The organism is Caulobacter sp. GW821-FHT11A05 (genome assembly GCF_058809015.1).
The window spans coordinates 1-225,360 of the sequence record NZ_JBXASF010000010.1; the positions used below are offsets into that span (position 1 = coordinate 1).

General features: G+C 69.1%; 173 protein-coding genes, 1 tRNA gene and 1 other RNA gene. 73 read left to right on the forward strand and 102 right to left on the reverse strand.

From position 1 onward, the window contains the following. The first annotated feature begins 356 nt into the window (after positions 1–356). The 3 genes from AC1RSK_RS14915 to AC1RSK_RS14925 are packed head-to-tail and all read left to right on the forward strand — an operon-like array spanning position 357 to position 3,689. The gene (locus AC1RSK_RS14915; RefSeq protein WP_492908360.1) at positions 357–1,013 is read left to right on the forward strand and encodes a hypothetical protein; all 657 of its coding nucleotides are present in this window, start codon (positions 357–359) and stop codon (positions 1,011–1,013) included. A 58-nt stretch (positions 1,014–1,071) separates the two neighbouring features. Further along, positions 1,072–1,887: a TrmB family transcriptional regulator gene (locus tag AC1RSK_RS14920; RefSeq protein WP_492908361.1), complete on the forward strand. Its 816-nt coding sequence runs from the start codon at positions 1,072–1,074 to the stop codon at positions 1,885–1,887. Next, a complete protein-coding gene (locus AC1RSK_RS14925; RefSeq protein WP_492908362.1) occupies positions 1,884–3,689 on the forward strand; it encodes a retropepsin-like aspartic protease in 1,806 nt (601 codons plus the stop codon). The genes AC1RSK_RS14920 and AC1RSK_RS14925 overlap by 4 nt, the downstream gene beginning before the upstream one ends. Here the strand turns inward: AC1RSK_RS14925 and ligA are convergent. The 3 genes from ligA to AC1RSK_RS14940 form a co-directional block, all read right to left on the reverse strand. Beyond that, the gene (gene ligA / locus AC1RSK_RS14930; protein ID WP_492908363.1) at positions 3,683–5,776 is read right to left on the reverse strand and encodes an NAD-dependent DNA ligase LigA; all 2,094 of its coding nucleotides are present in this window, start codon (positions 5,774–5,776) and stop codon (positions 3,683–3,685) included. The two genes, AC1RSK_RS14925 and ligA, sit on opposite strands and share 7 nt — an antisense overlap. Positions 5,777–5,977: 201 nt before the next feature. Beyond that, positions 5,978–7,675, reverse strand: coding sequence for a DNA repair protein RecN (recN, locus tag AC1RSK_RS14935; protein WP_492908364.1), 1,698 nt, complete (start codon positions 7,673–7,675; stop codon positions 5,978–5,980). 111 nt (positions 7,676–7,786) lie between these two features. After that, positions 7,787–8,791 carry an outer membrane protein assembly factor BamD gene (locus AC1RSK_RS14940; protein WP_492908365.1) on the reverse strand — a complete coding sequence of 335 codons (1,005 nt, stop codon included), beginning with the start codon at positions 8,789–8,791 and terminating at the stop codon, positions 7,787–7,789. 438 nt (positions 8,792–9,229) lie between these two features. Between AC1RSK_RS14940 and AC1RSK_RS14945 the strand changes: the two genes are divergently transcribed. Further along, the gene (locus AC1RSK_RS14945; RefSeq protein ID WP_492908366.1) at positions 9,230–9,595 is read left to right on the forward strand and encodes a DUF8776 family protein; all 366 of its coding nucleotides are present in this window, start codon (positions 9,230–9,232) and stop codon (positions 9,593–9,595) included. 32 nt (positions 9,596–9,627) lie between these two features. After that, positions 9,628–10,080 (forward strand): response regulator, encoded by a 453-nt coding sequence (locus AC1RSK_RS14950; RefSeq protein ID WP_492908367.1) that lies wholly within the window; start codon positions 9,628–9,630, stop codon positions 10,078–10,080. A 48-nt stretch (positions 10,081–10,128) separates the two neighbouring features. Here AC1RSK_RS14950 and lpxC read toward each other — a convergent pair whose 3' ends face one another. Further along, positions 10,129–11,025, reverse strand: a complete 897-nt coding sequence (gene lpxC, locus AC1RSK_RS14955; RefSeq protein WP_492908368.1) for a UDP-3-O-acyl-N-acetylglucosamine deacetylase — start codon at positions 11,023–11,025, stop codon at positions 10,129–10,131. 161 nt (positions 11,026–11,186) lie between these two features. Continuing rightward, positions 11,187–11,600 carry an NUDIX domain-containing protein gene (locus AC1RSK_RS14960; protein ID WP_492908369.1) on the reverse strand — a complete coding sequence of 138 codons (414 nt, stop codon included), beginning with the start codon at positions 11,598–11,600 and terminating at the stop codon, positions 11,187–11,189. Between the two features lie 67 nt (positions 11,601–11,667). Here AC1RSK_RS14960 and AC1RSK_RS14965 point away from each other — a divergent pair, with 67 nt between their 5' ends. Further along, positions 11,668–12,813, forward strand: coding sequence for an alpha/beta fold hydrolase (locus AC1RSK_RS14965; RefSeq protein ID WP_492908370.1), 1,146 nt, complete (start codon positions 11,668–11,670; stop codon positions 12,811–12,813). Between the two features lie 56 nt (positions 12,814–12,869). Here the strand turns inward: AC1RSK_RS14965 and ftsZ are convergent, their stop codons facing one another. The 5 genes from ftsZ to AC1RSK_RS14990 all read right to left on the reverse strand — a co-directional run bounded on the left by ftsZ (position 12,870) and on the right by AC1RSK_RS14990 (position 19,624). Beyond that, the gene (gene ftsZ, locus AC1RSK_RS14970; protein WP_492908371.1) at positions 12,870–14,417 is read right to left on the reverse strand and encodes a cell division protein FtsZ; all 1,548 of its coding nucleotides are present in this window, start codon (positions 14,415–14,417) and stop codon (positions 12,870–12,872) included. Positions 14,418–15,030: 613 nt separating this feature from the next. Continuing rightward, positions 15,031–16,371 (reverse strand): cell division protein FtsA, encoded by a 1,341-nt coding sequence (ftsA, locus tag AC1RSK_RS14975; RefSeq protein ID WP_492908372.1) that lies wholly within the window; start codon positions 16,369–16,371, stop codon positions 15,031–15,033. 22 nt (positions 16,372–16,393) lie between these two features. Then, positions 16,394–17,194 carry a cell division protein FtsQ/DivIB gene (locus AC1RSK_RS14980; RefSeq protein ID WP_492908373.1) on the reverse strand — a complete coding sequence of 267 codons (801 nt, stop codon included), beginning with the start codon at positions 17,192–17,194 and terminating at the stop codon, positions 16,394–16,396. Between the two features lie 43 nt (positions 17,195–17,237). After that, positions 17,238–18,215: a D-alanine--D-alanine ligase gene (locus AC1RSK_RS14985; protein ID WP_492908374.1), complete on the reverse strand. Its 978-nt coding sequence runs from the start codon at positions 18,213–18,215 to the stop codon at positions 17,238–17,240. Next, complete coding sequence (locus tag AC1RSK_RS14990; protein ID WP_492908375.1) at positions 18,212–19,624, reverse strand: M20/M25/M40 family metallo-hydrolase; 1,413 nt, start codon at positions 19,622–19,624, stop codon at positions 18,212–18,214. The genes AC1RSK_RS14985 and AC1RSK_RS14990 overlap by 4 nt, the downstream gene beginning before the upstream one ends. 113 nt (positions 19,625–19,737) lie before the next feature. Between AC1RSK_RS14990 and AC1RSK_RS14995 the strand changes: the two genes are divergently transcribed. Continuing rightward, positions 19,738–20,157, forward strand: a complete 420-nt coding sequence (locus AC1RSK_RS14995; RefSeq protein WP_492908376.1) for a PaaI family thioesterase — start codon at positions 19,738–19,740, stop codon at positions 20,155–20,157. Positions 20,158–20,342: 185 nt separating this feature from the next. Here AC1RSK_RS14995 and murB read toward each other — a convergent pair whose 3' ends face one another. The 3 genes from murB to murC are packed head-to-tail and all read right to left on the reverse strand — an operon-like array spanning position 20,343 to position 22,908. Continuing rightward, positions 20,343–21,230, reverse strand: a complete 888-nt coding sequence (gene murB / locus AC1RSK_RS15000) for a UDP-N-acetylmuramate dehydrogenase (protein WP_492908377.1) — start codon at positions 21,228–21,230, stop codon at positions 20,343–20,345. Further along, on the reverse strand, positions 21,227–21,493 hold the full coding sequence (locus AC1RSK_RS15005) for a hypothetical protein (protein WP_492908378.1): 267 nt from the start codon (positions 21,491–21,493) through the stop codon (positions 21,227–21,229). Before AC1RSK_RS15005 ends, murB begins: the two co-directional genes overlap by 4 nt. Beyond that, a complete protein-coding gene (gene murC, locus AC1RSK_RS15010) occupies positions 21,490–22,908 on the reverse strand; it encodes a UDP-N-acetylmuramate--L-alanine ligase (protein ID WP_492908379.1) in 1,419 nt (472 codons plus the stop codon). The genes AC1RSK_RS15005 and murC overlap by 4 nt, the downstream gene beginning before the upstream one ends. A 127-nt stretch (positions 22,909–23,035) precedes the next feature. On the opposite strand from murC, the gene AC1RSK_RS15015 reads away from it, so the two are divergent. Next, a complete protein-coding gene (locus AC1RSK_RS15015; protein WP_492908380.1) occupies positions 23,036–23,404 on the forward strand; it encodes a hypothetical protein in 369 nt (122 codons plus the stop codon). 185 nt (positions 23,405–23,589) lie between these two features. Here AC1RSK_RS15015 and AC1RSK_RS15020 read toward each other — a convergent pair whose 3' ends face one another. The 21 genes from AC1RSK_RS15020 to AC1RSK_RS15120 form a co-directional block, all read right to left on the reverse strand. Continuing rightward, positions 23,590–24,045: a GNAT family N-acetyltransferase gene (locus tag AC1RSK_RS15020; RefSeq protein ID WP_492908381.1), complete on the reverse strand. Its 456-nt coding sequence runs from the start codon at positions 24,043–24,045 to the stop codon at positions 23,590–23,592. Then, a complete protein-coding gene (gene murG, locus AC1RSK_RS15025) occupies positions 24,045–25,142 on the reverse strand; it encodes an undecaprenyldiphospho-muramoylpentapeptide beta-N-acetylglucosaminyltransferase (protein ID WP_492908382.1) in 1,098 nt (365 codons plus the stop codon). Before murG ends, AC1RSK_RS15020 begins: the two co-directional genes overlap by 1 nt. 95 nt (positions 25,143–25,237) lie before the next feature. Beyond that, positions 25,238–26,425 carry a peptidoglycan glycosyltransferase FtsW gene (locus tag AC1RSK_RS15030; protein WP_492908383.1) on the reverse strand — a complete coding sequence of 396 codons (1,188 nt, stop codon included), beginning with the start codon at positions 26,423–26,425 and terminating at the stop codon, positions 25,238–25,240. Next, complete coding sequence (gene murD / locus AC1RSK_RS15035) at positions 26,422–27,837, reverse strand: UDP-N-acetylmuramoyl-L-alanine--D-glutamate ligase (RefSeq protein ID WP_492908384.1); 1,416 nt, start codon at positions 27,835–27,837, stop codon at positions 26,422–26,424. Before murD ends, AC1RSK_RS15030 begins: the two co-directional genes overlap by 4 nt. Positions 27,838–27,853: 16 nt before the next feature. Continuing rightward, the gene (gene mraY, locus AC1RSK_RS15040) at positions 27,854–28,966 is read right to left on the reverse strand and encodes a phospho-N-acetylmuramoyl-pentapeptide-transferase (RefSeq protein ID WP_492908385.1); all 1,113 of its coding nucleotides are present in this window, start codon (positions 28,964–28,966) and stop codon (positions 27,854–27,856) included. Beyond that, the gene (locus AC1RSK_RS15045) at positions 28,966–30,348 is read right to left on the reverse strand and encodes a UDP-N-acetylmuramoyl-tripeptide--D-alanyl-D-alanine ligase (protein ID WP_492908386.1); all 1,383 of its coding nucleotides are present in this window, start codon (positions 30,346–30,348) and stop codon (positions 28,966–28,968) included. The genes mraY and AC1RSK_RS15045 overlap by 1 nt, the downstream gene beginning before the upstream one ends. After that, on the reverse strand, positions 30,345–31,796 hold the full coding sequence (locus AC1RSK_RS15050; RefSeq protein ID WP_492908387.1) for a UDP-N-acetylmuramoyl-L-alanyl-D-glutamate--2,6-diaminopimelate ligase: 1,452 nt from the start codon (positions 31,794–31,796) through the stop codon (positions 30,345–30,347). Before AC1RSK_RS15050 ends, AC1RSK_RS15045 begins: the two co-directional genes overlap by 4 nt. After that, positions 31,793–33,526 carry a peptidoglycan D,D-transpeptidase FtsI family protein gene (locus AC1RSK_RS15055; protein WP_492908388.1) on the reverse strand — a complete coding sequence of 578 codons (1,734 nt, stop codon included), beginning with the start codon at positions 33,524–33,526 and terminating at the stop codon, positions 31,793–31,795. Before AC1RSK_RS15055 ends, AC1RSK_RS15050 begins: the two co-directional genes overlap by 4 nt. Beyond that, entirely contained in the window at positions 33,523–33,984 is a 462-nt protein-coding gene (gene ftsL, locus AC1RSK_RS15060) for a cell division protein FtsL (RefSeq protein WP_492908389.1), read from the reverse strand. The genes AC1RSK_RS15055 and ftsL overlap by 4 nt, the downstream gene beginning before the upstream one ends. After that, positions 33,981–34,925 carry a 16S rRNA (cytosine(1402)-N(4))-methyltransferase RsmH gene (gene rsmH, locus AC1RSK_RS15065; protein ID WP_492908390.1) on the reverse strand — a complete coding sequence of 315 codons (945 nt, stop codon included), beginning with the start codon at positions 34,923–34,925 and terminating at the stop codon, positions 33,981–33,983. Before rsmH ends, ftsL begins: the two co-directional genes overlap by 4 nt. After that, the gene (locus AC1RSK_RS15070; protein ID WP_492908391.1) at positions 34,925–35,404 is read right to left on the reverse strand and encodes a division/cell wall cluster transcriptional repressor MraZ; all 480 of its coding nucleotides are present in this window, start codon (positions 35,402–35,404) and stop codon (positions 34,925–34,927) included. Before AC1RSK_RS15070 ends, rsmH begins: the two co-directional genes overlap by 1 nt. A 416-nt stretch (positions 35,405–35,820) precedes the next feature. Then, positions 35,821–36,230, reverse strand: an RNA gene (rnpB, locus tag AC1RSK_RS15075) — RNase P RNA component class A. Between the two features lie 35 nt (positions 36,231–36,265). Continuing rightward, positions 36,266–36,748 carry a sterol desaturase family protein gene (locus tag AC1RSK_RS15080; protein WP_492908392.1) on the reverse strand — a complete coding sequence of 161 codons (483 nt, stop codon included), beginning with the start codon at positions 36,746–36,748 and terminating at the stop codon, positions 36,266–36,268. Further along, complete coding sequence (locus AC1RSK_RS15085; protein ID WP_492908393.1) at positions 36,745–37,947, reverse strand: ABC transporter permease; 1,203 nt, start codon at positions 37,945–37,947, stop codon at positions 36,745–36,747. The genes AC1RSK_RS15080 and AC1RSK_RS15085 overlap by 4 nt, the downstream gene beginning before the upstream one ends. Continuing rightward, positions 37,944–38,888: an ABC transporter ATP-binding protein gene (locus AC1RSK_RS15090; protein ID WP_492908394.1), complete on the reverse strand. Its 945-nt coding sequence runs from the start codon at positions 38,886–38,888 to the stop codon at positions 37,944–37,946. Before AC1RSK_RS15090 ends, AC1RSK_RS15085 begins: the two co-directional genes overlap by 4 nt. Beyond that, complete coding sequence (locus tag AC1RSK_RS15095; RefSeq protein WP_492908395.1) at positions 38,885–39,772, reverse strand: polyprenyl synthetase family protein; 888 nt, start codon at positions 39,770–39,772, stop codon at positions 38,885–38,887. The genes AC1RSK_RS15090 and AC1RSK_RS15095 overlap by 4 nt, the downstream gene beginning before the upstream one ends. A gap of 78 nt (positions 39,773–39,850) precedes the next feature. Beyond that, the gene (locus tag AC1RSK_RS15100; RefSeq protein ID WP_492908396.1) at positions 39,851–40,474 is read right to left on the reverse strand and encodes a class I SAM-dependent methyltransferase; all 624 of its coding nucleotides are present in this window, start codon (positions 40,472–40,474) and stop codon (positions 39,851–39,853) included. Between the two features lie 53 nt (positions 40,475–40,527). Next, positions 40,528–41,535: an IS30 family transposase gene (locus AC1RSK_RS15105; protein ID WP_492908397.1), complete on the reverse strand. Its 1,008-nt coding sequence runs from the start codon at positions 41,533–41,535 to the stop codon at positions 40,528–40,530. 163 nt (positions 41,536–41,698) lie between these two features. Beyond that, on the reverse strand, positions 41,699–42,145 hold the full coding sequence (locus AC1RSK_RS15110; RefSeq protein WP_492908398.1) for an NUDIX domain-containing protein: 447 nt from the start codon (positions 42,143–42,145) through the stop codon (positions 41,699–41,701). Next, positions 42,145–43,158: a phospholipase C/P1 nuclease family protein gene (locus tag AC1RSK_RS15115; protein ID WP_492908399.1), complete on the reverse strand. Its 1,014-nt coding sequence runs from the start codon at positions 43,156–43,158 to the stop codon at positions 42,145–42,147. The genes AC1RSK_RS15110 and AC1RSK_RS15115 overlap by 1 nt, the downstream gene beginning before the upstream one ends. A 352-nt stretch (positions 43,159–43,510) precedes the next feature. Beyond that, positions 43,511–44,095, reverse strand: coding sequence for a glutathione S-transferase family protein (locus tag AC1RSK_RS15120; protein WP_492908400.1), 585 nt, complete (start codon positions 44,093–44,095; stop codon positions 43,511–43,513). Between the two features lie 259 nt (positions 44,096–44,354). Between AC1RSK_RS15120 and AC1RSK_RS15125 the strand changes: the two genes are divergently transcribed. Beyond that, the gene (locus AC1RSK_RS15125) at positions 44,355–44,801 is read left to right on the forward strand and encodes a 3D domain-containing protein (RefSeq protein WP_492908401.1); all 447 of its coding nucleotides are present in this window, start codon (positions 44,355–44,357) and stop codon (positions 44,799–44,801) included. Between the two features lie 40 nt (positions 44,802–44,841). Then, on the forward strand, positions 44,842–45,042 hold the full coding sequence (locus tag AC1RSK_RS15130) for a hypothetical protein (protein WP_492908402.1): 201 nt from the start codon (positions 44,842–44,844) through the stop codon (positions 45,040–45,042). A gap of 97 nt (positions 45,043–45,139) precedes the next feature. On the opposite strand, the gene AC1RSK_RS15135 is transcribed toward AC1RSK_RS15130, so the two are convergent. From AC1RSK_RS15135 to cobA, 6 genes are all read right to left on the reverse strand, one after another. After that, entirely contained in the window at positions 45,140–45,487 is a 348-nt protein-coding gene (locus AC1RSK_RS15135; RefSeq protein ID WP_492908403.1) for a GIY-YIG nuclease family protein, read from the reverse strand. A gap of 125 nt (positions 45,488–45,612) precedes the next feature. Continuing rightward, the gene (locus tag AC1RSK_RS15140; RefSeq protein ID WP_492908404.1) at positions 45,613–46,350 is read right to left on the reverse strand and encodes a phosphoadenylyl-sulfate reductase; all 738 of its coding nucleotides are present in this window, start codon (positions 46,348–46,350) and stop codon (positions 45,613–45,615) included. After that, positions 46,350–46,847 carry a DUF934 domain-containing protein gene (locus AC1RSK_RS15145; protein WP_492908405.1) on the reverse strand — a complete coding sequence of 166 codons (498 nt, stop codon included), beginning with the start codon at positions 46,845–46,847 and terminating at the stop codon, positions 46,350–46,352. The genes AC1RSK_RS15140 and AC1RSK_RS15145 overlap by 1 nt, the downstream gene beginning before the upstream one ends. Beyond that, on the reverse strand, positions 46,831–48,486 hold the full coding sequence (locus AC1RSK_RS15150) for a nitrite/sulfite reductase (protein ID WP_492908406.1): 1,656 nt from the start codon (positions 48,484–48,486) through the stop codon (positions 46,831–46,833). Before AC1RSK_RS15150 ends, AC1RSK_RS15145 begins: the two co-directional genes overlap by 17 nt. Before the next feature lie 4 nt (positions 48,487–48,490). Next, positions 48,491–48,853, reverse strand: a complete 363-nt coding sequence (locus AC1RSK_RS15155) for a DUF2849 domain-containing protein (protein ID WP_492908407.1) — start codon at positions 48,851–48,853, stop codon at positions 48,491–48,493. Between the two features lies 1 nt (position 48,854). Beyond that, positions 48,855–49,784, reverse strand: a complete 930-nt coding sequence (cobA, locus tag AC1RSK_RS15160; RefSeq protein WP_492908408.1) for a uroporphyrinogen-III C-methyltransferase — start codon at positions 49,782–49,784, stop codon at positions 48,855–48,857. 264 nt (positions 49,785–50,048) lie between these two features. Here cobA and gcvA point away from each other — a divergent pair, with 264 nt between their 5' ends. Then, a complete protein-coding gene (gene gcvA / locus AC1RSK_RS15165; protein ID WP_492908409.1) occupies positions 50,049–51,008 on the forward strand; it encodes a transcriptional regulator GcvA in 960 nt (319 codons plus the stop codon). A gap of 8 nt (positions 51,009–51,016) precedes the next feature. Then, positions 51,017–51,349: a chorismate mutase gene (locus tag AC1RSK_RS15170; protein ID WP_492908410.1), complete on the forward strand. Its 333-nt coding sequence runs from the start codon at positions 51,017–51,019 to the stop codon at positions 51,347–51,349. 166 nt (positions 51,350–51,515) lie between these two features. Here AC1RSK_RS15170 and AC1RSK_RS15175 read toward each other — a convergent pair whose 3' ends face one another. Next, on the reverse strand, positions 51,516–51,857 hold the full coding sequence (locus tag AC1RSK_RS15175) for an Hpt domain-containing protein (RefSeq protein WP_492908411.1): 342 nt from the start codon (positions 51,855–51,857) through the stop codon (positions 51,516–51,518). A gap of 77 nt (positions 51,858–51,934) precedes the next feature. Here AC1RSK_RS15175 and AC1RSK_RS15180 point away from each other — a divergent pair. Beyond that, positions 51,935–52,010 (forward strand) — tRNA-Lys (locus AC1RSK_RS15180). Positions 52,011–52,184: 174 nt separating this feature from the next. Here AC1RSK_RS15180 and AC1RSK_RS15185 read toward each other — a convergent pair. The 5 genes from AC1RSK_RS15185 to AC1RSK_RS15205 form a co-directional block, all read right to left on the reverse strand. Next, positions 52,185–52,709: a nuclear transport factor 2 family protein gene (locus tag AC1RSK_RS15185; protein ID WP_492908412.1), complete on the reverse strand. Its 525-nt coding sequence runs from the start codon at positions 52,707–52,709 to the stop codon at positions 52,185–52,187. Positions 52,710–52,737: 28 nt separating this feature from the next. Beyond that, positions 52,738–53,832, reverse strand: a complete 1,095-nt coding sequence (locus AC1RSK_RS15190) for an NADH:flavin oxidoreductase (protein WP_492908413.1) — start codon at positions 53,830–53,832, stop codon at positions 52,738–52,740. A gap of 76 nt (positions 53,833–53,908) precedes the next feature. Beyond that, complete coding sequence (locus AC1RSK_RS15195) at positions 53,909–56,620, reverse strand: TonB-dependent receptor (protein WP_492908414.1); 2,712 nt, start codon at positions 56,618–56,620, stop codon at positions 53,909–53,911. 221 nt (positions 56,621–56,841) lie between these two features. Beyond that, a complete protein-coding gene (locus tag AC1RSK_RS15200; protein ID WP_492908415.1) occupies positions 56,842–58,455 on the reverse strand; it encodes an acyl-CoA synthetase in 1,614 nt (537 codons plus the stop codon). A 31-nt stretch (positions 58,456–58,486) separates the two neighbouring features. Beyond that, positions 58,487–59,254: an enoyl-CoA hydratase/isomerase family protein gene (locus AC1RSK_RS15205; protein WP_492908416.1), complete on the reverse strand. Its 768-nt coding sequence runs from the start codon at positions 59,252–59,254 to the stop codon at positions 58,487–58,489. 231 nt (positions 59,255–59,485) lie between these two features. Here AC1RSK_RS15205 and AC1RSK_RS15210 point away from each other — a divergent pair, with 231 nt between their 5' ends. After that, positions 59,486–60,319 carry an IclR family transcriptional regulator gene (locus tag AC1RSK_RS15210; protein ID WP_492908417.1) on the forward strand — a complete coding sequence of 278 codons (834 nt, stop codon included), beginning with the start codon at positions 59,486–59,488 and terminating at the stop codon, positions 60,317–60,319. On the opposite strand, the gene AC1RSK_RS15215 is transcribed toward AC1RSK_RS15210, so the two are convergent. Both AC1RSK_RS15215 and AC1RSK_RS15220 read right to left on the reverse strand, forming a co-directional pair. Then, the gene (locus AC1RSK_RS15215) at positions 60,316–61,875 is read right to left on the reverse strand and encodes a glucose 1-dehydrogenase (protein ID WP_492908418.1); all 1,560 of its coding nucleotides are present in this window, start codon (positions 61,873–61,875) and stop codon (positions 60,316–60,318) included. The two genes, AC1RSK_RS15210 and AC1RSK_RS15215, sit on opposite strands and share 4 nt — an antisense overlap. A gap of 1 nt (position 61,876) precedes the next feature. Further along, the gene (locus AC1RSK_RS15220) at positions 61,877–63,526 is read right to left on the reverse strand and encodes a long-chain fatty acid--CoA ligase (protein ID WP_492908419.1); all 1,650 of its coding nucleotides are present in this window, start codon (positions 63,524–63,526) and stop codon (positions 61,877–61,879) included. A gap of 367 nt (positions 63,527–63,893) precedes the next feature. On the opposite strand from AC1RSK_RS15220, the gene AC1RSK_RS15225 reads away from it, so the two are divergent. Next, positions 63,894–65,417, forward strand: coding sequence for an enoyl-CoA hydratase/isomerase family protein (locus tag AC1RSK_RS15225; protein ID WP_492908420.1), 1,524 nt, complete (start codon positions 63,894–63,896; stop codon positions 65,415–65,417). Positions 65,418–65,545: 128 nt separating this feature from the next. Further along, positions 65,546–66,304, forward strand: a complete 759-nt coding sequence (locus AC1RSK_RS15230; protein WP_492908421.1) for an SDR family NAD(P)-dependent oxidoreductase — start codon at positions 65,546–65,548, stop codon at positions 66,302–66,304. A gap of 13 nt (positions 66,305–66,317) precedes the next feature. On the opposite strand, the gene AC1RSK_RS15235 is transcribed toward AC1RSK_RS15230, so the two are convergent. The 6 genes from AC1RSK_RS15235 to AC1RSK_RS15260 all read right to left on the reverse strand — a co-directional run bounded on the left by AC1RSK_RS15235 (position 66,318) and on the right by AC1RSK_RS15260 (position 74,292). Next, the gene (locus AC1RSK_RS15235; RefSeq protein WP_492908422.1) at positions 66,318–67,451 is read right to left on the reverse strand and encodes an acyl-CoA dehydrogenase family protein; all 1,134 of its coding nucleotides are present in this window, start codon (positions 67,449–67,451) and stop codon (positions 66,318–66,320) included. A gap of 17 nt (positions 67,452–67,468) precedes the next feature. Continuing rightward, entirely contained in the window at positions 67,469–68,641 is a 1,173-nt protein-coding gene (locus AC1RSK_RS15240; protein WP_492908423.1) for an acyl-CoA dehydrogenase family protein, read from the reverse strand. A 113-nt stretch (positions 68,642–68,754) separates the two neighbouring features. Next, positions 68,755–69,633 (reverse strand): SMP-30/gluconolactonase/LRE family protein, encoded by an 879-nt coding sequence (locus AC1RSK_RS15245; protein ID WP_492908424.1) that lies wholly within the window; start codon positions 69,631–69,633, stop codon positions 68,755–68,757. Between the two features lie 7 nt (positions 69,634–69,640). Beyond that, on the reverse strand, positions 69,641–71,299 hold the full coding sequence (locus AC1RSK_RS15250; protein WP_492908425.1) for a flavin-containing monooxygenase: 1,659 nt from the start codon (positions 71,297–71,299) through the stop codon (positions 69,641–69,643). A 310-nt stretch (positions 71,300–71,609) separates the two neighbouring features. Then, complete coding sequence (locus tag AC1RSK_RS15255; protein WP_492908426.1) at positions 71,610–73,853, reverse strand: AGE family epimerase/isomerase; 2,244 nt, start codon at positions 73,851–73,853, stop codon at positions 71,610–71,612. Between the two features lie 148 nt (positions 73,854–74,001). After that, a complete protein-coding gene (locus tag AC1RSK_RS15260) occupies positions 74,002–74,292 on the reverse strand; it encodes a hypothetical protein (protein ID WP_492908427.1) in 291 nt (96 codons plus the stop codon). Positions 74,293–74,693: 401 nt separating this feature from the next. On the opposite strand from AC1RSK_RS15260, the gene AC1RSK_RS15265 reads away from it, so the two are divergent. The 7 genes from AC1RSK_RS15265 to AC1RSK_RS15295 all read left to right on the forward strand — a co-directional run bounded on the left by AC1RSK_RS15265 (position 74,694) and on the right by AC1RSK_RS15295 (position 82,725). Beyond that, entirely contained in the window at positions 74,694–74,972 is a 279-nt protein-coding gene (locus tag AC1RSK_RS15265; RefSeq protein ID WP_492908428.1) for a hypothetical protein, read from the forward strand. Between the two features lie 245 nt (positions 74,973–75,217). Next, entirely contained in the window at positions 75,218–75,898 is a 681-nt protein-coding gene (locus tag AC1RSK_RS15270; RefSeq protein WP_492908429.1) for a sugar transferase, read from the forward strand. 13 nt (positions 75,899–75,911) lie between these two features. Further along, positions 75,912–76,895 carry a UDP-glucose 4-epimerase GalE gene (gene galE / locus AC1RSK_RS15275; protein ID WP_492908430.1) on the forward strand — a complete coding sequence of 328 codons (984 nt, stop codon included), beginning with the start codon at positions 75,912–75,914 and terminating at the stop codon, positions 76,893–76,895. A gap of 174 nt (positions 76,896–77,069) precedes the next feature. Next, positions 77,070–77,780: a polysaccharide biosynthesis/export family protein gene (locus tag AC1RSK_RS15280; RefSeq protein WP_492908431.1), complete on the forward strand. Its 711-nt coding sequence runs from the start codon at positions 77,070–77,072 to the stop codon at positions 77,778–77,780. 57 nt (positions 77,781–77,837) lie between these two features. Next, on the forward strand, positions 77,838–80,111 hold the full coding sequence (locus AC1RSK_RS15285) for a GumC family protein (protein ID WP_492908432.1): 2,274 nt from the start codon (positions 77,838–77,840) through the stop codon (positions 80,109–80,111). Next, positions 80,111–81,349 (forward strand): tetratricopeptide repeat protein, encoded by a 1,239-nt coding sequence (locus AC1RSK_RS15290; protein ID WP_492908433.1) that lies wholly within the window; start codon positions 80,111–80,113, stop codon positions 81,347–81,349. The genes AC1RSK_RS15285 and AC1RSK_RS15290 overlap by 1 nt, the downstream gene beginning before the upstream one ends. Beyond that, complete coding sequence (locus tag AC1RSK_RS15295) at positions 81,349–82,725, forward strand: O-antigen ligase family protein (protein ID WP_492908434.1); 1,377 nt, start codon at positions 81,349–81,351, stop codon at positions 82,723–82,725. The genes AC1RSK_RS15290 and AC1RSK_RS15295 overlap by 1 nt, the downstream gene beginning before the upstream one ends. Here AC1RSK_RS15295 and AC1RSK_RS15300 read toward each other — a convergent pair. The 16 genes from AC1RSK_RS15300 to AC1RSK_RS15375 form a co-directional block, all read right to left on the reverse strand. Further along, entirely contained in the window at positions 82,691–83,896 is a 1,206-nt protein-coding gene (locus AC1RSK_RS15300; RefSeq protein WP_492908435.1) for a glycosyltransferase, read from the reverse strand. The two genes, AC1RSK_RS15295 and AC1RSK_RS15300, sit on opposite strands and share 35 nt — an antisense overlap. After that, the gene (locus AC1RSK_RS15305; protein WP_492908436.1) at positions 83,893–84,885 is read right to left on the reverse strand and encodes a hypothetical protein; all 993 of its coding nucleotides are present in this window, start codon (positions 84,883–84,885) and stop codon (positions 83,893–83,895) included. Before AC1RSK_RS15305 ends, AC1RSK_RS15300 begins: the two co-directional genes overlap by 4 nt. Before the next feature lie 8 nt (positions 84,886–84,893). Beyond that, entirely contained in the window at positions 84,894–86,384 is a 1,491-nt protein-coding gene (locus AC1RSK_RS15310) for an MBOAT family O-acyltransferase (RefSeq protein ID WP_492908437.1), read from the reverse strand. A gap of 3 nt (positions 86,385–86,387) precedes the next feature. Further along, entirely contained in the window at positions 86,388–87,638 is a 1,251-nt protein-coding gene (locus AC1RSK_RS15315) for a glycosyltransferase family 4 protein (protein ID WP_492908438.1), read from the reverse strand. Positions 87,639–87,653: 15 nt separating this feature from the next. Beyond that, complete coding sequence (locus AC1RSK_RS15320; RefSeq protein ID WP_492908439.1) at positions 87,654–88,769, reverse strand: glycosyltransferase family 4 protein; 1,116 nt, start codon at positions 88,767–88,769, stop codon at positions 87,654–87,656. 25 nt (positions 88,770–88,794) lie between these two features. Further along, positions 88,795–90,174 carry a hypothetical protein gene (locus AC1RSK_RS15325; RefSeq protein ID WP_492908440.1) on the reverse strand — a complete coding sequence of 460 codons (1,380 nt, stop codon included), beginning with the start codon at positions 90,172–90,174 and terminating at the stop codon, positions 88,795–88,797. A gap of 238 nt (positions 90,175–90,412) precedes the next feature. After that, on the reverse strand, positions 90,413–91,507 hold the full coding sequence (locus tag AC1RSK_RS15330) for an acyltransferase family protein (RefSeq protein WP_492908441.1): 1,095 nt from the start codon (positions 91,505–91,507) through the stop codon (positions 90,413–90,415). 17 nt (positions 91,508–91,524) lie between these two features. Continuing rightward, positions 91,525–92,625 (reverse strand): acyltransferase family protein, encoded by a 1,101-nt coding sequence (locus tag AC1RSK_RS15335; protein WP_492908442.1) that lies wholly within the window; start codon positions 92,623–92,625, stop codon positions 91,525–91,527. Positions 92,626–92,647: 22 nt separating this feature from the next. Continuing rightward, the gene (locus AC1RSK_RS15340; protein ID WP_492908443.1) at positions 92,648–93,973 is read right to left on the reverse strand and encodes an acyltransferase family protein; all 1,326 of its coding nucleotides are present in this window, start codon (positions 93,971–93,973) and stop codon (positions 92,648–92,650) included. After that, the gene (locus AC1RSK_RS15345; RefSeq protein WP_492908444.1) at positions 93,970–95,133 is read right to left on the reverse strand and encodes a glycosyltransferase; all 1,164 of its coding nucleotides are present in this window, start codon (positions 95,131–95,133) and stop codon (positions 93,970–93,972) included. The genes AC1RSK_RS15340 and AC1RSK_RS15345 overlap by 4 nt, the downstream gene beginning before the upstream one ends. Further along, positions 95,115–95,759 carry a class I SAM-dependent methyltransferase gene (locus tag AC1RSK_RS15350; RefSeq protein ID WP_492908445.1) on the reverse strand — a complete coding sequence of 215 codons (645 nt, stop codon included), beginning with the start codon at positions 95,757–95,759 and terminating at the stop codon, positions 95,115–95,117. Before AC1RSK_RS15350 ends, AC1RSK_RS15345 begins: the two co-directional genes overlap by 19 nt. After that, a complete protein-coding gene (locus tag AC1RSK_RS15355; protein WP_492908446.1) occupies positions 95,756–96,652 on the reverse strand; it encodes a glycosyltransferase family 2 protein in 897 nt (298 codons plus the stop codon). Before AC1RSK_RS15355 ends, AC1RSK_RS15350 begins: the two co-directional genes overlap by 4 nt. Next, on the reverse strand, positions 96,649–97,833 hold the full coding sequence (locus tag AC1RSK_RS15360) for a glycosyltransferase family 4 protein (RefSeq protein WP_492908447.1): 1,185 nt from the start codon (positions 97,831–97,833) through the stop codon (positions 96,649–96,651). Before AC1RSK_RS15360 ends, AC1RSK_RS15355 begins: the two co-directional genes overlap by 4 nt. Continuing rightward, positions 97,833–99,125 (reverse strand): hypothetical protein, encoded by a 1,293-nt coding sequence (locus tag AC1RSK_RS15365; protein WP_492908448.1) that lies wholly within the window; start codon positions 99,123–99,125, stop codon positions 97,833–97,835. Before AC1RSK_RS15365 ends, AC1RSK_RS15360 begins: the two co-directional genes overlap by 1 nt. Further along, positions 99,125–100,609, reverse strand: coding sequence for an outer membrane protein assembly factor BamB family protein (locus AC1RSK_RS15370; RefSeq protein ID WP_492908449.1), 1,485 nt, complete (start codon positions 100,607–100,609; stop codon positions 99,125–99,127). The genes AC1RSK_RS15365 and AC1RSK_RS15370 overlap by 1 nt, the downstream gene beginning before the upstream one ends. After that, positions 100,609–102,150 carry an oligosaccharide flippase family protein gene (locus AC1RSK_RS15375; RefSeq protein WP_492908450.1) on the reverse strand — a complete coding sequence of 514 codons (1,542 nt, stop codon included), beginning with the start codon at positions 102,148–102,150 and terminating at the stop codon, positions 100,609–100,611. Before AC1RSK_RS15375 ends, AC1RSK_RS15370 begins: the two co-directional genes overlap by 1 nt. Before the next feature lie 332 nt (positions 102,151–102,482). On the opposite strand from AC1RSK_RS15375, the gene AC1RSK_RS15380 reads away from it, so the two are divergent. The 3 genes from AC1RSK_RS15380 (at position 102,483) to AC1RSK_RS15390 (ending at position 105,803) form a co-directional block, all read left to right on the forward strand. Then, on the forward strand, positions 102,483–103,787 hold the full coding sequence (locus tag AC1RSK_RS15380) for a UDP-glucose dehydrogenase family protein (RefSeq protein WP_492908451.1): 1,305 nt from the start codon (positions 102,483–102,485) through the stop codon (positions 103,785–103,787). A gap of 329 nt (positions 103,788–104,116) precedes the next feature. Further along, positions 104,117–104,668: a DUF3617 domain-containing protein gene (locus tag AC1RSK_RS15385; protein ID WP_492908452.1), complete on the forward strand. Its 552-nt coding sequence runs from the start codon at positions 104,117–104,119 to the stop codon at positions 104,666–104,668. Positions 104,669–104,678: 10 nt separating this feature from the next. After that, a complete protein-coding gene (locus AC1RSK_RS15390) occupies positions 104,679–105,803 on the forward strand; it encodes a M48 family metalloprotease (RefSeq protein ID WP_492908453.1) in 1,125 nt (374 codons plus the stop codon). 17 nt (positions 105,804–105,820) lie between these two features. Here AC1RSK_RS15390 and AC1RSK_RS15395 read toward each other — a convergent pair whose 3' ends face one another. From AC1RSK_RS15395 to AC1RSK_RS15415, 5 genes are all read right to left on the reverse strand, one after another. Further along, positions 105,821–106,225, reverse strand: coding sequence for a MerR family transcriptional regulator (locus AC1RSK_RS15395; protein WP_492908454.1), 405 nt, complete (start codon positions 106,223–106,225; stop codon positions 105,821–105,823). A 14-nt stretch (positions 106,226–106,239) separates the two neighbouring features. Next, positions 106,240–107,079, reverse strand: coding sequence for an alpha/beta fold hydrolase (locus tag AC1RSK_RS15400; protein ID WP_492908455.1), 840 nt, complete (start codon positions 107,077–107,079; stop codon positions 106,240–106,242). Continuing rightward, on the reverse strand, positions 107,076–108,302 hold the full coding sequence (locus tag AC1RSK_RS15405; protein WP_492908456.1) for an acyl-CoA dehydrogenase family protein: 1,227 nt from the start codon (positions 108,300–108,302) through the stop codon (positions 107,076–107,078). Before AC1RSK_RS15405 ends, AC1RSK_RS15400 begins: the two co-directional genes overlap by 4 nt. A 25-nt stretch (positions 108,303–108,327) precedes the next feature. Then, on the reverse strand, positions 108,328–109,500 hold the full coding sequence (locus tag AC1RSK_RS15410) for a CaiB/BaiF CoA transferase family protein (RefSeq protein ID WP_492908457.1): 1,173 nt from the start codon (positions 109,498–109,500) through the stop codon (positions 108,328–108,330). A 123-nt stretch (positions 109,501–109,623) separates the two neighbouring features. Further along, complete coding sequence (locus tag AC1RSK_RS15415; RefSeq protein ID WP_492908458.1) at positions 109,624–112,020, reverse strand: TonB-dependent receptor; 2,397 nt, start codon at positions 112,018–112,020, stop codon at positions 109,624–109,626. A gap of 445 nt (positions 112,021–112,465) precedes the next feature. On the opposite strand from AC1RSK_RS15415, the gene AC1RSK_RS15420 reads away from it, so the two are divergent. Continuing rightward, a complete protein-coding gene (locus tag AC1RSK_RS15420) occupies positions 112,466–113,128 on the forward strand; it encodes a TetR/AcrR family transcriptional regulator (RefSeq protein WP_492908459.1) in 663 nt (220 codons plus the stop codon). A 136-nt stretch (positions 113,129–113,264) separates the two neighbouring features. Here AC1RSK_RS15420 and AC1RSK_RS15425 read toward each other — a convergent pair whose 3' ends face one another. Further along, positions 113,265–114,053 (reverse strand): SDR family oxidoreductase, encoded by a 789-nt coding sequence (locus AC1RSK_RS15425; RefSeq protein WP_492908461.1) that lies wholly within the window; start codon positions 114,051–114,053, stop codon positions 113,265–113,267. Beyond that, a complete protein-coding gene (locus AC1RSK_RS15430) occupies positions 114,050–114,379 on the reverse strand; it encodes a nuclear transport factor 2 family protein (protein ID WP_492908462.1) in 330 nt (109 codons plus the stop codon). Before AC1RSK_RS15430 ends, AC1RSK_RS15425 begins: the two co-directional genes overlap by 4 nt. A gap of 127 nt (positions 114,380–114,506) precedes the next feature. Between AC1RSK_RS15430 and AC1RSK_RS15435 the strand changes: the two genes are divergently transcribed. Next, a complete protein-coding gene (locus tag AC1RSK_RS15435; protein WP_492908463.1) occupies positions 114,507–115,424 on the forward strand; it encodes a LysR family transcriptional regulator in 918 nt (305 codons plus the stop codon). A 62-nt stretch (positions 115,425–115,486) separates the two neighbouring features. Here AC1RSK_RS15435 and AC1RSK_RS15440 read toward each other — a convergent pair whose 3' ends face one another. Next, on the reverse strand, positions 115,487–117,106 hold the full coding sequence (locus AC1RSK_RS15440; protein ID WP_492908464.1) for a GMC family oxidoreductase: 1,620 nt from the start codon (positions 117,104–117,106) through the stop codon (positions 115,487–115,489). A 10-nt stretch (positions 117,107–117,116) separates the two neighbouring features. Then, positions 117,117–118,331, reverse strand: coding sequence for a cytochrome P450 (locus tag AC1RSK_RS15445; protein ID WP_492908465.1), 1,215 nt, complete (start codon positions 118,329–118,331; stop codon positions 117,117–117,119). Between the two features lie 220 nt (positions 118,332–118,551). Here AC1RSK_RS15445 and AC1RSK_RS15450 point away from each other — a divergent pair, with 220 nt between their 5' ends. The 6 genes from AC1RSK_RS15450 to AC1RSK_RS15475 all read left to right on the forward strand — a co-directional run bounded on the left by AC1RSK_RS15450 (position 118,552) and on the right by AC1RSK_RS15475 (position 125,105). Beyond that, positions 118,552–119,754 (forward strand): aromatic ring-hydroxylating oxygenase subunit alpha, encoded by a 1,203-nt coding sequence (locus AC1RSK_RS15450; RefSeq protein ID WP_492908466.1) that lies wholly within the window; start codon positions 118,552–118,554, stop codon positions 119,752–119,754. Between the two features lie 68 nt (positions 119,755–119,822). Next, entirely contained in the window at positions 119,823–121,322 is a 1,500-nt protein-coding gene (locus AC1RSK_RS15455) for a class I adenylate-forming enzyme family protein (protein WP_492908467.1), read from the forward strand. An 11-nt stretch (positions 121,323–121,333) separates the two neighbouring features. After that, positions 121,334–122,761: an aldehyde dehydrogenase family protein gene (locus tag AC1RSK_RS15460; protein WP_492908468.1), complete on the forward strand. Its 1,428-nt coding sequence runs from the start codon at positions 121,334–121,336 to the stop codon at positions 122,759–122,761. A gap of 87 nt (positions 122,762–122,848) precedes the next feature. After that, positions 122,849–123,271: a Zn-ribbon domain-containing OB-fold protein gene (locus AC1RSK_RS15465; RefSeq protein ID WP_492908469.1), complete on the forward strand. Its 423-nt coding sequence runs from the start codon at positions 122,849–122,851 to the stop codon at positions 123,269–123,271. Continuing rightward, the gene (locus AC1RSK_RS15470) at positions 123,268–124,440 is read left to right on the forward strand and encodes a thiolase C-terminal domain-containing protein (RefSeq protein ID WP_492908470.1); all 1,173 of its coding nucleotides are present in this window, start codon (positions 123,268–123,270) and stop codon (positions 124,438–124,440) included. Before AC1RSK_RS15465 ends, AC1RSK_RS15470 begins: the two co-directional genes overlap by 4 nt. 47 nt (positions 124,441–124,487) lie before the next feature. Then, positions 124,488–125,105 carry a TetR/AcrR family transcriptional regulator gene (locus AC1RSK_RS15475; protein ID WP_492908471.1) on the forward strand — a complete coding sequence of 206 codons (618 nt, stop codon included), beginning with the start codon at positions 124,488–124,490 and terminating at the stop codon, positions 125,103–125,105. A gap of 39 nt (positions 125,106–125,144) precedes the next feature. Here AC1RSK_RS15475 and AC1RSK_RS15480 read toward each other — a convergent pair whose 3' ends face one another. The 8 genes from AC1RSK_RS15480 to AC1RSK_RS15515 all read right to left on the reverse strand — a co-directional run bounded on the left by AC1RSK_RS15480 (position 125,145) and on the right by AC1RSK_RS15515 (position 135,196). Then, complete coding sequence (locus AC1RSK_RS15480; RefSeq protein ID WP_492908472.1) at positions 125,145–126,536, reverse strand: alkaline phosphatase D family protein; 1,392 nt, start codon at positions 126,534–126,536, stop codon at positions 125,145–125,147. Between the two features lie 10 nt (positions 126,537–126,546). Next, the gene (locus AC1RSK_RS15485; RefSeq protein ID WP_492908473.1) at positions 126,547–127,338 is read right to left on the reverse strand and encodes an inositol monophosphatase family protein; all 792 of its coding nucleotides are present in this window, start codon (positions 127,336–127,338) and stop codon (positions 126,547–126,549) included. After that, a complete protein-coding gene (locus AC1RSK_RS15490; protein WP_492908474.1) occupies positions 127,338–128,687 on the reverse strand; it encodes an MFS transporter in 1,350 nt (449 codons plus the stop codon). The genes AC1RSK_RS15485 and AC1RSK_RS15490 overlap by 1 nt, the downstream gene beginning before the upstream one ends. A 76-nt stretch (positions 128,688–128,763) precedes the next feature. Continuing rightward, a complete protein-coding gene (gene iolB / locus AC1RSK_RS15495; RefSeq protein WP_492908475.1) occupies positions 128,764–129,567 on the reverse strand; it encodes a 5-deoxy-glucuronate isomerase in 804 nt (267 codons plus the stop codon). A 1-nt stretch (position 129,568) separates the two neighbouring features. Beyond that, a complete protein-coding gene (iolE, locus tag AC1RSK_RS15500; RefSeq protein ID WP_492908476.1) occupies positions 129,569–130,468 on the reverse strand; it encodes a myo-inosose-2 dehydratase in 900 nt (299 codons plus the stop codon). A gap of 2 nt (positions 130,469–130,470) precedes the next feature. Continuing rightward, entirely contained in the window at positions 130,471–132,309 is a 1,839-nt protein-coding gene (iolD, locus tag AC1RSK_RS15505) for a 3D-(3,5/4)-trihydroxycyclohexane-1,2-dione acylhydrolase (decyclizing) (protein ID WP_492908477.1), read from the reverse strand. Next, a complete protein-coding gene (locus AC1RSK_RS15510; RefSeq protein ID WP_492908478.1) occupies positions 132,306–134,231 on the reverse strand; it encodes a bifunctional 5-dehydro-2-deoxygluconokinase/5-dehydro-2-deoxyphosphogluconate aldolase in 1,926 nt (641 codons plus the stop codon). Before AC1RSK_RS15510 ends, iolD begins: the two co-directional genes overlap by 4 nt. A gap of 104 nt (positions 134,232–134,335) precedes the next feature. Beyond that, positions 134,336–135,196 carry a MurR/RpiR family transcriptional regulator gene (locus AC1RSK_RS15515; protein ID WP_492908479.1) on the reverse strand — a complete coding sequence of 287 codons (861 nt, stop codon included), beginning with the start codon at positions 135,194–135,196 and terminating at the stop codon, positions 134,336–134,338. 139 nt (positions 135,197–135,335) lie between these two features. On the opposite strand from AC1RSK_RS15515, the gene AC1RSK_RS15520 reads away from it, so the two are divergent. Then, positions 135,336–136,316 carry a Gfo/Idh/MocA family protein gene (locus AC1RSK_RS15520; protein WP_492908480.1) on the forward strand — a complete coding sequence of 327 codons (981 nt, stop codon included), beginning with the start codon at positions 135,336–135,338 and terminating at the stop codon, positions 136,314–136,316. A gap of 11 nt (positions 136,317–136,327) precedes the next feature. Further along, complete coding sequence (gene iolG / locus AC1RSK_RS15525; protein ID WP_492908481.1) at positions 136,328–137,305, forward strand: inositol 2-dehydrogenase; 978 nt, start codon at positions 136,328–136,330, stop codon at positions 137,303–137,305. A 261-nt stretch (positions 137,306–137,566) separates the two neighbouring features. Here the strand turns inward: iolG and AC1RSK_RS15530 are convergent, their stop codons facing one another. Beyond that, positions 137,567–140,134 (reverse strand): TonB-dependent receptor, encoded by a 2,568-nt coding sequence (locus tag AC1RSK_RS15530; protein ID WP_492908482.1) that lies wholly within the window; start codon positions 140,132–140,134, stop codon positions 137,567–137,569. Positions 140,135–140,300: 166 nt separating this feature from the next. Between AC1RSK_RS15530 and AC1RSK_RS15535 the strand changes: the two genes are divergently transcribed. Continuing rightward, complete coding sequence (locus AC1RSK_RS15535; protein ID WP_492908483.1) at positions 140,301–142,334, forward strand: phytase; 2,034 nt, start codon at positions 140,301–140,303, stop codon at positions 142,332–142,334. On the opposite strand, the gene AC1RSK_RS15540 is transcribed toward AC1RSK_RS15535, so the two are convergent. From AC1RSK_RS15540 to AC1RSK_RS15560, 5 genes are all read right to left on the reverse strand, one after another. Continuing rightward, on the reverse strand, positions 142,331–143,044 hold the full coding sequence (locus AC1RSK_RS15540; RefSeq protein WP_492908484.1) for a DUF6445 family protein: 714 nt from the start codon (positions 143,042–143,044) through the stop codon (positions 142,331–142,333). The genes AC1RSK_RS15535 and AC1RSK_RS15540 overlap by 4 nt on opposite strands. Before the next feature lie 2 nt (positions 143,045–143,046). Then, the gene (gene nagE, locus AC1RSK_RS15545; protein ID WP_492908485.1) at positions 143,047–144,780 is read right to left on the reverse strand and encodes an N-acetylglucosamine-specific PTS transporter subunit IIBC; all 1,734 of its coding nucleotides are present in this window, start codon (positions 144,778–144,780) and stop codon (positions 143,047–143,049) included. Beyond that, positions 144,777–147,317 (reverse strand): phosphoenolpyruvate--protein phosphotransferase, encoded by a 2,541-nt coding sequence (ptsP, locus tag AC1RSK_RS15550; protein ID WP_492908486.1) that lies wholly within the window; start codon positions 147,315–147,317, stop codon positions 144,777–144,779. The genes nagE and ptsP overlap by 4 nt, the downstream gene beginning before the upstream one ends. Before the next feature lies 1 nt (position 147,318). After that, positions 147,319–149,418: a family 20 glycosylhydrolase gene (locus tag AC1RSK_RS15555; protein WP_492908487.1), complete on the reverse strand. Its 2,100-nt coding sequence runs from the start codon at positions 149,416–149,418 to the stop codon at positions 147,319–147,321. Positions 149,419–149,583: 165 nt separating this feature from the next. Continuing rightward, entirely contained in the window at positions 149,584–152,277 is a 2,694-nt protein-coding gene (locus AC1RSK_RS15560; RefSeq protein ID WP_492908488.1) for a TonB-dependent receptor, read from the reverse strand. Between the two features lie 338 nt (positions 152,278–152,615). On the opposite strand from AC1RSK_RS15560, the gene AC1RSK_RS15565 reads away from it, so the two are divergent. From AC1RSK_RS15565 to AC1RSK_RS15585, 5 genes are all read left to right on the forward strand, one after another. After that, the gene (locus tag AC1RSK_RS15565) at positions 152,616–153,341 is read left to right on the forward strand and encodes a GntR family transcriptional regulator (RefSeq protein WP_492908535.1); all 726 of its coding nucleotides are present in this window, start codon (positions 152,616–152,618) and stop codon (positions 153,339–153,341) included. A gap of 65 nt (positions 153,342–153,406) precedes the next feature. Continuing rightward, a complete protein-coding gene (locus tag AC1RSK_RS15570; protein ID WP_492908536.1) occupies positions 153,407–154,414 on the forward strand; it encodes an SIS domain-containing protein in 1,008 nt (335 codons plus the stop codon). Next, entirely contained in the window at positions 154,414–155,553 is a 1,140-nt protein-coding gene (gene nagA / locus AC1RSK_RS15575; protein ID WP_492908489.1) for an N-acetylglucosamine-6-phosphate deacetylase, read from the forward strand. The genes AC1RSK_RS15570 and nagA overlap by 1 nt, the downstream gene beginning before the upstream one ends. Before the next feature lie 193 nt (positions 155,554–155,746). Continuing rightward, the gene (katG, locus tag AC1RSK_RS15580; RefSeq protein WP_492908490.1) at positions 155,747–157,960 is read left to right on the forward strand and encodes a catalase/peroxidase HPI; all 2,214 of its coding nucleotides are present in this window, start codon (positions 155,747–155,749) and stop codon (positions 157,958–157,960) included. A gap of 91 nt (positions 157,961–158,051) precedes the next feature. Beyond that, the gene (locus tag AC1RSK_RS15585) at positions 158,052–159,059 is read left to right on the forward strand and encodes a zinc-dependent alcohol dehydrogenase family protein (RefSeq protein ID WP_492908491.1); all 1,008 of its coding nucleotides are present in this window, start codon (positions 158,052–158,054) and stop codon (positions 159,057–159,059) included. 481 nt (positions 159,060–159,540) lie between these two features. Here the strand turns inward: AC1RSK_RS15585 and AC1RSK_RS15590 are convergent, their stop codons facing one another. Then, entirely contained in the window at positions 159,541–161,487 is a 1,947-nt protein-coding gene (locus AC1RSK_RS15590; RefSeq protein WP_492908492.1) for an ATP-binding protein, read from the reverse strand. 136 nt (positions 161,488–161,623) lie between these two features. Between AC1RSK_RS15590 and AC1RSK_RS15595 the strand changes: the two genes are divergently transcribed. Together AC1RSK_RS15595 and AC1RSK_RS15600 are read left to right on the forward strand one after the other, a co-directional pair. Then, positions 161,624–163,459, forward strand: a complete 1,836-nt coding sequence (locus tag AC1RSK_RS15595; protein ID WP_492908493.1) for a hypothetical protein — start codon at positions 161,624–161,626, stop codon at positions 163,457–163,459. A 27-nt stretch (positions 163,460–163,486) separates the two neighbouring features. Next, positions 163,487–165,883, forward strand: a complete 2,397-nt coding sequence (locus AC1RSK_RS15600; RefSeq protein WP_492908495.1) for a hypothetical protein — start codon at positions 163,487–163,489, stop codon at positions 165,881–165,883. A 7-nt stretch (positions 165,884–165,890) separates the two neighbouring features. Here AC1RSK_RS15600 and AC1RSK_RS15605 read toward each other — a convergent pair whose 3' ends face one another. Together AC1RSK_RS15605 and AC1RSK_RS15610 are read right to left on the reverse strand one after the other, a co-directional pair. Next, positions 165,891–166,559, reverse strand: coding sequence for a Pvc16 family protein (locus AC1RSK_RS15605; protein WP_492908496.1), 669 nt, complete (start codon positions 166,557–166,559; stop codon positions 165,891–165,893). 55 nt (positions 166,560–166,614) lie between these two features. After that, the gene (locus AC1RSK_RS15610) at positions 166,615–166,995 is read right to left on the reverse strand and encodes a hypothetical protein (protein WP_492908497.1); all 381 of its coding nucleotides are present in this window, start codon (positions 166,993–166,995) and stop codon (positions 166,615–166,617) included. A 276-nt stretch (positions 166,996–167,271) separates the two neighbouring features. Between AC1RSK_RS15610 and AC1RSK_RS15615 the strand changes: the two genes are divergently transcribed. The 23 genes from AC1RSK_RS15615 to AC1RSK_RS15725 all read left to right on the forward strand — a co-directional run bounded on the left by AC1RSK_RS15615 (position 167,272) and on the right by AC1RSK_RS15725 (position 189,420). Then, complete coding sequence (locus AC1RSK_RS15615; RefSeq protein WP_492908498.1) at positions 167,272–168,912, forward strand: phage tail sheath family protein; 1,641 nt, start codon at positions 167,272–167,274, stop codon at positions 168,910–168,912. A 34-nt stretch (positions 168,913–168,946) separates the two neighbouring features. Further along, positions 168,947–169,393 (forward strand): phage tail protein, encoded by a 447-nt coding sequence (locus AC1RSK_RS15620; RefSeq protein WP_492908499.1) that lies wholly within the window; start codon positions 168,947–168,949, stop codon positions 169,391–169,393. Positions 169,394–169,409: 16 nt separating this feature from the next. Beyond that, positions 169,410–169,778, forward strand: coding sequence for a hypothetical protein (locus AC1RSK_RS15625; RefSeq protein WP_492908500.1), 369 nt, complete (start codon positions 169,410–169,412; stop codon positions 169,776–169,778). Further along, on the forward strand, positions 169,778–169,963 hold the full coding sequence (locus AC1RSK_RS15630) for a DUF6760 family protein (RefSeq protein ID WP_492908501.1): 186 nt from the start codon (positions 169,778–169,780) through the stop codon (positions 169,961–169,963). Before AC1RSK_RS15625 ends, AC1RSK_RS15630 begins: the two co-directional genes overlap by 1 nt. A 3-nt stretch (positions 169,964–169,966) precedes the next feature. Beyond that, on the forward strand, positions 169,967–170,479 hold the full coding sequence (locus tag AC1RSK_RS15635) for a phage tail protein (protein WP_492908502.1): 513 nt from the start codon (positions 169,967–169,969) through the stop codon (positions 170,477–170,479). Continuing rightward, complete coding sequence (locus AC1RSK_RS15640; RefSeq protein ID WP_492908503.1) at positions 170,476–172,023, forward strand: hypothetical protein; 1,548 nt, start codon at positions 170,476–170,478, stop codon at positions 172,021–172,023. The genes AC1RSK_RS15635 and AC1RSK_RS15640 overlap by 4 nt, the downstream gene beginning before the upstream one ends. Beyond that, a complete protein-coding gene (locus tag AC1RSK_RS15645; RefSeq protein WP_492908504.1) occupies positions 172,020–172,649 on the forward strand; it encodes a CIS tube protein in 630 nt (209 codons plus the stop codon). The genes AC1RSK_RS15640 and AC1RSK_RS15645 overlap by 4 nt, the downstream gene beginning before the upstream one ends. 6 nt (positions 172,650–172,655) lie before the next feature. Next, entirely contained in the window at positions 172,656–173,708 is a 1,053-nt protein-coding gene (locus tag AC1RSK_RS15650; protein ID WP_492908505.1) for a phage late control D family protein, read from the forward strand. Continuing rightward, a complete protein-coding gene (locus AC1RSK_RS15655) occupies positions 173,705–174,334 on the forward strand; it encodes a phage baseplate assembly protein V (RefSeq protein WP_492908506.1) in 630 nt (209 codons plus the stop codon). The genes AC1RSK_RS15650 and AC1RSK_RS15655 overlap by 4 nt, the downstream gene beginning before the upstream one ends. A gap of 8 nt (positions 174,335–174,342) precedes the next feature. Then, entirely contained in the window at positions 174,343–174,738 is a 396-nt protein-coding gene (locus AC1RSK_RS15660; protein ID WP_492908507.1) for a PAAR domain-containing protein, read from the forward strand. Between the two features lie 4 nt (positions 174,739–174,742). Further along, on the forward strand, positions 174,743–175,144 hold the full coding sequence (locus tag AC1RSK_RS15665) for a GPW/gp25 family protein (RefSeq protein ID WP_492908508.1): 402 nt from the start codon (positions 174,743–174,745) through the stop codon (positions 175,142–175,144). Positions 175,145–175,149: 5 nt separating this feature from the next. Further along, positions 175,150–175,362 carry a hypothetical protein gene (locus tag AC1RSK_RS15670; protein WP_492908509.1) on the forward strand — a complete coding sequence of 71 codons (213 nt, stop codon included), beginning with the start codon at positions 175,150–175,152 and terminating at the stop codon, positions 175,360–175,362. 4 nt (positions 175,363–175,366) lie between these two features. Continuing rightward, on the forward strand, positions 175,367–178,381 hold the full coding sequence (locus AC1RSK_RS15675) for a baseplate J/gp47 family protein (RefSeq protein ID WP_492908511.1): 3,015 nt from the start codon (positions 175,367–175,369) through the stop codon (positions 178,379–178,381). Beyond that, complete coding sequence (locus AC1RSK_RS15680; protein ID WP_492908512.1) at positions 178,374–179,576, forward strand: hypothetical protein; 1,203 nt, start codon at positions 178,374–178,376, stop codon at positions 179,574–179,576. Before AC1RSK_RS15675 ends, AC1RSK_RS15680 begins: the two co-directional genes overlap by 8 nt. A 2-nt stretch (positions 179,577–179,578) precedes the next feature. Beyond that, a complete protein-coding gene (locus AC1RSK_RS15685) occupies positions 179,579–180,463 on the forward strand; it encodes a phage tail protein (protein WP_492908513.1) in 885 nt (294 codons plus the stop codon). 9 nt (positions 180,464–180,472) lie between these two features. Beyond that, complete coding sequence (locus tag AC1RSK_RS15690) at positions 180,473–181,705, forward strand: tail fiber domain-containing protein (RefSeq protein ID WP_492908514.1); 1,233 nt, start codon at positions 180,473–180,475, stop codon at positions 181,703–181,705. Continuing rightward, positions 181,702–183,354, forward strand: a complete 1,653-nt coding sequence (locus AC1RSK_RS15695; RefSeq protein ID WP_492908515.1) for a hypothetical protein — start codon at positions 181,702–181,704, stop codon at positions 183,352–183,354. Before AC1RSK_RS15690 ends, AC1RSK_RS15695 begins: the two co-directional genes overlap by 4 nt. A gap of 7 nt (positions 183,355–183,361) precedes the next feature. Then, on the forward strand, positions 183,362–185,254 hold the full coding sequence (locus AC1RSK_RS15700) for a hypothetical protein (protein WP_492908516.1): 1,893 nt from the start codon (positions 183,362–183,364) through the stop codon (positions 185,252–185,254). Further along, positions 185,251–187,104 carry a hypothetical protein gene (locus AC1RSK_RS15705; protein WP_492908517.1) on the forward strand — a complete coding sequence of 618 codons (1,854 nt, stop codon included), beginning with the start codon at positions 185,251–185,253 and terminating at the stop codon, positions 187,102–187,104. The genes AC1RSK_RS15700 and AC1RSK_RS15705 overlap by 4 nt, the downstream gene beginning before the upstream one ends. Then, complete coding sequence (locus AC1RSK_RS15710) at positions 187,101–188,177, forward strand: pentapeptide repeat-containing protein (RefSeq protein ID WP_492908518.1); 1,077 nt, start codon at positions 187,101–187,103, stop codon at positions 188,175–188,177. Before AC1RSK_RS15705 ends, AC1RSK_RS15710 begins: the two co-directional genes overlap by 4 nt. Before the next feature lie 62 nt (positions 188,178–188,239). After that, on the forward strand, positions 188,240–188,620 hold the full coding sequence (locus tag AC1RSK_RS15715) for a hypothetical protein (protein ID WP_492908519.1): 381 nt from the start codon (positions 188,240–188,242) through the stop codon (positions 188,618–188,620). Between the two features lie 22 nt (positions 188,621–188,642). Then, positions 188,643–189,029 carry a hypothetical protein gene (locus tag AC1RSK_RS15720; protein ID WP_492908521.1) on the forward strand — a complete coding sequence of 129 codons (387 nt, stop codon included), beginning with the start codon at positions 188,643–188,645 and terminating at the stop codon, positions 189,027–189,029. Position 189,030: 1 nt separating this feature from the next. Then, a complete protein-coding gene (locus AC1RSK_RS15725; RefSeq protein WP_492908522.1) occupies positions 189,031–189,420 on the forward strand; it encodes a hypothetical protein in 390 nt (129 codons plus the stop codon). Between the two features lie 20 nt (positions 189,421–189,440). Here the strand turns inward: AC1RSK_RS15725 and AC1RSK_RS15730 are convergent, their stop codons facing one another. The 3 genes from AC1RSK_RS15730 to AC1RSK_RS15740 form a co-directional block, all read right to left on the reverse strand. Further along, positions 189,441–191,501 carry a response regulator gene (locus tag AC1RSK_RS15730; protein ID WP_492908523.1) on the reverse strand — a complete coding sequence of 687 codons (2,061 nt, stop codon included), beginning with the start codon at positions 191,499–191,501 and terminating at the stop codon, positions 189,441–189,443. Next, positions 191,501–197,224, reverse strand: a complete 5,724-nt coding sequence (locus AC1RSK_RS15735) for a HAMP domain-containing protein (protein ID WP_492908524.1) — start codon at positions 197,222–197,224, stop codon at positions 191,501–191,503. Before AC1RSK_RS15735 ends, AC1RSK_RS15730 begins: the two co-directional genes overlap by 1 nt. Positions 197,225–197,510: 286 nt before the next feature. Then, positions 197,511–198,485: a class 1 fructose-bisphosphatase gene (locus AC1RSK_RS15740; protein ID WP_492908525.1), complete on the reverse strand. Its 975-nt coding sequence runs from the start codon at positions 198,483–198,485 to the stop codon at positions 197,511–197,513. 289 nt (positions 198,486–198,774) lie between these two features. On the opposite strand from AC1RSK_RS15740, the gene AC1RSK_RS15745 reads away from it, so the two are divergent. From AC1RSK_RS15745 to AC1RSK_RS15755, 3 genes are all read left to right on the forward strand, one after another. Continuing rightward, the gene (locus AC1RSK_RS15745) at positions 198,775–200,841 is read left to right on the forward strand and encodes a hypothetical protein (RefSeq protein ID WP_492908526.1); all 2,067 of its coding nucleotides are present in this window, start codon (positions 198,775–198,777) and stop codon (positions 200,839–200,841) included. Between the two features lie 164 nt (positions 200,842–201,005). Next, a complete protein-coding gene (locus AC1RSK_RS15750) occupies positions 201,006–201,191 on the forward strand; it encodes a hypothetical protein (protein ID WP_492908527.1) in 186 nt (61 codons plus the stop codon). After that, positions 201,188–201,787, forward strand: coding sequence for a hypothetical protein (locus tag AC1RSK_RS15755; protein WP_492908528.1), 600 nt, complete (start codon positions 201,188–201,190; stop codon positions 201,785–201,787). Before AC1RSK_RS15750 ends, AC1RSK_RS15755 begins: the two co-directional genes overlap by 4 nt. A 16-nt stretch (positions 201,788–201,803) precedes the next feature. Here the strand turns inward: AC1RSK_RS15755 and AC1RSK_RS15760 are convergent, their stop codons facing one another. Together AC1RSK_RS15760 and AC1RSK_RS15765 are read right to left on the reverse strand one after the other, a co-directional pair. Continuing rightward, the gene (locus AC1RSK_RS15760; protein WP_492908529.1) at positions 201,804–203,372 is read right to left on the reverse strand and encodes a hypothetical protein; all 1,569 of its coding nucleotides are present in this window, start codon (positions 203,370–203,372) and stop codon (positions 201,804–201,806) included. A 416-nt stretch (positions 203,373–203,788) separates the two neighbouring features. Continuing rightward, entirely contained in the window at positions 203,789–204,139 is a 351-nt protein-coding gene (locus AC1RSK_RS15765) for a helix-turn-helix domain-containing protein (RefSeq protein ID WP_492908530.1), read from the reverse strand. Positions 204,140–204,233: 94 nt separating this feature from the next. Between AC1RSK_RS15765 and AC1RSK_RS15770 the strand changes: the two genes are divergently transcribed. Genes AC1RSK_RS15770 through AC1RSK_RS15780 form a run of 3 tightly spaced genes read left to right on the forward strand, consistent with a single transcriptional unit; the run spans position 204,234 to position 206,627 of the window. Then, a complete protein-coding gene (locus tag AC1RSK_RS15770; RefSeq protein WP_492908531.1) occupies positions 204,234–204,926 on the forward strand; it encodes an E2/UBC family protein in 693 nt (230 codons plus the stop codon). Continuing rightward, positions 204,923–206,320, forward strand: coding sequence for a ThiF family adenylyltransferase (locus tag AC1RSK_RS15775; protein ID WP_492908532.1), 1,398 nt, complete (start codon positions 204,923–204,925; stop codon positions 206,318–206,320). The genes AC1RSK_RS15770 and AC1RSK_RS15775 overlap by 4 nt, the downstream gene beginning before the upstream one ends. Next, positions 206,307–206,627, forward strand: a complete 321-nt coding sequence (locus tag AC1RSK_RS15780; RefSeq protein ID WP_492908533.1) for a ubiquitination-like system serine protease family protein — start codon at positions 206,307–206,309, stop codon at positions 206,625–206,627. The genes AC1RSK_RS15775 and AC1RSK_RS15780 overlap by 14 nt, the downstream gene beginning before the upstream one ends. A gap of 294 nt (positions 206,628–206,921) precedes the next feature. On the opposite strand, the gene AC1RSK_RS15785 is transcribed toward AC1RSK_RS15780, so the two are convergent. Further along, entirely contained in the window at positions 206,922–224,873 is a 17,952-nt protein-coding gene (locus tag AC1RSK_RS15785; RefSeq protein ID WP_492908534.1) for a cadherin-like domain-containing protein, read from the reverse strand. Positions 224,874–225,360 lie beyond the last annotated feature (487 nt).

Genomic DNA, 225,360 nt, shown 5'->3' on the forward strand with positions numbered 1-225,360 from the left:
ACCCTCAACGCCATGCTCAGAGACAACAAGCCCTGGACACAGCTCACCGCTTAACCAAACACAGTTGCTCATCCGACGGCCTTCGGCCGCCACCTTCTCCCGACAAGCGGGAGAAGGATTCCGGATGAACTCACCACCCCTCAAACACCCCCATCCACCCCCCACACAACCACAACCCAACCCCCATGAAACCCCTACGCCACCGCCCCTGAAACCCCGCACGCCCCCAACACAAACCCCACACCAATTCAAACACTTACCCGCCGGCCCCCGCCCTTTTTGACCTTCCCCCTCCAATCTGCGGTATAATACCCCTGCCGCTTCGCTAGCGCCGCGGCCATCGGGGGGCTCTCGCCATGTTCGTCGGACACTACGCCGCCGCGCTCGCCGCCAAGGCCGTCGAGCCCCGCGCCCCGCTGTGGACCCTGGTCGCCGGGGCCCAGCTCATCGACATCGGCTGGGCCAGCCTGGTCATGGCCGGCGTCGAGAAGGTCCGGTTCAACCCCGACCTGCCGGGCAGTCCGCTCGAGCTCTACCACATGCCCTGGACCCACAGCCTACCGGCCGTGCTGGTCTGGTCCATCGCCGCCCTGGCCCTCTGCCGCTGGGTCCTGCGCCTGCCCTGGGGCGCCTGCGTCGCCGTCGCCCTGGTGGTCTTCAGCCACTGGGCCCTCGACTTCCTCGTCCACCGCCCCGACCTCGAACTCTGGCTCGGCGGCCCCAAGGTCGGCCTTGGCTGGTGGGACTATCCCGACGCCGAGAAGACCCTGGAGATGGGCCTCATCGCCCTGACCGGCGGCGCCTGGCTGTGGAGCCGCGGGGCCTGGGCCCGCTCGCCCTGGCCGGCCCTGGCCTTCATCGCCTTCCTCGTCGCCCTGCAGATCGTCGCCGGCCTGACCGTGCCAACCGGCTCCACCGTCGCCTACGGCCGCACGGCGCTGATCGTCTACCTGGTGGTCGTCGCCCTGGCCTTGCTGGCCGACCTCGGAAAACCCAAGCCCCAGCCAAGCTGAAACCGCATTACCAAGGTTTCACTCGACCTTGGACGCATCGGCGCCATTAGTAGTAGTCATGACTACTACCAACGACGCGCCCGAAACCGCCCTCGCCGGCCTCGGCTTCACCGACACCGAGGCCCGGGTCTACTGCGAGCTGGTCCGCACCGGCCCGGCCACCGGCTACCGCCTGGCCAAGGCCATCGGCAAGGCCCCGGCCAACACCTACCAGGCCCTCGAAGCCCTGGCCCAGAAGGGCGCCGTCCTGACCGAGGACGCCGAGGCCAAGACCTGGCGCGCCGCCCCGCCGGCCGAGCTGGTCGCCGCCCTCGACGCCGCCCACGCCCGCCGCAGCGCCGCGGCCCTGGACGCCCTGAGCCGTCTGCCCGCCGCTCCCAGCGACGCCCGCCTCTACGCCCTACGCACCCCCGCCCAGGTCTATGCCCGGGCCCGGGCCATGATCGCCGCCGCCCGCGAGGCCATCCTCTTCGACCTGTCGCCCGAGCCCTTCGAGGCGCTCAAGCCCGACCTCGAACGCGCCGCCGCCCAGGGGCTCACCGTCGCCGGCCTGATCTACGCCCCCTCGGCCACGTCCCTGACCACGGTCATATCGGCCGCCGCCGCCCTGGTCTCCGACCGCTGGCCCGGCCAGCAGGTCACCATCGTCGCCGACGCCCGCGAACAGCTGACCGCCCTCATCGCCCCCGGCGGCGAGACCCTGATCCAGGGCGTCGCCAGCGACAGCCCCTTCCTCGCCTGCCTGCAGCACAGCGGCCTGGCCGCCGAACTGCGCCTGTCACGCACCGCCCCCGCCCACGACCCCCTCGCCCACATCGCCTTGCTGGCCCTGCGTCCGCCCGGCCTGCGCGACCTCATCGGAGAAGCCGAATGATCCGCCTGACCACCCTCGCCGCCGTTCTGGCCTTCGCCGCCCTCCCCGCCCAGGCCGACGAGCTCTCCGACCTCAAGGACCGCTACATCGCCTGGCGCGGCGGCCCCGCCTTCCAGCGCGCCGTCGGCGTCGAGGCCGAGGGGACCGGCGCGGTCGGCGCCTATGGCGGCCCGGCCCACCGCTGGCAGGCCGGCGACCGCGTGCGCGAGCGCGTCGAGTTCGGCAGTCTGAGGACCGACGCCTACGTCGGCCCGGACGCCGCCTGGTCGGTCACCCTCAGCGGCCAGGTCGAGACCCCCTCCACCGCCGAACAGGCCGCCGCCCGCCGCAAAGCCCTGCTGACCTTCGACGACGCCCTGCAAGGCGAGGGGGGCGCCAAGGTCACCCTCGGCGCCCCCGAAACCCTCGACGGCCGCGCGGTCCAGGCCCTGCACGTCAGCTTCGGCGACGCCGACTGGTACGACCTGCTCATCGATCCCAGGACCGGCGAACTGGTCGCCCAGCGCCAGATGGAGGACCAGCGCCCGACCCTCATCCGCTACGCCGCCTGGCGAAAGGTCGAGGGCGTCCGCATGCCCTTCAAGGAAACCCAGCGCACCGCCGACGATCCCATCGCCCAGGCCCTGACCTTCACCCGCATGGACATCGATCCCCGGTTGGCCGAGACGACCTGGGCCCGTCCCGCACCAGTCCGGATCTACGCCTTCGACCAGGGCGCCAAACGCACCGAACCCACCGCCTTCGACTTCTACCTGGGCTCGCGCATCTACATCCCCGCCACGGTCAACGGCCAGGCCACCCACGTCCTGCTCGACAGCGGGGCCGAGACCACCGTGCTGGACAAGACCTGGGCCGAGAAGATGGGCATCAAGCCCAGCGCCGCCGTCGTCGCCGTCGGCACGGGCGGGCGCCAGGAGGCGCAGCTGGCCAGCGGCGTCACCGTCCGCATCGGCGCGCTGGAGCTCAAGAACATCACCGTCGCCCTGATCGACCTGGCGGCCATCGAAAAGATGATCGGCCGCCCCCTGCCGGTCATCCTCGGCAAGGAGGTGTTCAACGAACTGGTCGTCGACCTCGACTTCGAGGGCAAGACCATCGCCTTCCATGATCCCCAGGCCTTCCAGGCCCCGGCCGGCGCGGTCGAGACGCCGGTGATCATGGCGAACGGCATCCGCTCCGTCCCGGTCTCGGTCGAAGGCGCCCCGCCGGTCCAGTTCGACTTCGACATCGGCAACGGCGGCCCGCTGATCGTCTACTCCGCCTACTGGAAAGCCCACGGCCTGCTGGACGACGGCCGGGGCAAGTCCAAGACCCTGTCCGGCGCCGTCGGGGGCCTGCGCGAACAGCAGGTGGCCACGGTCCGCAAGCTGACCTTCGCCGGCGCGACCTTCACCGACATCCCCACCGTCTTCACCGACGACCGAGGCGAGAGCGCCGAGAGCAACCGCACCCTGGGCAACATCGGCCTGCCCATCCTGTCGCGCTTCAGGATGTACGCCGACTTCAGCCACGACCGGCTGTTCCTGCAGCCGACGGCCGAGATCGCCAGGCCCTTCCCCCGCGACCTGACCGGCCTGCGCATGCAGCCGGGTACGGAGAAGGCCAAGGTCCTGATGGTCGCCCCCGGCTCTCCCGCCGAAGCGGCCGGGATCAAGGCCGGCGAGGTCATCGTCGCCATCGACGGCGCACCACTCAAGACCGTGGGCCTGGCCGCCCTGCGCGCCAAGCCGGCGGGGACGGTGCTCAAGGTCACCACGGAGGCTGGCAAGACCTACGACCTCGTTCTGAAAGCCTACTACTGACCGGCCATCGCCAGCCACTCGTCCTCGGTCATCACTTCGATGCCCAGCTCGGTTGCCGTCTTCAGCTTGGAGCCGGCGCCGGGTCCGGCGACGACCAGGTCGGTCTTCTTCGACACCGATGACGAGACCTTGGCCCCCAGCGCCTCGGCCTGGGCCTTGGCCTCGTCGCGGGTCATCCGCTCCAGCGCCCCGGTAAACACCACCGTCTTGCCGGCCACCGCCGTGTCGGTCTTCGGCTTCTCGGCGTCCTGGACGGTCAGCTGGTCGTAGAGCCGCTGGACCATGCCCCGGTTGTGGTCCTCGGCGAAGAAGGCGGCCGCCGCCTCGATCACCGCGTCGCCGATCTGGTCCAGGGCGTCGAGCTCGGCCATGGCTTCGGGATCGCGCTCGGCCACCTTATCCATGGCGGCCAGGAACTCGGCCGCCGTGCCGTAGCCCCGGGCCATGACCAGCGCCGTCTGCTCGCCGATGTGGCGCACGCCCAGGCCGTAGATGAAGCGGTCCAGCGGAATGGTCCGCCGGCTCTCGATGGCCGCGAACAGGTTGGCGACGCTGGTCTCCCCGGCCCGCTCCCGATCCTTCAACTTCTTGAGCGAGACCTTGTCCCGCTCTTCCAGCAGGAAGATGTCGGCCGGCTCCTTGATCATGCCGTCATCGAAGAAGGCCTGCAGCTGCTTCTCGCCCAGTCCCTCGATGTCGAAGGCCCGGCGGGAGACGAAGTGCTTCAGGTGCTCGATCCGCTGGAACGGACAGGCCAGCTCGCCGGTGCAGCGGCGCACCACCGTCTCGGCCCCGCCGACCGTGGTCTCGCGCGCCAGCGGCGTCTTCAGGGGGCACGGACAATGGGTCGGGAACTCGAACGGCTCCGCCCCCTTCGGCCGCGCCTCCAGGATGGGGGCGACGATCTGGGGGATGACGTCGCCGGCCCGCTGGACGATGACCGTGTCGCCAACCCGCAGGTCCTTGCGGGCGATCTCGTCGCCGTTGTGCAGGGTGGCGTTGGTCACCGACACCCCGCCGACGGTCACCGGCTTCAGCCGCGCCACCGGCGTCACCGCCCCGGTGCGGCCGACCTGCAGGTCGATGGCTTCCAGCACGGTTCGGGCCTGTTCGGCCGGGAACTTGCGGGCGATGCCCCAGCGCGGAGCCCGCGACACGAACCCCAACCGCCGCTGCCAGTCGAGGTTGTCGACCTTGTAGACCACCCCGTCGATGTCATAGCCGAGGTTCGGCCGCGCCGCCTCCAGCGCCGCATAGGCGGCCAGCAGACCCTCGGACCCATGCACGCAGGTCGACTGCGGCGTCGTCTGGAAGCCCCAGCTTTTCAGCTTCTCCAGCGCCTCCCACTGGCTGTCGGCGAACTTCTCGCTGAGCAGGCCCCAGGCGTAGGCGAAGAACTTCAGCGGCCGCCTGGCGGTGATCATGCTGTCGATCTGGCGCAGCGAGCCGGCGGCGGCGTTGCGCGGATTGGCATAGGTCTTGTCGCCGGCCTCGGCGGCGGCGGCGTTGAGGGCGGCGAACTCGGCGTGGCCCAGATAGACCTCGCCCCGCACCTCGATCACCTCCGGCCAGCCGGAGCCCAGGAGCTTGTGCGGGATATCCTTGATGGTCCGCAGGTTGGCGGTGACGTCCTCGCCGACCCGGCCGTCGCCCCGCGTCGCCCCCTGGACCAGCACGCCCTTCTCATAGCGGATCGAGGCCGACAGTCCGTCGATCTTGGGCTCGGCGGTGTAGGCGATCGGCGTCTCGTCCAGCTTCAGGAACCGCCGGATGCGGCTGTCGAACTCCAGCGCGTCCTCGTCCGAGAAGGCGTTGTCGAGGCTGAGCATTGGCGTGCCGTGCGTCACCGGCGAAAACTGCTCGGCCCTGGGCGCCCCGACCCGCATGGACGGCGAGTTCTCGCGGATCAGGTGCGGAAAGCGATCCTCGATGTCGAGGTTGCGCCGCTTGAGGGCGTCGTAGTCGGCGTCGCTGATCAGCGGCGCGTCGTCCTGGTGATAGGCCAGGTCATGCCGGGTGAGTTCATCGGCGAGCCGGGTCAGCTCCGCAACGGCTTCGGCTTCGGTGAGGTCGGCGACGGGAGTCATGGGAACGGTTCTAGCCGTTCAAATTTCCGGGCGCGAGACCTCCCTCCCCGAATGGGGAGGGCAGACGCGCGGTTACGCGCGTCGGGTGGGGAAGTCGGTCCCAGGCTTCCGAGGCTATGCGCTGAGAAGCCCAACGGGCGGCAGTGGTGACCCACTGCCCCACCCGGCCTTCGGCCTGCCCTCCCCATTCGGGGAGGGAGGTCAGGCGCCGACCAGCGCCCGCGCCGCCGCCCGGGCTTCCGGCGTCACGGCCGCGCCCGACAGCATGCGGGCGATCTCTTCCTCGCGGGCCTCGGGCGAGAGGGTCTCCACCGCCGTACGCAGCTTCTCCCCATCCCCGGCCTTGGCGATCCGCCAGTGGGCGTCGCCGCGCGCCGCCACCTGGGGCGAATGGGTCACCACCAGCACCTGCGCCCCGGCCGCCAGCCGCTTGAGCCGCAGGCCCACGGCGTCGGCCACCGCCCCGCCGACTCCCTGGTCGACCTCGTCGAAGATCATCAGCGGTTGCGGGCCATCGCCGCGCCCGGCCAGCGCCGCCTTCAGGGCCAGGGCGAAGCGGGCCAGTTCGCCACCCGAGGCGATGGCCTCCAGCGGGCCGAACGGAGCGCCGGGGTTGGTGCTGATCTCGAACGCGATGCGGTCGAGGCCCGACGGGCCGGCGCGGTCCTCAACCAGCGGCTCGACGGCTACCTGGAAGCGGGCCTTCTCCAGTTTGAGGGGGGCGAGCTCGGCCATCACCGCGTCGGTCAGCCGGTCACCGGCCGCGCGGCGCTCGGCCGACAGCTGGCGGGCGGCGTTGAAGTAGCCGTCGCGGGCCCAGTCCTCGGCGGCCTCGGCCTCCTTGAGGGCCTCGCTGGTGTTCTCGAAGGCGGCCAGGTCCTGGGCGAAGCGCACCCGCAGGCCCGGCAGGTCCTCGACGGCGCAGGACAGCTTGCGGGCCATGGCGCGCAGAGCGAACAGCCGCTCCTCGGCCTGCTCCAGCCGTTGCGGGTCGAGGTCGAAGGCGTCGGCGGCTGCGTCGATGGCGGCGGCCGCCTCCTGGGCCTCGTTGACCGCCCGGTCGATGATCTCCTGGGCGGCGGCCAGCCGGGTCACGGCCGCGCCGCCGTCGCCGGCTCCGGCCTGCACCGCCCGTTCGCGAGCCCGGTCCAGGGCCCGGAAGGCCTGGGCCAGGCGGCTGGCGATCTGGCCGCCGTCGATGGCCTCGCGCGCGGCGGCGATGTCGGCCAATGCCTTCTCGGCGGCGCCCAGCAGGGCCCGCTCCTCGGCCAGTTCCGTCTCCTCGCCCAGACGCGGGGCCAGCTGGTCGAGCTCGGAGAGCCGCAGGGTGATCTCCTCGACCTCGGCGGCGGCCCGGTCGGCCTTGTCGCGCAGCCCTTTGAGCGTCTCGCGGGCCGAACGCCAGGCGCTCCAGGCCCCCGACACCGCCTCATTGGAGACCTGGCCATAGGCGTCGAGCAGCCGTCCGTGGGTGCGGGCATCGAGCAGGCCGACGGTCTCATGCTGGCCATGCACCTCCAGCAGCAGGCCGCCGATGTCCTTCAAGGTGGCGACGCTGGTCGCCTGGTCGTTGACGAAGGCGCGGCTGCGGCCATCGGCCGACAGCTGGCGGCGCAGCACCAGGTCCTCATAGGGCGAATAGTCGAGGCCTTTTTCCTCCAGCAGGCCCCAGACCGCATGGTCGGCCGGCAGGGCGAACATGGCGGTCGCCGCCGCCTGCGCCGCCCCGCGCCGCACCAGGCCGGCGTCGGCGCGGGCCCCGGTGGCCAGGCCCAGCGCGTCGAGGATAATCGATTTGCCCGCGCCGGTCTCGCCGGTCAGGGCCGTCAGGCCCGGGCCGAAATTGAGGTCGAGCTGCTCGATCAGCACGACGTCGCGGATGGTGAGGCCGATCAGCATGCGGTCAGGATCGTCTCGAATCAGGTTCGCTCAAAGCCTCGCGTGACGCGAAGCCGGCGGAACCATAGCAGGAGAACGAGACGAGAACAAATACGCTCGTCGCGACCTAGGTCAGCGGGTCGGCGGGGTCGGCGTCGCGGCGGCCGGGTCGGAAGTCGGCGGCGGCGGTTCGGTTCCCGGCGGGGTGACGGGCGGCTGCGGTTCGGGCGTCTCCACCGGGGCGCCGGCCGGAGCGCGGGTCTCGGCCGGCGGCGCGATGGCCTTGCCCTTGCCGGTGCCCGTCAGCCGCTGCAGCAGGCTGCGCTTGGCGCCCGGCGTCAGCGGGGCGACGGCGGGCCGCAGACCCTTGTCGGTCAGCAGGGCGTAGGCCTCGCCATACCAGGCGTCGTCGCGGAAATTGTAGCCCAGCATGCCGCCGGTGCGCTCGGCCTCGCCGACCAGGCCGACGGTCAGATAGGCCTCGACCAGGCGATAGAGGGCCTCAGGCGCATGGCTGGTGGTCTGGTACTTGTCGATCACCGTGCGGAAGCGGCCGATGGCGGCGATGGTCTGGCCCTCGCGCAGGTACCAGCGCCCGACCTCCATCTCCTTGCCGGCCAGCTGGTCGTAGACCATGTCCAGCTTGTACTGGGCGTCGATGGCGTACTCACTCTTGGGGAAGCGCAGCTGCACGTCCTTCAGGGCGATGAGGGCCTGTTCGGTGGCGGCCTGGTCACGGCCGACGTCGACGATCTGCTCGAAATAGCAGATGGCCTTCAGGTAGTAGGCGTACGGCGTCGAGGGGTTGCCCGGGTAGAGGTTGATGAACCGGTCCGTGTTCTCGATGGCGTCGGCGTAGTTGTTGGCCTGGTAGTTGGCGTAGGCCGTCATCAGAATCGCCCGCCGCGACCATTCCGAATAGGGGTGCTGGCGCTCCACCTCCTCGAAGTAGGCGATGGCGTCGGCCCAGCGCTTGTGGTCCAGGCGGTCGGCGCCGGTGGCGTAGAGCAGCTCGACCGGGCGCTCGATATAGGCCAGACGCGGCTTGGGTTTTTCGCGCGCGCAGCCGGTGGCGACCAGGGCCGCCGCGACGGCGGCGACGAAGATGGCCTTACGGCTCCAGGAAAGAGGCAGCACGAACCCTCACAATCGAATTCCAACGCGGGCGCCCCCGCGCCGTGGAAGAGGTATCTACACCACGCGAGGGCGGGCGCAAATGTGGCGAATGGCGGAACAATATCGACACCGGGACAAGGGTCGGCGGCGCGGTGAGGCCGCACCCGGCGAGGGGCTGGCGCGACGGCGCCCGCAACGGTCAGCGGGCCATGGGGTCTGCGCGCCCGATATTCCGCGTTGCGGGCGATCCGAGGCCTCAAAAGCCGACCGGTCAAATTGCCGCGGCGGCCCACGAAATTACCCTTATCGCTTTGATTTTATGTAACTTTCACAGGTCGTCAAGCACACTGACAATTTCAGCGTTCTGCGAGGTTAAGGGTGTATTAGCCCGCGCCCTGCTTGAGTGGTTCACAGAGCAGAGGGAATGCCGTGCAGGGAAGCCTCACTACGATCAGATCGATGGACGAAGCCCGCGTGGCCGACGTTTTCGACCTCCTGGCCTGGGAGATCGAACTGGCGGGCGCGCGCTGCATCATGCTGGACAGCCTGATCGGCGACGTCATGAACGGCCTGCCGCCGAACGAGCGCCAAAAGCTGCAACGCGGCATGCATTCGGTCGACCTGTTGAGCCAGCATCTCACCGGCCTGTCGGCCTTTGCGCGCCGCCTCAGCCTGGACGTCACACCGGACAACACCGCCCCGACCGCTTCGGCCGTGGCGGACGTCAGCCTTGGCGCCCTGGCCGACCGCATGCGCTCGGCGCTGGGCGGCGAGGAGCAGGGCTTGGGAGACAGGGACAATGCGGGTGACGTTGACCTGTTCTGAATCGCCGGCCTGGGGCCAGGGAGAAATTCACCGTGTATCTTGAATCCAGAGGCCTGAAGATCGTCGTCGCCGACGCCGACCGCGCGGTGCTGGAGATGCTGCAGATCCGTCTCGATCTGGCCGGCCATGAGACCCACATCGCCCGCACCGCCCCCGACGCCATCGAGATGGTGCGCAGCCTGCGACCGGCGATCCTGATCCTCGACCTGCAACTGCCGCCGGCTGGCGGGATGTGCGTGCTGGAGAGTCTGAACCAGCGCTACAACCGCCTGCCCCTGCCCGCCGTGGTGCTGAGCCGCCAGCTGGCCGCCGGCGATATCCAGAGGGCGGTGCCGCTGGGCGCTCGCGACTGCATCGCCAAGCCGTTCAGCGGCGCCGACATCGTCGAGCGGGTGGCGCGGGTGCTGAAGAAGTTCCCCTCGACCTGGGGCGCGGGCGCACCGGTTTCGCCGCTGCCCAACGGCTCCCAGACCATGCACATCTGAAGATCGGGTCGCAGCGAAAGCCCGGCGATCCGGTAAGGGCCTTAAACCCTAGACCGCCTGGGCCAGTTCCTGCGTCCAGCTGCGGACGCGCCAGGCCTGCGGATTGGCCAGCAGGGCGCGGACGACCAGGTTGTTCAGGCCGTGGCCGGCGTAGAGGCCGTCGAAACGGCCCAGGATCGGCATGCCCAGCACATAGAGGTCGCCGACCGCGTCCAGCGCCTTGTGGCGCACGAACTCGTCCGGGCGGCGCAGGCCTTCCGGGTTGAGGATGCGGTCGCCGTCGAGGACGACGGCGTTGTCGATCGACCCGCCGCGGGCCAGGCCGATGGCGCGCAGGGCCTCGACTTCGCGCACGAAGCCGAAGGTGCGGCAGTCGGCCAGTTCCTCACGGAACGACTCTTCATCGACCACCAGGTCGACGCGTTGGGTGCCGATCGGGGCGGCGTCGAACTTGATCTCGAAGGCGACTTCGAACTGCTCGGCCGGCGACAGGCTGGCGCGCTTATCGCCCTCGATGACCTCGACCGTGTCGAGGATCTCGATGTAGCGGCGGGCCGCTTCCTGCCGGCGACGGCCGACGCGGTCGAGGATTTCGATGAAGGGCTGCGAGGAGCCGTCGAGGATCGGCAGTTCCGGGCCGTCCAGCTCGACGACGGCGTTGTCGATGCTCAGCGCCGCCATGGCGGCCATCAGGTGTTCGATGGTCGAGACGGTGACGCCGGCGTCGTTGCCGATGACGGTGCCCAGTTGGGTCTTGACCACGGCTTCGCCCGAAACGCGCACAGCGTTGTCGCGGTCACGCACGTCGGTGCGGACGAAGACGATGCCGGCGTCCGTGGCGGCCGGACGGATCGACACCCGGACGTGCTCGCCCGTGTGCAGACCCAGGCCCGCGAAGATCACGGGGCCGGCGACGGTGTGCTGATGGTATGCCGAAACGGACAAGACCGACCTTTAGAACTGTTGCTGCGCGGCCGGACTGGCCGCATCACGCCCCGTCGTCTTTGTAGGCGTCCCTTCGCAATGCAGCAAAGCAAGAGGTGTTTCGGATTGTTACGCGGAGAACGACTTGAATTTGTTAAGGTTTCACCGGTCGCGCGAAGGCCTTAAAATGGTCCGTTGAGGGCCTTTTTCAAGGCTGGAAGGGCCGCTTTCACCGCCACCGACAGCGGGGCCGGCAGGGCGTCCAGCGCGAACCAGGCCAGGCCCTCATGCTTTTCGGGCTCCAGCAGCACCGGCTCGCCGGTGAAACGCTCGGCCAGATAGATGGGCGACAGCCAATGTTCCGGCCCGTCCGCGAGGATCAGGTCGGAGACGCAGAGCAGCCGCAGATCGCCCAGCACCAGCCCGGTTTCCTCCTCGACCTCGCGGCGCACGGCGGTCTCGACCGGTTCGAGGAAGTCGACCTTGCCGCCCGGAATGCTCCAGCAGCCCTTCTCCGGCGCCCGCAACCTGCGGAACAGCAGAAGCCGGCCGTCCTTGACGATGCAGGCGCCGACGCCCAGCCGTGGTTCGCCCATATTGCGCCGCCTCCCCGAGTCACATGACCTGGGTGGCTGTAGCAGAGCCGCCAACCGAATGGATGCCATGAAGACGCGTCGTTTCTTCCTCTCCTCGGCCGCCACGGCCGGAACCCTGGGCCTGATGGCCGCCCCGGCCGCCGCCCAGTCCGAAAAGCCCGCCCCCTCCCCCAACGACAAGGCCCGCGACATCATCCGCGACGCCCGCAAGATCGTCGCGCCCGAGGGCATCGAGGAGATGCGCCAGGTCACCCTCGGCGGCGTGCCGCAATGGATCACCGTGCGCGGCCGCGACCGGCGCAACCCCATCCTGCTGTTCATCCACGGCGGCCCCGGCGCGCCGGAGATGCCGGTCAGCTGGCTTTACCAGAGCCCCTGGGAGGACTTCTTCACGGTCGTGCAGTGGGACCAGCGGATGGCCGGCAAGTCGGTGACCGGCACGGACCAGGACGCCATGCTGAAGACCGTCACCATCGACCGTATGAGCGCCGACGGCGAGGAGCTGGCCGCCCACCTGCGCGAACACTACGGCAAGCGGAAGATCTTCGTGCTGGCCCACAGCTGGGGCACGGTGATCGGCCTGAACCTGGCCCGCAAGCGCCCTGACTGGCTGCACGCCTACGTCGGCATGGGCCAGATCATCTACTGGCCCGACAACGAGCGGGTCGGCTACCGGTTCGCCCTGCGCGAGGCCCGGGCCGACAACAACGCGGCGGCCATCAAGGCGCTGGAGGCCATCGCCCCCTACCCCGCCGCCGACGGGACCATCACCTTCGACCAGATCATCACCCAGCGGACCTGGGTCATCCACTACGGCGGGCTGACGGCCGGGCGGAGCGATTTCAACTACGACCTCAACGCCCGCAGGATCGCCCCGGAATACACCGACCAGGACCTCAAGGAGAGCAGCAACAACGGGGTCAACCTGGTCAAGCTGCTGCCGGAGATGCTGAAGCTGGATTTCCGGTCGCTGACCCGGCTCGATTGCCCGGTCTTCATGTTCTGCGGCCGGCGCGACTACCAGACCCCGTCGGAGGTCTCGGCCGCCTGGCTGGCCAGGGTCAAGGCGCCGAAGAAGGGTGTCGTCTGGTTCGAGCACTCGGCCCACATGATGCACATCGAGCAACCGGGGCGGATGCTGATGAGCCTGGTGAATCAGGTGCGGCCCCTGGCCGGCGACGATGTGGCGCCGGACGACCGGCCCGGCGTCTAGCCAAAGGAAAAGGCCCCGGCGGGCGCCGGGGCCTCTCCAATTCCGATGGCTGCTGGCTAGTTGGCCAGGCGGCGCAGGAACGAGGGGATTTCCAGGTCGTCCCCCTCTTCCTCTTGAGCCACGTCCTCGACCGGCTGCGGAGCCGGGCGGGCGCCGCCGCCGAAGGCCGCGCGGGCCTGGGGTGGCGGGGACTGTTCATAGGCCGAGGGCTGACGACGACCGCCGAACAGGCTCATCCAGCCGGTCTTGCGCTCTTCGCGTTGCTCGTAGTGCGGGTCGAGGGCGAAGCTGTCGTCGGCCGGGGCGTCGTCGACCAGCGGGTCGACGATCAGGGTGCGCTGCTGCGGCTGGGCCGCGGCGGTGCGGATTTCCGGCGCCTTGGGCTCGTCGAACAGGCCGAAGTCGGCTTGCGGGGCCGGCTCGGGCTCGCTGATGGCCGGGCCGGCGATGGTCACCGGCTCGGGACGCAGGACTTCAGCTTCCGGGGCCGGCTGGCTCCAGTACTGGGTCGCCGGCTCGGGCATGGTGGCGACGATCGGCTCGGGACGGGCAACGGGGGCCGGTTCCGGGGGCCGCATGTCGCCGGCGATCAGCGGCTTGGCGGTGGTGTTGCGCAGGCGCGAGGGCTCGATGGCGGCCATCGAGGCCCCGTCCATGCCGGTGGCGACCACGGAGACGCGGATGACGCCTTCCAGGTTCGGGTCGAAGGCGGCGCCGAAGATGACGTTGGCGTCCTGGTCGACCTGTTCGGTGATGGCGTTGGCGGCCTCGTCGACCTCCAGCAGGGTCATGTCCAGACCGCCGGTGACGTTGACCAGCACGGCCTTGGCGCCCTTGAGCGACACTTCGTCGAGCAGCGGGTTGGCGATGGCGTTCTGGGCGGCCATCAGCGCGCGGTCCTCGCCGGTCGCTTCCCCGGTGCCCATCATCGCCTTGCCCATCTCGGTCATCACCGTGCGGACGTCGGCGAAGTCGAGGTTGATCAGGCCGGGCAGGACCATCAGGTCGGTGATCGAGCGGACGCCCGAGTGCAGCACCTGATCGGCCATGCCGAAGGCTTCGGCGAAGGTGGTCTTCTCGTTGGCGATGCGGAACAGGTTCTGGTTCGGGATGACGATCAGGGTGTCGACGTAGCGTTGCAGCTCGGCGATCCCGGCGTCGGCCAGGCGCATGCGGTGGCGGCCTTCGAAGTGGAAAGGCTTGGTCACCACGCCGACGGTGAGGATGCCGCGCTCGCGGGCGCATTTGGCGATGATCGGCGCGGCGCCGGTGCCGGTGCCGCCGCCCATGCCGGCGGTGATGAAGACCATGTGGGCGCCGTCGAGGTGCTCGCCGATCTCGACGGTGCTCTCTTCGGCGGCGCTCATGCCGACTTCGGGGTGGGCGCCGGCGCCCAGGCCCTGCGTCACCTGCACGCCCAGCTGGATGCGCAGCGGCGTCTTGCTGAAGGCCAGCTGTTGGGCGTCCGTGTTCGCGACAACGAACTCAACGCCCTCGAGGCCGGCTTCGATCATGTTGTTGACGGCATTGCCGCCGGCGCCGCCGACGCCGAAGACCACGATGCGCGGCTTCAGTTCGGTGGTTTGAGGAGCGTAAAGCTTCATAGTCTGGACCCCGCGTCCTATTGAAGTCGTTGGCCACGGCCACCAGCGACCACCCGCTGATATGCCTTACGACCCGTTAACTAGACGGCCTGCATCGTTAATCGGCAGTTAATCGGCTTACCGTGAGTCGGCCCGCCGGCCAGCCGTGAACTGAGGATTTTTGTTGCGACATAAGGGCTTGCGCGAATCGCGACGCCTCGTCGCAGGCGTTCACAGTTGTGGGCGAAGCGGCTTTTTCGGGGATGGTTGAGTCGAAAGTGAGTCGGCGGGGCCGGGTGATTTGCGCTTGGGCTGCTTCGCTGTGGGGCTCGGAAGCGGGCGCTTATCGAAGCGACGATCCATTGTACCACGCGGCCACAGGCCAACATCCATCCGGGATTCCGGCGCCCAGCGGCCAAACCGCCGGAATGGTTGGCTTTTGGCGGGGTCGGAGCGCCGCCAATGTAGCCCGCGCCGTGGGTCGGTAGGTTGGTCGACCGGCTGGGTTTGTTGGTCGAAACGTTGGGCGCTCGACCAACACTGGGCCCGCGCCCGTCCCGGCGCAGGCTAGTCCTCGGCGATCAGGCGGTGAATATGTCTAGACATATTCAAAAAGGCCCGCTTAAACAAAGACTTACAGGTTATCCCGCAGCCAGCTCAGCGTCTTGACGATGCCGTTGGCGTTCGGGTCGACCGGGGCGCGAGGCTTCTTGATGGTCGCCAGGAGCTTGGCGGAGACCGCCTCGCGGGGGCCGAAGGCGGCGCGGTGGAGGATGCCGGCGGCGGCGCAGAAGGCCGGGCCGGTGACGGCGTCGGCCAGGTGCGGCACTCGGCGGGGGCGGCCCAGGCGGACAGGGCGGTCGAAGACGCGGACGGCGACTTCACGGACGCCGGCCAGCTGGCTGGCGCCGCCGGTCAGGATGACGCTGGCGCCCGGCTCGATCATGACGCCGGCGTTCTTGAGGCGGTCGCGCAGCAGTTCGAGGGTTTCCTCGACGCGCGGGGCGATGATGCCCTTGAGCAGGCTGCGGGGGGCGATGACCGGACCGGCGCCGGGGTCGTCGCCGCGCGGCGGGGCCTCGATCATCTCGCGGTCCTCGTTGGCCGAGGCGATGGCGCTGCCGTGCAGGGTCTTGATGCGTTCGGCCCCGGCGCGGCTGGTCGACAGGCCGCGGGCGATGTCCTGGGTGACGTGCTCGCCGCCGACCGGCAGGCTGTCGATGTGCACCAGGCTGCCGCCCTGGAAAACGGCCGCCGAGGTCGAGCCGCCGCCCATGTCGATGCAGACGCAGCCCAGCTCCATCTCGTCCTCTTCGAGCGCGGCCAGGGCCGAGACAAAGGGCGCGGCGACCACGCCCTCGAATTCGAGGTGGGCGCGCTCGACGCAGTGGCTGAGGGTCTGGAAGGTGTTCTCGGCGATGGAGACGACCAGAAGTTCGAGGCCCAGGCTCTTGCCGAACATGGCGCGGGGGTCGCGGACGCCCTTCTGGTTGTCGACCGACCAGGCGATCGGCAGCAGGTGGATCGGCTTACGGCCCGGCAGGCGGATCTCGGCCAGGGCGGCGGCCAGGGCGCGGGAGCAGTCGTTGTCGCTGATCGGACGGGCGCCGAGCGAGACGCGGGCGGAGACGCGGCAGCTGGCCAGCTGGCCGCCGGCGGTGGCGACGGTGACGCCCTGCACGGCGGCGCCAGCGACGCCCTCGGCGCGCTCGACGGCCAGGGCGATGACTTCGGCGGCGTCGTCCATGCTGGCGATGGCCGCGCCCTTGATGCCCCGCGACTGCACATAGCCGACGCCGGCGGCGGTCAGGGTGCGGTCGGCCTTGCGGACGCCCTCGGGCTTCATGACGAAGCAGGCGACCTTGGAGGCCCCCAGGTCGACGGCGGCGACCAGCGGCTGGCGGGACAACGCCGCCTTCAGCGTGTCCTTGGCCTGGCGGCCCTTGCCTTCATTGCGCGACGCGGTCTTCAGCACGGACAAAACACCTTCGACATCATCAAACGCCACCTTCGACAGGAGCGGACACCTGGGCCGTCTGGCGACGGCGGAAAGCGGGGGCGCCGGGCTCGCGCAGGTCGATGCGCTCGAGGCCGGCCTCGAGGATCGCATCGCGGCGGTCCAGCAGGTCCAGTTCGATCAGGGCGCTCTCCTCGTCGACGGCGGGGAGCAGGATGATCGAGCCGTCCTTCAGATGGATGTCCCAGCGCCGCTCGTCGACCCGCACCAGGGCCTCGACGCGGGACTTCAGGCGCGGCCGGCTGGCCACCGACTTGAGGATGTCGGCGGCGACGGCCTCGGCCCCCTGCCCGACCACCAGCGGCAGCTGCGGGAAGGCGGCCGGGTCGGCCTCCGGAATGGTGCGGCCGGCGCCGTCGATGACCATCAGCCGGCCGTTCTTCTGCCAGACCGCCAGGGCGCCGCGCTCGCGGACCTCGACCATCAGGGTGTTGGGCAGCAGCCGCACGACCTTGGCCTTCTCGACCCAGCCGACGTTCTCGACGCCCTGGCGCACGGTGGCCAGATCGAGGCCGAGGATGGCCTGGCCCTTGGTCGGGGCCAGCACGGCGCGGATGGCTTCCTCGCCGGCCGGGGTGGCGCCGGCGACGTGAATCTCCTGGACGGTGAAGCCCATGCCGGTGGTTTTGTCGGCCAGGGCCTGGGTCATCGAATCAGCCAGGGCCTCGCCGCGATGGCCGGTGGCCAGCGCCACGACCAGGCCGAGGATGAGAATGCCGCCGGCCGCGCCGACCGCGATCCGGGGGCTCAAGCCCACGCCGCGCGCCGCGCGCAGCTTCATGGCCGCCTGCCCCCCTTTGGGAGCGGCGGGCTTTGCCCTCGGACTACTGGGGCTTTTGCCCCGGGGACTGACGCTCTTGCGTCCGCCCCCCCGCACCGCCGCGGGCATACGCGTCCTCCACGATCCACATCACCAAGTCATCGAACGACACGCCCTGGTGTGCCGCCTGCTCCGGTGCGAGGGAGGTGGGCGTCATTCCGGGTTGTGTGTTGACCTCCAACAGAACCAAAAGACGCTTAACGGGGTCATAACGAAGATCACTTCTGGTAACCCCGCGACAACCTAACGCGGCATGAGCCCGCTCGGCCAACCGCAAGGCGGCGTCGTAATCCGCGGGGGGAATGCGGGCCGGAATGACGTGTTCGGAGCCGCCCTCGCCGTACTTGGCCGCGAAATCGTAGAAGCCGCTGGTCGGAACGATCTCGGTGACCGCCTGGGCGACCCCGTCCATCACCGCCACGGCCAGTTCGAGCCCGTCGATGAAGGGCTCGATCATAACTTCGTCACCGAAGGTCCAGCTGGGGGCGACGATCTCCTGCGGCGGGCGGTTGGCGCCCTCCTTGACGATGAAGACCCCGACCGAACTGCCCTCGGCGTTGGGCTTGATGACATAGGGCGGCGGCAGGACGTGGTCGGCGGCCGCCTCGTGGCGGTTGAACAGCCCGCCGCCCGGCACGGTGACGCCGGCGGCGGCCAGCACGGCCTTGGCTTTCGCCTTGTCCATGGCCAGGGCGGACGCGAGCACGCCGCAGTGGGTGTAGGGGATGGCCAGCGTCTCCAGGATGCCCTGGACACAGCCGTCCTCGCCCCATTCGCCGTGCAGGGCGTTGAAGCAGACGTCAGGCTTCAGGGCGCTGAGCACCTGGGCCAGGTCGCGGCCGGCGTCGACGCGGGTGACCTGGGCGCCGAGGCGTTCCAGGGCGTCGGCGCAGGCGGCGCCGGAGACCAGGCTGACCTCCCGCTCCGAGGACAGGCCGCCCAGCAGGACGGCGACGTGGTGACCGGCGAGCTTGCCGCTCATTTGGCGTCCCCGACACTACGCAGGTCGATGTCGCTGTCGGCGATGACATAGAGCAGCGAAACCCAGACGGCGACGTTCTGGGCCATCTGGCGGGGGTCGATCTTGTCCAGGGTGTCGTCCGGCGAGTGGTGCAGGTCGAAGTAGCGCAGGGCGCTCTGGCTGATCTGCATCACCGGCACGCCGGCGGTCTGCAGCCCCTCGGTGTCGGAGCCGGCGAAGGCGGCCGGATCGCGCGAGACGATGACCTTCAGCGGTCCCAGCAGGGCCGGCAGGTCGGCCAGGCGCGGATCGGCCACGGCCCCCTTGGGCAGTGCGATGCGATAGACGGCGTCGGCCCCGAGGTCACTCTCGCCGGCGACGACGAACTTGGCCATGGCGTCCTTGTGGGCGGCGGCGTAGGCGTCGCTGGAGCCGCCGCTTTCCTCGCTGCCCCACATGACCACGCGGATGGTGCGGGCCGGGTGGCGCGGCAGGTCGCCGATCAGCTTGGCGGCGGCGGTGGTGATGGCGACGCCCGAGGCGTCGTCGATGGCGCCGGTGCCGACGTCCCAGCTGTCGAGGTGGCCGCCGATGACCAGGATCTGGTCGGGCTTGGATGAGCCGACGATGTCGCCGGAGATGTTCCAGGCGACGTCCTTCTCATCGGTGCTGGAGGCCAGGTTGAGCTTGATCTTCACCGGCCCCTTGGCGGCCAGCCGCTCCAGCAGCTCGGCGTCCGGCACGCCAAGCGCGGCGGCGGGGATCTTGGCGACGCCGTCGGTGTAGCGGAGGCCGCCGGTGTGGGGGCTGCGCAGGTCGGAGGTGGAGATGGAGCGGGTCAGGTAGGCGACCGCGCCGCGCTTGGCCGCTTCCGAGGCGCCGGCCCGGCGGGCGACGCCGGCGGCGCCGTAGCCCGAGCCGTCCTGGGTGCGGGTCATCGGCTGGGTGACGACGGCGATCTTGCCCTTCAGCGACCCCTCCGGCGCGGCCAGCAGGTCGGCGTAGGCGGTGAAGAGCACGACCTCGGCCTCGATGCCCTTGGCGGGGGTCGGCACGCTGCCGCCCAGGCCGATGATCGACAGCGGCAGGTCGTAGGGGGCGGTCATCACCGCCGCCTCCGCGCCGCGCGTCCAGCTGGGCTTGGCAAACTCCTCGACCTTGATGTTGGTGAAGCCGAGCGTCTCGAAAGTCTTCACCGCCCAATCCTTGGCGCGGGCCATGCCGGGCGAGCCGACCAGACGTGGACCGACGCTGGTGGTCAGGTCGGCCGTCAGGTCCCAGGCAGTGGTGTCGCCCAGCGCCTTGTCGCGCAGGGCGACCGCGGTCTCAAAGGTGGGCTGTCGCTTGACGGGGGCCAGGCTGGTCTGCGCGGCCGCGGCGTTGGCGAGAAGGGCGAGACCGGCCGTGAGGGCGATGAGCTGTTTCTTCATGCTGGCCGGGTGCGACAGGCGGGCCGCCAAGTCAAGTGAAGGGTGTGTGCAGTTGCTGCCACGGGGTGGCGGCAGGGGTGTGCGAGGCTGTTTGCGAGCACCGGAGACACGCCATGCCGCCCCACGCCCTCGATGGCCTGCCCCGCCCGCCCTGCGCCGAACTGCTGGGCTGGGAGATTTTGGACGCCGATCCGGCCAAGGGCTGGGTGAAGATCGCCTTCCAGGGTCGGCCAGAGTTCCGCAATCCGGCCGGCTACATCCAGGGCGGCTTCCTGGCCGCCATGCTCGACGACGTCATGGGCCCGGCCGCCTACATCCACAGCGAGGGCCGCCAGTTCAGCCCGACCATCGACATGGCCGTGTCGTTCATGGCTCCCGCGCGGCCGGGACGGTTCGTGGGCGAGGGCCAGGTGGTTCAGGTCGGCAAGAGCATCGGCTTCCTGGAGGGGAGGCTGTGGGACGCGGACGGGGTGATGGTGGCCAAGGCGACGGCGACGTGCCGGCTGGTGGAGAGCGGGAAGATGCTCCCCTGAATCCTTCTCCCGCTTGCCGGGAGAAGGTGGCCCGCGAAGCGGGTCGGATGAGGGCAGAGCGGGAGAAAGGGATTGGCGACAGCGCCGAACGCGCCAGAACGCGCGCAATCGTCGAAGGCCGGCGCCGCCCTCATCCGTCGGCCTTCGGCCGCCACCTTCTCCCGGCAAGCGGGAGAAGGACTGCCTCAGGGCCGCCCGATCCGCTTGATTTCCCAGTCCAGCTGCACGCCCGTCTTAGCCAGCACGTCGGCCCTCACCGCCTCGCCGAGCCCTTCGAGGTCGGCGGCCGTCGCGTCCTGGGCGTTGATCATGAAGTTGCTGTGCAGCTCGGAGAACTTGGCCCCGCCGTGCAGCTTGCCCCGCCAGCCGGCCTCGTCGACCAGTTTCCAGGACGAATGGCCGGGCGGGTTCTTGAAGGTCGAACCGCCGGTCTTTTCGCGGATCGGCTGGGTGGTCTCGCGGCGGGCGGTGATCTCGGCCATGCGGGCCTTGACGGCCTCAGGCTGGTCGGACCGGCCGCGATAGGTGGCCTCAACCCAGATGATGTCCTCGGGGGCCTGACTGTGGCGATAGGTGTAGCCGAAGTCGGCCAGGTCGAACGTCCGCTTCTCGCCGGAGCGGTCGTAGCCCCAGGCGCTGACCAGCACGTCCTTGGTCTCGGCCCCGTAGCAGCCGGCGTTCATGGTCAGGGCCCCACCGATGGTGCCCGGGATACCGGCGTAGAACTCCAGGCCCGCCAACCCCGCATTGCCGGCGGCGCGGGCGACGGCGGCGTCCAGCGCCCCGGCCCCGACAGTGATCAGGTCGCCCTCGACGCTGACGCCAGCGAAGGCGCGGCCGGCCAGGCGGATGACCACCCCCGGCAGGCCACCATCGCGGACGATGACGTTGGAGCCGACGCCCAGCGCCATCACCGGCGTCTCGGCCGGCAGGGCTTTGAGGAACTGCGCCAGGTCCTCGGCGTCGGCCGGCAGGAACAGGGCCTCAGCCGGGCCACCGACGCGGAACCAGGTGAAGGGCGCCAGGGCTTCATCGCGCAACAGCTTGCCGCGTACGGCGGGAAATTGGCTCATGGATTGGCCTTACGAGCGGCGGTGTCGGCGTGCCAGAGGATCAGGCGCTCGGCCTCGGCGGGGTCGTAGGTCTCGAACACCGGGGTGCGGCCATTCTTGTCCCAGTGGAACATCTCGAAGCGGACCGTCGGGTGCTCATGGACGTCGAGCCAATAGCCGACCGTCAGGCCCCGGCCCTTGTCGATCTGCGGCAGGTGCTTGGTCGGGATGCGGCGGCGGCGGCACTCGGCCTCGACATCGCGCAGGAAGGCGACGGGGGTCACCCGCGCGCCTCAAGCTGACCCGGCAGGGCGTAGGCCCACGTCGTGATGTCGCCTGCCCCCAGGAAGACCACGAGGTCGCCGGCCCGAGCCTCCTCGCCGATCATCTCCGGCAGGTCGGCCGGGCTGTTCAGGGCCAGCGCCCGGCGGTGGCCGAAGCGCTTCATGCCCTCGATCAGATGGTCGCGGTCGACGCCTTCGATGGGCGCCTCGCCGGCCGTGTAGACGTCGGCGACGATGACGGTGTCAGCGTCGTTGAAGCAGGCGGAGAACTCGGCCATCAGGTCGCGCAGGCGGGTGTAGCGGTGCGGCTGGACGACGGCGATGACCCGGCCATCGGGCGTCACCGCGCGGGCGGCCTTGAGCACCGACGAGATTTCCACAGGGTGGTGGCCATAGTCGTCGACGATGCGGATGCCATTGACCACGCCGGTGGTGGTGAAGCGCCGCTTGACCCCGCCGAAGCCCTTCAGACCCTTTTTGATCGAGGCGTCGTCGACCCCCAGCTCGCGGGCCACGGCGATGGCGGCCAGGGCGTTGGCGACGTTGTGATCGCCGGCCATCGGCAGCTGCAGGCCTTCGAGCAGGCGCGGCTCGGCGTCGTGCGGCGAGAAGATGACGTCGAACTTGGCGCCCTCAGGGCCCATGGTGACGTTGACGCCGCGGACCTCGGCCTGCGGGTTGACGCCGTAGGTGACCAGACGGCGGTTCTCGACCTTGGCGGCCATGGCCTGGACCTCGGGGTGGTCGAGGCAAACGGCGGCGAAGCCGTAGAAGGGGATGTTCTCGACGAAGTCCTTGAAGGCTTTGCGGGCGGTGTCGAAGTCGCCGTAGAAATCGAGGTGCTCGGGGTCGATGTTGGTGACGATCGCGCAGGTCGACTTGAGCTTGAGGAAGGTGCCGTCGCTCTCGTCGGCCTCGACGACGATCCACTCGCCCTCGCCGACCTTCGCATTGGTGCCGTAGGCGTTGATGATGCCGCCGTTGACCACCGTCGGGTCGAGGCCGCCGGCGTCGAGCAGGGCGGCGACCATGGAGGTGGTGGTGGTCTTACCGTGGGTGCCGGCCACGCCGATGGAGAACTGCAGCCGCATCAGCTCGGCCAGCATCTCGGCCCGGCGGACCAGCGGCAGGCGGCGCTCGCGGGCGGCGAGGAACTCGGGGTTGTCCGGCTTGACGGCGGTGGAATAGACAACGGCCGAAGCCCCCTCGACCTGCGGCGCGGCATGGCCGATGAAGATGCGGGCGCCCAGCTGTTCGAGGCGCTCGGTGTTGGCGCTGGGCTTCATGTCGGAGCCCTGCACGGTGTAGCCGATGCGGATCATGATCTCGGCGATGCCGCTCATGCCGATGCCGCCGATGCCGATGAAGTGGACGGGACCAAGGTCGAATGGGACGGGGCGGCGACGGGCGATCATGAGACGCGGATTAGAGGATTTGGCGCGGTGGGGGAATGGCCTCGCTTTGGTCGCCGTGCTTGTGGCCGGCGGAGCGGTCGCCGCGGACGGGCCGACCTTGCGACCGACGCAGCTGGGGGCGTTTGCGATGTTCACCGACCTGGACAGCGTCGAGCGAACCGGGGCGGCGGCGAAGTTCCGGGTGCTGCAGGTGACGGAGACGGGGTTCACGGCAGGCGGCGTGGCCTATGTCGGCGGCTGGCGCTGGTTCGAGGTCGACTGTGCCGTGCGGACGGCGCGGGGGCTGGGGTTTGCCAGTGTGCGGGCGGACGGGATCGAGGGGCCGGTGACTGGCGGTGGTGGCGAGATGGCGGCGATCGCGCCGGGCGGGATCGAGGACGACGCCGCGAAGGTGGTGTGCGACGGGGCTTCACCGTTGGGGGCGGCGGACGTTGAGGGCGTTGACGCAGCGCTGGCGGCGGGCCGGCGGTGGATACCGACAGGCGAGACGGATTAGCGGGTCCTTCTCCCGCTTGTCGGGAGAAGGTGGCGGCCGAAGGCCGACGGATGAGGGCAGCGCGGAGCTTTCAGGACTGAGCGCGTTCTGGCGCCGTTGACGACAACCGTCCTGAGCCGGCGCTGCCCTCATCCGACCCCCTCGGGGCCACCTTCTCCCGATAAGCGGGAGAAGGAACGCGGCTGTCACGGCCAGCGGTAGAAGACGCGCGTGTAGCCCAAGGTCGGGTGCTGGTCGGTGTCGTAGTGGTGGAAGCCGCGCTTTTCGTAGAAGGCGCGGGCCGGGTGGTTGGCTTCGGCGGTGCGCAGCCACATGCCGCCTGGCAGGCGTTGTTTGGCCAGGTTGATCAGGGCGCTGCCCAGCCCCTGGCCCTTGGCGGACGGGGCCATAAACAGCTGGTCGAGGCAGTTGTCGTCCGGCCGCAGGGCCATGAAGCCGGACAGGGCGTCGTCCTGGAAGGCCAGGGTGACCTCCCAGACCGTGGCGGTCTCCTCGAGGATGCGGACGGCGAGGTCCTCGACCAGCACCACCTCTTCATTGGCCGTGCCGGTCGAGCGCCAGCTGTCGAGCCAGAGCTGGGCCAGGGGGACGACGAGGTCGGCGTGGGCGGCCGCGTCGAACGGGACCAGACGCAGCGCCATCAGCTGTAGGCCGTGCGCTCGACCAGATCGGCGAGGTCTTCGGCGGCGTCCGGCTTGGCGACATCGTGCGCGCCCTTGGCCATGTTCGCCAGCCACGCCGGGTCCTTGAGCAACGCCTTCAGGGCCCCGGCCAGGCTGTCGACGGTCAGTTCCTCTTCCAGGCAGACGGCGGCCGCCTGGGCGTCTTCGAGGAGCTTGGCGTTGAAGCGCTGGTGGTTGTCGGTGGCGATCTTCAGGGGCACCAGGATCGACGGCTTGCCGGCCACGGCCAGCTCGCAGACCGTCGAGGCCCCGGCCCGGCCGATGACCAGGTGGGCGGCGCCCAGGCGCCCGGCCATGTCGCGGAAGAAGGGGGCGACCTCGGCCTTGACCATGGCGTTGAGGTAGGTCGAGCGGGCGATGTCCATCGACTCCTTGCGGGTCTGCTGCTGGACCTCGAGCCGCAGGCGGGTCTCCTCGGGCAGGCGCATGATGGCCTCCGGCACCAGCTCGCTAAGCAGCCGGGCGCCCTGGCTTCCGCCGGTGACCAGGATCCTGATCGGCTGTCCGTCGACCGGGGCCTCGTAGGGCTGGTCGAACAGGGCGGCGATCTCGGGACGGACCGGGTTGCCGACGACGCGGGCGCGGGCCTTCACCTTGGCGGTGGCCTTCTCCAGGGTCGGGAAGGCGCAGGCGACCTCGGTGACCTTCGGGGCGAGGTAGCGGTTGACCCGGCCCAGCACGGCGTTCTGTTCGTGGATGACGGTCGGGCGCTTCTGGCCGAGCGCGGCCATCAGGCTGGGCAGGCTGGGGTAGCCGCCGAAGCCGACGACGACGGCCGGGTCCATGCGCTTGAAGGCGGCCCGGGCCTGCATGACGCCCTGGAAGACCGACCAGGCGGCCTTGACCATGCCGATCGGGTCACTGGCCTTGGCGGTGGCCGCCGACAGGGTGATGCGCAGGTCGGCGGGGAACTTGTCGGCGTACAGGGCGCCGCGCTCGTCGGTGGCCAGCACGATGCGCCAGCCACGACGGGTCAGGGCCTCGGCCAGGGCCTGGGCCGGGAACATGTGGCCCCCGGTGCCTCCGGCGGCGATGACGGCCAGACGGGCGGCCATGGTCTAGTCCCTCTGCATACGACGGCCTCCCCTACCCGGCCCCGATAGGGCGGGACAAGGGAAAGGCGTCCACGAAACGAGGAGGATCGGCGAAATCACCGCGGGGCGAAGGCGGCCATGCCGGCGGCTTCGGGCTCGAAGGCGCCCGGCCGCTTGCGGGTCAGGCTCAGCGCCATGCCCATGGTCAGGCCCATGGCCAGCATCGAGGAGCCGCCGTAGCTGATGAACGGCAGGGTCATGCCCTTGGTCGGCGCCAGGTTGAGATTGACCGCCATGTTGATGATCGCCTGCTGGCCGACCAGCACGAACAGGGCCGCGGCGGCCACCTGTTCGAAACTGTCCTGCAGCCGCATCGCCTTGTAGAGGCCGCGCACCATCAGGAAGGCGAAGACGCCGATCAGGGCGAGGGAGAAGACCAGGCCGTACTCCTCGGCGGCGACCGAATAGATGAAGTCGGTCTGCAGGTCGGGGACGCCCTGTTTCATGACGCCCTCGCCAGGGCCGCGCCCGAACAGGCCGCCATTTGCAATCGCTTGCGCCGCCTTGTCGACCTGGTGAGTGTCGGCGCCTTCGGGCGACAGGAAGCGGTCGACGCGGCTGCGGGCGTGCGGCAGGAGGACGTAGATCAGGCCAAGACCCCCGGCCGCGGCCCCGCCCATGATCGGGATCCAGCTGATCGGCACCCCAGCCATCCAGAAGGCGGCCCCGAAGGCGATGGTGATCAGGATGGTCTGGCCGACGTCCGGCTGGATGATCAACAGGGCCACGGCGATGAAGTAGAGGCAGAAGGCGATCGAGACGCCCGGCACCCCCTGCCCCTTCTGCCCTTCGGAGAACATCCAGGCGACCAGCACGATCAGCGCGGGTTTCAGGAACTCGGACGGCTGCAGGGTGAAGCCGGCGAAGGTCACCCAGCGGGTGGCGCCCTTGGCCTCGTGGCCCAGGAACGGCAGCAAGGCCATGCAGACGATGGCCCCGATGTAGATGAAGAAGGCCGCCCGCTTGACCCCTCTCGGCGAGAGGATGGAGACGGCCAGCACCAGGCCGCAAGCCCCGGCCCCGAACAGCACCTGGCGGATGGCGAAGTGGAGCGGGTCGTCGAGGCGCAGGCGGATGGCCGCCGCCGGGCTGGAGGTGAAGCTGAGCAGCACGCCGATGGCGATCAGGATGCCGGTCGCCGCCAGCAGGGCGTGGTCGACCGTCCACCACCAGTTGGCCAGGGCCGTGCGCTTGGCGCGGGACACCAGATGCTGGTGGTTGGTCGGATAATCGGCGGCGGTCATGCACGGGCCTCGCGGGCGGCGGGCTGGCTCAAGGCCACGACGGCGGCGCGGAACGCCTCGCCGCGGGCCTCGAAGTCGGCGTACTGGTCGAAGGAGGCGCTGGCGGGCGACAACAGGACGATGGCCTCGTCCTCGGACCCTTGCGCGTCGGCGTAGGCGGCGGCGACGGCGGCTTCCATGTCGCCGCAGCGGACGACGGGCGCCTTGCCTTCCAGGGTCTGGGCGAAAGCCTCTTCGGCCTCGCCGATCAGATAGGCCTTCTCGATGCGCGGGAAGAGGTCGGCCAGCGCCTCGATGCCGCCCTCCTTGGCCCGGCCGCCGGCGATCCAGTAGACCTTGGGATAGCTGGACAGCGCCTGGCGGGCGGCGTCGGCGTTGGTGGCCTTGCTGTCGTTGACGAAGCGGACGCGGCCGAGCCTGGCCACCGTCTCCATGCGGTGGGCCAGGCCCGGGAAGGTCATCAGGCCGTTGGCGGCGTCGTCGCTGGAGACGCCCAGCGCCAGGCAGGCGGCGTAGGCGGCCGCCGCGTTCTGCCAATTGTGCTTGCCGGGCAAGGACCGGGCCATGGTCAGGTCGGCGACCTCCAGGGTGCGCTCGCCGGTGGCGTCGTAGAGGACGCCGGACAGCACATAGACGCCCCGACCCATGGCCTTGCCGGCGCTGATCGGGCGGATGGTGCGGCGGTTGGCGGCGGTGATCTCGGTGCAGATGCGCTGGCACCAGGGATCGTCGACGCCGATGACGGCGGTGTCGCCCTTGCCCTGGTTCAGCAGGATCCGCTTCTTGGCGGTGACGTAGCCCTCCATGCCGCCGTGGCGGTCCAGGTGGTCGGGCGACAGGTTGAGCAGCACCGAGGCGTCGGCCTTCAGGCTGCTGGTCAGGTCGAGCTGGTAACTGGAGAGTTCCAGCACATAGACGGCCCCGCCGTGCATGTCGGGCAGGCCCAGGACGCCGAAGCCGATATTGCCGCCGATGCGGGCGTCGCGGCCGGCGCTGCGCAGGATGTGGCCGATCAGGGCGGTGGTGGTCGACTTGCCGTTGGTGCCGGTGATGGCGACGATCTTCGGCCGCTTATGAACAGGGGCGGCGTTGACCGCCCGGGCGAAGAGCTCGATGTCGCCCAGCACCTCGACGCCGTTGGCTTGCGCCCTCGTCACCGTCCAGTGCGGCACCGGATGGGTCAGCGGCACACCGGGCGACAGCATCAGGGCGGCGAAGTCGCTCCAGTCGGCCTTTTCGAGATCGACCAGCGGAAGGCCCTCGGCCTCGGCGGCTTCCCGGCCCTTGGGGTTCTCGTCCCACAGCGCCACGTTCGCCCCGCCGGCGATCAGGGCGCGCGCCGCCGACAGGCCGGTCCGGCCGAGGCCGAACACGGCGACGGTGCGCCCTTCAAAGCCGGGAACGGGGATCATGTGCGCGACGAGCCCCTCATCTGAGTTTCAAGGTGGCCAGGCCGATGAAGGCCAGGATGATGGCGACGATCCAGAAGCGGATGACGACCGTGCTCTCGGCCCAGCCCAGCTTCTCGAAGTGGTGGTGGATGGGCGCCATCAGGAAGATGCGCTTGCCGGTCCGCTTGAAGTAGAAGACCTGGATCATCACCGACAGGGCCTCGACCACGAACAGGCCGCCGATGATGCCCAGCACGATCTCATGCTTGGCGGCCACGGCGACGGCGCTGATCGAGCCGCCGAGGGCCAGCGAGCCGGTGTCGCCCATGAAGATCTTGGCCGGCGGGGCGTTGTACCAGAGGAAGCCCATGCCGGCCCCGATGATGCTCATGCAGAAGACCGCCAGCTCGCCCGAGCCCGGCACCCACGGCACGGCCAGGTATTTGGCGAACACCGCGTTGCCGACCAGGTAGGCGATGATGCCGAAGGCGGCGGCGGCGATCATCACCGGCACGATGGCCAGGCCGTCCAGCCCGTCGGTCAGGTTCACCGAGTTGGAGGCGCCGACGATGATGAAGGCCCCGAAGGCCAGGTAGAACCAGCCCAGGTCAATGATCAGGTTCTTGAAGATCGGGAAGGCCACCGAGGTGACCAGGTGCGGCGCCTCCTTGGGGCTTTCGCCATAGAGCACCAGGACCAGCACGGCAGCGAAGGCGACCACGGTCTGGATCAGGATCTTCATGCGGCCGGAGACGCCGGCCGTCGTCTGCTTGGTCACCTTGCGATAGTCGTCCAGGAAGCCCAGCAGGCCGTAGGCGGCGGTGACGAAGATCACCACCCAGACCTTGATGCTGGAAAGGTCGGCCCACAGCAGGGTGGCGACCATCATCCCGGCCAGGATCATGAAGCCGCCCATGGTCGGGGTGCCGGCCTTCTCGATCACGTGACGGGCGATGCCGTCCTCGCGGATCGGCTGGCCCTTGCCCTGCTTGGTCTTCATCCAGCGGATGAAGCGGCTGCCCATGGCCACGGCGACGATGAAGGCCGTCGCCCAGGCCATGCCGGCCCGGAAGGTCTGGTACTGGAAGAGGTTGAGCAGCGGGAACTTGGCGCCCTCGGCCGTCAGCCATTCATAGAGAAGATACAGCATCAGGCGCCGCCCCCGTCGCGGCCCAGCCCGGCCAGCGCGGCGGCGATGACGCCGGCGCGGGAGCCGTTGGAGCCTTTGACCATCACCACATCGCCCGGCTCTATGGCCTGGGCGATCAGCGGCGCGAGATCGGCCGCTGTTTCCGCGTAGCCGCCCCGGCGAGTCGCCGGAAGGGCCTCCCAGAGCGATTTCATCAGCGGCCCGGCGACGAACGCCAGGTCGATATTGGCCGCATCGATAGGCCCGGCAAGGGATGCGTGCATGGCCGGGCCCTCGGGACCGAGCTCCAGCATGTCGGTCAGCGCGACGATGCGCCGCCCCGCCACCTTGCGGGCCCCCAGGGTGCGGAAGCCGGCGGCCATCGAGATGGGGTTGGCGTTGTAGGACTCGTCGATCAGCGTAAAGGGCGCGCCGGGCTTGGCGACGGCCTTCTCGGCCCCCCGGCCGGCCAGCGGCTCGAAAGCGGCCAGGGCGGCGAGCGCGGTGGGACGGTCGACGTCCATCGCTTCCAGCATCAACAGGGTGCAGAGGCTGTTGAGGCCCCAGTGATGGCCGGTCTGCAGCAGGCCATAGCTGAGCGGCTGGCCGTGCAGCGCAGCCGAAACGGTGGCGCGGGCCCCGTCGACGTCGAAGCCGGTCAGGCGGGCGTCGCAACCTTCGCCCGAGCCGAAGGACAGCACCTTGGCGCCGGCGGCGCGGGCGCGCTCGGCGAGCAGGTCGAACCAGCTGTTGTCGGCGTTGAGCACGGCGACGCCGCTCGGCTCGATGCCGTCGAAGATCTCGGCCTTGGCCAGGGCGACGCCGGTTTCGCCGTCGGGGAAGTTTTCGATGTGCACGGGGCCGACGGTGGTGATGGCGACGGCGTGCGGGCGGACGAACTTCGACAGCGGGGTGATCTCATCGGCGTGGTTCATGCCGATCTCGAAGACGGCGCGCTGCGTCGCCTTGGGCATCCGCGCCAGGGTCAGGGGCACGCCGATGTGGTTGTTGTAGCTCTTGACCGAGTTGTGGCTGGGGCCGGCCAGGGCCAGGCCGGCGGCGATGGCCTGGGTGACGCTGGTCTTGCCGACCGAACCGGTGACAGCGCAGCGGCGGGCGGAGGAACGGTCGCGAGCGGCAATGCCGAGCAATTCCAACGCTTTGAGCGTATCGCCGACCTGCACCGACGGGCCATCGACCGGCTTGGAGGCGAGGAGGCCGGCGGCGCCGTCGGCCAGTGCCTTGGCGGCGAACTCGTGGCCGTCGCGCACCCCGGCCAGGGCGACGAACAGGTCGCCGGGCTCGATGGAGCGGCTGTCGATGGAGACGCCATCGACCGCGAACGGGGCGGTGATGGTTCCGCCGGTGGCGGCGGCGATCTCGGCGGCGGTCCAGAGGCTCATCGCTGGGCCTCCAGAGCGGCGGCGGTCTCGGCCACGTCGTCGAAGGGGTGGTTGACGCCGGCGACCAGCTGACCCTGCTCGTGGCCCTTGCCGGCCACGGCCAGGACGTCGCCGTCTTCCAGCAAGGCGGCGCCGGCCCGGATGGCGGCGCGGCGGTCGCCGATTTCGCGGGCGCCCGGAGCGGCGGCGAGGATGGCGGCGCGGATCGAGGCGGGATCTTCGGAACGCGGGTTGTCGTCGGTGACGATGGCGACATCGGCCAGGCGGGCGGCGATCTCGCCCATCAGGGGACGCTTGCCGGCGTCCCGGTCGCCGCCGGCCCCGAACACGGCGATCAGCTTGCCGCGCACATGCGGCCGCAGGGCCTTGAGCAGGGTTTCGAGGCCGTCGGGGGTGTGGGCGTAGTCGACGTAGGCCTCGCCGCCGCGCGGACCGGTCCCGACCCGCTGCATGCGGCCGGGGGCGCCGTCCAGCTGTTCGAGCGCGGCGAAGACGGCCGTCGCCTCTTCACCGGCGGCGATGCAGAGACCGGCCGCGACCAGGGCGTTGTCGGCCTGGAAGCCGCCGGCCAGCGGCAGGCGGACGATGTGGTGGCCGCCCTTGTATTGGAGGGTCAGGGTCTGGCCGTCGGGGGTGAGGATGCGGTCGAGCAGCCTGATCCCCTCCCCGGCCATGCCGGTGGAGATCAGGGTGTGGCCGTGGGTGACGGCGGCGGCGGCGAAGGCGTCGTACTGATCGCTGTCGGCGTTGAGCACGGCGGTGGACCCGGTCGGCAGCAGGGTTTCGAACAGCCGCAGCTTGGCGGCCCGGTAGGCGCCCATGGTGCCGTGGTAGTCGAGGTGATCCTGCGTGAAATTGGTGAAGCCGGCGGCGGCCAGTTTGACCCCGTCCAGGCGGCGCTGGTCGATGCCGTGCGAAGAGGCTTCGAGGGCCACATGGGTGACGCCCATGTCGGCCATCCGCGCCATCAGTTCGGCGACGTCGGCGGCGTCTGGGGTCGTCAGGCCCGGCGGGGTGAGCACCACGTCCGCCTTGCCCGGGGCCGAGACGACAACGCCCAGGGTGCCCATGCTGCCGGCCGTGTGGCCAAGCGTGGCGAACATCTGGCGGCAGAAGGCGGCGATGGAGGTCTTGCCGTTGGTGCCGGTGATGGCGACGCAGGTCGCCGGCTGGCGGCCCCAGAATTTGGCGGCGGCCAGGCCGTAGGCGCGGCGGATGTCCTTGGCGTGGATGACCGGCACGTCGAGGCCCGTCACGTCCTCGGGGGCCAGCACGGCCACCGCCCCGAACTCCAGGGCCTTGGCGATGAAGGTCCGGCCATCGGCCTTGCTGCCCGGCAGGGCGGCGAACAGAAAGCCCGGCTTCACCCGGCGGCTGTCGGCGGTGACGCCGGTGATGTCGACGTCGCCTTCAACGGCCTGTCCAACAATGGCGCTCAGCAGCGTCACAGATTGGGCCTCCCGTGCACGGCGGCGATGTCGAACTGCGGCCGCTGCATCAGGCGCGGCACGCCCAGGAAGCGGGCGCTGCGGTCGATCACCCGGCCGGCGGCCGGGGCGGCGACCAGGCCGCCGGTGCGGGCCCCGCCGGTCGGTTCGTCCAGCAGGATCAGCACGAAGTAGCGCGGCGCCTCCAGCGGCCCGTCGGTCGGGAAGACGGCGGCGAAGGAGGCCACCTGCTTGGTCGAGCTGTAGGCGCGGATGCTGGGATCGTACTTCTCGCCGGTGCCGGTCTTGCCGCCGACCGACAGGCCCAGCGCGTCGGCGCGGCGGCCGGTGCCGCCGACGACGTTGCCACGCATGATGCGCAGCATGGCGCGGCTGGTGTCCTCGGAGAACACCCGATGCCCCTCCGGCCGGTAGCCGGGCGGCTTCTTGAGGATCGTGACGGGCACGAAGTTGCCCCCGTTCAGCAGGGCGCCCATGGCCTGGGCCATGGCCAGGGGCGTGACGTTGATGCCGTGTCCGAAGGAAACACTGGCCAGGGCGTCGTCGTTCCAAACCTTGGGGACCAGCGGTGTGGCGGTCTCGAACAGCTCCATCTTCGGCCGGCGGGTCAGCCCAAGGGCGTCGTAATAGTGCTTCAGCCGGTCCACGCCGATACCCAGCGCCAGCTTGGCGGTGCCGATGTTGGAGCTGTGGTTGAACACCTCGCCCAGGGTCAGGATACGGTTGGTGCCATGGAAGTCGTGGATGGTGCGATAGCCCATCTTCAGCGGCGTGCGGGCGTCGAAGGTGGAGTCCATCGAGGCCACCCCGGTGTCGAGGCCGGCGGCGACGGTGAAGGTCTTGAAGGTCGAGCCCATCTCATAAAGCTGGGCCGAGGCGCGGTTCTTGCGGTCAGACTCGGCGAACTTGCCGAAGCGGTTGGGGTCGAACTCCGGCAGGGACGCCATGGCGATGACTTCGCCGGTGTGGACGTTGGTCACCAAGCCGACGGCGTTGACCGGATGAAACTCCTCGACGGCGGCGGCCAGTTCCTCTTCCAGGGCGGCCTGGACGCGGACGTCGATGGAGAGGGCGACGGGCTCGCCGCTGATATAGCCGGCCCGAAGTTGATCCATCAGGCCGCGCTCGGCGCCCTGCAGGCCCTGGCCGCCGGGATCGGAGAAGCCGACCAGGTGGGCGGCCAGCGGACCCATCGGATAGACCCGGCGGGGGCTTTCCTCGAAGCTGATGCCGGGCAGGCCGAGGTCGTGGATACTGGCGCGGACTTCCGGTGTCAGGCCTTCGACCAGGACCCGGCGCTTGCCCTTGTTCATGACGTCGTTGAACTTCGAGGGCTTCAGGCCCGGCACGCGGGTCAGCAGTTCCTTGCGGGTCTCGCGGCGGTTCCAGACGTCGGCCGGGTCGAGGAACAGGCTGTAGTGCGTCAGGTTGGCGGCCAGCAGCTGGCCGTTGCGGTCGACGAGGTCAGCCTTGGCGCTGAGCGGCAAGGAGGCGATCGAGCCCTTCTTGCCGGCATCGCTGAAGGCGGCGGCGAAGATGGCCCCGCCGCCGATCAGGCCGAACAGGACCGCAAAAAAGGCCAACACCACCAGGATGCGGACCCGCGCGTCGTCTTCCGGTCGGCCCGAGGCCTTGGCCCGCTCGAAGGCGTGCTCGATGCGCCACAGCCAGTCGATGGCCCAGCGGACCGGGCGCGGATAGCGGTGGGGGGTGAGGTCGGCGAGACTCATTGGCCGGTCTCCGCCGGGTTAGCGGCGACTGGAGCCGTCGGCGCCACGCCGACTTCGGCGGCAACCGGAGGCGGGGTCTCGATGCCGGGCACTTCCTCGGGCTGGACTTCCGGCGCCGTGGGGGTGGCGATCGGGGTCGGCGGCTCATAGCCGGCGGCGATGGCCGGCAGGCTGTTCAGGTCGCCCTCGCGGGTGGCGGCCAGCGGGGCCATGCCGAGCAGGGCCTTGGACAGGCGCTGCAGTCGCTCGGGCTGTTCGAGGTGGGCGACCTCGGCCTTGAGCAGGCGGATGCGCTTGTTCTCTTCGCCGATGGTGCGTTCGGTGCGGGCGATGTCGCGCACCTCGCGGCCGGCGTAGGCCTTGGCCAGCAGGACGGTGATCGCCGTGATCATCAACAGCGCGCAGAAGACGACGTTGATGGTGCGGAAGCCCCGGGTGCGGTGGTCGAGCAGGCTCATGCGGCGTCCCTCCACACGGGGGCGGCGGTGCGAACCGCGGCCCGCAGCTTGGCGGACCGCGACCGGGGATTGACGGCCGACTCGGCCTCGGAAGCCTGTTTGGCGCCGTTATGGATGAGCTCGAAGGAGGCCGGGGCGCCGGCCTTGACCGGCGGGGCGTGGCGCGAACCGCCGGGGGTCTTGCCGGCCCGTTCGGCCAGAAAGGCCTTGACGATGCGGTCTTCCAGCGAATGGAAGGTGACGACGGCGAGGCGTCCGCCGGTCTTCAGGACGCGTTCGGCGGCCAGCAGGCCCGCTTCGAGTTCGCTGAGCTCTTCGTTGACGGCGATGCGCAGGGCCTGGAAGGACTTGGTGGCCGGATGGGTCTTGGCGCCGCGCCGGCCGCCCAGCGCCTTCTCGATAACCTCGGCCAGATCGAGCGTCCGGTTGAAGGGGGTTTCGTCGCGGCGGCGCAGGATGAAGCTGGCCACCCGGCGGCTCTCACGCTCCTCGCCGTAGACGTAGAAGATGCGGGCCAGCTCGGCGTGTTCGAGGGTGTTGACCAGGTCGGCGGCGGTGGGGCCGTCGGCGCCCATGCGCATGTCGAGCGGGCCGTCACGCATGAAGGAGAAGCCGCGATCGGCCTCGTCCAGCTGCATGGAGGAGACGCCGAGGTCGAGGGCGACTCCGTCGACGCTGCCGTCGCCCAGGGTGTCGGCCATGGCCGAGAAGCGGTCGTCGATCAGGCGGAAGCGGCCGGTCGCTTCCAACGGCGCGGCGAACTTGCGGGCGCTGGGGTCGCGGTCGAAGGCGACGACGGAGGCGCCAGTGTCGAGGATGGCTTTGCTATAGCCGCCGGCCCCGAAGGTGCCGTCGATGATGGTCTGGCCGGGCCCCGCGCGCAGGGCGTCCAGCACCTCGGGCAACATGACCGAGATGTGGGGCTGTTCCGGACTGCTCATTACGGCTGCCCCAGCTTCGCGGCGCCCACACTTGCCGCTCTCTGGGCGGCGCGCAGGGCTGCGAGGCCCTCCCGGGCCCCCTCGCGAGCGGCGGCGCGGCGCGCCTGGAAGGCTTCGCGCGGCCAGATCTGGAAACGCTCGCCAAGGCCGACCAGCACCACCCAGTCGGTCAGGCCGAACTGGTCGCAGAGCTGCGGCGGCAGGGTGATGCGACCGGCGTCGTCGAAGCTCATCCGGGCCAGGCCGCCGTTGATGGAAAGCTCCAGGTCGGACCGCAGCGGGTCGCCGAAGGGCAGTTCGTCGATCACCGACTGGTAGCGGTCGAACAGGCCCTTGCCGCCGCCCTCGATGCAGTCGAACTCGATGGAGGGGAAACAGAAGACGCCGTCGAACAGGCCCGACAGGGCGGCGCGGAACTCCATCGGCACAACGAGGCGCCGTTTCGCGTCCAACTGTTTCTCGAACGTCGAGAAGAACACCCTGTCCCTGCCCTGTTGCCCTGCCAGTCGAATGGCCCACGCCTCGGTCGCCGCACTGCCCCGCGCCGAGTGTGTTTGGGTTAACATGGGACGAATTGGGCGGCAATGGGACGGAATGCCTCAACGAAAGATTCAGTGCAGATTCAAGGGCATTTTTCCGGTGTTTGGTTAATGAAGTTAAACGATCAACAGAACATACATGGAACGCGTTAAGTAATGCGGGGATAAGAGCAGCATCCCTTCTCCCGCTCGTCGGGAGAAGGTGGCCCGCGAAGCGGGTCGGATGAGGGCAGAGCGGAACGTCGATGAATGGCCGCTGCGCCGAACGCGCCAGAACGAGGCTGACCGGCCAAGGCCGGCGCCGCCCTCATCCGACGGCCTTCGGCCGCCACCTTCTCCCGACAAGCGGGAGAAGGAAGATCAGATGGCCTGTAAGCCGGGTTCTGTCCCGGCCGCGAACGGCCGGTGACGATCATTCCTCTGGACCGCCCCTCGCGGGACGGTTCTCGCGACCAACCCGGACGCCTCGGGCCGGTGACGGCCCTGCCTGAAGTATCGACCCGAAAGCCGACTTATCAGGCGCGGAATCCCTATTCGGTCTTGCTCCAGGCGGGGCTTGCCGTGCCAGGACTGTTACCAGCCCCGCGGTGGGCTCTTACCCCACCCTTTCACCCTTACCCCCCTTCGCCCGAAGGCTTCGGAGGGCGGTTTGCTCTCTGTGGCGCTATCCCTGGGGTCGCCCCCGGCGGGCGTTACCCGCCGCCTTGTCACCGTGGAGCCCGGACTTTCCTCGACGCTTGCGCGCCGCGATCGCCCGGCCATCTGATCCGTGCGGAGGAATGGGGGCGCCGGCCCGCCGGGTCAAGCCTCGTCGGCGGAAACGCCGCGGGAGGCCAGCTGGGCCTTCAGCTTGCGGACGTCCGGGGCCATCAGGAAGCCGAAGGAGACGCAGCCCTCCTTGGTGTGGACGGCGTGGTGGAAGCGGTGGGCCTGGATCAGGCGTTTCCAGTAGGCGCTTCTCGCTTTCGGCATGGGGAAGCGGCGGTGGACCAGGCCGTCGTGGAACAGGAAGTAGATGGCCCCGTAGGTCGTGATGCCGCAGCCCACCGGCAGCAGCCAGGGCACGCCATGGACGCCGAAGTAGATGGCGACGATGGCCGGGGCGGCGAAGACCACGGCGAACAGGTCGTTGAGCTCGAAATTGCCGGTGCGCGGCTCGTGGTGCGACCGGTGCCAGACCCAGCCCCAGCCATGCATGACATAGCGGTGCGTCACCCAGGCGAAGCCTTCCATGAAGACCACGGCGGCGAGGTAGAGGGCAACGAAGGTAAGGACTTGGATCATCGACGCACCAGGCGGGCCATCACATGGGCCAGCAGCAGGCCCGCCAGACCCACGCCGACCAGAACCCCCCAGGCAGGATACAACGAAGTCCACTCCGCGTCGCGCCAAAGCAGCGCCTGATAGGCGTCGATGGCCCAGGTCGGGGGCGTGAACAGGCCCAGCGTCTGCAGCCAGGGCGGCATCAGGAAGCGCGGCACCATGGCCCCGCCGACCGCCGCCAGCAGAAGGATGGAGAAGGTAGAAACAAGCTGGGCCTGGTCGCGGCTGCGGGTGACCGACACCATGCCCAGGGCCAGGCCGGCGGCGCAGACCCCGACGCAGACGCTGGTCGCCAGCCAGGGCCAGAGATGGCTGCGCACCTGGGTGTCGTAGAGCAGCTGGGCGACCAGGAAGATGGCGCAGGCCTGCAGCACCGTCTGCAGGACGATGAACAGGAACTTGCCGTTCAGGGCCGGGGTCATGCCGGCGGCCCCGGCCAGGATGCGGTCGGCGACGCCGGCCTTGCGCTCCTCGATCAGGGTCATGGCCGCGGTCACCGCCGAGAACAGGGCGAAGAGGATGGTCACGGCCCCGGCATAGTAGGAGATCGCCCCCCTGCCCTTGGCCGCCGAGATGGCCTCGACCGCAAACAGGTCCTGAGCGGCGGGCACGGCGCGCCCGGCCTTGGCGTCGTCATGGACGCGGTCGACAACGGTCCTGGCCTGGGCCTTCTGGCCGGCGGAGAGCGGCTCGTAGACCGGCCCGACCATGCCGAGGGTCTTTTCCAGCACGATGTCGGGCAGGCGTTCGCTCAAGGCCGCCTGGATGCGGCCCTGGGTCATCGGGGCGGCCATGGCCCGGGTGGTGTCGGTGACGATCAGGAAGGGCGTGCCGGCCCCGGCCGGGTCGGACAGGATGATCAGCCCGGCGTCGGCCTTGCCCTCGCGCACCTGGCGGCGGACGGACTTGGTGGTGCCCGGATCGGCGGTGACCGCGCGCAGGTGGCCGTCCTGCAGCAGGGCTTCGACCAGCCGGCCCGAGGCGGGCGTCTTGGCCTGGTCGGCGATGACCAGCCTGAGCCTGATGTTCTCGCCGGTCGAGCCGGCGAACACCGTCGCGAAGATCACGAAGACCAGCGGCGGCAGCAGGAAGGTCATGGCCAGGGCGCCGCGATCGCGCAGCAGCCGGAGCAGCATCACCCGGAACATGGCGAACATCATGCGGCGTCTTGCCAGTCGGCGACGAGGGTGAAGAGGTTGTGCAAGCTGGGCTGGCGCACGCGGATTTCGCGCGGGGTGACGCCGGCCTTGCGCAGGGTGGCGTCCAGCTTGCCGGCCGTCGCGTAACCGCCAGCGTCGAGGGTGGTCCAGACGTTGGTCTTGCCGCGCCGCTCCAGGCCAGCGCCGGCCAGGACGATCTCGTCGCCGCTGTCGGGGTCCTCATCGAGCTGGACGAGGATTTCCAGCTCTTCGCCGAAGGCCTGGGTGATCAGGCTGCGGGGCGAGCCCTCCATGACCTTGCGGCCCTCGCGCAGGAAGCCGACACGATCGGCCAGGTCGCCGGCCTGGTCGAGGTCGTGGGTGATCATCAGCACGCAGACGCCAGTGTCGCGCAGGTCGCGGATGACCCCGTCGAGGGCCTCGCGGGCGTCGGGATCGACCCCGACCATCGGCTCGTCGAGGACCAGCAGCCGGGGGCTGTGCAGGATGGCGCAGGCGATGTTGACCCGCCGGCGATAGCCGCCCGACAGGTGGCGGATCGGCACATGCTCGCGGTCGGCGATGCGGCAGAGGTGGATGGCGCGGGCCACCGCGTCGCGCAGGGCCTTCCCCCGCACTCCGGCCAGACGGCCGAAGGTCGCCAGGTTCTCGGCCACGGTCATGTGGTTGTAGAGGGCGATCTCCTGCGGCACGAGGCCGAGCGCCGCGCGGCAGACCGGGGTCGACCAGGGGTTCTGGCCTTCGAGCGCGATGTCGCCCTTGGAAAGCTTCATGCGGCCGCAGATGGCGTGGATCAGGGTGGTCTTGCCGGCCCCGTTGGGACCCAGCAGGGCGTAGATCTCGCCGGGGCGCAGGGTGAGGTCGACGCCGCGCAGGATCTTGCGCGAGCCATGGCTCAGCTCGGCCCCCCAGACGTTGAGGATCGGCCGGCTATCGGTCACGCCGCGACCTTGCGGGGGCCGAACAGGGCGCTGGCGTAGCGCCAGGCGTGGTCGCCGCAGCGGGCTTCGGCCAGGGCGTCGCGGGCGGCGTCGAGGTAGCCTTCCATGGCTTGGCGGGCGCCGGCGATGCCCAGGCTGGTGATCAGGGTCGGCATGCCGGCGTCCTTGCCGAGATCCTTGCCTTCGGCGGCGGAGCCTTCGGCGTCGAGCAGGTCGTCGCGAATCTGGAAGGCCAACCCTAAGCGCCGGGCGAACTCGCCGATGGCGGCCAGGCGGGCGCCGTCGGCCCCGGCGATCAGGGCCCCGGCCTGGGCGGGGGCGACCAGCAGGACGCCGGTCTTCTGATGGTTGAGGAGGTCGATCTCGTCGTTGCTCAGGGTCTTGCCGCGGCGATCGAGGTCGCGGGCCTGGCCGGCGACCAGGCCGCGGAAGCCGACGCATTCGGAGAGGCGGGCGGTCAGCTCGACCTTGGCCGCATCGGTCAGGCCGGCGTCGTCGGCGATCACCCCGTAGGCGCGGTTCAGCAGGGCGACGGCGGCGAGGATGGCGCTGGCCTCGTCAAAGGCCCGGTGGGTGGTGGCGACGCCCCGGCGCAGGTGCGCGTCGTCCATCGACGGCAGGTCGTCGAGGATCAGGGAGGCGGTGTGGACCAGCTCGAAGGCGCAGGCGGCATCCAGGGCCGCGCCGTCGGGGGCGCCGAAGTCGCGGGCGGTGAGGATGGCCAGCATCGGGCGGAAGCGCTTGCCGGAGGCGAGGACGGCGTAGCGGGCGGCGCCGGTCAGCGGCGCCGGGGCCTGGCCCTCGGGCGGCAGAAGTTGCGCCAGGCGCCGCTCGACGAGGCCCCGGGTCTGCTCGAGCCCATTGAAGAAGGCCGCATCGTCCATCCGCTGGCCTTGAACCCCATCTTGCCCCCGAAGCAGGCAGGCCGAGTTTTGAACGTCGGTATGGAGAGCGTCAACGCGTTACATGACGCGGGCCTCGCCCCACTCGTTCCAGCCGAGCGAGCGGGGCGTGCTGGGCAGGTACATGGTCGAAAGCTCGGTCAGGGCGAAGCCGGCGGCGGTGACGCCCGCCGCGACCGGCCGGGTCAGGTGGCAACCGCCGGCGATGCGCTTCCACAGGGGTTCGATGAAGGCCTGCCAGTCGGCGACCTTGGGGTCGGGGGCCAGGCCGTGCTCGCAGAACAGGAAGCGGCCGCCCGGCTTGAGCACCCGTTTGGCCTCGGCCAGGGCGGCCGGCGGCGAGGCGACGCTGCAGAGGGTGTAGGTGCAGACCACGCAGTCGAAACTGGCGTCGGCAAACGGGAGCTGTTCGGCGGTCCCGTCATGGATATCGACCTGGAGGCCGTCGGGACGCGGCGCGGCCTGGGCGATGGCGCGCAGTTCGGCGGACGGGTCGACGCCGGAGACGCTGGTCACCTTGTCCGGGTCATAGTGGATCAGGTTCATGCCACCGCCGATGCCCAGCTCCAGCACCTTGCCGGCCGCGCGGGGCACGACCTTGCGGCGCTGGTAGGTGATCGCCTTGGCCCCGCAGGCGCAGGCGATCAGACGCGGCATGATGTGGCGGTCGTAGAAGCTGGTCATGGAGGGAGGCTGCAGGGTTTGAAGCCCGAGCACAACAGGCCCCCTTCCCCCGATCATCCCGACGAAAGTCGGGATGTGGATTCCCATTCGAAGTGCAACACCTGGGAGAAGACCTCAGCTGGGGTGCGGAAGTCCAGACACCGCCGAGGGGTGTGGTTGTAGGTGTTGATGATCCTGCGGATTTGGCCGTGTGACAGGCGGTCGAGATTGGTTTTCCGGGGCAGGAAGCGTCTGATGCGGCCGATGGCGTTCTCGACGCCGCCCTTCTGCCAGGGGGCGTGCGGGTCGCAGAAGTAGGTGTCGAGGCCGACGGTGTAATGCTCGGCGAACTCGGTCCCGTTGTCGAAGGTCAGGGACCGCTTGAAGCACTTTGGCAGAGGCTTGAGCATTCGTCGCAGGGCGCCGGCGGTGGGCTTGGCCTTTCGGTTTGGGGTCTTGCGCAGCAGGGTCAGGCGGGAGGTTCGCTCATGCAGGACCAGGGCTGACTGTCCGTAGGTCGAGAACAGCATGAAGTCGGCTTCCCAGTGTCCGGGCTGGCGGCGGTCATCGGCTTGGGGTGAGCGTTGGGTGATCGGAACCCGTTGCTGGATAAAGCTTGCGGGCGATCCTCCCTTGGTCCCGCGCCAGCCGCGCCTGGCCTTGGCCCTGGGCAGATACCGACGCCAGGACCCGTCGTTGTGGCGCTTCAGCTGGGCGTAGATGAAGCGGTAGATGGTCTCGACGCCGATGACGGTGCGGCCTTCCTCGCGCTTCAGACGGCCCCAGATCTGCTCGGGCGACCAGCGATCAGCCAGGTGACCCAGCACCCGCTCTCGCAGCTGATCGTCGCGGTCCAGGCGCGAGCCTGACCAGCGCCGGGCGGCGGTCTGCTGCTGGGCATAGAGCGGTTTGTAGGGTCCGGCCCGCGGGCCGGACCCTGTGTTGCGCTTCAGTTCCCGAGAGATGCTCGATGGCGAGCGATCCAGAGCTGCAGCGATTTGCCGGATCGAGAAGCCCGCCGCCTGTAGGCGGGCAATCTCACACCGATCTTCAAGGCTGAGCTGCTCGTAAGTCCGTCCCATGACAACACCTTGCCAGCCGCAGGGTGTTGCACTTCGTTTGAGAACTCAGGGGACCCAGTGTCCACCGACGGAACAGGCGCTGGCGCTCTTCAGAGCGGACCCATTTGCAGGTTGCCAGCTGGGTCCCGACTTTCGTCGGGATGATCGGAGTGTGGGGGGTGAATCAGGCGCGCGCGCGCAACCAGCGCGCCACCGCCCAGGCGTGGCTCTCATGGCGCAGTTTCAGCACCGCCTCCTGCGGGTCCAGCCACACCAGCGTGTGGTCGTCCTCGACCTTCAGCGACGCGTCCTCGCCGGTCAGGCGCGCCTGGTAGACGCCGCCTTCGTTCTCGACCGGCTCGCCGTCGCTCTTGAGGAACAGCTGGGTGGCGCGGACGATCAGGGGGCCGGGCTCGACGATCAGGCCGGTCTCCTCGCCGAACTCGCGGATCAGGGCCTGACTTTCCGTCTCGTAGCCATCGACGGCGCCGCCGGGCAGGTCGTGGTAGCTGCGGTCCTGGCTGCGTTCGACGCGGACGCAGGCGATCAGCCCGTCCCGCTCGCAGACGCCGAAGGCGGCCGGACGCAGGCGATAGGCCTTCTCCGGATCGCGAACGCCGAACTCCAGCATCAGTCCTTGCCCAGCATGGCCTGCCAGGGATCGGACTTGCCGGCGACCACATCCTCGACCGTCACGGCCGGCCAGCCGATCTTGCCGGTGGCGCTCTCGCGCCAGGCCATGACGACCATGTCGCGCAGCTCGGCGCCGCCTTCGGCGACGTGGCGGGTGGTGAAGTCGACGGCGCGGGCGTCGGCCGTCTTGAAGGCGCCCTCGGTCCACATCGTATACAGCGGCACGGTGTCGGCGTTGGTCTTGGCCAGGTAGGCGACGGTGCGCTGCTCGATGGTGCAGGCGCAGTCGCGGAAGGGGGCCATGGCGCTGCGGGCGCCGGCCAGGGTGACGTTGCGGGCGACGAACTCGCCTTCGAACGGCCCGTGTATGCGGTCGTTGGTATAGCCCTTGGGGTTCGGGAAATCGCCCCAGCCGTTGTAGTGGATCGAGGTGTGCAGCGGCTGGGAGCCGTCGCCGACGTAGTGGGCGAACTCGCCCATGTCGCGCAGGATGAGCTGTTCGCGGCGCAGGCGGTCGGCCTTGTACCAGGCCTTCTGCTTGCCCTTGGCGCGCTTCTCGGCGGCGGTCAGGACGCGCCAGTAGCGGAAGTCCTGCACCAGTTGCTGGTAGCCATCGATGATCGAATACTGCAGCCAGCCGGCCTTCCAGCCGTCGGTCCCGGCCGCCTGCAGCGCCTTTTCGTAGTCGGCGCGCGTGGCCTTGAGGTCGGCCAGGGGCATGACCCCCATGACCAGGCCAGCATCGTCGAGGTCGACGAAGTGGGCTCCCTCGCGGTCGGCGTCGTGCAGCTTGCCGGCCCCCTTCCAGCGGTCGGGCTCGCGGGCCAGCTCGCCCATGGCGGCGACGGCCTTCTTGCCGCGCAGGAAGGCGGGGACCTCGGTCGGCAGGGCCTCGACGGCGAGCTGGCCGACCAGGCGGTGGCCGCTGGCGCCCCAGGCCAGGGCCTGGGTGACAACGACTCCGCCCAGCAGGGCGGCGACGGCGAGGGCGACGAAGGGGCGGTGACGCAAGGGTGGAACTCCGGTTGGGGGCGGACCCTAGGCGGTAAGCGGCGGCCTGAAAATGGCGGCGGCTTATCGAAGCGGCGAACCATTGTAGCAGATTTGCCGGACGGGAAGGTTGGACGGCCGTGGAGTTGGCGATTTTTCTCTATGATTTCCGCGTATTAAGGGTTGGGGTCGGACCCTGTTTCCGTCGGTCTGGCATAGGGTTTTCGTGGTGGTCGCGTATGGGTTTTGTTGCGGTCGCATGGGGGACAGGTTCGCCGCGCGAGCGGCGTACCTGTCCCCGATCGGCGCCGGCCACTGACGGTCACGCGGACCAGCCGGAAGGGGCTGGAATTTTACCCGGTAAAAATTGTTCCTAGATGCTCAGCGCCGTTTCCACACGGCCGATCCAGGCCTGGACGGCCGGGTAGTCGGAGAGGTCGAAGCCGCCTTCGTGGGCGACGCGGGTGTAGGCCACGAGGGCGATGTCGGCGAGGGTCAGGTCGTGGCCGACGAGGAAGGGCGAGGCCTCCAGGGCCATCTCCAGCCGGGCCAGGGCGGCCTTGCCGCGCTCGACGATCTTGGGGTCGAGATCGGCCGCCGCCTTGCCCAGATAGGCCATCTGGAAGCGGGCCACGGCGACGTAGGGCTCATGACTGTACTGCTCCCAGAACAGCCACTCGAACATCTTGGCGCGCTCGTACGAGTCCTTGGGGACCAGATCGGACTTTTCAGCAAGGTGAAGTATAATTGCGTTGCTTTGCGCTAGAGTGCGACCATCCTCCAGGATGACCAGAGGAACCTGACCGGCCGGGTTCCGCGCCAGGAAATCAGGCGTGCGACTTTGCCCCTTGAGGATGTCGGTTTCGACCCAGCGATACGGCACGCCGATTCGGTCCGCGGTCCACTTCACCTTGAGACAATTGCCGGAGATGCTGTCGCCGAACACCGTGATACTCATGGATTTTCTCCCTGCGACACCGCAGTGGGTTGCCTTTTTGCCGTTCGGTCGGTACCTAGCCCCGACCTGTCGTCGAGAAACAAAGGGGGGACCGCTGATGAAGCGTACCTCAGCATGCCTCGCCGCACTGGCATTTTTGCTGGTTGCAAGTTCTTCGTCCGCCCAGACTGTGGGCAGCGCCAACGAGGATCCCATCGGGGATCTTATCGCGCAGATCAACACCGAACCCACGGCCTCCAAGGTTGGACTCCGTGGCGCCATGGCGCCCATTCCGGACGACGCGATCCTGCCTGCCGATAACGCGGGCGAGACCAAGGCTGTTCCCGGCGAGGCCGACTGGAACATGCGCGTGACCCTCTACCATTCGGGCGGCGGCGGCGCGGGGGCCCGCGACTCGCTGGGCTGTCCGGTGGTGGCCATGCGCACGGCGGCGACCGACCCGCGGGTCGCCCCCAAGCGCTCGATCATCTTCATTCCGGAAACCGTCGGCCTGAAGATGCCCGACGGCGGGGTCCACGACGGCTACTGGTACGTCTCCGACACCGGCGGCGGCGTGAAGGGCTCCCACGTGGACCTGTTCACCGGCCACGGCCGGGGCTCGATGTCGCCGCTGATGAAGATCAACACCCGGACCGTGGCGGTCATGAAGGCCGGCACCTTCACGGGCTGCCCGAAGTCGGGCCAGCGGATGGCGACGGCGCGGTAGGCTGCTGGCCGTTCGGCATATGTGGTAGGCTGGGCGCTCAATGACCGACCCAGCCGCCAGTGATCGAAAGCGCATTCCTCCGCCGACTCTGCAGGATGTCATCCGCACGCAGGAGATCGAAGGCAACCCGTTGACCGACCAGGACATTCGCATGTTCGAGATGTTCGAACGTGAAGGGTGGTCGTTCGAAAAGCGGAGGGCGTACATTCTCGCGCAGATCGCAGACCTTCCCACTGAGTGAGCGGCGCAGACCCTGCTAGCGTTCGCTGTTTGCTCTAAACTCTTCCGCTCATCCCGGCGAATGCCGGGACCCATTTCGTAGGGCTCGGTGGGTGCGATTAGCCTTCGACCCGAGTCGGCAAGGTCGCCAGGAAGTCGTCCACCTGCCCTGGCGCCAGCACGCCGCAAGCCTCCCAATACAGGTCTCGCCAGTTCGGGTTTCCCTCCTGGATCACCAGAATCTTCCAGGAACGGCGCCACTCCTTCATTCGTCGCTCGCACCGGAAGGCCTCGTCTCGGGTGTCGAAGACCCGGAACCAGACAAGCTGGTCGCAACCGTATTTCGCGGTGAAGCCCGGAAAGGTCTTGTTCTTGTGCTGGCCTATGCGCGTGGTGAGACAATCGGTGCTGCCAATGTACAGCGTCCCCAGCTGTCCGCTCGCTACGATGTAGCAGTAGAAGGCCATGACTGAGTATGGCCGATTGAGAACAAATCAGCAACACCGCGCTCTACGAAATGGGTCCCGGCATTCGCCGGGATGAGCGGAATGGGGGAGATGTGGCCCTTGGTCTCCGGCGATTGCCCTGAGCCCTAAATATCCCCGCCCACGTTCGTCGGCGCAACGTTGGCGCGGGCGACGTGGATGCCGCATTCGGTCTTGTCCTGGCCGGCCCAGCGGCCGGCGCGGACGTCCTGGCCCTCTTCGACCGGGCTGGTGCAGGGCCAGCAGCCGATCGAGGGGAAGCCCTGGGCGACCAGGGGGTGAGCCGGGAGGTCGTGCTCGGCGATGTAGGCGTCCAGCTCGGCCTTGCCCCAGTTGGCCAGGGGGTTGAACTTGACCTGGTGCTCGGCCTGTTCGACCACCGCCAGGCGCAGGCGGTCGCCGCCGTGGAAGCGCTTGCGGCCGGTCAGCCAGCCGTCGAAGCCTTCGAGGGCGCGGTCGAGCGGCAGCACCTTGCGGATGTGGCAGCAGGCGTCGGTGTCGCTCTTCCAGAGGTTGGCGTCGGGGTCGCCGACGGCCAGGTCCTGGAAGCGCGGGCGCAGGTCGCGCACGTCGGTCAGGCCCAGGCGCTGAGCCAGCTGTTTGCGGTAGTCCAGGGTCTGGCCAAACAGCATGCCGGTGTCGAGGAAGAGGACGGGGATGTCCCGCTTCACCTGGGCGGCGAGATGCAGCAGCACGGCCGATTCCGCCCCGAAGGACGAGACCAGCGCCAGGCGCTCGCCGAAGGTCGCGACGGCGGCCTCGATGATGGTGGTGGGGTGGGCGTCACGCAGCTCCGCGTCCAGACGGGACGCAGTGTTCGGGCGCTCGAGTTGGTCGAAGGCCATCAGCCTCTCTCCTCGAAGGCCGGCGGGCGGTGGTCGGCCGCGCGCTGGTACACATGCCGGAAGAGGCCGGCGGCCTTGGCCCATTGTTCAGGTGTGGCGCCGTCGGCCGGCGCGAAGCTGTCGAACCCGGTGCGGACCATGAACATGGCCTGCTGCAGGAGGACGTCGCCGACCGCCCTCACCTCGCCCTTGTAGGAGAAGCGTTCACGCAGAAGCGTGGCGGTGGTGAAGGTGCGGCCGTCGCGGAACTTGGGGAAGACCACGGCGACGAGAGCCAGGCGCGGCAGGTCGTAGGCCAGGTCCTCGACCGCTTCGTCGGTCTGGATGCGGACGCCGACCGGGCGGCCGGCCGTGACCAGGGCGTCGCCCTCGGCCTGGAAGCGGGTCAGGCTGAGGATGACCGGGCCGGCCGGAATGTCGTCCTCGTCGGCGACGTCGGTGAAGACGTCGTCGGCGGCGGCGAACTTGCCGTCGTTCAGCTTAATGAGCGTCGGCATAGACGGCCTCCTTGAAGGGGGCCATGCCCGCGCGGCGGAAGGTGTCGAGGAGGCGTTCGTCGGCCTGGCGCAGGCCGAGGTAGGTCTCGACCAGGCGGTCGACGGCGTCAGCGACCTTGTCGGCCGGCAGGGCCGGGCCGAGGATCGAGGCCAGGGAGGCGTCCTCCGCGCCCGAGCCGCCGAGGCTGAGCTGGTAGAATTCCTCGCCCTTCTTGTCGACGCCGAGCACGCCGATGTGGCCGACGTGGTGGTGGCCGCAAGCGTTGATGCAGCCGCTGATCTTGATCTTCAGCTCGCCGATGTCCTCGGCCCGGTCGGGATCGGCGAAGCGGTCCTGGATCGACTGGGCGACGGGAATGGCGCGGGCGTTGGCCAGGGCGCAGTAGTCGAGGCCCGGGCAGGCGATGATGTCGCTGATCAGGCTGATGTTGGAGGTGGCCAGGCCGACGGCCTGCAGGGCGCGATGGACGGCGGGGACGTCGTCCCGCTTCACATGCGGCAGGACCAGGTTCTGCTCGTGGGTCACGCGGATGTCGCCGAGGCCATAGCGTTCGGCCAGGTCGGCGACGGCCTCCATCTGTTCGGCCGAGGCGTCGCCAGGGGTGGCGCCGGGGGCCTTCAGGCTGATCTCGACGATGGTGTAGCCGGGCTGCTTGTGGGCCTTGACGTTGTTGCGCACGAAACGGGCGAAGCCGCGGTCGGCCAATTGCTCGGCCTCGAAGACGTCGGAGCGGGGGGCGACGGTTTCGAACGGGACCTTGATGAAGCTGCCGCGGATGCGGGCCAGTTCGGTGTCGGGCAGGTCGCGGCCCTCGCCGATCTTCAGCCATTCCTCCTCGACCTGGCGGCCGAACTCCTCGGCCCCGAGGCTGGCGACGAGGATCTTGATGCGGGCCTTGTAGGAATTGTCCCGGCGGCCGTGGCGGTTGTAGACGCGCAGCACCGCTTCCAGGTAGCTGATCAGCCGGGCGGCCGGCAGGAAGGGCTTGATGGTCGGGGCCAGATAGGGCGTACGGCCCTGGCCGCCGCCGACCATGACCTCGAAGCCGAGGGCGCCGTCCGGGCCGCGCAGGACCTTCAGGCCGATGTCATGGGCGCGGGCGGCGGTGCGGTCGGTCTCCGAGGCCGTGACGGCGATCTTGAACTTGCGCGGCAGGTAGCTGAACTCGGGGTGCAGGGTCGACCACTGGCGCAGCACTTCCGACCAGACGCGGGGGTCGTCGACCTCCTGCGCCGTGGCGCCGGCGTAGGGATCGGAGGTGACGTTGCGGATGCAGTTGCCGCTGGTCTGGATGGCGTGCAGATCGACGGATGCCAGATGGTCGAGGATATCGGGCGCATCGCCCAGCTTGATCCAGTTGAACTGGATATTCTGGCGGGTGGTGAAGTGGCCGTAGCCCTTGTCCCAGGTGCGGGCGATGTGGGCGAAGGCGCGCAGCTGGGCGGGGTTCAGCGAGCCATAGGGGACAGCGACCCGCAGCATGTAGGCGTGGAGCTGCAGGTAGAGGCCGTTCATCAGGCGCAGGGGCTTGAACTGGTCCTCGGTGATGTCGCCGGCCAGGCGGGCGACGACCTGGCCGCGGAACTCGGCGGCGCGGTCTTGGAGGAACTCTTTGTCGATGATGTCGTAGCTGTACATGGGGCTACTTCCTGCGGATCAGATCGACGCGGCCCGTCGAGCGGGCGGCGCCGGTGGCGGCCTGCAGGGCGGCGATGGCGGCGCCGCCTTCGGCCTGCTTGCCGTGGGTCGGTTCGTTGGTCGGGCCCAGCGCCCGGATGCGCTCGCGGTAGCTGACGGGGGCGAGGCCGGCGGGGCCTTCGGTCAGGTCGATGAGGTAGGGCTCGACGATGACGGTCGGCTGGGTCTTGGCGGTCGTGACGGCGTCCTCGCCGGCGGTGTCGCCGTCGGCGAACAGCTGGGCGTCGGCGAAGCGTTCGACCCATTGGCCGGCCCGCCAGAAGACGACCTCGCCATCGATCAGGCGGTTGGCGGTGAGGGCTTTCATCTTAGTTCCTCCCTCGGCGCGCAGCGACGGGGGAGGGGGACCGCGCGCCGTAGGCGCGGGGTGGAGGGGGCAGCACCTGCGGGGCGGGCTGACCATAGACGCTGTCGTTGGCGGCGGCGCCAGAACGCGCGTTTGCTTGAAGGGCCGGTGCTGCCCCCTCCACCACCAGCCCTGAGTCGGGCTGGCGGTCCCCCTCCCCCGCCCCTTCGGGTCGGAGGAGGAACTGGGACTGCGCCATCGACATCGCTTCGCCGACCATCAGGAGCGCGGGTCCGCTCAATTCCGAAGCCACTTCCGCCAGTTGGCCCAGCGTCGTCGGGATGCGCTGTTCGTCGGCGCGGCTGGCGTTGACGACGATCAGGGCCGGCGTCGAGGCGGCGCGACCGGCGCCTGTCAGGCGCTGCGCGATCAGGCCGGCGGTGGTCAGGCCCATGTAGATGACGACGGTCTGGTTGGGCCGCGCCAGGGCCGGCCAGTCGAGGTCGGGCTCGCCGTGGGCGGCGTGGCCGGTGACGAAGGTGACCGACTGGGCGGCGCCGCGATGGGTCAGGGGGGCGCCGGCCGAGGCGGAGGCCGCCAGGGCGGCGGTGACACCGGGGACGACCTGGGCTTCCAGGCCGGCGGCGCGGCAGGCGGCCAGCTCCTCACCGCCACGACCGAAGACGAAGGGATCGCCGCCCTTGAGGCGGACGACCGTCAGGCCCTGGCTGGCCAGGGCGACCAGCAGCTGGTTGATGTCGTCCTGCGGCAGGGTGTGACGCGACTTGCGCTTGGCGACGTCGATGAGACGGGCGCCGGCCGGGGCGAGGTCGAGGATTTCAGCGGAAACGAGGCCGTCGTGGACGATGACGTCGGCCTGCCCGATGACGCGGGCGGCCTTGAGGGTCAGCAGGTCGGGATCGCCCGGACCGGCGCCGACCAGCCAGACCATCCCAGCCTTGGGGCCGGGTTTCGCGGCGCGTCCGTCCAGGGCGACGAGTCGCCTGTTCGAGGATGTAGGACGGGAAGGCCGGGACATGGCGCGATAGCTTCTCTATAAGGACGGCGGAGGGACGGGGACGGGCCGAAAACGACCCGCCCCGCCCGATATCCGATGGCGAAAAGGGCCGTGACGCCATCGGACCCTTGCTAACTGGGCTCGCAAAGGCCACTTCGCAAACTAGGACTTCTGCCGGGGCGTTCAGGAAAACTTGGGATGGAAAAACCCTCCGATCATCGGCGCCGCCTGCCGCCTCTCAACGCCCTGCGGGCGTTCGAGGCCGCCGCCCGCCACCTGAACTTCTCCCGCGCCGCCGAGGAGCTGTCGGTGACGCCGGGCGCGGTCAGCCAGCAGATCCAGAACCTGGAAGACTATGTCGGCGCCGCCCTGTTCAAGCGCACGCCCAAGGGCCTTCTCCTGACCGACGCGGCCCAGACCGCCCTGCCCGCCCTGCGCGAGGCCTTCGACCGCCTGGCCGAGGCCGCCAGCCTGCTGACCGCCGCCGTCGACGGCCGCCGCCTGACCCTGACGGCGGCGCCGAGCTTCGCCGCCAAATGGTTGGTGCCGCGCCTTGGCAAGTTCGAGGAGCGGCATCCGCAGGTCGACGTCTGGCTGTCGGCCGGCATGGAGGTGGTGGATTTCGCCTCTGGAGAAATCGACCTGGCCATCCGCTATGGCGGCGGGCGCTATCCTGGGCTGGAGGTCATCAAGCTGATGACCGAGACGGTGATTCCGGTGGTCAGCCCCGGCCTGCTGAACGAGAACCCGCTGAACGATCCCGGCGACCTGACCCACCACATCCTGCTGCACGACGGCAGCCCGGATGCCGACGACAGCTGCCCCGACTGGGCCATGTGGCTGGCGGCGCGGAACATTCGCGGGGTGGACGGCACGCGGGGCCCGCGCTTCAACCAGTCGAGCCTGGTCATCGAGGCGGCGGTCAACGGCCGGGGCGTGGCGCTGGCCAAGCGGACCCTGGCGCAGGCCGACCTCGACGCCGGCCGGCTGGTGACGCCAATTCAGATCGCCACGGCGGTGGACTTCGCCTATTACGTCGTCCACCCCAAGACCAAGGGACGGCTGCCACAGGTGAAGGCCTTCGTCTCCTGGCTGATGGAAGAGGCGGCCGCCCACGAAGCCGCCCTCCAGACCCTCGACAACGGCGCCGGTATCTAGAGTTTCTCATGCCCAAAGATGTTTCCGTGACGGTGGACCAACGGGTCGCGCCTCAAGACTGCACGACGATGGCGGAGGTCCGGGTCGGCGTCGACGCGCTTGACCGGGCGCTGGTCAGGCTGCTGGCCGAGCGCCAGGGCTACATGGACGCCGCCGCGCGGATCAAGCCGGACCGCGGCGTGGTGCGCGACGTGGCGCGGATCGAGGACGTGGTCGCCAAGGTCAAGGCCGCCGCCACCGAGGCCGGCCTCAGCCACGCCATCGCCGAGCCGGTGTGGCGCACCCTGGTCGACCGCTGCATCGCCTATGAGTTCGGCGTCTGGGACCGGACGCGGGACTAACCTCCCTCCCCGAATGGGGAGGGCAGGCGCGAAGCGCCGGGTGGGGCAGTGGGTCACTACACCCACCCGTTGGGCTTCTCAGCGCACAACCTCGAAGGCTGGCGACCGACTGCCCCACCCGACGCGCGTAACCGCGCGTCTGCCCTCCCCATTCGGGGAGGGACGGCTAGCCCTTGAGCGACTTCAACATCTGTTCGTGCTGATAGGCGGCGACGTCGAGCAGGGCGGCGTCCAGGGCCGCGTGCACGGCCGAGAGGGTCCCTTCCCCTTCGGCTTCGGCCCGTTCGCAGACGTCACCCAGGTGATTGGCCCCGATTCCCCGGGCGGCGCCCTTGAGGGTGTGGACCGCGTCACGCCATCCGGGATTGCCCGGCTCGAGCATCCGCGACCAGATCGTCGCCTGTTCGCGGAACAGGTTCAGCACCTCCTCGACCACCCCGGCGTCGCCCGCCGCGAAGCCTTCGAGGTAGGGAAAATCGACGGCTCCGGTGATGTCTCGTCTGGCCAAAATAGGTCCCTTGCGTCGGCAGTTATTTCGAGTATGTTCCGCGCCCTCGCCGCCGGGTACGCCCGAACCGTCGATACGGGTGCATAGCTCAGTTGGTAGAGCAGCTGACTCTTAATCAGCGGGTCGTAGGTTCGAATCCTACTGCACCCACCATTCCCAGCCCACCGTCTCAGTTGAATATTTGACCAGAGACGGTGGGGGTGGGCGCTGTCAGGATACTCTCTGGGTTCCCCTTTGGGGTTTCGCCTGTCGGCGAGGCGGGTCAGCGCCCTCGGCCAACCTTCCAGGGCTAAGGGCAGTGGGCGCGAGAGCAGATTCGGCGGCGGCCTAAAGGGACGGGCCAATCAGCGCATAGATCGGATCGTCCGGCCAGGAGCCGCCGATCGGTTGGCGTCGGCCGAACCGCTCGGCCTCGGTTCCAGGTGGCAGGGGCATCTGCTCGACCCAGTCGAACACCACCAGGCGGCGGGCGACCCGCCATTCGTCGTCGCGCTTTTCAAACCAGTCGATATAGCGGCCCGCCATGTCCCACTGCACGAGGGCTCCGTTCTCGGTCTGGCGTTGCAAGGCGGTGAAGTAGGACTCGACGGCGGCGCCGCCCGGCTTGAACTCGATCAGGATGTTGTGGATCTGATGGATGCCGCGCTCGATGGTCGGCAGGGTCTTCATGGCCCAGGCGATGAAGCCCTCAGCGCTGCCCTGGTAGGCCCCGTGATTGTCCGTCGCGTCCGGCCAGTAGGCGGAGCGCAGAGCCGCCTCGTCCGTCCGGTCGATCCCGCGGCAATAGCGATAGATGCAATCCCGGATCATCTCGCGATCCCAGAGCTCCTGGAGCTTGTCGGTCTTGGTCATGCGGGTCTCCGGGTGTGGATCAGGTGGGTCAGTAGAGCTCATCGAGCCTGCTGATGTCGAAGGCGCGCAACCTGTCGCCGCGGTTCATGGCGATGTTCTGGAGCCATTGCGGATCGGCCAGCAAGGCCCGTCCCACGGCCACAAGGTCGAACTCGTCGCGCGCCAGCCTTTCGAGGAGCTGATCGATGGAGGTCGGCGCGGAGGCCTCTCCGCCAAAGCCGGTGATGAAGTCGCCGGTCAGGCCGACCGACCCCACGGTCATGGCGGTCCGGCCGGTCAGGCGGCGCGCCCAGCCGGCGAGGTTCAGGTCCGATCCCTCGAAGGCGGGCTCCCAGAACCGTCTTTGCGAGCAGTGGATGATGTCCACGCCGGCGTCGCACAACGGCTCCAGCATGGCGGCGAACTCGGCCGGTCCCTCCACCAGCCGGGCGGCGTAGTCCTGCTGCTTCCATTGCGAGATGCGCAGGGAGATGGGCAGGGCGGCACCGACTTCGCGGCGGATCGCCCGGATGATCTCGGCGGCGAAGCGGGTGCGGTCGGCGAGTGTGGCGCCGCCGTAGCGGTCGGTCCGCCGGTTGGTGCCGGCCCAGAAGAACTGATCGATGAGGTAGCCGTGGGCGGCGTGAATTTCGACACCGTCGAAGCCCAGGGCCGCGGCCCGGCGCGCGGCCGCCGCGAAGGCGTCGATGGTTTCGGCGATGTCGGCCTCGCTCATGGCCCGGCCGAACGGCGCGTCCGGCGCCATCAGGCCGGAGGGGCTTTCCACCCGCGCATCCGGCGCCCATTGCGACCGACGGCCCTGGGTGGCGCCCACATGCCACAGCTGCGGCATGATCCGGCCGCCCTCGGCGTGCACGGCGGCGACGACCTGCGCCCAGCCGGCCATGGCGGCCTCCCCCCAGAACCTGGGCACGTTGGGATCATCCGACGAACCCGGGCGGTCAACCACCGTGCCTTCGGTGATGATCAGCCCGACCCCGGCGGCGGCGCGGCGGGCATAGTAGGCCGCCACGTCGGGACCCGGCACGCCGCCGGGTGATCGCGACCGCGTCATCGGCGCCATCACGACGCGGTTGGGCAGCCGAAGCCCTGCGACGTCATAGGGCCGGAAGAGAGTCTCCATGACGGTATTCGTCCCCAGAAATATCGGCGGCGGCCTGTCAGCCGCCGCCGGAAGCGCGAGACGGGGGTCCGTCCGGTCAAAACCGCTTGGTCAGCGACACGCCGTAGGTCCGCGGATCGAGGATGAAGACGTTCTGCAACAGACCCATGGCCTCATCGGTGACCAGGGTGTCGGTGATGGGCCGGTCGTCGAAGACGTTCTTCACGTAGACCTCGACCTCGAGGCCCAGTTTGTCGTTCACGGCCTGGAGCGACAGGTTGCCGTTCTCCCAGCCCTCAAGCCGGTCGACCGTCGAGTTGTAGACGCGGGAGAAGGAGTCGCCCTGCCGGTAGTAGTCGGCGCGCAGGGTGGCGTCCCAGCCGGAGGGCAGGTTCCAGGTGTACTGGGCGCCCAGCGACAGCGTCCAGGGCGGCGCGTTCGGCAGTTCGTTGCCGGCGAGGCTTACCGCCACCCCGTCACTCGGGATCACGCCGCGAGAGACGTGGGCCCCCGAGCAGACGCCCAGAAGCGCCAGCGGATTGCCCGAGACCCCCGCCACGAAGGGCGCGCCCGGTTGCTGCTGAATGATCGCCAGCAGATTGCCCACGGCCGCGGTCGGGGCCACGCACGCGGCCATGCTCGAGGCCTTCACCAGGGTCAGGTTCGGATCGCCCTGGGTGCGGTTGACCGGATCGATGGACGATCCGTTCTGGACCTCGGTCTTCAGGAAGCCCGCGTTGAGGTTGAAGCGCAGGTTGGTGACCGGCTCCCAGATGCTCTCGAGTTCGAAGCCGGTGACGGTGGCGTCGATGTTCTCCGTGACCGCGATCCGGTTCACGAACTTGGAGATCTGGTAGCCCTTATAGTCGTAGTAGAAGGCCGTGAGATTGAGGACCAGATTGCCGTCCAGCAGCGTGTTCTTCATGCCGACTTCGTAGGCGTTGACGAACTCCGGATCGTAGATCGGCCGCGGCGCCCCGATGCCCCCCGCGCCGATATTGTTGGGGCCGCCGCCCTTGTAGCCCCGCGAGTAGAAGCCATAGAGCAGGGTGCTGTCGGTGAAGGACAGGTCCGGCTTCCAGTCGACCCCGAGTCGTCCGGTCACTTCACTGAATTCGGCGGTGTAGGAGGCCGGCACGCCCGGGGTCAGGCCCGATCCGAGGGTCAGGAGCTTCACCGGGAAACTGTGGAGGGTCTTGCTGTCCTCGGTGTAGCGCAGGCCGCCGGTCACCTTCAGGGCGTCGGTGATGTCCCAGTAGACCTCGCCGAAGGCCGCCTTGGATTCCAGGGTGTAGGGCTGATAGCTGAGATAGTTGCCGTGCCCGTCCGTGTTTGGCGTCGAATCCGGGTTGATGTAGATGCAGTTGGTGGCGCCCAACGCACAGGTCGCGCCGCCGTTCACCACCCTCGAGAAATTCGTGAAGGCGTTCGAGAAGATGTAGAACGCCTGGACCGTCTCGTAGTCGACGTAGTTGGCGCCGATGCTGAAATTCACCGGGCCGTCGAACGATGATTGCAGCCGCAGTTCATGCGTCCACTGCTCCGACGGGTGCTGGTTGGTGTCGTAGACCTGCAGCGTGTTCGACGCCCCGAGCTGCGGATCATTCACCACCCCGCCCGGCGCCGTCGCCGTGGCGTTGAACGGCGTCGGGAAGGCGAAGCGATACATGTCCTGCCCGGACTCGTATTCGCCCTTGTAATAGGACGACAGCAGGTTGACCTGCAGGGACGGGGTGATGTCCCAGGCTGCGCTGAGCTCCACCACGTCTTCCTTGGCGTAGTAGCTCGGGTCGATCGACGACTCGACCTTGCTGAGGTCGGAGGATTGGCGCCGGTTGGCGCTGAGATCGCCGCTTGCCAGGCCGCCGCGGTAGGCGAGCAAGCCGAACAGGGTCGACATCGTGTTGGGCGTGCCGTTGGACTCGCTCGCGTAGATCGAGCCGTTGGTGCAGCCCTGGCTGAGGAAGCCGCGCAGGACGTTGTTGGTCACCGCCGTCCCGCCGACCGACGCAGGGCCGTTGTCGCGGGTGCACAGCGCCTTGCCCGTGCGCATGCGGTCGTCGTCCTCTTCGAAGCGCTGCCAGAGCAGCTGAGCCTCGAAGTTATCGGTCGGGGTGAAGGCCAGCGACGCGCGGACCGAATAGAGGTCCCGACCATCGATGTCGTGGCCGGTGGTCAGGTTGTCGGCGAAGCCGGAGCGGCTGAGATAGGTCCCGGCCAGGCGCAGCGCCAGCACATCGTCGATGAGCGGGAAATTGAGCATCCCGCGCACCTTGCGGGTGTCGTAGTTGCCGATCTCGCCCCGCACGGCCCCTTCGAACCAGTTCTTGGGCTTGGCGGTGATGACATTGACCACGCCGCCGGTGGCGTTGCGGCCATAGAGGGTGCCCTGCGGACCGCGCAGGACCTCGACACGCTCGACGTCGAAGAATTCAGCCTCGAACAGGCGGTTTTCGGTGAGCGGCGCGCCGTTCAGGTGGACGCCCGTGGAGGTGTCGCCGGTCACCGCCGTCTGCTTGGTGCCGATGCCCCGGATCTGGAAATTGTAGCCGCTGTAGAAGCTCTTGGAGAAGGTGACGTTGGGGACCGCGCGCTGGAGATTAGGCCCGCCGTCGATCTTCTGCGCCTCGAGCGTGGCCTGCGAAAACGCGGAGACCGCGATCGGCACGTCCTGCAGAGCCTCTTCGCGCCGCTGGGCGGTCACGACCAGTTCGCCGACGACGCTCTCATCTTCCGGCGGCGCCGCTTCTTGCGCGAGCGCCGGCATGGCCACGAGCATGGCCAGCATCGACACACCGGACGACAGCATACGCGCTCTGATGTTTGCAACCTTCACGTTTCCACTCCCCCATTTGAGCAATTATTGAAATTACTCGTTGTTATCGTTGAGCGATTGCCCCAATGGCTTCGCGCTTATGATTTAACGCTACTGGTTCTTTCCTCACACGACCCGAAACCCCGCCCATGCGCTTCCGATATTTCATTCTCGATATTCTGAGCGCTCATCGGATGGCAAAGTCCTCGCCGCGGCTAAACAACCTCCGCCGGGACCGTGATCAGCGCCTGCGCGGTTCGGTAGTCGGCCTTGCCGCTCTCATGGCGTGGCACGCTGTCGACGTGCAGGAACCGCCGCGGCAGCTTGTAGCTGGCCAGCGTTCTCTGCAGACCGGCGCGGACCGTCACCTCATCGAACGCCGCCGTTGACTTGACGATCGCCACGATCGACCTGCCCCAGGTCGGGTCCGGCTCGCCCACCACCAGCGCGTCTTCGACGCCCGGCTGGAGCTTGAGCGCCTCTTCGACCTCTTCGGGGAAGACCTTTTCGCCGCCGGTGTTGATGGACAGGTTTCCGCGGCCGATCAGGGTGAGCTGACCATCGGCGTCCAGCCGGGCGAAGTCGCCGGGCACGGCGTATCGGACACCGTCGATGACGCGGTAGGTCTCGGCGGTCTTCTTCGGATCGCGATAGTAGCCGGCCGCGATGGGCTCCGTGCGCGCCAGCAGGCCCTCGCCGGGGATGTCTCGGGGCAGGACGACGCCCGTATCGGCGTCGATCAGCACGGTCTTGGCGCCCGGCGCGAACACGCCGGTGGCCGGCACATGGTTCGCGGTCGCCACGGCGTAGCCGAAGCCCGACGCCTCTGACGCCCCCAGGATGTCGACCAGGGTGAGCCCGGGCAGATGCGCCAGCAGGCCTGCCTTGACCTCGCCGCTCCAGATCAGGCCGGCCGAGGAGATGACCTTCAGGCTGGAGAGGTCGTAGCGCCCCGGCGCGGCCTCCAGGGCCCGCAGCATCGGGCGGGCGAAAACATCGCCGACGATGGCGATCCGCGTCACCCGGGTGCGCTCGACCTCGCGCCACAGCTCATCAGCGTCGAACCGGTCGGAGGGCAGCAGAACCGCCCCGCCGCCGGCCATCAGCTCGCCGATGACGGCGTTGCTGCCGGCCCCGTGCATCAGCGGGCAGGCCGGGATCGTGCGGCTGGGGGCGGGATTGCCCCGCACCATGGCGGCGTGCTCGGCCAGGTCGGCGGGCCGCCTGGCGATCAGCGGCGATTCCAGCTGCACCTTGCGAGCGTCGCCGGTGCGCCAGAGGACGCCCTTCGGACGGCCCGTGGTGCCACCGGTGTAGAGCAGGTAGCTGTCGCCCGGGGATCGCTGGATGTCGAGCGGCCCGCCCTCGCCGGTCTGGGCCCAGGCCTCGAAGGATTGCTCGCCGTCGGCCGGGGCGCGGACCTGGCGGTCCGACTCGATCCGGATCCACAGCCGCACGTCCGGCAGCCGCGACTTCAGCGCCGGGATCGTGGCGTCCAGGCTGTCCTGGTAGAACAACGCCGAGGCGCCGCAGTCATCCAGGACGTAGACGATCTCGTCGGCCGTGTAGCGGTAGTTGACGTTGACGCTGACGGTGCGCGACTTCAGCGCCGCCACCGTCGCCTCGATGTAGGCCGGATGGTTGCGGCACAGGATGGCCACCCGGTCGTCGGGGGCCAGGCCATGGCCGATCAGCCGCCGGGCCAGGTTGTTGGTCCGGCGATCGAAGGCCCCCCAGGTGACGATGTCCTCGCCCCAGATCAGGGCGGGACGATCGGCCGGGACGACCCGCGCCACCGCATCGAGAATGTCGCCGTAGTTCCAGGCCATGGGCTGGTCTCCGCTGAAGACGATCGACGGCTCAGCGCCCGGTGAACACCGGAGGACGCTTCTCGACGAAGGCGCGTACCGCCTCCTTGGCGTCATCGCTCTTCTTCAGACGGTTGGTGTTGCCCTGCTCGTAGCGATAGCCGTCGCGCAGGGTCATGTTCTCGATGGTCGACAGGCTGTCCTTGGCGTAGGCCACGGCCAACGGGCTCTTGGCGGCGATCTGGCGGGCGATGCCCATCGCGTAGGGCATCAACTCCTCCGGCGGCAGGCAGGCCTCGAGCACGCCACGGTCGAAGAGTTCACGGGCCGGCGCGCGGTAGCCGGTCAGCACCATCCGGCGGACCAGGGAGTGAGGCAGGATCCGCATGGCGTGCCGCGCCCCGCCCATCAGCCCGACGTCGATCTCCGGCAGGCCGAACACCGCCTTCTCGGAGGCCACCAGGATGTCGCAGCTGGCCACCAGGCCAAGGCCGGCGCCGAGCGCCGCGCCGTTGACGGCGGCGATCACCGGCTTCTTGCACTCGATGATGCTGTAGCTGATCTCGCGCACCTTGCGCATGCGCCGCCATTCATAGCCCTGCTCCGGCTCGCCGCCGGTTCCGGACTTGAGCTCGGCGCCGGCGCAGAACTGCCTGCCGGCCCCGGTCAGCACCACGGCAAGGACATCGTCGCGATCGTTGAACGTATCGAAGATGGCGGTCATGTCCTCGACCGCCTCCAGGGGCATGGCGTTCACCGGGGGGTTGTCGAGGGTGACGACCGCGACGCCATCTTCGACCTCGAGACGAACCAAAGCCATGAACTCATCCTTCCCTGCGCGCCCAGATCTGGCGCCTGGAAGGGAAGCTATCGGCGCACCCCGCGACAGACACGGACGCGGGGACACGGTGTTCAAAAATCCCATATGAATTTCGCGCGGCCCAAGCAGGCTCGCGTCGCGCCTTGCGGACCGCTAACCTTCAGACAGGTCCCCAGGACACGCGGCCATGAAAGACCGCACCAAGAGGACGTCGTCACGCGGGGTTGGATAATGCGTCGGGACCCGATCAAATCAGCCGCCCGGACTCTCGAAGTCCTGGAGATGTTTCACGAACAGCGCGCGCCCTTGCGGCTGAAGTTCATCTTCGAGCGCCTGTCCTACCCGCAATCGAGCACCACCTCCCTGCTCAAGAGCATGGTGGTCCTGGGCTATCTCAACTACGACCGCCCGACCCGCACCTACTTCCCCACGCCCCGCGTCGCGGCGCTGGGCGACTGGATCAACCACTATCTCTACGGGGCCGGCGACGTCATCGGCCTGATGGAGACGGTGTTCGAGAAGACCAACGAGACCGTCGTCCTCTCCTCGCAGAACGACATCTTCATCCAGCACATCCGCGTGCTGCAGCCCTCTCACCCCTACAAGGTTCCGCCCTCCGAGGGCAGCATGAGGGTCCTGACGCACTCGGCGGCCGGCCTGGTGCTGCTCAGCGGCATGGCCCCCAAGACGGTCGACAAGCTGATCCGGCACATCAACGCCTACGAGCAGGGACGCTCCAAGAAGATCGACATCGGCGAGCTCAGCGAACAGCTCGCCTGGATCCGGCGCGAGGGCTACAGCCTGCTGGCGGCCTTTCCCTTCCCGGACGCGGCGGGGCTGGCCATGCCCCTGCCCAAGAGCCCGCACGGCATGCCGCTGACGCTCGGCGTCGGCGGGCTCAATAGCCGGATCGCCCGCAAGCGCAGCGAGATCATCGCCACGATGCGCGAGGCCATCGCCGACTACGAGCGCAAGCTCAACCTGGCGTCGGCGGCGGCGGAATCAGAGCCGGCGGACCCGGAGGTCGAGGCTGACGATGACCGCGCCGAGGAAGTCCTGGCCTAGCCCTCGCTCGCTTCGCCGGCATCGCCAAAGGCGTGCCAGCCGCCGTCGATACTGACCACCGAGCCGGTGACATAGCTGGCCGCGTCGCCGGCCAGGAAGGCGACCAGATCGGCGACCTCGCGCGGCTGGCCGAGGCGGCCCATCGGCGTGCGCCGTAGCACCGCCGCCAGCTGCCGCGAACCGTTGTCCCGCAACGCCAGGAGGCCCGGGGTCTCGATGTAGCCCGGCGCCACGGCGTTGACCCGAATGCCGCGGTCGGCCCACTCGCAGGCCAGGCTCTTGGTCAGCATGCCCACCCCGGCCTTGGCCGCGCAGTAGGCGTTGCGCCGCGGCAGGGCGGCCAGGCCGGCGATCGAGCCGAGATTGACGATCGCCGCCGCTCCACCGGCCGTCATGCGCCGCCCGGCCGCGCGGGCCGCGATGAAGGCGCCGGTCAGGTTCACGTCCAGCACCGCCTCGAACTCGGCCGTGCTCTGGTCGACCGTCGGCTTGAAGTTGTCGGCGACGCCGGCGTTGTTGATCAGCACATCGATCCGGCCCCAGCGAGCCATGGCCGCATCCATGGCCGCCTCGATGCCTGTCTCGTCGGTGATGTCGCCGGCGTGGACAAGATGCGGCTCGCCCAGCTCAGCGGCCAGGGCCTCAAGCGCTTCGGCGTTCCGGTCGATCACCAGCAGCCGGTCGCCGTCACCGGCAAACCGGTCGACGATGGCGCGGCCGATGCCGCTGGCGCCGCCGGTGACGACCACCGTGCGCGGTCCGGCCGCCGGCGCATGCGGCGCGGGCCGAGTCGATGCCGCTCCCGTGCCGCCGAAAGCCAGGAACCCGCCGTCGGCCACCAGCAGGGCGCCGGTGACGTAGGAGGCCTCTTCCGAGGCCAGGTAGAACACCGTCTCGGCGATCTCCTCGGGCGCGCCCATGCGCCCGAGCGGGATGCGTCGTTCGACCAGGGCCGGATCGACCTTGCCGTTGGCGATCAGCCGCTCGACCATGTCGGTGCGGGTGTAGCCGGGCGCCACGGCGTTGACGCGAACCCCCAGGCCGGCCCATTCGCAGGCCAGGGTGCGGGTCAGCGAGACCACGGCGGCCTTGCTCGCGCCATAGCCGTTGCGGAACGGCACGGCCGCCACCCCGGCGCCCGAGGCCAGGTTGACGATCGCGCCCCGCCCCTGGGCCAGCATCACCCGGCCGGCCTCGCGCGCCGCCATGAAGACGCCGGTGACGTTGACGCCGATCAGGGCCTGGAACTCGTCCAGCGGCTGGTCCACCACCGGCTTGGCCTGGGCGTCGATCACCCCGGCGTTGTTGATCAGCACATCGATCCGTCCAAAGGCCGACAGGCCGGCGGCGACCATCGCCCGGACGTCGTCCTCCCGGGAGACATCCACCGCCAGTCCCACATGCGCCTCGCCCAACGCTTCGGCGCGAGCCACAGCCGCCTCGCCGTTGCGGTCGGCGATCAGCACCCGGTCGCCGGCGGCGGCGAACCGGCGGGCGATCGCCCAGCCGATGCCGTCCGCGCCCCCTGTGACAATGACCGCCCGGCCTTGCGTCATCTCAGCCCGCCTTGATGTCGTTGCGCGACAGGTGGTCGCGATAGGTCTCGCGCAGCGCCGTCTTGAGCAGCTTGCCCGTCGCCGTGTGCGGCAGTTCGGGCACGATAATCACGTCGTCCGGCAGCCACCAGCGCGCCACCCGGTTGGCGAGGAACTGCAGAATGGCCTCCCTGGTCGGGGCGGCGCCGGGCCGGGGCACGACCAGCAGCAGGGGCCGCTCCTGCCATTTGGCGTGCGGCACGCCGATCACGGCGGCCTCGCGGACCTCGGGATGGGCGACGGCGGCGTTTTCCAGGTCGATGGAGGATATCCACTCGCCGCCCGACTTGATCACGTCCTTCGAGCGGTCGGTGATCTGCAGGAAGCCGTCCGGCAGCAGGCGGGCAACATCGCCGGTGGTGAACCAGCCGTCGGCGTCCACCGCCGGCTGGTCGGCCTTGAAGTACTGGCGCAGCACCCAGGGTCCACGCACCTGCAGCTCGCCGGTCGCGACGCCGTCGGAAGGCAGCTCCTGTCCGGCCTCGTCGATGATCCGCAGTTCGACCCCATAGATCGCCCGCCCCTGGCGGGCCTGGATGTCATAGCGGGCCTGGCGCTCCAGCTTGGCATGCTCAGGCAACGGCGTGCCGATCGTCGCAAGAGGGCTGGTCTCGGTCATGCCCCAGGCGTGGATGACATAGACCCCGAGCAGCCAGTCGAACTTCTCGATCAGGGCCCGGGGCGCGGCCGAGCCGCCGACCAGGACGCGCTCCAGCGCCAGGCCGGGCAGGTTCAGGCGCTCGCCATGCGCCGAGATGAAGTCCAGGAACCCGAGCCAGACCGTCGGCACCCCCAGGGAGAAGGTGCAGGCCTCGTCGCGCAGCAGGTTGTAGAGGCTCTCGCCATCCAGGGCGGCGCCGGGCAGCACCAGCTTCGCGCCGCACATCGCCGCCGAGAACGGCACGCCCCAGGCGTTGACGTGGAACAGGGGCGTCACCAGCAGCACGCTGTCACGACGGGACAGGCCCATGCCATCGGCCGCCGTGGCGCAGAAGGCGTGCAGCACCAGGGAGCGATGGCTGTAGAGGACCCCCTTGGGCGACCCCGTGGTGCCCGAGGTGTAGCAAAGGATGGCGCCGTCACGCTCGCCGACCGGGGTCCAGGGCGCGTCGTCGGGCTGAGCCGAGATCAGGTCTTCGAAGCAGATGGCGTTGGCCAGGGTGCAGTCCGGCATGGCGTCGCGATCGCAGAGCAGCACATAGCCCTGGATCGAGGGAAGCTGGCTGGCGATCGGCTCGACCAGGGCGACGAAGGCCGGGTCGAGGAACACCAGGCGGTTCTCGGCATGCTCCAGGATGTAGGCGATCTGCTCGGGAAACAGCCGCGGATTGACGGTGTTGAGGACCGCCCCCGCGCCCGTCGCGCCGTAGTAGAGCTCCAGGTGCCGCGCCGAGTTGACCGCCAGGCTGGCCACCCGCTCGCCCGGCTGCACCCCCAGGGCGCGCAAGGCGGCCGCCAGCTGCCGCGCCCGCCGCGCCACCGCCGCATAGGTCGAGCGTTCGGTCTGGCCCGCCTCGGTTTTCGAGACCACCTCAACGGCGCCATGAAACCGCGCGGCGTAGTCAATCACCGAGGACAGCAACAGCGGCGTGTCCTGCATCAGGCCCAACATGCATCCCCCGGGGAACGGATTTCGATCAAGTGAGGCGAGGTTAGCGGCGCCCCACGCCGGCCCGGGCGTTCCACCGGTCGGGGACGCGGAATTCACATAGCTGATAATGGCGCACCCGGGTTCGCGTGGGGTTGTCGTCATGGTCCCGGCGGCACAGGCTGCAGGCGAAGAGGGCGATATTGAGGACGACCAAGAGGCGGCGCGGCCATCGACCACGCTGAACGATCCAGAATCCGAAACGCCGCGGATCGCGCGGTGCTGCACAAGACAGCCGGATGGGGAGGGATGAAATGGGAACGGCGACGACACCAACGTTCGCGCGCATTTGTCAGCGCGCCGCGCGCCCTGCGACGCGCTCGGTGGCCAGATGAACGCCCTGGCCTACTCACACGCTCAGTTCCGCCACGGTCCAGAAGCGCCGGGCGCCCTGCCGCTGGCCACGATCGAGATCCAGGCCGGCATCGCTGTGATCCGGCTGGAGCTGCCCTCGCCCGGGCTCTGGACGACCCTGGAGCAGCAGCTCTTCGTCACCACGCTGGCCGACCTGGGTGGGCGCGAGGATCTCACCGCGATTGTCATCCAGGGCGCGGATGTCTTTGCCGAACAGCCCAGCGCGAGCGCGCCGGATTTCCACGCCGTGGTCGAGGCGGTCGCGGGTTCGCGCCTACCGGTGATCGCCGCCATATCCGGCGACGCCGTCGGCGTGGGCCTTGAGCTGGCGCTCGCCTGCGCGGGCCGGGTGGCGCGGCGCGGCGCTCGCTTCAGCCTGCCCGACCTGCGGGCGGGACGTCTGCCCACGCATGGCGCGATCGAACGCCTGCCCCGGCTGATCGGCATGACCCTCGCCAGCGACCTCTTGATTTTCGACGCGGTCCTGGAGGCGGACCGGGCCCTCGACGCGGGACTGCTCGACGCGATCGCGGGAAGCGACGTGGTCGCCGCCGCCGTCGACCTGGCGCTTTCGGGCGCCGCCAAGGCGCGGACCTCCCAGGCGGACACCGACGCCGCGGACCTCTTCGGGGCGCGGCTGCGCGTGCGGCGCGAGGCGCCGGACCAGACCGCGCCGTCGGTCGCCATGCGGGCGCTCGAGGCCGCCGCGCGGCTGCCGATCCGCCGGGCCATGGCCGAAACGGCCAAGGCCGCCGCCGCCCTCGCCACGACCGACCAGGCCCAGGCCCTGGCCTATGCGGCCCAGGGGCGAGCCCTGCTGGACGACTGGGGGACGGACGCCGCGCGCGAGGTCCTGGCCCGCCGCCTGCGCTGGCCCCTCCTGCGTGAAGCCGTCCACATGCTCGACGAGGGGGCCTGCCCATCGCAGATCGACCGATGCCTCATCGCCTTCGGCTTCCGCGAGGGACCGTTCGCGCTCTCCGACCGGGTGGGCATGGCCAGCCTGTTCGGCGTCGCCGCCGATGGAGCGATCCCGGCTGATCCCTGGCTTTGCTACTCCGCGACCCTGGACCTGATGACCGACGCCGGCCGGCATGGTGACGCCGCGCCGGGCTGGTATCGCGACTCGGACGAGGCCTCCCACCTGACCTTCGACGCCGAAGTCGCCCGTATCGTCCAGGCCTCGGCCACCTTCCAGCGGATCAGCCGCCGGCCCGTGCCCGACGAGACCATCGCCGAGCGCTGCATGCTGGCGGTGGTCAACGGCGCGGCCGAACTTCTGCAGGTCGAGGACAATCTCAGCGTCCCTCTGCTGGACGCGGTCTGGACCAGCATGCTCGGCTTCCCGGCCTGGAGGGGCGGCCCCCTGCTGCAGGCCGACCGAGGCGGGCTGGACAGGGTCGTGGACGGGCTGCGGAAACTTCACGCACGGCGCAACACCGCCGGCGCCCCCTGCGAAATCCTCCTGCGATGCGCGGCGCGGGGCGAAGGGCTGGGCTGACGGCCGGCCCACTAAGACCTCGAAATTCACATGGGCAATAAAGTTCCGACCGCTTCGCAACGGTCGGCCCCCTGCCCTGCTCCGGCCGATAACCGTCGGAACATCAGGCATTTTCCGAGGGGAAGACCATGGGCGGGCGACTGAGCGGGCGATCGGCCCTGGTGACCGGCGCATCGCGCGGGCTGGGGCGCGCCACCGCCGAACTGTTGGCGGCCGAGGGCTGCGCGGTGGCGGTGCTCGATCTCAAGGCCCACTGGGCCGAGACCACGGTCGAGGCGATCAACGCCGGCGGCGGCCAGGCCATCGCCATCGGCGCCGATGTCTCCGACAGGACGGCGCTGGGCGAGGCCCTTGAGGCGACGGCGGCGCAGTTCGGACGGCTGGACATCCTGGTCAACAACGCCATGTGGAACCGCTACGAGCCGATCGCCGCGATCAGCGAGGAGACCACCGAGCGAATGCTTGGCGTCGGGTTCAAGGCCGTGGTCTGGGGGATCCAGGCCGCCGCCCCGATCATGCAGCGCACCGGCGGCGGGTCGATCGTCAACATCGCGTCGGTCTCCGCCCTGCTGGGGATTCCCAACGCCCTGCTCTACTGCGGCGTCAAGGCGGCCGTGGCCGGCCTGACCCGTTCGGCGGCCGCCGAGCTCGGCCCTGTCGGCGTGCGGGTCAACGCCATCGCGCCCTCGACCGTGGACACCGAGGGCGTGCGCTCGGTCGTCTCCCCGGAGAAGATGCAGTCCCGCATCGATCAGACCCCGATGCGCCGGCTGGGCACGCCGGACGACATCGCCCGCGCCGTGCGCTACCTGGCCTGCGACGACAGCAGCTTCGTGACCGGCCAGGTGCTGACCGTCGACGGTGGGTTGGCTAGCTCGTTCGCCTGAGGCGGCTCGCCAGTCAGGCGGCGCTGGCCGCCGCGAACTGCCGACGGTGCTCAGCGGCGTTGCCGAAGGCCAGGTCGATCATCACCAGACGCTTGAGATAGTGACCGACGGCCAGTTCGTCGCTGAAGCCCATGCCGCCATGCAACTGAACCGCCTGGCGGGCGACATAGAGGCCCGTCTGCCCGACCCTTGTCTTGGCCGCCGCGATGGTCTGCCTGCGCGCGGGATCGGAGGAACCGACGGCGATGCTGGCCAGGTAGGTCATCGAGCGCGCCTCCTCGCAGGCGATGGCCATGTCCACCGCGCGATGCTGCAGGGCCTGGAACGACCCGATGGTCTGACCGAACTGCTTGCGCGTCTTCAGATGCTGCAGGGTCTGCTCATGGGCGGCGTCCATCGCCCCGACCGCCTCGGCCAGGCGGGCGACGATGGCCAGGTCCACGGCATGGCGCGCCAGCTCGAAACCCTGGTCGACCTCGCCGATCACCGCGCCGACGGGCGCCTCGACGCCCTCCAGGACAAGGCTGGCGTTGCGGCGATGATCCATGGCCCGGACGCCGTGGACCGTCAGCCCCGGCGCGTCCCTGGGCACCAGGAACAGGGAGATGCCGGCCTCCTCCGAGCCTCGGCCGGAGGTCCGAGCGGGGACGACGAACCAGTCGGCCTCAGCCCCGTCCAGGGCATGGCTCTTCTCGCCGGTCAGGCGGAAACCTGCCTGCGTGCGCTCGGCGCGGGTGGAGACGGCCGCCAGGTCGAAGCGGCCGCCCGGTTCGGCGTCGGCCAGGGTGACGACGATGCTTCCCGCCATCGCCGCGGCTGTGAGGTCGGCCCGTTCAGGCCCGGCCAGGTGCGGCAACAGGGTCGGGGCGAACACCGCGCCGGCGACCAGCGGCTCCAGCATCAGCGCCCGGCCGGCGCCCTCCATGATCACCATGATGTCGATCGCCGAGCCGCCAAGACCGCCGTCGTCTTCCGGCGCCGTCAGCGACAGCCAGCCAAGGTCGGCCATCTGTTTCCACAGGCCCCGGTCAAAGCCCTCGCCGCGACCGACACGGGCCCGCCAGGCGGAGAAATCGTAGTGGTCGCGGGCGAAGCGCATGACGCTGTCCTGCAGCAGGCGCTGTTCGTCGGAGAGCTCGAAATTCATCGGTCGACGGCTCCTGCCTAGAGACCCAGCGCCCGGCGGGCGATGATGTTGCGTTGGATTTCGTTGGCGCCGCCATAGATGCTGGTGACGCGGGAATAGAGCATGCCCATCATCGGCCAGGGCTGCGTCGGCGGCCCGTTGCCGATCGGTCCGAAGGCGGCGGCGTCGTAGCCCATGGTCTCCACCCAGAACTCGGTGACCTCCTGCAGAAGCTCCGACCAGCGGACCTTGATCATCGAGGCGCGCGGACCCGAGTCCTTGCCCGAGGCCGCTTCGGCCATGGTCCGCATGACCATCCCCTCCAGGGCGATCACCTCGATCTCCAGCTGGGCCAAGCGGTCGGCGACCACCGGATCGTCGAGCAGCGCCCCCTGGCCGGTGCGGGCCTGAGCGGCCGCGGCCCGGGCGCCGCGCAGCTGCTGGCGCAGGCGCATGGTGGTGGCCGCCGTCACCCCGCGCTCGCGGTCCAGCAGGACCTTGCCATACCCCCAGCCCTGGCCTTCCTCGCCGATCAGGTTGGCCGCCGGCACCCGGACGTTGTCGAGGAACACCTCATTGGTGTGGTGGATCTCGTCCATGGTGATGATCGGCCGGATGCTGATCCCGGGCATGTCCATGTCCAGCAGCAGCAGGGTGATCCCGGCCTGCTTGCGCCCGTCGGGGTCGGTGCGGACGAGACAGAACATGCGGTTGGCGACGTGGGCGTAGCTGGTCCACATCTTCTGGCCGTTGACCACGTAGTGATCCCCGTCCCGCACAGCCCGCGTGCTCAGCGAGGCCAGGTCCGAGCCGGCGTTGGGCTCGGAGTATCCCTGGCACCACCAGTCGTCGCTGGAGAGGATGCGCGGCAGGTAGCGGGCCTTCTGCTCAGCATTCCCGAATGTGAAGATGATCGGACCGATAAGCTCAAGGCCCTGGTGGTACTGCACCGGCGCGTCGGCCAGCGAGGCCTCGGCCTCGAAGATGTAGAGCTGGGTCGGCGTCCAGCCCGTGCCGCCGTATTCCGCGGGCCAGGACGGCGCCCCCCAGCCGCGGGCATGCAGCAGCTTCTGCCAGGCGACGAATTCATGCGGCTCCAGCCGCATGCCGGCGCGCACCCTGGCCTTGAAGGCTTCCGGCGTGTTCTCGGCGAAGAAGGCGCGGACCTCATCGCGAAAGGCGCGGTCGGCGGGGTCGAGATCGAGATCCATGGGCGGCCTGTCGAACAGCGGATGACTGCATCAGGTTCTAGAGGCCCCGGCGGCCACGGCGTCGCGGCGCCGGCGGCGCGCGCCAAGATCGCATATGGGTATTTGGCCCGCGCCTAGAGGCGACACCGGGTCTCCGCGATGCCCCGCGCGCCCAGGCCCTCGATGGCCAGGAGCCGGCCGCCGTCCGGGTGGTCGGTCTTCAGCCGGCCGCCTGAATCGGCGATCGCCGTGACGTAGAGGACGTCCAGACGTTCACCGCCGAAGGCTGGACAGGATGGGAACGGGATCGGGCAATCGATAAGCCTCTCCACCATCCCGCTCGGCGTGATGCAGGCGATCTGCCCTGACTGGACCAGCGCCACCCATAGCCGGCCTTCGGCATCGACGGTCGCGCCGTCGGGCGCCGACTTGAGCGGCGCGGTGTCGATCAGCGTCTCCCTGGGGCCGACCGCGCCGGTCTGAGGATCGTAGGCATAGGTCCAGATGACCTGGCGCAGGCTGTCGGCGAAATAGAGCCGGTCGCCGGCCGGGCTGAAGCAGATCGCGTTCGATATCTCGACGCCGGTCTCCAGCACCTCGCAGCCGCCGTTTCGGTCAAAGCGGTAGAGCTTGCCTTCGGCCGCCCCTCCGTCGGCATGGTGCTGGGTCCCCGTCACGAAGCGGCCCGTCCGATCGGTCTTGCCGTCGTTCAGGCGCTCGGCGGCAAGGATGGCCGCGGGCCTGGCCACCGGCGTGAACTGGCCGGCGGCGAGGTCCACGCGGCAGACCTCATGGCGCAGCCCGGCCACGAGCCAGCCGGGCTCGCCAAGGACAATGCTGCCGACCATGTCCGGTGCGGCCAGAGCCACCTGATCGCCTGCTTCCGGATCAAGGGACCAGATCGCCGGCGCTCGGGCGTCCACCCAGAAGAGGCGCTTCAGCACCGGGTCCCAGACCGGCGATTCCCCGAGCTGGCAGCGCTCGCGGCCGATGATCTCGATACGCGGCGTCATGGGCCGGTCAGCTATCGACCAGGCTGCGCGACCGCTCGAACGAGAAGCCGCGGTAGCCGTCGGAGGTCACGGCTTCGCAGATCTCGCGATACTTGTGGAAGCCGCCGGAATAGAGGCTGAAGTTCCTCGGCTTGCCCTCGACGTTGGCGCCCACGTACCAGGTGTTGGCCTTGGGCATGAGCGACTTGTCCGCCAGCGCCGAGATCTCGCCCATCCATTGCGCTTCGGACTCGCCGCTGGCCTCGACCGTGTCGAGTTGGTTGCGGCGCATATGCTCGATGCACCCGGCGATCCAGTCGGTGTTCTGCTCGTCCAGGGTGACGATGTTGGCGAGCGCCGCCGGGCCGTTGGCGCCGCAGATCATGAACAGGTTGGGGAAGCCTTCCATGGCCAGGCCCAGGTAAGACCGCGCCCCATCGCGCCATTTGTCCCGCAGACTGGCGCCGCCCCGGCCCTTGATGTCGACGGCCAGCATCGCGCCGGTCAGACCGTCGTAGCCCGTGGCCATGATCAGCACGTCCAGCGCGATCTCCCGGGCCTGGGTCCGCACGCCCCCCTCGGTGAGCCCGACGATCGGATCCTCCAGCAGATCGACGAGGTGGACGTTCGGCTTGTTGAAGGCCTCGTAATAGTGGGTGTCCAGGCAGGGACGGCGGGCGAAGATCGGATAGCCGCGCGGTTTCAGCCGCTCGGCGGTGTCCGGATCCTTGACGACCTCGCTGATCTTGCCGCGAACGAATTCGGCGACGATCTCGTTCGCCTCCGCATTTGTCAGCAGGTCGGAGAAGGTGCCCAGGAAGGACAGGCCGCCCCGAGCCCAGGAATCCTCCATCAGTTCCTGACGGTCCTGGGGCGTGACGCTGAACAGCGGGCGGGTGGTCGTCGGGCGAACACCGCCGATCGGCGTATTCCTCGCCGCGGCGCGAAGGGCCGGATAGTGCCGCTTCACCTGGGCGACGTATTCGGCGTCCAGCGGCTTGTTGCGCATGGGCATCGAGAAGCTGGGCGTGCGCTGGAACACGAAGAGTTCGGCGGCCTCCTCGGCGACGACCGGAACGATCTGGATGCCGGTCGAGCCGGTGCCCACCACGCCCACCCGCTTGCCGGCGAGGCTCACCGGCGTGTGGGGCCACCGGGCGGCGTAGTAGATTTCGCCCTTGAAGGTCTCGGCGCCGTCGAAATCGACGGGCTTGGGGATGGAGAGCGGGCCGGTCGCCATGATGCAGTAGGCGGCTTCGATGATATCGCCGCGATCGGTCCTGGCGACCCACAGGCGCCGCGCGTCATCGAAGGCGGCGCTTTCGACCCGGGTGTTGAACCGGAACGCCTTTCGAAGATCGAGTTTGTCGGCGACGAAATTGGCGTAGGCGAGAATCTCGGGCTGAGCCGCGAACTGCTCGGACCAGGTCCATTCCTGCTGGATCTCGTCGGAGAAGGAGTAGCTGTAGTCGATGCTCATCAGGTCGCAGCGGGCGCCGGGATAGCGGTTCCAGTACCAGACGCCGCCCACATCGCCGCCGGCTTCGATGCCCTGCACGGAAAGGCCCATGGCGCGCAGGCGGTTGACCATGCACATGCCGCCGAAGCCCGCACCGATGACCAGCGCGTCCACTCGGGTCACGCCGCCGATCTTGCCGATGGGCCGCGTCTGGTTCCCGTCGCTCATCTGTCCTTCATCCCTGTCCGTTGGCGCCGATGCTCCGTGCTAGCAGCCCGCGCCGTCGCTTCCGGGAACCGGAAAGCGCGGCGGCAAAACATCACATCCGTGTCGGTTGTCGGTCGGACGGTCGGGTCGCCGAAGGCGAGCGAACCCGCGCCGCCAGCCAAGGCGCGCTTGCGCAGAGCGGCCAATCCCGCTGACTGTTAATCAGCGAGTCGTAGGTTCGAATCCCACTGCACTCACCCTTCCCAGCCCACCGTCTCAGTTGAGTGTTTTCGCTCAGACGCAGGAATTCGGCAGAGGGTGGCGACCAGCTCTAGCTGGGGTTCCTTCCGGCCATCGCCTCGATCGCGCCGACGATGTGATACAGGCTGCTGGCCGGCGCCGGCTCCTCGATGAACAGGCCGGAGATGTCCTGCCGGTCCCGCCAAAGCCCCGAGACCGGGGTTTCGAGGTATCGCCACAGGGATTCGGCCGCCTCGGCCGCCTCGGCCGCCAGACGCTCCTTGTCGGGCGCCGCGCCTTCCGACAACAACAGGGCGGCCTTGACCCGCTCGGTCTGGGGCCAGAGCCGGGCCGACCGGCGCACCCAGTTGAGCTCGGTGTCGATCTCGTCGATCGCGATCCGCCGGCTTTCATCGACCCCCTTGGCGCCGCAGTCGTAGAGCGTCCGGGCCGCCGCCAGCGCCCGCTCGTCGCCGCTCATGCGCGCCCAGCGGACCAGCAGGGCAGCCCATTCAAACTGGTGACCGGGCTCGACCACGCCGCCGTTGCGGCCCGACGCCGGCGTCCAGTCGGCCTCGAAATACTCCCGCAGCGGCCCGCCCTCCGAATCCACCAGATGGGCGAGGGTCAGTTCGGCGACCTCCTCCGCAAGCGCCCGCCAGACCGGATCGCCGTCCGTCTCCAGCCAGGCGAGGGCGGCTTCGAACAGGTGCATCAACGGATTGGACTGGAAGCTCGGCAGAGCCTGTTCCAGGAAGCCGCCGCCGGCATGGCCGAAACCGGCTCTCACCGCGGCCAGAAGCCGCTTTGCTTCGGCCGTGCAGGCCTCGGGCCGGACGCCCGCCGCCGTCGCCGACGCCAGCGCCAGCAGGACGAAGGCCTGATCGTACAGGCGGACCGCGTCATCGACCGGCGCCCCATCGGCCGCCACCAGGGTTCGATACAGCCCGTCGCTGCGACGGTAGCGGGTCTCCAGAGCGTCCAGCCCGTGCTGCACGGCCTGCCGCCAGGGGCCGGCCCAGCCGGCCAGGCCGGCGCGGGCGAAGACGTGGGTCTGGCGGCCCTGGACCCGCAGACGGCGATTGCTGGCGACGGCCTTGCCGTCGAGGCCAATCAGCTCGTGGAAGCCGCCATTGACATGATCGGCGCCGAGCGTCCACCAGAGCGGGAGCGCCGCCGTCGTCAGCCAGGCCTCGAAACGCGCGCCGATCGCCTTGGCCGATTGCCCGGTCCCGCCGGCCCCGGCGCGGACCTGTTCGATCAAGCCCTTGAGGTCGCCCGCCTTGGCCAGGTCGCAGACCATGACCGAGCCGCCCTCCGCAACGATGGCCAGGTTCCGCACCCCGGCCACCGCGACACTCACCCCGGGCCCGGCGCGGACCAGGCAGCCCTCCGCCCCCTGCAGATAGATTTCGCCGTCGCTGTAGTTGCCCGCCGCGTCGCGCGGCGCCCGCTCCAGGACCGCGTCCCATGCGCCCAGGTCGGACCAGCCGAAGGAGGCGGGCAGGACCAGGGCCTCTCCGGTCCGCTCGAGAACCGCGTAGTCGATCGATATGCGCGGCGCCGCGCGGAAGGCGGCGCCAAGATGGAACAGGCCGCCGTCGTCAGTTCCGCCGGAGACCGCCTCCGCGCAGCATTGCGCCACGGCCGGCGCGTGAATCGCGAGCTCCCGCAGCAGGACATCCGCCCGGCAGATGAACATGCCGCTGTTCCAGAGGAAGCCCTCGCCCACCAGGCGCGCGGCCGTTTCGCCATCCGGCTTCTCGACAAAGGCGTCCACCCGCCTGGCTCCGCCCGTCGGCAGGCGCGCGCCCGGCTGGATATAGCCGTAGGCGGTGGAGGGGCCGGACGGCGTGATTCCGAGAGTCACGATGCCGCCGGTCACGGCCACCCGCCGCGCGCTCTCGATGATCGCCGCGAAGGCGTCGTGGTCGGCGATATCGTGGTCGGCGGCGAGGAAGACGCAGACGCCGTCCGGATCGCGGCGGCGGACCAGTTCCGCCGCGGCCGCCATGGCCGGCGCCGAGTCCCGCGCCTCGGGTTCGACGACGACGAGGCCGGTCATGGCCTGCCGGGCCAGGTCGGCCTCGATCAGCGCGGCATGGGCCGGGCCGGCGACGACCAGAAGGGGGGCCGCGCCGACGAGTTTCGAAACCCGGACGAGCGTCTGGCTGAAGGTGGACTGGCCGCCGATAAGCGGAATGAAGGGCTTGGGCCGCGCAGGCGTCGAGGCGGGCCACAGCCGCAGGCCCGAACCGCCACAGACAATCACCGGGTGGAGCATCGAAAGTCTCGCGGTCGTCAGGCTTTCCAGCAACCCAGAGGTCAGGATCATCGCGCCCGGGCCGATTGCACCTGCAATCGATCCCCGCCCGCCTGATGAACGCCGGTTGCGCAGCACAAGGGCGCCACCCGCCGGAATGCGCGCAAATTCTGCGCTCCCTGCCCCGGATTCCCCAGGGAGTGCTTCAGGGGGCGCCCCCCTAGCCCGGACCGAGCGGACCCTGCGGGCGCCACTCCGAGCGAAATGGGCCGTCCTCGGAGACACCATGCCGGACCCAGTAGCGGGCGAAGGCCTCGGCCCGGCGGATGCAGCCGAATTTCACGGTCTTGAGGACCCCGTCGCCCAGCGGCGTCGTATGGCACATGGCGAGCGTATCCTCGTCTGTCTCCCCCGGGGCGACCGCATCATCGTCGCCCAGAAACCGGTACAGCACCGTATCGAAACGGGCCGCCTCGCCTTCGAACGCGAGCACGAACTCGAGAATGCGCATGACGGTATCCCCCGGACGTCCGCCGACCCACCCACCCCGGAGGCGACGCCAGCTGAAAGGCTCCCTGGCCGACCACCGTTCTGTAAAGGCGCGAAGGCCGAACGGAGCGGCTTTGCCCCGGCGAAGCGCAAGACGGCGGCGCCCGCTGGCCATCCCGCAGGCAGCCGAAGGGGAAGGCCGGGCCGCAAAGGGAGCGTCGCAGCCTGCTTGCATTCCGCTCAATCAACCGGAAGCGGCGCCCAAATTCTGGACCATCGGTCAAAAAAGCGGTCAGCGATGTTGGTCAGGGTTGCATCATCAAAGTGAACCAGCGCCTTAGTCGATTGTAGTTCGTGGCGGATCGGGGGGCCCAAGGGCAAGTCTCGATCTGGCGGCAGGCCTTTTATTGATGGAGGACATCGATGAAGAAATTTCATGTGGCGGCCGCTGGATTGCTGGCCCTGGCATTGGCAGGCGGTCCGGCTCTCGCCCAGACCGCCGCGGCGGCAAAGGCCGCCCCGGCCGAGAAGGTGGCTCCGGCCGGCAAGAGCAAGGCGGTTCAACCGAAATTGCAGCGGGTAGGGGCTGATCGCGGTCGGACCAACGACCTCACCGACACCCAGCTTGGCTACATCCTGGTCGGCGGCTTCGTCGCTGGCGGGCTCATTGTCCGGGAAGCCATCGAGAGCGAGAGCCCGTAGCACCGTTCCGGCGCCGGAGCCGGCTTCGAGATCAGATTTTTGCCTTCGTGATTTGGCGGAAAAGGGAGCCGACGATCAGTCGTCAGCTCCCTTTTTTGTGTTCAAAGACAGCAAACACGCCGACTGAGACTTTTTTCGGCACGGCGTGCCAAGAAATTCATAGATCAATAATTTCGCGACATTTTGCCACCAGTGAGCCGATGGCCGATGTTGCTTTTGCTGCACTGCGGAGACGATGCTGAGGCATGTCCCGCATGGCGCCTCCTTCCGAGTTCATCCGCGTCGACACCACCGTGACGCAGCCGGGCCGGACCCCGTGGCGCGATCCCGAACGATTGGTGAATGCGGTTCTCGCCGCCATACTGATCGTTGCGCTGGCGCCGCTGCTGGTCCTGGTCGCGTTGCTCATTCGCTGCAATGACGGCGGGCCGGCGATCTTCGCGCATCGGCGGCTGGGGCGGAACGGACGTCCATTCAACTGCTTGAAGTTCCGATCGATGGCGGTCGATGCGAAGGCCCGCCTGGAGCGCCTGCTGGCCGAGGATCCGGTCGCGCGCGCCGAGTGGGCGAGCGACCAGAAGCTCCGCAACGACCCGCGGATCACACGGATCGGCGCGGTGCTGCGCGCCTCCAGCCTCGACGAGTTGCCGCAGCTGTTCAACGTTCTGCGCGGGGAGATGAGCCTCGTCGGCCCGCGTCCCATCGTGGCCGAAGAGGCCCCGCGGTATGGCCGCTACCTGGTCTTCTATGAATCCGTCATGCCGGGGATCACCGGCCTTTGGCAGGTCAGCGGTCGCAACGACGTGACCTATCGCCGTCGGGTGGCGCTCGACACGGCCTATGTGCGGGCCAAATGCATATCGCTGGACGCCCGGATCCTGCTGGCCACCATTCCGGTCGTGCTCTTCCGGCGGGGCTCCTACTAGAGGCCTGACCGGCATGACGCATCGTGAGGCGATTCTGGTGGCCGGCGGGGCCGGCTATATCGGCGCCCATGTTTGCAAGGCGCTGGCGCAGGCCGGATATCTGCCGGTGACTCTGGACAACCTGTCCACCGGCCACCGGGCCGCGGTCCAATGGGGACCTTTGGAGGTGGCTGACATCGGCGACGAGCCGGCCGTCGAAGCCCTCGTCGCCGCCCATGGGATACGCTCGGCGATGCATTTCGCCGCCTTCAGCCAGGTCGGGGAGAGCGTTCGCGATCCGGTCCGCTATTTCGACAACAATGTCGGCGCCGCCACCCGCTTTGTCCGCGCGCTGGTCCGATCGGGCGTGGACAGCCTGGTGTTCTCGTCCACGGCCGCCGTCTATGGCCTGCCCCAGGCCGTGCCGATCCAGGAATCGGCGCCGCCCGATCCGATCAATCCCTACGGCGCCTCGAAACTGGCCTTCGAGTCGCTGCTGGGCTGGCTGGCCGCCACCGGCCAACTCCGCTCAGCGGTGTTGCGGTACTTCAACGCCGCCGGCGCCGACGAGGCGGGCGAGATCGGCGAAAGCCACAACCCGGAAACCCACCTCATCCCGCTGGTCTGCCGGGCGGCGCTGCTCGGCGGCGAACCGTTGACGGTGTTCGGCGACGACTTCCCGACCCCGGACGGTACGGCCCTGCGCGACTATGTTCATGTCGCCGACCTGGCGGACGCCCATCTGCAGGCGCTGCGGTGGTTGCGGTCCGGAGGCGAGAGCCGCGCGTGGAACCTCGGCGCCCAGCGCGGCGCCTCGGTCCTGGAGGTGATTGATACGGCGGCCAGGGTCCTGGGCCGACCGCCGCTGCACCGGATCGGTCCGCGCCGGCCCGGCGACCCGCCGGTGCTGATTGCCTGCACCGAGGCGGCCAGGCGCGATCTGGCCTGGCGGCCGACCCGGGACCTGGACGCCATGGTGGCGAGCGCCGGCCGCTGGACGATGGACCCCAAATTCTAGCCGAAGCGGCGCCGCTAAAACAGGCAATCAGGCGGATAGACGCCGCGAAATGCGGAAGCGGTTCGCCTCCGGCGCGGCGTCCGGTCAGCATGGACACAGATACCCCCCGGGCCCTTCGCGCCAGATGGGTTGGCTCGAGGCTTTCGGGTGGAAGAGCGACCAAGGAGTTCGTGCGTGGTCAACAAGATGGCAGCCCTCTGTCGCCTGATGGTCCTGGCGAGTGTCGTGACACTCTCGGCCGCCTGCGCCAGCAATGGCGCGGGCCCACCCGACGCGGCGGCCGGCGTCGTCACCAACATCGGCCCCCGCGAGGCCGTCGCCCCGACCGCCGACTATCGGATCGGCCCCCTCGACAAGATCAATATCAACGTCTTCCGGGTCGAAGCTCTGACCATGCAGGGCGTTCAGGTCGACGCCGCCGGCAAGGTGACCCTGCCGCTGATCGGACCGATCACCGCCGCGGGCCGGACGACCAACGAACTGGCCGGAGAAATCGCCTCCCGTCTGGGGGACAGGTATCTGGAGTCGCCGCAGGTGACGGTCTGGCTTCAGGAGGCGGTCAGCCAGAGGGTCACGGTCGATGGCGCCGTAGTCCAGCCGGGGGTCTATGTGCTGTCCGGCGACACCTCCCTGTTGCAGGCGGTCGCGCTGGCGCGGGGCCCGGACAGCCGGATGGCGAACCTCAAGCGCGTCGCCATCTTCCGGACCATCGACGGTCAACGCACCGTGGCGGTGTTCGACTTCAAGGCCATTCGCCAGGGCCGGGTCGTCGACCCGAAGGTGCTCGGCGGCGACGTCATCGTCGTTGATGGCTCAGAGGTCAAAGGGGTCTGGCGCGAGGTCATTGGCGCGGTGCCGATCCTGGCCATCTTCCGGCCGTTCTGACCCCGCCTTCCGAAGGCGTTCGGAGCGGTTTCGTCGTTTCTCCAAGTTGGGTCCAGTATGATGCAGGGTTTTAATCGTGGTCAGATTGGCGGCGCCGGCAAGGCTCCAACGGCGACGGCGCGGACGGCCACCCCGGTGGTCATTCGCGATGTCCAGCTTCCGGACGCCTACGCCAACTGGGATTGGGGCGCGAAGGACCCCGGCGGTTCCTCGGCCGCCTTCCTGAAATACTGGCACGCGCTGATCAAATACCGCTGGATCGCCCTGGCGATCCTCGGCGCGGCCCTGGTCGTCGGCGTTGTTTTCACGCTGCTGACGACACCCATCTACACCGCCAGCACGACCATCCAGATCGAGCGGGAAACGGCCAAGGTTCTCGACGTCGAAGGCCTGACCCCGACGGAGCTGATGACCGGCGAGGAGTTCTTCCAGACGCAGTACGGCCTGCTCAAGAGCGAGTCCCTCGCCGAGCGGGTGGTCGGCGACCTGCGCCTCGATCTCGACGACCAGTTCCTGAGGACCATGGGCGTCAAACTCGATGACAAGAAGCTGACGTCGGCGGCGCGTCGCAAGATCGCCGTCTCGCTCCTCAAGCGGAACCTTGGGGTCAATCCGACCCGTGGATCGCGGCTGGTCAAGGTCACCTTCGACAGCCCGAGCCCGGCCTTGTCGGCCCGGATCGCCAACGCCTTCGCCGAGAGCTTCATCGCCGCCAACCTTGAGCGGCGTTACGATTCCTCCTCCTACGCCCGGACCTTCCTCGAAGGCCGCCTGGCCCAGGTCAAGCAGCGGCTGGAGGACTCCGAGAAGCAACTGGTCGCCTACGCCGGCCAGGAGCAGATCATCAATGTCGAGGAAGAGGGCACGGGCGCGGGCGCGGGGTCCGGCGGCGCCAAGTCCCTGACCTCCTCAAACCTCTCGGCGCTCAATACCGCCCTTTCGGACGCGCAGGGTGAGCGGATTCGGGCCGAGCAGCGCTGGCGCCAGGCCCAGGCCACCGCCGACAACGCCCTGCCTGAGGCCCTGACCAATCCTACCGTGCAGCAGCTGCAGCAGGAACGGGCGAAGCTGAGCGCCACCTACCAGGAGAACCTCAAACTCTATAAGCCGAGCTTCCCTGAGATGCAGGCGCTGAAGTCCCAGATCGAGGAGACCGACCGGCAGATCGCCAGCACGGTCGGTGGCATCCGCGGCGCCCTGCGCGCCCAGTATGAAACCGCTCTCAAGCAGGAGCAGTCCTTCAACGGGCGGGTCGAGCAGCTGAAGGGATCCTACCTCAACCTCCGGGAACGCAGCATCAAGTACAACATCCTCCAGCGCGAGGTGGACACCAGCCGCGTCCTCTATGACGGGCTGCTGCAGCGCTACAAGGAGGTCGGCGTGGCCGGCGGCCTGGGCAGCAACAACATCTCCGTGGTCGACAAGGCCAAGCCGCCCGGCGGCGCTTCGCGGCCGAAGCCTTTCCTCAACCTCTCCATCGCCTTCCTCGCCGGCCTCGCCCTGGCGGTTCTCGCCGCCCTTGCCCTGGAGTACTTCGACGAAGCCATCGACCGGCCCGAGGACATCGAGAACAAGCTGGGTGTTTCCCTCCTGGGGTCGGTGCCGGTTCTGGAGCGCGGCGTCACCGTCGCCCAGGCGCTGGCCGATCCCAGATCGAACTTCTCGGAGGCCTACTATTCGGTGCGAACGGCGCTGCAGTTCTCGACCATGGACGGGGTGCCTTCCAGCATCCTGATGACCAGCAGTCGGCCGTCCGAGGGCAAATCCACATCGGCCGTTGCGGTGGCGCGGACCTTCGCCGGCCTCGGCAAGCGCGTCCTGCTGGTCGATGCGGACCTTCGCAACCCCTCGCTCCACCGCGCGCTGGGGATCGACAACAGCTTTGGGCTCAGCAACTTCCTGACCGGCATGCCGGCCGAAAACCTGGTGCAGCCCTCGGGCCAGCCCAATCTGTCGATCCTCGCCTGTGGACCCCTGCCGCCCAACCCGGCCGAGCTGCTCGGCGGCCCGCGACTGCGCGGCCTGCTGACCGAGGCCGGCGAAATCTTCGACCTGGTGGTGTTGGACGGACCGCCGGTCCTGGGCCTGGCCGACGCCCCGATCCTGGCGTCGGTGGTCGGCGGAACGGTGCTGGTCGTCGAGGCCGGAGCCACCCGCCGCGGCACCGCCCGGGCCGCGCTCGACCGCCTGGCGCTGGCGCGCTTCCGGCTCCTGGGCGCGGTCCTGACCAAGTTCAACGCCAAGACGGCTGGCTATGGGTACGGCTACGGCTACGGCTATGCCTATGATTACAGCTACGGGACCAAGCCCGAGCTGGTCGCCAACGGCTAGTGGCCGATCCGCAACCCAGCGCGGGCCGGGGCGGCGTCCGACGCGGTCTCGCCAGGGGGGCGATCGTTCTCCTGGCCCTGGGTCTGGGATGGCTGTGCGTCGGCCAGGCGCTGGCGACGCATCTGATCAGCGTCGGCAGGTTCGATGCCGCCCTGGCCTGGTCGCCGGCCAACGCCGAGGCGATGGCCCTTCAGGCCGCCGAGCTCCAGCGCAAGGGACAGGCCCTGCCCGCCGCGGCGCTGGCCAGGCGCGCGATCGAGAGGGATCCGCTGGAGGTCGTGGCCTTGCGCGTGCTCGGCGAAGACGCCGCCCGCTCGGGCGACTCCGCGCGGGCCTGGGCCCTGTTCGGGCGGTCGGGGCGCCTCAGCCTGAGGGACATGCGCACCCACCTGTGGATTTTCCTCAGGGCCGCCGATCAGGGGGACTATGACCGCGCGTTGCTCAGCGCCGACGCCCTGATGCGCCGCGCCGAGCAGGGGCGCGCCCTGGTGGCGTCGAGGCTGGCGGACATTGCCGACCGGCCGGGGGCCGCCGAAGCCATCGTCGCCCGGCTGTCCCGGTCGCCGACCTGGCGGCGACCCTTCTTCTTTGCCATGCGGATCTACGCGTCGGAGGCCGGCTTTGAGCGGGTTCTGGACCTGCTCAAGAGCTCGCCCTCGCCGCCGACCGACGAGGAGATCGGCTTCCTGACGGACCGGATGATCAGCCGCGGTGAGGCCGGTGACGCCCACCGCCTTTGGCGGCGGCTGGTCTCGGCGCCACCGTCGGCGCAGGGGGTCTACGACCCCGGCTTCGATGGCCTGCGAGGGCCGCCGCCCTTCAACTGGCGGTACTCCAGCGCCCCGGGGGTCGAGGTCGGTCCGTCGCCGGGTCCTGGCGGCCAGGGACTCCTGGTGGAGTATGAGGCCTTCGATCCGCATAAGGCGCTCGCCCGGCAGATGATGACCCTGCCGCCGGGGCGATACAGGCTGAGCGGGCGCTTCCGGTCGAACGCCCCTCCTGGCGCGGGCCCGCTCCGCTGGACGGTGCGCTGCGCCGAGGGGCCGTCGTTGGCGACGACGCCGGCGCTCGCCGGCGACCCGGCCGCCTGGTCGGGCTTTGCCGCGGACTTCGATGTGACCGCCGACTGTCCGGCCCAATGGCTGTTCCTGGACGCCGCCGGCGGCGACCGCCGCGCGAGCGTGGAGGCGATGCTCGACGATGTCGTGGTGCGGCCGCGATCCGGGCCGGCCGGCTGATGGCTGGCGCGGGGCGGACGCCGCGGTTCGGCGGCATGATGATCGACCGGGAGACGGCGCGGTTCCTCGCCCTGGCTGGCCTGTTGACGGTCGGGGTGGTCCTGGGCGGCGCCAGCCGCGACAGCCCGTTGAGAATCCTGGCGGTCGAGCTGGCCAGCCTGCCGGTGCTGGTCTGGGCGCTGTCGCGCTGGTGGGAGGTCCTGCCCCGGCGCGAACACTGGATCGCCCTCAGCCTGCTGGCGGCCATCGTCGCCCTTCCGGCGCTGCAGCTTCTGCCGCTGCCGCCGGCGATCTGGCAAGGCCTGCCCGGGCGCGACCTGCAGACAGGGACGCTCGACATCGTCGGCGCGACGCCGGGCTGGGCGCCGATCAGCCTCAAGCCGGCCGAGACCCTCCGCTGCCTGCTGGCGTTGATCCCGCCGGTCGCGGTCTTCCTCGGCGTCAGCCTGCTGGGCCAGCGTAGCCGCGGGAGACTGGCACTGACCGTCGGTCTGCTGGCGGCCGCGTCGGCCGCGCTCGGCGCCCTGCAGGTCGCCCTGCCGGACGCCGACATTCTCCGGCTCTACACGCGCATTCACGAGCACCTGCCGATCGGCTTCTTCCCAAACCGCAATCACCAGGCGACCCTGATGGTGACGGCGATCCCCCTCGTCGCGATCTGGGCGTTCGGCGGCGCCCGGCCGGCGCCCGGTCCGACACCTCGGATGATGCTGGGGCTGATCCTGATCGGCCTGATGACGATTCTCGTCGTCGCCACCCGGTCCCGCGCGGGGGTCGCCGTCCTCGGCCTGACCCTGCTGCTGTCCCTGGCCCTTGTGCTCAAGGAAGGCGTCCTTGGCCGGCGACGCGTCTGGCTGATGGCCGGCGGCGCCATGGTCGCCAGCATCGGAACCGCCGGCCTCTTCGCCCTGGCTCCCCTGCTGGAGCGGTTCGACCATGATCGGCTGGCCCAGGAACAGCGGTTCGCCATCTGGCCGGACATCGCCGCCGCCGCCGGACGGCTGTGGCCGGCCGGCGGCGGTTTTGGCAGCTTCGACGCCGTCTACCGCGCGCAGGAACGGCTGGAGACCATGCGCGCCAACTTCATGAACCACGCCCATAACGACTATCTCGAGATCTGGCTCGAAGGCGGATTGCCGGCCGTCCTGCTGGTCGCCGCCCTGTTTGCCTGGGCCGCCTGGCGTGGCTGGCTGGCGTGGCGCGACCGGACCAGAGATCCCTTCGCGGGCCAGGCGCGGGCCGCGAGCATCGTCCTGATCGCCATCGCCGCCCATTCGGTGGTCGACTATCCCCTCCGTACGCCGGCCCTGGCCATGGTCCTGGCCGCGGCCTGCGCCCTGCTCACCCGGCCGGCGCGGCCAGTTGAGACGCCTTAGAGCCAGCCAGCTCCCGCAGGACCGCTTCGATCTCGCGCCAGACCGCTTCGCGGGCGAAGTCGGCTTCAACTCTTTCCCGTCCCGCCAGCGCGAGCCTGCGCCGGCGGGAAGGGTCGGCCAGCAGGGCGATGGCGTTGTCCGCCATCGTCGCCTCGTCGCCGATCGGGCCTAGCAGTCCAGTGCGGTCGTGCAGCACCGCCTCGCGGACCCCGGGGACGTCGAAGGCGACCGAGGGCCGCTCCATCGCCGCCGCCTCCAGCAGGACGTTGCCGAAGCCTTCGAAAAAGGACGGGAAGACGAAGAGGTCGCAAAGGGCGAACAGACCCTCAGGCCGGGCGACATAGCCGATCCGGTGGATGGCCGGATCGGCGGCGAAGCGCGCGCGGGTCTCGGCTGACCCGGGATCGCGCGCGTCGTCCGGTCCGGCGACGATCAGGTGAACGTCGGGAAAGGCGGTGCGGACCCGATCGAGAACGCCGGGCAGGCAGTCGACCCCCTTCTCGGAGCAGACCCGGCCCAGAAACAGCATCACCGGCGCGGTGGGCGGAATGTCCAGGTCCGCGCGCAACCCGGCCGCCTCCCGGACGAGGGCCGGTGTCAGACTGAACCGCTGCGCATCAATGCCGTTGCTGGATCCCTGGCCAAAGAACCGGATCCTGGCCGGATCGCAGCCGACGTCACGAACCAGGTCGCCGGCCAGTTCGCGGCTGATCGGCGCGACCACGGTGCTCAGCCGGCAGATCAGCCCTTCGACCAGCTCATAGAAGCGCCGTTTTGGGCCCCGGTAGAGCTCGTAGACCTTGCGGCGATAGACAAAGATCACCGGCCCCTGGCCCGTCAGCCGGGCGGCGATCGCCCCGAGCAGGCTGGCCTTGGGGGTGGAGACATGGATCACGTCGTACCGACGGCGGGCGAACAGCCTGATCATGCCGATCAGGCTGACCAGATCCCGCAGCGGCGAGGGCGTGCGTTCCATGGGCAGGATACGCAGGACGAAGTCCCCGAAGTCCCGGTCCGGAAAGTCCACGAACTCGCGGTCGCCGGTCACGGCCTCCACCTGAAAGCCCCGCGCCGTCAGATAGGGGAACAGCCCCTTGTAGAGCGTGGCCAGGGTAAAGCTGTGGGTGCAGAGGAAGGCGATCCGCGGACCGGGCGGCGGGGTCTGGCTCATGGCTTCGCTCCGGACGCCCGGCTGGCGGCTCTGCTCCGCTCGGCCTGCAGCGACACCGACAGCGCGTCGGCGAGAAGGGCCGTGTGCCGCACCGCCGCTGCCTCCTCGAGATGGAAGGGCGTGTCGAAGAAGTCGTCGCGGGGGTATTGGCTGCGGCCCGGCAGGACCAGGAACTCGGCCCCGGCCTCGCGGTAGAAGGCCTCCATCTCGCCAACCAGGGCGGCCGGTATCGGCGCGTCGTCGAAGGCGACCGGCAAGCCGCCGATCACTCTCACGCCCCTTGCGCGCTGGCGTCGGATGAAGGCGGCGATGACTTCCTTGGCGCCGGTCGCCGCGTCGAACTCGGCGGCCGAGGGCGGCCGCCAGCGGACCGTGGCCAGGTAGCTGTCGTAGGGGCGGCCAAGCGCGTCGGTCAGCCCCAGCTCATCCCCCTGCCGGTCGAAGGCCTTGGCGTCGAACCGGGCCGAGACACCCTTCGCCTTGAGTCCCATCTCTACCAGGCTGTCGATCATCGTGGAGAGGTCGAACATGAAGGCGGCGCGCAGCACGCCCTCGGGTCCGCGCTGCAGCAGGCGGCCTTTGTCGTGCCGGAACAGGATCGCCGCGTCCGGTCCGGTGAGGGTCTGGGCGCGGTCGGCCAGGTACTGCTGATACTCCAGGGGCAGATAGACGACGTCGCCTGGCCGGATCACCGTCTCGAACCGCCGGAACACATAGTCGAGCCCAAGTCCCGCTGTGTTGCCGGCGTTGACGCAGGCGAGGCCGAGCCGCTCTTCGATGAGCACGCAGCGATGGCTGGTGCGGGCGTTGCTGCCGGCAAGAATGATGATCTTGGGGCTGGGCGCCGCCGCGCCGTAGGCCAGCTTCTTGTCGATCATGGGCGCGATCGAACCCAGCGAAACGGGGCGGTCCAGGATCAGGCCGTTGATGACGCCATAGAGAAGCAAGGAGAGCCCGGCCGCCGCGATCAGTTTCAGGAGCGCCGTCATCATCGCCCTCAGAACTGGAAATAGATGAAGTGGGAAATCTGGCCCGAGAAGAGAACCTTCTGGAGGACCAGGGCGAAGGTCAGGACGACCAGCCACCAGCGCGCCCGCGGCGAGAGCTGGGGAATGTTCGGCGCCAGCAGGCAGATGCCCAGGCCAAGCATCAACATCACCGACATGCGCAGGAAGCCGATGTTGGTCCCATCGTTGAAATGAGGCAGGGCGCCGGCCTCGCCCAGCAACGCCAGGATCGGCGCCTTGGCGATCAGGTCGTCCGGAAAGACCACGCCGTTCAGGCCCAGCATCCCCTGGTAGACGGCGACCGCCCCGGACCAGGTGGTGGCGCGAAACATCACCCAGCCGACCACCACGCAGACAAAGGTCAGAACCAGGGCCGGCGCCCCCAGCCCCGGCCGGCCGGCGCCATCGCCCAGGCCCAGCCGACGCAGGCTGGCGTTCCAGCCGTGGTTGACGACCAGCATGGCCCCGTGGAACCCGCCCCAGGCGACGAAGGTCCAGGACGCTCCGTGCCAGAGGCCGCCGATCAGCATGGTCAGGAAGAGGTTCAGGTGGCGCCGCCAGACCCCGTGCCGATTGCCGCCGAGCGGGATGTAGACAAACTCCCGGAGAAACCGGGACAGGGTCATGTGCCACCGGCGCCAGAACTCGATGATCGACCGGGACTTGTAGGGTGAGTTGAAGTTCATCGGCATGATGATGCCGAACATCAGGCCCAGCCCGATGGCCATGTCCGAATAGCCCGAGAAGTCGAAATAGAGCTGGAAGCTGTAGGACAGCGCTCCGCCCCAGGCCTCGTACAGCGACAGCCGCGCGCCGTGGGCGGCTCCGTCGAAGGCGACATTGGCATAGTTGCCGAACTCGTCGGCCAGAACGACCTTCTTGGCCAGGCCCAGCAGGAAGATGGTCAGGCCGCCCGCCAGTCGGCCCAGGTCCAGGCGGTAAATCCGCTCGTCCCGGAACTGTGGAAGGATGTCGCTGTGCTGGACGATGGGCCCGGCGATCAGGTGCGGAAAAAAGCTGATGAAGCAGGCGTAGTCCAGCAGGCTCGGGTTGGTGGAGGCGCCCCGGTAGGCGTTCACCAGGTAGGCGATCTGCTGGAAGGTGAAGAAGGAGATGGCCAGCGGCAGGATGATCTGCAGGACCGGCGCGCTCAGCCCCAGGGCGCTGCTCACGGTCTGGACGAAGAAGTTGGCGTACTTGAAATAGCCGATGGCGGCCAGGTTCAGGAGGATGGCGAGGGTCAGCAGCGTCCGGCGCCGCGCGGTCGCCTGCTCGATCGCCCGGCCAGCGAAATAGTTGAACAGGATCGAGCCGACGAGGAGCGCCGCGTACTGCGGGACCGCCCAGGCGTAGAAGAAGAGCGAACAGGCGACCAGCCAGACCCGCGCCGCCACGCTGCCCGACAGCCGGGCCAGGCCGTAGTAGCCGAGCAGCGCCAAGGGCAGGAAGGCGAACAGGAAGACCGGCGAGTTGAACAGCATGGTTCAGGCGGCCCGGTCGCGTGCGGCGCCTGATCGGCCGTCCTGGATCGATCGATAGAGATCTTCGAGACCGTCCAGGTGGCGCGCCAGGGTCGGCGGGGCCGACCAATAGTCCTCATAGGCCGAGCGCCCCATCCGGCGGACGGCGTTGTCGTCCAGGGCCAGGGATCGCAGGACGGCCGCGAGGCCTTCCGCCAGGCCGTTCTCGAACAGGCGACCCGTCCGGCCATCGTCGATGGCGGCGCCCGGCGCCGTGCCCGAGCTGGCGATGCAGGGCACGCCGTTGGCGAAGGCTTCAGGCACCACCATGCCCTGGGTTTCCCGCCACTCGGCCGGCAGCACGACGGCGCGGGCCTGGCGCATGTGACCGACGACGGCCTCACGCCCGATCCAGCCGGTGATCTCGATCCGCGGGTTGATGGCGCGTACGGCCTGCGCAAGCTCGCCGTCGCCGACCATGGTCAGCGGCGCGGCCGCCTGCAGCGAGGCCTCGGCCAGCAGCAGGACGCCCTTTTCCCGCGACAGCCGGCCGGCGTAGACAAAACGCTGCGCCGCGGCGGGATCCGCGGGGCCGAGGTCGTCGACCTCAATCGGGTTGGCGACCACCACCGTCCGCAGGCTGGCGGGGAGATGCGGCGCGTAGACCTGACGCGCGAACTCGGTCACGCAGATGGCGGCGTCCAGGCTGTCGGCCGCCCGGGCCAGCCGGGTCAGGGAAACCTGCCGGGCCAGCCGCCACAGCTTGTGAGCGTAGTGGCGGGCGTCGCAGTTGCGGCCAACGCAAGAGGCCGACATCGGTTGGCGCTGGCAGGGCTTGCCTGTCGGGAAGTCGTGCAGGGCCGCGTTGGGACAGACCAGGCCGTAGTCGTGAAGGGTGGCCACAGCGGCGTGGCCGGACCGGCGAATGGATCGGAAGATGCTGGGCGACAGCGCCTTGGACCAGCTGTGCACATGCACGAGCGTCCGCCCCTGAGGCTGGCGTCGCAGGATCTGCTCCAGCCGATCCGCCGCCAGCCGATTCCACAGCCCCTGGGTCGCCATGCCGGCGCGGCCGCCGGTGGCCAGGTCGGCCTGTCCCAGCAGCTCGACCTTCACCCCACTCGCCTCGAGCGACGGGTCGGCCGGTCCCATGGCGGCCAGCAGCGTGACCGCATGACCGCGCGCCGCCAACCCCTTCGCGGAGGCCAGGGCCACGGTGGAGGCGCCCCCTCCCGGAAAGGCGCGGTCATTGACGATGACGATACTGTCGATCATGCGCCCTCCCCCACTTCAGGCTACGGCGCGATAGACGTCCAGCACCTCGGCCGCCGTTCGCGTCCAGTTGAAGCTTTCGGCGTGAGCGCGCCCCCTGGCGACCCGTTTCCGATCGCCGCGCCCGTCTTTTGCCAGCGCGATGATTTTTTCAGCAATGGCGTCCTCATCCTCCGGATTGACCAGGAGGGCGACGCCGCCCGCCACCTCGGGCATGGACGAGCGGTCCGAGGTGAGCACCGGGCAGCCTTGGGCCATGGCCTCGATGATCGGCAGACCAAACCCCTCATAGAGCGAGACGTAGAGATAGCCGTCGGCCCGGGCATAGAGGCCCTTCAACTGGCTGTCGGTGACATAGCCCGGCCGATGGATCCGGCCGGCGATCGGCGAGGCGTTCAACTCCGCCTCGAGCGCCGCGAAGTCCCACCCCAGGGACCCCGCCAGCACCAGATGATGCGGAATGGTCTGGGCCGCCTGGGCGAAGGCCCGGATCAGCCTCGGAAGGTTCTTGCGCGGGTTCATCGACCCGGTGAAGAGCAGGAATGGCGTCCCGGGCGGCGGCAGGTCGGCAATCCCGGCCAGGGCGTCCGGGGCCGGCGGCGACAGCTGGTCCGCGGCGAGGCCAAGCGGAATGACGCTCAGCCGTCCATCCAGGGCCGAACCGACCTGTTCACGGACAGCGGCGGCGGTGGTCTCCGAGATGCACATCACCGCGGCCGCCCGCTGCACGGCCTCATGGAGCATGCGGCGCAGCAGCCAGGGATGGGCCTTGCCGAAGTAGGCCGGATGCTCCAGCGGCCCAAGGTCGTGGATGGTCAGGACCCAGGGCCGGCGGGTCGCGATGGCGTAGTCGATGTCGACCCCGTGAACAACGTCCACCGGCCCCGTCCAATGCTCGAGGCGGGGCTCGGGAAGGTAGGACCACAGCGGTGCGAGGAACCGGCGCGGAACCGGCAGCCGGCGAAAGCCGGTCTCGGCCAGCCATGCGGGCGGCTCGGCGAAGCCGCTGTTGGCCGAGACCGGCAGGACCTCCACCCCGGTGGCGACCAGGGCGTCCCGCAGCGCGTGGGAAACCCGCCCCAGTCCAAAGCGCTCGCGGCTGGCGAAGGAGTCGGTCACATAGGCGATGCGCATCGTCTTCAGCGTCTCGCCCCGGCGGTCATGCCGGCTGCCCCTCGGAGTCCGGCAGGTTGTACAGCGCCGCGCGTCGCCATAGCGCCCTGGCCCCCCTGACCTTCATCGCGGCGGCCGCCAGCGCGAAGATGCAGCCGCTGATCAGGGCGATCGAACCGGTAACCGCCTCGACGAGGATGGCGGTATTGTCCGCGAAATAGATGAAGACGAGGGCCACCGCGATCGAGAGGCAAAGCGGTCGAAGTTGGTCCGGCAATTTCAGGGACATCCTGACGACCGAGGTCATGTACCAGGCGAACACCAGGAACCCGACCACACCCGCAAAATACAGCCAAAGCAGGAAACCGTTCGAGACGAATCCCGTGCTGTATATCCCGGTCTCGACCCCCTGCGCGGTCAGCTTTGGAACATCCCAGCCGGCGCCGAAGAGCAGCACGTCAGGCTTTTGAACGATCAGAGTCCACAGTCTAGCCGGGCCCTCGATCAGTCGGGCCGTGACATTCTGATCCTCCATCGCCCCGCCGCTCCATCGGGCGAACCGTTCCAGCGTCGGGCTCAGGCCGGACCAGGCGGTCAACAGCGGCCCGACCAACGGCAGCAACGCAAACATGGCCAGGCCGGCGAGGCGGGCCCTCGGCGGACCGGCGACCATCCGGACGGCGCCGCAAAGGATCAGCGCCAGAATGGCCTGGCGGGAGGATGTCGGGATCAGAGCGGCGATCACCAGGCCCGTGGCGATCAAGGCGAGCTTGCGCGACCCCAGGATCCACACCGCGAAGCCGGCGAGAACGACGACCACCGCCAGGGCGTTGGGTGAGGAAAACGGCCCGGCGGCCCGCTGGGCGCCGAGCTTGGCGCCGAACTCGGTCAGCAGCATTGCCCCGGTCTGGTCCCGGAAAAAGAAGCCGCTGATGGCGCGGGACGCCTGCGGGCTGCCCAGCTGGACCCAGACGATCAGGGCCAGCACGCCGAGAGACACGCAGATGCCGAGCGCCAGCATCTCTCTGGCGGAGCGCAGGTTGGGGGACGAGATCAGCGCGACGCCGGTCAGCACCTGAAGAAAGGCCAGGGCGGCATGGCCGGTAATCCATAGGCTCTGTGGCGCAAATCCATAGCGGTACAGCGGCACCAACAGCCCAAAAAAGCCCAGCAACCCCAGGAATATCCAATGCCACGGCGCTATACCCCGCGGCCAGTTGCGCAGCACGCCGGCCTGGACGACGGTGAGCAGGACGAGCGCCGCCGTGACGTCATAGAGGTAGATCGGCGCCCCGACGTTCAGCCTCAAGGTCGGGAACACGAGAATGGTTACGGCGTACAGAGCGAAGAGCGCGGGCCGGTAGACGACGAAGAGCGCCGCGCAGAGCGCGATGTAGGCCAGAAACAGGGCAATCGGCAGGTTCATCGGTCGTTCCCATCGGGTCCGGAGCCCCTCGCCCATTCCGCGCGGCCCACCAGCTCCGCTGCGTCCGACGACAGGCCGCCTAGCACTGGTGCCATGACCCAGGATGGAATGCCCAACGGGGCGGCGATCAGAGACGGCGCTTCGAGGCGTTGCCGGTTTCGAAGTCGCCAGGACGCAGGAGCGCCCATTTCTTAGGCGGACGGGAATCCGCTTTGGGGCGCGAGGGCGGAGCCTCCGTTCATCCCGAAACTGGCGGGGCGTTGCGGCCCGAAAGCGCCCTCATCAGCGGGCGTTCGACGAGAAGGTGGAACAGCTGCCCGGCGGCGACGACGGCGAGCAGAAGGATCAGGAAACTCAGCCATCGCGGGATCGCCGTCGCGACAGAGGTCCAGACCAGAAACTTGGCGCCGGCCGAGAGGGCCGGAAAATGGATCAGATACAGGGAATAGGATGCGTCCCCCATCCTGGTGATCGCGCTGGCGACCGGCAGCCGTCCCGCCTGCTCCAGCGCGACCGCGCCGACCACCGTCAGCGTGCTGCCCAGGCCGAACAAAAGGGTCCGGAACGGGGCGGCCAGGCCGCCGATATAGGCGTCCTGCAGACCGGTCAGCAGAAACACCGCGACACCCAACGCCAACAGCGCCCAGGGCGCCACAACCGGCCGCCGCACGACCCAGGCCGCGCCCATCCCCATCAGGAACAGCAGGTTGCTGGCCGAAAACAGGAATCGGCCCGGAAACTCATCCCATCCCAGGATGATCCAGACCACCGCGCCCATGAACCAGACCCCCAGGGCCGCAAGGCCAAGCCGACGGTCGACCAGCAACAGGGCGAACAGCCCGTAGAACAGCACTTCATGCCGCAGGGTCCAGGCGACCCGAAGGATCGGGTCCTGCGGCGTCGGAACAAGGCCGATGGAGGTGACGATATGGAAGACCTCCCGCTCGTATCCGGCCCCGAAGGTCGGCACGAGGAGGAAGACAGGGACAATCAACGCCAGCACCACCCAGTAGACCGGGTAGATCCTCGCGAACCGCCGCCAGGCGTAGCGTGGCAGGCGATCTGGCCGGCCAACGTCCCGCCAGTGGATATGGGCGATGATGAAGCCGCTCAGGACAAAGAAGAAGTCGACGCCCGCATAGCCGAACCGGAACAGCGGCGTGAACTCGTCCGGAAAATAGGCCGGTTTGCCGAAAATGGCGCCGTTCAGGTGGTAGAGCACCACAAGCAGCGCCGCGACGGCGCGACCGGCCTGCAGGACATCCAGTCGCCCATGCCCAGCCGGATCGATCGGCGGGGCCGACGGCTGCTCCGGCCCGGCGCTCTCCGTCATAGGCCCCTCCCCTTGGGTCACCTGGCCTCGTCCCGCGCTTTCCGCAACGGGCCCAGCTTCCAGCCCAGGACCGGCAAGGCCAACTGGCGATCATTCATGAGCGACAGGAGCGGCCGTTCGACAAACTCGTGGATGACGAGGCCTATCGCGACGCAGGCGACAGTCGCGACCGGAATATAGACAGCCAGCGGCAGGGCGGCGGCTTCCCAGAGGTTGGCGATCTTGCTGAGAAAGATCGTGTGGAACAGGTAGATGGCATAGGAGGCGTCGCCGATTTTCTGGGTCACGGCGTGGGCAAGCCCCGAGCGGGGCGCGGTCGATACGACCGCGACGGAGACAATGGCGGCGGCAAGGAACCACTGCAGGGGACGCCAACCCAGCGCCGTGTCGACGCCGGGATCGAAGGCCAGGAAGTAGATCGCCTCGATCGCGAGCAGCGCCCCGATCGCCACGAACGGCCGCGTCAACCGCCGCCCTATGGACTGGGCCAGATCTGAGCGCGCGGCGATCCCGATCAGGACCCCCAGGGCGAACTGCAGGATGACGGGTCGCGTCCAGGCGGTCGCCACCGAGCCCGGCGGGTCGAACAGGCCGACCAGGACCAACGCCGCCAGGCTGATGAAGACCAGGGCGAGCCCCCACGTCCGCCGAAGGAACAGAGCCGCGAAGAAGATCAGGTAGAACAGCATCTCGTAGTTGAGCGACCAGCCGACCCCCAGCACCGGGCGGAATTTTCCGTCGTGGAAGTCATAGGGAATGAAGAGCAACGACCGGCCGACGTCGAGCCAGGACACTTCACCGGCGGACAGCTGATGCCGCGCCTGGATGGCCGTGGCGATCCAGTACAGCGGGACGATCCTGATCAGCCGGCGCGCGAAAAACCCGGCCGGCGCTCCCGCACGCCCGAACTGATCGTGGCTGATGTGGCACATGATGAAGCCACTGATGACGAAGAAGACGTCGACGCCAAAGGCGCCGTCGAACACCTGACTGATCGCCTGGCCGTGCTCGGCCGCGACAAGGTTGTACTGCAGGACGGCGTGAGACATCAGCACCAGGAGGGCGGCGAACCCTCGCAGGTCCTGAATGACCGGCAACTGCCTCGGCTGCGCGCCCATCATTGGCTCCTGGTGGAAATTCCTAGGACGACTTGGCGGGGCGCGGCGTCGCGGCGCAATCGGATGCGTCGCGTGGTCGCCAATTGGGACCGGCAACAGGGTCCGCCGCCGCTTCGTTGGGCGCCCTGCTCCCACGGCGATCCAAATCCGCCCCCGCCGGCGCGGCCAGCGGCAAGCCGCCGTCGGATCGGAACAGAAAGCCCAGCGCGCCGCTCGAAGCCGGAATGAGCCCTTCGAGACGACGCAACGCGGCGACCAGGATGCGTTTGACGGGCGGTTCCGCCCACCGACAGACGAGCCAGCTCGCCAGCAGCACGGCCGCCAATGCGGCCACCAGGGCGATCCAGGGATCGACCCCCAGGCGGGTCAGGAGCCGCAGCACGGCGACGCCCGAGACCTGATGCAGCAGGTAGAGCGGATAGGTCATCAGGCCGAGGCGCCGAAGCGCCGCCCTTGCGACCAGGCTGCGCGGGGTCGCCTGATCGGCAAAACGCGTGGCGAGCACCATGGCGACGATGGCCGCCACCAGGGCGGCGACCGGCGCCCAGGACGGCTGGTCGACGACCGCGCTTCCCTTCTGGTCGGTGACGCGGAGAAGCACCTCAGCGACCGAAACGACGACAGCGCCGGCCGCCGCCAGACCGCCGCCCCGCGTCAACCGTCCGTTCGCCTGGATCCAGATCCAGATGCCGACAGCGAACAGCGCGCCATGGCGCAGGAGCAGCAGGTCGGCCCGCGGAGCCAGCCACTCGATCACGGCCAACTCAGGCGCCACGCCCATCCGGACCAACAGGCTCGGAATGACGAACGCCCCGCTCCAGATTGTCAGACCGGCGGCGACCCGGCCGATGATGGCGAACCGGCCAACCGCCAGCAGGAGGAAGACAAGGCCGTAGAAGACGATCTCCACGGCCAGCGTCCAATAGACCCCATCGACCCAGGGGCCCTTCACCCACAGGGTCGCCGATCCGGCCAGACGACGAAGGATCTCATCAAAGGGGTAGATGGCGTAGGCCGCCAGGATCGCCGCCGAGATCGCCGCGCATATCCAGGCGGCCGGGTAGAGTCGCGATATGCGGCCTCTCAGAAAGGCCAGGGGCGAGGCGTGATTGGCCGAGGCGACAATCACGAAGCCGGAAATGACGAAGAAGATTTCGACGCCGATCCAGCCGAACCAGGCGAAGGGCGCCAACGGCTCGAAGCGGAGGTCCGACTGCAGTATCCGGGCCCCGGTCGAACTTGGACTGGCCCAGCTCCAGAAGCCCAGATGGAAGACGGCGACCATCGCCGCCGCCGCGAACCGTATGGCGTCCAGGCCAAAATAATATCGCCGCCCGTCCCCGGTCATGGGCCGTTCCGCTCCCACGCCGCCGAGACGCTCGCCTGGACCTGCGCGAACAGTCCATCCCAGCCGCGCGCCTCGGCGATGGCCCTGCGGCCCGCCGCCAGCTCCGGGCGGGGGTCGGCCAGCCGTTGCGCCACCAGGTCCAGGAATGCGGTGTGGTCGACGGCGACGTCCACGAAGGGCGCCATGGGCCACACCGAGCGCAGGGCGACCGACACGGTCGGCTTGCCGCTGGCCATGTACTCCACGATCTTCAGCGGGTCGGCGCGGTGACGCAGTTCGCTGACCTCGTGCGGCAGGATGCAGACGTCGAAGGACCGCAGATAGGCCGGCACCTTCAGGTGTTCGACATGACCCACCAGCACCAGGCCGGGGATGGCGGCCAGGGCCGCCTCGGCCTCCGGCGCCACCGGTCCGACGATGACCACCTGGCCGGGCCATCGCCGCGCCAGCTTGCCCAGCAGTTCGAAGTCCATCCAGCGGGCGACCAGGCCGACAAAGCCGATGCGCGGACGCGGAACCTGCGGCAGCGGGTCCTCGCCGGGCTGCGCCGCTTCCAGGAACACCGGGTCGACGCCGTTCGGGACCACGGTCGTGTTGGGATTGGAGAGGACCAGCCGGTCGCGCAGCGCCTGGGTGGTGGTGAAGACCGCATCGGCGCGATCCGTCAGCCTGGCTTCGGCGGCCTGGGTGAGCCGCCGCTCCCTGGGTGATCGGGCGTAGTAGGCGTAGTCGTCGGTGACGTCGTAGACGACCGCCCGGGGAGTGAGGTGGCGCAGGGTCTCTATGGAGCCCGGCAGGCGGCACCAGACCAGGTAGTCGTCCCAGCCCTCCGCCCGCAGCCAACGGCGAATGGCGGCCGCGAACCGGCGGCCATTCCAGGCCGCGACCGGCGCGAGACCCCCGCCGCCGGGGATCTGCATCGGCAGGCTCATCACCTGAATGCCGGGTTCGACTGTGCGCACCCCGCCGCCCGCCAGAGAGGCCGGCCCCTGCCGTTTCAGCCGCGTGCGGAACGCCACGGGATTTTCGACATAGAGAATCTCGGTCCCCTGGCGGGCGAAGCGCCGCGAGAAATGGTTCTGCCGGGTCCAGACGCCGTCCCAGGGCGGCGACAGCAGCCAGACGATCCGCCGCGGCGAGGTCACCCGGGCACCGTGCATTCGAGGAAGTAGTGGTAGCTGTACTCCGGGCAGAAGTAGGCGCGCTCGATCCTGAAATGACGGGCGACGATGGCGCGGACCGCCTTCACCGAATGGCCCTTGGTTCCGAGTTCCCAATAGTGCTGGCCATCGAAGGTCCAGGTCTTGGGGCGGGCCAGCCGGCGGGCGAAGGCGAAGGCGAAGCGGTTTTTCCACAGCCGGCCGCGGAGCTCGACCGGATAGCCGTAGTGGGGCAGCGACAGGATCACCGTCCGGCGCGCGACCTTGCCGATGGCGGCCAGGGCGACCTCGAAGTCCTCGAACGGCAGGTGCTCCAGAATCTGAAAGGCGCAGACGAGATCGACGCTCTTGGGCGCCACCAGACGGTCGAGTTGGCGGACGTCGCCCGCCACGTCCGGCGCGAGATCGGGGTTGTGGTCGCAGGTGATCACCCGCACGCCGGCCTGGCGCAGCATCTGGGTCGTCACCCCCATGCCCGGCCCGATCTCCAGCACCGAGGCGGGGCGATGGCGCAGCACGGCGGCGATCTGGCGCCAGTAGGAACTCCAGCGCTCGACGGTCACATAGTCGGCGAAATTGTAGAAATCGCCGGAAACCTGCGGCGGACCCTGCTCCTGCGCGGTCATGGGGGTGTGCCTCCGCCCTGCCGCCAGCACGCCGCGAGGTCGTCCTCGAGACGGGCTCGGTCGATCCGGTTCTGCCGATCCCAGGCCAGGGCGTACCAGTTGAACGTCCCGGAGAAGGTGTAGAGGGCGAAGATCAGCCCCGGCGTTCCATGGCGCCAGGCGCCCCGCAACAGATAGGCCTTCAGCATCCGCTTCAGCGGCTGGAACAGCAGATCCCGCCAGCTCACCCGCCCGGCCTGGACGATGCGGTCGGCTTCCATTTCCGCGTACCGCAGATTCTTGCCGATCCGCTCAGCGAAGCTCTCGTCGTTCAGGTGCCACATCTGGGAAGCCAGCTGGCCGATCGCCGCCGCGCCGCCGTCGACCTGAACCACCTCATGCAGCGGATTGACGAAACGATGCGCGCCCCGCCGCGCCAGCTGCGCCGCGTTCCAGGTCTCCCAGCCTCCGGCCGGAAAGGGCCGATGCAGGAAGAAGTTGAGACGGCCATAGCGAAAGGCGTTGCGATCGGTGGCCGCGATGGCGCCGCGAATCTCGGTCGCCAGCCCCGGGGGGACGCGTTCGTCGATGTCCATATGCAGCAGCCAGTCGCTGCGCGCCGCCTCGATGCCGTGGTTGCGCTGGGCCGCGAAACCACCCCGGCTCTCCAGCCGCCGCCGCACCAGGGTCACCGGGAAGGCGCAGCCGCCGAGGAACTCCGGGGTGCCATCCGTCGACCCGTCATCGACGATGACGATCTCGTCCACCCAGGGGGCGAGGTGGTCGATGAAGCCGACGATGTCGCGCCGCTCGTCGCGGGCGATGGCCACCACGCCAAGCGTCGGCGCGCCCTCGCGGCGTGCGAACGCTTCGGCCGCGGGCAGTCTCGACGGACGGGTGGCTGTCTTGGTCACGCGTAGGTCCGTTCGAACAGGTCCACGAGGGCCCTGATGTGGGTCCGGGCGTCATAGCGGCCCACGACCAGCCGCCTGGCCGCCGCCCCCATCCTTTCAGCGCCCTCGTCGTCAAGGAGACGCCGCAAGGCCGCGAGGAATCCAGCATTGTCATCCATGCCGTCCAGGATGAAGCCGGTCTCGCCCTGAATGACTGCTTCTTGGGCAGCCGGCAGCGGCGAAACGATCACCGGCCGTCCACAGGCCATCGCCTCGACGACGACGTTCGGCAGGCCGTCGTTGAAGTCGGTGTTGGCCAGCAGGGCGAAGACATGGCTGCGTTGAAGGTATTCCCGCACCTGCGAGTGCGGCACCCAGCCCGGCAGGTCGAGCCGCTCGGCGAACCCCAGGGCGCTGGCCTGGGTCCGCAGATCCTCCAGCCCCGGCCCCCGCCCCAGGATGGTCAGGTCCACGTCCAGTCCGGCCTGGTGGGCCAGGGCGCAGGCCCGCACGAGCCGGTCGAAGCCCTTGGTCGGGGTGATGCGCCCCGCCGACAGCACCCGCAGCGGCGTCGGCGGACCGGCGGAAGACAAGGGGGCGAAGGCGGCCGTATCGACCCCGTGGTAGATCAGGTGGCCAAGCGCCCGCGCCTGCGGGGGCAGGCGGTCCAGCAGATAGTCCATGGCCGCCTGATTGCAGAAGGTCGAGAACCGCAGCCGCTCGAAGGCCGCCGGAAAATGCCCGCTGTCGTGGGCGACCTCGTGAGCGTGGACACTGATCGAGAAAGGCAGAGCCGCGCCGGCCTCGGCCAGGGCGGCGATCTGGGTCGCGTAAGGCCAGTGCGCGTGCAGGCCGGTCACCCCGTCGCGACGCGCCCGGCGCGCCACGGCGACGGCGCGGCCAAGACGGAGCAGCCCGTGGGTCGGCTCTGTCGCCTCCCGCTCGAACCGCCGGTTCAGGGCCAGCATGCGCGGGGTCAGCGGACTGGCCAGCGCCAGGCCGGCTTCGCGCTTGTCGATGTACTGGGTGCGGTCGATCAGGCCCCGCGCCTCCGGGGTCAGCAACGCCGCATCGTCGCCCTCCGGCTTCTGGAAGGCATAGATCTCGAGATCGACGCCGGCCTTCAGCAGGTCGGCCACCTCCCGGCTGACGAAGGTCTCCGAGGGCCAGGGGAACCTGGCGATGACGTAGCCGAGCTTCATCAGCGGTCTCGCAGCAGCGACATCAGGTCGTCATCGGCCAGCAGCGCCCGCGGATCGGCCGGAGCCAGGGCCAGCTTCAGGGCCAGCGCCTGGTACTTCACGATGATCCGGTCGGAGACGATGGCCCCGTCGGGGCCGACCGCCAGCGCCAGCCCGGCCGGCGTGGCGTGCAGGGCGGGAACCGCCGTGGCGGCGCGGGCCGCGGCCTGCGCATAGACCGGCCTGCCGGTCAGCCCGGCCAGTTTGAGGAGGGCGATGGCCATGTCGACATTGGCGTCCAGATGGTCGCGGTCGCCGTCGGCGTGCTCCGGGAAAAGGCCGTTGGCCCATTGCCGCGTCAGCCAGCGATCGGCGATGGTCTGGGCGAGCGCCAGCGCCCGGTCCGACAGGCCGTCCTTGGCCAGGTCGCAGAACAGGTCGATCGTCGCGAAGGCCGCCTTGAGGCTGACCTCCCGTCCGGCCAGGGAGGGGTCGAGCCACAGCCAGACATCGCCGTCGTTCAGCATCAGCCGTTCGAAGCCGGTCAGCCACCGGTCGATGATACCGCGCCAGTAGCCGTCGCCGAGCCGCAGCTCCAGAGCGGCGAGACCCCAGACCAGGTTGGTGTTGTCCTTGAACAGCCGGACCGAGAGGTTCGAGGCCGGCTTGAGGGCCGTGTCCAGCCAGCCGGCGCGAGCACTCAGCACGCGGCAGAACAGGCCGCTGCCGCGAAACCCCGTCGTCCGGGCCCAGCCGTTCGCCAGGCGGATGGAGGCGGTCAGGAATGCCTGCTCGCCGGTGAGGTCGAACAGCTCCAGCCAAAGCTCGATGTAGCCGCCGTTGAAGGCGTCCGCCCGCCCCGGCCATGTCGATGGGTGGCGCAGGGCCGGCGGTTCGTTGACCAGCAGGTCGCCGATGAACATCGTCTCGATGATGGTCCGACCGCCGGCGCGGGCCGCCTCGAGCAACAGCGGGTCGCCGGTGCTCCGATGCAATTCCAGCAGGCCGAGCAGCCAGTCGTGGTTGCTGAACAGCTGCGTGCGGCCGCCCCTGCGGTAGAGCCCGCCGGTCAGATGGGGCGTCGCCGCCGCCAGCTGGCGTTGGGCGAAGGCGTCGCGGCCGTAGCGTTGAAGAAAGGGCAGGACGTCGCCGAAATCGGCGATCAGCGGCTCGGGCTGGGTGATGGCGCTGTTTCCGTCGACCTCGGTGACCAGCAACCCGGATGGGCCGAGGTAGCCGGTTTCGATCCGGTCGAGGGCCTGCGCCACCCAGTCCAGATCCTGACCGCAAAGGCGATCGGCGACACCAGCCATCAGTAACCGTGCGCAATCAGCTTCAACCCCAGGGGGCGAAGCAGCTTTTCGTCCAGCTTGATCAGGACGTGGCGCAGAGCGTCGATGACGCCGAAACGCCAGGCCATGGCGACGACCAGCCGCCAGTTCGCCCGGCGGGCCGGCCCGCCGATGGGCGGGGGCGAGCGATCGGCCCCCAGGTGGTCGACCCGTTGTTTGAACTGATGGGTCGGCGGCGCGTCCAGATCCCAGGCGTAAACCCGCAGGCTGGCGCCGGCGGGAACGATCAGGTCGCTGTAGCGCCCCCCCATGAGACAGCCGAAGATGGCCGAGCCGCGGACCATGCCGGACGCCTGATCCTCAAACCGTGGGATGCCGGTCGCCGCGTCCAGGACGACGATGCGGCCGGCGTTGTTACCGACCACCAGCACCGGATCGCCGCCGTCCGGCCGAACCAGGAGCGGCGTGGCGTAGCTGCGGCAGACCGCGTCCTCCGTAAAGTAGGGCCGGCCGTCCGCAGGCCGGCAGAGACCGTCCGGCCCATGTCGGCAGTCGGCTGTTGGCGGAAAGTCGTATCGCCAGACCGGCGCGCCGTCCGCCAGCATCACCGCCAGGCAGGCCGGACTGCCGAGGCTGCAGGCCGCAACCAGGTCGTCGCCGGACGGCAGGCGCAGGATGGTTGGGCTGGAATCGACCCCGCCGCCGGCCGGGGCCGTCCAGACCCTGCGACCGGTCCGGCCGTCGAGGGCGATCAGGGCGTTGTCTCCGGCCCCGCCGGTATGTTCGCCGCCGCCCAGGACAACCAGCGGCCGGTCCCCCGCCAGGGCGAAGGAGGGGGAGGAATCGGGATCGTACCCGAAGGTCGTGAACCACTTGGGCCGTCCCGTCGCGGCCTCCAGGCAGAACAGGCGGGCCGAGCGCGTCCCCAGGACCACCTCCAGTTCGCCGTCGCGATCGACGTCGCAGACCAGGGGCGAGGACACCACCCCTCGCTTCGTTCCCCCGATGAACAGGTGCTTGGGAAGCCGCCGGCGCCAAAGAACGGCGCCGTTGCGCTTCAGGGCCCAAACGCTGGGTCCGTAGCTGGCGACGACGATCTCCAGCTCGCCGTCGCCATCGACATCGGCCACCGCCGGAACGGATCGAATGGCGTCGCCCAGGCGATAGCGCGAACGGATGGCCCCGTCCGCCGCCGACAGCCGGTAGAGGTCGCCGCCGTGCGTTCCGACGAGGATGTCGGGCCGGCCATCGCCCTCCAGCTCGACGACGACGGGCGAGGAGGTGATTTCGCTCCCAAGGCAAAGGCTCCAGACCGGCGACAGATCCTGACCGCGCCAGGCCTGGACCCAGCCCTGTCGGTCGGCGGCGACCAGGATGGCGGATCCATCCAGCTGGGCGATGGCGGGCGTGGACCAGGTCTCGGCCCGCAACGGCAGGGTCGCCACCAGCCGGGGCGTCGGCAGGTCGGCTGGGGCGTGGGCCCTGGCCAGGGTCGCGGCCGGCATCAGGAGACGCCCCGGGCGGGATCGCGAGGAAACAGCTGCGCGCGGCCGACGGTTTCCGCAAAGCGGCCCAGCAGCTTCAGAAGCGCCGGCCGGCCGGCCAGGGTGGCGTCGCCGATGAGCCGCAGATACCGCGAGATCTCACGTCCCGACAGCAGGGCCAGGCCCAGGAGGTAGGCCATGCCGCCCAGGACCAGGCCGGCGATGATCAGCGCCGGTTCACCGGTGCGGGCGCTCATCCACCAGATAGCGCCCGCGGCGGCGGCGGCGGCGGCGACAGGCGCCAGCGGCGCCAGGGGAATTCCGCCGATCCGATAGCCGACGCGGATCAGCAACAGCGCCGTCGCCCCCAGCCACCCGGCCGTCGCCGCGACCGGATAGGCGTTCGGCCCGAGGACCTGATGGAGGCCCAGCAGCACGCCCATCTGCAGGCCGACGTTGACGATGCCGGCGGCCAGGGGGGTCCCGACCAGGCCCAGCGCCTTGGCCGCCTGGGCGGCGGGAGAGGCCACGACCATCAGCATGAAGGACGGAAACAGACCCTGGATCAGCGGACCGACCTCCGACCAGCTGCCGGGCAGCAGCAGGCCGATGATGGCCGGCGCCAGGCAGGCGAGGAAGACCGCGAACGGGGCGACCGAGGCGGCCCCCACATAGAAGCTCTGGCCCAGCCACCGCCGGGTCTGGGCCAGGTCGTCCTGCGAACGGGCGAACAGACGAAGCTGCAGGGCCGACAGGAGGACGATGGGCTGCAGGATCACCGCGTCCAGCATGGTCGTCGCCATGCCGATGACCCCCACGGCGGTGACGCCAAACAGGGCGCCGGTCACCAGGGGCGCGGCGGAGCGGCTGGCCAGGTCGACCAGGCTGGTCAGTTGCAGCGGCACGGCGAACTTGAGCAGCTGGCCGGCCCGGCCGAGGTCCAGACCCAGACGAGGAAGCCTGCCGGCCAGGATGTGCAGCAGCAGCATCCCGGTCAGGTGGCGCAGCGCCGTCGCCGTCACCAGGGCCCAGACGCCCCAGCCCACCCAGGCCAGGAACAGGGCCGAGACGAGATAGACAAGGTACTCCGCCACCTCGCTGGCGGCGACCAGGTCATGCCGCACCTCCCGCTGCAGCACGGCGGTGGGGATGGACTTGAGCGACATGGCCAGCACGATCGCCGCCATGGCCCGGGCCACCCAGACGTCATCAGGCTGCAGCCCGTAGGTCGCGACGAGCCACGGCGCCGACCAATACAGAGCCGCGAGCGCGACCAGGGCCAGAATCTGTTGGAGACTGAAGGCGGTGCGCAGGTCCTCCTCGGAGACGGCCTCACGCCGCCTGACCAGGGCGGAGATCACCCCGCCAACGCAGAGCGCCGACAGGGCGGAGAGGAGGAACTGGCTGGTCGCGAAAAGACCGAACCCGGCCGGCGCGATCATCCGGGCCAGCAGCAGGGTCCCGACGAAGGCGAGCAGGCGCACCACCGCATGGCGGGTGAACGCGGTGAGGGCCGCTCGCGCCGCCCGCCCCTTGACCTCCTCGTGGCTCAGCTCCGACATCGCGTGACTGCGTCCATCCCCCTGCTTCGCGTGGCCATGTGGTCGAGACCGGCCGGCCGACTTCGGAACCTTCAATGTCAATCTTCGCCAGGAACACTGGCTGACGCCGGCCGGCGACTGCAACGCGCGGCGCCGGTTCTGCCGCGAGAACCGGAAAACTGCCCGATAACGGGCAGGCCGCGCCGAAGCCCCCTCGGCCCCAGGCCTCAGCGTTCACGCGCCGCCAAAGCCTGGGCATACGATCCGCTGCCAACCTCGGCGGATATCGGCGTCGCCAGCCCGATGGGGCGTCGAGGTGGGCGGATTGGGGCATCGAGAACAGGAAATAGCGCATGCGTGTTGCGATGATCGGCACCGGCTACGTCGGCCTGGTGTCCGGAGCCTGTTTCGCCGACTTCGGCCACACCGTCTGCTGCATCGACAAGGACGCCGGCAAGATCGCCCGCCTGCATGACAACATCATGCCGATCTACGAGCCGGGCCTCGACGACCTGGTGGCCCGCAACGTCAAGGCCGGCCGGCTGTTCTTCGCCACCGAGGCCGATGACGCCGTCCGCAACGCCGACGCCGTGTTCATCGCCGTCGGCACCCCCTCGCGCCGCGGCGACGGCCACGCCGACCTCTCCTACGTCTACGCCGCCGCCGAGGAGATCGCCGGCCTGATGAACGGCTTCACCGTCATCGTCACCAAGTCCACCGTGCCGGTCGGCACCGGCGACGAGATCGAGCGCATCATCCGCGAGAAGCGCCCGGACGCGCAGTTCGCCGTCGTCTCCAACCCTGAGTTCCTGCGTGAGGGCGCCGCCATCGACGACTTCAAGCGGCCCGACCGCGTCGTCGTCGGCACGGACAACGCCAAGGCCCGCGAGGTGATGACCGAGATCTACCGGCCGCTGTTCCTCAACGAGACCCCGATCGTCTTCACCGGACGCCGCACCAGCGAGCTGATCAAATACGCCGCCAACGCCTTCCTGGCCCTGAAGATCACTTTTATCAACGAGATCGCCGACCTCTGCGAAGCGGTCGGCGCCGACGTGCAGCAGGTGGCCAAGGGCATCGGCCTGGACAACCGCATCGGCGGCAAGTTCCTCAACGCCGGCCCCGGCTATGGCGGCAGCTGTTTTCCCAAGGACACCCTGGCCCTGGTCCGCACGGCCAGCGACGCCGGCGCCCCGATCGAGCTGGTCGAAGCCACCGTCCGCGTCAACGACCGCCGCAAGAAGGCCATGGCCGCCCGCGTCGCCAAGGCCCTGGGTTCCGAAGACCTGACCGGCAAGGTCATCGGTGTCCTCGGCCTCACCTTCAAGCCCAACACCGACGACATGCGCGACGCCCCCAGCCTCGACATCGTCCCGGCCCTGCAGGCCATGGGCGCCACCCTCCAGGCCTATGACCCCGAGGGCCACGAGGCCCGCCAGATGCTGCCGGGCATCGACTTCAAGGACGGTCCCTACGATGCGGTGGAGGGCGCCGACGCCGTGGTCATCATCACCGAGTGGGACGAGTTCCGCGCCCTCGACCTCGACCGCGTCAAGCTGCTGATGCACGCCCCCGTCGTCGTCGACCTGCGCAACATCTACCGCCCCGACGACATGCGCCGCCGCGGCTTCGAGTATTCGAGCATCGGGCGGGAGTAGGCGCCTAGGTGACCAGTCGCCCCAGCGCCCAGGCCGCAAGAAGCCAACAGACGGCGCAGAACAGGAGCCCGGCCAGGAAAATCCAGTTCAGCCGAAGTTTTCCGTTCCGCCATTTTGGCCGTCTCGGTTTCGTTGTCGCCTCCGGCGCCGCCCCATGCGGATTTGCGTCAATCCGCGCTCTATAGCAGCTAGAGATGAGAAAAAGATGTGCAGTTCCGGCCTTCCCGGCCGCTTTTCGCTGCGTGGACGCGGCGATATCGCCTGCCGGCCGCACGGCGCCGCTACCCTGAGGAGGCCAGACTCAGACTTCAGATTTGCAGGAACCAGCGATGGCCATGGCGCGGTCGACAGCGCTCTTCTTCGCCGCGATATCCGCTCTTGGCGGGGTGGCCTGCACGCCTGAACCGGCCGCCGAGGCCGGCGCGGCCCCGATCGCGGAACTGCCGCGGCGCAAGCCCGGCCTGTGGAAGCAGAGCATGCTGATGCAGGGCGGCGATTCCATCCAGAACGTCATGCTGTGCCTGGACGAGGCCACCGACACCAAGCTGGCGTGGTGGGGACAGGCCCAGGCCGACTGCGCCGGAGTCGAGGTCAAGCGCCAGCCCGACGGCGCATGGCGCTTTCGCTCAGTCTGCAGTCCGGGCAGCGGCGGCCAGGTCGCGACCGACGGCCGGGCGGTCGGCGACTTCCAGCGCAGCTATCAGGTCGTGGCGGACAGCCGGGTGTCGGGCGCCCCGGTCGAGCAGATGAATGGAACCCACAGCGTCACCATCGACGCTGTCTGGCAGGGGGACTGCCCGGCGGGGATGAAGCCCGGCGACATGGATTTTCCGAGCGGGCGGCGGATCAACGCTCTGCAACTTCTGGCGCCAGAGGGATGACCCTGGTTCCATGAGCACAGCCCTCGCCGCGTTCATTGTCCGTCTCGCGGGCGCCCTCTTCGTCCTCATGGCCTGCGCAAGCCTCGCCGGATGCACGACCTTGGAGCCTCAGGTCGCCCTGCCGCGCGCCGACGAGGACGGCCTGATGCAGGAAGTGGCCTTCCAGACGGAGGGCACGCTCGACCGGCTGCGCGAGCAGGACAGCCGTGTCGCCGCCATAGCCTATCGCCTGAATCTGGCGAACACCGCGCTTTGTCCGCGGACCGGACCCCAGGCCGGCGTGGTGCTCCACGACGCCCTGCAATATGGGACCGATATCCGGCCTTACGCGCGGCGCTATTTCGGTCTTGGGGACTTTCCGGCCGTCCTCGCCGTCGTCGCTGGCGGCCCGGCCGATCGCGCCGGCGTGCGCGCCGGCGACAGCCTCCTCGCCATCAACGGCCAGGCCACGCCCGAGCGCGCCGCGCCGCAGCCCGACGCCAGTCCCCCCAGCTACGACGGCCTGGACCGGGCCAGGAAGCAGTTCGACGCCGCGCTACGCCTCGGGCCGGCGCGGTTGACCCTGCGGCGAGGGGGACAGGAGGTGACGGTGGTTCTGACGCCGCAGCCGGGCTGTGACTACGACTTCCAGCTGATCCCCTCGCGGGAGCTTGGCGCCTCGGCGAATGGAACCACCGTGTTCGTGACCACCGCGATGGTCCTGTACGCCGCGAGCGATGACGATCTGGCCGTTGTCCTGGGGCATGAGATGGCCCACAACGTCATGCAGCATCAGCTGCGAATTGCGACCGGCGGCCTGGGCGGCCGGCTTCTGGGCAATCTCGGATCGACGCCAGCCGCCCTGCGGATCGCCGAGCGGGAGGCCGACTACGTCGGCCTCTACCTGACCACCCGGGCCGGCTATGATATGGGCGGCGCGCAGCGGTTCTGGCGGCGGTTCGGAGCCGACTACGCAAACGCCCGTGACGGCGGCTGGTCCCATCCCGGCTCCCTCGACCGTTCCACGACGCTCGGCGTCGCCGTCAAGGAGATCGAGGCCAAGCAAAGAGCCGGCGAACCTTTGATCCCTCGCCCGACAGCGACCAGCCCCGACGACGCCAGCCGAAGTGGCGGCCGGAGTGGCGGCGGACGCTGACGCTCAACCCACAAATGTCAGGCGGACAGCTGTTGTGATCCGCTGTCGAACGACAGGCCGGTGCGGCTGGCCAGGGCGTCGATGGCGGCGATGCGGGCGGACAGGCGCTGGCGATGCGCCTGCAGCAGGTCCGCCAGGAACCCTTGCGAGCCACCGGCCGGCGATGCGTCGGCTTGGCTGAGGGCGGCGATGTCGTCGAGGCTGACGCCGATGGCGCGGAGCTCGGCGATCTGGGCCAGGCGTTCGAGGGCGGCGGCGTCGAAGGTGCGGATGTCGCGGGCGTCGCGCTGGCCCTCGATCAGGCCGCGCTGCTCATAGAAGCGGATGGCCCGGATGGTCAGGCCGGTCAGGCGGGCGGCGCGGCCGATCGAGATGCGCGTGGCGATGGAGGGCTTGAGGCGGGCCGGGGCGATGTAGGTCATGGCGAACTCTCTGCTCAGGGCGGGGCCATTTCGGCGAGGTAGTCGAGGAGGGCCGCGCCGAAGTCGGTGTTCTGGTCGCCGGCCACCATGTGGCGGGCGCCGGGGACCAGGATGGTGCGGCCCTGCGGCATCAGGGTCTCGAAACTGGCCTGCTCGGCCGGGCCGACGATCTCGCTGTGCTCGCCGCGGACCAGCAGGGTCGGGGCGGTGATCGCGCGGGCGGCGGCGGCCAGGCTGTCGCCGGCGGCCAGGCGGTCGCGCGCCGTCACCGCCATGAAGGCCGGGTCCCAGTGCCAGTAGAGGCGGCCATCCCGCCGGCGCAGGTTCTTCATCAGCCCCTCGGGGTTGGACGGGCGCGGCCGGTGCGGCAGGTAGGCGGCGACGGCGTCGGCGGCCTCCTCGATGGTCGCGAACCCTTCGGGGGCCGAGGCCATGAAGGCCATGATGTGGTCGGCGCCCTGGGCTGGAGGGCTGGGGGTAATGTCGACCAGGATCAAGGCCCGGACCTCGCCCGGCTTGGCGCGCGCCGCGGCCAGCAGGGCCGCCATGCCGCCGAGCGAGGCGCCGACCAGCACCATGGGCCTCGCCACATGGGCCATGACCGCCGAGACGTCGCCGGCGAAGGCGGCCAGTTCGTAGTCGCGGTCAGCCGCCCAGCCGCTGTCGCCATGGCCGCGCAGGTCCATGGACAGCGCATGATAGCCCCGCGCGCCGAGCATGCGGGCGGTCGCCCCCCAGGCGTGGCGGGTCTGGCCGCCGCCATGCAGCAGCAGGACCGGGGCGGCGGCGAGGTCGCCGTGACGGTCGATGGCCAGCGGCAGGCCGCCATGGCCGATGAAGCGATGCGTGCTCACAGGCCCAGCACCGCCTTGGCCATGATGTTGCGCTGGATCTCGTTGGTCCCGGCGTAGATCGAGCCGGCCCGGTCGTTGAGATACTTGGCCGCCACCGTCCAGCTGTAGTCGGGCCCGACCCCGTCCCCCTGCGGCGGCGGAACGAAGCCCGGCGTCGGCCCGCCCGGCGAGACCATGTGCGGCTGATGGACCCCAGCGTAGGCGCCGGCCCCGGCCAGGGCGATCTCGGTCAGGCGCTGGCTCAGTTCCGTGCCGACCGTCTTGAGGATGGAGGACTCCGGCCCCGGCGCGCCGCCGACCGACAGGGCCGACATCACCCGAAGCTCGATGGCCGCCAGCGCCTCGACCTGCACGGCCGCCTCGGCCAGTTGGCGGCGCAGCGCCCTGCCCTCGCCGTCCGACGGGTCCGGAAACTGGGCCTCCAGAATGGCCGCCGCCTTGGCGATACGCGCCTTCATGCCCGGGCTGGCGACGCCGCCGCCGCGCTCGAACTGCATGAGATATTTGGCCACCGTCCAGCCCTGGCCGACGGGACCGACGGCATTGGCCTTCGGCACGCGGACGTCGGTGAAGAAGACGTGGTTCTGGATATGCTCGCCCGACAGGGAAACGATGGGGGTGACCTCGACGCCGGGGCTGGCCATGTCGATCAGCAGGAAGGTGATGCCCTTCTGCGGGATCTCCTCCCTGGCCGTGCGGACCAGGCAGAAGATCCAGTTGGCCTCGTGCGCATGGGTCGTCCACAGCTTGTGGCCGGTGCAGACGAAGTCGTCGCCGTCCTCCACCGCGCTCATCTGCAGTGTGGCCAGGTCCGAGCCCGACTGCGGCTCAGAATAGCCCTGGCACCAGAAGTCCTCGCCGCTGAGCATGCGGGGCAGGAAATACGCCTGCTGCGCCGGCGTCCCGTGGCCGATCAGCACCGGCCCGCACATGCCGATACCCATCGGCGAGACCGGCGGGGCGCCGGCCGCCGCCATCTCGGTGGCGAAGATGTAGCGCTGGCTGACCGACCAGCCGCAGCCGCCGAATTCCACCGGCCAGGCCGGGGCGGCCCAGCCCCGCGCATGCAGAATCTTCTGCCAGGCCATGCCGACGGCATAGTCGGCGTAGACGCTGGTCAGGCTGTTTCCCGCCCGGCGCAGCGCCGGCGTCAGCTCGGCCGCGAGAAAGGCCCGCACCTCGTCGCGGAAAGCGAGGTCCTCGGCGCTCCAGTCGATGTTCATGCGGTGTCCTCCAGCCATCCCGCGCTCAGTCTGCGCTGCTTGGCGTTGGGGAAGACCAGAGGCCGGATCGGATCTGCGCATCATGTTCGCCGAGCGTCGGCGCCGGCCCCGCCTCGGCCACCGGAACCCCGAAACGCACCGGCGGCGCCATGTCCAGCCAGCCGCCCTCGGTCGGGTGCTGGCGCCGGCGGAAGAAGCCGGTCTCCACCAGGTGCGGGTCGCTGGCGACCTCGGCCAGGTCGCGCACCGCCATGGCCGGCAGCCGGGCCGCCCGGCAGCGGGCCAGCCAGTCGGCGGTCGCCCGGGCCGGCGTCAGGGTCCCGACCAGCCGGTAGAGCTCGCTCATGTTACGGCCGCGACCGGCCGGGGTGTCGAGCGGTGGAACGGCCAAGATATCGGACCGGCCGAGCACCTCGAACAGGGCGACGATGGCTTCGTCCGTATAGGGCACGATGCTGATATGGCCGTCGGCGGTCGGGAACGGCTGGCGGTGCGGATCGAGCTGGCGGGGATAGCCGACCTCGCCGACCGGCGGATCGAAGGCGGCTCCGAACAGGTGCTCCTTGAGCATGAAGTGGCTGAAGGCCTCGAACATCGGCACCTCGACGAACTGCCCCTCCCCGGTCCGCTGGCGGTGGAACAGGGCGGCCAGGGCGGCATAGGCGCCGTGCAGGCCGGCCACCTTGTCGGCGATCAGCGAAGGCATGTAGCGCGGCGTCGGATCACCATCGACCCGGGAGGCCAGGCTGGCCGTGCCGGTCGCCGCCTGGATGATGTCGTCATAGGCCTGCAGGTCGGCGTAGGGGCCGCCCGCGCCGAAGCCGGTGCAGTGCAGGTAGACGATGTCCGGCTTGATCGCCGATACCGCCTCATAGCCGAAGCCCAGCGCCTCGATGGCCTTGAGCCGCAGGTTGTGGATGAAGAGGTCGGCCCCGGCGATCAGCTCGCGCAGCACCGCCTGGTCGGCCGGCGCCTTCAGGTCGAGGACGATGGAGGACTTGCCCCGGTTCAGCCCCATATGGACCGGCCCCATGCCCCGGGTCACGGCCGGCTTGCCGACGTGGCGCATGGTGTCGCCGCCGGGCGCCTCGACCTTGATCACCTGGGCTCCAAGATCGGCCAGGGTCTGGGTGGCGTAGGGACCGAACACCACGGTGGTCAGGTCCAGCACTTTGATGTCTTCGAGCAGGTTGGGCATGGCTCCAGATACACGAAGAAGCGGGACGCATGGAAAAGCAGCCGCGCAGTCGCCTGCGCGGCTGAAGGAACTCCGGCGGGGGGAAACGTCAGGAAACAGGGAGACCGCCGCCGGCCGTGAGGATCAGAACTTCATGGAGAACTCGAGGATGATCTCGCGCGGGTTCTCGACAAAGGCCGACATGTCGCTGAGCACCCCGACCGCCGTGCCGGTGCCGGTGCCGCCGGTGAAGGGGATGTCGTTGGCGCTGGTGACGACATACTCCTCGGTCAGGTTGCGGCCGATCAAGGAAACCTTCCACCGGTCGCCCGGCCCGAACAGCACCACCGACCCATCGACCTTGGTGTAGGCGTCCTGCACCGCGTCGGGCCGCAGGGTGTCGGTGAAATTGTACTCCGAGGTGTAGCTGAGGTCGCCGTTGAGCTGCAGGCTCCAGTCGCCGAACACCGCCGTCTCGTAGGTGGCGCCCAGGCGAGCGCCCCATTCGGGAGCCTTGGGCGGGGTGCGGCCGCTATAGTCCTGGCTGGTGAAGGCTCCGCCGCTGGGCAGCAGGTTGCAGCCGTCGGCGATCGTCTGGCCGCCGTAGCACTGGCCGACATAGTTGTCGTACTCGGCCTTGTTGTAGGCCAGGGCCCCGCGGATGGAGAGGCCCTCGACGGGCGTCCAGTCGAAGTCGGTCTCGATGCCCTGGGTGCGCAGCTCGCCGGCGTTGGCGACCACCTGGCCGATGGTGACGGGATCGAAGTTCTGCACCTGCAGGTCTTCGTAGAGGAAGTCGTAGATGGTCGCGTTGAAGGTCAGGGCGCCGTCAAACAGGATGGCGCGGTAGCCGGCTTCCCAGCCCTTGGCCGTCTCGCTGCCGAACTGGCCGGCGGCCACGGAGGCGGCGGGGGTCAGCGACTGGGAGATGTTGAAGCCGCCGGTCTTGAAGCCCTCCTTGTAGGAGACGTAGAGCGAGCTGTCGGTCGTCGGCTTGTAGCGCAGGGTGGCCTGGGGCGAGACGTTCTCGTCGCTGAATTCGTCGCTGAGCTTGATGTTGCCCGGGAAGAAGCCGGCGAAGGCGATGTGGCCCGGCAGCGAGCGCTGGTAGCTGTTGCGCTCCTCGCGGCTCCAGCGGGCCCCGCCCGACAGTTCCCACTGCTCGGCGATGTCATAGGTCAGGTCGAAGAACACCGACTGGGTGCTGCCGGTGAAGCCGTTGTCGCGCCGGAAGGTGACATAGGTGCCGTTGATCGGGTCCAGCGGCACCGGGAAGATGTAGGCGTCGGTGTTGAAGGTGAAGTCGTTGGTCGAGCCGAACACCCCGAACATCACGTTCACCGGTCCGTCGAACTTGGTCGAGACGCGGATTTCCTCGGCCAGCTGGCTGTATTTGGCCAGCTGGCTGAACGAGGCCGGATAGCCCTCGCCGCCGACATTGTTCAGATCGCTCTGCTTGAAGCGGTAGTAGGAGGTGATCGAGGTCACGTCGAACAGGTCGAACTCCGCCGTGCCGGTCAGGATGGCGAACTGCGAGCTGAGGTCGGCGTAGATCGAGCCGTCGCCGGCGTAGCGCATGGTGGCGGCCACCTCGCGCGGCAGGTCCGAGCCGTCCGCGCGGCCATTGATCCGGCAGTCGGCGTTGGGGCTGGGCGGGATGCCGTTGGAGGTGGCCGGGGTGGTGCGGCCGCCGCCGCAGATGCGCTCCAGCACATCGGTCGGGCCGCCGTCCTTCTGGTGGGTGGCGCCGACCTTCAGCGCCAGCTCGAAATTGTCGGTCGGATTGTATTCCAGGGTCAAGCGACCGCTGGCGGTCGTGCCGAATCCGCGCCGGTCGTCCGTCCGACGCCGCTCCAGGCCGAAGGGCTGCGGATAGACCTTGGCGGCGGTGTTGTCGAAGGCCCCCTGGCCGTCGGACAGCCGTACGGCGATCCGGGCCCGCCACTGGTCGGACAACGGGCCGGAGATGAAACCCTCGCCATAGACCTCGTTGGCCTCAAAGCCGTAGCCGGTCTTGAAGCCGGCCTCGAAGGTGTCGGTCGGGCCCTTGGTGACGACGCTGATCAGGCCGCCGGTGGCGTTCTTGCCGTAGAACAGGGCCTGAGGGCCCTTCAGCACCTCGATGCGCTGCACGTCGTACTGGCTGAGCGAGATCTCGCGGCCACGGCTCATCGGCAGGCCGTCGACGTTGAACGACACCGACTGGTCGAAGCCGGCGCTCAGCGCCGTCGAGCCGACGCCGCGCAGGAAGATGCTGGCCGAGGAGCCCGAGGCCGCACGTCCGGCGACCATGGTCGGCACCAGGGTGGCCATGTCGGTGAAGTCGGTGACCGCCATGGCCTCCAGCTTGGCGCCGGTGACGGCGGTGATGGCCACCGGGGTGTCGACCAGCCGCTCGTCGCGGCGACGGGCGCTGACGATGATCTCATCGACCGTGTCACCGGCGGCCGGCGCGGGCGTCGTGTCCTGCGCGAAGGCGGCCAGCGGAACCATGGCGGTGGTGGCGAACGCGAGCGCCGCGAGGCTGAACTTCCGAGACATCTGACCCTCCCTTGAATGTTTGTCAGCGGCGGGTCGGCGGGTCGAAACCATAGCCTTGCGCCTCTGGCGGACGTCTTCGCGTCCTGCCCCCTGAACCTCGGTCCGGATTAATCTAATGTCAATAGGCTAGAAGACGTTGGATGGCCGATTTTCAGTAGCGGAGCCCTCACTGATCCCCACCGATCCAACGGTCGGCAACGTCAATTTCTCCCGCGTTATCAGTGATTTTTGACATCCGCGCGGGCGGCGCGGCATTACCGATGACAGGTAGTTTTTATGGAAGATTTGTGGCAAGAAAGTCCCGCGCGCCACCGGTCGGCGAGCCGGCGGCAACCTCCGGCTGCGCGGATGACCGGCGCGCTTATTCTATGATAGTTCGATTTTGGCCCGCCGGGGTTGGAATCGGGCCAGCGAGGCTTCCGCTTTGGGACGACCGACAAAGACGATGATCACCCGCGACAGCGCCACCCGCGCAGCGCTGGACGTGGTCGACCGCCAGGGTCTGGACGGTTTCAGCCTCGACCTGGTCGCCCGCCAGCTGGGCGTGCGGGCCCCGTCGCTCTACCACCACTTCAAGGACAAGGCCGAGCTGCTGGCCGAGGTGGCGCGCTTCGTGATGCTGGACCTCGACCTGCCGACGGACGGCGAGTCGGCCTCCTGGGAAGAGGCCATGGTGGCCATCTGCGTGGTCACCCGGCGGGCCCTGCTCAAACATCCCAACGCCGCGCCCCTGTTCCTGCAGTTCTTCCCCCGCCACCTGATGCTGGCCGCCTACGACCGCTGGATCGGCGCCTGCCCCTATCCGGTCGAGGTGCAGATGGTTCTGCTCGAGGGCACGGAGAAACTCACCTACGCCTCGGTCCTGTTCGAGGCCGCGGCCCGCTCCCGCGGCCTGCCAGCCATGCCCGCCTTCGACCCCGCCCGCCTGCCCAACCTGGCCCGCGCCATGGCCGCCAATCCCTTCGATGCGGAAGGCGTTTTCGAACAGACCATCCGCACGTATCTCGCGGGTTTCGGCGGCGAGGGCGCCGGCGGGGCGGTGCTGGCGGGGGCGTCGTCGGGGCGGTTGCGGGTAAGGGTCAAGGCACTGCGGGAACCGGCGGAATAGCCACTCTCCCCGCCGCGCTACTGCCAAGTCTGATTTCGCCCTCATAGCCGACCCAGGCCAGATTGAAGATGTCCGCGTTCGTGGGTTGCCGGTCCATACTCGGTCGGCCAGGTCGAGCATGGACCGGTGCTTGAAATCAAACTGTGGGAACGGTCCCGCCGTCGATGACGAACTCGGCGCCGTGAATCGCCGCGGCGCGCTCCGAGGCGAGATAGGCGATGAGGTCGGCCACCTCTCGGGGTTCGGCGGCCCGCCCGATCGGGATGCCGCCCAGGCTGTCGAGGACGACCTGCCGCGCCTCCTCGATCGTGCCGCCATTGGCCGCCTGCAGGCGCTTCAGCAGGTCGACGGAGGACTCGGTCATGATCCAGCCGGGTGAGACGACATTGATCCGTACGCCCTTGGGACCAAGCTCCCGCGACAGCGACTTGCTGTAGGTCTTCAGGGCCGCCTTGGCGGCGGCATAGGCGGTGGTGGCCTCGGGAAGGGGCAGGACCGACTGGATCGAGGTGACATGCACGACCGCGCCGGCGCCCCGCTCGATCATCTGCGGGATCAGCAGGCGGTCAAGGCGGACGGTCGCCAGCAGGTTCAGGTTCAGCTCCGCGAGCCAGTGGTCCTCGGTCAGGGCGACGAAGCCGCCGCCCGGCGCCGACGATCCGCCGATCACATGGGCGAGGATGTCGATGCCGCCCAGGCGTTCGATGGCCGCCTGGGCCAAGGCCTCGCCGCCCTCTGGCTTGGTCAGGTCGGCCCCAACGAATTCGACGCCGGCGATGGGTTCCAGGGAGCCGCGAGCGGCGGTGATCACCCTTGCGCCGCCGGCCACGAAGCGGTCGACCGTCGCGCGGCCCAGGCCCTTGCTGCCGCCGCTGACCAGCACGCGCTTTCCGGCGAACTCTGTGGGATCAGGCTTGAGGGTCACAGCGTGATCTCCAGGGCCTTGATGGCGTCACCCTCGAGCGTGAAGCGATAGGTGAAGCGTATCGGGCTGCCAGGGAAGTCGCCGTGGGCGGGGCCTTCGACAACGACCTTGCCGTCCTCGTGGCGGACGGCGTCCGGGGTGAAAATCGCCCTGACCGCGACCACCTCGTCCCTGAACAGCGTCCGCAGCGCTTCATGGCCCCGGTGACGTTTTCCGTTGTCGATGAGCACCGCGTCAGCGGCGAAGGTCTCGACCAGGGCGTCCGCGTCCAGGCGGGCGTTGGCGGTCACGTAGGCGGCGATGGGCGGGGGAAGGTCTGGCGACATGGCGTTGTCCTGTATGCCGCGCTCGCGGCCGGGGCGGCGGCGACTGCGCTTGTCAGGCAAACTAGCGATGGACAGTCGGCACGATAATCGGGACGATCCGGGACGTTTCATCGCGAAAAGCAGGATAATGGCGCCCAGTCCCCTGACCGAACTCGACGCCGTGCTGATGGTCGCCCGCTGCGGCAAGTTCCGGGCGGCGGCGCTCGAGCTCGGTGTCTCGACGACCGCGCTCAGCAACATGGTCGGAAAGCTGGAGCGCACGCTTGGGGTCCGGCTCTTCAACCGCACGACGCGGAGCGTCTCCCTGACGGAGGCGGGCCGGAAGTTCGTCGCGCAGGTCGCTCCCGCCGTACGGGACATCCATGAGGCGATGGAAGTCGCGCGCGCTCAGCAGGCCACGCCATCGGGCACGTTGCGGATCAATGCCTTTCCCACGGCGGCGCGCGAGATCTTCTCCTGGCTTGTCCTGCCCTTCCTGCGGGCCCACCCCCAGGTTCACATCGACATCGTGACCGAGGGTCGCCTCGTGGACATCGTGGCGGGCGGCTTCGACCTCGGCGTTCGCAGCGCGGACCTGGTGCCCGTCGACATGATCGCCCTGCCGTTGGGCGTGGCGCGGCGCAATGTCGTGGTCGCGACGCCGAGCTATCTGGAAGCGCATGGGACGCCCGTGGTCCCCCAGGATCTGTTGCGGCACGCCTGCCTGCGCGTCCGGCTGCCCAATGGGGCCATCTACCGCTGGCCGTTCGAGAAGGCTGGCCAGTCTGTCCATATCGATGTCGATGGCGCCATCACCCTCGACGAGGCGAGCCTCGCAAGGACCGCCGCCCTCGCCTCGCTGGGCCTTACGCTGGCGATGGAGTCCGACGTGCGCGAGGACATCGAGGCTGGCCGTCTCGTGCGCGTGCTCGAGGACTGGACGCCGGCCCTGTCGCCCCTCAGCCTCTACTATCCGAGCCGGCGCAACCCGACCGCCGCCTTCAAGGCCTTTATCGACTTCGCGCGCCGGCATGATGCGACCAGCGGCCCCTCGGCTGGCCGATAGACCAGGATGCGCCAGAAGCGGGCGGGGACGGCGTCAAGCGTGACGCGGCCTGCGTCGCTCGGCTAGGCCGCCAACCCCACCCGCTCCCTCATCCGCAAAATGATGTCCGCCGCCCGCCAGGCCATGGCCATGGTCGGCCCGTTGGTGTTCCCCGACGGGATGACCGGCATCACCGAGGTGTCCATCACCCGCAGCCCCTCGACCCCGCGCACCTTCAGCTCCGGATCGACCACCGACCCCTCGTCGCCCCCCATCCGGCAGCTGCCCACCGCATGGTAGCCACAGGTGCCGAACCGGTCGTAAGCCTCCAAAATCTGAGCATCCGTCTCATACCCCGGCCCCGGCATCGTCTCCTCGACGATCAGCTCCGCCAGGGGCGACTGCGCCGCGTACCGGCGCACGGCCCGCACCGCCCCGACCATCACGTCCCGGTCCTCCTGTGTCGACCGGTAGTTGGGCTCCAGCATTGGCGGCGCGTTCGGGTCGCGCGAGTTGATGTGGATCCGCCCGCGCGACGACGGCCGCAGCGGATAGGTGACCACGTTCATGCCCGGAAACGGCTCCAGCGCCGTCCGCTGCTTTTCCATATCGAAGCTGAACGGGGCCAGCAGGAACTGGGCGTCCGGCCGGTTCAACCCGGGCCGGGTCTTGAACCAGGCGCCGATCTCATAGGCGGCCGAGGACATCGGCCCGTCCTTGGTCAGGTAATACTGCAGCGTCGACTTCAGCAGCCGCCAGCCGCTGAACTCCCGGTTCTGCGACAGCTCCCGGTTCAGCTTCCACTGCACGATGATGCCGCGGTGCTCGCTGAGCCCCTCGCCGACCGCCGGGCTGGCCGCGACCAGCGGGATGTCCAGCGCCGCCAGCCGCGCCGGATCGCCGACCCCGGAGCGTTCCAGCACCCCCGGGCTCGACATCGCCCCGCAGCAGAGGATGACCTCGCCGGCCGCCCGCACGGTGCGGGTCTGGCCGCCCTGCTGGTACTCGACCCCGACCGCCCGCCGGCCCTCGAACACCACCCGGTCGACCACCGCGTCGGTGATGACCGTCAGGTTCGGCCGGCTGGCCGCCGGTTTCAGGAAGGCCTCGGCGGCGCTCTGGCGGCGGCCCTTGTGGATGGTGCGCGGCGCATAGCCGATGCCCTCGGCGTCGTCGGGCTGGTTGACGTCATCCTTGACCGGCCAGCCGAGCGCCGCGCCGGCGGCGATCATCGCCTCGCTCAGCCTGTCCTTCAGCGTCGGCAGCGAAATCTTCAACGGCCCGGAGCCGCCGCGCGTCGGCGCCGCCCCCAGCTCATGGCCCTCCAGCGCCGCATAGGCCGCGCCGATATGGTCCCAGCTCCAGTCGTCGCTGGTCCCTTCGGCCAGGGCGTCGAAGTCGGACGGCTGGCCGCGCACATACATCATGCCGTTGACCGAGCTCGACCCGCCCAGCACACGGCCCCGCACCCACACCTCCGGCTGGCCGCCGGTCCCTTCCTCGGGGGCGCTGGTGTAGACCCAGAGGTGGCTGGGGTCGGCCATCACCTTGGCCAGGCCCTTGGGCATGAAGATGAAGGGGTGCCTGTCGCGCGGCCCCGCCTCGATCAGCGCCACCTTGAGCGACGGGTCCTCCGACAGCCGGTAGGCCAGGACGCAGCCGGCCGCCCCGGCCCCGACGATGACGTAGTCGTAGTCGGCCATGGCGTTTCCCTCAGGCGGCCTGGGCGGCGGCGGCCGACCAGCGCAGCGGCAGCGCGGTCAGGCTCATCACCATCCCCGCCCGAAATTGCGGGGTAAAGCCCTCGGCGACCGTGAAGGCGGGGATCTGCCTGATCCATTCCTCGGCCAGGATGCGCATCTCCATCCGCGCCAGGTTGTGGCCCAGGCACAGGTGCGGCCCGACCGAAAAGGTCAGCAGGCGGCGGTTCTCGCGCGCCACGTCGATGGTCGTGGCCTCGGCGTTCTCGCGCTCGTCGCGGCCCAGCTGGCTGTTGAGGCAGACGACCATCTCGCCGGCCTTGAAGCTGACCCCGAACCGCTCGCAGTCCTGGTTGACCATACGCGGCACGTTGACGACGCCGAACAGCCGCAGGCCTTCCTCGACGAAGCCGGCAACGGCCGACGGATCGGCCGCCAGCCGCGCCTGCAGGGCCGGATCGGCCGCCAGCGCCCGCCAGCTGAAGGTCATGACGTTGACCACCGTATCCAGCCCGGCCAGGAACAGCAGGAAGCACATCGACTGAATCTCTTCGGTGGACAGTGGCCGGCCCTCGACCTGGGCGTCCAGCAGCACAGAGATGATGTCGTCGCGCCGGTCATTGCGCCGGGCCTCGATCAGCTCGGTGAGCTCGCCGATGATGGCGCCGGCCAGGGCCATGCGCTCGGCCTCCGGGATGTCCTTGAAGAAGCGGTCGGCCAGCTCGCGGAACTTGTCGAAGCGGTCAAACGGGATGCCCATCATCTCCATGAAGATGGTCACCGGGAAGCGCGAGGCGACATCGTCCAGGAAGTTGCAGGCGCCCTTGGCCGCCACCTGCTCGACGAAGTGCCGGGCCCAGGCCCGCATGGCCGGCTCGCGCGCGGCGATGGCCTTGGGCGCGAAGTAGGGCATCAGGATCTGGCGATAGTTCAGGCTGACCGGCGGATCCATGGTCAGCGGGATCAGCATGATGGGGTTCTCGATGCGCGGAATCTCCATCTCGCGGGCCGAGAAGAAGGCGTGGTCCTTGAGAATCTCGGCCGCGGTGTCGAAGTGGCTGACCACCCAATGGCCGCCGTTCAGCGGCGTCCAGAAGACGTCCGGCGCGGCGGCGATGATGCCGGCGAAACCCGCGTGCAGGTCGCCGCGCAGGCGCGGGTCGTCATAGAGGTCGAATTCGAAAACCCGGTCGGCCGGGATATGAGCGGGCACGGGGCTGGCGGTCATCGCGGTATCCTCCTCGCGCCGGGCGGACCTCTTGAGGGGGTCTCGTCTCGGCTTGAAAACTATGTGGCATAGGTTTTTTGGATGCGCAACTCCCTGTTGGATGCGGCGCATCCGGCGGGATGGCCGACCACGTTCACCATTCCCGTGACAATGAACCTATTGACCGTAGGTTTCAGTTGCGCCTAGTCTGACGGCGACAACAAGAGGAGGAGGAGCGACGATGGACGCAGCCGACCTGACCGCTGACACCGCGCCCGCGCCCCGCAAGGTTGCGACCCTGGACAGCCTGAGCCCCGGCCAGATTCGCGCCATCCGCTCGATCCCGCCGCATGAGCAGGCCCACGTCCCGGCCATCGACAGCCGCCGCCCGGTCGGCATCTTCGTCGATCCCGAGCACTACAGACTTGAGCAGCTGACCCTGTTCCGCCGCGCCCCCGTGCCGGTGTCGCTGTCGTCCATGCTGCCCGAGCCGAAGATGTTCCTGGCCGTCGACGGCTACGGCCCGCCGCTGCTGCTCAGCCGCGATGGGCAGGGCAAGGTCCACGCCTTCCTCAACGCCTGCCAGCACAAGGGCAGCAAGGTCGTCGAGCGCTGCGACGCCTTCAAGGCCGGCCGCGTCAGCTGCCCCTACCACGCCTGGACCTACGGCGCGGATGGCGCCCTGATCGGCATCCCGCGCCATGAGACCTTCCCCACCGTCGACAAGGCCGACCACGGCCTGGCCGAGCTGCCCAGCCTGGAGGCCGGCGGCTTCATCTGGGTGATGCTGGACCGCGAGGCGCCGGCCGACTTCAGCGGCGTCACCGACGACCTGGTCGAGGATTTCGAGGCCCTGGGCCTGCCCACGGCCCACATCTTCGGCAAGGCGACCCACCACCTGGACGCCAACTGGAAGCTGGTCGTCGAGCCCTTCCTGGAGGGCTATCATGTGCAGCGCCTGCACGCGGCCTCGATCGGCGACCTGTTCGCCGACACGCCCAACGCCGTCGACCGCCTGGGCCCGCACCTGCGCCAGATCTCCGGCAAGGCCAACTTCGAGCCCGAGATGCTCGACCTGCCCGGCGAGAACATCCACAAGACGGTGACCCACGCCTATCTGGTGTTTCCCAACACCATCATCGTCACCAGCCCCTACTACATCAATGTCATGATCATCATGCCGAACGGGGTGAACCGCTCGACCGTCGACTACTTCATGCTGACCCCCGGCCCCGCCGACAACGACAAGGCCCGCGACCTCTACCAGCGGTCCTTCGACCTGATGCAGAAGGTGTTCGGCACCGAAGATTTCCGCGCCGCCTGCATCTCGCAGCAGGGGCTGGAGTCCGGGGCCTTGAAGGAAGTGGTCTACGGTGGCCTGGAGCAGCAGATTCCGGTCTTCTACGAAACGGTCGAACGCTACCTGGACGCCGGCCGCGCCTAGCCAAACTACCGTCATTAGATAATAGTCGAAAAATGGCGCCGCCAGAGCGCCGCCCAAGGGAGACAACCGTGAGCCAGACGCTCAGCAGCGCCATCGCCTGGTGGTCGAAGCTCACGCCGGACACGGTGGCGATCAACCTCGGCGGCGAGGCCCTGACCTACCGCGACTGGTACGACTGGTCGGGCCGCGTCGCTGTCGACCTCATCGACCGCGGCGTGAGGCCCGGCGACCGGGTGGCGGTGCTGGCCGCCAACTCCATGGACTACGTCGCCCTGATCCTGGGCATTCTTCGCGCCGGCGCCATCGTCCTGCCGGTCAACATCCGGCTCACCGCCCACGAGATCGCCGAGATTCTCGAGGACGGCGACCCCGCCCTGCAGGTGGCCGACGACGACCGCCACGACCGCCTGTCGGAATCCCGGCGCCAGACCGTCAACATCACCCACATCCGCACGCTGAAAACCGGCCCCAAAACCGACCCCGGCGTCGACCTCGACCCGGACGCTCCGGTGGTGATCATCTCGACCAGCGGCTCGACCGCCAAACCCAAGGGCGTGGTCTTCACCAACCGCTCGATGACCTCCTACGCCGCCGAGTTCGCCATCGCCGAACCGGCCTGCGCCAAGGGCAGCCGGGTGATCATCCTGTCGCCCTTCGCCACCTCCGCCGGCTTCGTGCAGCTGATGCACTACACCACGCTGGGCTGCACCCTCTATGTCGAACCGACCTTCGACCCCGAACGCACCCTCTGGCTGCTGGAGCATGAGCGGATCAACCTGTTCGGCGGCGTGCCGGTCTTCTTCGAACGCGTCGCCGCCTGCCCCGGCTGGGCGGCGGCCGACCTCTCCGACCTGCGCCTCGTCACGGTCGGTGGGGCGCGGGTCAGCAAGGCCCTGCTCGACACCTGGATGGCCAAGGGCAAGGTGATCCGCCAGATCTACGGCCAGACCGAGATCGGCGGCAACGGCACCATCATGCCGGCCGACCTGGCCCCCCTCTACCCCGAGAAATGCGGTCGCGGCGGCGTCTTCACCGAGCTGCGCATCATCGGCGACGACGGCGAGACCCTGCCCCCCAACACCCCCGGCGAGATCCTCATGCGCGGCCCCGGCATGATGCGGGGCTACTGGAACAATCCGGAGGCCACCGCCCTGGCCATTCGCGATGGCTGGCTCTACACCGGCGACATCGGCATGCTGGACGAGGACGGCCTGCTGACCTTCATCGACCGCCAGAAGGACATCATCATCTCCGGCGGGCTGAACATCTCCGCCGCCGAGGTGGAGCGGGCGATCAGCGAGTTCGAGGGGGTCGAGGAGGTGGTGGTCATCTCCGCCGACGACCAGCGCTTCGGCGAAACGCCAATGGCGGTGCTGTTCGCCAACCGGCCCATCGTCGTCGAGGCCCTGGTCGCCCACTGCAACAGCCGCCTGGCCGACTACAAGGTGCCCCGCTACGTCGTCGTCGAGGACGAGCCCCTGCCCCGCCTGGCCACCGGCAAGCTCTCCAAGCCGGCCGTGCGGCTGAAGTGGCAGGCCGCCGCCGCCGACCTGCCCCGCGTGCGCTGAAGGACCTCGCCATGACCCAGACGCAGCTGATGACCATCGGCGGCCGCGATGTGGCCGGAGCCGGCGAGATGCCGGTGATCAACCCGGCCACCGGCCAGGCCTTCGCCACCGCGCCCGACTGTTCGGAGGAACAGCTGGACGAGGCCGTCGCCGCCGCCCGGGCCGCTCAGCCGGCCTGGGCCGCCCTCCCCTTCGACGAGCGCCGCGACCGGGTCGTGGCCCTGGCCGGGGTGCTGCAGGCCAACCTCGAGCCGCTGATGGCCCTGCTGACCCAGGAACAGGGCAAGCCGCACGCCGCCGCCACGGGCGAGGTGATGGGCGCGGCCTGGTGGTTCATGTCGGCCGCCGAGCTCACTCTGCCCATCGACGTCCTGGAGGACACCGACGAGCGCCGCACCGAGACCCACCGGGTGCCGCTGGGTGTGGTCGGGGCCATTCTGCCGTGGAACTTCCCGCTGCTGGTCTTCGCCTTCAAGGTCATCCCGGCCCTGCTCGCCGGCAACACCCTGGTCGCCAAGCCCTCGCCCTTCACGCCCCTGACGACCTTGGCGGCCGGCAGGCAGCTGGCCGCCGCCCTGCCGCCGGGCGTGCTCAACATCGTCTCCGGCGGCGACGACCTGGGCCGGTGGATGACCGCCCATCCGGGCATCGACAAGATCGGCTTCACCGGCTCGACCGCCACCGGCAAGGCCATCATCAGGTCGGCCGCCGACACCGTCAAACGCCTGACCCTGGAGCTGGGCGGCAACGACGCCGCCATTGTCCTGCCGGACGTCGACGTCGCCGCCACGGCGCAGGCCCTGTTCTGGGGCGCATTCGGCAACAGCGGCCAGATCTGCGTGGCGGCCAAGCGGGTCTATGTCCATGACGCCATCTACGACGCCTTCCGCGACGCCATGGTTGCCTACGCCGGCACGGTGAAGATCGGCGACGGCGCCCAGCAGGGCGTGCAGCTGGGCCCGGTGCAGAACCGGATGCAGTACGAGCGGGTAAAGGGCCTGATCGCCGACAGCCAGGCCCACGGCCATACCCTGCATTCGATCGGCGAGACGCCGGCCGGCGGCTACTTCCTGCCGATCACCATCGTCGACAATCCGTCGGACGACTCCCGCGTGGTGGTCGAGGAGGCCTTCGGTCCGGTCCTGCCCCTGCTGCGCTTCAGCGACATCGACGACGTCGTCGCCCGCGCCAACGCCACCGACTACGGCCTGGCCGGCTCGGTCTGGTCGGCGGACCTGGGCAGAGCCGCCGATATTGCCCGGCGCCTGCAGTGCGGCACGGTGTGGATCAACTGCATCCAGGACAGCCTGCCGGCCACGCCGATCGCCGGCCACAAGGCCTCCGGCCTGGGGGTCGAGAACGGCAATGCCGGGCTGATCGAATACACCAACGCCCAGACCCTGGTGACGCGCAAACGCCCGGCCGCCCAGCCGGCCTGACACCCCATCCGGAGAGATCGGCGCGACCGCCCTTGTGAAAGCGAACCCTAAAAACTAATAATGTTAGATATTGTTCGGGAGGCGAGTTTGGTTGGCAGCGGATGGCTTAACGAAGGGGCGGACGGTCCCTATTGGACGGCCCTGGCCGGCGGCGCCCTGGCCCTGCCGCGCTGCGCCGGCTGCAACCGCTGGCATTGGCCTGCCGTCTGGCGCTGCGGCGACTGTGGATCGTGGGAGCACGGCTGGCACGAGACCCCGATGCGCGGCCGCGTCTACAGCTGGACCCGCACCCACCACGCCTTTACCGGCAATGAAGGCCTGGGCCTGCCCTTCGTCACCGTCGTCGTCGAACTGCCCGAGGCCGGCGGCCTGCGGCTGACCGGGGTTCTGGAGGGGAAGACCGACGATGTCGCCATCGGCCTGCCGGTCGCCGGCTCGCCGGGCGAGACCGCCTTCAGCGGCATGGCCATCCCGACCATCCGCTGGCGGCTGACGGGAGACGGCGCATGACCAACACCCTGCTCAGCGGCCGCACGGCCGTCGCCGGCGTCGGCGTGCGCCAGTATCGGCGCGGCCAGGCGCCCCTGCCCGAGCGCGGCGTGCTGGTCCAGGCCATCGCCGAGGCCTGCGAGGACGCCGGCTTCGACCCGGCCGATATCGACGGCTTCGCCTCCTACGGCGACGACCGCAACGAGCCGGTGCGGCTGATGCCCGACCTCGGCATCCGGGAGCTGACCTGGTCCAGCCAGGTCTGGGGCGGCGGCGGCGGCGGCATCGCCGGGGCCTTCGGCCAGGCGGCGGGCGCCATCCTGACCGGCCAGGCCAGCGCCGTGGTCGTCTTCCGCGCCCTGGTCGAGGGCGGCAGCGGGCGGCTCTCCTCAGCGGTCATGGCCCACCACCTCAATCCGCACATGGTCGCCGCCGGCATCGTCGCCCCGGCCCAGGCCTGCGCCCTGCGCGCCCAGCGCCTGTTCGAACGCCACGGCCTGACCCGCGCCGTCACCGAGGAGCTGGTCCGCGCCTCCTACTACCATGGGTCCCGCAACCCGGACGCCGTCGCCTATGGCCAGGACCTCGACCTGGAGGCCTATCGCCACGGCCGCTGGATCGCCGAGCCCTTCCGGCTGTTCGACTGCTCGCGCGAGAACGACGGGGCTGGCGCCCTGCTGCTGGTCTCCGCCGAGCGGGCCCGCGACCTGAGGAAGGCGCCGGTCTACCTGCGCGCCGTCGCCCAGGGGACCGAGCGCGGCTTCGGCGACCTCCTGGAGAACGACGACGACGACCAGTACGCCACCGCCGGCTTCCGCTCGGTGGCGCGGCGCCTGTGGAACCAGAGCGGGTTGACCCCCGCCGACATCGACGTCGCCCAGGTCTATGAGAACTTCAGCGCCCAGGGCGTCGCCAGCCTGATCGACCACGGCTTCTGCACCCACGAGAGCGCTGCCGACTTCATCCGCTTCGAGAACCTGATCGCCCCCTCCGGCAGGTTGCCGATCAACACCGCCGGCGGCAACTTCGCCCAGGGCTTCATCCACGGCATCGGCATGGCCATCGAGGCGGTGCGCCAGCTGCGCGGCGAGTCGGCCAATCCGGTCCCCGGGGCCCGCACCTGCCTGCTGGCCGGCGGCCCCGGCGCGCCGACGGTCAGTTCCGCCATCTTCGCCACGGATGCGGGTTAGACTTTGCGCGCCGCCGCCGATTCGCGACCGCCGCTACGAGTATCCCGATGCCCAGACCCCGACGGCCCCTGATCTCCCGCCAAGGCGCCGTCCGCGCCGCGCTGGAGGTCATCGACGACCAGGGCCTGGACGGCTTTAACCTGGCGCTGGTCGCCAAGCGGCTGAACGTCGCCGCGCCGTCGCTCTACCACCACTTCCGCGACCGCAACGAGATTCTCACCGAGGTCGCCCGCCTGCTGCTGGTCGAGGCCGAGGACCAGACGCGGCTGCCGGCCGACGACTGGCGCGAGGCCCTGATCAGCCTGGCCGTCGCCGCCCGCCGCTCGATCCTGCGCCACCCCAAGGCGGCGCCGCTGCTGCTGATGCACCCTCCACGGCACGTCGTGCTCAAGGCCTATGAGCGGTCCCTGCGCCTGTTCGAGAAGAAGGGCGTGCCCAAGGAACTGCACATGACCATCGTCACCGGCATGGACAGCATCGTCTTCGGCGCCTCGCTGCTGACCGCCTCGACCCGGGCCCAGGAGATCGACGCCTTCCCGATCTTCGATCCGAGCACCTTTCCGAGCCTGACCAACGCCATCAAGGCCAACCTGTTGGACGAGGAAGCGGTGTTCGTCCGCGTGGCGCGAGCCTTCCTGGAGGGGATTTCTCCGTCGACGCCTTGATCAGCGGGTCCTCGGAACAGTCGCCAGACAGCAGGCCGCCTAGGCGCCGCGGGCCTTGCGACGCTTCAGCTCGTCCTTGTCGATCTTGGCCGCCCAGGTCGAGACGCCGTTCTTCAGGTCGGCCGGGGTGAGGACCAGCGGGTCCCAGAGGGGGGCGCCGACGACGTTGTGCAGGTTCAGCGTCAGGGTCGGCGTGTCGCCCATCTGGAAGTCGAGCATGCCGAAACAGACCGTCTTGCCCCAGACCGGCCGCATGCGGACCTCCGGCGTCTGTTCCCAGAAGTCGTTGTCGGGGACCTGGGCCAGGGGGCTGGAACAGAAGTCATAGAGGTCGTAGCCGCCCTGCTCGGACCGGGGGATGCAGTTGAGCTCGCCCATGTGCGTGTCGCCGCTGAGCAGGACAACGCCCTCGATCTTCGCATCGCGGATGTAGTCGAACAGTTCGCCCCGCTCATGGCGGTAGGAGGTCCAGCTGTCGCTGCCGGTCTCGGCGAGGGACCAGCCGACGCCGCAGATGATGACCTTGAACGGGGCCTTGCTGGCCTTCAGCGCCGCCTTGAGCCAGGCCTTCTGGCCGGCGCCGAGCATGGTCTTGACCGGGGTGTCGGGGTCGGCGGCGGGGTCGCGGTGGTAGCGGTCGTCGAGGAAGAAGAAGTCGACGCCGCCGTGGCTGTAGGTGAAGAAAACGCCGGGGGTCTTGCCGTCACCGGCGGCGGGGTTGGCCCAGTACTGCTTGAACACCGCCAGGGCCTGCTCACGGATCGGGTTGGTGCGGTCGCTGTCGTTGTAGGCGAAGTCGTGGTCGTCCCAGACGGCCAGCTGCGGCGTGGAGCGGATCAGGGGCAGCAGGCGCTCGACGCTGCGCTGGCGGCGATAGAGGTCGGCGAGGCCGCTAGGCTCGATGGTGTCGGCGTAGATGTTGTCGCCCAGCCAGAAGAACAGATCCGGCTCCTGGTCGAGGACGGCGTTGAAGATCTTCTGGTCGGCGTCGAACTGGATGCGGCAGCAGCTGCCGAACCCGACCCGGAAGCTGGCCGGGCCCTTGGGCGCGGTGCGGGTCTTGAACGGGACCAGCTGGTAGCGGTCGGCCTTTCCGCCGATGCGCATCCGGTAATAGTAGGCGGTGGCCGGCTGCAGGCCGGCGACCTTGAGGACGACGCAGAAGTCGTTGGCGGCGCTGGCCGTGACCGGGGCGCTGACGATCGGCGCCTTGAAGTAGCGGTCAGGGCTGGCCTCGACGGTGACCTCGACGGCGCCGCTCATCCGGGCCCAGACGGTGATGTGGTCTGGCCCGCCGGCCCCGACCATCGGGCCTTCCAGGCAGCGGGGATAGCCCAGCACCTGCGCAAACGCGCGGGGCGCGCCGGCGATCAGGGCGGCAAGGGTCGTGGCGCCGAAGAGGCCTCGGCGGCCGATGCGGGGTCCGGTCATGGTCGTTGCCTCAGGCTGGGCGGATGGCTTCGAGGATCTGATCGTGGAGGATGGCGTTGGTCCCCAGGACCGTGCCGTTGTGCAGGTCGAGCGGGGCGCCGAGCGTGTCGGTGACTATGCCGCCGGCCTCGCGGACCAGGATGGCGCCGGCCCCCATGTCCCAGGCGCTGACCTTCTGCTCCCAGTAGGCCTCGAAGCGGCCGGCGGCGACCCAGGCCAGGTCGATGGCCCCGGCCCCCAGCCGGCGGATGCCGGCCACGCGGTCGGTCAGGGCGGCCATCTCGTTGCGGAAGCGCTCGTGCTCGGGCTTGGCGGCGAAGGGGATGCCGACGGCGAGGACGGCGTCCTCCAGCCGCTCGCGGGTCGAGACACGGATGGGTTTGTCGTTGAGGTAGGCGCCGCCGCCCAGTTCGGCGCGGAACATCTCGTTCAGGGCCGGGCACCAGGTGACGCCGGCGATGACCTCGCCTTGCCGGGCCAGGGCGATGTTGACTGCCCAAAGCGGCGTATTGGTCAGGAAGTTGGTGGTGCCGTCCAAGGGATCGACGACCCAGACGTGGTCGGGGTCGGAGCCGGGGATCAGGCCGCCCTCCTCGCCGAGGAAACCGTAGCTGGGCGCGAAGGCCTCCAGGTGGCGGCGAACCGTCTCTTCGGCCTTGACGTCGGCGGCCGAGAAGAAGTCGGAGACGCCCTTGCGCTCGATGGTCAGGGTGGCGACCGTGGCCTGGTCGGCAACCAGGCCGGCGCCGGCCTCCCGGGCGGCCGCCAGCATGGCTGCGAGGGTCTTCGAAGGTTGGCTCATCAGTCCCTCAGCTTCACGTTCCAAAGGCTGGTCGCCAGGATCAGGGAGGCTACCGAACAGCCGACCCAGAACAGGATGGAGGGGCCGAAGTCGTAGACCTTGACCCCGTCGACGGTCTTCATGCCGGCCTCGATCAGGCCGCCGGAGATGTTCTCCTGGATGGCCGCGCCGATGTAGCTGAACACCCCGATCATGCCGAGCGCCGCGCCCGACACCCGCTTGGGGCAGATATCGGTGGCGAACAGGCCGCCGACGCTGGTCACCAAGCCGGTGAGGCCGAGACCGAACAGGGCCAAGCCAAAGGACAGCACCCAGACGTTGGTGGGCCCAAAGAAGACGATCAGCAGGCCGACGATCTCCATGATCCCGAAGATCAGATTGGCCGGCGGACGGCGGGCCTTGAAGAACTTGTCGGAGACGTAGCCGAACGCCACCGCCCCGACGATGCCGGTGACGGTGTTGATCGTCAGCAGGCTGGCCGCCTCGACGAGGGAGTAGCCGCGGCCCTCCTGCAGGTAGAGGACGCCCCAGCTGTTGATGGCGTAGCGGGTGACGTACATCAGGGCGCTGGAGACGGCGAGCACCCACACCGCCGGGATGGCCAGGATGGAGAGCTGGGTCTTCCACAGGCTGACGGTCGGCGGCGGCGGCGGGGCCATGTTCCATTCGTCGTGCCGCCAGACGGCGACCTTGGGCAGGCCGAAGGTCTGCGGGCGGTCCTTCATCAGCCACAGGCAGCCCATGGCGGCGACGACGCAGAGCGCGCCCGGACCCCAGAAGCCGGCCTGCCAGCCGAGCGCCGACACCAGGGCCCCGGTGACCAGGAAGGTCAGCCCCTCGCCGATCGAGTGGGCGGTGCTCCAGATGCCGTAGTAGCGGCCGCGCTCGTGGTTGGAGAACCAGTGGGAGAGGCCAACGACGCTGGCCGGGGCCCCGAAACTCTGGAACCAGCCGTTCAGGCCCCACAGGGCCACCGCCACCCAGAGGACGACGTTGAACCCCATGCCGATGTTGACCAGGGCCGAGACCAGGATCCCGAAGGCCAGGAACATGCGCGGGTTCAGGTGATCCGAGAGGAAGCCGTTGGTCAGCTTGCCGAAGGCGTAGGTGTAGAAGAAGGCCGAGCCGATCAGGCCGAGTTCGGTCGGGGAAAAGATGCCCGCGTCGATCAGCGGCTTCTTCACCACCCCGAGCGCCAGCCGGCAGGTGTAGGCCAGGCCGTAGCCGCCGGTGATGGCGATCATCACCATCAGGCGGTTGTGGCGAAAGATCCTGTCGATCCGCTCGCGATCGGTCAGCGGCGGGGCGTCGGGGCCCGGCGCGAAGGCCCTCATGATGGCGCTGAACATTTGGCCGTCCCTCCCCGATCTTTTCCTTCTGGTCCGCCCTGGCGGACTTGGACCATGGTCTTGTGACAGTCCGGTCTCAGGTCTTCTTGGCGATCCAGTCATGGGCGGGGTCGTTGCGGAATATCCACTGCCGCTTCGGGCCCGCCATGACGTTCAGGTAGTAGAGGTCGTAACCGTGGGGGGCGCCCACGGGATGATAGCCGCGCGGCACCATGACCACGTCGCCGTCCTGCACGCAGACCGTCTCGTCGAGGCTGCGATCGTCGGTGTAGACGCGCTGGAAGGCGAAGCCCTGGGGCGGCGACAGGCGGTGGTAGTAGGTCTCCTCCAGCGCCGTTTCCTCGCCGGCCGTGGCGGTGTCGTGCTTGTGCGGCGGATAGCTGGACCAGTGGCCGCCGGGGGTGATGACCTCGACCACCAGCAGGCTGTCGGCGGCCTCCGTCTCGGGCAGGATGTTGCGGACGTAGCGGGTATTGGTCCCCTGCCCCCGCACCTCGCGGCTCATCGTCTCGGGGGCGATGACGCGGGCCGCGCCCTCGCCCGTGCCGGGGGCCGAGCAGACGGCCAGCTCGACGGCGCCCTGGGCGGTGACCGACCAGGCCTGGCCGGCCGGGACGTAGACCGCGGCCGGGGCGGCGTCCTCGAAGACGCTGGCGCGGCCGCCGAGGCCCTTGTGGGTCTCTGCGCCGACGCTGATGTCGGCCTTGCCGGTCAGGACGACGAGGCAGGTCTCGCGGGCCCCGGCCGGCTCGCTGGCGGACTGGCCGGCGGCGAGATTGACGACCCGGAAGCCGACGTGGTCCCAGCCGGCGCTCTGCGGCGTGACTTCGAGGACCGTGCCGGCGGCGTCGGGCTGGTGGGGGCGGACGAGGAGGGTCATGTCATGCCGCCTTCTTCAGGCCGGCGGCTTCGGCTTCGCGCTCAAGGGTGCGCAGGCCCAGGTCAGCGTAGGTCTTGGGATCGGCCAGGGCCGGGTCCTGTTCGGCCTCGATGATGATCCAGCCGCCGTAATCGATGTCGGACAGGGCCCGCATGATCTTGCCGTTGTCGAGGCCGCCGTCGCCCGGGACGGTGAACATCCCGGCCAGCACGCCATCGAGGAAGCTGGCGCCGGCCTCGCGCACCGTCTTGTGGATGGCGCGGCGGATGTCCTTGCAGTGGACATGGGCGATGCGGCCCGGGTGGGCCTTGATCACCTCGGTTGGATTGATGCCGCCGAGCGCCGCGTGGCCGGTGTCGAGGGTCAGGCCGACATTGGGCCCGGTGTGGCGGATGAAGGCCTCCAGGTCGGCGGGGCGCTCGACGACAGTGCCGAGGTGATGATGGTAGGCGAAGCGCAGGCCCTGCGCGGTGATGGCGTCGGCCACGTCCGTCAGCCGCTCACCGAACTGTTTCCAGCCGGCTTCGTCGAGGACCGGGGTCTGGGTCATCGGTACGGAGCGGGCGCCGTGGATGGCGTTGGAGGTCTCGGCGTGGACGAAGACGGTGCTGCCCATGGCTTTCAGCAGGGCCAGGTGGTCCTGGGCGGCGGCCAGTTCGGCCTGCGCGTCGTGCACGAGGAGATTGCCGCTGTACCAGCCGCCGACGAGGTCGAGGCGATAGCTGTCCAGCAGGGGCTTGAGGGTCGCCGCGTCACGCGGGAACTTGCCGCCCAGCTCGACGCCGCTGAAGCCGACGTCGCGGATATCGGCCAGGATCGAGGCCAGGGGCGTGTCGCCGCCGAGTTCCGGCATGTCGTCATTGGCCCAGGCGATGGGGCTGACGCCGAAGCGAATGGTCATGGTCAGTCCCCGGTACGCTGGTGCTTGATCTGAACGTCGTAGTCGGCGCGAGCGGCGCGGACCTGCTCGCGGGCCGAGACCTCGGGCACGGCCACGTCCCACCAGGTTCCGCCGGCTTCGGTGGAGATGGCCGGGTCGGTGTCGATGACCACGACGCTGGTGCGATCGGCGGCATAGGCGCGGCCCAGCGCTGCTTCGAGCTCGGCGATGGTCGACACCTTCTCGGCCAGAGCGCCCAGGCTGGCGGCGTGGGCGGCGAAGTCGATGTCGGGCAGGGCCACATGGGCGCTATCGGCCAGCAGGTTGTTGAACGGCGCCCCGCCCGTGCCGGCCTGCAGCCGGTTGATGCAGCCGAAGCCGCGGTTGTCGAGCACGACGATGGTCAGCTTGGCGCCCAGCATCACCGAGGTGGCGATCTCGGAATTCATCATCAGGTAGCTGCCATCGCCGACCATGACGACGACCTCGCGGCCCGGCTCGGCCATCTTCACCCCAAGGCCGCCGGCGATCTCGTAGCCCATGCAAGAAAAGCCGTACTCGACGTGGTAGCCGCCCGGCCGGTGCGCGCGCCACAGCCTGTGCAGCTCGCCCGGCAGGCCGCCGGCGGCGCAGACGACAACGGCGTCCTCGTCGGCGGTGCGCCAGACGGCGCCGAGCACCTGGGCGTCCGAGGGCAGGGCGTTGTCGCCCGGCGGGGCGGTGACGGCGTCGAAGGCGGCGTTCCAGTCGGCGATGGCGCCGCCGTGGTCGACGTCTGCTCGCCAGTCGCGCAGTCGCTTGGAGAGGCCCTCGATGACCGTGCGGGCGTCGCCGACCACAGCCAGGGCGCCGTGCTTGGCGGCGTCGAAGGCGGCGACATTGACCTGGACGAGGCGCCGGCCGGGCGCGCCGAACAGGGCGCGGGAACCGGTGGTGAAGTCCTGCAGCCGCGTGCCGATGCCAATGACCAGGTCGGCGCCCTGCGCGGCGGCGTTGGCGGCGCTGGTCCCGGTGACGCCGACGGCGCCGAGGTTGGCCGGATGGTCCCAGGCGAGGCTGCCCTTGCCGCCTTGAGTCTCGACGACCGGGACCCCCGTCGTCCGGGCGAAGCGGGCCAGGGCCGCCTCGGCCTGGCTGTAGCGGACACCGCCGCCGGCGACGATCAGCGGGGCCTTGGCGGTCAGCAGCAGGGCGGCCAGGTCGTCGACCTCGCGCGGGTCGGCCGGCTGGCGGCGCAGGCGGTGCAGGCGGCGCTGGAAGAAGGCTTCCGGGTAGTCATAGGCCTCGGCCTGGACGTCCTGGCAGAAGGCCAGGGTCACCGGGCCGCAGTCGGCCGGGTCGGTGAGGACGGCGATGGCGCGCGGCAGGGCGGTGAGCAGCTGCTCGGGACGGCTGATGCGGTCGAAGTAGCGGGAGACGGGGCGGAAGCAGTCGTTGGCGCTGACCGTGCCGTCGCCGAAATCCTCGATCTGCTGCAGCACCGGATCAGGCCGGCGGCTGGCGTAAACGTCGCCGGGCAGGAACAGCACCGGCAGGCGGTTCACATGCGCCAGGGCGGCGGCGGTGACCATGTTGGTGGCGCCCGGACCGATGGAGGTGGTGCAGACCATGGCCCGCTGGCGGCACAGCTGCTTGGCGTAGGCGATGGCAGCGTGGGCCATGCCCTGTTCGTTGTGGGCGCGGTAAGTCGGCAGCACGCCCCGGGCGGCCTGCAGCGCCTCGCCAAGACCGGCGACATTGCCATGGCCGAAGATGGCCCAGCAGCCGGCGAAGAAGGGAACCTCGGCGCCATCGACCTGGACGAACTGTTGGCTGAGCCAGCGGACAGCGGCCTGGGCGGCCGTAAGACGCACTGTGCTCACGCCGCCCGCTCCCGCGAGCCGCGCGCCAGGCGCCAGGCCTTGGTCAGGGTGTCGAAGCGGGCGGCCATGGCGGCGACGGCGGCGCTGTCGCCCATCCGGCCGGCCAGCCAGTCGCGGGCGACGTCGTAGAAGATGGTCCGACCGACGGCGAAACCCTTGATGATCGGAATGGTCGCGGCGACCTTGATCGAGGCCATCAGATCCTCGATCGGCGCCGACAGGCCAAGCAGCACCACGCCCCGGCACCAGGGATCGTTCCGTTGGATGACGGCCTCGATGTTGCGCCAGGCGGCCACGTCGTCACTGGGCTCCAGTTTCCACCAGTCGGGCTTGATACCCAGAGCATAGAAGCGTTGCAGGCAGTCGGCGATGGTCCTGGCGTCGACCGGCATGCCCTTGGGGGTGATGACCTCCAGCAGCAGTTCGTGGCGGGTCTTACGGCAGGCGTCGGCCAGCCGGACCAGCTGGCGCTCCTGGGCCTCGCGCAGGGTCGGGGCGTCGTCCGGGTGGTAGAAGACCAGGCATTTGACGACATGGTTGAGCGGCCATTCGGCCAGCTCGGTGGCGACGTCGGCCGAGCATTCGAACCGCAGTGGCCGCGACTGCGGCAGCTCGATCGGGCGGCCGATCCAGTAGGGATAGTCGGCGGCCTTGGCCAAGGTGTCGAAGCCGTAGCGGCCGTCGGCCAGGATGCCGAAGCGCGGGTCGCCCTTGGCCACCGCATCAACGGCGCGCAGGGCCAGCAGCTTGAAGGCCGGCACCCGGGCCGGGTCGGCGCCGGTCAGGGCGACCAGGTCGTCGAACTGGCTGCGGTGATCGACGGCCAGCACGGTCAGCTCGTCATGCACCCGGTCGCGGGTGGTGGCCCAGTGGATGTGCTCCAGGGCCTGGTCGTCGCGCAGGCGGAACGGCAGGTCGCTGCGGGCCAGGAAATGCTCCATCTCCGGCCAGGTGGCCATGGCCGGGGCGCAGCCGTGGCGGGAGACGACGATGGCCCCGGCCGCGTTGGCGATCTCGCAGCAGGTCTCCAGCGGCAGGTCCCACAGCCAGCCGCGCAGGAAGCCGGCCATGAAGGCGTCGCCGGCGCCGAGGACGTTGAACACCTCGATGCGGAAGCCGCGGCCGACGACGCCGTCGTCGAGGCTGCCTGGAATGGCGCCAGGGAAGGCCGAGCAGCCGTCGGCGCCGCGCTTGCAGACCAGCAGGGCCTGGGTGGAACGGCGGATGTTGCGCAGGGCGGCGATGGTGTCCGTCGTGCCGCCGAGGATGTGGATCTCTTCCTCGGTGCCGACAATCAGGTCGCACAGCGGCAGCACCTGCTGCAGCACGGCGGTGACCTTGTCGTTGGCGACGAAGCGGTTCTCGCCGGCCTCCTTGGCGGTCAGGCCCCAGAGCACCGGCCGGTAGTCGATGTCGAGCACGACGCGGGCGCCGTTCGCCTTGGCCAGGCCCGCGGCCTTGAGGCTGGCGGCCAGGACCTCGGGCTGGGAGAGGTGGGTGCCGCTGAGCACCACCGAACGGGACTTGGCGATCCAGTCGGGGTCGATGTCGGCCTCGGTCAGGGCCATGTCCGGCGCGTTCTCGCGGTAGAAGATCAGCGGGAAGGTCTCGCGGTCGCGGATGCCGAGGATGACCAGGGCGGTCAGCCGGTCCGGGTCGGAGACGACGCCGGCGGTGTCGACCCCCTCGCGGACCAGCTGCTCTTCGATGAAGCGGCCCATGTGGTCGGCCCCGACGCGGGTGACCAGGCCGGCCTTCAGGCCCAGGCGCGCGGCGCCGATGGCGGTGTTGGTCGGACTGCCGCCGACATACTTGGCGAACGACGCCATGTCCTCCAGCCGACCGCCCGCCTGCTGACCGTAGAGGTCGACGCTCGAGCGGCCGATGGCGATCAGATCCAGCGTCTTGTCGTGCTGCGCCATTGGGGCCCTTAGAAGCGTCGGCGCGACCGTCGCGCCTGACGATGCAACGATTATTCTATTCGATTTTCTTTTGCAACATTCATTTCATTCTTGGAATGCGCGGATCATTCGGCGGGCGCGGCCTGCTCCGTGGCCTCGAAGGCAAAGCCGATGACCAGGGCCTGGGCCAGGCAGATGGAGGCGGCCAGAGAGCGGAAGGAGCGGATCTCCGATTCGCGGACCTGCAGCACGGCGGTGGCGCTCTTGGCGACCGGGCTGACCAGGCTGTCGCTGATCGACAGCACCTTGGCCCCCTTGCCGGCGGCGATCTCGACGGCGGTCACCGTCTCCTCGGCATAGGGGTGGTAGCTGACGGCGATCAGCAGGTCCTTGGAGCCGATGCCCTGCACCTGTTGGCGCGCCAGACCGGCGACGCCGTCGATGAACATGGTCCGCTTGCCCAGCTGCTGCAGCGAATAGGCCAGGTAGGACGAAACCGGGAAGGCGCGGCGGAAACCGGCGACATAGACGATGTCGGCCTCGCGGATCAGGGCGACGGCCGCGGCCATGTCCTTCTCGGTTATGGTCTGGCCGAGGTTCTGCAGGGCCAGGGTGTTGCCCTCGACGAACTCGGCGAGCAACTCGGCCCCTGCCCCGCCGGCCCGGCTGTCGACCTCCTGGGCGAAACGGCGGACGCGCTCGCCATAGCCCAGCGCCGACTGGCCGCTGAGCAGGCCGTCGCGGAACAGGCGCTGCATCTGGCTGGCGCCGGGATAGCCGAAGCTCTTGGCGAAGCGGACGATGGCGCTGGGCTGCACACCACTGCGGTCGGCCAGCACCGCCAGGGTCTCCAGGGCCATGTCGTTGGGCTCGTCGAGGACGTAGCGGGCGATCTGCTGCAGGCGCTTGCTGAGGCTGTCGTAGCGTTCGAGGATGGCGGCGCGCAGCTCGTCTGCGGTGGCGGGCGGAGTCTGGGTTTCGGTCATGCCCGGGAGGCGTCCTGCGCGGTTTCGAAGTTAGAATATCCGTTCCAGCGGCGAACACAACGCAAGGTCAATTGTTCATTCCAAATGATATTGCGTTCGGAATGTTTGTTCCATAGTACGGAACATCGGAGGGTCGCCCATGATCAAGATCGCTCAACTCGGCGCCGGACGGATGGGTTCGATCCATGCCCGCAACGCCGCCGCCAACCCGCGCCTGGACCTGGCCTTCCTAGTCGACCCGAGGCCTGAGGTCGCCGGAGACCTGGCGCGCGAGATCGGGGCGGAGCTGGCCGGTTTCGAGGCCGTGCTGGCCGATCCGGAGATCAAGGGCGTCATCGTCGCCAGCTCGACCGACGCCCATCTGGACAACGCCCTCGCCTGCCTGAAGGCCGGCAAGATGGTCTTCTGCGAGAAGCCGCTCGACCTCGACCTGGCCCGCCTCGTCGAGCATGAGGCGCAGCTGAAGGACGCCCCGATCTTCGTCGCCTTCAACCGCCGCTTCGATCCCCATTTCGCGGCCCTGGCGGCCAAGGTCGCGTCCGGAGCCATCGGCGCGCTGGAGACCCTGCACCTGATCAACCACGACCCGGCCGCGCCGCCGGCCCATTTCGTGCCGACCAGCGGCGGCCTGTTCAAGGACTTCACCATCCACGACTTCGACGTCGCCGCCTGGCTGGTGGGCGAGCCGTTCAGCGAGGTCTTCGCCTTCGCCAGCTGCCTGGTCGATCCGATGATCGGCGAGTTGGGCGACGTCGACACCGCCCGGGTGATCCTCAAGACCGCCTCGGGCAAGATGGTCATGATCAGCAACACCCGGCGCAGCGGCTGCGGCTATGACCAGCGGATCGAGGCCTTTGGCTCCAAGGGCATGGCCATGGCCGGCAACCCGACCCCGACCACCGTGGCGCGCTGGATCGAGGATGGCGCCGAGGCCGACGCCCTCTATCCCGGTTTCATGAGCCGTTACGCCGGCGCCTACGCCGCCGAGATGGACCACTTCGCCGACATGCTGGAAGGCAAAGCGCGGCCCGCCGCCGGCTACGCCGCCAGCGTCGCCTCCCTGAAACTGGCCGAGGCCGCCGCCCGGTCGGTGGCCACCGGCGCGCCCGTCAAACTGTAAGGCTCCCCCGCATGTACAACCTCGCCCTCATCGGCGCCGGCCGTATCGGCCGCATCCACGCCGCCAACGCCAAGGCGCATCCGGGCCTTACCCTGAAGGCCATCGTCGATCCGGTGGCCGCCGCCGCCGAGAGCCTGGCGGCCGAGACCGGCGCGGCGGTGACCTCGCTGGAGGCGGCCCTGAGCGATCCGGACATCGCCGGCGTCATCGTCGCCAGCTCGACCGACACCCACCTCGACTACGCCGGCCGCGCCATTGCCGCGGGCAAGGCGGTGTTCTGTGAGAAGCCCATCGACCTGGACCTGGCCCGGGCCCGGAGCGCGGCCAGGGATTTCGCGCGCAAGCCGCTGTTCCTCGGTTTCAATCGCCGCTTCGATCCCAACTTCCAGGCCTTGAAGGATCGGCTGGCGCACGGCGCGGTGGGACTGCTGGAGACCTTGCACATCACCAGCCACGACCCCGGCCCGCCGCCGGTGCCCTACATCAAGGTCTCGGGCGGTCTGTTCAAGGACATGGCCATCCATGACTTCGACATGGCCCGCTGGATGCTGGCCGAGGAGGTGGCCCAGGTGTTCGCCTCGGCCAGCTGCCTAGTCGATCCGGCCATCGGCGAGGCGGGCGATGTCGACACCGCCAAGATCCTCTTGAAGACCGCCTCGGGCCGCATCTGCATGATCAGCAACAGCCGCCGCAGCGGCTACGGCTACGACCAACGCATCGAGGCGTTCGGCTCGGCCGGCATGCTGCGGGCCGGCAACGTCACCGAGAGCACGGTGCAGGTCTGGACCGAGGCCGGCGCCGCCGCCGCCCCGTTCCAGAACTTCTTCCTCGACCGCTATGCCGCCGCCTACGTGGCGGAGATGGCCCACTTCGCGGACGTGCTGGGCGGGGAGACGCCGTCGATCGGCTATCAGGACGGGGTGGCGGCGCTGGAGTTGGCGGAAGCGGCCGGAGAGTCGGCGCGGACGGGGACGGTGGTCAGTCTGTAGCTTTTCCTTCTCCCGCTTGTCGGGAGAAGGTGGCCCCCGAAGGGGGTCGGATGAGGGCAGCACCGGCGACGGCCGGGCTGCCCTTTCCTATGTCTGAAAGACCGCATTCGTTGGCCGGCGCTGCCCTCATCCGGCGGCTCCGCCGCCACCTTCTCCCGACAAGCGGGAGAAGGGACGCCTGTACCCCCTCCCCCACAAAAAAATTGGCGACGGCCTGAGGGGGCCGCCGCCAAGGTGCGCAAGTTCGCTAGGGAGGGAAAATCAGTAGGTGAAGGACAGCCCCACCTTCCACGAGCGACCGTAGGTCTCCGCCTCGGCGAAGCGACTGCGGTTGCCGTAGTAATAGTAGTCGGTCTCGTCGCCCAGGTTGTTGCCCTCGGCGTAGACTTCCAGCTGCTTGGTGATCTTGTAGGCCGCCTTCACGCCGATCGACTGGTTCTCGTCGAAGTAGAGGTCGTTGATGGCCGCGTCGCCCAGCAGATCGATGTAGGCCGACCGGTAGGTGTAGGCGACACGGGCCGAGAAGCCGTACTTCTCGTAGTAGAGCTGGGCGCTGACCAGCAGGTCAGACTGCTTGGGCAGGGCGGTTTCCTTGGCCCGGCCCGGCACCTTCATCTTGCCGTTCAGGAAGGTGGCGTTGAGGTTGACCCCAAAGCCGTCCAGGGCGCCCGGCAGGAAGGTGAAGGGCTTCTGGAAGTTCAGCTCCAGGCCGGTGACCTCGGCCTCGGTGCCGTTGGCGAAGGAGAAGATCGTGTCGTCGTTGATCGTCACGCCGCTGAAGGTTCCGGTCTGGTGCTCCAGGGTCGTGGCGAAGATCGGGTTGTCGATCTTCTTGTGGAAGACGCCGATCGAGAAGCCGCCCTCGCCTTCGAAATAGTAGTCCAGCGAGGCGTCGAGGTTGACGGCCTCCTGGGGCTTCAGGTCCGGGTTGCCGAGGCTCAGCTCGTCGCCGTCATAGGCGACGGTCGGGGCCAGCTGGGCGTATTCCGGCCGGCCGATGGCGGTGGTGATCGCCGCCCGCACCAGGATGTTCTCGCTGACGTCCCACCGCAGGTTCAGGCCCGGGAAGACGTCAGTGTAGCTGTAGCTGCCGAAGCGGTTGTAGGTGTCGGCCAGGGTCGCCGTCGGAGTGACGGCGATGGCCCGGGTGTCGCCCTCGGTCTGCTCGACGCGGACGCCCGGGATGATGCTGATGTCCCCGAAGTCGAGGTTGGCCATCACATAGGCGGCGGTGATCGTCTCCTGGACCTGGTAGTCGGAACCCAGGGTCTCGACGATCTGGTCGTCGGTGACGTTGGTGAACAGGCCCGGGTTGGCCTTGAAGAAGGTGTTGACCGCATCGTAGTCGATCGACGGCCCGGCCGGGATACGGCCGTTGAAGGTGTCAGGGAAGGTGCGGCCGGTTTCGCCGGTCAGCGTGTTGGTCGGGCCGCTGTAGGTGAACACCTGGCCGGTGGCGTCGGTGAACTTGTCACGATCGAGCCATTTGGCGCCGAACTTCAGATAGCTGTCCTCGCCCAGCACCCCGATCGGCATCTGGTAGTCGATGCGGACCTGATTCAGGTCCTCCTCGGCCTCGCGGCTGACCTGCTTGAAGCTGCGCAGGCGGTAGAAATCGGAATTGTAGGCGTTCGGACTCACCGTCAGCCGGCCGGGCGAACCGTCCTGCCGGGTGAAGGTCCCGGTGATCTGGCCGGCGCCGCCGCCCGTGTTGTAGCGGTACTCGATCTCGTCGCGGATCGGATCCTTCTTGGTCGCCAGGTTGTGGGTGGCCTGAATGGTCAGGATGCTGTCGCCGATATTGAACTCGCCGCCGATCGCAATGGTCGTCGTATCGGTGATTTCGTTCCGCACACGGATCAGCTTGCGGGCGCTGGCGCCGGTGGTGAAGCTGCCGCCCTCGTCGGTCAGGGTGCCATTGTACGCCGCCAGGGTGGTCGGCAGGAGGATGCGCGTCCGGTTACGCTCTTCGTTGTCGTCGAACTTCGAATACATGACCCGCGCGTAGGCCTTGATGTCGTCGGTGGGCCGCCAGTCGAGGTTGAGGACGGCGCCGGTGCGGGTCCGCAGGGCCGGGGTGTAGACGCGGTTGTCGAATTCGACGGGCGCCTCTTGGGTCGCGATGGCGGGAAGCGGAACCGAGGGCTTCTGGAAGCCGCCCGACAGCACGTCCTCGGAGTCCGAGGGCCGCTCCGACCAGTTCAGGGCCACAACAACGCCGAACTGCTTGTCCGGGCCGAACAGGGCGCCGGCCGACAGATCGCCTTCATAGCTCTGCTCGTCGGTGATCTCGAAACCGCCGACCGCGGCGCGGGCGTTGAGGATGGTGCGGTTGCGGTCGAAGGCCGTGAGCGTCTTGATGTCGACCTGGCCGGCGATGGCGTTGGCGTCGAGGTCGGGGGTCAGCGACTTGACCACCTGCACCGAGCCGATCAGGGCCGAGGGGATGTCATCCAGCTTGACGTTGCGCGACTCCGGCTCGGGGGCCGAGGCGGTCTGGGCGTTGATGGTGACGTTGGCCAGGTTCGGCTCGATGCCGCGGATGATCAGGTAGCGGCCTTCACCCTTGTCGGTGGCGACCGAGACGCCCGACAGCCGGCGCACGGACTCGGCGACGTTCTGGTCGGGCAGCTTGCCGGCCTCGCCGCCGGACACGACCTCGCTGGCCGAGGTGGCTTCGCGCTTCTTCTCAAGGGAGTCGCGGTCGGTGGCGCGTTGGCCGGTGATGACCACTTCCTCGACTTCGTCCGCGGCCTGAGCCGCGGCCATGCCGGGCGCCACCAGGCAGGACGACGCCAACAGCGCGCCCAACAGATATCTGGATTTCATACGACCCTCCCCTTTGCTTCTCATTGCAGCGGGCGAGTTCGCGGATTCGCTCCGCCAGCTGATGAAACGGACATTACGAACAAAAATTCTATTTGACAACATGAATGGAAATTAAATTGCATTCCGTGGCGGGAGCGATGATGTTGCGGCAACAAAGGGGATGCCGATGACCAGGAAAAACCGTGCGCGATGCGCTTTCAGCCTGACGCTCGTGGCCGGCGTGGCCGCCATCGCGTTGAGCGCCCAGGCTCAGACGGCGGCCCCTGCCCCGCCGGCCGTGACGCCGATCGCCGAGACCGCGCCCACCGTGCGCAACGACGCCAACACCGGCGCGCTGCTGTTCGACGGAGCGGGCGGCTTGCGGATCGCCGGCAGTGGCGGACTGGGTGGGGTCGAGCTCTATGACGCCAGCGGGGCGCGGCTGGCGTCGGTTCCGGCCGGCGAGGTTGTGGGACTGGATGTCCGCTACGGCGTGGCGCTGAACGGCCGGTCGGAAACCGTGCTGGGAGTGATGGACGCCCAGCAGGCCAAGCTGCGCTTCTTCACCATCGGCGAGGGACTGACCGAGGTGACGGCGGGGACGCTGTCGACCGGGCTGTCGGCGGAGTCGGGCTGTCTCTACAAGAGCCCGCTGGACGGCGGCCTGTTCATGTTCGCCCTCGGGGCCGGTGGCGAGATCGAGCAATGGTCGGTCTTCGACAATGGCCAGGGCAGGCTGGACGGACGGCTGGTGCGCCGGCTGCATATCGCCTCGGAGGCCAGCTACTGCACGGTCGATGACCTCAGCGGCGCTCTCTATATCGCCGAGCAGGCGGTCGGGGTCTGGAAGTTCGACGCCGAGCCGGAAGCCGAGACCATCCCGACCCTGATCGACGCGGTGGGCCTGGGCCGCATCGCCGAGGAAGCCGGCGGCGTCGCCGTGGTCGATGGCGGGCCGGGCGCCCGATACCTGATCACCTCCAACGCCTCGGCCAACGACTTCCACGTCTTCGATCGCGAGGCCGGCCATCGCTACCTGGGCAGCTTCGCGACCACCGGCGTCGAGAACGCCGGCGGGCTGGCGGCCGGGGGCGGGCTCTTCCTGGCCATGGACGACGACAATCCGGCCGGCGCCAACTACAAGCTGGCCCGCATCGGCGACATCGCCGCCGCCCTGAAGATCAACGCCGGCGCTCCCGCCGATCCGCGCGCCCCCCTCCCCGCCCCGCTGCCTATCGTCCGGCCGGTCGCCGAGACCCAGCCGGTCGGCGAAGGCGGCGACGCGGCCGACGATCCGGCCATCTGGGTCAACCGCGTCGATCCGACCAGGAGCCTGATCATCGGCACCGACAAGCAGGCGGGCCTGGGGGTCTACGACCTGAGCGGCAAACGGGTGTCCTTCGCCGCCGACGGCAAGATGAACAACGTCGACCTGCGCGACGGCTTCAAGCTGGCCGACCAGGCCGTGACCCTGGTCAGCGCCAGCGACCGGACGAAGAACGCCATCGCCCTCTATGTGCTGGACGGCGCGGCAGGGACTTTGCGCAACGTCTCCGACGGGGTGCAGGGCACCGGCCTGGGCGATCCCTATGGCCTGTGCATGTACCGGGGCAAGGGCGGCAAGACCTACGTCTTCATCAACGACACCGACGGCAAGATGCGCCAGTGGCGTCTGGACGCCACGACCATCGGGACCGTCAAGGCGGTGCTGGTCCGCGAGTTCGCCTTCGCCACTCAGACCGAGGGCTGCGTCGCCGACGACGAAACCGGCTGGCTCTATGTGGCCGAGGAGGACGTCGCCCTGTGGCGGCTGAACGCCGAGCCCAAGGGGCCGGAAAAGCGCACCCAGGTGACCAGCGTCGCCGGCAACAAGGCGCTGAAAGACGACCTCGAAGGGGTCAGCCTCTACCTGCAGCCGGGCGGCAAGGGCTACATCGTCGTCTCCAGCCAGGGCAACAACAGCTACGCGGTGTTCCGGCGCGAGGGCGACAACGCCTACCTCGGCTCCTTCGCGGTGGTCGCCAACGGTCCGGCCGGCATCGACGGCTCCTCGGAGACCGACGGGCTGGACGTGACCAGCCGGCCCATGGGCCCGCTATTCCCGAACGGCGCGCTGGTCACCCAGGACGGCCGCAACGTCAGCCCGCCCGAGGCGCAGAACTTCAAGATCACCCCCTGGATCGGCATCGAGGCGGCGCTGAAGCTGGGCAAGGTCGACTAGGAACGCGGGGTGAGGAAGGTGTTCACCGTCAGCCGGCCGACACGGGGGTCGAGGCTGAGGCGGGCCGGATCGACGACGCCGGAATGCAGCAGGCAGCCGCGGTAGATCACCACCCGGTCGAAGCGCGCCGGGATGCGGCCGATCTCCTCGAAGAGCGGCGTGTCGCCCTCGAGATAGGCGGCGGCCGGCGGCCCGTCCCGGTCCAGTTCGCCGCGCAGGGTCGAGAAGTAGCCCTTCGAATGCTCGGGCGTCACCTTTGCCAGCCCCGTGGCCCGGTGGCGGTAGAAGGCGGTGCCGCCGTGTTCCGGACCGCACAGGTAGTGGAGGATGGCCAGGCGGCCGGGGTCGTCGCTGTCGATGTGCGGCAGGCGCTGGCCGAGGTTCAGCGCCTGCGGCGGCAGGGTCACCAGCGAAAAGTGGCAGCTGGCTCCGGCCCTGGCGTCGGCCGGAACGCCGAAGGTCTCGTGCAGCACCGGCCGGACGGCTTCGAGCAGCGCGGACAGGTAGGACCCGGGCGCCGCCGCCCGATGGCCGGGATAGTAGTTGCCGGCCGGGGCCAGCGGCGCGAACCGCGCGGCGGCGGCGGCCTCGACCAGGGCCTCCGGCGCCAGCAGCATGTCGTCGATCACGGCCAGCGGCTCGCCCTCCGAGCCCAGCCGGCGGATTTCCAGGCTGCGGGCCGGATTGGCGGCGTGCGCGGTCCCAGGCACGGTCAGCCCGCCGCCGCGCCCGCCAGGAGCCGCAACTCGCCGGCCACCCGTTCGGCGGCCGGCCCGAGGATCACCTGCAGCGCGCCCGGGCGCGGACGGACCACGCCCCGCGCGCCGGCGGCCTTGAGGTCGGCGTCGTTGGCGGCGCCTGTGTCAGCTAAAGACAGGCGCAGCCGGCTGGAACAGGCCCCGACGGCCTGGACGTTGCCGGCCCCGCCGAGGGCGGCGAGCAGGCGGGCGACATCGAGGGTGTTGGGGAGCGCCGGCCGCGCCTCGGCCGGTCCCGCCGCGGCGGCGACACGGATCTCGCCGGCCACCTGGTCGGCGATCGGGCCGAGCACGACCTGCAAGGCGTTTCCGTCCAGCCAGACGACACCGCGCGCGCCCAGCCCCTTGAGCCGCGCCTCGGTGACGCCCGCTCGGTCGGCCACCGTCAGCCGCAGCCGGGTGGTGCAGGCGTCGATGGAGGTCAGGTTGGCCGCTCCGCCGAGGGCCAGCACGAAGTCGGCGCCGCGTCCGCCGGCGGCGCCCAATGCCGGCTGGGCGCCCTGGGCGAGCAGCTCGGCCTCGTCTTCGCGGCCGGGCGTCTTGAGGTTGAAGCGCACGATCGCGAACCGGAAGACCCCGTAATAGACGCCGGCGTAGGCCAGCCCGATGGGGATCAGCCACAGGGGCCGGGTGGCCTTGCCGAAGTTGATCACATAGTCGAACAGGCCGGCCGAGAAGGTGAAGCCCAGCTTCACGTCCAGCAGGCTCATGATCACGAAGGCGATGCCGGTCATCACCGCGTGGAAGGCGTAGAGCACCGGGGCCAGGAACATGAAGGCGAACTCGACCGGCTCGGTGACGCCGGTCAGGAAGGCGGTCAGGCCGATCGACGCCAGCATGCCGCCGACGGCCGCGCGGCGCTCCGGCCGGGCGCTGTGGTACATGGCCAGGCAGGCGGCCGGCAGGCCGAACATGATCCCCGGGAAGTGGCCGGCCATGAAGCCGCCGGCCGTCGGATCCCCGGCGAAGAAGCGGTTCAGGTCGCCGGTGGCGCCCTGGTACTCGCCGATGATGAACCAGGCCACGTTGTTGAGGATGTGGTGCAGGCCGGTGACGATCAGCAACCGGTTCAGGGCCCCGTAGACGAACAGGCCGCCCTCGCCTGAGTTGACGATGGTCGTGCTCAGCCCGTCCATGCCGCTGTTCAACAGGCTCCAACCCTCGCCGAGCACGAAGGCCAGGACCAGGCCGGCCAGGCCGCTGATGATCGGCACGAAGCGCCGGCCACCGAAGAAGGCCAGGAACTCGGGCAGTTTGAGGTTGCCGAAGCGGTTGTAGAACACCCCGGCGATGACCCCCGACAGGATGCCCAGCGGCACCCCGAACTTGCCGATCGCCTTGGCCTTGAAGGCGGCGGTGGCGAGGTCGGCCGCCGGGCCGGTGAAGGCCGCCGTGACCTCGGCCGGCACGGTGAGCAGGGTCTCGGCGCCCTTGGCGGCGACCAGGTAGCAGACCACCCCGGCCAGGCCGGCGGCGCCGTTGTTGTCGCGGGCGAAGCCGACGGCCACGCCGATGGCGAACAGCAGGCCGAGGTTGGCGAACACCGCGTCACCGGCGGCGGCGATGAAGGGGATGTCAAGCAGGTCGGGCTGGCCCAGCCGCAGCATCAGCCCGGCCACCGGCAGCACCGCGATCGGCAGCATCAGGGCCCGGCCCAGGCCCTGCAGGGAGGCGAGGGAGAACTTCATGCGGCGGCTCCGGATGGGAAGGCTTGGGCGGAGAGGGTGCGGACCTCTTCGGGGCTGGCGGCCTGCAGCGCGGCGCGGGCCAGGGCTTGGCAATGCTCCAGCGAAAGGGTGCGGACCAGGGCCTTGATCTCGGGCACGGCCGAGGGTGGGGCCGACAGCCGGGTGATCCCCAGGCCCAGCAGGATCGGCACGGCAGCGAGGTCGGCGGCGAGGCCGCCGCAGAGGCTGGTCTGGCGGCCATGGCGGGCGCCGCCCTCGACCGTCCCGGCCATCATCCGCAGCACGGCCGGATGCAGGGCGTCGAGCCGGCCGGCCAGCGCGTGGTTTCCGCGATCCATGGCCAGCACGTATTGGGTCAGGTCGTTGGAGCCGATCGAGAAGAAGTCGGCCTCGGCGGCCAACAGGTCGGCGGTGGCGGCGGCGGCCGGGGTCTCGATCATGACACCCAGCTCGACGGGGGCGGTCACGCCCAGCTCGGCGCGGGCGTCGTCGAGCACGGCGCGGACGGCGCGCAGTTCGTCCAGGCTGGTGATCATCGGGACCATGATCCGACACTGTCCGACCGGCGCGACCCGCAGGATGGCCCGCAGCTGAGCGCGCAGCAGGTGCGGGCGCCACAGGCTGACCCGCACCCCGCGCAAGCCCATGGCCGGGTTGTCCTCGGCCGCAATGGGCAGATAGGGCGCGGCCTTGTCGCCGCCGACGTCGAGGGTGCGGATGACCAGGGGCCGGCCGCCCAGCGCCTCGGCCATGGCCTGGTACTGCGCGGCCTGCTCGTCCTCGGAGGGCGGCGTGGCCCGGTCGAGAAAGAGGAATTCGGTGCGCATCAGGCCGCAACCCTCTGCCCCCTGCTCGGCGGCGGCGGCGGCGTCGGCGACCGAGGCCAGGTTGGCCATCACCTCGATACGCAAGCCATCGGCGCTGACACAGTCCTGGTGGGCGGCGGCGCGGGCGGCCAGGCGGCGCTCGCCGCGGGTGGCCAGCCGCTGCTGGGCGGCCTCCAGGGCGGCGGCGTCCGGCGCAACGCGCAGGGTGCCGGCGTCGGCGTCGAGGATCAGCCCGGCCCCGTCGGCGATGCGCAGCACCCCTGGCCCGGCGGCGACGATGGCCGGCAGGTTCATGGCGGCGGCGAGGATGGCGACGTGGGAGGTCGGCCCGCCCCGCGCCGTGCAGAGGCCGCGCAGCTTGCTGACGTCCAGCGCCATCAGTTGCGAGGGCAACAGTTCGTCGGCCAGCAGGATGACGCCCTGGGGCAAAACGGGCGCCGCTTGCGCCTCGTCGCCGGCCAGCACCAGCAGCACCTGGCGCTCCAGGTCGATCAGGTCGTCGATCCGCTCGGCCAGGCGGCTGTCGCCCAGCCGCCGCAGAGCATCGACATAGTGCGACAGCGCCCGGCGCCAGGCGAAGCCGGCGCTCTTGCCGGACGCGACCAGCGCCTGGGCGGCGGCCAACAGTTCGGGATCATCGAGGAAGGCCAGGTGGGCGGCCAGGACGCCGCGCCGCTCGGCCGGTCCGCTGGCGGCGGCGGCTTCCAGACGGGCTTTGACGGCGGCGACGGCGGTTTCCAGCGCGAAGCGCTCGGCGCCGGGATCAGCGCCCGTCTCGGCCACCGCGATCTCGGTGGTGGTCAGCCGCAGCGCCTGGCCGATGGCCAGCCCCGGCGCGGCGCGGACGCCCTGCAGCAGGGTCGGGTCGGCGGCGACGACCAGGGGCTCTTCGGGCGGCGGTTCGGCTGCGGCGGGCGCGACCGGAGCCGCCTCCCCCATGCCTTCGGCGATCAGGTCGGCGATGGCCTGGGCGGCCGCCTCGGCGTGGTCGCCGGCGGCGGTGACGACGATCTCGTCGCCGTGGCGCACGCCCAGCGACATCAGGGCGATCGGGCTGCGGGCGTTGGCGCGGCGCTCGAAGGCGAGGATCGCCGTCTCGGCCGCGAAGGTCTTGGCCAGCTGGGCGATGCGGCCGGCTGGCCGGGCGTGGACACCGTGCAGCATGGGGACCAGCAGGCGGCGTTCGGCCTTGACCGTGGGCGCGGCGGCGTTGGCGGCGGACGCCTCGCCGAGCGGGCGCAGTTCCATCAGGAAGTCGCCGACGGCCGCCTCGTGGTCCTGGTGGCGGCGGACGATGGCGAAGGCTTCGGCGTTGGTGATCACCACCGGGGTCAGCAGGCTGCGGGCGTGGCGGGCCAGGAGGTCGATGTCGAAGGAGATGAGGAGGTCGCCGGCCTTGACCGGCTCGCCGTCGCGGACGTGGACCTCGAAGCCGGCGCCGCCTTGCGCGACCGTGTCGAGGCCGATGTGCATCAGCATCTCGGCGCCGTTGGTGGCGCGTAGGGTGATGGCGTGCTGGGCGCGGTGTACGGCGATGACGGTCCCGTCGCAGGGAGCGTGCAGGGTCGAGCCGGTGGGATCGACGGCAACGCCGTCACCCAGCATCCGTTCGGCGAAAACCGCGTCCGGCGCCTCGTCCAGCGGCGTCAGCCAGCCGGCCATCGGCACGGAAAGAACCAGGTTGGACAAGGCGGAACGCTCCAGAGCCATGTTACGGCGGCCCGATCTGCACCCAGTCGAGGAACCACATCGGCTCGACGCTCCGGGCGGTGTAGGTGAAGCAGAGGTCGTGACGGCCCGAGGCCGGCGCGATGGGCGCGGTCAGCCGGGTGACTCCGTTGTTGGCGGCGGCCGGGGCCAGCGGCAGGGTCGCGACAACGGGGCCATCGCAGCCGTCCAACCGCACCTCGAACTCGCCCTCCGGGGTGGCCGGCGGGCGGAACCTTATCTTGGCCAGGTCGGCGCCGATCTGGAAGTTGAACGGTCGCTGGCCGACGCCGAGCTCGATGCGAGCGACGCCGGTCAGGTCGGCGGCCGGGAAGATCCAGCAGGGGTTCATGATGTCGGAGATCATGATCGCCCTCGGTCCGTCGACCGGGGCGTCGTCCTCCAGCGACAGGACGATGCCGTCACTGCACAGCCTGAGCTCCTGGCTCTTGCGCCGGCGCGGGTCAGCGGCCACCGGGACCCGCATCGGCACGTCGTCGTAGCGCAGGCCGACGGCGCGATAGCGGCCCAGCATGGCCGGCAGGCGGGCGCTGAAATCGCTCCAGCTGTGGCGTTCGGCCGGCGACCAGCCCAGTTCGGCCACAGCCGCGGCGCGGGGAAAGGCCATCTGCTCGACCCGCTCCTCGGTGCGGATGTGTTCGGTGAAGACGGTGGCCTGCAGGCCGAGGATATGGCGCGCCTCGGCCGCCGTCAGGGAGGCGGGGGCCGGGTCGAAGGCGTAGACATCCTTGAGGGTGACCAGCTGGCCGCGCCCCGGCGGCTCGTCGGCCGAGGTGCTCTGGCGGCGATCGAAATAGAGGGTGGGCTGGGCGGCCAACACGGCGTCGTGGCCCTGGCGGGCGGCGGCGACCGCGCCGTCGATGCCGCGCCAGGACATCACCGTGGCGTTGGGGGCCAGACCGCCTTCGAGGATCTCGTCCCAGCCGATCAGGCGGCGGCCCTTGGCGTTGAGGAAGCGTTCGATGCGCTGGATGAACCAGCTCTGCAACTCATGCTCGTCCTTGAGGCCCAGGGCCTTGATCTTGGCCTGGACCTGGGGCGAGGCCTTCCACTGGTCCTTGACCGCCTCGTCGCCGCCGACGTGGATGTACTGGCCCGGGAACAGGTCCATGACTTCGCTCAGGACATCCTCCAGGAAGCCGAAGGTCTTGTCGTCGACGTTGTAGATGTAGGGGAAGACGCCCCAGTCGGCCGACACCGCTGTCGGCGCGGGGTTCACAGTTCCCAGTTCTGGATAGGCCACCAGGGTCGCCTGGGCATGGCCCGGCATCTCTATCTCGGGGACGATGGTGATCTGGCGGGCGGCGGCGTAGGCGACGATCTCGCGGACCTCGGCCTGGGTGTAGAAGCCGCCGTACTGGCGCGGCTTGCCGGTGGCCGGGTCGATGTCCGCCGCCGGCCCGGCCCCGGCCGGAACCCGCCAGGCGCCGACTTCAGTCAGGCGCGGATACTTCTTGATCTCCAGGCGCCAACCCTGGTCGTCGGTCAGGTGCCAGTGCAGGACGTTGAGCTTGTGCAGCGCCATCCAGTCGATCAGCCGCTTGACGAACTGCGGCGACTGGAAGTGCCGGGCGCTGTCGAGCATCAGCCCGCGCCAGGCGAACCGCGGCGCATCCTCGATGGTCAGGGCCTCGATCCGCGCCGCGCCCTTGCCGGGGGTTTCGGTGGCCAGCTGCCAGAGGGTGACGGCGCCATAGAACAGCCCGGCCTCGCCGTCGGCCTCGATGACGATCCCGTCCGGTCCCGCCGCCAGGCGATAGGCCTCACCAACGTGAGCCTTGTCCCGCCGCAGCGTGATGGCGGCCTTGCCCGACCCACCTTCGCGGACGCTCAGCGACAGGCCCCGCGTGCTCTTGAGCAGATCGCGCAGATAGACGGCGGCCTCGCGGGCCTCGGCGTCGCCGGCCGGCACGGCGATGACGCCGCCCGACTTCAGATCGTAATGCCCCTGCCCTTCGACCAGGCTTGCCGGGGCCGGGATCAGAGCCGGTGCGGCCTGGGCCGGCAGGGCCAGAGTCGCCAAAGTGATCGCCCCGAGAAGGCCGGCGACCGAAGCGAAACGGAACGTCGTCAGGAACTTCAATGGGGTCACTCGCGCTCGACGTTCCATGGAGAAGAAAGAGCCGGGAGGCGTCGTCCGTCGCCGGACAATGCGCCTCCCGGCAGGTCAGCGTCCACTCCGCGCAAGAAGGTGGCGGACGCTTCAGGGGAAGCAGGGCCGGACGGGAGGGTCCGGCCCCTCACGCGCCTAGAAGGACAGCCGGAAGCCGGCGTAGATGGTGCGGCCGTTCAGGTAGAACCGGGCCGGCCGCCCCTTGTCGTCGTCATAGTATTCCTCGATCAGCTCGTCGGTCAGGTTGATGGCGTCGAACGTCAGGGTGGCGTTCTTGGTCACCTGGAAATTGATCGAGCCGTCCAGCGAGGTGGTCTCGTCGACATGCAGGGCGCGGAAGCCGCGTTCGGCGTCGTAGTCGGCGAAGAAGTCGGACCGGTAGTTGTAGGACAGCCGGACGCTGACCCGGTCGTTCTCGTAATAGCCCGTCAGGTTGTAGGCATGCTTTGAGAGCGAGGGGATCGGCACCCCGGAGTCGGATTCGCCGTCGCTGTAGGTGTAGTTGGCGAGAACCCCGAAGCCATTCCAGATCGGCTGCTGGTAGTTGATCTCGATCCCCTGCACCCGGCCGCCGGCGACGTTGACCGGCCGGCCGATGCGATAGTCGCAGGTGTAGAGGTTGGGGCCGGTGGAGACGCAGTTGTTGGCCGCGTTGGTGACCCGCGGGTCGGCCGGGTTGTTGGTCTCCAGCGGCTGGCGCTCGATGTTGCCGCCCTGGACGATGTAGGTCGAGATGTCCTTGTAGAAGTAGGCCGCCGCCAGCACCGACTGGGGCGCGAAGTACCATTCGAGCGAGGCGTCGAACTGGTTGGCGCGGTAGGGGTCGAGGTCCGGGTTGCCGCCCGAGCCGGTCAGCAGGGTCGGGGTCAACGACACGAAGCCGGCCATCTGGGCGTAGTCCGGCCGGGCCATGACCCGGGCGGCGGCGAAGCGCAGCACGACGTCGTCGGTCAGGTCGAAGGCGAAGTTCAGGCTCGGCAGGACGTCGGTGTATTCCTTGCTCTGGGTGTTCGGCGCGATGACGCCGAAGGGGTTGTTCTGCGCGCCGGGGGTGGAGGCGGGCGCCTCGACCAGCCAGGCCGTGGTCTCGACCTTGGTCTGGACGACGCGAAGCCCGACGTTGCCACGCCAGCCTTCGCCCTCGAACCGGCCCATCACATAGCCGCCGAAGGTCTTCTCGTTGAGCTCAAAGCTTTCGAGCGGGCCGAAGTGGTTGCAGTTCAGCAGGCCGACGCAGCCGGGGTCCTGGACGGCGCCGAAGCCCGATTTCCAGGTCGCCGCCTTCGGCAGGCCGGCGTAGATGCCCTCGATCCGGCCCTGGCTGGCCGTCAGGTAGGACTTCAGGGTGCCGGCGCCGCCGATCCCGTCGAGGAAGTCGCTCGGGGTCAGACCGCCCTGGACATCGGCCAGGGTGCAGATGTGGCCGCTACAGGCGGTGAGGCCTGGCGCGGTCCAGCTCAGCAGGGTGCGGCGCTGGCCGTAGGTGACATTGACGTCGCGGTCGTGGTCGGTGTGCTTCAGGCCCGCCTTGATCGAGGTCAGGGCCCCGAAGTCGACATCCCAGTCGAGGTCGGCGAAGACGTAGGTCTCGTTGTCTTCGTTGATGAAGCGGTTGTTGGACGCCCAGCCGAGGACCATCTCGTTGTCGGCCGTCTCCGGGTCAATGTCGGCGAAGGAGACGCGCGGCACGCCCTTGCTGAGGTCGAAGGTCAGGCCGGTCGAGGCGTTGGTTTCCCAGAACGGCTGTTGCTCAGTCGCCCCGGTGGCGTCGGTGTAGCCGATGCGGCCGCTGAAGGTCAGGGCGTCGGTAATCTTGTACTTGCCGTTCAGGTCGATCGAGCGGGTGTCGGTCGAGGCGATGCGGTCGATGGCGTCGAAGACCACGCCATTGGCGCCGGGATTGATGTTGAATCGGCCGCCGACCAGGGTGCCGTTCTTGATCACCGGGTTCAGCAGCGGCGAGCCGGCGCCGAACATCTGGCTGATCCAGGCCATGTAGTTCTGGTTGAAGTTGTTGGCGTCCATCTTCGAATAGAAGCCGGTCAGCTCGACCTCGAAGCGGTCGCTGGGTTCGAACTGCAGGGCGAAGTTGACGCCGGTCCGCTCGCGTTCCTGGTGGAACAGGGTCGAGCCGATCAGATCCGGCGTGGCGACCGTCTGGCCGCTGACCACCCGGTCGGTGTAGCCGAGGATCTCGACGCCATCCCGGCGGAAGGTGCGCTTCTGGTAGATGACGCCGAGCAGGGCGCCGAGCGACTTGTCGTCGTTGTGCCAGCTGATCAGGCCCGAGGCGGCCGGGTCGACCGTGTCGGCCTTCTCGTCGAACACGGCCTGGGCCGAAGCGGAGACGGCGAACTGTTCCATGTCGAGGGGCCGGCGGGTCGAGACGTCGACCGTGCCGCCGACGCCGCCTTCGTCGATGTCGGCGCGCGGGCTCTTGTAGACCTCGACCTTGCCGACGATTTCCGACGGCAGCATCAGGTAGTTGAAGCTGCGGCTGGCCTTCAACTGGTCCAGGATGAACCAGTCGGCGGTGGCGATGGCGTGGCCGTTCAACAGAGTGCGGTTCAGGGTCGGAGCCGAGCCGCGGATCGAGACCCGCTCGCCCTCGCCGAACTCGCGCTGGATGGTGACGCCCGGGACGCGCTGCAGCGACTCGGCGACGTTCTTGTCCGGGAACTTGCCGACATCCTCGGCGGTGATGACGTCGACCAGCGTGTCGGCGTCGCGCTTGGTTTCCAGCGACTGCTGCAGCGAGGCGCGGATGCCGGTGATGACAACCTCCTCGACGTCGCCCTCAGGCTGCTGCGCGAACGCGGGCGCGGCCATGGACAGAGTCGCCAGGACGCTGGCGGACCCGATCAACAAGCTCTTGGTGAATCGCATTTCCCTATTCCCCTCTCCGAAGACGAGAATCCCCGCCTCGCCGCCTAAGTCCAATATAAGACCATTTCCGTTCCTGGGCTGCGGCCGACGCCACTGAAAACCCGGGTTCGATCAAACTTGTCATGAAAATTGTGAGATTGGCAAGGTATAATTAGGGCCAATTACGAACCATGCGTTTTATTGGTATGCAAATGGTACGGGGCTATGGCATAACCCCGGTCAACGGCCTTACTAGACGGGCCGATCTGGGAGTTCATGGCGTGACATCCTTCGCCGACATCATGGGAACGCTGGACGCCAAGGCGCCGGCGCCGCTGTATCAGCAGCTGCAGCGCGCCCTGCGCGACGCGATCCAGACCAACCAGCTGGCGCCCAACGACGCCCTGCCGGCCGAGCGCGACATGGCCGAGGCCTTCTCGGTGTCGCGAATCACCATCCGCAAGGCGCTCGACGGCCTGGTCGGCGAAGGCCTGCTGACCCGCCGCCAGGGGGCCGGCACCTTCGTCGCCTCGCGGGTCGAGAAGAGCTTCTCGAAACTCTCCAGCTTCACCGAGGACATGATCTCACGTGGCCGCGTGCCGCACAGCGCCTGGCTCAGCCGCTCGGAGGGCTCGGTGACGCCGGAGGAATCCCTGACCCTGGGGCTCAGCCCCGGCAGCCCGGTCTACCGGTTCAACCGCATCCGCTATGCCGACGGCGCGCCGATGGCGCTCGAATACTCGACCATCGCCGCCTTCGCCCTGCCCTCGGCCCAGGCCGTCGAGACCTCGCTCTACGCCGCCCTGGAAAAGAGCGGCCACCGGCCGACCCGGGCCCTGCAGCGGCTGCGGGCGGTGCTGTTCAAGGCCGAACAGGCCGAGACCATGGGCGTGGCGGTCGGCGACGCCGGCCTGCTGATCGAGCGGCGCGGCTTCCTCAAGGACGGCCGAGCGGTCGAGGTGACGCAGTCCTACTATCGCGGCGACGCCTACGACTTCGTCGCCGAACTGAATTCCCTTCCGGAGTAGGGTTTGTGATCGGAGATGGCGTCTTGACCGCAGACCCCGTGAAGCCGCGCGTTCCAGGCGCCCTGATGTTCAGGGAAGCCGGCGAGGCCTCCGCCGTGGTGGCCAGGCAGCTGGCCGGCAACGCCGGGGCCATGCGGCGGCTGGGCGAGCGGCTGCGGGCTTTGAGCCCCCGCGCGGTGGTCACCTGCGCCCGGGGCAGTTCCGACCATGCGGCCACCTTCGCCAAATACCTGTTCGAGACGCGGCTGGGCGTCCTGACCTCTTCCTCGGCGATGTCGGTCAGTTCGGTCTACGGCTCCAGCCAGGATCTGGGGGACGTGCTGTTCCTGGCCATCAGCCAGTCGGGCCGCAGCCCCGACCTGCTGTCGGCGGCGAAGGCGGCCAAGGCCGGCGGCGCCCTGGTGGTGGCCCTGGTCAACGACACCACCTCGCCCCTGGCCGCTATCGCCGACCAGACCCTTCCGCTGGCCGCCGGCCCGGAGCTGAGCGTCGCCGCCACCAAGTCCTACATCGCGTCGCTGGCGGCCATCATCCAGCTGACGGCGGAATGGTCCCAGGACGCTGACCTGCTGGCGGCGCTGGACGGCCTGCCCGCCCTGCTCGCGCAGGCCTGGGCGCTGGACTGGTCGCCGGCCGCCCACCGGCTACGGACGGCCCGCAACCTCTATGTGCTCGGCCGCGGCGTCGGCTACGCGGTCGCCCAGGAGGCGGCGCTCAAGTTCAAGGAGACCTGCGGCCTGCACGCCGAGAGCTTCAGCACCGCCGAGGTGCAGCATGGGCCGATGGCGCTGGTGAAGGACGGCTTCCCACTGCTGGTCTTCGCCCAGGACGACGAGAGCCGGGCCAGCACTCTGGCCCTGATCGCCGCGATGACCGAGCGCGGGGCCGATGTCTGGAGCGCCGGCGCGGCGCCGACCGGTCCCGGCGCGCTGCCGGCCCTGCGCGCCCACCCCGTGCTGGAGCCGTTGCTGCTGATCCAGAGTTTCTACCGCATGATCCACGGCCTCGCCCTGGCCCGGGGCTACGACCCCGACTCGCCGCCCCATCTCAACAAGGTCACAGAAACCGTCTGATGATTACCGCGCTCGAAAACGGCCGCATTCTCACCAGAGCGGGTTTCGTCGATGGCAGCGTCCTCATCGAGGACGGCCGGATCGCGGCTGTCGTCGAAGGTCGCGCCGCCACGGCCGACGCCCGGCGCGACCTGGGCGGCCGGCGGCTGGTCCCCGGCTTCATCGACACCCAGGTCAACGGCGGCGGCGGCATCCTGTTCAACGACGAGCCGACCGTGGAGACCGTCGCCCGCATCGGCGCCGCCCACCGCCGCTTCGGCACCACCGGCTTCCTGCCGACCCTGATCAGCGACGACCTCGACACCGTGGCCCGGGCCATCGCCGCCGTCGACGCCGCCATCGAGGCGGGCGTACCCGGCGTGCTGGGCATCCATATCGAGGGGCCCTTCCTCAGCAGCCGCCGCAAGGGCGTCCACGACGCCTCGAAATTCCGCACCCTGGACCAGGCCGCACTGCCGCTGATCGGCTCGCTGAAGCATGGCCGCACCCTGATCACCCTGGCGCCGGAGACGACGACCCCGGCGCTGATCGGCCAACTGGTCGCCGCCGGGGCCATCGTCGCCGCCGGCCACACCAACGCCTCCTACAAGACCATCCGGGCGGCGCTGGACGCCGGCCTGACCGGCTTCACCCACCTGTTCAACGCCATGTCGCCGCTGACCAGCCGCGAGGCCGGGGTGGTCGGCGCGGCGTTGGACGACCAGGACAGCTGGTGCGGGCTGATCGTCGATGGCCGGCATGTCGATCCGGTGGTCATGCGCATCGCCCTGCGCGCCAAGCGCCACGACCGCTTCATGCTGGTCACCGACGCCATGCCCAACGTCGGCACGGACGACCAGACCTTCATGCTGCAGGGCCGGCAGATCCGCGTCGTCGACGGGGTCTGTGTCGACGACCACGGCACCCTGGCCGGCTCGGCGCTCGACATGGCCTCGGCGATCCGCAACGCCGTCTCGATGCTGGGCCTGGACATCGTCGAGGCCATCCGCATGGCCTCCCGCTCCCCGGCCGGCTTCCTGGGCCTGAGCGACAGCCACGGCGAGATCGCCCCCGGCCACCGCGCCGACCTGGCCCTGCTCGACGACGAGGCCCGGGTGGTGGAGACCTGGATCGGCGGCCGCGACTCCCGGGCCGGGTAAAGAATTTCTCTATCGATAAGCCAAGTTCAATCGATTGGACTTGGGTCCTCTTTGGGTGTCGGCTGTACGCATTGGCGTCGCCGGCGACAGGCCGTTGGGTTCCAGGCGGACCGAACAAGGGTTTGTCATTGGCTCCCCGGTCGGGGTGGCGCCTTAGATGCGGAAAGCCCGCCCCAGAAAGAGGAACAAGGCCATGGATGGAAACGACGAAGGCTCACCGCTCAGCTGCCCCATCAAGGAGCCGGCGGCGCTGAGGCGCCTCCTGGGCCGGACCAACCGCGACTGGTGGCCCAACCAGCTGTCGCTGGAGATCCTCCACCAGCATGGCGACCAGGGTAATCCCATGGGCGCCGGGTTCGACTACGCCGAGGCGTTCAAGTCGATCGACTACGCGGGTCTCAAGCGCGACCTGACCGCCCTGATGACCGACAGCCAGCCCTGGTGGCCGGCCGACTATGGCCACTACGGCCCCTTCTTCATCCGCATGGCCTGGCACAGCGCCGGCACCTACCGCAGTGGCGACGGCCGGGGCGGCTCCTCGGCCGGCGGGCAGCGGTTCGCGCCGCTCAACAGCTGGCCGGACAACGGCAACCTCGACAAGGCCCGGCGCCTCTTGTGGCCGATCAAGCAGAAGTACGGCGCCAAGCTCAGCTGGGCCGACCTGATGATCCTGGCCGGCAACGTCGCCATCGAGTCGATGGGCGGGCCGGTGTTCGGCTTCGGCGGCGGCCGCGCCGACACCTACGAGCCCGAGAAGGACATCTACTGGGGCACCGAGGAAGAATGGGTCGGCGTCACCCGCATCGAGGAGGAGAGCGGCCGGGCGCTGGAGAACCCGCTGGCGGCCATCCAGATGGGCCTGATCTACGTCAACCCGGAAGGCCCCGGCGGCAATCCCGATCCCCTGCTGTCGGCCCGCGACATCCGCGAGACCTTCAGCCGGATGAGCATGAACGACGAGGAGACCGTCGCCCTGACGGCCGGCGGCCACACCTTCGGCAAGGCCCACGGGGCCGGCGACGCCTCCTTGGTCGGGGTGGAGCCGGAAGGCGCCGACATCGCCACCCAGGGCTTCGGCTGGATCAGCGGCCATGAGAGCGGCATGGGCGATCACACGATCACCAGCGGCATCGAGGGCGCCTGGACCCCGACCCCGATCACCTGGGACCACAGCTACTTCCACATGCTGCTCGACTACGACTACGAGCTGGTCAAGAGCCCGGCCGGGGCCAACCAGTGGCAGCCGGTGAACGTCAAGCCGGACGACCTGGCGCCGGGGGCCCACAGCCCGCATCGCCGGGTGCCGACGATGATGACCACGGCCGACATGGCCTTCAAGATGGACCCCGAGTACCGCAAGGTCTCGGAGAAGTTCCGCGACGACCCGGCCTACTTCGCCGACGCCTTCTCCCGCGCCTGGTTCAAGCTCTGCCACCGCGACATGGGGCCCAAGGCCCGCTACCTCGGCCCGGAAGTGCCGGCCGAGGACCTGATCTGGCAGGACCCGCTGCCGGCGCCGACGCACGCGCCGGTCGATGCCGCCGGGATCGCGACGCTGAAGGGCAAGATCGCCGCTTCGGGCCTGTCGGTCTCCGACCTGGTCAGCACGGCCTGGGCCTCGGCCGCCACCTATCGCGGCTCCGACCATCGGGGCGGCGCCAACGGCGCGCGCATTCGTCTGGCCCCGCAGAAGGACTGGGAGGTCAACAACCCCGCCAAGCTGTCGGCGGTGCTGGAGACCCTCGGCCGCATCAAGGCCGAGTTCGCGGGCAACGTCTCCATGGCCGACCTGATCGTCCTGGCCGGCAATGTCGGCGTCGAGCAGGCGGCCAAGGCGGCCGGTCACAGCGTCGAGGTCCCGTTCCATCCGGGCCGGGTCGACGCCACCGACGAGCACACCGACGCGGCCAGCTTCGATGTGCTGGAGCCCAAGGCCGACGGTTTCCGCAACTATCTGTCGGTCAAATTCAGCGTGCCGACGGAGGAACTGCTGATCGACCGCGCCCAGCTGCTGCGCCTGACCGCGCCGGAGATGACGGTGCTGGTCGGCGGCCTGCGGGTGCTGGGGGCCAACCATGGCGGCAGCAAGCATGGCGTGTTCACCGATCGCGTCGGCCAGCTGACCAACGACTTCTTCGTCAATCTGCTCGACATGGGCACGGCCTGGAAACAGGTCGACGGCTCGGGCGATGAGGAGTTCGTCGGGACGGACCGCAAGACCGGCGAGCACAGGTGGACGGGCACCCGCACCGACCTGGCCTTCGGCTCCAACTCGGAGCTGCGGGCGCTGTCGGAGGTCTATGCGGGCAGCGACGCCGGCGGCAAGTTCGTCGCCGACTTCGTCAAGGCCTGGACCAAGGTGATGAACAACGACCGCTTCGACCTGCCAAGGTCCGTGCGCGGGTAAGCATCTGATTGCGCTTGTCTTCCGCCGGGGCAGTCGTCTGACTGTCCCGGCGGTTTCGTTCTGGCGACCCGCCAGAGCCAGGGAGACGGGCATGAAAGCCATTGAAGTTCGCAATCCGGGCGGCCTGGACAAGCTGACCCTGGTCGACCGGCCCGAGCCCGGCGCCCCGGGGCCCGGCGAGATCAAGGTCCGCCTGCGGGCGAGTTCGCTGAACTACCACGACCTGATGGTGGTCAAGGGCATGATCCCGACGCCCGACGACCGCATCCCGATGTCCGACGGGGCCGGCGAGGTGCTGGCCGTCGGCGAGGGGGTCAAGGACTTCAAGGTCGGCGACCTGGCGGTCTCGACCTTCTTCCCCGACTGGCTGGACGGCGAGCCGCCGGAAACCGCCTTCACCCGCGTGCCCGGCGACGGGATCGACGGCTACGCCCGCGAGCAGGTCATCATGCCGGCCACCGCCTTCACCCAAGCGCCCAAGGGCTGGACCGCCGCCGAGGCCGCCACCCTCACCTGCGCCGGCGTCACCGCCTGGCGCTGCCTGGTCGCTGACGGCCATCTGAAGGCCGGCGAGACCGTGCTGGTGCAGGGCACCGGCGGGGTGTCGATCTATGCGCTGCAGATCGCCAAGGCCTTCGGCTGCGAGGTCATCGCCACCTCCTCGTCGGACGAGAAGCTGGAGCGGCTAAAGGCGTTGGGGGCCGATCACCTGATCAACTACAAGACCACCCCGGCCTGGGGCGCCAAGGCCCGCGAGATCACCCTCGGTCGCGGCGTCGACCACATCGTCGAGATCGGCGGCTCGGGCACCATGCCCCAGTCGATCACCGCCTCACGCATCGGCGGCCACATCGGCCTGATCGGGGTGCTGGCCGGCTATTCCGGCGAGATCCCGACGGTGGCCATCATGGGCAAGTCGATCCGGCTGATCGGCCTGACCGTCGGCAGCCGCCGCCATCAGCAGGACATGGTGCGGGCCATCGACGTGGTCGGCTTCAAGCCGGTGTTGGACCGGTCCTTCCCGCTGGCGCAGCTGGGGGCGGCGTTCGCGCACCAGGAGTCGGGGGCTCACTTCGGCAAGATCGTAGTGGACATCTAGGCTTCGGTCCGGCGGCTTGTCGAAGCGAAGCTATTCTAGCAGATTTCGGGTGGTTTGTTGAGCGGCTTTTCTTTGTGAAATCAAAGACGTAACGACCAACTTCGGACCACCAGCAGGTCCGCCGGAAGCGTCGTTTCAGCCGATGTTGGACCTCGGTTGGACCTACCGGAGACCACCCTGTGACCGGCGCCTGGCCGCCGGTGGCGGCGAGCGGACTGAATGGGGTCGATAATTTCGCCTGGGTAAAACTCGGACGCGGTTCCGCCAACGTTTGTGGGTTCGCCTCGGGGCGCCCTTCTCCCTTCGCGGGAGAAGGTGGCCCGAAGGGCCGGATGAGGGGGCTCCCAGGTCGTTCAACTGCGATGAGGCGGTGGCGACGGGCTGTGTCAGAAGTCGGTGAGCCCCCTCATCCGTCGGCTTTGCCGACACCTTCTCCCGCGAGGGGAGAAGGGAGACCAGAGGCGAACTCACAAGCAGCTTTTTACCCCTCCCCCATCTCCTCCTCGGTCATCACCCGGTGGAGCTTGCGGTATTCCTCGCGGGCCGCTTCGTAGATCAGCTCCATGGTCACCGGGCCGTCGCCGCCGGCGGCCAGGAAGGCGGCGCGGAGGGCGACGTTGCGGATGGCGCCGCCGGAGAGGTTGAGCTTGCCGAGGCGGTCGGGATCGAGCTTGCGCACGGCGATCCTGTCGCCGAACACGCCGCGCCAGATGTCGGCCCGCTCGACCGGCCCTGGCATGGGGAATTCGACGACGTAGCGGAAGCGGCGCAGGAAGGCGCTGTCGAGGCTGTCGGCCAGGTTGCTGGCCAGCACCGCCAGGCCCCGGTAGCTCTCCAGCCGCTGCAACAGGTAGCTGACCTCCTGGTTGGCGTAGCGGTCGTGGCTGTCGCGCACGTCGGTGCGCTTGCCGAACAGGGCGTCGCCCTCGTCGAATAGCAAGAGGTTGGCGCCCTGCTCGGCGGCGTCGAAGACCTTGGACAGCTGCTTCTCGGTCTCGCCGATGTATTTGCTGACCACCGCCGACAGGTCGACCCGGTAGAGGTCGAGGTCCAGCGCCCCGGCCAGGGCCTCGGCGGCCGTGGTTTTCCCTGAGCCGCTGGGCCCGGAGAACAGGGCGGTCAGGCCAAGGCCGCGACTGGAGCCGCCGCCGGCCTTCCAGGCCTCGGTGACGGCGCTCTGGTTGGCGACGTCGCGGACGATGGCGTCGAGCTGGGCCCGCTGGACCGGCGGCAGGACCAGGGCGTCCAGGCTGGCGCGGCTGTCGATGCGGTCGGCGAAGGCCTCCAGCGGGCCGCGCAGTTCGGCCCGACAGGCTTCGCTGAGGGCGCCATGCCAGGTACTGGGGCGGCGGGTGTCGCCGGCCGCCTCGCGGGCGATGGCGGCGGCGCGGTGGGCGCTTTCGATGGCCCCGCGGCGCATGTCGAAACGGGCCAGCATGGGGGCCAGCGGCTCGGCGGCCTTGCCGAGCAGCTCGCGCCAGAGGGCCTGCTGTTCCTGCGGCTGCGGCGTGCCGGCCTCGAAGGCGGCGGCCTCGATCGGCCAGCGCTGGCGCCGGTGCGGGCCGGCCAGGATCAGCGGCCCCGGCAGGCGGCGCAGGAAGTCGCCGACGACCATGGCCCGGTCCTCGGGGCCCTCGCCGGGCTCGACCAGCAGCAGGGTCGGCGCCAGGGCGTGCTCGCGCTGGATCAGCCGGGCCAGGGCCGGCCGGTCGAGGGACTGGAAGACCACATCGAGGCTGAGGCGGTCGGCCGGCATGCCGAGGTCGCGGGCGACGGCGGCGGCCAGGGCGCGGACATCGCCGGCGTCGGGACAGGCCAGCGTCAACGCCTGGGGCCGCTGGCCCGAGCCGGCGGCGGCGCGAACGGCGGCGGCCATGCGGCCGGCCAGGGCCTGGTGCGAGGGGACGGCGCGGTCGGCGTCCTCCGGGGCCAGGCGTTCAAGAGCCTCGAGGATGGATCGGTCGCGGCTGGCGACGCCGCACAGCCAGTGCAGGGCGAACTCGCTGAGCCGCAGGGGCGCGTCGAGCAGGCCGCCAGGGTCGAGCTGGATCAGATCCCAGCGGCGCAGGGGGCCGGACGGGGTGAAGGCGCTCCAGTCGCTGCCGGGAAACAGGGCGACGGCCAGGCGCAGGGTCGGGCGGACCAGGCCCTCGTCCTCCTGGCACTCGGCGCAGAGGGCGGCGATCTCGGGCGAGACCTCGGCCCCGAAGGCGAGCAGCAGAACCTGGGCCTCGAAGGCGGTCAGGCCGAAGGCGGCGGCCAGCGCCTGAAGCTGGGGATGGGCCAGGGCCGGGTCGTCGAGCCGCAGGATGGCGGGCGACGGCGCCTGCCCCTCGCCGGCGCTGGCCAGGGCGACCAGGCGGGCGAGCACATGGTCGAGGCCGTGCTGCACAGCGTCGCCGCCGGAGGTCGAGGATCCGGATTTCAAGGCAGGCCCTCCCCACGGCGACGCAAGACGTCACTCTGTCGGTTCGCGGGCGCGCAATCAACCACAGCGGGCTCGTCTCTTTATTGTCGGATAAGGCGAAATGGGTCAGGCTGGCGCCCAAGAGGGGAGCCGCGCCTTGCCGACCGCCGCCGCGCCGCAACGGACCACCGAGGGCTCGGCCTCCACCGCCGAGGCGGCGCTCAACGCCGGCCGTACGGCGGGTCAGGCCCGGGCAATGCACGCGGTCGCCCGCGGCGGCCTGTCGGACCCGGCCAGCCCCTTTCCCTACAGCGACCGCATCCGCGCCGCCTTCGGGACCTATGCCCCCAGCGGCCTGGCCGCCCACATGGGGCCGGCGGCGCGGGCGGCCAGCGGGGCCCTGAGCGCCGGCGGCTATGTGCTGAACGGCCGGGCCGTCTTCGCCGAACGGCCCAGCCTGCACACCGCCGCCCATGAGGCCGCCCACATGGTCCACCAGGCCCGCGGCGGCGCGGCCCTGGCCCACGGTGTCGGCCATATGAGCGACGCCCACGAGCGGATGGCCGACCGGGTGGCCGACACGGTGGTCTCGGGCGGATCGGCCGAACCGCTGTTCGCCTCGGCCTTCGGCGGGGCCGCGCCGTCCGCGCCGGCGGGACCGATGCTGCAGATGGTCAACACCATCTCCGCCCATACCGGCGGCGCCAAGGCCACGCCCTGGGCCGAGATCCAGGCCCAGCTGAAACTGGGCAACGGCTACGACATCGACTCGGTGGTCACCGGCCTCAACCCGGGCCGCTTCGGTCCCATGGTCACGACCCTGGGCAACAGCTGCGTGCGGGCGGAATCGGTGACCGCCTCCCTCGACGGCAAACGCACCGGCGGCGTGCGCAAGAGCGATGCGACCCAGTCGGCCTATGGCGCCCTTGGCAGCTTCGAGGAGTATCTGACCGACACCCCGACGGCCCCGAAATACGAGTTCGAGGGCGGCCATCTGGTCTCCGACGAGATTCTCGGCACCGCCAGCTATGTGCAGGCCAACTTCGCGCCGCAGCGCGGGCACATCAACGCGCCCATCTATCGCAAGATCGAGGAGATCGCCGCCGGCGGGCTCACCCAGAAGTCAGGCGTCAAGAAGGCGACGCCGAACTGGAGCCTGAAGGCCTGGGTCACCTATCCGGCCGCCACCCACAAGATTCCGACCAGCAAGATCCAGGCGCGGCTGGGCATCCACGACAACCAGATCGGCGCCTCGCCCAAGCCGACGGACGTCACCCTGACCACCCGGGTGCCGTCGCGCTGGCAGGCCGAGGCCAGCGTCGCCGACAGCGACTTCGTGTTCGCCCACGAAAGCTCGATCGACAAGACCGACGGCGCCTACGCCGGGTTCATGGCCGACGAGCCCTCGGTGCTGAAGGAGGAGCCGAAGACCAGCCAGTATCTCGACTCCAACTACTGGGCGATGGACACGCTGAAGAACGCCTCGATGAACCGGCCGGGCACCTTGGGCACCGGACAGGCGTCCAAGCACAGCTTCACGGCCATCCAGTCGGTTCCGAGGGGCCAGACCGCCTATCTGAACAAGGGCGTCACCTCCCTGCCGCAGCCGCCGCCTCTGGTCGCGCCGACCCTGAAGAAGGTCCGGCCGATCACCGACATCCTCAACGTCAACTACGCCAAGCAGAAACTGCTGGCCAAGCTGATCCTGAAGGAGAACCCGCACCTGACCCTGACGCTCGGTTCGATGGAGGAGGCCTTCCGGCTGATCTACCAGGGTCACCAGAAGCGGCTGCAGAAGAAGCGGTTCAGCCGGCTGGACTATATGAAGATGAAGATCGCGAACGCCCGCAGGGGAAAGGGGCGTCGCAAGGGGGTGAAGAAGCCGGCCACCGCCCGCAAGGGCAACACGCCCCAGTACAACAGCAGCCTGGCCCGGCTGATCGTCATGCAGCGGTTCACCTACCCCAAGAACTCCATGGACTTCAGCACATGACCGGCCAGGCCCAAGGCGCGCGGCCGGATGCCTGAGTTCGCCGCCCCCGCCAGCGAGGCCGGCCGGCCTCTGGAGGCCGCCGCCCGCGACGGCCGCCGCAGCGGGGCGGAGGCGGCGGCGCTGCGGCAGGCGGCGCGGCAGGGCCTGACCGGGGCCAGCTCCCCCTACCCGCACGGCGAGCGCATCCGGCGCGCCTTCGGCCAGTTCGCGCCGGACGGCCTGCGGGCTCACATGGGTCCGGCGACGAACGCGATCGCGGGAAAGATGAACGCCGCCGCCTTCGTGCTGGACGGCCAGGCGGCCTTCGCCGGCCGGCCCAGCCTGCACACCGCCGCCCACGAGGCGGCCCACCTTGCCCACTATCAGCGGGGCGGGGCGTCGCTGCGGCACGGGGTCGGGGCGCTGGGCGACCGCCACGAGACGATGGCCGACCGGGTGGCGGACGCCGTCGCCGCCGGGCGGTCGGCCGAACCGCTGCTGGCGGCGTCATTGCCGGCGGATTCGGGGTCGGCGGGTCCGATGCTGCAGATGGCGCTCAACCACATCACCGGCCAGAGCTTCACCACCCCACCTTCGCCCTGGACGGAGATCCAGAACCAGCTGCCGTTCACCGACCCGGCGGCGGGGGCGAAGCTGGTCCGAAACGTGCCGGTCGATATCCTCCAGGGACCGTTCGGCCGGATGGTGGGGACGCTCAAGGCCAGCTGCGACCGGGCCGGCTCTGTGACCGCGGCCATCAACGGCACACGCAACGGCAAGGCCCGGGGCGGCGATCCGACCCAGACCGCCTATGGCACCCTGGGCAAGCTGGAGGCCTATCTGAACGAGGCGATGCCGGACAAGGCCGAGAACTACGAGGGCGGCCACCTGATCTCCGACCAGATCCTCGGCATCGACAGCTACGAGCAGTTCAACTTCGCGCCCCAGCAGCGGCCGTTCAATTCGCCCTTCTACCGGGCCATCGAGAAGATCGGCCACAAGGGCCTGAGCCTGAAGGCGGCGCCCGTGTCCGCCACGCCGTCGGCGACGCCCGACGCCACCTACACCGCGACGGTCCGCTATCCGGCCTCGGACTACAGCGTCAAACGCACCGACCTGGAGCGATTGTTCGCCTACGGCCAGTACATCGGCATGTCGCCTTCGGCCCCGAAGGCCTCGGAGTCGCCCATCGCCCTGCCGGTCTACAAGGCGGGCCAGGCCTTGCCCGCCTCGATCAGCCTGACGCCGCGCGTGCCGTCGCTGTGGATCGTCAAGGTCGATACGACGAGCCCCGACCATGAGTATGCCTACCAGGCGACCGTCACCAAGGGCAAAGGCATGGACGACGCCTTCGAGGACAAGGGCGAGGGGCACGTCCAGGGCCTGGTCTCGCCCACCGGCGACTACGCCGGCGACATCCGCTGGGCGATGAACAGCATGACGGTGGCCACGCCCAAGAAGGGCAAGTCCTGGGGCACCACGACCCAGAGCAGCCATACCTTCACGGGCGTCCAGGCGCCGCCGCGCAATCCCGCCGCCAGTTCCGGGGGTCCGTCCGTCTCCTCCACCGCCCCCGTCGTGCCGACCACGGTCAGCGGGCCAAGCCCCGGCACGGGCGGGCCGAGCCCGTCGCCGTCGCTGCCCGGCCCAACGCCGGGGACCGGACTGCCGCCGCCGAGCGGCCCGATCCTTGGCGGCCCGACGACCGGAGGCCCCAGCCCGACAACGATCAGCCTGACGCCGCCCAGCCTCGCCCCGCCAAGCCTGGCCCCGCCAAGCCTGGCCCAGACCAGCCCCTCGATCGCCCACAGCCTGGTGGCCCTGCATTCAAGCTCCAAGCCTTCAGGCCCGCCCCCAAGCTTCGGATCGCCGGGCGGCGTCACGTTCGGCGGGCCTCCGCCGACGCTCTCGATGCCCGGCCCGACCCCGCCGAGCCCGCTCAAGCCTCCGCCTTCCATCGCCCACAGCCTGGTGAGCGCCTATGGCGGGTCCAGTCCGAGCGTTCCGACCAAAGCCAGTTTCGGATCGAGCTCTTTCGGGTCTGGGCCGACGGGAGGATTTGGCGGGTTCGGCCCGTCGACGTTCGGCGGCTACAATCCGTTCCAGACCAGCTTCGCGCCCTCCGCGCCGCTGTACACGCCGCCGCCGATGCCCATGCCCTACTATCCGCCGCAGGGGTTTGCGCCGCCGCCCCTGTATCCGCTTCCCTGGGGTTTCATGCCGGCGCACGGCGGCTTCGGCGGCCCGCCCGCCTTCGGGGGTTTCAACCCCTACGGTCTGCCGCCTCTGCCGGTCGTGCATCATCCGCCACCTGTCTTCCATCCCCCGGCGCCGGCGCAGCAGCAGCCCGCCAACAACAAGCGGGACCGGAACGGCAACCCGGGCGCCCAGTCGCAATCCCGCAAGAAGTCGAGGCGGAACGAAGAGGAGGAGGACGAGCTGTAGCGCTGGCTCAGGGCCGCAGGATCAGCGGCGGCAGCAGACTGGCGGCCAGCTCCAGCTCCTCGACCAGGCTGACCTCCGTCGGTTCCGGGGCGCTGTAGACAATGGCGGTGTCGGCCAGGTAGCCGACCGACAGGGCGTAGGTAGCCTTGAAGGCCGACCACAGGCGGTAGGTGTCGTCGAGAGTCAGGTCGGCGAAGGTCAGGTTGACGTCGTCGAGGTCGGGGATCGGCTCCGGCGGCGCGGCGGCGTTTCCGGCGACGAGATTGGCGGCGGCAGCCACTGCCCGCGCGTCGATCTGCGGCAGGCGATTGAGCGCCGCCACGCAGACGGCCAGCAGGCGCTGCGGCACCAGGGTGCGCTCGTCGCCGAAGAAGGAGAGCATGTAGCGCAGCTTCAGCGGCACCCTGTAGGTCTGGATGCTGGTCGCCGCGACCTTGTAGCCGCCCGACTTGTCGGGCGTGCGCACGATGACCGGGTCGAGGTCATTGTTGCGCATGAAGGGGTTCAGGTTGAGCTGGTAGAGGTAGAGGTTGACCACCGGCGCGCCGGTGTCGGTCAGCTTGTCGGGGCGCTCGGTGCGCACCTCGCCGCCCAGGGAGTCGACCCGGTTGAGGGCCGCCTGCAACCGCTGGCGGATGGCCAGGGTGATCGATGCGATCGCCAGGTCGGGATTCACGGTGTGGAGGTAGGTCGGCGGCAGCCTTCACAGGCCGCCGCCGAACGGCCCTGTGCTACGGCCCGGGGACCAGTTGCACGTTGTAGAGGGTGTGGTTCTGCTCGCCGGTCGAGACCGGGGTGGCGGTGCCCTTGACCATGTCGTTGCCGGCCACGGTGCAGTTGCTGTTGCCGTTCATGTCGTTGGTGAACGAGATCGCCACCGGATAGGAGCCGAGGCCGGTCAGCTGCACCGACGCCGTCGCGGTGCCGTCGACGTCGTTGGTCGAGACGCCCCACTTGGCGGACATGTACTGCCCGAGCGCGGCGCCCTGGGTCGCGGATTCGCCCTGGATCCAGGTGTTGCCGCTGCCGATGGTCGGGCCCTGAACGGTCAGGTTGCCGCGCGTGTCGTTGACCACATTCACTTCAATGCTGCGATAGCCGAGGTCGGCCATTGGCCTTCTCCCTTCAGATTGGCGATTTCAGATGACATCCCGCCTCCCCACTCGGTGGCGACGCGCTGAGGTTGTATCAGTCGGAATACAATTGCAAATGATTTGAGTCGCATTTCTGGGTTTACAATTCCCGCGTTCATTCAGCGGCTGGCTATATCGGCGCTAAGCCTTATGCGCCCGACGTTCGGAAGGGTTTGACGGCCGCCCGACAACAGGCATACGCTCAAGTCGAACTGCCAACCAGTTCTCGCGGGCATTGTATCAAGTCAGGGCGACATGGCGACCTATCTGCACCCCGGCGTCTACGTCCAGGAGTTGCCTGGACCGCAGCTGATCACGGCGGCGGCGACCAGCAACACCGCCTTCGTGGGCATCACCGAGACCGGCCCCTACAACGAGGCCGTTCTGATCACGAGCTGGAATCAATACGTCGCCACCTTCGGGGGGATGATGTGGGGAGCCCAGCTGCCGTTCGCGGTCTATTCCTTCTTCGTGCAGGGCGGCGCGGTCTGTTACGTGGTGCGGGCCGGGCCGACGCCGGTGACCGCCGAGACTCCCGCCACCTACCTGGACGGGGCCCTGCAGATCAGCGCCGCCTGCCCGGGGGCCTGGGGCGACAGCCTGGCGGTGACGGTGACCAACTATCCGCCGCCGACCGACCCGAACGACACCACGGTCAAGCCGGTGTTCGCCATCAACGTGCTGTACAAGATGCCGGACGCCGGCACGGACCTGAGCTTCTACGACCAGCTGGTCGCCTTCTACGCCTCGGCCAACAAGCTGGCCAAGCAGACCATCAACGGCGAGACCTACTACCAGGTCGAGAGCTTCCCCGGCTACAGCGCCGCCGACATGCAGAAGGCGAGCGCCACCGCCGCCAGCAACATCGAGACCAAGATCAACGGCACCTCGATCTTCATCCGGGTGCTGGTGACGACGACGGGGGCGACGCGGCCGGCCAACCAGCTGACGCCGACGCCGCTGTCGGGCGGCGCGGGCGATCCGGTCTCGACCCCGCTGCAGCTGACCACGGCGCTGGGCGCGCTGGACATCATCAACAACATCAGCCTGCTGGTCGCCCCGGAGTCGGTGTCGATCCCGGACCTGGGACTGCAGCGCGAGGTGGTGCAGCAGTCGGTGACCTATTGCGAGAACCGGCCGCACCTGGACCTGTTCTACATCGCCGATCCGCCCTTCGGCCTGTCGGTGCAGGACATCGAGGCGTTCAAGACCGGCGCCGCCAGCCCCGACGGCTCGGTGCCGGAAGGCAACGCCCTGCACTCCTCCTACGGGGCGCTCTACTACCCGTGGATCACCTTCCTCAATCCGTCGTCGAACATGAACGTGCCGATCCCGCCCTCGGGGGCGATGGCCGGCACCTATGCGGCGACCGACACGGCCATCGGCCCCTGGCAGGTGGCGGCGGGGATCACCTACGGCGTCCTCAACATCGCCACCGGCGTCACCCAGATCCTGACCGACAGCGACCAGGACACGCTGAACCCCAACGGCATCAACGCCATCCGGCCGTTCGTCAACTACGGCATCTGCGCCTATGGCGGCCGGACCATGTCGACCGACCCCAGCCTCATCTACATCAGCGTCCGCAGGCTGCTGATCGAGATCGAGGTGTCGCTGTACAGCGGCCTGCAGTGGGTGGTGTTCGAGCCCAACACCCAGAAGCTGTGGGGCACGGTGACCCGGGACGTCAGCGACTTCCTGACCACCATGTGGCAGGCCGGGGCCCTGTTCGGGGCCAGCGCCGCCCAGGCCTTCGCCGTGCAGTGCGACGCCGGCAACAACCCGCCCGACCTGCAGGCCCAGGGCCAGCTCTATGTGGACATCAAGGTCTGTCCGGTCTTCCCGGCCGAGTTCGTGATCATCCGCATTCAGCAGGCGACGCTGGGCTCCAGCTGACCCTTGACCGCAACGCCATCCAGGACGACCGCATATGGCCACGGCCGGAACCCGTAACGATCCCTACAAGGGCTTTCGTTTCCGACTGGAGATCCAGGGCATCCAGATCGCCGGATTCTCGGAAGCCACCCTGCCGGACATGAGCATCGAGTCGATCAACTACCGCGAGGGCACCGATGGGGCGACGCGCAAGCTGTCGGGCCAACTCAGTGTCGGCACCCTGTCGCTGAAGCGCGGCCTGACCGACAGCATGGACCTCTACAACTGGTTCAGCTCGGTCTCGTCGCTGGGCGCCGACGTGGGCGGGCGCAAGAGCGTGTCGGTGATCCTCGTCGACGAGTCCGGCCAGGACAAGGTGCGCTGGAACATGACCAACACCTGGCCGACCAAATACAGCACCACCGATTTCTCCGCCTCCGCCAGCGAGGCGATGATCGAGACGCTGGAGCTGGAGGTCGAGACCATCACACGGGCGAGCTGACAAGCAGGCGGGGTAAATGCTGAAGACCGAGTTCGAGTTTCGCCTGCCCAAGGGCTATGTCGACGGCGAGGGGAACCTGCACACCGACGGCGTCATGCGGCTGGCCACGGCGGCCGACGAACTGCTGCCGATGAAGGACCCGCGGGTGCGCCAGAACGAGGCCTATCTGTCGGTCATCCTGCTGTCGCGGGTGGTCACCCGGCTGGGGTCGCTGGGCATGATCACGCCGATGGTCATCGAGGGGCTGTTCGCCGCCGACTTCGCCTATCTGCAGGACCTCTACCAGCGGATCAACGCCACCGGCGACGACACCCTGAGCGTCACCTGCCCCAAGTGCGAGCACGGTTTCGAAGTCGCGGGAGGCCCCCCCATGGGGGAGTCCTGATGGGCTATCCCCACGAGGCCATTCACCGGGAGATAGCCTTCCTCGCCTACTACCTGCACTGGGACTACGCGACGCTGCTCAACCTCGAACACGGCGAGCGGCGGCGCTGGTGCGCCGAGACCAGCGCCATCAACCGTCAGGCCGGCGGCGAGAGCGCCGGGCCGCGCTCGCTCGAGGATGTCTAGGCCATGCCGGTCATCGGGCCCAGCGCCGCGGCGGCGGTGTTCAGCAAGGTCACGGGCATCCGCGACAACCCCTATGTGGGCTACAACTTCCTGGTCGAAATCCAGGGCATCCTGGCCGGCGGCTTCACCCAGGTCAGCGGCCTGGATGTCACCACCGAGGTCGAGGACATCCGCCAGGGCGGCAACAACAGCTATGCCTACAAGCTTCCCAAATCGAGCAGCTACTCTGACATCCAGCTGATCAGCGGCCTGTCGGACATCGACATGCTGTGGGCCTGGCATCAGCAGGTGGTGGGCGGCAAGATCACCCGGCGCAACGCCACCATCTACCTGCTCAACGACATGGGCATCCCGAAGATGTGGTGGAACATCGCCCGGGCCTGGCCGACCTCCTGGGTCGGGCCGTCGTTCGACGCCGGCTCCAGCACCATTCTGACCACCACCGTCACCCTGGCCCACGAGGGTCTGGAGAACCCGATCGCCTCGGCCATCGGCTCGCTGGGGGGGCTGATATGAGCCGGCTGGCGGTCAGCCGGGCGGCGGCGCCGGTGGTGATCTCGCCGAAAGCAATGGCGCTGGGGCTGCGTGGGGCGACCGGGGCGGCGGCGCTGGCGCGGGGGTTGATGGCCCGCTACCGGCTGGCCGGGACCTGGCCGGCGGAGGCCGAACTGCTGGTGCTGACGCCGCCGACGCCCACGCCGTCGCCGGCCGAGCGGGCGCGGACGCCGGACCGGCCGCAGCCGCTGCACATCCGCCTGAGCGCCGACATCCGCCTGCTGCGCCGGTTGCTGACCGCGCGCGCCGAGCCGGCCGCCACGCGTCGCGAGGCCCGGGCGGCCCGAACCGAGGTCGGGCGGCAGGAGGCCCGGCGGGCCGAGCGCCCGGCGGCGCCGCGCGCGGGCGAGACCGAGCGGCGGGACCGGCCCGGCCCGGCCATCATCCTGCTATCGACGCCCGGGCGCGAAGGCCGCGCGCTCTCGCCGACCGTCATCCGGCAGATCCGCACCTTTTCGACGTCCGAGACCGGGCCCCTGCTGGTCATCCGGTCGCTGGCGCCGGCGGCGCCCTCGACGACGGCGCCCGTGCTGGCGGTCCGGGCGCCGGACAGCGTCCGCGCGACGGCGGTCGCCGGGGAGGCCGGCCGGCAGGGTCGCGAAGGATCAGCGGGGCGCGATGGGGCCGTTCAGGCCTCCGCGCGGCGCGGCGCGGCGGCGCCCGCCGCGACGACGGACACGGTGCGCCCCGCCCCGCCCTCGGCCAACGATCAGGCCCGGATCGAGGTCGTCCGGCGTGACGCCTCGCCAGGGAACGTCATCCCGCGGGACGCCGCCCCACGGCCCGGCGCGCCCGAGAAGGCCGCCCGCCCTGAAGCGGCCCTTGAGCATCCGCAAGCCCCCGAGACGCCCCGCCCGCGCGCGGCCGTCGCCGCCCGCCGGCTGGTCGCGGACCGGACTCCGAAGCTCACCGTGCGCAGCCGCCGTGGCCTGGGCCCCAGCCACGACCGCCGGACCCTGGCCGGCCGCCCCGCGCCCACGCGGCCAGGACTGACGCCGATCATCCCCCGCGTCGCCGGCCGGCCCGCCGAGCCGGGCGCGCCGGCTAGCCGGGTCATTGCTACGCCGGCGGGCGAACGAGCCGGCGCGGCCGGGCTCGACGGCCGGGCCCAACCGGCGACAGCCCGCGCCGCCGGCTCGCCAAACCTGACGCCGGCGCGCCTGATCCCGGCCAACCCAAGAGCGGAGCCGGCCGCCACGCCAGGCCCGGTCACGGCCCGGCCCGATCAGCGCCGGCAGGTCCTGGCGCTCGACGTCCGACGCGCGCCGGTTCCGCCAGTCCCGCCGCCGGCGGCGACGCGTGAGGCGGACGAGCGGTCCGAACCCCGCGCCCGGGCGGCGCGGGCGGCCGAGGCGGCGGCCAAGGCGGCCCAGATCGACGGGCCGGCGCTGCGCAAGGCGCTGAACGAGCTGCCGGCCGGCGACTTCGAGCCGCTGGCCGAGCGGCTGCTGGCCGAGTTCGAGTGGCAGCTGAAACGCGGGCTGGAACGGAGCGGCCGGCTATGAGCATCCAGGAACCGACCAAGGCGGTGATCCAGAACCTCGACACCGGGGCCAAGATCACCGTCGCCTACAACCCCACCGAATATACCTCCAGCCGTAAGATGGAGCTGGCAGAGTCACCGGAAGGCGTGCAGTTCCAGACGCTTACCGACCCGGAATTCACCGTCAGCCTGTTCTTCGACAGCTATGAGGCGGGCACCGACGTGCGGCTGCTGACCCAGCCGATCGCCGACCTGCAGACCCCGACCCAGGGGGCCGGAGCCAAGCGCGATCCGCCCAAATGCCTCTTCAGCTGGGGCGGCTTCAAATACACCGGCGTGCTGTCCAGCTTCGATCAGCGCTTCACCCTGTTCCTGCCCAGCGGCATTCCGGCCCGCTGCGAAGCCAGCCTGACCTTCACCGACGTGCCGACGCAGCAGGAGGTGCTTGAGGACGCGGGCCTCGACAACTGCCGGCGGTTCGCGGTGGTCAACAGCAGCGACCGGCTGGACAACCTGGCCTGGCGGGAGACAGGCAACGCGGCCAACTGGCGCGACATCGCGGCGGCCAACGGCATCGAGGACCCGCTGCTGTTCCCGCTGCGCTCGGACCTCGGCCGCACGCTGATCATCCCCGACTATCACGGGTGACCCAGCATGGCGGGAACGTCGGTCCAGGGCGGGGTTTTCAAGGTGTCGTTCGACGGGACGGACGCGCCGGCGGCCGAGGTCGCCTCGATGACCAGCCTGGTGATCGACCAGCAGCTCAACCTGCCGGCCGCCTGCACGGTGGTCATCACCCCGACCGACTACAACGCCACCGCCGGCCAGGCGATGAACTTCGGGACCTTCGAGCTGGGGGCCTCGATGAGCGCCAGCATCGGGCTGCAGACGCCGGTGGAGATGTTCAGCGGCAAGATCGGAGCGCTGGAGCCCAACCTCACCCGCTCCCGCCGGCAGATCGAGATCACCGGCTATGACGCCCTGTTCGACCTCGACTTCGGCAACGCCGTCCAGACCTTCGCCAACAGCACCGACAGCCAGATCGCCAGCCAGGTGATCGAACAGGCCGGCTTCGAGCCGATGGTCGACAGCACCGAGGCCCTTTACCCCTACGTCCTGCAGAACAACGTCAGCGCCTACCGCCTGCTGCGCTCGCGGGCCGAGCGGCTGGGCTTCGAGCTGCTGGCCAGCGGCCGGCAGGTCTATTTCCGGGCCAGCCAGGCGGGCGAGGAGCCGGTGGTCAGCCTGGAATACGGCGTGTCGCTGACCAGTTTCAGGGCCCGCCTGAGGGCCTTGAAGCGAGGCTCGAGCGTCACCCGCCAGGGCTGGGATCCGCAGGCCAAGCAGCTGATCACCGCCACCGTCTCTAGCGGCCCGCCGACCGACAAGATGGGCGGCGACCAGACCGGCTACGACGCCTCGTCCAGCTTCGCCTCCTCGGCGGTGACCGCGCCGGACGCCAGCATCACCGACAGCCAGATCGCCAGCAGCCTGGCCACGGGCGCCTATGAGACGGGGCTGGACGATTTCATGGAGGGCGTCGCTGAGTGCCCCGGCAATGCGGCGATCACCGCCGGGGTCAACGTCACCATCAGCAACATCGGCGATGGCTACGACGGCCTCTACTACGTGGTCGCCGCCCGCCACACCTACGATCTGTACGGCGGCTACAAGACCCGCTTTGAAGTGCGGAGGACCGGCATATGAGCCTGTCCGACCTGCTGCCCGCCAACCCGATCAGCCAGGAGCTGATCTTTGGCGTGGTCATCGGCGTCGTCAGCAAGGCCGACGGCGACCCGGACAACCTGGGCCGCGTGCAGGTCAATTTCCCGACCCTGACGGTGGGCTCGGCCTGGGCGCGGGTGGCCTCCTTCTTTGCCGGCGCCAGCAAGGGGGCCTTCTTCTTCCCGGCCCCGGATGACGAGGTGCTGATCGCCTTCGAGCAGGGCGACACCAGCCGGCCCTATGTCATCGGCGTCCTGTGGAACGGCCAGGACAAGCCGCCGGTCCCCGCCGAGCAGGCGGCGACGGTGGGCCAGATCCAGATGGTCAGCGGCGCGATGCTGAAGTTTGACGACACCAACAACGGGACCAGCATCACCATCACCGACAAGACCGGCAACGCCATCACCATCGACACCCAGGCCAACAACATCACCATCAGCTCGACCCAGGACCTGACCCTGTCGGCCCCGAACGGCCAGATCGCCATCAACGGCGCGCAGGTGCTGATCAACGCCTCCCAGGGCCTGACCCTGACCACCGACGCCAACGCCACCCTCGCCGCCGACGGCGAGCTGACGCTGACCGGCGCCATGATCAACCTGAACTGAGGAATGTGATGGGACAGCCGGCCGCCAAGCTTGGGGACCACATCGTGGCGATGGACATGCACATCGTGCTGATCCCTGAAGGCCCGGACCTGGTGCCGACCCCCGAGGAGTTGCCGTTCGACGGCATCATCGACAGCGGCGTGTCGGAGACCGTGATGATCAACGGCATGCCCGCCGCCACCCTCGGCAGCGGGGCCACCAACGAGCCGCCGCATATCCCGATCGGCGGCGAGTTCCTCGATCCGCCGACCAACCAGGGCGAGATCGTCATGGGCAGCGCCACGGTGATGATCAACGGCAAGCCGGCCGCCCGGGCCGGCGACACGGCGCTGACCTGCAACGATCCGGCCCCCGAGCCGATCGGCACGGTGGTCGCCGAAAGCACCGTGATGATCGGAGGCTGACGCCATGCCCTATCCCAAGAGCGCGCCGCCCGACTTCCTGGGAACCGGCTGGGCGTTTCCCATCGACACCGTCGGCGGCAAGGTGGCGATGAAGAGCGACGCCGCCCTGATCTCGCAATCGATCGGCCTGATCCTCTCGACCTCGAAAGGCGAGCGGGTGATGGAGCCGACCTTCGGCTGCGACCTGAAGCAGATGGTCTTCGAGGCCAACAACGCCCAGTCGATCCACCTGGCCGACCACGCCGTCCGCTCGGCCCTGCAGGCCTGGGAGCCGCGCATCAAGGTCAGCAACGTCACCGCCAGCGTCGATCCGAGCAACCGCGAGGTGCTGCTGATCAGCATCGACTACGTGATCCGCGCCTTCAACAGCCGCCACAACCTTGTCTACCCCTTCTACCTGGGATGAAGCCGATGACTGACAACACCCCCGACCCGATGCGCGAGAGGATCGCCGTCCGCCTGGGCGAGCTGCGCCGCGAGTACGCCGCCGGCGAACAGCAGCTGGCCGCGCTGGAGGCCCGCAAGGCCGAGCTGGGCCAGACCCTGCTGCGCATCAGCGGGGCCATTCAGGTGCTCGAGGAAGCCCTGAGCGACGTCCCGACCATCGCCGACGCCGCCGAATGATCCGATGACCGCCGCCGCGTCGAGCGATAGCGACCTGAACAGCCTGGGGCTCGCCGCCCCGGTGCTGGACAGCCGCATGCCCGACGACATCTACGCCGCCTGCCTCAAGGCGGCGCGCACCAAGCTGCCGCAATGGGCCGTCTCGTTCGGCGACGACCCCATGTACTTCGACCGGGCCGACCCCGGGCTGGTGATGTTCAAGCTGTTCGGCGAGCTGTTCCACAAGCTGAACACCCCGCTGAACGGCGTGCCCGACAAGTACGCCATGGCCTTCTGGGACTTCATGGGCGTCACCCTGCGCCCGCCGGAAGCAGCCGAGACGCCGATCGCCTTCACCACCACCGGCAAGACGGCGGTGGTGGTGCCGGCCCTGGCCCAGGTCATCGCCAGCCAGCAGCCCGGCCTGACCTTCCAGACCAGCGAGGCGGTGAAGGTGCTGCCGCTGACCCTGGCGGCCGCCATCGGCGTGCAGCCGGACGCAGACGGCTACATCGACTACAGCCCGCGCCTGGCGGGTCAGGCCGGGACCTTCAGCCTGTTCGGCTCCGACCCGGCCGAGCAGTCCTTCGCCCATGAACTGTACATGGCCGACCCCGCCTTCGACTTCGCCGGGCTGACCGGGACCCTGACCGTCGCCCTTGAAGGGGCCAACCTCTACGCCGCCTATTTCCAGAACTGGTCGAACGCCGCCGGCGCGACGCTGAAGCCGGAGATGACGGTCAACGGCTACGACACCCTGACCTTCACCTTCGCCGACCTGCCCGACCTGCCGACGGGCGCGATCAACGGCGTCAGCGCCCCCTGGCTGGCGGTCGGCCCGGCGACCGGGGCGCGCATCGTGCGGTTCCAGGACGGGGTGCTGCCGCAGATCTATTCCCTGGCGGTGACCATCGCCCTGAACGAGGTGGCGGCCGACGCGGCGATGTACAACGGCGCCCCCGTCGACCTGAAGAAGGGTGGCCGGCCGTTCGGCTACACCCCTTCGCTCAACGACGCCTTTTACCTGGCCTCGACCTCGGTGTTCTCGCGCCAGCAGGCCGAGATCACCCTCGATTTCACGGTGCAGCCGATCGTCCTGCCGGGACCGGTGACCTTGGCCTGGGAATACTGGGACGGCGAGGCCTGGAGCCCGCTGGCCGTCATCGACGGCACCAACAATTTCAGCCGCTCCGGCGTGGTCAGCTTCACCTGCCCGCAGATCGAAGAGACGGCGGTCAACAACAAGAAGAACTACTGGATCCGGGCCCGCATCGCCGCCGGCGGCTACGGCGCCCAGGCTGGGATGGTGGTCACCGAGACCGCCACCCAGGTGGTCGAGGATGTGCTGGCCCCCTACGTCACCAACCAGGCCGCCGCCATCGCCGCCCTGACCCAGCAGGGGATCAACTTCGGCTACGTCTATCAGGCGGCGACCTGGGCCCCGCCCTTCATCCAGTCGCTGGCCATCGGCTGCGTGCAGGTCAAGCGGCCCGAGCTGATGGAGACTCTGAACGGCTTCGACTACGCGCCGCTCGACGCATCCGTCGATGGGCGGCCGTTCACCGCGCCGCCCGAACTGACCCCGACCTTCTACCTGGGGCTCGATTGCGATCCTTACGAGAGCCAGGTCGCCGACGGGCCGATGACCCTGTTCTTCGCCCCGGCCTGCCAGCCGAACGCCCTGCCGGCCGAGCTGTCGGACAAGGGCGGCCAGTTCGTCGAAACCCTGGGCATCGACTACCTGTCGCCGGACGGCTGGAAGAGCCTGACGCCGATCCGCACGGCCAGCCGCTCCAGCCGCGACGGCGTCGCCATCTTCCAGGCCCCGAGGGTGTTTCCGCCGATCACCATGATGGGCCAGACTTGGCGCTGGCTGCGGATGCAGTCGCAGGCCATCGACGACGCCAATCCGATCCTGCTGTCGGGCATCTACGCCAACGTCGCCCCGGCCATGAACGCCGTGACCCAGACGCTGGTCATCCTCGGATCGAGCACGGGCGGGCCGGACCAGGTCTTCCTGTTTCCACAGAAGTCGATCCTGGCGGGCCCGTCGGTGAAGGTGCTGGAGCCGATGCCGGCGATCTTTTCCGAGGACGACGCCGACCTGCAGGCGGCCCTCGACAAAGACCTGGCGGTCGCCCGTCTGAAGGGCAAGGGCGAACCGGTCGAGGCCTGGGTGACCTGGCGCGAGGTGTCGAACTTCGACTTCTCCAAGCCCGGCAGCCGCGACTACATCCTCGACCACAGCACCGGGCAGATCGCGTTCGGCAACGGGATCACGGGTCTCATTCCGCCCAAGGGCAAGCGCAACATCCAGGCCTTCCACTACCTCAGCGGCGGCGGGCCGGGCGGCAATGTGCCGGCCGGGACGCTGGACACCCTGAAGACGGCCATTCCCGGCCTTGGCGCCCTGCGCAACGTCATGGACGCGGTCGGCGGCGTGGCGGCCGACAAGCGGGAGGAACTGCGCTGGCGTGCCCCGGCCCAGGTGCGCGGCCAAGCGCTGGCGGTGACCCTGTCGGACTTCGCCAACGTGGCGCTGGAAGCGTCGCAGGACGTCGTGCGGGCGGTCTGCGAGGACACCGACAGCGGCATGGTGCGGCTGACCATCCTGCCGCGTGACGCCGGCCAGACGCCCACCCCCGGCTTCGACCTGACCAGCCGCATCCAGGACCAGGTCTGCCAGCGCTCGCTGCCGCTGCTCAGCCCCTACATCGTCGTCGCCGGCCCCGACTATCCGGCCATCGCCGCCAGCATCACCGTGGCCCTGACGCCCGGGGCCACCCAGCCGGCGGTCAGCAAGGCGCTGACCAGCGCCTACGCCCAGTTCCTCAATCCGCTGACCGGCGGGCCGGACGGCCAGGGCTGGCGGTTCGGCTCGCGGCTGACGGCCGCTTCGGTGGCCGAGATGGCCGGGGCGGTGGCGGGCGTGGCGTTCGTCGACGGGGTCAGTCTGGAGGACGACCTGACCGCCGTCGACCTGGAGGCCAACCAGCTGCCCCAGCCAGGACCGCTCAGCGTGGAGTTCGTCCATGCCTGACCGGCTCGACCTGCCCGTCCTCAGCGACAAGGACTACGCCACCCTGGTCAAGGAGCTGACGGCGTCGATCCCGCGCTACAGCGACAACTGGACCGACTACAATTACTCCGACCCGGGCACGACGTTGCTGCAGCTGCTGGCCTGGCTGGGCGACATCACCCTCTACCGGATCGATACGGTCCCTAACGCCCTCTACCTGAACTTCGCCTACTGGCTGGTCGGGGCCTCGGGCGACGCGCTGGAAACCCTGGTGCGCGACCTCGAGTCCGACGTCCTCAAGCAGCCGCAGGGCAACATCCTCTACCTGGCCGGGGTCGAGGTGCCGCTGGATCCGCCGCGCCTGAAGCTGGCGCAGTTCCTGCTGGCCATCCAGAACGGCGCGCCCCTCGACCTGACCGCCCTGCGCCAGAGGGCCATCGCCTTCTGGACCACCGCCTACCGCGCGGTCAGCGAGGACGACTTCGTGCGGCTGGCCTTCCAGGTCACCCAGGACGTGCCGGCGACCTCGCCGCAATACGTCATCGAGCGGGTGGTGGCGCGCGCCCGGCCGCCGGCCATGGAGGTGATCCCGATCACCATGTACCCGATCGGCTACGGGGTCTCGGTGCTGCCGGCCAAGGACGACGGTCCCGCGCTGCAGGTGCTGACCGCCAACCTGCAGGCCGGCCAGCTGCTCTACGTCAGCTTCAGCTACGACACCCTGTGCATGGCGATCACCCAGTACCTCGAGCCGCGCCGCCTGCTCGGCACGCCGGTCAAGGTGCGGCCGCCGATCTACAATCCGGTGATCCTGAACATGCATCTGGCGGTGCTGCCGCAGGCCGATCCGAAGGCGGTGCTCAATGCGGTGTTCAACGCCATTGTCGCCTTCGTCTCGCCGACCACCGGCGGGCCGGACGGGACGGGGTGGCCCTATGGCCGCGACCTGACCGACGACGACGTGCTGACCGTCGCCGCCGCCGTCCCCGGCATCGACCACAGCCAGCCGATCCATGTCGACGCCGAGACCCTGGACGGCTTCACCATCGGCGAGAGCACGCTGGGCGCCACCAGCATGCTGGGGCCGGGCTACGAGCGCGGCCTGCCGCGCATCTGGCAGGCGACGATCACCGCCAGCAGCGACACCTGGACCCTGCAGGTCGGGGTGCATTCGCGCGTCGGCATCGACACCCTGCTGCCGTATCCGGGGATCTGACGATGGCCGATCCGCCGATCCGCTACATCCAGTTCCTGCCGGCGGTCTATCAGCCGGGCGGCGGGGCGGGCGACCAGGCCTTTCTCGACGCCTATCTGGGCATCCTGCAGAACCTGCTCGACCGTAACGCCCCGGTCCAGAACGAGACCACCACCCACACGGTCAACCGGCGCGGCATGGCCGACGTCATCGATGTGCTGCCGCAGCTCTTCTATCCGCAGCTCAGCTTCCTGTTCCCGCCGGGCGACGAGGTCTTCATCCCGCCGCTGCAGCCCAACCCGCCGCCGTCGACGACCTATACCGACCAGCTGTTCAACAGCCTGAACGACTATTTCGGCATCGCCAATCCGACCGACCCGGGGACCTGGCAGGCCACCGTCGACACCGCGGTCACCGCCTGGCTGAGCGAGCTTCTCGACTGGCAATCAACTTGGATCGGTTTGGCCTGCGATAACAACTGGACGTTGGACTCGAAACGGGAAATCATGGCCACGATCCTTCCCGTATTCCGGCAACGGGGGACGGCTGCCGGTCTAGAGGAGCTGCTCAACACCTTCATCAAGGGCGACATCAAGGTGAACGATGTGGTCGCCGCCCCCGCCATGACCGTCGGCCGCAACACCCAGCTGAAGGCGGCCTATGCGAGCGGCGATCCGGTGGTCGGCGGGGTTCGGCCCTTCGCCTTCCAGGTCGTGCTGACGGTGCCGACCTACGACATCCATTCCATGCCGGTTCTCGCCAAGGTCGCCGCCATCCGGGCGCTGGTCGACCAGGAGAAGCCGGCCCACACCAGCTACACCGTGGACGTCCGCACGACGATCACCAAGCTGGGCGTCAACAGCGTCGTCGGCGAGACCTTCTTGCTGCCGATGGCAGCGGATCAATAGGCCAGAGGCATGACCCAGAGCTCCCTTTCGCGAACCTACTACTACCAGGGCGAGTTGCTGGCCCCGACCGACTTCATTCGCGAGCAGCAGTATGTGCGCGACCTGGTCGCCGTCCAGAACCAGGGGCTCTACACGCCGGGGGTGGTGTACGGGCTGACCCTGTCCGCCTCGGGCAGCCAGCTGACGGTCAGCCCGGGACTGGCCTTCAACGGAGTTGGAACGCCGATCTACCTGGCCGCCGCCCTGATGCGCGACCTGGCCACTTCCAACCTGGCGGCCGGGACCTATTACGTCTGCATCCTCTACGGCGATAACAACAGCCAGACCAACAGCCAGCAGCTGCAGTCCGGCAAGAAGATCGTCGAGCAGCCGATTCTGCAGGTGGCCGTGCCGCTCACCGCCCCCCTCCCCACCTCGCCGAGCGTGGTGCTGGGCCAGGTGACGGTCGCGGCCGGTGGGGTGATCACGCCCCCGCCCTCGACGGCCACCCGCCAGACGGCCTACCTGCTGCTGACCTCGCAACCGCCGCCGTCGCCGCCCGCGCCGCCCCCGGCCCCCGCCCCCGCCGCGGCGACAACGGGCGGGAACCCGCACGTCGAGGCCATGGCGGTCGCGCCGGCCGCCCAGCCGGGCCAGCCGACGACCATCAGCGGCGCCCAGACTGTCACCCAACTCACCGTCGGGCCGACCCTGGCCGGCCCTGGGGCGACCGGCCCGGCGGCCCTGAGCGTCGGGGTCGATTTCGGGGCCAACGGATCGACCGGAGCGGCGGCCGGCTTCGGCTTCATCAACGGCGCCTCGCAGGGCGGGGTGATCAGCCTGGGGATGCCCAATCCGGGCGGCGGCTACGCCCTGATCAACCTGACCTACAACGGCCAGCGGGTGTGGTCGGTTGACCAGACCGGCACCGCCTTCTCGGTCAGCGACGCGGCGGTGAAGGCCGACATCGAACCGCTGGCCGACTCGCTGAAGATCGTCCGCGGCCTGGCCGGCGTCACCTACCTGCCGGCCGGCGGCCATGTGCGGCGGGCCGGGCTGGTGGCCCAGTCGGTGGCGGCGGTGCTGCCCGAGGCGGTGCACACTGACGACCAGGGCCTGCATGCGGTGTCCTACAACGCCGTGATTGCCGTGTTGGTCGAGGCGGTGAAGACCCTGACCGACCGGGTCGAGGCCCTGGAGGCGGCCGCCGCTCCGCCCGCTCCCGCCCCCGCCCCGAAAGGGAAACCCAAGAGCGCCACATGACCGTCCGCGCGCTGCCCCGCCGGCCCAACTATTTCGACGGCCAGGAACTGGGCGCCGCGGACTTCCTGGCGCAGCGGGGACATCTGGACGGCCTGCGCCACCTCTACAACAGCGGCCTGCACACCTGGGGCATCGCCCAGGGGCTGGACGTCACGGCCGGGTCCGACAACCGCTCGGTGGTCATCGCGCCGGGGGTGGCCATCCAGCCGTCCGGCCAGGAGATCCTGGTCGAGGACGCCATCGCCCTGGCGACGCCGGGGCTGGGCGGCCAGGCGGTCAACCTCTTCCTGCTGGCCAAGCCGACCCGCGCCGACCCGTCACAGGCCTCGCTGGCCAGCGGCTACAAGCGGCTGGCCTTTGTCGCCACCGCCACCTTCTCGGTCGCCGGCCAGACGGTGGACGACCAGGCGGTGTTCCTGGCCACGGTGGTGCTGGCCGACAACGGCGAGATCGCCCAGATCGACCTGATCGCCCGGCGGATCTGCGGCTATGACCTGGGGCGGCTGGAGTTCCAGGGGCCGACGACCGCGGCGGTCGGGGCCCGCGTCGAGCTGGAGGTGAAGGCCGGTCAGCCGGCGCTGTCGCTGGTCGCCCCGGCGGTGACCTTCGACGGGGCGATGGAGCTGGCCGGGTCGCTGACCCTGGGCGACCAGCAGCCGCGCGCCATCCTCGACGTGACCAGCAGCCGGCCCACCCTGATGGAGTTGTCCAACGCCAGCGGCGCGGTGCTGACCGTCGACCAGGCCGGCGCCGCCAGCATGGGGCCAACGGCGCCGACCACGACCGCGCGGCTGACCGTGGCCGGCGCCATCGCCCTGGAGCAGGGCCAGGCCCTGCGCATCGGCGGGGCCGGCGCCCTGCAGAGCGGCGCCACGCCGAGCGCCGCCGCCCTGCATGCCCTGTCGCTGGGCGGGGCGGCCGGGGGCGCGCAGACCGGGGCCGGCTGGATGACCTTCAGCGAGGCCGGCCGCATCGATCTCTATTCCGGCGCGGCGGCGTCTGGCGGCGTGCAGACCCTGACCATCACCGCCCAGGGCGACGTCGGCGTCGGCGTGGCGGCGCCCGGCCAGGCGCTGGTCGTCGCCGGCTCGGTGCAGGCGATGAAGGACGGTTTCGATTTCGGCGACGGGGTGCTGCAGAACACCGCCGCCATCGCCACCACCGTGCCGGTCGGCGGCATCGTCGAATGGTGGTCGGGCAACGGCAAGGTGACCAAGCCGGAAGAGTTCATGATCTGCGACGGCTCGGTGGTCACCGATCCGCTCAGCAAGCTGAACGGCATGGCCGTGCCCAACCTGGTGGGCGTCTCGGTGGTCGGCACCGACGACTACGGCCTGATCGGCCAGACCGGCGGCGCGGCGACCCATGTGCACGAGATCCAGGAAATCCCGGTCCACACCCATTCGATCATCCACCTGCACCCCAACGTCCAGCGCTGGACCAGCAGCGACACCACGCACGGCGACAGCGACACCACCGATTCCAAATGCAGCAACACCGATCACACCCACACGGTGCAGATCTTCCTGCAGGACTGCCCCGAGACCACCTCCCTGCCCAACGACGCGGCCCTGGCGGGACAGAACACCCAGCCGGCCAGCAGCCTGCCGACCAGCGCCGGGCTGGTCATGCTGATCCGGATCCGGTGAGGCCGCGATGAGCAACGCTCCAGCCGAGACCGCCTATTTCCCCGGGGAGTTCCTGGCCGCCGACGACTACGCCGCCGAACAGGCCTTCCAGATCGCCATGCAGCGGGCCGGCGGCCAGGCGCTGAACAGCTGGGGCATCGTGCGCGGGCTGCAGATCGGCCCGGCCACCGGCGGCGGGGCTTTGCAGGTCGGCCAGGGGCTTGGGGTCGACAGCCTGGGCCGGCTGGTGCTGCTGGCCCAGGCCCGGCTGGAGCCGCCGCCGAACGGGGCCGGCCATGTGCTGACCCTGACCTATGGCGAGATCAGGGTGCTGACGCCGCCGGGCGTGGTCGGCACGTTGCTGGAGGACCCGGTGCTGGCCTGGCAGGCGCCGGCCGACATCGATCCCTCGATCAACCTGGTGCTCGGGACCTGGGACGGTTCGGCCGCGACAACGCAGGGCCGGGTCTACGCCGGGGTCCCGGCCGGCTCGCTGACCTTCCGCAACCCGCTGACCGACCGCACCGCCGCCATCGTCGCCTGGAGCAGCGACAGCCTGCGGGGCCTGCGCATCGACGCCGACCGGATGACCGTCGCCCCGGCCCCGCCACAGAAGGCGACGGACCTCACCCCGGCCGAGACCAGCCTGTCGATCCTCGAGGGCGTGCTGGGGGTGGGCACCATGTCGCCGCAGGCCTGCCTCGATGTGCTGGCGCCCAGCGTCGCCCTGCCTGGGCCTGGACAGCTGACCAGTTACGACACCGTGGTGCGGGCCAACGACGAGCAGTTCGGCGCGGTGCTGCACCCCGGCGACATCCTGCTGCTGGCCGACCGCGAGGGGCAGTTCCGGCAGGCCCGCATCCTCAGCATCACCTCGGCGACCGAGGCGGTGACCGACAAGCCGCTCAATTGCCTGGACGCGCCCTACACCTATGAGCAGGCGCTGGTGGTTTCGGTGCGCAACGCCTCGGGGCAGCCGGCCCTGACCATCGACCGCGGGGCCTGGATGGGTCTTGGCGTGTCGCCGCCGCTGGCTCAGCTGCACGTCGGGACCGGCGACATCGAGGTGTCGGGGCCGGGTCTGGCCCTGTCGTTCGGCGGCGACGGTCTGGTCACCACCCAGGACGGCGGCAGCAGCATCCAGTTCCAGGTCACCACGACCCCCGCCGCCACCGGCGCGACGCCGGCCCCGACCCGCCTGCAGTTCGACCAGGTCGGCCAGATCCAATGGCTGCCCGGCCGCGTGGCGTCCCCCCCCGGCGCGCCCCAGGGCCCGGCGACCGGCCCGTTCGGCATGCTGCTGACGGCGACCGGCGACCTCGGCATCGGCATGACGCCGGTGAAGAAGCTGGACGTGGCGGGGACGCTGCAGCTGACCGGCCAGGGCGCCGGCCTGGTCTTCCCGGACGGCAGCGTCCAGACCAGCAGCCAGTACGCCGTGCCGATCGGGGCCATCATCGACTGGTGGCAGGGAACTGCCAGCCAGCTGCCGCCGACCAACTTCATGATCTGCGCCGGCGGGGTGGTGAACGATCCCGACAGCCCGTTTAACGGCGTGACCTTGCCCAACCTCGACGACCGCTTCATCTACGGGGCGACCAACGACAGCCAAGCCAATGGCGGCGTCGGGGCCGACACCCACAGCCACGGCTACGTCGTGCCGGCCCACACCCACGGCTTTCCCCACACCCACGCCGACACCGGCGGCGTCTCGGGCGGCGCCAATGACGACGACGGCATGGCCGGGGCCGGCGACAACAACGCCGCCGCCGGCCACGGGCACAAATGGACCGCCAGCGTCGGCGAGGCCTCGACCGAGACCAGCGCGGCCAATTCCGATTCCGGCCAGACCCTGCAGACCGACCCGTCCTCGACGCTGCCGCCCTATGTTGGCCTGCTCAAGCTGATCCGCATCAAATGACCGACCACAGCCGCCAGCGCCTGGATTTCACGAGCAGCGGCCTGCTGACGGCGGACGATTTTTCGCTGGAGCAGACCTATCACCTGCAGAGCCAGGCGCTGCGCTGCTCGGCGCTGCACAGCTGGGGCGTGGCCTGGGGGCTGGAGGTGACGGTTCTGCCGAACGGCCAGTCGATCAGCGTCGCGCCAGGGCTGGCGGTGGACGGCGGTGGGCGGGAGATCCTGGTCACCAAGACGATGACGCTGGACCTCGGCGACCAGGTGGCGCCGACGGTCTACCTGAGCCTCGGCCTGGAGACGGACTACACCGACTACCGCATGTTCCCGCATGGGGCCGGCTACTGCCGCATCGACGATGTTCCGACGCTGCCGGTGTCGTCCTATCCGCCGCTCATGGACGGCTGGACCGTGCCGCTGGCCTGCCTCAGCTTCACCCCCGAGCGGCGGCTGCGCGAGCCGGACCTGTCGACCCGCCGCTATGTCGGCCTGGTGGTCGGCGAGGTGACGATGGCGCCGCCGGCCGGGGGCGGGGCGGCGGCCAGCATGGCCCTGGACGCGGCCGGCCAGACGCTGGTGGTGACCTCGCCGCTGACCGATGTGTTCGGCGCGCTGTCGGTGCATGGCGCGGTCGGCGTCGGCCAGCAGAGCCCCTCCGGCGTGGCGCTGTCGGTGCAGCCCGGCGCGCCGCAGGCCGCCGCCGGAACCGTCAGCAGCGACGGCGAGCTGCTGTTCGGCAACGGGGCCTATCAGCTGTCGTCGGTGGTGGCCGGCGACCGCATCCTGGCCCCCGCGCCGGTCTCCAGCCTCGGGACCATCGATGTGACGGCCGCCCAGTCGCTGACCGTGCAGTCGGTCAGCGGCCAGACGGTGACCGTCTCCCCCTCCCCCGCGACGGCGCTCGAACAGGCGCCCTACGCCATCGCCCGCGGGTCGGTCATGCGGGTGCGCAGCGATCCGCTGACCACCGCCCTGCTGGTGTCGCTGGACGGTCAGATCGGGGTCGGCGGGCGGACCAGCGCGGCGCGGTTGACCGTGCGGGCCGGCGACCTGTTGATCGACGACCAGCATGACCTGCGCTTCCTGCAGGACGGCTCGGTGCAGGCAGTCGGCGCCAACGCCGGCGCCCAGCACAGCATCAACTTCCTGGCCAGCAAGAGCATCCTGGAGGTTCGCGAAGCCGGCGAGATCGTCTTTGACAGCGGCTCGCCGGGGGCCGGCGACGGACCGCCCGGCCTGATGCTGGCGGTCAACCAGAACGTCGGCGTCGGGGTCGCCGCCCCGCCCTATCGCCTGAGCGTCGATGGCGAGGTGCGGCTGTCGCAGGGGGTGATCTTCGCCGACGGCAGCCATCAGATAAACGGCGTCTCGGCCATTCCCGTCGGCACGGTGATCAGCTGGTGGAACGGGGCCCAGAAGCTGGGCTGGACGGGCGACGGCTTCCAGCTGTGCAACGGTTCGACGATCACCGATCCGGAGAGCCCGCTGGTCGGGACCAAGACGCCGGACCTGCGCGGCATCTATGTGCGCGGCGCGGTCAGCTACGACCAGATCGGCGCCACCGGCGGAGCGACCAGCCACACCCACGGCTACGCCCTGGGCGACCACACCCACCGCATCGACCACAGCCACATCATCACCGGCTACACCACCTCGGTGATCGGCACGGCCGGCCAGAACATCGCGGGCAGCAGCGTCTCGACCGACTCCCACGTCCACACCATCAACACCTCCTCTAACAACGCCTCGCCCAACGTCACCGGCCCGCCGCCGCAGTCCAAGCCCGGCGTCACCGACGCGGCCCCCAACCAGCCGCCGTTCATGACCCTGATCAAGGCGATGCGCATCAAATGAGCCATCCCGTCCGCGTCTGCATCGTCTCCGGCCACGCCGGGGGACTGGAGGGGGAGGTCTCGGCCCGGATGGAGGCGCTCGGCCTGGAGCCGGTGATGCTGGCTGAGGACAGCCCGGCGGCGACGCGCCAGAAGCTGATGTCCAAGTGCGCCATGCTGGTGGCCCTCTACCCGGTCGATGCGGCGGCCCACCTGTGCATGGGGCTGGCGGCCGGCATGGGACTGCCAATCTATGTGCTGGCGGCCAAGACCGATCCGGCCCCCTATCCGGCCGGGACCAAGGTGTTCGCCAGCCTGCAGGCGCTGGCCGACGCCCTGCCGGCGGCCGGCAAGGGCCGGCATGTCGACGAGCCGCTGCTGGCCCGGCTGGGCGCCTGCAAGGACGGGGTCGACTGGTACCTGTCCCGCTATCCGGGTGGACGCCATTCCAGCGAATGGACGCTGAAGGAGCAGCTGGAGTCCTTCGCCGAGGGTGGGGCGCCCTGGCTGAAGACCGCCTTCGACTACCGGCTGATCCCGCACCATCCGATGGACGGCGCCGACCTGCGGGGCGCCAACCTGACCGGGCTGCGGCTGCGGGGCGGCAGCCTGAAGACGGCCAAACTGGCCGGGGCCAAGCTGGCCGGGGCGCAGCTGAAGGCGACGCCGATGGCCGGCGCCGACCTCAGCGGGGCCGACCTTGGCGGCGCCGCCCTCAGCCGCTGCGACCTCACCGGCGCCAACCTGGCCGGGGCCGACCTGGAGGGCGCGGCGTTTGACCGCTGCCAGCTGGACGACGCCAAGGCGGCCAAGGCCAACCTGGCGCGGACGCGGCTGGCCAACGGCTCGGCCCAGAGGCTGGACCTGAGCGAGGCGATCCTCACGGGCGGCGACTTCGAGGAAGTCGATTTCTCTGCCGCCGACCTCTCCGGCGCCGATCTGCGCGAGGCCCGATTCCTGGCTTGCCGATTCGCCGGAAGCAGCCTTAAGGCGGCGAAACTGGCCGGCGCTACTTTTGCGGGTTGTGAAATGGCCTCCGCCGACTTCACCGGAGCCGATCTTGACGCCGCCCACGTGCTGGAACGGCGGTTTTGAATGGACAGAGGCCGAACATAATCTAGAGTTGTCCCAAGGCAAACACAGGAATTGGTGGAATCATGGCGACCGCCCAGGTGTACCGGAGCGTCAAGCTCGTCCTGCAGAACAGCACCAACGAAAATCTGACCGTGCAGGGGTTCGCCGTGCTGTCCGGCGCCTGGGGGGAAAAGCAGGCTCCCACCCAGGGCATGCTGGTCGGCGAACAGTCGGCGGTGGAGTGGACCAGCGTCTCGACGGCGCTGGGCACCGGCACCTCGGCCTATGTCCGGTTCGGCACCTCGCACGGCTATCCGCTGCTGCGCTGGTCGCTGCCCTGGGCCGGCCCGTTCGAGGTGGTCCGCGAGGATGTCACCGGCCTGCGCTTCGACGTGGTCATCGACGACCGCCACCCCGACGCGGTGATCATCCTGGCCACCGTGCTCGAGAGCCGGCGCGAGTAGCCGACGCCACAAAGGGTCGGTCATGCCAGTCTACAGAAGCGTCCATCTGGTCATTCAGAACAGTACGCCATCGGCCATGACGGTCGAGGCGGCCGAGGTGATCCACGGCGGCTGGAAGTCGGACTTCGGCCTGACCGTCAAGGGCGGCAACATCCCCGCCCAGAGCGCCGCCAGCCTGACCTGCGCCTCGGAACAGCTGCAGATCGGCTGCGAGGGCTTCCTTCGCCTGGCCTCGACCATGGGCATGGTCCAGCTGCATTGGGCCCTGCCGTGGGTCGGCCGCTTCAGCATGGAGCGCGAGGTGAACCCCCGGCAGTTCGACTACCGCCTGCTGCTCTACGAGGAGTCCCCGGCCAGCCCGACCGCCCTGGTCACCCTGTCGCCCGCCGTGACGCGGAAGAGAGGCTGACATGCGTGTCCAGCGCCAGGTCGACGTCGTGCTGCAGAACCACACGCAGGAGCTGCTGGCGATCGAGGATGGCATGAACGTCCAGGGCAGCTGGGCGGCGCCGGGACCGCCCAAGCCGGGCGCCATCGTCGCCAAGCAGGGCTCGGGCAAATGGACCAGCATCTCGACCGAGGAAGGCGTCGCCGCCGAGGGCTTCATCCGCTTCAGCTGCACCAAGGGCTATGTGCAGATCCACTGGCGGCTGCCCCGTGAAGCCGATCAGTTCGACGTCTCGGTCACCACCCCTGAAGACCTGACCCACACCGTGCGGCTGAGCGGCGTCAACTATGACTTCCGAGTGCTGCTGGTCACCCTGCTGCCCGAGCGCAAGCCGCCGCCCGCGAAGAAGTAGCCAGGGCTCACGGCGCGCCGTCAGGCCTGGGCGGCCGCCGCGGCCCCATCCCGCGCCCGGCGCCGGCCGCGCCGCGCCTTCACGGGTCGGTCCAGCAGCGAGCGCAGCAGCCGCGACAGGCTGACCACGTCATAGGGCTTGTCGATCAGCGGGAAGTCGGCGCCGTTCAGCATGGCCGGCTCGGCGACGTAGCCGGAGGTCAGCAGGATCGGCAAGTCAGGGCGCAGGACACGGGCCGATTGCGCCAGGCCGACGCCGCTGGCCCCGCCCGGCATGACCACGTCGGAGAACAGCAGGTCGATGCCGTCGTCCTCTCGCAGCACCTCCAGAGCCTCGGCCGCGTCGCCGGCGGTGACGATCTGGTAGCCGAGCGAGCGCAGCATCTCGACGGCCAGGTCGCGCACGGTGGCCTCGTCCTCGACGACCAGGATGCGTTCCTGACCGCTGACCACCTCGGTGACGGCCGGCGGCTCTTCTCGCGCCTGGCAGGCTTCCGCCGACAGCGGCAGAACCAGCCGCACAGCCGTTCCCTTGCCAGGGGCGCTGTCGATGCCGACCTCGCCGTGCGACTGGCTGACGAAGCCGTAGACCTGGCTGAGGCCGAGGCCCGAGCCCTTGCCGACCTCCTTGGTGGTGAAGAAGGGCTCGAAGACGTGGTCGCGCACCCGCTGGGTCATGCCCAGCCCCGTGTCGCGCACCTCCAGCACCACCCGCTCGCCGGCCCGCTCGGCGGCGATGGTCAGGAGGCCGCCGCCGGGCATGGCGTCCCGGGCGTTGACCGCCAGGTTGAGCAACGCCGTCTCCAGCTGGGTGCGGTCGACATGGACCGGCAGGGGAGCGTCGGCCAGGGCCAGGTCGATGGTCACCGCCTCGCCGACCGCCTGGCGCAGCAGCGGGACGAAGTCGCGGATCAGCGCGCAGGCGTCGAGGGTGACCGGGGTCAGGTGCTGGCGGCGGGAGAAGGCCAGCAACTGCTGGGTCAGGTCGCGGCCACGCTCGGCGGCCTGGCGGACGGCGTCGATGCGCGAGGACCGCTTGTCCGGGCCCTCCTCGCGGCGGGTCAGCATGTCGACGTTGCCGAGCACCACGGTCAGCAGGTTGTTGAAGTCATGGGCGACGCCGCCGGTCAGCTGGCCGACCGCCTCCATCTTGCGGGCCTGGGCCAGCTGCTCCTCCAGCGAGCGGCGCTCGGTGGCGTCCATGATGACGCCGAAGATTTCCTGCTCGCCCTCCCCGGCCGGCGCCAGCACGCCCTGGTCGAGCAGGTGGCGGTAGGACCCGTCGGCGCACTGCCAGCGGAACTCGCAGGCGTAGGTCCCGGTGTGGACGGCGGCCGAGACGGTCTCGATCACCCGCTCCAGGTCGTCGGGATGGATGCGCGAGGCGCCGAAGGTCGCCTCCTCCACGAAGCGTGAGGGCGGAAAGCCGGTGATGGCCTCGATGCTGTCGCTGACGAAGGACGGGGCGAAGGGCGGAACGGCGGTGCGGGCGTGGAAGACGATGGGCAGGGAGCGGAGGATGGCCTCCTCCCGCTGGCGCGAGCGCTGCAGGGCCCGTTCGGCATGCTCCTTGGCGGCCGTCACCCGGGCGTTCTCGTCGAGCAGGCGGTGGGCCTCGGCGGCGCGCCGCTCGACCTCAGCGGTCTTCAGGTAGAGGTCGACCAGGACGTTGACCTTGGAGCGCAGGATGAAGGGATCGACCGGCTTGAACACCACATCGACGGCGCCGGCCGAGTAGGCCTGGAAGACATGGGCCTCGTCGCGGAAGATGGCGGTCAGGAAGACGATGGGCGTGCCGGCGTTCTTTTTCCGCGAACGGATCATCTGGGCGGTTTCGTAGCCGTCCATGCCCGGCATGTGCAGGTCGAGCAGGATGACCGCGAACTCGTCGACCAGCAGGGCGCGCAGGGCCTCCTCGCCGGAGCGGGCGACGACAAGGTCGTGGCCGAGCGCCTCCAGCGCCTGGACGGCGGCGAAGGCGTTGCGCTCGTCGTCGTCGACAATGAGGATGCGCGCCCGCGCCGGTTCCAGGGCCGGCCCCGGCGCGGTCGTCGCCCAGCCTGTGCGGGCCGTATTCGTCATCAGCCCGCCTGCGGCATCAGGGAGACCACGGTGTCGCTGGCCAGCCGCATGGCGTCCGTCCGCTGGATGCCCACCCTCAGGACCGAGGTCAGGTGGTCGATGTCGACCGGCTTGGAGACATAGTCGGAGGCCCCGGCCTGGATGCACTTCTGGCGGTCGCCCTTCATCGCCTTGGCGGTGACGGCCACTACCGGCAGGTCGGCGAAGCCTTCCCGCGCCCGAATCTCGCGCATGGTCTCGTAGCCGTCCATGTCCGGCATCATGATGTCGACGAGGATGGCGTCGACATCGGGATCGGCATCGAGCAGGTCGAGGCCCGCCCGGCCGCTTTCGGCGTAGACCAGCTCCAGGCCGTACTCCTCCAGGGCGCTGGCCAGGGAGAAGATGTTGCGGATGTCGTCGTCGATGACCAGCACCTTGCGCCCCGTCAGCACCGCGTCGTGGCTGCGGGTGCGGCTGAGGCTGGCCCGAGCGGTTTCCGACAGGTTGTCGGTGCGCTCGTGCAGCAGCAGGCTGACCTGGTCGATCAGGTGCTCGGGCGTGCGGGCCAGGCGGACCAGGCCGCCGAACACCGCCAGCCGCAGCCGGCGATCCTCCTCGGGCGGCAGGTCGCGCGGCGCATAGACGATGACCGGATGGGCCGGGTCCTGGGCGGCTTTCAGCAAGTCGACGAGCAGGTGGGGCGCCAGGGCCCCGGCCTCGATGACCACGGCGTCGGGCCGTTCGGCGGGAGCCTTGGCCAGCACCGAGGGCAGGTCGGCGACGATCTCGATCTGCTCGAAACTGCCGCGCAGCACCAGGCTGGCCTCGTCCTCGCCGCCGACCACGGCGACGCGGCGGTCGGCCTTGGCGACGAAGCTCTTCACCTCTTCCAGCGCCCCGACCACCTGCTCATGCTCGACCGGCTTGTGGGTGAAGCCGTAGGCGCCCATGGACAAGCCCAGGCCCTTCTGGTCGTGGCCGGAAATCAGGTGGACCGGGATGTGACGCGTCTCGGGCGTTCGTTTCAGCATGTCGAGCAGGGCCAGGCCGTCGATATCCGGCAGGCCGATGTCCAGCATGATGGCGTCAGGAGCGAAGCGCCGGGCCAGGGACGAGACCGCCTGCCCCTCGGCCGTGACCACGCCCTTGAAGCCGGCGTCGCGGACCAGGTTGAGCAGGATGTCGGCGAAGCGGTTGTCGTCCTCGACGATCAGCACCACCGAGTCCCCAGCGGCGATGACATCGCGGTCGTCGGCCACCGGCTCGGGGGCGTCGTCCGACAGGGTGTTGGAGATCATCATCCGCGGCACGGGAGCCGGGGCCGGCCGGCTCATCAGCGGGGCCTGGGCCGGGCTGAAGTTGAGCGGCAGGTAGAGGGTGAAGGTGGAGCCGAGACCCGTGCGGCTCTCGACCTTCAGCTCGCCGCCGAGCAGGCGGGTGATCTCGCGGCTGATCGAGAGGCCCAGGCCCGTGCCGCCGTACTTGCGGCTGGTGGTGCCGTCGGCCTGCTGGAAGGCCTCGAAGATGATGCGCTGCTTCTCCTCGGGGATGCCGATGCCGCTGTCCTCAACCTGGAAGGCCAGCACCTGGCCGGCCCGGTTGAGATGGTCGTTGCCGGCGCTCCAGCCCTCCTCGGCCCGGCTCACCTTGAGCTTCACATGGCCCTTCTCGGTGAACTTGAAGGCGTTGGAGAGCAGGTTCTTGATGATCTGCTGCAGGCGCTTGTCGTCGGTGTACATGGCGCGGGGCAGGTCGGCATCGAGCTCAACCAGGAAGTCGAGGCTCTTGGTCCGGGCCACTTGCGCGAAGGTGCGGTCGACCTGGTCGCGCAGGTCGGCGAAGCCCATCTCGCCGATGTCGAGGGTGACGGTGCCGCTCTCGATCTTCGACAGGTCGAGGATGTCGTTGATCAGGCCCAGCAGGTCGGAGCCGGCGTCGTGGATGTTGCGGGCGAACTCGACCTGCTTGTCCGACAGGTTGCCCTGGGTGTTGTCGCTGAGCAGCTTGGAGAGGATCAGCAGCGAGTTCAGCGGCGTGCGCAGTTCGTGGCTCATGTTGGCCAGGAACTCGGACTTGTACTTGGAGGTCAGGGCCAGCTGTTCGGCCTTCTCCTCCAGCGCCAGCTTGGCCTGTTCGACCTCGCGGTTCTTGCCTTCCACCTGCTTGTTCTGGTTGGACAGCAGCTGGGCCTTGTCCTCCAGTTCGGCGTTGGTCTGCTGCAGTTCGTCCTGTTTGGTGCGCAGCAGTTCCTCCGATTGGCGCAGGGACGTGGCCTGCTGTTCCAGCCGGTCGTTGGTCTTTTTCAACTCTTCCTGCTGGGCTTGAAGCTCGGAGGTCAGCAGCTGTGACTGCTTGAGCAGCCCCTCGGTCCGCATGTTGGCGGCGATGGTGTTCAAGACGATGCCGATGGATTCCATCAGCTGATCGAGGAAGCTCTGGTGGGTTTCCGAGAACTCACCGAAGGTCGCCAGTTCGATGACTGCCTTGACCTCGCCCTCGAAGATGGCCGGCAGGACGATGATGTTGAGCGGCGCCGCTTCGCCCAGGCCCGAGCTGATCTGGATGTAGTCCTTGGGCACGTTGGTGAGCAGGATGCGCGACTTCTCGTGCGCGCACTGGCCGACCAGGCCTTCGCGCAGCCGGAAGGTGCTGGCCACGTGCTTTCTGTTATTGAAGGCGTAGCTGGCCGCCAGGTTGAGGACCACCTGGTCGTCCTCGTCGTGGTCCGCCGCATAGAAGACCGCGTGCTGGGCGTTGATCAGCGGGGCCAGCTCCGACAGCACCATATGCGACACGGTCGACAGGTCGCGCTCGCCCTGCAGCATCCGTGTGAACCGCGCCAGGTTGGTCTTCAGCCAGTCCTGCTCGGTGTTCTTGAGGGTCTGATCCTTCAGGTTGCGGATCATCTCATTGATATTGTTCTTCAATTCCTCCACTTCGCCGGAGGCCTCGACGGTGATTGAGCGGGTCAGGTCGCCCTTGGTCACAGCCGTCGACACCTCGGCGATGGCGCGGACCTGGGTGGTCAGGTTGGCCGCCAGTTCGTTGACGTTGTCGGTCAGGTCGCGCCACAGGCCGGCGGCGCCGGGCACCCGCGCCTGGCCGCCCAGCTTGCCCTCGATGCCGACCTCGCGGGCGACGTTGGTCACCTGGTCGGCGAAGGTGGCGAGGGTCTCGATCATGCCGTTGATGGTGTCGGCGAGGCTGGCGATCTCGCCCTTGGCGTCGAGGGTCAGGGTGCGCTTCAGATCGCCCTGGGCCACGGCGGTGACGACATCGGCGATGCCGCGCACCTGGCCGGTCAGGTTGGCCGCCATGAAGTTGACGTTGTCGGTCAGGTCCTTCCAGGTCCCGCCGACCCCAGGCACCTGCGCCTGACCGCCAAGCTTTCCCTCGGTGCCGACTTCCTTGGCGACGCGCGTTACTTCCGATGCGAAAGCATTCAACTGATCAACCATGACATTGATTGTGTTCTTTAACTCAAGGATCTCACCCTTGACATCCACCGTGATTTTTTTGCTGAGGTCGCCGCGGGCCACGGCGGTGGTCACTTCAGCGATGTTCCGGACTTGGCCGGTCAGGTTGGCGGCCATCATGTTGACGTTGTCGGTCAGGTCCTTCCAGGTGCCGGCCACCCCGCGCACCTGCGCCTGACCACCGAGTTTGCCTTCGGTGCCGACTTCGCGCGCAACGCGCGTCACCTCGGAAGAAAAACTGTTCAGCTGGTCCACCATCGTATTGATAGTGTTCTTGAGTTCCAGGATTTCGCCCTTCACATCGACTGTGATCTTCTTGGAGAGATCACCCATGGCCACGGCGGTGGTCACGTCGGCGATGTTGCGGACCTGGCCGGTCAGGTTGGCGGCCATGAAGTTGACGTTGTCGGTCAGGTCCTTCCAGGTGCCGCCGACCCCAGGCACCTGCGCCTGGCCGCCAAGCTTTCCTTCGGTGCCGACTTCCTTGGCGACGCGTGTTACTTCAGAGGCGAAAGCATTCAGCTGATCAACCATGACGTTGATCGTGTTTTTTAGTTCAAGAATCTCGCCCTTGACGTCCACCGTGATCTTTTTACTGAGGTCGCCACGGGCAACGGCGGTGGTCACTTCGGCGATGTTCCGCACCTGGCCGGTCAGGTTGGCGGCCATGAAGTTGACGTTGTCGGTGAGATCCTTCCAGGTTCCGGCGACGCCCTTCACCTGCGCCTGACCGCCAAGCTTGCCTTCGGTGCCGACTTCGCGAGCAACGCGCGTGACTTCGGAAGAAAAGCTGTTCAGCTGGTCCACCATCACATTAATCGTGTTCTTTAACTCGAGGATCTCGCCGCGGACATCCACCGTGATCTTCTTGGACAGATCACCCATGGCCACGGCGGTGGTCACATCGGCGATGTTGCGGACCTGGCCGGTCAGGTTGGCGGCCATCAGGTTGACGTTGTCGGTGAGGTCCTTCCAGGCACCGGTCACGCCGCGCACATTGGCCTGGCCGCCAAGTTTTCCTTCAGTGCCAACTTCGCGGGCCACGCGCGTCACTTCGGATGAGAAAGCATTCAGCTGGTCAACCATGGTATTGATGGTAGTCTTTAGTTCCGAAACCTCGCCCTTTACATCGACCGTAATTTTCTTGGAGAGGTCGCCGTTGGCCACGGCGGTCGTGACTTCAGCGATGTTCCGCACCTGGCCGGTCAGGTTGGCGGCCATGAAGTTGACGTTGTCGGTCAGGTCCTTCCAGGTGCCGCCGACGCCCTCCACGCGGGCCTGACCGCCCAGCTTGCCTTCGGTGCCGACCTCGCGGGCCACGCGGGTCACTTCCGAAGCGAACGCATTAAGTTGGTCCACCATCACGTTGATTGTGTTCTTCAATTCCAGAATCTCGCCGCGCACGTCGACGGTGATTTTCTTGGAGAGGTCGCCGCGGGCCACGGCGGTGGTCACCTCGGCGATGTTGCGCACCTGGCCGGTCAGGTTGTCGGCCATCAGGTTGACGTTGTCGGTGAGGTCCTTCCAGGCGCCGGTGACGCCCTGCACGTTGGCCTGGCCGCCCAGCTTGCCTTCGGTGCCGACTTCGCGGGCCACGCGAGTCACCTCAGAGGCGAAACTATTGAGCTGGTCAACCATGACGTTAATCGTGTTCTTGAGCTCCAGCACCTCGCCCTTCACATCCACCGTAATCTTGCGGGACAGGTCGCCCCGGGCGACGGCGGTGGTCACTTCGGCGATGTTGCGGACCTGGCCGGTCAGGTTGTCGGCCATCAGGTTGACGTTGTCGGTGAGGTCCTTCCAGGTGCCGGCGACGCCCTTCACCTGGGCCTGGCCGCCGAGCTTGCCTTCAGTGCCGACCTCGCGGGCCACGCGGGTCACTTCCGAGGCGAAACTGCCCAGCTGGCCGACCATGGTGTTCACCACCTTGCCGGTGCGCAGGAACTCCCCGCGCAGGGGCCGCTCCTCGTTCTCCAGGTCCATGGTCTGGCTAAGGTCGCCCTTGGCCACGGCCCCGATCACCCGGGCCATTTCGGCGGTCGGGTGGACCATGTCGGCGATCAGGCTGTTGACCGCGTCGACGCTGGCCGCCCAGGACCCGGCGGCGGCGGGCAGCCGGGCGCGGTGGTTGATCTTGCCCTGCTTGCCGACCACCTCGCCAAGGCGCTCGAATTCCTTGGTCATGCGGTCGTTGAGTTCGACGACCTCGTTGAAGGCCTCGGCGATCTCGCCGTCGACGCCATCGAGGCTGCGCGGCAACCGCACGGAAAAATCCCCCCGGCGAAACGCGCGGAGGGCGGCGAGCAGTTCTCGTTGATTGAGCTGGGCCGGCGCGTAATGACCGTTCGACCTGTCGGCATGACCTTTGGAAGACGCCGCGCGCGTGCTCTGCACCGAAGCCGTCATGGAACCCCCTGGAGCCCAAATGTCGGGGGCGTAAACACGACCGTGCGGCACCCCACCGTGAGTGCCCAACGCCCGATTTGCGCGGGAAGTTCCCTGCCTAAAGCCGCTACAGGCCGATTTTCCGGCGGCCCAAAGGCGGAATGCGTCAGCCGGCGGCGTGCAGCGCCTTCAGATGGTCGATTTCCTCGGCCGAGCCGATCATCACCGACACCCGCTGGTGCAGGCCGGTGACCTCGACATCAAGCATGTCGACGGCGCCGTCGAAGGCCGCGCCGCCGGCTTCCCGCACCAAGAGGCTCATCGGATTGGCCTCGTACATCAGGCGCAGCTTGCCGGCCCGATCAGGCTCGCGCTTGTCCCACGGGTAGAGGAAGACCCCGCCCCTGGTCAGGATGCGGTGCAGGTCGGCGACCATCGAGCCGACCCAGCGCATGTTGAAGTTCCGCCCGCGCGGCCCCTCCTGGCCGGCCAGCAGCTCGTCGACATAACGCTGCACGGGCGGGGCCCAGTGGCGGTGGTTGGAGGCGTTGATGGCGTATTCGCCGGTGCGGGCCGGCACGGTCATCCGCTCGGCCGTGCGCGTCCAGACCTGCGTCTGCGGATCGAGGGTGAAGCCGGCGACGCCCTCGCCCAGGGTCAGCACCAGGGTGACCTGCGGGCCATAGACCACATAGCCGGCGGCCACCTGATTGCGGCCGGGCTGCATGAGGTCGGCCTCGGTGGCGGGGCGGGCCGGGCTGGCGCCGGGGGCCGGCAGGATCGAGAAGATGGTGCCGACCGAGATGTTGACCTCGATGTTGCTGGAGCCGTCGAGCGGATCGAACAGCAGGTAGTACCCGCCCTCGGGACCCAGATCGCGGACCGGCTGAACCTCGTCCATCTCCTCCGAGCCCATGGCGACCAGGGCCGGGCTGCGGGCGGCGACGCGCAGCAGGATGTCGTTGGCCAGGACGTCGAGCCCCTTCTGCACCTCGCCCTGGACGTTGACGGAGACGGCGGCGCCATGCTCGGCCCCGCCCCGGCGGACGACCCCGGCGATCTCGACACAGGCGTCGGCCACGGCCAGCACGAGGTCGGCCAGGGCCGGATGGGCGGTCGACAGGTGGTCGGACAGGGTCAAGGCGGCGGGCTCCGGTGACGTCGATGCGCCCCTTAGCAAGGTTCTGCCAAAAGCCGAAGTCCGGAGGCCTGTCGCCGCAACGAAAGCCTGCCCCCTGGCGCCGCCCGCGCCAGATAATCCGGGGACACTATATAGATTTTCGGCGCGGAAGCGGCCACACGCTGGGCGAAAATCTATATAGTGTCCCCGGATTATCGTCCCCGTCGGTGGGGGCGCGAGGGAACGGGCCCGGACCCCCTCCCCCAAATCTTCGCTTGCATTTTGCCTGTATGTTTCGTACAATCACACCATGCCCGACATCACCGATCCCTCCGCCCCGGCGCCCGCCGGCGGCTTTCGCACGGCCGCGCGCATCGTCGAGGACGCCGGCGGCCCGGCCGTGGTCGGGAAGGCGCTCGACATGGCGGCGGCGACCGTCCTGGCGTGGAAGAGAAACGGCGTCACCGACAAGGTCTGGCCCCTCTTCGTCGCGCGAGGCTGGGCCAGCGAGGAGGAGCTGCGGCAGGCCTCCATCGCGGCGGGGGTCAAGAAACACCTGCCGCCGCCGACGGTCGAGGAGCTGAAGGCGCGGCTGGCGGCCTGGACCGGCGGGCCACGCTCGATCGCCGACATGATCGACCACGGCGGCGGTCCGACCCAGGTCGGTACGGCGCTGGGCAAGTCGCAGTCGACCGTCTCGGTCTGGAAGAACAGCGGCGTGCCGGACACCTTCTGGGACCGCTTCGTGGAGCTGGGCCTGGCGACCAGCCGCGAGGAGGTGGCGGCGGCCTGCGCGGCGCTGCGGCCCGGCAAGGCCCAGCCGCCCTCCCCGCCGCCGGCCGCCAGCGCGCGCCAGCAACGGCTGGTCCGCAGCCAGGCCGGCGGCCTGACCGCCTTCTGCAAGCTGATCGACATCCCCGGGGCCGGGCCCGGGCGGAGCCTGAAGCTGGCCGCCCACCACAGGCTGTGGCTCGAGAAGCTGGAGGCGGTCGAGCGCGGCGAGATCCGGCGGCTGATGGGGTTCATGCCGCCGGGGTCGGCCAAGTCGACCTATGCGGTGGATGTGTTCACCCCCTGGTTCCTGGCGCGGGGCGAGAACCGCAGCGTGCTGGTGGTGACCTACGCCACCGCCCTGGCCGGGCGGCGCGGGCGCAAGGCCCGGAGCGTGACGCGCCAGCCGATGTTCCAGTCGCTGTTCGGGGTCACCCCGGAGAAGGGCCGGGCCAGCGCCGTCGACTGGGCCCTGAGCAACGGCGGCGAATGGATGGGGGCCGGGATGCTGGCCGGCATCACGGGGAACCGGGCCGACCTGATCGTCATCGACGACCCGGTCAAGGGCCGGGCCGAGGCCGATAGCCCGCTGGTGCGGCGCCGGACCCGCGAGGAGTTCGACGACACGGTGCGCACCCGGCTGAAGAGCGGCGGGCGGATCGTGCTGATCCAGACCCGCTGGCACGAGGACGACCTGGCCGGCAGCCTGCTGCCGGCCGACTATGACGGGCGCTCGGGCCCGGTGCTGTGCCGCGACGGCGAGACCTGGGAGGTGGTCAGCATCCCGGCCCAGGCCGAGCGGGCGGACGATCCGCTGGGGCGGGCGGTGGGGGATTATCTGTGGCCGGAATACTGGGGCGCCGACCACTGGCCGCAGTTCCGGCTGAACCCGCGGACGTGGAACGCCCTCTACCAGCAGCGGCCGCGGCCCGAGGAGGGCAGCTATTTCGAGCGGGGGTGGTTCCGGCGGTTCCAGGACCATGAGCTGCCCAAGGTGCTGCGCTACTATGGGACCAGCGACTATGCGGTGACCGACGGTGGCGGCGACTTCACGCGGCTGACGGTGTGGGGCGTCGACGAGGCGATGAACCTGTGGCGGGTGGCCAGCTGGGGCGGCCAGACCAGCAGCGACCAGTGGATCGAGCGCCAGTGCGACCTGATCGCCGACTTCCGCCGGGCCGGGGGCGGCATCCGGCGCTGGTTCGGCGAGGCCGGGGTGATCCAGCGGGCGGTGGAGCCGATGCTGGTCGCCAAGATGCGCCAGCGGCGGTTGAGCTGCCCCCTGGAGTGGCTGAGCTCGGGCCAGGACAAGGTGGCGCGGGCGCGGGGCGCCCAGGCCCTGGTGCGCGAGGGGCGGGTCTATGTGCGCGACGACGGGGACGGCGACTGTTTCGTGGACGAGTGCGTGGCGTTTCCGACGGGGCGGTATGACGACGAGGTGGACTGTCTGTCGCTGATCGGGCGGGCGGTGGACCGGCTGACGCCGCCGGTGGCGCACTGGCGGCCGTTGCCAGAGTTTGCGGACTGCGGGTCGGTTTGGGAGCCGGGGGTGAACAGTGGGTTCGGGGCGGCGGAGTTTGCGGACGGAGGGAGTGTGTTTGAGTGAGGGGGAGCACTTCGTTTCCCCTGTTGGAGGAACAACAGGAGCCCATTGTAGACCTTCACGCGCTGATAAGCTCAACGCCATGTAGGTTGCGTGAGAGGCGCTCGATTGCATTCTTGCAATCGATTCGTAGATGTTCTAATTTGATCGGTGGAGAAAATGATTCCGTGCTGAACGATAAAGCTCGAGACCAGATCAAGCAGTTGATCCGTCAACACACCGCCAAGAATACGGTGAGTGAGGAGGCCGCGCGTGAATCGTTAGTTCGTCGCGGGGTCTACACGGCGGATGGAAAACTGACGCCTGCCTATGGCGGCAAACCCAAAAAGAAAGCCGGCAAGCCAAAGCAGTGAGCCGGCTCGCGACTTCCTTCGTCCTTGGCTATCATGGTTGCGACAAGGCCGTCGGCATGGCGGCTTTATTGCGTCAGACCGTACTTAAACCAAGCGGCGACAAGGGATTCGATTGGCTCGGAAAGGGCATCTACTTCTGGGAAGCCGATCCGCAGAGGGCCCGCGAATGGGCCGAATGGAAGGCCGCTCGCGGAGACTACGAAGAGCCGTTCGTCATCGGCGCAGTCATTGATCTAGGCAACTGCCTGGATCTTGTCGTGCGCGAGAACATCGACCTTCTGACTCTCGGCTATGAGGGCCTTCTCGCCGAGACGCAGGCCGCCCACCTAGAGATGCCGGTCAACAAAGATGTACCGGGTGACCCGTTCGAGAATAAGCTATTGCGGTTCCTCGACTTCGCGGTGATTGAAAAGGTGCACGCGAGCGTCGAAGACGCGGCGGTGTTGGGAGTTACCGGCGCCGAGCCCTTCGACACAGTGCGTGGCCTCTTTCCAGAAGGCGGCCTTGCCTATCCAGAAGGCGGGTTCTTCGCCAAAACCCACACACAGATCGCCGTGCGAAACCCCAAGGCGATCAAGGGCATCTTTCTGCCCTAGCGACAGGCGCGAGCGATTACCATTCGACGCCGCAGTTAGTTCGCCGAAACAGGGCTGAGTGCGACTGGAGGGAGCAGTCGCTCTGAACCATTTCGCCGGTTTGCGGGTTCTTCACTACCAGCAAGTTGGGAAGACGCAGTCCGAGAAAGACGTCGTCGACATCGTCCGGATTCACGGAGTCCGCCATCAGCAGTACTTCGCCGAGCTTGGCGCGGTTGCCCGTGAACAAAGACGGCAGTGTAAATTCCACCATCCAGATTCGCTCAGGAAGAGTGCCGAGAACCTCAAGTTCTTCGGCCGTGGCCGAGCTCTCGTCGTGCCCGTGTGCGCTGCGTAGATGCTCTAGATAGTCCTCCCGCGACAGTAGGATCGTCCGCAGGACGTAGCGCCAAGTGTTCTGGGTTATGTAGTCGAACCACCGCCCGGAACTGGACGTCGCCAGCACCGGCAACAAATTGGTCAGCATGAGGGCGGCAATCGCCTCCGCGCCTTCAGCCGTGAGATTTGGAGTTTTCTGGCGGATCGCAATGATCCAGTGCGCGCTGACGTCCGGGTCGAATTCTAGGGCTTGGCTACTGAGCGTGTAGTAGGGCCCGAGGTTGTCGTCATGGATCAAGAAATGGTCGATCCAAGCTGAAGCTTGCAGATACTGAGACGAACCGGGACCAGCGTACACGGGGATGGCCTGAGGGTGCCATTCGTCGGAATGTCGCGTATGGCCGAAGACGAGCACGACATGCTCTTCCTGTTTTCCGTCAGGGCCGTCAGCTCCATTGCCTGTCCTAAAGATCAGCAGCGCCTGGTCACCGCTCTCGATGATTGAGGCGAGAAGGGGCATGTATTTCTGATCGCCCTTGATCTCCGTCACGTCGGCCTCCAGGCCGCGGCTCTCGATGACATCCACGATCTGTCCCAGAGACAGACCTTGGCAGGGGGGCGTGACCCCCAATTTGTCGTTGATCTGCTTGGTAGTCAGATCGTCGGCCTCGCTGGTACGCAGCGCCATGTGCAAGCAGGCATGGGCGCAAACGTGTGTCAGGCTGTTCTGTTGGCAGTAGTAGACGCCCTCGACCGTAAAGGTTCGGTCTCTCACGGTGCATTGGTAGGTGTGATGGGGTGCCAAATAGTTGTTCAACAGAAAGCTGCGGCCCTCCTCTCGGGAAAGCGTTGGCGGCGGCAGAATGCCTTCGAAGACGTAAGACACCTCAAATTCGGCTCGTCCGGGCGGCCGATAGTTAATGATGACCGCCTGCCCGAGGAACGCCCCTTCGGTCACGTCTGCAAGATCGCCATCTTCGGCAATGTCGCAGGCGAAGAACGAAATCGCGATCGCCTCCGCCGCGCCGCCGCCACCAGCATGCATCCGATCGAGTTCGTCGATTTCCTGCGCGACGTGCGGCAAGCGAGCCGCCGGCTCGATGATGATTGTACGCGCACCCTGCTTTCGGGCGAGGGTGCACAGCCGGTGAAGCGGCAAGTTGTTGGCGGCCTTTGTCTTCCAGACCTTCTCGATCAGATCGAAGTAGAAGGAATAGGGAGGACTACAGGCGACCGTTGCGCCGACGACGGCGAGGTCAGACCACATGCTCTTTGCCGCAATATAGGGGTGACGCCGGCCTTCAGGCCGTCGGTCGCCGAACGCGGCTTGGACCGCCGACCACAACATTGCGATCGAAGGAGCCTGGTCGGAGGTTCGTATTTCTCAAGAACTCAAGCTGGTCTGGCGTCAGACGCGGAACCTCCACGACCTTGGCGCGCATGGGCGTCGCGGTGGGGGCTTCGGTTTTGTCTTTAGCGTCTGCCATTGCTCTATCCGGCATCCACGAGAAACGCGTGTGGATGGTGAGAGTTGCACCCGGCTTGTGGGCAGTTAAGCGACACCTGATACGGGCCCCCCACCTACCCGGTCAAGCAAAATAGGCCGTGAAAATAGCCAAGTTCTTAATTACACGCAGAATCGCGGACGAAGCAACGAATGGTTGATCGGGCCTCGCGGCGCGCTCAATCGCTTGTTCTGAAACGACCGTAGGCGGCGACGATAATTTGCATCATCGCATCGCGACCCTCATCATTGAGGCGGGGGTCGCTGCTGAGGTAGGAGGCAATCTGGCCAATCGGCTCTGGCGCCACGCCCCCCCTGGCATTGACGAAGTCGTCGGCGCTCAGACCGGCCCATGCGACGAGCGCCGCCAAGCTATCTACGTCAGGCCGACGCCCCTGCGCCAATCGGGTTAAGGTCGATGCGCTAATTCCCGATTGCTCGGCGATTTGCTTCCAGTTGAGCTTGCGCGACGCACGCACAGCGTCGAGAGCGCGGTAGAAGCCCGCACCATCAAATTCTGCTTTCGACATTGAATTTCACTCTTGCAATTCACCCAACTTGGCAATACTGGGCATATTGATTGCAATATCGCAATCGAAAACCGAATTGGCAAGGGAGTGTGATGTGGTCGAATCCAATGAACAGGCCGGCGGGCGCCAGCCGGAAAAGTCCAAGCCGGCCAAGCCCTACAAGCTGAATGTCCAAGGCGTGACCATCGAATGGCCCGAGCCGACGATTGCGGTGAAGGAAGCTATGAAAGAGGCGGGTTTCGACATCAGCCAACCCTGGATCATGATCCTGCGAGTGGCCGGCCAGCCCAAGCGTCCGGTCGAACTCGACACGATCATCGACCTCACCGATCCGGGGGTGGAGAAACTCCGCCTCACGCCCAAGCAAATCAGCAACGGCGAAGCTCCGATGCGCCGGCAGGAATTTGACCTCCTGCCGGCCGATGAGACTTTCCTCGAGCGCGCTGGGTATTTCTGGGAAACTTTCACCGATGCGGGCGTCCGCTGGCTCCTGATCCACGGCTACCCGTTGCCGGTTGGCTATGACCAGACCAGCTTCTCGCTCGGCCTCCAAATACCGATCACCTACCCTGCAGGCCAGATCGACATGTTCTACTGTTACCCCCACCTGACTCTGGTCTCGGGAGGTTCAATCCCGAAGACCCAACACCGTGTCGCAGTACTGGGTCAGCCCTACCAACGCTGGTCGCGGCATCGCCCTGACGGAGGCTGGGATCGGCACAAGGACAACGTAGTGACGCACTTGGCTTTGGTCGAGGAGTCGCTCTCGCGCGAGGTGGAGTCGTGATTCGTCGTGGCCCTACACTCCGGATTGCCGGCTCTCAGCACGACCAGTTGATACGCCATCTCTTCCCCGGTGACGGCCTGGAAGCGGCCGCGATCCTAATCTGCTCGCGGCTCACGGGTCGGCGCACAACTTTCATCGTCCGCTCGATCATGCCCGTGCCATACGAGGCATGCCCAGTCCGGACGCGCGACCGGCTGACCTGGCCCGGTGATCATCTCGAAGAAGCAATCGACACGGCCGAGCCGCAGGGCGACAGCCTTTTCCTGATGCACAGCCATCCTAGGGGCTTCTTTTCCTATTCCGCCATCGACGATGCGTCCGACGAGCAAGCTCTTCCCGGCCTTCGGGCGGCCATTGACACCGACCACGGCTCGGCCCTCATGACTCCGGACGGCGCTGTGCGGGCTCGCGTTTACGACGGAAAAGTCATGATCGACGTGGAACTCGTCGTCATTGCTGGTGATGATATTCGCCTTTGCTGGAGTGACGCTTCTGGTTCGCCCATGGCACGGCCACTAGCCTTCACCGCCGACATGACGGCGGAGCTCTCTAGGCTCTCGGCCTTTGTCGTCGGCGTTTCCGGCACAGGCTCGATCATCGCCGAGCAAACCTTGCGGATGGGATTTGGCGACGTCGGCCTGTGCGACCCCGACCGGATCGAACTAAAGAACCTCAACCGCATCCTCAATGCCACAATCACTGATGCTCAAAAGGCCACGCCCAAGGTAACGATGTTTGCCAGGGCAGCTGCGGCTTACGCGCCAGAAGCCCATGTCCGGACCTTCATCCATTCTCTGCTCGACCGCGAGGTGGTGCTTGCCGCCGCCGAATCTGACGTTCTGTTCTGCTGTGTGGACAGCCATGAGGGGCGGCAGCTTTGCGACCTGATCGCCGCTGCCTTCGCCATTCCGCTAATCGACATGGGAGTCCAAATTCCGGTGAGGCAAGATCCACTAGGACATCACCGGATCGGCGGGGTTTACGGCAGAATTGACTATGTCCAGCCGCTCGGCGCGTCGCTCGAGGACCGCGAGGTCTACTCCCCTCAAAGCGTGGCCGAGGAATACATTGCCCGCGTCGCGCCAGATCAGCATGCCTCTGAGGTTCGTGACGGCTACATGAAGGGTCGCGCGGAGGAAGCACCTTCAGTGATCGCCCTCAATATGCGCGCCGCTTCAGCGGCGATGATGGAGTTCATCGCCCGGGCCTACCCGTTCCGACATGACAGCAATCGAGACCATGCACGCACGATTTTCGACCTAGCCTCCGGTGATCAGGAATTTCTGTCCGAAGACGAGTTCGCGGCAACAGCCAACCCTCTGGCTGGGGGTGGTAGCCGCGAACCGCTGCTCGGCCTTCCAATCCTGAACAGGAGGTGTCATGCGTTGGATTAAGAATCTCGGCGAGTGGCTTAGGCCGGCGCGCAAACTTCTAGTCCATGCCGACGACAGTCTCCCCGCCACCATGCCGCGGCGCGATTTGGTCGTTGCCCGGGACGGCGTCGAAGATTGGGCGGCAGGGTTATCCTGTCCCTGCGGGTGCGGGGAAGTCCTGGAGCTAATGCTGATCCCCGAAGCCCGGCCCAGATGGCACTTGACCGTCGACCGGAAGAACCGTCCGAGCCTCTACCCATCGGTATGGCGCGACAGTGGCTGCGGCGCTCACTTCTGGGTTAAGAGGGGCCGAGTACGTTGGTGCTAGAACCGCTCAAAGCCCGCGCAACACGACTCCAGCGGTCAGCAGGGCGATGGCGGGGAAAGGAGGACACACACCACTATTCGCGACCGTCCAGATCGATCCGGGACCAGAACGCCAACGCGGTCCTGTGACGCAAAAGTGGGTGTATCCCCACCTTCCCAACACCTTCCCGCGCCAACGCTGCCCTCATCCGACCCCTTCGGGGCCACCTTCTCCCGACCAGCGGGAGAAGGATCGTGGTGTGAATTAGAAGCCTGCCCCGCCGCCCCAAGTCCCGGCGGGGCAGGTCCCCCGCGCCTAGAGGATGAAGCCGGCGGCGTTCGTGACCTGGCCGGTGAAGGTCAGGGCGAAGTCGGCGGCGCCGTCGCCGGTGTTGTCGAGGGTCAGGGTGGTGAGCTTGGTCGCCGTGCTGTAGGTCAGCACCGCCTGGCCGGCGACGCCGGTGAAGGCCGCCGCCCAGGTGAAGGCCTGGTTGCCGCCGAGGTTGGCGTTGGCGTCCAGGGCGCTGAGGTCGACGGTGTCGAAGGCGCCGTTGAAGTCGGTGATCCGGTCCGCACCCCCCGGTGCGGAGTCCGTGATCGCGGTGAACACGAACCGGTCCGAACCCGAACCGCCGGTCAGGGTGTCGAGCCCGGTCCCACCGACCAGGACGTCGTCACCGTCCCCACCGAGGATGCGGTCGTCGCCCGCATCGCCGTAAAGCGCGTCGGCGCCGGCCTCGCCGCCGATGTAGTCGCCGTCGTCGCCGCCGTGGATCTGGTCGAGCCCCTCGCCGCCGTAGAGGCTGTCCAGGCCCGCGCCGCCCCACAGGGTGTCGTCGCCCAGCTGGCCGAGGATGACGTCGGCCCCGGCGTCGCCCCAGGCCTGGTCGTTGTCGTCGCCGCCATAGACCTTGTCGGTTCCGTCGCCGCCGTAGAGCCGGTCGGCCCCGGCGTCGCCGGACAGTTGGTCGTCGCCGGCGTCGCCGTGGATCAGGTCGGCGCCGGTCCCGCCGCCGGCGGTGTCGGCGCCATCGCCGCCGCCGAGGTCGTCATTGCCGTCGCCGCCCGACAGCTTGTCGACGCCCGCCTCGCCGCGCAGGGCGTCATTGCCCGTGCCGCCGGTCAGGGTGTCGTTGTCGGCGCCGCCATAGAGCTGGTCGTCGCCGGCGTCGCCGCTGAGGCTGTCGGCCCCCGCGTCGCCGAGGATCTGGTCGTTGTCGTCGCCGCCATAGGCCCGGTCATTGCCAAGACCGGCATAGATCTTGTCGAGGCCGAGGCCGCCGGTCAGGGTGTCGTCGCCGTCCAGGCCGGTGAGGGTGTCGTCGCCGGCATCGCCGTAGAGGCTGTCGGCGTCGACGCCGCCGTTCAGCCGGTCATTGCCATTGCCGCCATAGAGACGGTCGCCGCCGGCCTCGCCGTTGAGGGTGTCGTCGCCGTCGTCGCCGCGCAGGGTGTCGGAACCGGCGCCGCCGGTCAGGACGTCCTTGCCGGCCCCGCCGTTCATGATGTCGGCCCCGTCGGCGCCGTACAGCTTGTCGTCGCCGGCGTCGCCGTAGAGGGTGTCGTCGCCGGCCTCGCCGTAGAGGCTGTCGGCGTCGTCGCCGCCCTGGGCGCGGTCATTGCCCTCGCCGCCGTAGAGGCGGTCGATGCCGGCCTCGCCGTTCAGCAGGTCGTTGCCGGCCATGCCGCGCAGGACGTCGTCGCCGGCCCGGCCCGACAGGGTGTCGCCGCCGACGTTGCCGGTCAGGACATCATTGCCCGCCGTGCCGACCAGGGTGACGCGGCTGACCACCTGGACGGTGGCGACGGCGATGTTGCTGGTCGCCAGGCCGTCGGTGAGGGTGACCTGGATGGTGCGGTCGCCGAGCGGGGGGCTGGGCTGGATGTTGTTGAAGGTGACCAGGTGCAGCGCCTGGGCCCAGGCGCTCTCGCTGGCCGGGCCGGTCAGGGTGAGGATCCCCGTGCCGATGTCGTAGGCCGAGGCGGTGATGCCGAGCGCCGCCAGGGCGGAGGCGTTGCTGATCCCCAGGCGGTCGCCGGTGGAGGGGTTGGTCAGGCGCAGGGTGGCGCTGGTCAGGGTGGTGTCGTCCGGGTCGTCGATGACGGCGTCGGCCGGGATGATGGCCACCGCCCCGGTGCTGTCGCCGAAGCCGACCACCGTGCCGGCGCCGCCGCGGCTGGCCTGCAGGTCGAGGACCGGGGCGTCGTTGATGCCGTGGACGGTGATGGCGAGGCTGGCCGTGTCGGTGGCGCCGGCTGTGTCGGCGACGGTGTAGGTGAAGCTGTCGGTCAGGGTCTGGCTGGCCCCCAGGGCGGCGACGGCGGCGTTGGCGCCGTTGACGACGTAGGTCCAGGTTCCGTTGGCGTTGAGAGTCAGGGTCCCGTACTGGCCGGCGAAGGCGGAGCCGACCGCGCCGCCGGTCAGGGCCGAGACGGTCTTGGCATCGCCTGTGTCGACATCGCTGTCGTTGGTCAGGACATTGCCCGAGCCGTTGGGGCCGCCGTCGGTGGCGTCGCCGAGGTCGTCGGCGGCGACGGGGGCGTCGTTGGCGCCCTGCAGGGTGATGGTCAGGGTGGTCGAGCTGGTGATGCCGACGGCGTCGCGCATCGTGTAGGTGAAGACCTCGGTCAGGGTGTCGGAGGCCGTGCGCAGGGCGTTCACCGCCGCGTTGGCGTTGTCGACGGCGTAGCTGTAGGCGCCGTCGGCATTGAGGGTCAGAGAGCCGTAGGCGCCGGCCAGGGCCGTGCCGACCGCGCCGAGGGTGGCGCCGAACCGGACCTGGGTGACCTCCTGGGTGTCGCCGGCGTCCTCGTCGGTGTCGTTGGTCAGGACGTTGCCGGCTGGGTCGGAACCTGCGGCGACGCCGGCCTCGACGGCGGTGGCGACATCGGCGACCGCGACCGGAGCCTCGTTGGCGCCGTGGACGGTGATGGTCAGCACGGCGGCAGCGGTCGCCCCGGCCGTGTCTGTCACGGTGTAGGTGAAGGTTTCGGTCAGGCTGTCGGTGGGACCGAGCGCCAGGACGCCCGGGTCGGCTTCGTCGGTGACATAGGCGTAGGAACCGTCGGCATTGAGCGTCAGGGTCCCGTGCTCGCCGACCAGGCCGGCGCCGACCGTACCGCCGCTGAGGGCAGTGACGGTTTTGGTGTCGCCGGCGTCGGCGTCGGTGTCGTTGGTCAGGACGTTGCCGGTGGCGTCGATGGGGACGCCGTCGCCGTCCTTGCTGGCTGTGCCCGCGTCATCGACGGCGACGACGGCGTCGTTGGCCCCGTGGACGGTGACGGTCAGGACGGCGGTCGAGGTCGCGCCGGCGGCGTCGCGCACCGTGTAGGTGAAGCTGTCGGTCAGGGTCTGGCCGGCCGTGCGCAGGGCGTTGACGGCCCCGTCGCCGTTGTCGACGACGTAGCTGTAGGAGCCGTCGGCATTGAGGGTCAGGCTGCCGTGGTCACCGGCCAGCGCCGCGCCGACCGCGCCGCCGCTCAGGCCCGAGACCGTGCGGCTGTCGCCGCTGTCGACATCGGTGTCGTTGGTCAGCACGTTGCCGCTGGCGTTGGAGCCGGCCGCCACGCCGGCCTCGGTGGCCGAACCGGCGTCGGCGACGCCGACCGGGGCGTCGTTGGCCCCTTGGACGGTGATCGTCAGGGTCGCCTGGCTGGTCGCGCCGGCGGTGTCGGTCACAGTGTAGGTGAAGACGTCGGTCAGGCTCTGTCCAGCCGCCAGGGCGTTGACGGCCGAATTGCCGTTGTCGGCGGCGTAGCTGTAGGTCCCGTTGGCGTTGAGGGTCAGTGAGCCATAGGTCCCGGCCGAGGCCGAACCCACCGCGCCGCCGCTGAGGGCGGAGACGGTCTTGCTGTCGCCGCCGTCGACGTCGATGTCGTTGGTCAGCACGTTGCCGCTGGCGCCGGAGCCCGCCGCCGTCCCGGCCTCGGTGGCCGAGCCGGTGTCGGCCACCGCCACCGGGGCGTCGTTGGCGCCCTGGATGGTGACGGTCAGGGTGGTGGAGCTGGTCGCCCCGGCCGTGTCGGTCACCGTGTAGGTGAAGCTGTCGGTCAGGGTCTGGCCGGCCGTGCGCAGGGCCTGGACGGCGCTATTGGCGTTGTTGATCGCGTAGCTGTAGGTCCCGTTGGCGTTCAGGGTCAGCGAGCCGTAGGTCCCGGCCAGGGCCGAGCCCACCGTACCACCGCTGAGGGCGGTGACCGTCTTGCCGTCGCCTGCGTCGACGTCGGTGTCGTTGCTCAGCACGTTGCCCGTGGCGTTCGAGCCGGCGGCCACGCCCGCCTCCACCGCCGTGCCGAGATCGGCGACGGCGACCGGGGCGTCATTGGCCCCGTGGACGGTGATGGTCAGGGTCGTGCTGCTGGTCGCCCCGGCCGTGTCGGTCACCGTGTAGGTGAAGCTGTCGGCGAGCGTGTCCGTGCTGAGGCGCAGGGCGTTCACCGCCGCGTTGGCGTTGTCGATGGCGTAGCTGTAGGTCCCGTTGGCATTGAGGGTCAGAGCCCCGTAGGTCCCATTCAGGGCCGAGCCGACCGCGCCGCCGCTGAGGGCGGAGACGGTCTTGCTGTCGCCGCCATCGACGTCGGTGTCGTTGGTCAGCACATTGCCACTGGCGCCGGAGCCCGCCGCCGTTCCGGCCTCGGTGGCCGAGCCCACATCCGCCACCGCGACGGGGGCGTCGTTGGCGCCCTGGATGGTGATGGTCAGGGTGGTGGAGCTGGTCGCCCCGGCCGTGTCGGTCACCGTGTAGGTGAAGCTGTCGGTCAGGGTCTGGCCGGCCGTGCGCAGGGCCTGGACCGCGGCGTTGGCGTCGTTGACGGCGTAGCTGTAGGTCCCGTTGGCGTTCAGGGTCAGGCTACCGTAGGTCCCGGCCAGGGCCGAGCCCACCGTGCCGCCAGTCAGGACGGTGACGGTCTTGCCGTCGCCTGCGTCGACGTCGGTGTCGTTGCTCAGCACGTTGCCCGTGGCGTTCGAGCCGGCCGCCACGCCCGTCTCGACCGCCGTGCCGACATCGGCCACCGCCACCGGAGCGTCGTTGCCGCCCTGGATGGTGAGGGTCAGGGTGGTCGTGCTAGTCGCGCCGGCCGTGTCGCGCATCGTGTAGGTGAAGACCTCGGTCAGGGTGTCCGAAGCCGTCCGCAGGGCGTTCACCGCCGCGTCGCTGTTGTCGACGACGTAGCTGTAGGTCCCGTCGGCATTGAGCGTCAGGCTGCCGTATTCGCCGGCCAGGGCCGAGCCCAGCACGCCCGTCGCGGCGCCGAATTTCACCTGGGTGACGGTCTTGCTGTCGCCGGCGTCCGGATCGGTGTCGTTGCTCAGCACGTTGCCCGTGGCGTTCGAGCCGGCGGCGACGCCGGCTTCGACAGCCGTGCCGACATCGGCCACCGCCGTCGGCGACTCGTTGGCCCCGAACACGGTGATGGTCAGGACGGCCGAGTCGGTCGCCCCGGCCGTGTCGGTCATGCTGTAGGTGAAGGTCTCTGAGATGCTGTCGGTGGGCCCAAGCGCCACCACCGCCGGATCGAGCTCGTCGATGACGTAGGCATAGGAACCATCGGCGTTCAGCGTCAGGGTTCCGTATTGGCCCGCGAGGCCCGCGCCCACCGTGCCGCCGGTCAGGGCAGTGACGGTCTTCGTATCGCCGCCGTCCACGTCGGTGTCGTTGTCGAGCACGTTGCCGGTCGCGTCGTTGGCCGGACCGCCATCGACGCCGAGGCTGGCCGAGCCGGCGTCATCCACCGCGATCGGCGCGTCGTTGGCGCCCTGGACAGTGACGGTCAGGGTGGCGGTGCTGGTCGCTCCGGCCGTGTCGCGCACCGTGTAGGTGAAGACGTCGGTCAAGATGTCGGAGGCCGTGCGCAGGGCGCCCACCGCCGCATTGGCGTTGTTGACGGCGTAGCTGTAGGTCCCGTTGGCGTTCAGCGTCAGGCTGCCGTAGGCGCCGGCCAGGGCCGAGCCGACCGTGCCGCCGCTGACCGCCGAAACGGTCTTGCTGTCGCCGGCGTCGACATCGGTGTCGTTGGTCAGGACGTTGCCGCTGGCGTTCGAGCCCGCCGCCGTCCCGGCCTCGACCGCCGTGCCGCTGTCATTGACCCCGATCGGCGCGTCGTTTGCGCCCTGGACGGTGACGGTCAGGGTCGCGGTGCTGGTCGCCCCGGCCGTGTCCCGCACCGTGTAGGTGAAGCTGTCGGTCAGGGTGTCGGAGGCCTGGCGCAGGGCCTGGACCGTGCTGTTGGCGTTGTCGACCGCGTAGCTGTAGCTGCCGTCCGCGTTGAGCGTCAGGGCGCCGTAGGTTCCGTTGAGGGCCGAACCGACCGTCCCGCCCGACAGAGCCGAGACCGTCCTCGTATCGCCGCCATCCACATCGGTGTCGTTGGTCAGCACATTGCCGGTCGCGTTGGCGCCCGCCGCCGTGCCGGCCTCGGTGGCCGAGCCGGTGTCATTGACGCCGACCGGGGCGTCGTTGGCGCCCTGGATGGTCACCGTCAGGGTGCTGGCGCTGGTCGCGCCGGCGGTATCCTGCATCGTGTAGCCGAAGGTGTCGGTCAGGGTCTCGCCCGCCAGACGCAGGGCCTGGACGGTCGCGTTGGCGTTGTCGACGACGTAGGTCCAGGTGCCGTTGCTGTAGAGCTGCAGGTAGCCGTAGTCGCCCTGCAGGGCCTGGCTGATGACCCCGTTGGTCGCGCCCTTGGAGACGCCGGTGACGGTCTTGCCGTCGCCGGTATCGACATCCGTGTCGTTGGTCAGCACGTTGCCCGAACCGTTCGAGCCGGCAATGACGCCGGCCTCGACGGCCGTGCCGGTGTCGGCGACGGCGACCGGGGCGTCGTTGGTCCCGCGGACGGTGATGGTCAGGGTGGTGCTGCTGGTCGCCCCGGCTGCGTCCGTCATCGTGTAGGTGAAGGCGTCGGTCAGGGTGTTGGCCGTGGTGCGCAGGGCGTTCACGGCCGCGTTGGCGTTGTCGACGGCGTAGCTGTAGGTCCCGTCGGCATTGAGGGTGAGCGCGCCGTAGGTCCCCGTCAGGGCCTGGCCGACCGTGCCGGTCGTGGCGCCCTTGGCGACACCCGAGACGGTCTTTGAGTCCCCCGCATCGACGTCGGTGTCGTTGGTCAGGACGTTGCCCGTGGCGTTGGAGCCGGCCGCGACGCCGGCCTCGTTGGCGATGCCGGTGTTGGCCACCGCGACGGGCGCGTCGTTGGCGCCCTGGATGGTGATGGTCAGGGTTGTCGAACTGGTCGCCCCGGCCGTGTCCCGCACCGTGTAGGCGAAGGTCTCGGTCAGGGTCTGGGCCGCCGTGCGCAGGGCCTGGACCGAGCTGTTGGCGTTGTTGATGGCGTAGCTGTAGGTCCCGTCGGCGTTCAGCGTCAGGGTCCCGTAGGCGCCGCTGAGGCCCGAGCCGACCGTGCCGCTGGTCGCCCCGAAGGACAGCGCCGAGACGGTCCTGGCGTCGCCGGCGTCGACGTCGGTGTCGTTGGTCAACACATTGCCGGTCGCGTTCGAGCCGGCGCTGGTTCCGGCTTCGACCGCCGTGCCGGTGTCGACGACGCCGACCGGGGCGTCATTGCTGCCGTCGATGCTGAAGGTCACGCCGCGGCTGGCGGTCAGGCCGCCGTCGTCGCGGACCGGAACCGTGAAGGCCTCGGTGACCGTCTGGCCGGTCTGCAGGGCCTGGGTGGCCGCGCGGGCGTTGTCCAGCGCATAGGCCAGGCTGTTGGAAGCGACGGTCAGGACGGCCTGGCCGTAGACGCCATCCTTGGTCCAGACGCCGGCCGGGCTCTGCACCCAGCCGTCGGCGGCCAGCGCCACGGCGTCGTAGGAGACCGTGCCGTCGACATCGTCGGCGGTCAGGGCGACGCTCGACGAGGCCACGCCCGCCACGCCTTGGCCAACTTCGCGCAGGGTGGCGCTGGGGGCGCCGGCGCGCAGGGTCGGGGCGTCGTTGGACCCCAGGATGTCGATGTTCCAGGCGCCCAGCTGGGCCAGGCTGACGCCGGTCAGGGTCAGGGTGTTGGCCCCGGCCGTGATCACCGTGTCGCCGCCAGAGGCGCTGGCCGCGGCCAGCACGTCTTCGACGGTGGCGAAGACCGCCGCGTCGAAGCGCAGGAACTCGTTGGAAGCGGTGAAGTCGCTGATGGTGTCCTGGCCGAAGCCGGCCCGGAAGATGAAGCTGTCGCGCCCGAGGCCGCCGGCCATGCTGTCGTTGCCGGCCCCGGCTTCGATGCGGTTGGCGACGCTGGAGCCGGTGATGCTGTCGGCGCCATTGCCGGTGATGACATTCTCGACACCGTTCAGGGTATCGCTGTCGCCGTGGGTGTCGGTAGCCGTGCCCGCCGCCAGGTTGACGGTGACGTTGCCGGGATCGGCCTCGCCCGAATAGTCGATGGTGTCGTTGTCGCCGGCCGAGCCGGTGAAGCTGTCGGCGCCCCGGCCGCCGGTGAAGGTGACCGCTGTGGCCGACGTCAGGCCGCTGGCGTCGATGGTGTTGGCGCCGGCCCCGCCGAGAATGACCACGCCGCCCGCCCCGACCGCGCCGGTCAGGCTGACGCCGTCGCTGCTGTCGAGCGTGACCTCGACCCGCTCGACACCCGTGGCCGTGACATTGGCCGTGGCGTCGCCGTTGAAGGTCGCCGTCGTGGAGCCCACCGAGCCGGACAGCACGAGGCTGTCGCCGCCGCCGGAGTTGGTCGTGTAGAGCGCCAGCACGTCAGCCGATCCCGAGGCGTCGGTGACGGTGTCGTGGCCTTCGCCGATGCCGACGACATAGCGGTCGTTGTCCGCCCCGCCGGCCATGGCGTCGTCGCCGCCGCCGCCAGTGAGGACGTCGCCGCCGGCGTCGCCGAACAGCTGGTCGTTGCCGCCGCGGCCATTGAGCTGGTCATCGCCGCCCGCGCCGTGGACGGAATCCGCCCCTGAACCGGCATGGACAATGTTGGCCGCGCCATTGCCGGTGACGTCGATCGCCGCCGCGTCGTTGAAGGTGACGGTGGTGACGCCGCCGCCCAGGGTCAGGACGATGCCGGTCGCGCCGGCCGGGGCGTTGAGGGTCAGGTTGTCGTCGGCGACCGTCAGGCCGGTCTCGGCCGAATAGTCGCCGGCCGTGGCCTGCACGGTGTCGCCGGCCTGGGCGGCCGACAGGGCCTCTTCCAGGGTCGAGAAGACGCCGTTGCGCTCCTGCACCCAGGTCCAGCCGGCCGGGAAGGCGTTCTGACTGATGAAGGTCGATTCCGTGTAGGCGTTGGCCAGATCGTAGAACCAGGCGCCGGCCCCCGGGCCGCTGAAGCTGTTGTCCTGGATGTCGCCGCCGCCGGCCCAGGCGACGAGCGCCGCGAAGCCCTCGGCGAAGTCGCCGCTGAAGACGTTCTCAAGGATCTGGCCGCCGGTGGCTTCGGTGACCAGGCCCGAGCCGCCCGCGCCGCTGAACAGGCTGTCCAGCACATTGACGCCGGTCGAGGCGGCGACGCCGCTGGCCGCGCCGCGCACCAGCACCAGGGCGACCGAGGCCGTCCCGCCGAAGGTGCTGTCGCTGACCGTGACGCCGTTCTGGCCGCCGGCGAAGCGCAGGCCGTGGTCGCCATTGGCGTTGATGGTGACCCGCAGGATTTCCGTGCCGCTGTTGGTCCCCAGGAAGTCGACCGCCGCGTCGGCGCCGGCCCCGGCGTTGAACACCAGCCGTTCGACCGCGTCGCCGCGCAGGCTGACGTTGAGGCCCGCGCCGATTTCCAGCGCCGCCGCCCCGGCCGGGCCGTTGATGATCACCGTCTCCCCGGCGGCGTTCTTGATCCGCAGGTCATCGACATCGACGACCGCCGTGGCGGCCAGATTGTAGGTCCCGCCCTTGAGGATGACGGTGTCGCCGTCCTCGGCGGCGTCGAGCGCCTCCTGCAGGGTGGCGAAGATCAGGTCGATGCCGCTGTCGCCGCCATGGGCCGCGTCGACGATCAGGGGCGGCGGCTCCAGGCCCTGGCCCTGGAAGCGCTGCATCTCGATGGCGTAGCCGCTGCCGTCCTGGCCCTGCGAATGCCAGACGGCGACGAAGCCGCGGTCGAGCATGGCGATGGCCGCGGCCGACTGGTCGTTCAGGCTGTAGCTGTTGACCAGCACGTCGTCGCCGTAGGGCTCGGTCGCATTGCCGTCCGCGTCGAAGCGCCGGGCGACGACGCCATTGCTGGAGCCGTCGGCCTGGTAGCTGGTCCAGGCGACCACGAAGCCGCCATCGGGGGCGGCGACCACCATCGGTCCGGTCTGGTCGTTGTAGGCGACGCCGTTGATCAGGAATTCGCCGCCCACCGGCTGGCCGTCGGCGTCGTAGCGCTGGCCGCCGATGCCGTATCCGTGGTTGTCGCTGTCGGCGCCGGTGTAGGTCTGCCAGGCGATCACGAACCCTCCGTCGGCGAGGCCGGTGACGGTCGGATAGAGCTGGGTGCTGTCGGTCAGGGTGTTGACCAGGAACTCCTGGCCGTCCGGGCTGCCGTCGGCGTTGAAGGCCTGGGCGTAGATGCCCCAGTCGCTGCCGTCGTGGTTGGCGCTGCTCCAGGCGATGACATAGCCGCCGCCGGCCAGGGCGCTGATCGAGGGGTGGGCCTGCTGGTCGGCGGTGGTGGTGTTGACCAGGACGTCGCCGCCGGCGGCCAGCTGGCCGGAGGCGTCGATGCGGTGGGTGTAGACGCCCCAGCTGGAACCGTCGGCCCCGTGCGACTGGAAGGCGACGACGATGCTGCCGTCGGCCAGCGCCACGGCGCGCGGGGACTCCTGGTAGTCGTTGGTGGTGGCGTTGAGGCGCAGCTCCGCTCGCGGGATCCCGCCGGCGTCGGCCAGGGTCACCACATGCATGTCGGCGTCGTAGCGGCGGGCGTAGACGCCCCAGTCGCCATCGCCGGCCGCGCCGTTGCCGTAGGACTGGAAGACGACGACGAAGCCGCCGTCGCCGGTCGCCACGACCTGGGCGTTGCGTTGCTCGCTGCCCGTGTAGTCGTTGATCCGGAACTCGGTCAGCGGCACCTGCACCTGGTTGCCCTGGCCGTCGGGGACCAGGATCGGGTCGCCGTTGCCGTCGAGGACCCAGAGGGGATCGCCGTTGGAATCGGTGAGCTGGATGGCGTCGCCATCGCTGTCGAAGTGCTTGGCGTAGACGCCCCAGCTCGAGCCGTCCTGGTTGGCGCTCTGCCAGACCACGACGTAGGAGCCGTCGTCGAGCTTGGTGACCGATGGAAACTGCTGCTCGGAGGTCGTCGTGCTGTTGACCTGCTGTTCGACGCCGGCCGTATCGATCGCCAGCTCGGTGGCCGCGTCAGGCAGCGGCACGCGCTTGCCGATGATACCGGAGCCGACGCCGTCCTGGCCTTCGTAGACGATGATGACGCCCGAGCCGTCGGGCTGCACGGCGATGGAGGGCGTGCTCTGGTCGCCCGCCGCCACCTCGTTGAGGCGGAACTCCGAGCCGACCGCGTCGCCGGTGGCGTCGAAGCGCTGGGCGTAGACGCCCCAGCTGTCGCCGTCCTGGTAGTAGCTGGTCCAGGTGACCATGAAGCCGCCGTCCGGCAGGCCCGCGACCTTGGGCTCCTGCTGGTTGTCGTAGGCATAGGACGAGACGTGGAACTCGCCGCCGCGGGTCGTGCCGTCGGCGTTGTAGACCTGGCCGTAGATGCCGAAGTTGCTGCCGTCCTGGACATTGCTGTGCCAGGTGACGACGAAGCCGCCGTCGGCCAGGGCCGCCAGGGCGCCGCCCTCGGCCCCCTGGTCATGCGTGGTGGTGGTGTTGACCAGCATCTCGCCGGCATTGCCGAGGCTGGTCACCGGGTGGCCCGAGGCGTCGTAGAGGCGGACATAGGCCCCCACGCCGCTGCCGTCGGGGCCGTTCCAGGTGAAGGCGAAGCCGCCGCCGGCCAGCTGGACCACGGCCGCGTGCTGCTGGTGGCCGACGACGGTGACGTTGATCCGCGCCTCGTCGGCGCCGACGCCCACCGCGTCGTACATCTGCACCACCGAGCCGTCGGCGGCATAGCGTTTGGCGTAGATGCCCCAGGTCTCGTCACCCGGTTCGCCGGGCGCGGTTTCCTGGTCGTAGGACTGCCAGGTGACGATCCATCCGCCGTCGGCCAGGGCGGTGACTTCCGGCCAGTACTGTTCGCGGGCCTGGGTGTCGTTGATGCGGACCGGACTGCCGCCGGCGCCGCCGGCCAGGGTCAGGCGGGCGCCGGTGGCGTCATAGCGCTGGCCGAAGACGCCCCAGCTGTTGTTGTCGAGCTGGGTCCAGGTGACCAGGAAGCCGCCGTCGGCCAGCACCGTCACGTCGGCGCGGTTCTCGTAGTAGTCGACGTATGTGTTGACCAGCAGTTCGGGGCCGCGCGGCGTGCCGTCGGCGTTGAACAGGCGGGCGACGATGTCCTCGGCCCCGCCGCCCGGCTGGCTGTCGCTGGTCCAGACCACGACGTAGCTTCCATCGGCGAAGGCGGCGACGTTGGGGTCGGACTGCGAGCCGGCGAGGGTCGCGTTGACGGTGAACTCGTCGTTGTAGGGCAGCTGAACTTCGGCGACGGCGTTGACCGTCACCCGGATACTGTCGGTGTTCCAGGCGATGTCGCCGCCAACGGTCTCGCGCGACTGCGCGCGCAGGCTGAGGGTGAAGTCGGCGTCGCTGTCGGCGGCCGGGGCGATGGTCAGGCTGGCCAGAGTCCAGCCGGCGATGTCGACGGTGCGGTCGGCGGCGGTGGCGGTGAAGCTGCTGACGCCATCGCTGAGGGTGGCGCCGATCGGGATGTCGCTGACCTCCAGGGTCAGGACCTCGGAGCCGTCGGTGTCGGTCAGGGCGGCGCTGACGCTGAGGGCGATGACAGTGTCCTCGTCGCCCGTCGCATCGATGGCCAGCAGCGTCGGGCGGTCGGCGACCGCGCCGGCGGGGCCGGTGTCGAAGGTGAAGTGCTGCTGGAAGACGCCGTTGCCGCTGCCGTCCTGGCCGGTCGAGGTCCAGACAACGGTGAAACCGTCGCCAACTACGCTGATGGCCGGGTCGCCCTGGTAGCCGGCGCCGTAGCTGTTGACCCGCTGCTCCTCACCCAGGACGGCGCCATTGGCCGCGAAGCGTTTGACGAAGACATCGACGCCTTCGAAGCCGTCGGCGTGGTCGCTCTGCCAGGTGAGCAGGAAGCCGCCGTCCGGCGTCGCGACGACGTCGGCCAGGGTCTGGCTTCCGGCCACGTGGCTGGTCAGGACGACCTCGGTCCCGACCCGCGCCCCGGCGGCGCTGTAGATCTGGCCGAGCAGGGCAGCGCCGCTGCTGTCGGCGACGTCGGATTGAAAGACGACCACGAAGCCGCCGCCGGCCAGACCGATGATGCGCGGATCGTACTGGTTGCCATAGGTCTGGTCGTTGACCCGGAAGTTGTCGGCCGCCGCCGTGCCGTCAGGGTTGGTTCCGCCGAGACGGGTGACCACGCCGCCGCTCAGGCCATAGCGCTGGCCATAGACGGCCGTGCCGTAGCCGTCGGAGTCGTTGTCGCGCCAGACGATGACGAAGCCGCCATCGGCGGTGGCGGCGATGGCCGGCAGGTATTCGGAGCCGTCGCCGCCGTTGAGGCGTGGGACCTGCAGGTTGACCGACAGGTCGGTCCCAACCGCGTTACCAGCCGCGTCGAACACCCGGGCCTCGACCTCGCCGTTGTCCTGGTGCCAGGTGACGACGAAGCCGCCGGCGTTGGCGCCGGTCAGGGCGGTGATCTGGGCGTCGTACTGGTTGCCGCCGGCCCCGGAATTGACCTGGAACTCGCCGCCCACGGCGGCGCCCGCCGCGTCGAACCGCTGGGCGAAGATGCCATAGCCCGCCCCGTCGCCCTGGCCCGATTGCCAGACGACCACATGGCCGCCGCCGTCCAGGGCCACGACCTGGGGATTGGTCTGGTCGCCGGTCAGGGTGGTGTTGACGGTGAATTCCGCGCCGATCGGCTGGCCGTCGGCGCCATAGCGCTGGGCGAAGACGCCGTTGGAGGAGATGTCGCCAACGCCGCGGCTGGGGGCGCTGCGCCAGACCACGATGTAGCTGCCGTCATCCAAGGTGGCGATGTCGGCGCCCGACTGGTCGTGGGCCGACTTCGTATTGACCTGGCTCTCACCACCGGTCGGGGCGGCCGGCTGGGCGTCGAGCTGGAAGCGGGTCCCGAACACACCCCAGCCGGAGCCGTCGCCCCAGTAGCTGTCGGAGGCCGGATCGTTGCCCTGCCAGACGGCGATCAGGCTGCCGTTCGCGCCGGCGGCCAGGAAGGGGAAGGTCTGATCGCCGTAGGTGCGGCTGGCGTCGAGCGGGAACTCGCCGCCGACCGCGTCGCCGTCGGCGTTGAAGCGTTGGCCGAAGACCCCGTAGCCGCTCATGTCTTCGCTCTGGCCGTGCCAGGCGATGAAGAAGCCGCCGTCGGCCAGGGCGACGGCCTGGGCCTTGCTCTGGTCGCCGCTGGTGACGCGGTTGGCGAGGAACTGGTCGCCGCGGGCCGTGCCGTCGGCGTTGTAGACGCGGCCGTGGACGCCCCAGCTGGAGCCGTCGCCGCTGTCGCTCTGCCAGACGACCAGGAAGCCGCCGTCGGCGAGGACGGTGACGTTGGCGTGGAACTGCTGGCCGGCGATCGTCTGGTTGACCGTGGCCTCGGCCCCGACCGGCTGGCCGGCGTTGTCGAAGCGCTGGACGACGACATCGTGCAGCGTCCCGCCGGCCTGGCCGTTGCTGTTCCAGACGGCGACGAAGCCGCCGCCCGGCAGGCCCTGGATCGAGGGCCAGCTCTGTTCGCCGGCGCTGGTGGTGTTGAGGCGGAACTCGTCGGCGCCGGCGCTGACGCCGTCGCGGCTGACCGCCTGGCCCGAGGCGTTGTAGCGCTGGGCGTAGATGCCGTAGCTCGCGCCGTCCTGCGGCTCGGAATGCCAGACGATCAGGTAGCCGCCGTCGCTCAGCGCGGTGATGTCGGAATGGAACTGCTGGCTGGCGAAGGGCGAGTAGGTGTTGACGTGGGTCTCGGCCCCCGGATTGCCGGCGGCGTCGTACACGCGGGCATAGACATCGTTGTAGCTATAGTAGGGGTCGGTCGTGACGTTGGTCGGCGCCGTCTGGCCGAAGCTGCTCCAGGTGACGACGAAGCCGCCGCCGGCCAGGGTGACGACTGAGGCCTCCATCTGGGTTCCGGCGGTGAAGCTGTTGACCTGGAACTCTGTCCCGACCGCCGTGCCGTCAGCGGCGTAGCGCTGGCCGTGGACACCCCATTCGCTGCCGTCCTGGTCGCGGGACTGCCAGACGATGACGTAGGAGCCGTCGGCCCAGCTGGCCACCGGCGAGCGGGAGACCTGGTCGCCGCCGACATCGAACAGCTGGTCGCCGGCGGTGTAGCTGTTGACCCGTTCGGAGCGGCCGCCGATCTCCATGGTGTCGGCGCGGGCGTCGACGGTGACCAGGATCTGGTCCTCGTTGGTGACGGTGTCGCCGGTGGCGCTGTCGGTCGAGGTGGCGCGGATGCGCAGGGTGAAGTCGGCTTCGGAGTCCGGGGCGGGCGTGATGCTGAGGCCGGACAGGGTCCAGCCGGTGACATCGACGCCGGTCAGGGCGGCGGTGGCGGTGAAGCTGTGGCCATTGCCGTCGCTGAGCGTGGCGCCGACGGGGATGCCGGAGACGGCGAGGCCGAGGGATTCCGTGCCCACGGCCGCGCCCGACAGGGCGGCGGTGACGTCCAGAGCGATGGCGGTGTCCTCGCCGCCCTGCGCGTTGGCGGCGGCGAGGATCGGGCGATGGGCGGTGTCCAGGGTCGCGTTCAGGCCATCGACCGTGAACCGCTGGCTCCAGATGCTGCCGCCCGAGCCGTCGTAGGTCTGGCCGTATTCGCTGGTTTCATGTTCCCAGACGACGATGAAGCCGTCGGCGGTGGCGGCCACCGAGGGCCAGCGCTGGTGGCCGACGTCGTGGACGGTGTCGACGACGAATTCCTCGTTCAGCGCGCTGCCGTCGGCGGCGAAACGCTTGGCGTAGACCTCCTGGCCGTCGCCGCTGTCGACCTGTTCGGAAATCCAGACGACCACAAAGCTGCCGTCGGCGAGGACCGCGATCGAAGGATCGGCCTGCGTGCCGTACTGGCCGCCGTTGACCCGGAACTGGGGCGCGCGAAGCGTACCGTCGGCATTGTAGACCTGGGCCCAGACGGCCAGGCCCGACTGGTCGCTGTGCTCCGAGCTGAAGGTGATGACGAAGCCGCCGTCGGGCAGCGCCGCCATGCAATTGTACTTCTGGTACTGGCTGTACTCGAACTGCAGGTTGACGCGCCAGCTGGCCGCCGCCGGGGTCCCGTCGAAGTTGGTCCCGCCAACCAGGGTGCCGGAGGCGTCGTAGCGGCGGGCGTAGAGGCCCTCGTACCAGCCGTCGTTGCCGCTGTCCTGGAACAGAACGATGAAGCCGCCATCGGCCAGGCCCAGGACCCGGCCCTGGTGCTCGGAGCTGTCGGAGGTGTTGACGCTGTCGGCGACGCTGACGCGGAACTCGGAGCCGACCTTGGCGCCGGTGGCGTCGAAACGCTGGGCGAAGACATCATAGCTCGTGCCGCCGTCCTGGTAGTAGGCGCGATAGACGGCGACGAAGCCACCGTCGGCCAGGGCGCTGACGGCGGGATAGATTTGTTCGCCGCCGGTCGCGGTGTTGATGCGGAACTCGCCGCCCGACTTGCTGCCGTCGGCGTTGAAGATCTGGCCGATGGAGACGTAGTCGCCGTCGCCCGACTGGTTGTAGGTCCCCCAGACGACCACGAAGCGGCCGTCCTCCAGGCGGGTCAGCTGCCAGCCGGCGTCATGGGGCTGGTCGCCGGCCGTGGTGGTGTTGACGATGAACTCGCCGCCGGCCTTGGAGCCGTCGGTGTTGAACCGCTGGCCGACCAGGCTCAGGCCCGAGCCGTCGCCGCTGTTGTAGGTGGTCTGGCTCTGCCAGACGACAACGTAGGAGCCGTCGTCGTCGGTGACGATCTGCGGCATGCGCTGGTTGAAGCCGGTGGCGGTGTTGACCAGGTTCTCGCCGCCGATGCGGACGATGGCGTCCTCCAGGGCATAGGTCTTCTGGTAGACGGCCCAGCCGTCGCCATCGCCGTTGGTCGAGTGCCAGATCAGCTGGAAGCCGCCCTCGAAGGCGCGGATCTGGGGCACATACTGGTCGCCGATGTAGTTGCCGGTGTTGGCCATCACTTCGCCGCCGACCTTGTCGCCCTCGGCGTCGAAGCGCTGGTAGAAGACGCCGGCCCCGTGGTTGTCGGCGCTGTGCCAGACGACCAGGAAGCCGCCGTCGCTGAGGGCCTCGACCTGGGCGCCCTCGCGCACCGGGCCGTTCGACTGCGAGCCGCCGGCATAGGTGTTGACCTGGAACTCGGCGCCGGTCGGAACACCGCCGGCGGTCAGGACCCGGGCGAAGACGCCATAGGCGTCCCCGTCCTGGCCGTAGCTGGACCAGACGACGACGACGCGGCCGTCCTCGAGCCGGGTGGCGGCCGGCCAGATCTGTTCGCTGGGCGTATACTGGCTGATGCGGAACTCGTCCGTCGCGACCGAGCCGTCGGTGTTGTAGAGCTTGCCGAAGATGTCGACGTTGCCGGCCAGATGGCGGCTGCCGTAAAGCATGAGCAGCTTGCCGTCGGCCATGACGACCTGGTTGGTCCAGCCCTGTTCATTGCCCGTCGAGGTGTTGATCAGGGTTTCGGCGCGGCTGTTGCCGTTGGCGGCGCCGTCCCAGCCGACGAAATTGCCGGCGCCGTCGAAGCGCTGGGCGTAGACGCGGTAGGTGCTGGCGTCGCCCGGCCCGGTGTTGGAGACCCAGCTGATCACATAGCCCGAGCCCAGGGCGGAGATGATCGGGTCCGACTGGCGGCCGGCGGTGGTGACGGGTACCAGGACTTCGGCGCCGATGGCCACGCCGTTGGCCCCGAACAGGCGGCTGTAGATGCCCTCGCCCGAGCCGTCCTGGCCGTCGTAGCTGTTCCACACGACGACGAACCTGCCGTCGGCCAGGACGGTGACGTCGGGATAGTACTGCAGCCCGTCCGTCGTCGAATTGACCAGCACCTCCTGGGCCCCGAGCACCGTGCCGTCGGCCGAAACCTTCTGGCCGGCGGCATTGTAGCGCTGGAACCAGATGCCGCCGTTGGCGTCGCCGGCCTGACCGGACGAGATCCAGACGATGACATAGCCGCCGTCCGGCAGGGTGGCGACCGTGGGATAGTTCTGATGGCCGGCGGTGGTGGTGTTGACGACGGATTCGGTGCGCTGGTTGGGCATCGGGGGCTGTCCTTAGACGTGCGCCGCCGCGCCGGCGGGGGCCGGGCGGCGGGCAAGGGCGTGGGATGTGGGGAAGCGCGGCGCGCGGGCGGCGCGGACCGACGGGTGTGCAAATGCAAGCATGCCGTACTCCCCCAGCGACGCGCCCTGGCCGCTGGGGACGGCTGGGGGTTGCGTCTGGGCGCACCGGTGGGAGGCGCGCCTGGGGCCCTAGACACACCCTGGGGGGAGCGGGGGCTGTAAACGGGGTGTGAACAGAACGTTGATTCCCGGAATCGGGGAGCGGGCGGGGTGGTTAGTGAGTTCGCCTCGGGTCTCCCTTCTCCCCTTGTGGGAGAAGGTGGTCCGAAGGACCGGATGAGGGGTCGATGACTCCTCAAACTGCGATCAGGCGGTTCCTACAGACGCTTTGGAGGCCGGTGAGCCCCCTTGTGTGTCTGAAATCTGCGAAGTTCGCGGTTGCCGCTGGACGGGTCATGACCCGTCC

Coding starts and splice junctions, on each gene's coding strand:
- AC1RSK_RS15320 (WP_492908439.1), bottom strand. CDS start 88,769: ATGCGCATCGCCTATGTGACCGACTCCTTCGCCAGCCGCGAGCGCTTT.
- AC1RSK_RS15110 (WP_492908398.1), bottom strand. CDS start 42,145: ATGCTGGAGTTCGGCGTTCGCGATCCGGAGAAGGCCTATCGCCTGCGT.
- murD (WP_492908384.1), bottom strand. CDS start 27,837: ATGATCCCCGTTCCCGGCTTTGAAGGGCGCACCGTCGCCGTGTTCGGC.
- AC1RSK_RS15085 (WP_492908393.1), bottom strand. CDS start 37,947: ATGATGTTCGCCATGTTCCGGGTGATGCTGCTCCGGCTGCTGCGCGAT.
- AC1RSK_RS15295 (WP_492908434.1), top strand. CDS start 81,349: ATGGCTGGCGCGGGGCGGACGCCGCGGTTCGGCGGCATGATGATCGAC.
- AC1RSK_RS15535 (WP_492908483.1), top strand. CDS start 140,301: ATGACCAGGAAAAACCGTGCGCGATGCGCTTTCAGCCTGACGCTCGTG.
- AC1RSK_RS15635 (WP_492908502.1), top strand. CDS start 169,967: ATGCCGGTCATCGGGCCCAGCGCCGCGGCGGCGGTGTTCAGCAAGGTC.
- AC1RSK_RS15615 (WP_492908498.1), top strand. CDS start 167,272: ATGGCGACCTATCTGCACCCCGGCGTCTACGTCCAGGAGTTGCCTGGA.
- AC1RSK_RS15445 (WP_492908465.1), bottom strand. CDS start 118,331: ATGACCGCCAGCCCCGTGCCCGCTCATATCCCGGCCGACCGGGTTTTC.
- AC1RSK_RS15380 (WP_492908451.1), top strand. CDS start 102,483: ATGCGTGTTGCGATGATCGGCACCGGCTACGTCGGCCTGGTGTCCGGA.
- AC1RSK_RS15390 (WP_492908453.1), top strand. CDS start 104,679: ATGAGCACAGCCCTCGCCGCGTTCATTGTCCGTCTCGCGGGCGCCCTC.
- AC1RSK_RS15725 (WP_492908522.1), top strand. CDS start 189,031: ATGCGTGTCCAGCGCCAGGTCGACGTCGTGCTGCAGAACCACACGCAG.
- AC1RSK_RS15485 (WP_492908473.1), bottom strand. CDS start 127,338: ATGAGCCAACCTTCGAAGACCCTCGCAGCCATGCTGGCGGCCGCCCGG.
- AC1RSK_RS15655 (WP_492908506.1), top strand. CDS start 173,705: ATGAGCCTGTCCGACCTGCTGCCCGCCAACCCGATCAGCCAGGAGCTG.
- AC1RSK_RS15515 (WP_492908479.1), bottom strand. CDS start 135,196: ATGACCGAAACCCAGACTCCGCCCGCCACCGCAGACGAGCTGCGCGCC.
- AC1RSK_RS15630 (WP_492908501.1), top strand. CDS start 169,778: ATGGGCTATCCCCACGAGGCCATTCACCGGGAGATAGCCTTCCTCGCC.
- AC1RSK_RS15715 (WP_492908519.1), top strand. CDS start 188,240: ATGGCGACCGCCCAGGTGTACCGGAGCGTCAAGCTCGTCCTGCAGAAC.
- AC1RSK_RS15285 (WP_492908432.1), top strand. CDS start 77,838: ATGATGCAGGGTTTTAATCGTGGTCAGATTGGCGGCGCCGGCAAGGCT.
- nagE (WP_492908485.1), bottom strand. CDS start 144,780: ATGAAGTTCTCCCTCGCCTCCCTGCAGGGCCTGGGCCGGGCCCTGATG.
- galE (WP_492908430.1), top strand. CDS start 75,912: ATGACGCATCGTGAGGCGATTCTGGTGGCCGGCGGGGCCGGCTATATC.
- AC1RSK_RS15625 (WP_492908500.1), top strand. CDS start 169,410: ATGCTGAAGACCGAGTTCGAGTTTCGCCTGCCCAAGGGCTATGTCGAC.
- AC1RSK_RS15565 (WP_492908535.1), top strand. CDS start 152,616: ATGGGAACGCTGGACGCCAAGGCGCCGGCGCCGCTGTATCAGCAGCTG.
- AC1RSK_RS14995 (WP_492908376.1), top strand. CDS start 19,738: ATGCCGCCCCACGCCCTCGATGGCCTGCCCCGCCCGCCCTGCGCCGAA.
- AC1RSK_RS15510 (WP_492908478.1), bottom strand. CDS start 134,231: ATGGCGCAGCACGACAAGACGCTGGATCTGATCGCCATCGGCCGCTCG.
- AC1RSK_RS15330 (WP_492908441.1), bottom strand. CDS start 91,507: ATGACGGAGAGCGCCGGGCCGGAGCAGCCGTCGGCCCCGCCGATCGAT.
- AC1RSK_RS15410 (WP_492908457.1), bottom strand. CDS start 109,500: ATGCCCAACCTGCTCGAAGACATCAAAGTGCTGGACCTGACCACCGTG.
- AC1RSK_RS15235 (WP_492908422.1), bottom strand. CDS start 67,451: ATGAATTTCGAGCTCTCCGACGAACAGCGCCTGCTGCAGGACAGCGTC.
- AC1RSK_RS15100 (WP_492908396.1), bottom strand. CDS start 40,474: ATGACCAGCTTCTACGACCGCCACATCATGCCGCGTCTGATCGCCTGC.
- AC1RSK_RS15705 (WP_492908517.1), top strand. CDS start 185,251: ATGACCGACCACAGCCGCCAGCGCCTGGATTTCACGAGCAGCGGCCTG.
- AC1RSK_RS15675 (WP_492908511.1), top strand. CDS start 175,367: ATGACCGCCGCCGCGTCGAGCGATAGCGACCTGAACAGCCTGGGGCTC.
- AC1RSK_RS15260 (WP_492908427.1), bottom strand. CDS start 74,292: ATGCGCATTCTCGAGTTCGTGCTCGCGTTCGAAGGCGAGGCGGCCCGT.
- AC1RSK_RS15490 (WP_492908474.1), bottom strand. CDS start 128,687: ATGTTCAGCGCCATCATGAGGGCCTTCGCGCCGGGCCCCGACGCCCCG.
- AC1RSK_RS15080 (WP_492908392.1), bottom strand. CDS start 36,748: ATGATCCAAGTCCTTACCTTCGTTGCCCTCTACCTCGCCGCCGTGGTC.
- AC1RSK_RS15315 (WP_492908438.1), bottom strand. CDS start 87,638: ATGATCGACAGTATCGTCATCGTCAATGACCGCGCCTTTCCGGGAGGG.
- AC1RSK_RS15340 (WP_492908443.1), bottom strand. CDS start 93,973: ATGACCGGGGACGGGCGGCGATATTATTTTGGCCTGGACGCCATACGG.
- AC1RSK_RS15250 (WP_492908425.1), bottom strand. CDS start 71,299: ATGAGCGACGGGAACCAGACGCGGCCCATCGGCAAGATCGGCGGCGTG.
- AC1RSK_RS15105 (WP_492908397.1), bottom strand. CDS start 41,535: ATGGGACGGACTTACGAGCAGCTCAGCCTTGAAGATCGGTGTGAGATT.
- AC1RSK_RS15530 (WP_492908482.1), bottom strand. CDS start 140,134: ATGAAATCCAGATATCTGTTGGGCGCGCTGTTGGCGTCGTCCTGCCTG.
- AC1RSK_RS15190 (WP_492908413.1), bottom strand. CDS start 53,832: ATGGAGACTCTCTTCCGGCCCTATGACGTCGCAGGGCTTCGGCTGCCC.
- AC1RSK_RS14960 (WP_492908369.1), bottom strand. CDS start 11,600: ATGGGCGAACCACGGCTGGGCGTCGGCGCCTGCATCGTCAAGGACGGC.
- AC1RSK_RS15430 (WP_492908462.1), bottom strand. CDS start 114,379: ATGTCGCCAGACCTTCCCCCGCCCATCGCCGCCTACGTGACCGCCAAC.
- ptsP (WP_492908486.1), bottom strand. CDS start 147,317: ATGGCTCTGGAGCGTTCCGCCTTGTCCAACCTGGTTCTTTCCGTGCCG.
- gcvA (WP_492908409.1), top strand. CDS start 50,049: ATGGAAAAACCCTCCGATCATCGGCGCCGCCTGCCGCCTCTCAACGCC.
- ftsL (WP_492908389.1), bottom strand. CDS start 33,984: ATGAGCCTGCTCGACCACCGCACCCGGGGCTTCCGCACCATCAACGTC.
- AC1RSK_RS15470 (WP_492908470.1), top strand. CDS start 123,268: ATGACCAACACCCTGCTCAGCGGCCGCACGGCCGTCGCCGGCGTCGGC.
- AC1RSK_RS15385 (WP_492908452.1), top strand. CDS start 104,117: ATGGCCATGGCGCGGTCGACAGCGCTCTTCTTCGCCGCGATATCCGCT.
- AC1RSK_RS15300 (WP_492908435.1), bottom strand. CDS start 83,896: ATGAGCCAGACCCCGCCGCCCGGTCCGCGGATCGCCTTCCTCTGCACC.
- AC1RSK_RS15780 (WP_492908533.1), top strand. CDS start 206,307: ATGCGTTGGATTAAGAATCTCGGCGAGTGGCTTAGGCCGGCGCGCAAA.
- AC1RSK_RS15310 (WP_492908437.1), bottom strand. CDS start 86,384: ATGCTGTTCAACTCGCCGGTCTTCCTGTTCGCCTTCCTGCCCTTGGCG.
- AC1RSK_RS15650 (WP_492908505.1), top strand. CDS start 172,656: ATGGCGGGAACGTCGGTCCAGGGCGGGGTTTTCAAGGTGTCGTTCGAC.
- AC1RSK_RS15095 (WP_492908395.1), bottom strand. CDS start 39,772: ATGGACGATGCGGCCTTCTTCAATGGGCTCGAGCAGACCCGGGGCCTC.
- AC1RSK_RS15475 (WP_492908471.1), top strand. CDS start 124,488: ATGCCCAGACCCCGACGGCCCCTGATCTCCCGCCAAGGCGCCGTCCGC.
- AC1RSK_RS15240 (WP_492908423.1), bottom strand. CDS start 68,641: ATGGATCTCGATCTCGACCCCGCCGACCGCGCCTTTCGCGATGAGGTC.
- AC1RSK_RS15145 (WP_492908405.1), bottom strand. CDS start 46,847: ATGCCGACGCTCATTAAGCTGAACGACGGCAAGTTCGCCGCCGCCGAC.
- AC1RSK_RS15710 (WP_492908518.1), top strand. CDS start 187,101: ATGAGCCATCCCGTCCGCGTCTGCATCGTCTCCGGCCACGCCGGGGGA.
- AC1RSK_RS15370 (WP_492908449.1), bottom strand. CDS start 100,609: ATGCCGGCCGCGACCCTGGCCAGGGCCCACGCCCCAGCCGACCTGCCG.
- AC1RSK_RS15665 (WP_492908508.1), top strand. CDS start 174,743: ATGCCCTATCCCAAGAGCGCGCCGCCCGACTTCCTGGGAACCGGCTGG.
- AC1RSK_RS15265 (WP_492908428.1), top strand. CDS start 74,694: ATGAAGAAATTTCATGTGGCGGCCGCTGGATTGCTGGCCCTGGCATTG.
- AC1RSK_RS15730 (WP_492908523.1), bottom strand. CDS start 191,501: ATGACGAATACGGCCCGCACAGGCTGGGCGACGACCGCGCCGGGGCCG.
- AC1RSK_RS15350 (WP_492908445.1), bottom strand. CDS start 95,759: ATGACCGCGCAGGAGCAGGGTCCGCCGCAGGTTTCCGGCGATTTCTAC.
- AC1RSK_RS15215 (WP_492908418.1), bottom strand. CDS start 61,875: ATGACGCAAGGCCGGGCGGTCATTGTCACAGGGGGCGCGGACGGCATC.
- AC1RSK_RS15345 (WP_492908444.1), bottom strand. CDS start 95,133: ATGCACGGTGCCCGGGTGACCTCGCCGCGGCGGATCGTCTGGCTGCTG.
- AC1RSK_RS15415 (WP_492908458.1), bottom strand. CDS start 112,020: ATGTCTCGGAAGTTCAGCCTCGCGGCGCTCGCGTTCGCCACCACCGCC.
- AC1RSK_RS15765 (WP_492908530.1), bottom strand. CDS start 204,139: ATGTCGAAAGCAGAATTTGATGGTGCGGGCTTCTACCGCGCTCTCGAC.
- AC1RSK_RS15030 (WP_492908383.1), bottom strand. CDS start 26,425: ATGACCGCCGCCGATTATCCGACCAACCACCAGCATCTGGTGTCCCGC.
- AC1RSK_RS15570 (WP_492908536.1), top strand. CDS start 153,407: ATGTTCAGGGAAGCCGGCGAGGCCTCCGCCGTGGTGGCCAGGCAGCTG.
- AC1RSK_RS15660 (WP_492908507.1), top strand. CDS start 174,343: ATGGGACAGCCGGCCGCCAAGCTTGGGGACCACATCGTGGCGATGGAC.
- AC1RSK_RS14925 (WP_492908362.1), top strand. CDS start 1,884: ATGATCCGCCTGACCACCCTCGCCGCCGTTCTGGCCTTCGCCGCCCTC.
- AC1RSK_RS15560 (WP_492908488.1), bottom strand. CDS start 152,277: ATGGCCGCGCCCGCGTTCGCGCAGCAGCCTGAGGGCGACGTCGAGGAG.
- recN (WP_492908364.1), bottom strand. CDS start 7,675: ATGCTGATCGGCCTCACCATCCGCGACGTCGTGCTGATCGAGCAGCTC.
- AC1RSK_RS15785 (WP_492908534.1), bottom strand. CDS start 224,873: ATGCCCAACCAGCGCACCGAATCCGTCGTCAACACCACCACCGCCGGC.
- AC1RSK_RS15375 (WP_492908450.1), bottom strand. CDS start 102,150: ATGTCGGAGCTGAGCCACGAGGAGGTCAAGGGGCGGGCGGCGCGAGCG.
- AC1RSK_RS15365 (WP_492908448.1), bottom strand. CDS start 99,125: ATGGCTGGTGTCGCCGATCGCCTTTGCGGTCAGGATCTGGACTGGGTG.
- AC1RSK_RS15225 (WP_492908420.1), top strand. CDS start 63,894: ATGAACGCCCTGGCCTACTCACACGCTCAGTTCCGCCACGGTCCAGAA.
- AC1RSK_RS15170 (WP_492908410.1), top strand. CDS start 51,017: ATGCCCAAAGATGTTTCCGTGACGGTGGACCAACGGGTCGCGCCTCAA.
- AC1RSK_RS15450 (WP_492908466.1), top strand. CDS start 118,552: ATGGACGCAGCCGACCTGACCGCTGACACCGCGCCCGCGCCCCGCAAG.
- katG (WP_492908490.1), top strand. CDS start 155,747: ATGGATGGAAACGACGAAGGCTCACCGCTCAGCTGCCCCATCAAGGAG.
- AC1RSK_RS15440 (WP_492908464.1), bottom strand. CDS start 117,106: ATGGCCGACTACGACTACGTCATCGTCGGGGCCGGGGCGGCCGGCTGC.
- AC1RSK_RS15210 (WP_492908417.1), top strand. CDS start 59,486: ATGCGTCGGGACCCGATCAAATCAGCCGCCCGGACTCTCGAAGTCCTG.
- AC1RSK_RS15245 (WP_492908424.1), bottom strand. CDS start 69,633: ATGACGCCGCGTATCGAGATCATCGGCCGCGAGCGCTGCCAGCTCGGG.
- AC1RSK_RS15200 (WP_492908415.1), bottom strand. CDS start 58,455: ATGGCCTGGAACTACGGCGACATTCTCGATGCGGTGGCGCGGGTCGTC.
- AC1RSK_RS15055 (WP_492908388.1), bottom strand. CDS start 33,526: ATGAGTCTCGCCGACCTCACCCCCCACCGCTATCCGCGCCCGGTCCGC.
- AC1RSK_RS14980 (WP_492908373.1), bottom strand. CDS start 17,194: ATGAAGCTGCGCGCGGCGCGCGGCGTGGGCTTGAGCCCCCGGATCGCG.
- ftsZ (WP_492908371.1), bottom strand. CDS start 14,417: ATGAAGCTTTACGCTCCTCAAACCACCGAACTGAAGCCGCGCATCGTG.
- AC1RSK_RS15435 (WP_492908463.1), top strand. CDS start 114,507: ATGGCGCCCAGTCCCCTGACCGAACTCGACGCCGTGCTGATGGTCGCC.
- ligA (WP_492908363.1), bottom strand. CDS start 5,776: ATGACTCCCGTCGCCGACCTCACCGAAGCCGAAGCCGTTGCGGAGCTG.
- AC1RSK_RS15700 (WP_492908516.1), top strand. CDS start 183,362: ATGAGCAACGCTCCAGCCGAGACCGCCTATTTCCCCGGGGAGTTCCTG.
- AC1RSK_RS15610 (WP_492908497.1), bottom strand. CDS start 166,995: ATGGCCGACCTCGGCTATCGCAGCATTGAAGTGAATGTGGTCAACGAC.
- AC1RSK_RS15720 (WP_492908521.1), top strand. CDS start 188,643: ATGCCAGTCTACAGAAGCGTCCATCTGGTCATTCAGAACAGTACGCCA.
- iolE (WP_492908476.1), bottom strand. CDS start 130,468: ATGACCATTCGCTTCGGCGTCAGCCCCATCGCCTGGGCCAATGACGAC.
- AC1RSK_RS14915 (WP_492908360.1), top strand. CDS start 357: ATGTTCGTCGGACACTACGCCGCCGCGCTCGCCGCCAAGGCCGTCGAG.
- AC1RSK_RS15120 (WP_492908400.1), bottom strand. CDS start 44,095: ATGAGTATCACGGTGTTCGGCGACAGCATCTCCGGCAATTGTCTCAAG.
- AC1RSK_RS15520 (WP_492908480.1), top strand. CDS start 135,336: ATGATCAAGATCGCTCAACTCGGCGCCGGACGGATGGGTTCGATCCAT.
- murG (WP_492908382.1), bottom strand. CDS start 25,142: ATGGCCGCCCGTCTGGCCGTCATCGCCGCCGGAGGCACCGGGGGCCAC.
- AC1RSK_RS15195 (WP_492908414.1), bottom strand. CDS start 56,620: ATGCTGTCGTCCGGTGTGTCGATGCTGGCCATGCTCGTGGCCATGCCG.
- AC1RSK_RS15230 (WP_492908421.1), top strand. CDS start 65,546: ATGGGCGGGCGACTGAGCGGGCGATCGGCCCTGGTGACCGGCGCATCG.
- iolG (WP_492908481.1), top strand. CDS start 136,328: ATGTACAACCTCGCCCTCATCGGCGCCGGCCGTATCGGCCGCATCCAC.
- AC1RSK_RS15585 (WP_492908491.1), top strand. CDS start 158,052: ATGAAAGCCATTGAAGTTCGCAATCCGGGCGGCCTGGACAAGCTGACC.
- AC1RSK_RS15155 (WP_492908407.1), bottom strand. CDS start 48,853: ATGAAAGCCCTCACCGCCAACCGCCTGATCGATGGCGAGGTCGTCTTC.
- rsmH (WP_492908390.1), bottom strand. CDS start 34,925: ATGAGCAGTCCGGAACAGCCCCACATCTCGGTCATGTTGCCCGAGGTG.
- AC1RSK_RS15420 (WP_492908459.1), top strand. CDS start 112,466: ATGATCACCCGCGACAGCGCCACCCGCGCAGCGCTGGACGTGGTCGAC.
- AC1RSK_RS15405 (WP_492908456.1), bottom strand. CDS start 108,302: ATGAACATCGACTGGAGCGCCGAGGACCTCGCTTTCCGCGACGAGGTG.
- AC1RSK_RS15255 (WP_492908426.1), bottom strand. CDS start 73,853: ATGATCCTGACCTCTGGGTTGCTGGAAAGCCTGACGACCGCGAGACTT.
- nagA (WP_492908489.1), top strand. CDS start 154,414: ATGATTACCGCGCTCGAAAACGGCCGCATTCTCACCAGAGCGGGTTTC.
- iolB (WP_492908475.1), bottom strand. CDS start 129,567: ATGACCCTCCTCGTCCGCCCCCACCAGCCCGACGCCGCCGGCACGGTC.
- murB (WP_492908377.1), bottom strand. CDS start 21,230: ATGAGCCAATTTCCCGCCGTACGCGGCAAGCTGTTGCGCGATGAAGCC.
- AC1RSK_RS15140 (WP_492908404.1), bottom strand. CDS start 46,350: ATGGCCTTCGACCAACTCGAGCGCCCGAACACTGCGTCCCGTCTGGAC.
- AC1RSK_RS15690 (WP_492908514.1), top strand. CDS start 180,473: ATGACCCAGAGCTCCCTTTCGCGAACCTACTACTACCAGGGCGAGTTG.
- AC1RSK_RS15045 (WP_492908386.1), bottom strand. CDS start 30,348: ATGAGCCTCTGGACCGCCGCCGAGATCGCCGCCGCCACCGGCGGAACC.
- AC1RSK_RS15685 (WP_492908513.1), top strand. CDS start 179,579: ATGGCCGATCCGCCGATCCGCTACATCCAGTTCCTGCCGGCGGTCTAT.
- AC1RSK_RS15135 (WP_492908403.1), bottom strand. CDS start 45,487: ATGGCCTTCTACTGCTACATCGTAGCGAGCGGACAGCTGGGGACGCTG.
- AC1RSK_RS15205 (WP_492908416.1), bottom strand. CDS start 59,254: ATGGCTTTGGTTCGTCTCGAGGTCGAAGATGGCGTCGCGGTCGTCACC.
- cobA (WP_492908408.1), bottom strand. CDS start 49,784: ATGGTCTGGCTGGTCGGCGCCGGTCCGGGCGATCCCGACCTGCTGACC.
- AC1RSK_RS15640 (WP_492908503.1), top strand. CDS start 170,476: ATGAGCCGGCTGGCGGTCAGCCGGGCGGCGGCGCCGGTGGTGATCTCG.
- AC1RSK_RS15020 (WP_492908381.1), bottom strand. CDS start 24,045: ATGGCGCTGCGTCTGGTCCCGTTCGACGCGGCCGCCCACGCCGACCTC.
- murC (WP_492908379.1), bottom strand. CDS start 22,908: ATGATCGCCCGTCGCCGCCCCGTCCCATTCGACCTTGGTCCCGTCCAC.
- AC1RSK_RS14920 (WP_492908361.1), top strand. CDS start 1,072: ATGACTACTACCAACGACGCGCCCGAAACCGCCCTCGCCGGCCTCGGC.
- AC1RSK_RS15125 (WP_492908401.1), top strand. CDS start 44,355: ATGGCGCCCATTCCGGACGACGCGATCCTGCCTGCCGATAACGCGGGC.
- mraY (WP_492908385.1), bottom strand. CDS start 28,966: ATGCTGTATCTTCTCTATGAATGGCTGACGGCCGAGGGCGCCAAGTTC.
- AC1RSK_RS15150 (WP_492908406.1), bottom strand. CDS start 48,486: ATGTACAGCTACGACATCATCGACAAAGAGTTCCTCCAAGACCGCGCC.
- AC1RSK_RS14990 (WP_492908375.1), bottom strand. CDS start 19,624: ATGAAGAAACAGCTCATCGCCCTCACGGCCGGTCTCGCCCTTCTCGCC.
- AC1RSK_RS15600 (WP_492908495.1), top strand. CDS start 163,487: ATGCCTGAGTTCGCCGCCCCCGCCAGCGAGGCCGGCCGGCCTCTGGAG.
- AC1RSK_RS15620 (WP_492908499.1), top strand. CDS start 168,947: ATGGCCACGGCCGGAACCCGTAACGATCCCTACAAGGGCTTTCGTTTC.
- AC1RSK_RS15745 (WP_492908526.1), top strand. CDS start 198,775: ATGCCCGACATCACCGATCCCTCCGCCCCGGCGCCCGCCGGCGGCTTT.
- AC1RSK_RS15645 (WP_492908504.1), top strand. CDS start 172,020: ATGAGCATCCAGGAACCGACCAAGGCGGTGATCCAGAACCTCGACACC.
- AC1RSK_RS15670 (WP_492908509.1), top strand. CDS start 175,150: ATGACTGACAACACCCCCGACCCGATGCGCGAGAGGATCGCCGTCCGC.
- AC1RSK_RS15335 (WP_492908442.1), bottom strand. CDS start 92,625: ATGGGCGCGCAGCCGAGGCAGTTGCCGGTCATTCAGGACCTGCGAGGG.
- AC1RSK_RS15325 (WP_492908440.1), bottom strand. CDS start 90,174: ATGAACCTGCCGATTGCCCTGTTTCTGGCCTACATCGCGCTCTGCGCG.
- AC1RSK_RS15130 (WP_492908402.1), top strand. CDS start 44,842: ATGACCGACCCAGCCGCCAGTGATCGAAAGCGCATTCCTCCGCCGACT.
- AC1RSK_RS15185 (WP_492908412.1), bottom strand. CDS start 52,709: ATGACCAAGACCGACAAGCTCCAGGAGCTCTGGGATCGCGAGATGATC.
- AC1RSK_RS15680 (WP_492908512.1), top strand. CDS start 178,374: ATGCCTGACCGGCTCGACCTGCCCGTCCTCAGCGACAAGGACTACGCC.
- AC1RSK_RS15695 (WP_492908515.1), top strand. CDS start 181,702: ATGACCGTCCGCGCGCTGCCCCGCCGGCCCAACTATTTCGACGGCCAG.
- AC1RSK_RS15460 (WP_492908468.1), top strand. CDS start 121,334: ATGACCCAGACGCAGCTGATGACCATCGGCGGCCGCGATGTGGCCGGA.
- AC1RSK_RS14965 (WP_492908370.1), top strand. CDS start 11,668: ATGAAGACGCGTCGTTTCTTCCTCTCCTCGGCCGCCACGGCCGGAACC.
- AC1RSK_RS15305 (WP_492908436.1), bottom strand. CDS start 84,885: ATGACGGCGCTCCTGAAACTGATCGCGGCGGCCGGGCTCTCCTTGCTT.
- AC1RSK_RS14945 (WP_492908366.1), top strand. CDS start 9,230: ATGGACGAAGCCCGCGTGGCCGACGTTTTCGACCTCCTGGCCTGGGAG.
- AC1RSK_RS15220 (WP_492908419.1), bottom strand. CDS start 63,526: ATGTTGGGCCTGATGCAGGACACGCCGCTGTTGCTGTCCTCGGTGATT.
- AC1RSK_RS15270 (WP_492908429.1), top strand. CDS start 75,218: ATGTCCCGCATGGCGCCTCCTTCCGAGTTCATCCGCGTCGACACCACC.
- AC1RSK_RS15360 (WP_492908447.1), bottom strand. CDS start 97,833: ATGAAGCTCGGCTACGTCATCGCCAGGTTCCCCTGGCCCTCGGAGACC.
- AC1RSK_RS15480 (WP_492908472.1), bottom strand. CDS start 126,536: ATGACCGGACCCCGCATCGGCCGCCGAGGCCTCTTCGGCGCCACGACC.
- AC1RSK_RS15395 (WP_492908454.1), bottom strand. CDS start 106,225: ATGACCTACATCGCCCCGGCCCGCCTCAAGCCCTCCATCGCCACGCGC.
- AC1RSK_RS14985 (WP_492908374.1), bottom strand. CDS start 18,215: ATGAGCGGCAAGCTCGCCGGTCACCACGTCGCCGTCCTGCTGGGCGGC.
- AC1RSK_RS15015 (WP_492908380.1), top strand. CDS start 23,036: ATGTTCACCGACCTGGACAGCGTCGAGCGAACCGGGGCGGCGGCGAAG.
- AC1RSK_RS15760 (WP_492908529.1), bottom strand. CDS start 203,372: ATGTGGTCTGACCTCGCCGTCGTCGGCGCAACGGTCGCCTGTAGTCCT.